The organism is Nitrosopumilus sp. S4 (genome assembly GCF_054515835.1).
In genome coordinates this window covers 688829-916369 of the sequence record NZ_CM137258.1, presented here as the reverse complement: position 1 = coordinate 916369, position 227541 = coordinate 688829, and the positions used below count along the sequence as shown (strand labels likewise).

The 227541-nt window shown below is 33.2% G+C and carries 270 protein-coding genes, 1 tRNA gene, 2 rRNA genes and 2 pseudogenes (2 of these 275 only partly in view); 134 read left to right on the top strand and 141 right to left on the bottom strand.

The window, feature by feature from the left end; all coding sequences use genetic code 11:
* Positions 1-1025, bottom strand: the 5' portion of a protein-coding gene (locus tag ACX119_RS05135; RefSeq protein ID WP_459350236.1) for a 5-(carboxyamino)imidazole ribonucleotide synthase. The gene continues 118 nt to the left of window position 1, outside the view; the window shows 1025 of its 1143 coding nt (coding positions 1-1025); its start codon is at positions 1023-1025; the stop codon falls past the left edge of the window.
* Positions 1026-1129: 104 nt separating this feature from the next.
* Here ACX119_RS05135 and purE point away from each other — a divergent pair, with 104 nt between their 5' ends.
* A complete protein-coding gene (gene purE, locus ACX119_RS05130) occupies positions 1130-1705 on the top strand; it encodes a 5-(carboxyamino)imidazole ribonucleotide mutase (protein WP_459350235.1) in 576 nt (191 codons plus the stop codon).
* Position 1706: 1 nt separating this feature from the next.
* Here the strand turns inward: purE and ilvA are convergent, their stop codons facing one another.
* On the bottom strand, positions 1707-2915 hold the full coding sequence (gene ilvA / locus ACX119_RS05125) for a threonine ammonia-lyase (protein ID WP_459350234.1): 1209 nt from the start codon (positions 2913-2915) through the stop codon (positions 1707-1709).
* A 183-nt stretch (positions 2916-3098) separates the two neighbouring features.
* The gene (locus ACX119_RS05120) at positions 3099-3851 is read right to left on the bottom strand and encodes a hypothetical protein (RefSeq protein WP_459350233.1); all 753 of its coding nucleotides are present in this window, start codon (positions 3849-3851) and stop codon (positions 3099-3101) included.
* A gap of 289 nt (positions 3852-4140) precedes the next feature.
* On the opposite strand from ACX119_RS05120, the gene ACX119_RS05115 reads away from it, so the two are divergent.
* The 3 genes from ACX119_RS05115 (at position 4141) to ACX119_RS05105 (ending at position 6100) form a co-directional block, all read left to right on the top strand.
* Positions 4141-4947 (top strand): adenylate/guanylate cyclase domain-containing protein, encoded by an 807-nt coding sequence (locus ACX119_RS05115; protein WP_459350232.1) that lies wholly within the window; start codon positions 4141-4143, stop codon positions 4945-4947.
* Positions 4948-5266: 319 nt separating this feature from the next.
* On the top strand, positions 5267-5644 hold the full coding sequence (locus tag ACX119_RS05110) for a hypothetical protein (RefSeq protein WP_459350231.1): 378 nt from the start codon (positions 5267-5269) through the stop codon (positions 5642-5644).
* A gap of 69 nt (positions 5645-5713) precedes the next feature.
* The gene (locus tag ACX119_RS05105; protein ID WP_459350230.1) at positions 5714-6100 is read left to right on the top strand and encodes a hypothetical protein; all 387 of its coding nucleotides are present in this window, start codon (positions 5714-5716) and stop codon (positions 6098-6100) included.
* Here the strand turns inward: ACX119_RS05105 and ACX119_RS05100 are convergent.
* The 4 genes from ACX119_RS05100 to ACX119_RS05085 form a co-directional block, all read right to left on the bottom strand.
* A complete protein-coding gene (locus tag ACX119_RS05100; protein WP_459350229.1) occupies positions 6097-6480 on the bottom strand; it encodes a VOC family protein in 384 nt (127 codons plus the stop codon). The genes ACX119_RS05105 and ACX119_RS05100 overlap by 4 nt on opposite strands.
* Positions 6481-6544: 64 nt before the next feature.
* Positions 6545-6763: an Lrp/AsnC ligand binding domain-containing protein gene (locus tag ACX119_RS05095; protein WP_459350228.1), complete on the bottom strand. Its 219-nt coding sequence runs from the start codon at positions 6761-6763 to the stop codon at positions 6545-6547.
* Positions 6757-7065, bottom strand: a complete 309-nt coding sequence (locus ACX119_RS05090) for a hypothetical protein (RefSeq protein ID WP_459350227.1) — start codon at positions 7063-7065, stop codon at positions 6757-6759. Before ACX119_RS05090 ends, ACX119_RS05095 begins: the two co-directional genes overlap by 7 nt.
* Positions 7031-7300, bottom strand: coding sequence for a hypothetical protein (locus tag ACX119_RS05085; protein WP_459350226.1), 270 nt, complete (start codon positions 7298-7300; stop codon positions 7031-7033). Before ACX119_RS05085 ends, ACX119_RS05090 begins: the two co-directional genes overlap by 35 nt.
* Positions 7301-7606: 306 nt before the next feature.
* Between ACX119_RS05085 and ACX119_RS05080 the strand changes: the two genes are divergently transcribed.
* The gene (locus ACX119_RS05080) at positions 7607-7894 is read left to right on the top strand and encodes a hypothetical protein (protein WP_459350225.1); all 288 of its coding nucleotides are present in this window, start codon (positions 7607-7609) and stop codon (positions 7892-7894) included.
* 419 nt (positions 7895-8313) lie between these two features.
* On the opposite strand, the gene ACX119_RS05075 is transcribed toward ACX119_RS05080, so the two are convergent.
* Both ACX119_RS05075 and ACX119_RS05070 read right to left on the bottom strand, forming a co-directional pair.
* Positions 8314-8387: transfer RNA gene (locus ACX119_RS05075), tRNA-Phe, on the bottom strand.
* A gap of 44 nt (positions 8388-8431) precedes the next feature.
* Positions 8432-8968 (bottom strand): cob(I)yrinic acid a,c-diamide adenosyltransferase, encoded by a 537-nt coding sequence (locus ACX119_RS05070; RefSeq protein ID WP_459350224.1) that lies wholly within the window; start codon positions 8966-8968, stop codon positions 8432-8434.
* Positions 8969-9057: 89 nt separating this feature from the next.
* Between ACX119_RS05070 and ACX119_RS05065 the strand changes: the two genes are divergently transcribed.
* Together ACX119_RS05065 and ACX119_RS05060 are read left to right on the top strand one after the other, a co-directional pair.
* Positions 9058-9591 (top strand): HD domain-containing protein, encoded by a 534-nt coding sequence (locus tag ACX119_RS05065; RefSeq protein WP_459350223.1) that lies wholly within the window; start codon positions 9058-9060, stop codon positions 9589-9591.
* A 2-nt stretch (positions 9592-9593) separates the two neighbouring features.
* Positions 9594-9818 carry a hydrolase gene (locus tag ACX119_RS05060; protein WP_459350222.1) on the top strand — a complete coding sequence of 75 codons (225 nt, stop codon included), beginning with the start codon at positions 9594-9596 and terminating at the stop codon, positions 9816-9818.
* Here the strand turns inward: ACX119_RS05060 and ACX119_RS05055 are convergent.
* Positions 9815-10114 (bottom strand): hypothetical protein, encoded by a 300-nt coding sequence (locus tag ACX119_RS05055; RefSeq protein WP_459350221.1) that lies wholly within the window; start codon positions 10112-10114, stop codon positions 9815-9817. The two genes, ACX119_RS05060 and ACX119_RS05055, sit on opposite strands and share 4 nt — an antisense overlap.
* A gap of 78 nt (positions 10115-10192) precedes the next feature.
* Between ACX119_RS05055 and ACX119_RS05050 the strand changes: the two genes are divergently transcribed.
* Both ACX119_RS05050 and ACX119_RS05045 read left to right on the top strand, forming a co-directional pair.
* Positions 10193-10540, top strand: coding sequence for a hypothetical protein (locus tag ACX119_RS05050; protein WP_459350220.1), 348 nt, complete (start codon positions 10193-10195; stop codon positions 10538-10540).
* Between the two features lie 58 nt (positions 10541-10598).
* Positions 10599-11822, top strand: a complete 1224-nt coding sequence (locus ACX119_RS05045; protein WP_459350219.1) for an ornithine cyclodeaminase, nickel-pincer nucleotide-dependent — start codon at positions 10599-10601, stop codon at positions 11820-11822.
* Here the strand turns inward: ACX119_RS05045 and ACX119_RS05040 are convergent, their stop codons facing one another.
* The 7 genes from ACX119_RS05040 to ACX119_RS05010 all read right to left on the bottom strand — a co-directional run bounded on the left by ACX119_RS05040 (position 11823) and on the right by ACX119_RS05010 (position 19166).
* Complete coding sequence (locus tag ACX119_RS05040) at positions 11823-12560, bottom strand: RAD55 family ATPase (protein ID WP_459350218.1); 738 nt, start codon at positions 12558-12560, stop codon at positions 11823-11825. It lies immediately after the preceding gene.
* A gap of 78 nt (positions 12561-12638) precedes the next feature.
* Complete coding sequence (locus ACX119_RS05035; protein WP_459350217.1) at positions 12639-13490, bottom strand: TrmB family transcriptional regulator; 852 nt, start codon at positions 13488-13490, stop codon at positions 12639-12641.
* Positions 13491-13619: 129 nt separating this feature from the next.
* Positions 13620-14297: a hypothetical protein gene (locus tag ACX119_RS05030; RefSeq protein ID WP_459350216.1), complete on the bottom strand. Its 678-nt coding sequence runs from the start codon at positions 14295-14297 to the stop codon at positions 13620-13622.
* 2 nt (positions 14298-14299) lie between these two features.
* Positions 14300-14983: a hypothetical protein gene (locus tag ACX119_RS05025; protein WP_459350215.1), complete on the bottom strand. Its 684-nt coding sequence runs from the start codon at positions 14981-14983 to the stop codon at positions 14300-14302.
* A gap of 71 nt (positions 14984-15054) precedes the next feature.
* Positions 15055-18066 carry a LamG-like jellyroll fold domain-containing protein gene (locus ACX119_RS05020; RefSeq protein WP_459350214.1) on the bottom strand — a complete coding sequence of 1004 codons (3012 nt, stop codon included), beginning with the start codon at positions 18064-18066 and terminating at the stop codon, positions 15055-15057.
* 49 nt (positions 18067-18115) lie between these two features.
* Positions 18116-18604 carry a hypothetical protein gene (locus tag ACX119_RS05015; protein WP_459350213.1) on the bottom strand — a complete coding sequence of 163 codons (489 nt, stop codon included), beginning with the start codon at positions 18602-18604 and terminating at the stop codon, positions 18116-18118.
* A gap of 28 nt (positions 18605-18632) precedes the next feature.
* Entirely contained in the window at positions 18633-19166 is a 534-nt protein-coding gene (locus ACX119_RS05010) for a hypothetical protein (RefSeq protein WP_459350212.1), read from the bottom strand.
* 98 nt (positions 19167-19264) lie between these two features.
* On the opposite strand from ACX119_RS05010, the gene ACX119_RS05005 reads away from it, so the two are divergent.
* The 12 genes from ACX119_RS05005 to ACX119_RS04950 all read left to right on the top strand — a co-directional run bounded on the left by ACX119_RS05005 (position 19265) and on the right by ACX119_RS04950 (position 33553).
* Positions 19265-20284, top strand: a complete 1020-nt coding sequence (locus ACX119_RS05005; protein ID WP_459350211.1) for an AAA family ATPase — start codon at positions 19265-19267, stop codon at positions 20282-20284.
* A 5-nt stretch (positions 20285-20289) separates the two neighbouring features.
* Positions 20290-21861, top strand: a complete 1572-nt coding sequence (locus ACX119_RS05000) for a vWA domain-containing protein (RefSeq protein ID WP_459350210.1) — start codon at positions 20290-20292, stop codon at positions 21859-21861.
* 158 nt (positions 21862-22019) lie between these two features.
* Positions 22020-22628 carry a hypothetical protein gene (locus tag ACX119_RS04995; protein WP_459350209.1) on the top strand — a complete coding sequence of 203 codons (609 nt, stop codon included), beginning with the start codon at positions 22020-22022 and terminating at the stop codon, positions 22626-22628.
* A 156-nt stretch (positions 22629-22784) separates the two neighbouring features.
* The gene (locus ACX119_RS04990) at positions 22785-23393 is read left to right on the top strand and encodes a hypothetical protein (protein WP_459350208.1); all 609 of its coding nucleotides are present in this window, start codon (positions 22785-22787) and stop codon (positions 23391-23393) included.
* Between the two features lie 124 nt (positions 23394-23517).
* The gene (locus ACX119_RS04985; protein ID WP_459350207.1) at positions 23518-25053 is read left to right on the top strand and encodes a type II/IV secretion system ATPase subunit; all 1536 of its coding nucleotides are present in this window, start codon (positions 23518-23520) and stop codon (positions 25051-25053) included.
* Positions 25054-25055: 2 nt separating this feature from the next.
* Complete coding sequence (locus tag ACX119_RS04980; RefSeq protein WP_459350206.1) at positions 25056-26504, top strand: type II secretion system F family protein; 1449 nt, start codon at positions 25056-25058, stop codon at positions 26502-26504.
* A gap of 92 nt (positions 26505-26596) precedes the next feature.
* A complete protein-coding gene (locus ACX119_RS04975; protein ID WP_459350205.1) occupies positions 26597-29146 on the top strand; it encodes a hypothetical protein in 2550 nt (849 codons plus the stop codon).
* A gap of 76 nt (positions 29147-29222) precedes the next feature.
* Positions 29223-29918, top strand: coding sequence for an A24 family peptidase C-terminal domain-containing protein (locus tag ACX119_RS04970; protein WP_459350204.1), 696 nt, complete (start codon positions 29223-29225; stop codon positions 29916-29918).
* A gap of 75 nt (positions 29919-29993) precedes the next feature.
* On the top strand, positions 29994-30953 hold the full coding sequence (locus ACX119_RS04965) for a TrmB family transcriptional regulator (RefSeq protein WP_459350203.1): 960 nt from the start codon (positions 29994-29996) through the stop codon (positions 30951-30953).
* Complete coding sequence (locus tag ACX119_RS04960) at positions 30950-31366, top strand: response regulator (RefSeq protein ID WP_459350202.1); 417 nt, start codon at positions 30950-30952, stop codon at positions 31364-31366. The genes ACX119_RS04965 and ACX119_RS04960 overlap by 4 nt, the downstream gene beginning before the upstream one ends.
* A gap of 19 nt (positions 31367-31385) precedes the next feature.
* Positions 31386-32489, top strand: coding sequence for a HAMP domain-containing sensor histidine kinase (locus tag ACX119_RS04955; RefSeq protein ID WP_459350201.1), 1104 nt, complete (start codon positions 31386-31388; stop codon positions 32487-32489).
* 83 nt (positions 32490-32572) lie between these two features.
* Entirely contained in the window at positions 32573-33553 is a 981-nt protein-coding gene (locus ACX119_RS04950; RefSeq protein WP_459350200.1) for an SHOCT domain-containing protein, read from the top strand.
* Here the strand turns inward: ACX119_RS04950 and ACX119_RS04945 are convergent.
* From ACX119_RS04945 to aspS, 7 genes are all read right to left on the bottom strand, one after another.
* Positions 33550-34908 (bottom strand): pyridoxal phosphate-dependent aminotransferase, encoded by a 1359-nt coding sequence (locus ACX119_RS04945; RefSeq protein WP_459350199.1) that lies wholly within the window; start codon positions 34906-34908, stop codon positions 33550-33552. The two genes, ACX119_RS04950 and ACX119_RS04945, sit on opposite strands and share 4 nt — an antisense overlap.
* Positions 34909-34977: 69 nt before the next feature.
* On the bottom strand, positions 34978-36903 hold the full coding sequence (locus ACX119_RS04940) for an AMP-binding protein (RefSeq protein WP_459350198.1): 1926 nt from the start codon (positions 36901-36903) through the stop codon (positions 34978-34980).
* A gap of 35 nt (positions 36904-36938) precedes the next feature.
* Complete coding sequence (locus tag ACX119_RS04935; RefSeq protein ID WP_459350197.1) at positions 36939-37202, bottom strand: hypothetical protein; 264 nt, start codon at positions 37200-37202, stop codon at positions 36939-36941.
* 3 nt (positions 37203-37205) lie between these two features.
* Complete coding sequence (gene gatB / locus ACX119_RS04930; protein ID WP_459350196.1) at positions 37206-38609, bottom strand: Asp-tRNA(Asn)/Glu-tRNA(Gln) amidotransferase subunit GatB; 1404 nt, start codon at positions 38607-38609, stop codon at positions 37206-37208.
* A complete protein-coding gene (gatA, locus tag ACX119_RS04925) occupies positions 38606-40051 on the bottom strand; it encodes an Asp-tRNA(Asn)/Glu-tRNA(Gln) amidotransferase subunit GatA (RefSeq protein WP_459350195.1) in 1446 nt (481 codons plus the stop codon). Before gatA ends, gatB begins: the two co-directional genes overlap by 4 nt.
* A complete protein-coding gene (locus ACX119_RS04920; RefSeq protein ID WP_459350194.1) occupies positions 40048-40317 on the bottom strand; it encodes a hypothetical protein in 270 nt (89 codons plus the stop codon). The genes gatA and ACX119_RS04920 overlap by 4 nt, the downstream gene beginning before the upstream one ends.
* 10 nt (positions 40318-40327) lie before the next feature.
* Positions 40328-41638 carry an aspartate--tRNA(Asn) ligase gene (aspS, locus tag ACX119_RS04915; protein WP_459350193.1) on the bottom strand — a complete coding sequence of 437 codons (1311 nt, stop codon included), beginning with the start codon at positions 41636-41638 and terminating at the stop codon, positions 40328-40330.
* A 112-nt stretch (positions 41639-41750) separates the two neighbouring features.
* Here aspS and ACX119_RS04910 point away from each other — a divergent pair, with 112 nt between their 5' ends.
* From ACX119_RS04910 to ACX119_RS04900, 3 genes are read left to right on the top strand one after another with little or no spacing between them, the layout of a single operon-like run.
* The gene (locus ACX119_RS04910) at positions 41751-41930 is read left to right on the top strand and encodes a hypothetical protein (protein WP_459350192.1); all 180 of its coding nucleotides are present in this window, start codon (positions 41751-41753) and stop codon (positions 41928-41930) included.
* A 56-nt stretch (positions 41931-41986) separates the two neighbouring features.
* Positions 41987-42205 (top strand): hypothetical protein, encoded by a 219-nt coding sequence (locus ACX119_RS04905; protein ID WP_459350191.1) that lies wholly within the window; start codon positions 41987-41989, stop codon positions 42203-42205.
* A gap of 34 nt (positions 42206-42239) precedes the next feature.
* Positions 42240-43265: a DUF1297 domain-containing protein gene (locus tag ACX119_RS04900; protein WP_459350190.1), complete on the top strand. Its 1026-nt coding sequence runs from the start codon at positions 42240-42242 to the stop codon at positions 43263-43265.
* Between the two features lie 10 nt (positions 43266-43275).
* Here the strand turns inward: ACX119_RS04900 and phnE are convergent, their stop codons facing one another.
* From phnE to ACX119_RS04860, 8 genes are all read right to left on the bottom strand, one after another.
* Positions 43276-44061: a phosphonate ABC transporter, permease protein PhnE gene (gene phnE, locus ACX119_RS04895; RefSeq protein ID WP_459350189.1), complete on the bottom strand. Its 786-nt coding sequence runs from the start codon at positions 44059-44061 to the stop codon at positions 43276-43278.
* Entirely contained in the window at positions 44045-44875 is an 831-nt protein-coding gene (locus ACX119_RS04890) for a phosphonate ABC transporter ATP-binding protein (protein ID WP_459350188.1), read from the bottom strand. Before ACX119_RS04890 ends, phnE begins: the two co-directional genes overlap by 17 nt.
* A 17-nt stretch (positions 44876-44892) precedes the next feature.
* A complete protein-coding gene (locus ACX119_RS04885) occupies positions 44893-45981 on the bottom strand; it encodes a phosphate/phosphite/phosphonate ABC transporter substrate-binding protein (protein WP_459350187.1) in 1089 nt (362 codons plus the stop codon).
* A gap of 105 nt (positions 45982-46086) precedes the next feature.
* Positions 46087-46437: an ArsR family transcriptional regulator gene (locus tag ACX119_RS04880; protein WP_459350186.1), complete on the bottom strand. Its 351-nt coding sequence runs from the start codon at positions 46435-46437 to the stop codon at positions 46087-46089.
* Between the two features lie 9 nt (positions 46438-46446).
* Positions 46447-46776, bottom strand: a complete 330-nt coding sequence (locus tag ACX119_RS04875) for an ArsR/SmtB family transcription factor (protein WP_459350185.1) — start codon at positions 46774-46776, stop codon at positions 46447-46449.
* Between the two features lie 105 nt (positions 46777-46881).
* Positions 46882-47073 (bottom strand): hypothetical protein, encoded by a 192-nt coding sequence (locus tag ACX119_RS04870; protein ID WP_459350184.1) that lies wholly within the window; start codon positions 47071-47073, stop codon positions 46882-46884.
* 120 nt (positions 47074-47193) lie between these two features.
* Entirely contained in the window at positions 47194-47925 is a 732-nt protein-coding gene (locus ACX119_RS04865; RefSeq protein WP_459350183.1) for a CbtA family protein, read from the bottom strand.
* A 14-nt stretch (positions 47926-47939) separates the two neighbouring features.
* Positions 47940-48155, bottom strand: coding sequence for a CbtB domain-containing protein (locus tag ACX119_RS04860; RefSeq protein WP_459350182.1), 216 nt, complete (start codon positions 48153-48155; stop codon positions 47940-47942).
* Between the two features lie 148 nt (positions 48156-48303).
* On the opposite strand from ACX119_RS04860, the gene ACX119_RS04855 reads away from it, so the two are divergent.
* From ACX119_RS04855 to prf1, 4 genes are all read left to right on the top strand, one after another.
* Positions 48304-49098: a response regulator gene (locus ACX119_RS04855; protein WP_459350181.1), complete on the top strand. Its 795-nt coding sequence runs from the start codon at positions 48304-48306 to the stop codon at positions 49096-49098.
* Between the two features lie 69 nt (positions 49099-49167).
* Positions 49168-49764, top strand: a complete 597-nt coding sequence (locus tag ACX119_RS04850) for a DUF4443 domain-containing protein (protein WP_459350180.1) — start codon at positions 49168-49170, stop codon at positions 49762-49764.
* A 35-nt stretch (positions 49765-49799) separates the two neighbouring features.
* Complete coding sequence (locus ACX119_RS04845) at positions 49800-50444, top strand: DsbA family protein (protein ID WP_459350179.1); 645 nt, start codon at positions 49800-49802, stop codon at positions 50442-50444.
* Positions 50445-50498: 54 nt separating this feature from the next.
* Positions 50499-51779: a peptide chain release factor aRF-1 gene (prf1, locus tag ACX119_RS04840; protein ID WP_459350178.1), complete on the top strand. Its 1281-nt coding sequence runs from the start codon at positions 50499-50501 to the stop codon at positions 51777-51779.
* On the opposite strand, the gene ACX119_RS04835 is transcribed toward prf1, so the two are convergent.
* A complete protein-coding gene (locus tag ACX119_RS04835; RefSeq protein WP_459350177.1) occupies positions 51772-52179 on the bottom strand; it encodes an HIT family protein in 408 nt (135 codons plus the stop codon). The genes prf1 and ACX119_RS04835 overlap by 8 nt on opposite strands.
* Before the next feature lie 79 nt (positions 52180-52258).
* On the opposite strand from ACX119_RS04835, the gene ACX119_RS04830 reads away from it, so the two are divergent.
* On the top strand, positions 52259-52855 hold the full coding sequence (locus ACX119_RS04830; protein WP_459350176.1) for a protein-disulfide isomerase: 597 nt from the start codon (positions 52259-52261) through the stop codon (positions 52853-52855).
* A 4-nt stretch (positions 52856-52859) separates the two neighbouring features.
* Here ACX119_RS04830 and ACX119_RS04825 read toward each other — a convergent pair whose 3' ends face one another.
* Positions 52860-53057 (bottom strand): hypothetical protein, encoded by a 198-nt coding sequence (locus ACX119_RS04825; protein WP_459350175.1) that lies wholly within the window; start codon positions 53055-53057, stop codon positions 52860-52862.
* A gap of 97 nt (positions 53058-53154) precedes the next feature.
* Between ACX119_RS04825 and ilvD the strand changes: the two genes are divergently transcribed.
* Positions 53155-54828 carry a dihydroxy-acid dehydratase gene (gene ilvD, locus ACX119_RS04820; RefSeq protein ID WP_459350174.1) on the top strand — a complete coding sequence of 558 codons (1674 nt, stop codon included), beginning with the start codon at positions 53155-53157 and terminating at the stop codon, positions 54826-54828.
* A 103-nt stretch (positions 54829-54931) separates the two neighbouring features.
* Here the strand turns inward: ilvD and ACX119_RS04815 are convergent, their stop codons facing one another.
* A complete protein-coding gene (locus ACX119_RS04815) occupies positions 54932-56617 on the bottom strand; it encodes a helicase C-terminal domain-containing protein (RefSeq protein WP_459350173.1) in 1686 nt (561 codons plus the stop codon).
* A gap of 92 nt (positions 56618-56709) precedes the next feature.
* On the opposite strand from ACX119_RS04815, the gene ACX119_RS04810 reads away from it, so the two are divergent.
* Positions 56710-57027, top strand: coding sequence for a hypothetical protein (locus ACX119_RS04810; protein WP_459350172.1), 318 nt, complete (start codon positions 56710-56712; stop codon positions 57025-57027).
* 371 nt (positions 57028-57398) lie between these two features.
* Positions 57399-57662 carry a hypothetical protein gene (locus ACX119_RS04805; protein WP_459350171.1) on the top strand — a complete coding sequence of 88 codons (264 nt, stop codon included), beginning with the start codon at positions 57399-57401 and terminating at the stop codon, positions 57660-57662.
* 19 nt (positions 57663-57681) lie between these two features.
* Here the strand turns inward: ACX119_RS04805 and ACX119_RS04800 are convergent, their stop codons facing one another.
* From ACX119_RS04800 to ACX119_RS04785, 4 genes are all read right to left on the bottom strand, one after another.
* Entirely contained in the window at positions 57682-58218 is a 537-nt protein-coding gene (locus ACX119_RS04800) for a hypothetical protein (protein WP_459350170.1), read from the bottom strand.
* A gap of 68 nt (positions 58219-58286) precedes the next feature.
* Positions 58287-58490: a hypothetical protein gene (locus ACX119_RS04795; protein ID WP_459350169.1), complete on the bottom strand. Its 204-nt coding sequence runs from the start codon at positions 58488-58490 to the stop codon at positions 58287-58289.
* Between the two features lie 506 nt (positions 58491-58996).
* On the bottom strand, positions 58997-59899 hold the full coding sequence (locus tag ACX119_RS04790; RefSeq protein ID WP_459350168.1) for a matrixin family metalloprotease: 903 nt from the start codon (positions 59897-59899) through the stop codon (positions 58997-58999).
* A 216-nt stretch (positions 59900-60115) separates the two neighbouring features.
* A complete protein-coding gene (locus ACX119_RS04785; RefSeq protein ID WP_459350167.1) occupies positions 60116-60370 on the bottom strand; it encodes a hypothetical protein in 255 nt (84 codons plus the stop codon).
* A 61-nt stretch (positions 60371-60431) separates the two neighbouring features.
* Here ACX119_RS04785 and ACX119_RS04780 point away from each other — a divergent pair, with 61 nt between their 5' ends.
* The 8 genes from ACX119_RS04780 (at position 60432) to ACX119_RS04745 (ending at position 64240) form a co-directional block, all read left to right on the top strand.
* Complete coding sequence (locus tag ACX119_RS04780) at positions 60432-60638, top strand: hypothetical protein (protein ID WP_459350166.1); 207 nt, start codon at positions 60432-60434, stop codon at positions 60636-60638.
* Between the two features lie 35 nt (positions 60639-60673).
* Positions 60674-61264: a hypothetical protein gene (locus ACX119_RS04775; protein ID WP_459350165.1), complete on the top strand. Its 591-nt coding sequence runs from the start codon at positions 60674-60676 to the stop codon at positions 61262-61264.
* 33 nt (positions 61265-61297) lie between these two features.
* Positions 61298-61630 carry a hypothetical protein gene (locus ACX119_RS04770; RefSeq protein WP_459350164.1) on the top strand — a complete coding sequence of 111 codons (333 nt, stop codon included), beginning with the start codon at positions 61298-61300 and terminating at the stop codon, positions 61628-61630.
* Between the two features lie 163 nt (positions 61631-61793).
* The gene (locus ACX119_RS04765; protein ID WP_459350163.1) at positions 61794-61943 is read left to right on the top strand and encodes a hypothetical protein; all 150 of its coding nucleotides are present in this window, start codon (positions 61794-61796) and stop codon (positions 61941-61943) included.
* Positions 61944-62259: 316 nt separating this feature from the next.
* Complete coding sequence (locus ACX119_RS04760) at positions 62260-62493, top strand: hypothetical protein (protein ID WP_459350162.1); 234 nt, start codon at positions 62260-62262, stop codon at positions 62491-62493.
* Between the two features lie 134 nt (positions 62494-62627).
* The gene (locus ACX119_RS04755) at positions 62628-63095 is read left to right on the top strand and encodes a hypothetical protein (RefSeq protein WP_459350161.1); all 468 of its coding nucleotides are present in this window, start codon (positions 62628-62630) and stop codon (positions 63093-63095) included.
* A gap of 413 nt (positions 63096-63508) precedes the next feature.
* A complete protein-coding gene (locus tag ACX119_RS04750; protein ID WP_459350160.1) occupies positions 63509-63664 on the top strand; it encodes a hypothetical protein in 156 nt (51 codons plus the stop codon).
* Between the two features lie 183 nt (positions 63665-63847).
* A complete protein-coding gene (locus tag ACX119_RS04745) occupies positions 63848-64240 on the top strand; it encodes a hypothetical protein (RefSeq protein WP_459350159.1) in 393 nt (130 codons plus the stop codon).
* A gap of 227 nt (positions 64241-64467) precedes the next feature.
* On the opposite strand, the gene ACX119_RS04740 is transcribed toward ACX119_RS04745, so the two are convergent.
* A complete protein-coding gene (locus ACX119_RS04740) occupies positions 64468-64704 on the bottom strand; it encodes a hypothetical protein (protein WP_459350158.1) in 237 nt (78 codons plus the stop codon).
* Positions 64705-64773: 69 nt separating this feature from the next.
* Here ACX119_RS04740 and ACX119_RS04735 point away from each other — a divergent pair, with 69 nt between their 5' ends.
* From ACX119_RS04735 to trpA, 8 genes are all read left to right on the top strand, one after another.
* Positions 64774-65124, top strand: coding sequence for a hypothetical protein (locus ACX119_RS04735; protein WP_459350157.1), 351 nt, complete (start codon positions 64774-64776; stop codon positions 65122-65124).
* Between the two features lie 94 nt (positions 65125-65218).
* Positions 65219-66109 carry a hypothetical protein gene (locus ACX119_RS04730; protein ID WP_459351974.1) on the top strand — a complete coding sequence of 297 codons (891 nt, stop codon included), beginning with the start codon at positions 65219-65221 and terminating at the stop codon, positions 66107-66109.
* A 588-nt stretch (positions 66110-66697) separates the two neighbouring features.
* Positions 66698-68047 carry an anthranilate synthase component I family protein gene (locus tag ACX119_RS04725; protein WP_459351973.1) on the top strand — a complete coding sequence of 450 codons (1350 nt, stop codon included), beginning with the start codon at positions 66698-66700 and terminating at the stop codon, positions 68045-68047.
* On the top strand, positions 68044-68634 hold the full coding sequence (locus ACX119_RS04720; protein ID WP_459351972.1) for an anthranilate synthase component II: 591 nt from the start codon (positions 68044-68046) through the stop codon (positions 68632-68634). The genes ACX119_RS04725 and ACX119_RS04720 overlap by 4 nt, the downstream gene beginning before the upstream one ends.
* The gene (gene trpD, locus ACX119_RS04715; RefSeq protein ID WP_459351971.1) at positions 68634-69680 is read left to right on the top strand and encodes an anthranilate phosphoribosyltransferase; all 1047 of its coding nucleotides are present in this window, start codon (positions 68634-68636) and stop codon (positions 69678-69680) included. The genes ACX119_RS04720 and trpD overlap by 1 nt, the downstream gene beginning before the upstream one ends.
* Entirely contained in the window at positions 69673-70449 is a 777-nt protein-coding gene (locus ACX119_RS04710; protein ID WP_459351970.1) for an indole-3-glycerol phosphate synthase TrpC, read from the top strand. The genes trpD and ACX119_RS04710 overlap by 8 nt, the downstream gene beginning before the upstream one ends.
* Positions 70446-71636, top strand: coding sequence for a tryptophan synthase subunit beta (gene trpB / locus ACX119_RS04705; RefSeq protein ID WP_459351969.1), 1191 nt, complete (start codon positions 70446-70448; stop codon positions 71634-71636). The genes ACX119_RS04710 and trpB overlap by 4 nt, the downstream gene beginning before the upstream one ends.
* Positions 71623-72426 (top strand): tryptophan synthase subunit alpha, encoded by an 804-nt coding sequence (gene trpA, locus ACX119_RS04700; protein WP_459351968.1) that lies wholly within the window; start codon positions 71623-71625, stop codon positions 72424-72426. Before trpB ends, trpA begins: the two co-directional genes overlap by 14 nt.
* Before the next feature lie 189 nt (positions 72427-72615).
* Here the strand turns inward: trpA and ACX119_RS04695 are convergent, their stop codons facing one another.
* Positions 72616-73425: a copper-binding protein gene (locus tag ACX119_RS04695; protein WP_459351967.1), complete on the bottom strand. Its 810-nt coding sequence runs from the start codon at positions 73423-73425 to the stop codon at positions 72616-72618.
* Positions 73426-73541: 116 nt separating this feature from the next.
* Here ACX119_RS04695 and pyrG point away from each other — a divergent pair, with 116 nt between their 5' ends.
* The 3 genes from pyrG to ACX119_RS04680 all read left to right on the top strand — a co-directional run bounded on the left by pyrG (position 73542) and on the right by ACX119_RS04680 (position 76092).
* Entirely contained in the window at positions 73542-75110 is a 1569-nt protein-coding gene (gene pyrG, locus ACX119_RS04690; protein ID WP_459351966.1) for a glutamine hydrolyzing CTP synthase, read from the top strand.
* A 130-nt stretch (positions 75111-75240) separates the two neighbouring features.
* Positions 75241-75849 (top strand): matrixin family metalloprotease, encoded by a 609-nt coding sequence (locus tag ACX119_RS04685; protein ID WP_459351965.1) that lies wholly within the window; start codon positions 75241-75243, stop codon positions 75847-75849.
* A gap of 84 nt (positions 75850-75933) precedes the next feature.
* Positions 75934-76092, top strand: coding sequence for a hypothetical protein (locus ACX119_RS04680; protein WP_459351964.1), 159 nt, complete (start codon positions 75934-75936; stop codon positions 76090-76092).
* A 3-nt stretch (positions 76093-76095) separates the two neighbouring features.
* Here ACX119_RS04680 and ACX119_RS04675 read toward each other — a convergent pair whose 3' ends face one another.
* From ACX119_RS04675 to ACX119_RS04665, 3 genes are all read right to left on the bottom strand, one after another.
* Positions 76096-77094: an NAD(+)/NADH kinase gene (locus tag ACX119_RS04675; protein ID WP_459351963.1), complete on the bottom strand. Its 999-nt coding sequence runs from the start codon at positions 77092-77094 to the stop codon at positions 76096-76098.
* 40 nt (positions 77095-77134) lie between these two features.
* Complete coding sequence (locus ACX119_RS04670; protein ID WP_459351962.1) at positions 77135-78004, bottom strand: PfkB family carbohydrate kinase; 870 nt, start codon at positions 78002-78004, stop codon at positions 77135-77137.
* Between the two features lie 215 nt (positions 78005-78219).
* Positions 78220-78660, bottom strand: coding sequence for a potassium channel family protein (locus ACX119_RS04665; RefSeq protein ID WP_459351961.1), 441 nt, complete (start codon positions 78658-78660; stop codon positions 78220-78222).
* A 100-nt stretch (positions 78661-78760) separates the two neighbouring features.
* On the opposite strand from ACX119_RS04665, the gene ACX119_RS04660 reads away from it, so the two are divergent.
* Together ACX119_RS04660 and ACX119_RS04655 are read left to right on the top strand one after the other, a co-directional pair.
* Positions 78761-80080, top strand: a complete 1320-nt coding sequence (locus ACX119_RS04660) for a dicarboxylate/amino acid:cation symporter (RefSeq protein WP_459351960.1) — start codon at positions 78761-78763, stop codon at positions 80078-80080.
* 69 nt (positions 80081-80149) lie between these two features.
* Positions 80150-80437 carry a 30S ribosomal protein S26e gene (locus ACX119_RS04655; protein ID WP_012215306.1) on the top strand — a complete coding sequence of 96 codons (288 nt, stop codon included), beginning with the start codon at positions 80150-80152 and terminating at the stop codon, positions 80435-80437.
* 2 nt (positions 80438-80439) lie between these two features.
* On the opposite strand, the gene ACX119_RS04650 is transcribed toward ACX119_RS04655, so the two are convergent.
* From ACX119_RS04650 to ACX119_RS04640, 3 genes are all read right to left on the bottom strand, one after another.
* Positions 80440-81012 (bottom strand): CDP-alcohol phosphatidyltransferase family protein, encoded by a 573-nt coding sequence (locus ACX119_RS04650; RefSeq protein ID WP_459351959.1) that lies wholly within the window; start codon positions 81010-81012, stop codon positions 80440-80442.
* A gap of 223 nt (positions 81013-81235) precedes the next feature.
* The gene (speB, locus tag ACX119_RS04645; RefSeq protein ID WP_459351958.1) at positions 81236-82108 is read right to left on the bottom strand and encodes an agmatinase; all 873 of its coding nucleotides are present in this window, start codon (positions 82106-82108) and stop codon (positions 81236-81238) included.
* A 4-nt stretch (positions 82109-82112) separates the two neighbouring features.
* Positions 82113-83978: a threonine--tRNA ligase gene (locus ACX119_RS04640; RefSeq protein ID WP_459351957.1), complete on the bottom strand. Its 1866-nt coding sequence runs from the start codon at positions 83976-83978 to the stop codon at positions 82113-82115.
* 50 nt (positions 83979-84028) lie between these two features.
* On the opposite strand from ACX119_RS04640, the gene ACX119_RS04635 reads away from it, so the two are divergent.
* From ACX119_RS04635 to ACX119_RS04610, 6 genes are all read left to right on the top strand, one after another.
* Positions 84029-85162, top strand: coding sequence for a tyrosine-type recombinase/integrase (locus ACX119_RS04635; RefSeq protein WP_459351956.1), 1134 nt, complete (start codon positions 84029-84031; stop codon positions 85160-85162).
* Between the two features lie 346 nt (positions 85163-85508).
* Complete coding sequence (locus ACX119_RS04630; protein ID WP_459351955.1) at positions 85509-86465, top strand: hypothetical protein; 957 nt, start codon at positions 85509-85511, stop codon at positions 86463-86465.
* A 247-nt stretch (positions 86466-86712) separates the two neighbouring features.
* Positions 86713-88041 (top strand): PKD domain-containing protein, encoded by a 1329-nt coding sequence (locus ACX119_RS04625; protein WP_459351954.1) that lies wholly within the window; start codon positions 86713-86715, stop codon positions 88039-88041.
* 510 nt (positions 88042-88551) lie between these two features.
* A complete protein-coding gene (locus ACX119_RS04620) occupies positions 88552-88716 on the top strand; it encodes a hypothetical protein (RefSeq protein ID WP_459351953.1) in 165 nt (54 codons plus the stop codon).
* Positions 88717-88755: 39 nt separating this feature from the next.
* Positions 88756-89388 (top strand): hypothetical protein, encoded by a 633-nt coding sequence (locus tag ACX119_RS04615; RefSeq protein WP_459351952.1) that lies wholly within the window; start codon positions 88756-88758, stop codon positions 89386-89388.
* A 201-nt stretch (positions 89389-89589) separates the two neighbouring features.
* On the top strand, positions 89590-89859 hold the full coding sequence (locus ACX119_RS04610) for a hypothetical protein (protein WP_459351951.1): 270 nt from the start codon (positions 89590-89592) through the stop codon (positions 89857-89859).
* A gap of 161 nt (positions 89860-90020) precedes the next feature.
* On the opposite strand, the gene ACX119_RS04605 is transcribed toward ACX119_RS04610, so the two are convergent.
* The 5 genes from ACX119_RS04605 to ACX119_RS04585 form a co-directional block, all read right to left on the bottom strand.
* Entirely contained in the window at positions 90021-90656 is a 636-nt protein-coding gene (locus tag ACX119_RS04605) for a hypothetical protein (RefSeq protein ID WP_459351950.1), read from the bottom strand.
* A 95-nt stretch (positions 90657-90751) separates the two neighbouring features.
* Positions 90752-90883 (bottom strand): hypothetical protein, encoded by a 132-nt coding sequence (locus tag ACX119_RS04600; RefSeq protein ID WP_459351949.1) that lies wholly within the window; start codon positions 90881-90883, stop codon positions 90752-90754.
* A gap of 70 nt (positions 90884-90953) precedes the next feature.
* On the bottom strand, positions 90954-91289 hold the full coding sequence (locus ACX119_RS04595; RefSeq protein WP_459351948.1) for a hypothetical protein: 336 nt from the start codon (positions 91287-91289) through the stop codon (positions 90954-90956).
* A gap of 73 nt (positions 91290-91362) precedes the next feature.
* Complete coding sequence (locus ACX119_RS04590; RefSeq protein ID WP_459351947.1) at positions 91363-92316, bottom strand: deoxyhypusine synthase; 954 nt, start codon at positions 92314-92316, stop codon at positions 91363-91365.
* A 127-nt stretch (positions 92317-92443) separates the two neighbouring features.
* A complete protein-coding gene (locus ACX119_RS04585) occupies positions 92444-92677 on the bottom strand; it encodes a hypothetical protein (RefSeq protein ID WP_459351946.1) in 234 nt (77 codons plus the stop codon).
* A gap of 91 nt (positions 92678-92768) precedes the next feature.
* Between ACX119_RS04585 and ACX119_RS04580 the strand changes: the two genes are divergently transcribed.
* Positions 92769-92993: a hypothetical protein gene (locus tag ACX119_RS04580; protein ID WP_459351945.1), complete on the top strand. Its 225-nt coding sequence runs from the start codon at positions 92769-92771 to the stop codon at positions 92991-92993.
* Between the two features lie 204 nt (positions 92994-93197).
* Here the strand turns inward: ACX119_RS04580 and thsA are convergent, their stop codons facing one another.
* Complete coding sequence (gene thsA / locus ACX119_RS04575) at positions 93198-94880, bottom strand: thermosome subunit alpha (protein ID WP_459351944.1); 1683 nt, start codon at positions 94878-94880, stop codon at positions 93198-93200.
* Between the two features lie 102 nt (positions 94881-94982).
* A complete protein-coding gene (locus tag ACX119_RS04570) occupies positions 94983-96569 on the bottom strand; it encodes a high affinity choline transporter 1 (protein WP_459351943.1) in 1587 nt (528 codons plus the stop codon).
* Positions 96570-96888: 319 nt separating this feature from the next.
* On the opposite strand from ACX119_RS04570, the gene ACX119_RS04565 reads away from it, so the two are divergent.
* Entirely contained in the window at positions 96889-97053 is a 165-nt protein-coding gene (locus tag ACX119_RS04565) for a hypothetical protein (RefSeq protein ID WP_459351942.1), read from the top strand.
* A gap of 55 nt (positions 97054-97108) precedes the next feature.
* Positions 97109-97630, top strand: a complete 522-nt coding sequence (locus ACX119_RS04560; protein ID WP_459351941.1) for a hypothetical protein — start codon at positions 97109-97111, stop codon at positions 97628-97630.
* A 38-nt stretch (positions 97631-97668) separates the two neighbouring features.
* Here ACX119_RS04560 and ACX119_RS04555 read toward each other — a convergent pair whose 3' ends face one another.
* Positions 97669-97920 carry a hypothetical protein gene (locus ACX119_RS04555; protein WP_459351940.1) on the bottom strand — a complete coding sequence of 84 codons (252 nt, stop codon included), beginning with the start codon at positions 97918-97920 and terminating at the stop codon, positions 97669-97671.
* A gap of 74 nt (positions 97921-97994) precedes the next feature.
* On the bottom strand, positions 97995-99077 hold the full coding sequence (locus ACX119_RS04550) for a tetratricopeptide repeat protein (protein WP_459351939.1): 1083 nt from the start codon (positions 99075-99077) through the stop codon (positions 97995-97997).
* Positions 99078-99385: 308 nt separating this feature from the next.
* Here ACX119_RS04550 and ACX119_RS04545 point away from each other — a divergent pair, with 308 nt between their 5' ends.
* Genes ACX119_RS04545 through ACX119_RS04535 form a run of 3 tightly spaced genes read left to right on the top strand, consistent with a single transcriptional unit; the run spans position 99386 to position 101655 of the window.
* Complete coding sequence (locus ACX119_RS04545; RefSeq protein WP_459351938.1) at positions 99386-100501, top strand: agmatinase family protein; 1116 nt, start codon at positions 99386-99388, stop codon at positions 100499-100501.
* Positions 100501-100902: an urease subunit gamma gene (locus ACX119_RS04540; RefSeq protein WP_459351937.1), complete on the top strand. Its 402-nt coding sequence runs from the start codon at positions 100501-100503 to the stop codon at positions 100900-100902. Before ACX119_RS04545 ends, ACX119_RS04540 begins: the two co-directional genes overlap by 1 nt.
* Positions 100903-101655 (top strand): sulfite exporter TauE/SafE family protein, encoded by a 753-nt coding sequence (locus ACX119_RS04535; RefSeq protein WP_459351936.1) that lies wholly within the window; start codon positions 100903-100905, stop codon positions 101653-101655.
* Between the two features lie 36 nt (positions 101656-101691).
* On the opposite strand, the gene ACX119_RS04530 is transcribed toward ACX119_RS04535, so the two are convergent.
* The gene (locus ACX119_RS04530; RefSeq protein WP_459351935.1) at positions 101692-102117 is read right to left on the bottom strand and encodes a universal stress protein; all 426 of its coding nucleotides are present in this window, start codon (positions 102115-102117) and stop codon (positions 101692-101694) included.
* A 749-nt stretch (positions 102118-102866) separates the two neighbouring features.
* Here ACX119_RS04530 and ACX119_RS04525 point away from each other — a divergent pair.
* A pseudogene (locus tag ACX119_RS04525) lies at positions 102867-103180 on the top strand (YnfA family protein).
* A 122-nt stretch (positions 103181-103302) separates the two neighbouring features.
* On the opposite strand, the gene ACX119_RS04520 reads toward ACX119_RS04525, so the two are convergent.
* Complete coding sequence (locus ACX119_RS04520; protein WP_459351934.1) at positions 103303-103983, bottom strand: hypothetical protein; 681 nt, start codon at positions 103981-103983, stop codon at positions 103303-103305.
* A gap of 177 nt (positions 103984-104160) precedes the next feature.
* On the opposite strand from ACX119_RS04520, the gene ACX119_RS04515 reads away from it, so the two are divergent.
* Positions 104161-105252 carry a homospermidine biosynthesis protein gene (locus ACX119_RS04515; RefSeq protein WP_459351933.1) on the top strand — a complete coding sequence of 364 codons (1092 nt, stop codon included), beginning with the start codon at positions 104161-104163 and terminating at the stop codon, positions 105250-105252.
* On the opposite strand, the gene ACX119_RS04510 is transcribed toward ACX119_RS04515, so the two are convergent.
* Entirely contained in the window at positions 105249-105461 is a 213-nt protein-coding gene (locus ACX119_RS04510; RefSeq protein WP_459351932.1) for a hypothetical protein, read from the bottom strand. The two genes, ACX119_RS04515 and ACX119_RS04510, sit on opposite strands and share 4 nt — an antisense overlap.
* Positions 105462-105582: 121 nt before the next feature.
* Between ACX119_RS04510 and ACX119_RS04505 the strand changes: the two genes are divergently transcribed.
* Complete coding sequence (locus ACX119_RS04505; protein ID WP_459351931.1) at positions 105583-105891, top strand: MarR family transcriptional regulator; 309 nt, start codon at positions 105583-105585, stop codon at positions 105889-105891.
* On the opposite strand, the gene ACX119_RS04500 is transcribed toward ACX119_RS04505, so the two are convergent.
* Positions 105873-106259 (bottom strand): cyclophilin-like fold protein, encoded by a 387-nt coding sequence (locus ACX119_RS04500; RefSeq protein WP_459351930.1) that lies wholly within the window; start codon positions 106257-106259, stop codon positions 105873-105875. The genes ACX119_RS04505 and ACX119_RS04500 overlap by 19 nt on opposite strands.
* Positions 106260-106272: 13 nt before the next feature.
* On the opposite strand from ACX119_RS04500, the gene ACX119_RS04495 reads away from it, so the two are divergent.
* Together ACX119_RS04495 and ACX119_RS04490 are read left to right on the top strand one after the other, a co-directional pair.
* Positions 106273-106821, top strand: coding sequence for a DNA-directed RNA polymerase subunit K (locus ACX119_RS04495; RefSeq protein WP_459351929.1), 549 nt, complete (start codon positions 106273-106275; stop codon positions 106819-106821).
* 51 nt (positions 106822-106872) lie between these two features.
* Positions 106873-107187, top strand: coding sequence for a DNA-binding protein (locus ACX119_RS04490; RefSeq protein WP_459351928.1), 315 nt, complete (start codon positions 106873-106875; stop codon positions 107185-107187).
* Here ACX119_RS04490 and ACX119_RS04485 read toward each other — a convergent pair.
* Positions 107184-107600 carry a transcriptional regulator gene (locus ACX119_RS04485; protein ID WP_297592434.1) on the bottom strand — a complete coding sequence of 139 codons (417 nt, stop codon included), beginning with the start codon at positions 107598-107600 and terminating at the stop codon, positions 107184-107186. The two genes, ACX119_RS04490 and ACX119_RS04485, sit on opposite strands and share 4 nt — an antisense overlap.
* Positions 107601-107706: 106 nt before the next feature.
* Here ACX119_RS04485 and ACX119_RS04480 point away from each other — a divergent pair, with 106 nt between their 5' ends.
* On the top strand, positions 107707-108651 hold the full coding sequence (locus tag ACX119_RS04480) for an asparagine synthase C-terminal domain-containing protein (protein ID WP_459351927.1): 945 nt from the start codon (positions 107707-107709) through the stop codon (positions 108649-108651).
* Here the strand turns inward: ACX119_RS04480 and ACX119_RS04475 are convergent.
* From ACX119_RS04475 to ACX119_RS04455, 5 genes are all read right to left on the bottom strand, one after another.
* Positions 108648-108785, bottom strand: coding sequence for a YHS domain-containing protein (locus ACX119_RS04475; RefSeq protein ID WP_459351926.1), 138 nt, complete (start codon positions 108783-108785; stop codon positions 108648-108650). The two genes, ACX119_RS04480 and ACX119_RS04475, sit on opposite strands and share 4 nt — an antisense overlap.
* Positions 108786-109071: 286 nt before the next feature.
* A complete protein-coding gene (locus ACX119_RS04470) occupies positions 109072-109281 on the bottom strand; it encodes a hypothetical protein (protein ID WP_459351925.1) in 210 nt (69 codons plus the stop codon).
* A 66-nt stretch (positions 109282-109347) separates the two neighbouring features.
* Positions 109348-109713, bottom strand: coding sequence for a DUF6659 family protein (locus tag ACX119_RS04465; RefSeq protein ID WP_459351924.1), 366 nt, complete (start codon positions 109711-109713; stop codon positions 109348-109350).
* Positions 109714-109773: 60 nt separating this feature from the next.
* A complete protein-coding gene (locus tag ACX119_RS04460) occupies positions 109774-110874 on the bottom strand; it encodes an aldo/keto reductase (protein ID WP_459351923.1) in 1101 nt (366 codons plus the stop codon).
* A 112-nt stretch (positions 110875-110986) separates the two neighbouring features.
* Positions 110987-111871: a UbiA family prenyltransferase gene (locus ACX119_RS04455; protein ID WP_459351922.1), complete on the bottom strand. Its 885-nt coding sequence runs from the start codon at positions 111869-111871 to the stop codon at positions 110987-110989.
* Positions 111872-111939: 68 nt separating this feature from the next.
* Between ACX119_RS04455 and ACX119_RS04450 the strand changes: the two genes are divergently transcribed.
* Positions 111940-112170: a hypothetical protein gene (locus ACX119_RS04450; protein WP_459351921.1), complete on the top strand. Its 231-nt coding sequence runs from the start codon at positions 111940-111942 to the stop codon at positions 112168-112170.
* On the opposite strand, the gene ACX119_RS04445 is transcribed toward ACX119_RS04450, so the two are convergent.
* The 6 genes from ACX119_RS04445 to ACX119_RS04420 all read right to left on the bottom strand — a co-directional run bounded on the left by ACX119_RS04445 (position 112165) and on the right by ACX119_RS04420 (position 119802).
* A complete protein-coding gene (locus ACX119_RS04445; protein WP_459351920.1) occupies positions 112165-114873 on the bottom strand; it encodes a hypothetical protein in 2709 nt (902 codons plus the stop codon). The genes ACX119_RS04450 and ACX119_RS04445 overlap by 6 nt on opposite strands.
* A 62-nt stretch (positions 114874-114935) precedes the next feature.
* Positions 114936-115550, bottom strand: coding sequence for an archaellin/type IV pilin N-terminal domain-containing protein (locus ACX119_RS04440; protein ID WP_459351919.1), 615 nt, complete (start codon positions 115548-115550; stop codon positions 114936-114938).
* A gap of 100 nt (positions 115551-115650) precedes the next feature.
* Positions 115651-117414, bottom strand: a complete 1764-nt coding sequence (locus ACX119_RS04435) for a COG1361 family protein (protein WP_459351918.1) — start codon at positions 117412-117414, stop codon at positions 115651-115653.
* 20 nt (positions 117415-117434) lie between these two features.
* Positions 117435-118133, bottom strand: coding sequence for a hypothetical protein (locus tag ACX119_RS04430; RefSeq protein WP_459351917.1), 699 nt, complete (start codon positions 118131-118133; stop codon positions 117435-117437).
* Positions 118134-118141: 8 nt separating this feature from the next.
* A complete protein-coding gene (locus ACX119_RS04425; protein ID WP_459351916.1) occupies positions 118142-118645 on the bottom strand; it encodes a hypothetical protein in 504 nt (167 codons plus the stop codon).
* Positions 118645-119802 (bottom strand): TackOD1 domain-containing metal-binding protein, encoded by a 1158-nt coding sequence (locus ACX119_RS04420; protein WP_459351915.1) that lies wholly within the window; start codon positions 119800-119802, stop codon positions 118645-118647. The genes ACX119_RS04425 and ACX119_RS04420 overlap by 1 nt, the downstream gene beginning before the upstream one ends.
* 236 nt (positions 119803-120038) lie before the next feature.
* Here ACX119_RS04420 and ACX119_RS04415 point away from each other — a divergent pair, with 236 nt between their 5' ends.
* The 4 genes from ACX119_RS04415 (at position 120039) to ACX119_RS04400 (ending at position 124603) form a co-directional block, all read left to right on the top strand.
* Positions 120039-121652, top strand: coding sequence for a type II/IV secretion system ATPase subunit (locus ACX119_RS04415; RefSeq protein ID WP_459351914.1), 1614 nt, complete (start codon positions 120039-120041; stop codon positions 121650-121652).
* Positions 121652-122575 (top strand): type II secretion system F family protein, encoded by a 924-nt coding sequence (locus ACX119_RS04410; RefSeq protein ID WP_459351913.1) that lies wholly within the window; start codon positions 121652-121654, stop codon positions 122573-122575. Before ACX119_RS04415 ends, ACX119_RS04410 begins: the two co-directional genes overlap by 1 nt.
* Before the next feature lie 4 nt (positions 122576-122579).
* Positions 122580-123491, top strand: a complete 912-nt coding sequence (locus ACX119_RS04405) for a type II secretion system F family protein (RefSeq protein ID WP_459351912.1) — start codon at positions 122580-122582, stop codon at positions 123489-123491.
* Between the two features lie 260 nt (positions 123492-123751).
* Positions 123752-124603 carry a TrmB family transcriptional regulator gene (locus tag ACX119_RS04400; RefSeq protein ID WP_459351911.1) on the top strand — a complete coding sequence of 284 codons (852 nt, stop codon included), beginning with the start codon at positions 123752-123754 and terminating at the stop codon, positions 124601-124603.
* 202 nt (positions 124604-124805) lie between these two features.
* Here the strand turns inward: ACX119_RS04400 and ACX119_RS04395 are convergent, their stop codons facing one another.
* From ACX119_RS04395 to ACX119_RS04380, 4 genes are all read right to left on the bottom strand, one after another.
* Complete coding sequence (locus tag ACX119_RS04395; RefSeq protein ID WP_459351910.1) at positions 124806-125759, bottom strand: DMT family transporter; 954 nt, start codon at positions 125757-125759, stop codon at positions 124806-124808.
* Positions 125760-125931: 172 nt separating this feature from the next.
* A complete protein-coding gene (locus ACX119_RS04390) occupies positions 125932-126507 on the bottom strand; it encodes a hypothetical protein (protein WP_459351909.1) in 576 nt (191 codons plus the stop codon).
* Between the two features lie 59 nt (positions 126508-126566).
* Complete coding sequence (locus tag ACX119_RS04385) at positions 126567-127370, bottom strand: hypothetical protein (RefSeq protein ID WP_459351908.1); 804 nt, start codon at positions 127368-127370, stop codon at positions 126567-126569.
* The gene (locus tag ACX119_RS04380) at positions 127363-127923 is read right to left on the bottom strand and encodes a hypothetical protein (protein WP_459351907.1); all 561 of its coding nucleotides are present in this window, start codon (positions 127921-127923) and stop codon (positions 127363-127365) included. The genes ACX119_RS04385 and ACX119_RS04380 overlap by 8 nt, the downstream gene beginning before the upstream one ends.
* Positions 127924-128219: 296 nt before the next feature.
* On the opposite strand from ACX119_RS04380, the gene ACX119_RS04375 reads away from it, so the two are divergent.
* Both ACX119_RS04375 and ACX119_RS04370 read left to right on the top strand, forming a co-directional pair.
* Entirely contained in the window at positions 128220-128822 is a 603-nt protein-coding gene (locus ACX119_RS04375; RefSeq protein WP_459351906.1) for a transcriptional regulator, read from the top strand.
* A 125-nt stretch (positions 128823-128947) separates the two neighbouring features.
* The gene (locus ACX119_RS04370) at positions 128948-129796 is read left to right on the top strand and encodes a TrmB family transcriptional regulator (RefSeq protein ID WP_459351905.1); all 849 of its coding nucleotides are present in this window, start codon (positions 128948-128950) and stop codon (positions 129794-129796) included.
* A 97-nt stretch (positions 129797-129893) separates the two neighbouring features.
* Here the strand turns inward: ACX119_RS04370 and ACX119_RS04365 are convergent, their stop codons facing one another.
* Positions 129894-130295: a DUF2203 family protein gene (locus ACX119_RS04365; RefSeq protein ID WP_459351904.1), complete on the bottom strand. Its 402-nt coding sequence runs from the start codon at positions 130293-130295 to the stop codon at positions 129894-129896.
* Between the two features lie 71 nt (positions 130296-130366).
* On the opposite strand from ACX119_RS04365, the gene ACX119_RS04360 reads away from it, so the two are divergent.
* Positions 130367-130645 (top strand): hypothetical protein, encoded by a 279-nt coding sequence (locus tag ACX119_RS04360; RefSeq protein ID WP_459351903.1) that lies wholly within the window; start codon positions 130367-130369, stop codon positions 130643-130645.
* Positions 130642-131040, top strand: coding sequence for a pyridoxamine 5'-phosphate oxidase family protein (locus tag ACX119_RS04355; RefSeq protein ID WP_459351902.1), 399 nt, complete (start codon positions 130642-130644; stop codon positions 131038-131040). Before ACX119_RS04360 ends, ACX119_RS04355 begins: the two co-directional genes overlap by 4 nt.
* Here the strand turns inward: ACX119_RS04355 and ACX119_RS04350 are convergent.
* Positions 131037-131402 (bottom strand): response regulator, encoded by a 366-nt coding sequence (locus ACX119_RS04350; RefSeq protein ID WP_459351901.1) that lies wholly within the window; start codon positions 131400-131402, stop codon positions 131037-131039. The genes ACX119_RS04355 and ACX119_RS04350 overlap by 4 nt on opposite strands.
* Before the next feature lie 398 nt (positions 131403-131800).
* Here ACX119_RS04350 and ACX119_RS04345 point away from each other — a divergent pair, with 398 nt between their 5' ends.
* Positions 131801-132079: a peptidylprolyl isomerase gene (locus ACX119_RS04345; protein ID WP_459351900.1), complete on the top strand. Its 279-nt coding sequence runs from the start codon at positions 131801-131803 to the stop codon at positions 132077-132079.
* Between the two features lie 2 nt (positions 132080-132081).
* On the opposite strand, the gene ACX119_RS04340 is transcribed toward ACX119_RS04345, so the two are convergent.
* Positions 132082-132234: a hypothetical protein gene (locus tag ACX119_RS04340; RefSeq protein WP_459351899.1), complete on the bottom strand. Its 153-nt coding sequence runs from the start codon at positions 132232-132234 to the stop codon at positions 132082-132084.
* A gap of 109 nt (positions 132235-132343) precedes the next feature.
* Between ACX119_RS04340 and ACX119_RS04335 the strand changes: the two genes are divergently transcribed.
* Positions 132344-132613 (top strand): hypothetical protein, encoded by a 270-nt coding sequence (locus ACX119_RS04335; RefSeq protein WP_459351898.1) that lies wholly within the window; start codon positions 132344-132346, stop codon positions 132611-132613.
* Here the strand turns inward: ACX119_RS04335 and ACX119_RS04330 are convergent.
* A complete protein-coding gene (locus ACX119_RS04330) occupies positions 132606-134114 on the bottom strand; it encodes a DEAD/DEAH box helicase (protein WP_459351897.1) in 1509 nt (502 codons plus the stop codon). The two genes, ACX119_RS04335 and ACX119_RS04330, sit on opposite strands and share 8 nt — an antisense overlap.
* Positions 134115-134210: 96 nt before the next feature.
* On the opposite strand from ACX119_RS04330, the gene ACX119_RS04325 reads away from it, so the two are divergent.
* Positions 134211-134516, top strand: a complete 306-nt coding sequence (locus ACX119_RS04325; RefSeq protein ID WP_459351896.1) for a hypothetical protein — start codon at positions 134211-134213, stop codon at positions 134514-134516.
* A 24-nt stretch (positions 134517-134540) separates the two neighbouring features.
* Here ACX119_RS04325 and ACX119_RS04320 read toward each other — a convergent pair whose 3' ends face one another.
* Positions 134541-134780, bottom strand: a complete 240-nt coding sequence (locus ACX119_RS04320) for a hypothetical protein (protein WP_459351895.1) — start codon at positions 134778-134780, stop codon at positions 134541-134543.
* A 121-nt stretch (positions 134781-134901) separates the two neighbouring features.
* Between ACX119_RS04320 and ACX119_RS04315 the strand changes: the two genes are divergently transcribed.
* The 6 genes from ACX119_RS04315 to ACX119_RS04290 all read left to right on the top strand — a co-directional run bounded on the left by ACX119_RS04315 (position 134902) and on the right by ACX119_RS04290 (position 142205).
* Positions 134902-135387, top strand: coding sequence for a deoxycytidylate deaminase (locus ACX119_RS04315; RefSeq protein ID WP_459351894.1), 486 nt, complete (start codon positions 134902-134904; stop codon positions 135385-135387).
* A 5-nt stretch (positions 135388-135392) separates the two neighbouring features.
* Positions 135393-137948 carry a DNA-directed DNA polymerase I gene (locus ACX119_RS04310; RefSeq protein ID WP_459351893.1) on the top strand — a complete coding sequence of 852 codons (2556 nt, stop codon included), beginning with the start codon at positions 135393-135395 and terminating at the stop codon, positions 137946-137948.
* 9 nt (positions 137949-137957) lie between these two features.
* Positions 137958-138239: a SemiSWEET family sugar transporter gene (locus ACX119_RS04305; RefSeq protein WP_459351892.1), complete on the top strand. Its 282-nt coding sequence runs from the start codon at positions 137958-137960 to the stop codon at positions 138237-138239.
* A gap of 38 nt (positions 138240-138277) precedes the next feature.
* A complete protein-coding gene (gene tpiA / locus ACX119_RS04300; protein WP_459351891.1) occupies positions 138278-138931 on the top strand; it encodes a triose-phosphate isomerase in 654 nt (217 codons plus the stop codon).
* A 33-nt stretch (positions 138932-138964) separates the two neighbouring features.
* Positions 138965-141754: a pyruvate, phosphate dikinase gene (gene ppdK / locus ACX119_RS04295; protein ID WP_459351890.1), complete on the top strand. Its 2790-nt coding sequence runs from the start codon at positions 138965-138967 to the stop codon at positions 141752-141754.
* A 232-nt stretch (positions 141755-141986) separates the two neighbouring features.
* Positions 141987-142205 carry a hypothetical protein gene (locus ACX119_RS04290; RefSeq protein WP_459351889.1) on the top strand — a complete coding sequence of 73 codons (219 nt, stop codon included), beginning with the start codon at positions 141987-141989 and terminating at the stop codon, positions 142203-142205.
* 8 nt (positions 142206-142213) lie between these two features.
* Here ACX119_RS04290 and ACX119_RS04285 read toward each other — a convergent pair whose 3' ends face one another.
* On the bottom strand, positions 142214-142615 hold the full coding sequence (locus tag ACX119_RS04285; protein ID WP_459351888.1) for a hypothetical protein: 402 nt from the start codon (positions 142613-142615) through the stop codon (positions 142214-142216).
* 130 nt (positions 142616-142745) lie between these two features.
* Here ACX119_RS04285 and ACX119_RS04280 point away from each other — a divergent pair, with 130 nt between their 5' ends.
* Entirely contained in the window at positions 142746-143738 is a 993-nt protein-coding gene (locus ACX119_RS04280; protein WP_459351887.1) for an aldo/keto reductase, read from the top strand.
* Positions 143739-143857: 119 nt separating this feature from the next.
* Here the strand turns inward: ACX119_RS04280 and ACX119_RS04275 are convergent, their stop codons facing one another.
* Positions 143858-144106, bottom strand: coding sequence for an Lrp/AsnC ligand binding domain-containing protein (locus ACX119_RS04275; protein WP_459351886.1), 249 nt, complete (start codon positions 144104-144106; stop codon positions 143858-143860).
* A 282-nt stretch (positions 144107-144388) separates the two neighbouring features.
* Here ACX119_RS04275 and ACX119_RS04270 point away from each other — a divergent pair, with 282 nt between their 5' ends.
* Entirely contained in the window at positions 144389-144511 is a 123-nt protein-coding gene (locus ACX119_RS04270; protein WP_459351885.1) for a hypothetical protein, read from the top strand.
* Positions 144512-144657: 146 nt separating this feature from the next.
* Positions 144658-145215 (top strand): CBS domain-containing protein, encoded by a 558-nt coding sequence (locus ACX119_RS04265; protein ID WP_459351884.1) that lies wholly within the window; start codon positions 144658-144660, stop codon positions 145213-145215.
* Between the two features lies 1 nt (position 145216).
* Here the strand turns inward: ACX119_RS04265 and mce are convergent, their stop codons facing one another.
* The 3 genes from mce to ACX119_RS04250 form a co-directional block, all read right to left on the bottom strand.
* A complete protein-coding gene (gene mce / locus ACX119_RS04260; RefSeq protein WP_459351883.1) occupies positions 145217-145615 on the bottom strand; it encodes a methylmalonyl-CoA epimerase in 399 nt (132 codons plus the stop codon).
* A 401-nt stretch (positions 145616-146016) separates the two neighbouring features.
* Complete coding sequence (locus tag ACX119_RS04255; protein ID WP_459351882.1) at positions 146017-146547, bottom strand: Lrp/AsnC ligand binding domain-containing protein; 531 nt, start codon at positions 146545-146547, stop codon at positions 146017-146019.
* 7 nt (positions 146548-146554) lie between these two features.
* Positions 146555-146794 carry an Lrp/AsnC ligand binding domain-containing protein gene (locus ACX119_RS04250; RefSeq protein ID WP_459351881.1) on the bottom strand — a complete coding sequence of 80 codons (240 nt, stop codon included), beginning with the start codon at positions 146792-146794 and terminating at the stop codon, positions 146555-146557.
* A gap of 113 nt (positions 146795-146907) precedes the next feature.
* Here ACX119_RS04250 and ACX119_RS04245 point away from each other — a divergent pair, with 113 nt between their 5' ends.
* Together ACX119_RS04245 and ACX119_RS04240 are read left to right on the top strand one after the other, a co-directional pair.
* On the top strand, positions 146908-147606 hold the full coding sequence (locus ACX119_RS04245; protein WP_459351880.1) for a hypothetical protein: 699 nt from the start codon (positions 146908-146910) through the stop codon (positions 147604-147606).
* 16 nt (positions 147607-147622) lie between these two features.
* Complete coding sequence (locus tag ACX119_RS04240) at positions 147623-148495, top strand: proline dehydrogenase family protein (protein ID WP_459351879.1); 873 nt, start codon at positions 147623-147625, stop codon at positions 148493-148495.
* On the opposite strand, the gene ACX119_RS04235 is transcribed toward ACX119_RS04240, so the two are convergent.
* From ACX119_RS04235 to ACX119_RS04210, 6 genes are read right to left on the bottom strand one after another with little or no spacing between them, the layout of a single operon-like run.
* Positions 148477-150048 carry an aldehyde dehydrogenase family protein gene (locus ACX119_RS04235; protein WP_459351878.1) on the bottom strand — a complete coding sequence of 524 codons (1572 nt, stop codon included), beginning with the start codon at positions 150046-150048 and terminating at the stop codon, positions 148477-148479. The genes ACX119_RS04240 and ACX119_RS04235 overlap by 19 nt on opposite strands.
* Positions 150045-150893, bottom strand: coding sequence for an arginase family protein (locus ACX119_RS04230; RefSeq protein ID WP_459351877.1), 849 nt, complete (start codon positions 150891-150893; stop codon positions 150045-150047). The genes ACX119_RS04235 and ACX119_RS04230 overlap by 4 nt, the downstream gene beginning before the upstream one ends.
* A 53-nt stretch (positions 150894-150946) precedes the next feature.
* The gene (locus ACX119_RS04225; protein ID WP_459351876.1) at positions 150947-152548 is read right to left on the bottom strand and encodes an acyl-CoA mutase large subunit family protein; all 1602 of its coding nucleotides are present in this window, start codon (positions 152546-152548) and stop codon (positions 150947-150949) included.
* Positions 152549-152552: 4 nt separating this feature from the next.
* A complete protein-coding gene (gene meaB / locus ACX119_RS04220) occupies positions 152553-153473 on the bottom strand; it encodes a methylmalonyl Co-A mutase-associated GTPase MeaB (protein WP_459351875.1) in 921 nt (306 codons plus the stop codon).
* Positions 153474-153514: 41 nt separating this feature from the next.
* Positions 153515-153922, bottom strand: coding sequence for a hypothetical protein (locus ACX119_RS04215; RefSeq protein ID WP_459351874.1), 408 nt, complete (start codon positions 153920-153922; stop codon positions 153515-153517).
* Positions 153915-156416 (bottom strand): M1 family metallopeptidase, encoded by a 2502-nt coding sequence (locus tag ACX119_RS04210; RefSeq protein ID WP_459351873.1) that lies wholly within the window; start codon positions 156414-156416, stop codon positions 153915-153917. The genes ACX119_RS04215 and ACX119_RS04210 overlap by 8 nt, the downstream gene beginning before the upstream one ends.
* Positions 156417-156527: 111 nt before the next feature.
* Between ACX119_RS04210 and ACX119_RS04205 the strand changes: the two genes are divergently transcribed.
* On the top strand, positions 156528-156950 hold the full coding sequence (locus ACX119_RS04205) for a cobalamin B12-binding domain-containing protein (RefSeq protein ID WP_459351872.1): 423 nt from the start codon (positions 156528-156530) through the stop codon (positions 156948-156950).
* A gap of 9 nt (positions 156951-156959) precedes the next feature.
* Here the strand turns inward: ACX119_RS04205 and ilvC are convergent, their stop codons facing one another.
* From ilvC to ACX119_RS04175, 6 genes are all read right to left on the bottom strand, one after another.
* Positions 156960-157958, bottom strand: coding sequence for a ketol-acid reductoisomerase (gene ilvC / locus ACX119_RS04200; RefSeq protein ID WP_459351871.1), 999 nt, complete (start codon positions 157956-157958; stop codon positions 156960-156962).
* 402 nt (positions 157959-158360) lie between these two features.
* Positions 158361-158891 carry a nicotinamide-nucleotide adenylyltransferase gene (locus tag ACX119_RS04195; RefSeq protein WP_459351870.1) on the bottom strand — a complete coding sequence of 177 codons (531 nt, stop codon included), beginning with the start codon at positions 158889-158891 and terminating at the stop codon, positions 158361-158363.
* Between the two features lie 34 nt (positions 158892-158925).
* Entirely contained in the window at positions 158926-159846 is a 921-nt protein-coding gene (locus tag ACX119_RS04190) for an EF-Tu/IF-2/RF-3 family GTPase (protein WP_459351869.1), read from the bottom strand.
* A gap of 220 nt (positions 159847-160066) precedes the next feature.
* The gene (locus tag ACX119_RS04185; protein ID WP_459351868.1) at positions 160067-160819 is read right to left on the bottom strand and encodes a DUF726 domain-containing protein; all 753 of its coding nucleotides are present in this window, start codon (positions 160817-160819) and stop codon (positions 160067-160069) included.
* A 3-nt stretch (positions 160820-160822) separates the two neighbouring features.
* Positions 160823-162478 (bottom strand): methionine--tRNA ligase, encoded by a 1656-nt coding sequence (metG, locus tag ACX119_RS04180; protein ID WP_459351867.1) that lies wholly within the window; start codon positions 162476-162478, stop codon positions 160823-160825.
* Positions 162479-162515: 37 nt separating this feature from the next.
* A complete protein-coding gene (locus ACX119_RS04175; protein ID WP_459351866.1) occupies positions 162516-163757 on the bottom strand; it encodes an adenosylhomocysteinase in 1242 nt (413 codons plus the stop codon).
* Between the two features lie 74 nt (positions 163758-163831).
* Between ACX119_RS04175 and ACX119_RS04170 the strand changes: the two genes are divergently transcribed.
* From ACX119_RS04170 to ACX119_RS04155, 4 genes are all read left to right on the top strand, one after another.
* Positions 163832-164134 carry a Rieske (2Fe-2S) protein gene (locus tag ACX119_RS04170; RefSeq protein WP_459351865.1) on the top strand — a complete coding sequence of 101 codons (303 nt, stop codon included), beginning with the start codon at positions 163832-163834 and terminating at the stop codon, positions 164132-164134.
* A 216-nt stretch (positions 164135-164350) separates the two neighbouring features.
* Positions 164351-165145 carry an NAD+ synthase gene (locus ACX119_RS04165; RefSeq protein ID WP_459351864.1) on the top strand — a complete coding sequence of 265 codons (795 nt, stop codon included), beginning with the start codon at positions 164351-164353 and terminating at the stop codon, positions 165143-165145.
* Entirely contained in the window at positions 165145-166533 is a 1389-nt protein-coding gene (cysS, locus tag ACX119_RS04160; RefSeq protein ID WP_459351863.1) for a cysteine--tRNA ligase, read from the top strand. Before ACX119_RS04165 ends, cysS begins: the two co-directional genes overlap by 1 nt.
* Positions 166534-166647: 114 nt before the next feature.
* Positions 166648-166935, top strand: coding sequence for a hypothetical protein (locus ACX119_RS04155; protein WP_459351862.1), 288 nt, complete (start codon positions 166648-166650; stop codon positions 166933-166935).
* A gap of 7 nt (positions 166936-166942) precedes the next feature.
* Here the strand turns inward: ACX119_RS04155 and ACX119_RS04150 are convergent, their stop codons facing one another.
* The 3 genes from ACX119_RS04150 to ACX119_RS04140 form a co-directional block, all read right to left on the bottom strand.
* Positions 166943-167767 carry a mechanosensitive ion channel family protein gene (locus ACX119_RS04150; protein ID WP_459351861.1) on the bottom strand — a complete coding sequence of 275 codons (825 nt, stop codon included), beginning with the start codon at positions 167765-167767 and terminating at the stop codon, positions 166943-166945.
* Positions 167767-168522 carry a DUF432 domain-containing protein gene (locus ACX119_RS04145; RefSeq protein ID WP_459351860.1) on the bottom strand — a complete coding sequence of 252 codons (756 nt, stop codon included), beginning with the start codon at positions 168520-168522 and terminating at the stop codon, positions 167767-167769. Before ACX119_RS04145 ends, ACX119_RS04150 begins: the two co-directional genes overlap by 1 nt.
* An 88-nt stretch (positions 168523-168610) precedes the next feature.
* A complete protein-coding gene (locus ACX119_RS04140) occupies positions 168611-169513 on the bottom strand; it encodes a peptidase (protein ID WP_459351859.1) in 903 nt (300 codons plus the stop codon).
* Between the two features lie 140 nt (positions 169514-169653).
* Here ACX119_RS04140 and ACX119_RS04135 point away from each other — a divergent pair, with 140 nt between their 5' ends.
* The gene (locus ACX119_RS04135) at positions 169654-170166 is read left to right on the top strand and encodes a YbgA family protein (protein WP_459351858.1); all 513 of its coding nucleotides are present in this window, start codon (positions 169654-169656) and stop codon (positions 170164-170166) included.
* Positions 170167-170194: 28 nt separating this feature from the next.
* Here the strand turns inward: ACX119_RS04135 and ACX119_RS04130 are convergent, their stop codons facing one another.
* The gene (locus ACX119_RS04130; RefSeq protein ID WP_459351857.1) at positions 170195-171352 is read right to left on the bottom strand and encodes a hypothetical protein; all 1158 of its coding nucleotides are present in this window, start codon (positions 171350-171352) and stop codon (positions 170195-170197) included.
* A gap of 128 nt (positions 171353-171480) precedes the next feature.
* Between ACX119_RS04130 and ACX119_RS04125 the strand changes: the two genes are divergently transcribed.
* The gene (locus tag ACX119_RS04125) at positions 171481-172380 is read left to right on the top strand and encodes a cobalamin-binding protein (RefSeq protein ID WP_459351856.1); all 900 of its coding nucleotides are present in this window, start codon (positions 171481-171483) and stop codon (positions 172378-172380) included.
* A 173-nt stretch (positions 172381-172553) separates the two neighbouring features.
* On the opposite strand, the gene ACX119_RS04120 is transcribed toward ACX119_RS04125, so the two are convergent.
* Positions 172554-173909, bottom strand: a complete 1356-nt coding sequence (locus ACX119_RS04120; RefSeq protein ID WP_459351997.1) for an NmrA family NAD(P)-binding protein — start codon at positions 173907-173909, stop codon at positions 172554-172556.
* Between the two features lie 193 nt (positions 173910-174102).
* On the opposite strand from ACX119_RS04120, the gene ACX119_RS04115 reads away from it, so the two are divergent.
* Positions 174103-174945, top strand: coding sequence for a cobalamin B12-binding domain-containing protein (locus ACX119_RS04115; protein WP_459351855.1), 843 nt, complete (start codon positions 174103-174105; stop codon positions 174943-174945).
* On the opposite strand, the gene ACX119_RS04110 is transcribed toward ACX119_RS04115, so the two are convergent.
* The 3 genes from ACX119_RS04110 to ACX119_RS04100 are packed head-to-tail and all read right to left on the bottom strand — an operon-like array spanning position 174942 to position 177151.
* Positions 174942-176285 carry a phytoene desaturase family protein gene (locus tag ACX119_RS04110; protein WP_459351854.1) on the bottom strand — a complete coding sequence of 448 codons (1344 nt, stop codon included), beginning with the start codon at positions 176283-176285 and terminating at the stop codon, positions 174942-174944. The genes ACX119_RS04115 and ACX119_RS04110 overlap by 4 nt on opposite strands.
* A 54-nt stretch (positions 176286-176339) precedes the next feature.
* On the bottom strand, positions 176340-176795 hold the full coding sequence (locus ACX119_RS04105) for a hypothetical protein (RefSeq protein ID WP_459351853.1): 456 nt from the start codon (positions 176793-176795) through the stop codon (positions 176340-176342).
* The gene (locus ACX119_RS04100) at positions 176792-177151 is read right to left on the bottom strand and encodes a hypothetical protein (RefSeq protein ID WP_459351852.1); all 360 of its coding nucleotides are present in this window, start codon (positions 177149-177151) and stop codon (positions 176792-176794) included. The genes ACX119_RS04105 and ACX119_RS04100 overlap by 4 nt, the downstream gene beginning before the upstream one ends.
* A 148-nt stretch (positions 177152-177299) precedes the next feature.
* Here ACX119_RS04100 and ACX119_RS04095 point away from each other — a divergent pair, with 148 nt between their 5' ends.
* Together ACX119_RS04095 and ACX119_RS04090 are read left to right on the top strand one after the other, a co-directional pair.
* Positions 177300-178211: a transcription initiation factor IIB gene (locus ACX119_RS04095; protein WP_459351851.1), complete on the top strand. Its 912-nt coding sequence runs from the start codon at positions 177300-177302 to the stop codon at positions 178209-178211.
* On the top strand, positions 178204-178389 hold the full coding sequence (locus tag ACX119_RS04090) for a hypothetical protein (RefSeq protein WP_459351850.1): 186 nt from the start codon (positions 178204-178206) through the stop codon (positions 178387-178389). Before ACX119_RS04095 ends, ACX119_RS04090 begins: the two co-directional genes overlap by 8 nt.
* Here the strand turns inward: ACX119_RS04090 and ACX119_RS04085 are convergent, their stop codons facing one another.
* The 3 genes from ACX119_RS04085 to ACX119_RS04075 are packed head-to-tail and all read right to left on the bottom strand — an operon-like array spanning position 178390 to position 180413.
* Positions 178390-179601, bottom strand: a complete 1212-nt coding sequence (locus ACX119_RS04085) for a redox-regulated ATPase YchF (RefSeq protein WP_459351849.1) — start codon at positions 179599-179601, stop codon at positions 178390-178392.
* A gap of 34 nt (positions 179602-179635) precedes the next feature.
* The gene (locus ACX119_RS04080; protein WP_459351848.1) at positions 179636-180001 is read right to left on the bottom strand and encodes a hypothetical protein; all 366 of its coding nucleotides are present in this window, start codon (positions 179999-180001) and stop codon (positions 179636-179638) included.
* Between the two features lies 1 nt (position 180002).
* The gene (locus ACX119_RS04075) at positions 180003-180413 is read right to left on the bottom strand and encodes a CoA-binding protein (protein WP_459351847.1); all 411 of its coding nucleotides are present in this window, start codon (positions 180411-180413) and stop codon (positions 180003-180005) included.
* Positions 180414-180492: 79 nt separating this feature from the next.
* On the opposite strand from ACX119_RS04075, the gene ACX119_RS04070 reads away from it, so the two are divergent.
* A complete protein-coding gene (locus ACX119_RS04070; RefSeq protein ID WP_459351846.1) occupies positions 180493-181011 on the top strand; it encodes a hypothetical protein in 519 nt (172 codons plus the stop codon).
* Between the two features lie 36 nt (positions 181012-181047).
* Positions 181048-182055, top strand: coding sequence for a biotin--[acetyl-CoA-carboxylase] ligase (locus tag ACX119_RS04065; RefSeq protein WP_459351845.1), 1008 nt, complete (start codon positions 181048-181050; stop codon positions 182053-182055).
* Here ACX119_RS04065 and ACX119_RS04060 read toward each other — a convergent pair.
* Positions 182040-182417, bottom strand: a complete 378-nt coding sequence (locus ACX119_RS04060; protein WP_459351844.1) for a hypothetical protein — start codon at positions 182415-182417, stop codon at positions 182040-182042. The genes ACX119_RS04065 and ACX119_RS04060 overlap by 16 nt on opposite strands.
* Positions 182418-182556: 139 nt before the next feature.
* Here ACX119_RS04060 and ACX119_RS04055 point away from each other — a divergent pair, with 139 nt between their 5' ends.
* The 3 genes from ACX119_RS04055 to ACX119_RS04045 all read left to right on the top strand — a co-directional run bounded on the left by ACX119_RS04055 (position 182557) and on the right by ACX119_RS04045 (position 185295).
* The gene (locus ACX119_RS04055) at positions 182557-183978 is read left to right on the top strand and encodes a M57 family metalloprotease (protein ID WP_459351843.1); all 1422 of its coding nucleotides are present in this window, start codon (positions 182557-182559) and stop codon (positions 183976-183978) included.
* 115 nt (positions 183979-184093) lie between these two features.
* The gene (locus tag ACX119_RS04050) at positions 184094-185005 is read left to right on the top strand and encodes a transcription initiation factor IIB (RefSeq protein ID WP_459351842.1); all 912 of its coding nucleotides are present in this window, start codon (positions 184094-184096) and stop codon (positions 185003-185005) included.
* 2 nt (positions 185006-185007) lie between these two features.
* Positions 185008-185295: a hypothetical protein gene (locus ACX119_RS04045; RefSeq protein WP_459351841.1), complete on the top strand. Its 288-nt coding sequence runs from the start codon at positions 185008-185010 to the stop codon at positions 185293-185295.
* Between the two features lie 3 nt (positions 185296-185298).
* Here the strand turns inward: ACX119_RS04045 and ACX119_RS04040 are convergent, their stop codons facing one another.
* On the bottom strand, positions 185299-185709 hold the full coding sequence (locus tag ACX119_RS04040) for a phosphoribosyltransferase (RefSeq protein WP_459351840.1): 411 nt from the start codon (positions 185707-185709) through the stop codon (positions 185299-185301).
* Positions 185710-185746: 37 nt separating this feature from the next.
* Complete coding sequence (locus ACX119_RS04035; RefSeq protein ID WP_459351839.1) at positions 185747-186139, bottom strand: DUF6659 family protein; 393 nt, start codon at positions 186137-186139, stop codon at positions 185747-185749.
* A gap of 173 nt (positions 186140-186312) precedes the next feature.
* Here ACX119_RS04035 and ACX119_RS04030 point away from each other — a divergent pair, with 173 nt between their 5' ends.
* Entirely contained in the window at positions 186313-186813 is a 501-nt protein-coding gene (locus tag ACX119_RS04030; RefSeq protein ID WP_459351996.1) for a poly(R)-hydroxyalkanoic acid synthase subunit PhaE, read from the top strand.
* Positions 186803-187867: a class III poly(R)-hydroxyalkanoic acid synthase subunit PhaC gene (gene phaC, locus ACX119_RS04025; protein WP_459351838.1), complete on the top strand. Its 1065-nt coding sequence runs from the start codon at positions 186803-186805 to the stop codon at positions 187865-187867. The genes ACX119_RS04030 and phaC overlap by 11 nt, the downstream gene beginning before the upstream one ends.
* 27 nt (positions 187868-187894) lie before the next feature.
* On the opposite strand, the gene ACX119_RS04020 is transcribed toward phaC, so the two are convergent.
* The 3 genes from ACX119_RS04020 to ACX119_RS04010 are packed head-to-tail and all read right to left on the bottom strand — an operon-like array spanning position 187895 to position 189573.
* The gene (locus ACX119_RS04020; RefSeq protein WP_459351837.1) at positions 187895-188323 is read right to left on the bottom strand and encodes a hypothetical protein; all 429 of its coding nucleotides are present in this window, start codon (positions 188321-188323) and stop codon (positions 187895-187897) included.
* A complete protein-coding gene (locus tag ACX119_RS04015) occupies positions 188320-188745 on the bottom strand; it encodes an AbrB/MazE/SpoVT family DNA-binding domain-containing protein (protein WP_459351836.1) in 426 nt (141 codons plus the stop codon). Before ACX119_RS04015 ends, ACX119_RS04020 begins: the two co-directional genes overlap by 4 nt.
* A 36-nt stretch (positions 188746-188781) precedes the next feature.
* On the bottom strand, positions 188782-189573 hold the full coding sequence (locus ACX119_RS04010) for an alpha/beta fold hydrolase (RefSeq protein ID WP_459351835.1): 792 nt from the start codon (positions 189571-189573) through the stop codon (positions 188782-188784).
* 261 nt (positions 189574-189834) lie between these two features.
* Here ACX119_RS04010 and ACX119_RS04005 point away from each other — a divergent pair, with 261 nt between their 5' ends.
* Positions 189835-189936: a universal stress protein gene (locus ACX119_RS04005; protein ID WP_459351834.1), complete on the top strand. Its 102-nt coding sequence runs from the start codon at positions 189835-189837 to the stop codon at positions 189934-189936.
* A gap of 2 nt (positions 189937-189938) precedes the next feature.
* Here ACX119_RS04005 and msrA read toward each other — a convergent pair whose 3' ends face one another.
* The 5 genes from msrA to ACX119_RS03980 form a co-directional block, all read right to left on the bottom strand.
* Entirely contained in the window at positions 189939-190394 is a 456-nt protein-coding gene (gene msrA / locus ACX119_RS04000) for a peptide-methionine (S)-S-oxide reductase MsrA (protein WP_459351833.1), read from the bottom strand.
* 40 nt (positions 190395-190434) lie between these two features.
* A complete protein-coding gene (locus tag ACX119_RS03995; protein WP_459351832.1) occupies positions 190435-191460 on the bottom strand; it encodes a hypothetical protein in 1026 nt (341 codons plus the stop codon).
* A gap of 48 nt (positions 191461-191508) precedes the next feature.
* The gene (locus ACX119_RS03990; protein ID WP_459351831.1) at positions 191509-191892 is read right to left on the bottom strand and encodes a DUF6659 family protein; all 384 of its coding nucleotides are present in this window, start codon (positions 191890-191892) and stop codon (positions 191509-191511) included.
* Positions 191893-191987: 95 nt separating this feature from the next.
* Entirely contained in the window at positions 191988-192836 is an 849-nt protein-coding gene (locus tag ACX119_RS03985) for a class I SAM-dependent methyltransferase (protein ID WP_459351830.1), read from the bottom strand.
* 41 nt (positions 192837-192877) lie between these two features.
* Positions 192878-193009, bottom strand: coding sequence for a hypothetical protein (locus tag ACX119_RS03980; protein ID WP_459351829.1), 132 nt, complete (start codon positions 193007-193009; stop codon positions 192878-192880).
* A gap of 96 nt (positions 193010-193105) precedes the next feature.
* Between ACX119_RS03980 and ACX119_RS03975 the strand changes: the two genes are divergently transcribed.
* The 3 genes from ACX119_RS03975 to ACX119_RS03965 all read left to right on the top strand — a co-directional run bounded on the left by ACX119_RS03975 (position 193106) and on the right by ACX119_RS03965 (position 195796).
* A complete protein-coding gene (locus tag ACX119_RS03975; protein WP_459351828.1) occupies positions 193106-193591 on the top strand; it encodes an RDD family protein in 486 nt (161 codons plus the stop codon).
* Between the two features lie 254 nt (positions 193592-193845).
* On the top strand, positions 193846-194982 hold the full coding sequence (locus tag ACX119_RS03970; protein ID WP_459351827.1) for a hypothetical protein: 1137 nt from the start codon (positions 193846-193848) through the stop codon (positions 194980-194982).
* A gap of 136 nt (positions 194983-195118) precedes the next feature.
* Positions 195119-195796, top strand: a complete 678-nt coding sequence (locus tag ACX119_RS03965) for a hypothetical protein (protein ID WP_459351826.1) — start codon at positions 195119-195121, stop codon at positions 195794-195796.
* 186 nt (positions 195797-195982) lie between these two features.
* Here ACX119_RS03965 and ACX119_RS03960 read toward each other — a convergent pair.
* Together ACX119_RS03960 and ACX119_RS03955 are read right to left on the bottom strand one after the other, a co-directional pair.
* Positions 195983-198972 (bottom strand): 23S ribosomal RNA (locus tag ACX119_RS03960).
* Positions 198973-199119: 147 nt separating this feature from the next.
* A 16S ribosomal RNA gene (locus ACX119_RS03955) occupies positions 199120-200590 on the bottom strand.
* The 16S and 23S rRNA genes sit together here, the layout of an rRNA operon.
* Positions 200591-200952: 362 nt before the next feature.
* Between ACX119_RS03955 and ACX119_RS03950 the strand changes: the two genes are divergently transcribed.
* A complete protein-coding gene (locus tag ACX119_RS03950; RefSeq protein WP_459351825.1) occupies positions 200953-202248 on the top strand; it encodes an aspartate aminotransferase family protein in 1296 nt (431 codons plus the stop codon).
* On the opposite strand, the gene ACX119_RS03945 is transcribed toward ACX119_RS03950, so the two are convergent.
* The gene (locus ACX119_RS03945) at positions 202245-202601 is read right to left on the bottom strand and encodes a hypothetical protein (RefSeq protein WP_459351824.1); all 357 of its coding nucleotides are present in this window, start codon (positions 202599-202601) and stop codon (positions 202245-202247) included. The two genes, ACX119_RS03950 and ACX119_RS03945, sit on opposite strands and share 4 nt — an antisense overlap.
* A gap of 224 nt (positions 202602-202825) precedes the next feature.
* Positions 202826-203089: pseudogene (locus ACX119_RS03940) on the bottom strand (hypothetical protein); the annotation flags it as partial.
* Between the two features lie 707 nt (positions 203090-203796).
* Between ACX119_RS03940 and ACX119_RS03935 the strand changes: the two are divergent.
* Positions 203797-204618 (top strand): tetratricopeptide repeat protein, encoded by an 822-nt coding sequence (locus ACX119_RS03935; RefSeq protein ID WP_459351823.1) that lies wholly within the window; start codon positions 203797-203799, stop codon positions 204616-204618.
* Here ACX119_RS03935 and ACX119_RS03930 read toward each other — a convergent pair.
* On the bottom strand, positions 204613-205320 hold the full coding sequence (locus tag ACX119_RS03930; RefSeq protein WP_459351822.1) for a hypothetical protein: 708 nt from the start codon (positions 205318-205320) through the stop codon (positions 204613-204615). The genes ACX119_RS03935 and ACX119_RS03930 overlap by 6 nt on opposite strands.
* An 81-nt stretch (positions 205321-205401) precedes the next feature.
* Between ACX119_RS03930 and ACX119_RS03925 the strand changes: the two genes are divergently transcribed.
* From ACX119_RS03925 to ACX119_RS03910, 4 genes are read left to right on the top strand one after another with little or no spacing between them, the layout of a single operon-like run.
* Complete coding sequence (locus ACX119_RS03925; protein ID WP_459351821.1) at positions 205402-205767, top strand: SHOCT domain-containing protein; 366 nt, start codon at positions 205402-205404, stop codon at positions 205765-205767.
* Position 205768: 1 nt separating this feature from the next.
* Entirely contained in the window at positions 205769-206224 is a 456-nt protein-coding gene (locus tag ACX119_RS03920) for a cupin domain-containing protein (RefSeq protein WP_459351820.1), read from the top strand.
* Between the two features lie 5 nt (positions 206225-206229).
* Positions 206230-206592 carry a cupin domain-containing protein gene (locus tag ACX119_RS03915; protein ID WP_459351819.1) on the top strand — a complete coding sequence of 121 codons (363 nt, stop codon included), beginning with the start codon at positions 206230-206232 and terminating at the stop codon, positions 206590-206592.
* Between the two features lie 59 nt (positions 206593-206651).
* The gene (locus ACX119_RS03910) at positions 206652-207320 is read left to right on the top strand and encodes a DnaJ domain-containing protein (RefSeq protein ID WP_459351818.1); all 669 of its coding nucleotides are present in this window, start codon (positions 206652-206654) and stop codon (positions 207318-207320) included.
* A 2-nt stretch (positions 207321-207322) separates the two neighbouring features.
* On the opposite strand, the gene ACX119_RS03905 is transcribed toward ACX119_RS03910, so the two are convergent.
* The 3 genes from ACX119_RS03905 to ACX119_RS03895 are packed head-to-tail and all read right to left on the bottom strand — an operon-like array spanning position 207323 to position 208216.
* On the bottom strand, positions 207323-207730 hold the full coding sequence (locus tag ACX119_RS03905) for an HIT family protein (protein WP_459351817.1): 408 nt from the start codon (positions 207728-207730) through the stop codon (positions 207323-207325).
* 38 nt (positions 207731-207768) lie between these two features.
* Complete coding sequence (locus ACX119_RS03900) at positions 207769-208047, bottom strand: hypothetical protein (RefSeq protein WP_459351816.1); 279 nt, start codon at positions 208045-208047, stop codon at positions 207769-207771.
* A 1-nt stretch (position 208048) separates the two neighbouring features.
* Positions 208049-208216, bottom strand: a complete 168-nt coding sequence (locus ACX119_RS03895) for a hypothetical protein (protein WP_459351815.1) — start codon at positions 208214-208216, stop codon at positions 208049-208051.
* 53 nt (positions 208217-208269) lie between these two features.
* Here ACX119_RS03895 and ACX119_RS03890 point away from each other — a divergent pair, with 53 nt between their 5' ends.
* Positions 208270-209409, top strand: coding sequence for a 3-hydroxyacyl-CoA dehydrogenase (locus ACX119_RS03890; protein ID WP_459351814.1), 1140 nt, complete (start codon positions 208270-208272; stop codon positions 209407-209409).
* Here the strand turns inward: ACX119_RS03890 and ACX119_RS03885 are convergent.
* A complete protein-coding gene (locus tag ACX119_RS03885) occupies positions 209399-209908 on the bottom strand; it encodes a TIGR00725 family protein (protein ID WP_459351813.1) in 510 nt (169 codons plus the stop codon). The two genes, ACX119_RS03890 and ACX119_RS03885, sit on opposite strands and share 11 nt — an antisense overlap.
* Before the next feature lie 110 nt (positions 209909-210018).
* Here ACX119_RS03885 and ACX119_RS03880 point away from each other — a divergent pair, with 110 nt between their 5' ends.
* The 3 genes from ACX119_RS03880 to ACX119_RS03870 all read left to right on the top strand — a co-directional run bounded on the left by ACX119_RS03880 (position 210019) and on the right by ACX119_RS03870 (position 210997).
* Entirely contained in the window at positions 210019-210141 is a 123-nt protein-coding gene (locus tag ACX119_RS03880; RefSeq protein WP_297592653.1) for a hypothetical protein, read from the top strand.
* 245 nt (positions 210142-210386) lie between these two features.
* Positions 210387-210797 (top strand): hypothetical protein, encoded by a 411-nt coding sequence (locus ACX119_RS03875; protein WP_459351812.1) that lies wholly within the window; start codon positions 210387-210389, stop codon positions 210795-210797.
* A gap of 2 nt (positions 210798-210799) precedes the next feature.
* A complete protein-coding gene (locus ACX119_RS03870) occupies positions 210800-210997 on the top strand; it encodes a C2H2-type zinc finger protein (protein WP_459351811.1) in 198 nt (65 codons plus the stop codon).
* On the opposite strand, the gene ACX119_RS03865 is transcribed toward ACX119_RS03870, so the two are convergent.
* Genes ACX119_RS03865 through tuf form a run of 3 tightly spaced genes read right to left on the bottom strand, consistent with a single transcriptional unit; the run spans position 210998 to position 212848 of the window.
* Complete coding sequence (locus tag ACX119_RS03865) at positions 210998-211201, bottom strand: TFIIB-type zinc ribbon-containing protein (protein WP_459351995.1); 204 nt, start codon at positions 211199-211201, stop codon at positions 210998-211000.
* A 29-nt stretch (positions 211202-211230) separates the two neighbouring features.
* Positions 211231-211539, bottom strand: a complete 309-nt coding sequence (rpsJ, locus tag ACX119_RS03860) for a 30S ribosomal protein S10 (RefSeq protein ID WP_012215416.1) — start codon at positions 211537-211539, stop codon at positions 211231-211233.
* Between the two features lie 10 nt (positions 211540-211549).
* Positions 211550-212848 (bottom strand): translation elongation factor EF-1 subunit alpha, encoded by a 1299-nt coding sequence (gene tuf, locus ACX119_RS03855; RefSeq protein ID WP_459351810.1) that lies wholly within the window; start codon positions 212846-212848, stop codon positions 211550-211552.
* Positions 212849-212978: 130 nt separating this feature from the next.
* Here tuf and fbp point away from each other — a divergent pair, with 130 nt between their 5' ends.
* The 5 genes from fbp to endA all read left to right on the top strand — a co-directional run bounded on the left by fbp (position 212979) and on the right by endA (position 217731).
* Positions 212979-214112 carry a fructose-1,6-bisphosphate aldolase/phosphatase gene (fbp, locus tag ACX119_RS03850; RefSeq protein ID WP_459351994.1) on the top strand — a complete coding sequence of 378 codons (1134 nt, stop codon included), beginning with the start codon at positions 212979-212981 and terminating at the stop codon, positions 214110-214112.
* Positions 214113-214176: 64 nt separating this feature from the next.
* Positions 214177-214587 (top strand): hypothetical protein, encoded by a 411-nt coding sequence (locus tag ACX119_RS03845; RefSeq protein ID WP_459351809.1) that lies wholly within the window; start codon positions 214177-214179, stop codon positions 214585-214587.
* A 38-nt stretch (positions 214588-214625) separates the two neighbouring features.
* Positions 214626-216392, top strand: coding sequence for an ATP-dependent DNA ligase (locus ACX119_RS03840; protein WP_459351808.1), 1767 nt, complete (start codon positions 214626-214628; stop codon positions 216390-216392).
* Positions 216393-216458: 66 nt separating this feature from the next.
* Positions 216459-217112, top strand: coding sequence for a DUF47 domain-containing protein (locus tag ACX119_RS03835; RefSeq protein ID WP_297592674.1), 654 nt, complete (start codon positions 216459-216461; stop codon positions 217110-217112).
* An 82-nt stretch (positions 217113-217194) separates the two neighbouring features.
* Positions 217195-217731: a tRNA-intron lyase gene (gene endA / locus ACX119_RS03830; protein ID WP_297592676.1), complete on the top strand. Its 537-nt coding sequence runs from the start codon at positions 217195-217197 to the stop codon at positions 217729-217731.
* Here the strand turns inward: endA and ACX119_RS03825 are convergent.
* Together ACX119_RS03825 and ACX119_RS03820 are read right to left on the bottom strand one after the other, a co-directional pair.
* Positions 217728-218105, bottom strand: a complete 378-nt coding sequence (locus ACX119_RS03825) for a hypothetical protein (protein WP_459351807.1) — start codon at positions 218103-218105, stop codon at positions 217728-217730. The genes endA and ACX119_RS03825 overlap by 4 nt on opposite strands.
* 2 nt (positions 218106-218107) lie before the next feature.
* Entirely contained in the window at positions 218108-218344 is a 237-nt protein-coding gene (locus ACX119_RS03820) for a hypothetical protein (protein ID WP_459351806.1), read from the bottom strand.
* A gap of 99 nt (positions 218345-218443) precedes the next feature.
* Here ACX119_RS03820 and ACX119_RS03815 point away from each other — a divergent pair, with 99 nt between their 5' ends.
* Positions 218444-220213, top strand: a complete 1770-nt coding sequence (locus ACX119_RS03815) for an SDR family NAD(P)-dependent oxidoreductase (RefSeq protein ID WP_459351805.1) — start codon at positions 218444-218446, stop codon at positions 220211-220213.
* 3 nt (positions 220214-220216) lie between these two features.
* On the top strand, positions 220217-220669 hold the full coding sequence (locus ACX119_RS03810; protein ID WP_459351804.1) for a hypothetical protein: 453 nt from the start codon (positions 220217-220219) through the stop codon (positions 220667-220669).
* Between the two features lie 105 nt (positions 220670-220774).
* On the opposite strand, the gene ACX119_RS03805 is transcribed toward ACX119_RS03810, so the two are convergent.
* The 4 genes from ACX119_RS03805 to ACX119_RS03790 are packed head-to-tail and all read right to left on the bottom strand — an operon-like array spanning position 220775 to position 223147.
* Positions 220775-221548 carry a sulfite exporter TauE/SafE family protein gene (locus ACX119_RS03805; RefSeq protein ID WP_459351803.1) on the bottom strand — a complete coding sequence of 258 codons (774 nt, stop codon included), beginning with the start codon at positions 221546-221548 and terminating at the stop codon, positions 220775-220777.
* 41 nt (positions 221549-221589) lie between these two features.
* On the bottom strand, positions 221590-222225 hold the full coding sequence (locus tag ACX119_RS03800; RefSeq protein ID WP_459351802.1) for a hypothetical protein: 636 nt from the start codon (positions 222223-222225) through the stop codon (positions 221590-221592).
* 41 nt (positions 222226-222266) lie between these two features.
* Complete coding sequence (locus ACX119_RS03795) at positions 222267-222758, bottom strand: DUF192 domain-containing protein (protein ID WP_459351801.1); 492 nt, start codon at positions 222756-222758, stop codon at positions 222267-222269.
* A gap of 38 nt (positions 222759-222796) precedes the next feature.
* The gene (locus ACX119_RS03790; RefSeq protein ID WP_459351800.1) at positions 222797-223147 is read right to left on the bottom strand and encodes a hypothetical protein; all 351 of its coding nucleotides are present in this window, start codon (positions 223145-223147) and stop codon (positions 222797-222799) included.
* A 135-nt stretch (positions 223148-223282) separates the two neighbouring features.
* On the opposite strand from ACX119_RS03790, the gene ACX119_RS03785 reads away from it, so the two are divergent.
* Positions 223283-223747, top strand: a complete 465-nt coding sequence (locus ACX119_RS03785; protein WP_297592690.1) for a metal-dependent transcriptional regulator — start codon at positions 223283-223285, stop codon at positions 223745-223747.
* On the opposite strand, the gene ACX119_RS03780 is transcribed toward ACX119_RS03785, so the two are convergent.
* The 3 genes from ACX119_RS03780 to ACX119_RS03770 all read right to left on the bottom strand — a co-directional run bounded on the left by ACX119_RS03780 (position 223734) and on the right by ACX119_RS03770 (position 226414).
* Positions 223734-225554 carry an ATPase, T2SS/T4P/T4SS family gene (locus ACX119_RS03780; protein ID WP_459351799.1) on the bottom strand — a complete coding sequence of 607 codons (1821 nt, stop codon included), beginning with the start codon at positions 225552-225554 and terminating at the stop codon, positions 223734-223736. The two genes, ACX119_RS03785 and ACX119_RS03780, sit on opposite strands and share 14 nt — an antisense overlap.
* 104 nt (positions 225555-225658) lie before the next feature.
* On the bottom strand, positions 225659-226018 hold the full coding sequence (locus ACX119_RS03775) for a response regulator (RefSeq protein WP_459351798.1): 360 nt from the start codon (positions 226016-226018) through the stop codon (positions 225659-225661).
* A 39-nt stretch (positions 226019-226057) separates the two neighbouring features.
* Complete coding sequence (locus ACX119_RS03770) at positions 226058-226414, bottom strand: hypothetical protein (RefSeq protein ID WP_459351797.1); 357 nt, start codon at positions 226412-226414, stop codon at positions 226058-226060.
* A gap of 60 nt (positions 226415-226474) precedes the next feature.
* On the opposite strand from ACX119_RS03770, the gene ACX119_RS03765 reads away from it, so the two are divergent.
* Positions 226475-227541, top strand: partial view of a sensor histidine kinase gene (locus tag ACX119_RS03765; protein ID WP_459351796.1) — the 5' portion only. The gene runs 817 nt beyond the window's last position; 1067 of the gene's 1884 nt are visible here — the first part of the coding sequence; it begins with the start codon at positions 226475-226477; its stop codon lies off the right edge, out of view.

Here is a 227541-nt window from a genome sequence, read left to right as displayed (position 1 = left end):
GAGATTTTCTTTCCATACATTTTGAGATATAGATTGTCTCCAGAAATTTCTAATGGTTTGTATTCTCCTTCAAAAGATTTACTTCCAAGTATATTATACATAATTGTAGGATTGAGGAGTTTAGTACTTCCTAAATCTAATCCCAGAATTGCACGAAGATGCTGCTCAAATTGAGATGTTTCACTTGATTGTAATGTATGATGTCCAGAATTATGTACACGTGGAGCAATTTCATTAATTACAATTTCTTCATCTTGAGTAACAAACATTTCAATTCCAAAAACTCCTGCCCCCTTTAGAACATCCATTGTTTCACTAGCAATTTTTTCAGCTTTTTGAGTGACTTTATTTGAAACTCTTGCAGGTGCAATAGTTTCTCGTAAAATATTTTCTTCATGAATATTTTCCACTAGAGGATATGTCTTAATCTGACCTTTTGTGTTTCTTGCCGCAATGACAGAAACTTCCATTTTAAATGGAACAAATTTTTCAAGCATTAGATTTTGCCCATTAAAATAATCATAGGCATTTTGAATTTCATTTTCAGTATCTATTTTATAATTGCCTCTGCCATCATAGGCATCTCTTCTAGCTTTTAATAATGCAGGAAAACCAAAATTTCTCAAACCTGTTTTAACATCTTCAATATTATCAATTTTAATAAATTCTGGAACTGGAATATTATTTTCTTGTAAGAATGTTTTTTGTAAAAATTTGTCTTGAATAATTCTTAATGTGTCTGGAGAAGGATTGATTTCTGCATTTTTTTCAACTGATGCTAAAACATCACTATCTCCAGATTCAATTTCATATGTGATAATGTCTGATTTGTTGGATAATTCAACAATAGCATCTTTATCTTTAAAATCTGCAATTATTTGTTCGGCTCCAACTTGAGAGGCAGAACAATTTTCATTTGGATCTAAAACTATTATTTTTGATATGTGCTCAGGCATATTTTTTGCCGCTTCTGTAATCATCATACCTAGTTGACCCCCGCCTATAATTCCCAAAATTTTGCCCATAACATTTTGAATAATAATCGATTAAAAATAGCTAATGATGAATAAAAAACACCATAGATTTTTTGTAATAGTTTTATAGACATACAATCAAATATTTTCAGATCATGATCGATTCATCAAAACCACTTGTTGGAATTATTATGGGTTCCAGCTCAGATAGCAGGATTATGAAAGGAGCAGCAGAGATTTTAGATAATTTTAAAATAAAACATGAGGATCAAATTGTTTCAGCACATAGAACACCTTCTAGATTAGATGAATATTCTAAGCATGCTGAAAAAATGGGATTTAAAGTAATAATTGCTGGTGCTGGCGGAGCTGCACATTTACCAGGAATGATTGCATCACACACAACAATCCCCGTCATCGGTGTCCCAATACTTGTTTACAATGACAAACATCCAAAAAAATCAGATACATCAAAATTTTCTGCGTTTGGCGGATTGGATTCATTGTTATCAATAACCGAAATGCCATCAGGTTCACCTGTAGTATCTGTTGGAATCAATAAAGCAGGAAATGCAGGAATCTATGCATTAAAAATTCTTTCAAATGAGATTCCTACATTAAAAAATAAATTAAAAAAATACAAATCCGTTCAACATAAATCAGTAATCAAAGAGTCAGAACAGTTAAAAAAACAAGGTTTAACAAAATTTGTTAAAAAGAAATTCAAATAATTTACGTTAATAAAGTAAATTGAATATTTTTATTTTTTAGTTTCTGAATTAACATATCGGCCTGTTCCTTACCTTGTGTTTCTAAACTCAAGGTAACTGCTGCTGAACCTGCATCAATGTGGGAACTTAATCTATCATGTACCACTTCCACAATGTTTGCATTTGCTAAAGAAATCTCATCAACTATTTCCTTGAATGCCCCTGGTCTATCAGGCAGCAATATAGACAATTTAAGTAATCTACCCATGGCAGCAAGACCTTTGTCTACAATTTGTCCCAAAAGATACATGTCAACATTACCGCCTGCAAGTACTGCAACCACTTTCTTTCCAGGAGCAGGTTTTTTTGAAATAAGATAAGCTAGACTTGCAGCACCAGCTGGTTCTACTACATATTTCATTCTCTCCATGAGCAAAAACATTGCTTTTGTAATCTCAGAATCATCAACTAGAACAACATCATCAATTAATTCATTAATTATTGAAAATGTGATATTGCCAGGCATTTTTACAGAAATACCATCAGCTATAGTTCTAGATCCTCCACTTTCAGTTAAAGTTCCTTTTTTTATAGATTCATACATTGAAGGAAAAGACTTTGATTGAACTCCAATTATTTTGATGTCTGGGTTTTTTTCTTTGATTGCAATTAAAGTACCCGCAGCTAAACCTCCACCTCCTATTGGAAGATACACTTCATCTGCATTAGGTAAATCCTCTAAGATTTCAAGTCCAATTACACCTTGTGCTGCTATAATTTGTGGATCATCAAAAGCATGTATCATTGTGGCTCCTGTTGTTTTAGCTATTTCTTTTGCTTTTTTGGAGGACTCATCATAATTTACTCCTTCTAAAATTACTGTTGCACCATATCCTTTGGTTGCAGCAACTTTTGCAGGAGATGCATTTTTTGGCATTACTATTGTACATGGAATTTTTTCTAATGATGAGGCATATGCTACTCCCTGTGCATGGTTTCCAGCAGATGCTGCAACAACACCATTTTTTTTCTCAGAATCTGATAATGATTTAATCTTATAGTATGCTCCTCGAATTTTAAATGATCCAGTTTTTTGTTGAAACTCTGCTTTCAGATATACTTCAGAACCTGTAATATCACTAAATGTAGGAGAATGAATTAGCGGTGTTTTTCTAATCTCATTTCCGCGCATTGAATTTGCTTTTTGGATTTCATCATATGATGGGTTCATTGGAAATGTGCTAGTAAAACGGTGTATTTGACTTCTTCTATAAAAAAACAATATTTTTTGTCAAATTTTATGCCTGTTTTTTTAGGAATGCCTAAATAGTTCAAAAATCTCGTTCAAATTATATCGAGGGATCGGATACTCCCCTTTGAGAGAAATCTCATTTTCCGATTCCTTGGTTTTTAATTATGATTTTAAAATATTCTCTAATTCGTCTAATCTGAAAATCATTCTTTCTTTAGTTGATTCAGAAATTTTTCTTGGATCAAATAATCCTTCTCTATTTTTATTTTTTACAAATTCAATATCTATTGTAAAAAGACATCCTTCCTCCCCAGTTACTAATCGTGTGTCATCAATTAGTACGGGAGTTGTTTGATATGTTTCGACTAGTAATGAATCGAGTTCATTAAATAATAAATTCTTTTTTTGTAATAATTCTTTAAAATCTACCCCTTGTGATTTTTCAATTTCAGAATATACTTTTTCTCGTAGTTCATCATTTTCATAAAAGATTTCAAATAATTTTTGATGATCAAAGTCTTTGTATCCCATTTCTTTTAGCTTATCTAACACAAATTGATCACTATTGTCTGAGACTTCCTGTTCTTTTGTCTTGGTCAAATCAACAATTTCAGATAATTCTTTTTGACAATCAATTACTCTTTGATCTGGACGATAATATAGTAAGACATGAAACTGCAAAGATATGTGACCGGAAATCAAATAACTCCCTTCCATGATTTCAAATTTTGTAAAGACTCGTCTAAGATCTTCATGATTTGAAATTGTTACATCTTGAATAGTCCACCCTTGTAATTTTTTATTGATATTTTGAAAATAATCAATGACTTGTTTTGGATCAAAGGTTTTTTGTTCAGTGATAGTGGCATCTCCCAACATAACTTTTGTATCAATCATTTTTGTCAGATCTGTCATTTTTGAAAGGAATACTTTTTGAATTGAGTTATTTTTTTCATTCAGTAATTGTATGAAATCATTGCTAGAACGGGTTCCCAGTCTCACAAGAATTTACAAATAATTACTCTCCTTAAACCTTCATCAATATCTAAATATACAAAATTGTGATTTTAGGCATGGTAAAATCATCCATTCTGTGTAGCCATTGCAATAAAGAGATTACTGAGTATTACCATGACGGCTATAAAGGAAACAGGGGCAAATGCCCTAAATGTGGGACAGATTTTCCATTGGAATAGGTAGTATTATGACTGATGAAAATACAAGTAATTCAAATACAGTAAAGGAAAATGCTGATCCCAATAATTCCGTAGTGGATATGCTTCTTAGCAAAAATGCAGAAACCATTTTAGATTCAGAAACAATGATTTTAGAAACACAGAAACGAGTCTGGGGAGCTCTCAAAAAAGGCTATGAATACACAGGAATGATAAATGATTCAGATAAATTTCTAAGAAAAAATGTTTTTTCAAAAATAGACATGGTAGTACTTTATGTGGACTTGGTTGGCTCAACAACTATGACATTAGAAATGCCTGAAGAGAAAATTGCAATAATTGTTAGTTCTTTTTCTCAAGAAATGGCAGCAGTTATTAGACAACATCATGGATATGTTCTAAAATTTGTCGGTGATGCTGTGATTGGTTATTTTGTTGCAGAAAACAATGCATTACTTGCAGCAGATAATGCTGTCAATTGTGCAAAATCAATGATCACAGTTATTCAAAAAGGGATCAACCCAATTCTCAACCAATATGATTATCCAGACTTGATGGTAAAAATTGGTGTAGATTTTGGACAAAACATTGTTGTAAGATATGGTGCAGACCAAGAGAATTCCCATGTTGATTTAATGGGTCCTGCCATGAATATTGCAGCTAAAATTCAAAACATGGCAAAACCTAATCAAATTTTAATCGGCAATGATGTTTATGAGAGAATTCATCCAAAAACACAAAAAGCATTTTCACAAATAGTTTGGCGAAACAATGAATGGAAATATCGTTCACGGTTAACAGGTGAGGTATACAAAGTTTACGAATACAAAGGATGAGTTTTTTTGTTTAGATAAATTTAATTGAAAAATTACACGGTGAATCTATCAGGACATTCAACATGCTCGTAATGATGTTCAGTGAATTTTTCTTGAACCACATAAATTACAATTTTATGAAGATCCTTTTCCTGAATTTCTTTCTTACATTTGAGACATGTTTTGTTTGTTACATTCATGTGTATCAGCGATCTAAAATTAGGAATCTATAAGGATCAGCGATCAGCTCAAGTTGAGTAAAAATGACTGAGAGTTTACTAAATCCTATATGAATTGCCTAAAAGCAAGGCAGAAATATGGCAAAATTAACAAATTATCAATGGAAAACATGGTAATGAATCATCTTCAAACTCTTTATGGAATTAATCCAAATATCCCACACATTGCATTTCAATTTCCAAGATTGCCACCAGGCTTGACTAATCCCTTGTTTAGAGTTCATGAAAATCCTATGAAAGAGCAATTTTTGCAACAAGCAGCAACAATGAACCAAAAACTTCAGGGTTTTCAATACATGTATCAGCAATATGCATCAGGTTTACTATCAAAGAATCCATCAATAATTCCTCCTAGTCACCCAATGTACAATAGACATAATTCCTATGAGACACTAAAAGCTGAAAATGATAAATTACTAAAAGAGAATTTAGAATTAAAAAAGAAAATAGAAAAAGAATCAAGCTCTAAACAACATTAAATTATTAAAAACAATTCAATTTTTGAAATTAGTACGAATCCTTATTAATTTCAAACATTCCCTTGAATTATGGTAAAGACTGCTGCAGATAAATGGAAAGATACTGTCATCAAATATAGAAAACAATGTCAAAATATTCTTAAAATTTCTAACAATATAAGATATGTAGGAATCATAAACATCTACGGAAGAACCCTCACAGGGATTGTCAGACCAAATCTAAACCCATTATTAAAATCAGAACAAGTAAAAAATGAATTTTTTATCATTTCAACATTAATGTCATTAAGAAAAGACACTGCTAGTTCTGTTGGAAAATTAGAACATGTAATCTTAGAACATCAAAAAGTAACTATTGTTCTACTAACTAAAAATGATATCACATATTATGTTTCAATTAATAGAAAAGAGAAAGGTTTAGAAAAAATAATTAGATCTATTAAAAAAATTATTTAGGCTGGAGTAAATCCTTGATATCCACTTGTTTGTTGAGCTTTATCTTCAAAGATTGGCTCAAATAAGGAAATCAAGTACTCGTCAGGATCTAAAATTACGGCATTTTTTCCAGCGTCCTTTTCGACAATATCTCGATAAATGGTAACTCCTTTTTCTCTTAATTCCTCAACGGCAGATTTCACATCGCCAACAAGAAAGCCTATTGTGATTCCGTTTTCAATGGAACTGCCAATATGCTGGGCTGTTAATGATGCAGGATGTAAACTCAATAAAGCACCTGAGGTTCCCAAATCAACCCATGATCTTCTTTGGTTCTTTATTGGAAGACCAATTATTTCATGGTAAAATGCTGTGGATTTATCAAGGTCTTTAACGGCCAATATGACATTTCCGACTTTTTTGACATTCACAAATGTAATTACAACAAGTTCTTTAAATTAATTGTTATTGGACTTCAACCATGGTTTCAGTCCTTTCTACCCCGCTGATTTTTTGAATTTGGTTTGCAACTTCTTTAATTTGGTATAATTCCTTTACATCAATAATTGCCACAGCATCAAATTGGCCACTAGTTGGAAAAGAATCTGAAACTGAGGTAACTTTTCGCAATCTTGCAGCAATTAATTTTTTAGGAGATTTTACTAAAATTATTGCCCTTACCAACCTAGATTTACCTCCACTTCAATTAAGGTCTCAGTTGTAACAATCTCTTTAATTTTTTTAAAATCAATTACCATATTGTTAATCTCATCGATATTTCCTTGTAAAATTACACAAATATCTGCTCTTCCAGTGACAATCATAATCTGTTTTACGATTTTGCGTTTCTTCTTTAGAATTTCAACTACAGCATCAACTTTACCTGGTTTTACGGTAATTAGGCATAATGCTCTCATAATATGTAATGGTGTTAGAATGGGATAAAGATTCCTAATCGAATGCTTCCTGTGACCTTGCTTCTTCAAGATAGGCCCTACGCTCCTCATTTACTTTTTCTTGATCAACGACAATATCATCATCTACTATGACTATTCCCATATCGTCAATGGGTTCTTCTTTAGGTTTTTTATTCTTGGTATTTGCAGTTTTTGCTTTAGATTTTGTAGGTTTTTTAGATTTAGCTTTTTCAGTCTTTGCTTTGGCAACTTTCTTTGAAGGGGTTTTTTTTACCGTTTTCTTTGTAGTTTTTTTTTCAGCCATGAATGTCGAAAAACAAGAGTTTGCCTTATTTTTAAAGATTATGTAGAATTATTTTCCTAGGAAATCAGAAGTTTAAAAAATAATTGGATAATCAAATTGCAGTGCGATCACACATTGATTCCAAAGATATAGTTTAATCTTTAAATTAATCAAAAATTAAAAGTTAAATCATAAAATTAGGTAGCCATTTAGGTCAGCTATTCACTTATCATTTGATTTATCCAATAGAAATTTCCAGAAACATTATGGGGGTGAATTAGAATAGCAACACTAGCAGAATACACTACAACAAGAGATTCCATCAGTTTGGCAAAAATTGGTGATAAACCATTTACTATTACATTCATTGAAGATTCAGACTATATTCAAGGTGATGAAACAGTAAAAGGAGTCAAAATTACCACAAAAGAAGTTTTTGAAATTGACGGTAATTTTACCAACAAATTCCATACAACTCGAGTGGCAATAGTTAAAAAATTCAATAATGAAAAACTTCGAAACGATGTAAATAATGGTGATGCCTTAGGTCCTGTCAAATGTGTATCTGAAAAATCAAATTCAGGAAAAAGTTTCTCTAATTTGGTTGACGCATAAAGAGGTTTTCCACCTTTTCTTTATTTCTAAAGAAAAGAGAATAAAATGAAAACCAGTATTAGTAAATCAAATATCTACTTATTATTTTGTCATTATAAAAAATGACTCTCTTGAATTACACGTTATTATAAAAAAATACAGATAACTGTTAAAAAAACAATTTTTAAAGGAATGGTAAGGACTGAAGACTATTCTAATTTTACAAACTCTTCATCAGGATTCTCTAATTGATTCCATTTACTTTGAATGGTTTTGAATATCTTTTTTTTATTTAGTTGAACCATGACTCCATATTACAAAATTTGTATTTAACAACATAATAGGAATATTCCTGAAAACAACTTTTGATTTCAAACGCCTAATTTTGTCACAAGATTTTTGAACAGCATTAATTCTTAATCTTCAAGCAAAAAGGTCAATGCCGGGGGCGGGATTTGAACGCGCGACAGCCCGGTCTTCAGCCGAGTGCTCTCCCAGGCTGAGCTACCCCGGCACTTGAAAAAATTCAATTTGTTGAGGAATTAAAGTTTGTCTTTTTTAGATCTTCCACAAAATATCGTCTTTACCAATTCTATGATTAATCAAACGACCCATAACAAAAAAAAGATCGGATAATCTATTGAGATATTTAATACAATTTGAATTAATTTCGTCTTTTTCACTTAGTTGAACTACTAATGTCTCTGCCCTTCTTACAATAGTTCTTGTATAGTGAAGTTGAGATGCAGCCATAATACCTCCTGGTAGAATAAAATTAGTCAATGCTGGTAATTCTTCCTCAAATTTATCAATATGAGATTCTAATGTTTCAACCATTTCTAATGAAACACGATTTTTAATATCATTTAGATTAGGATTTGATAAATCAGCACCAACTAGAAACAATTCATTTTGAATTTGAGTTAAAACATTTACAATATCTTGATCTAATGTATTTGCCAGAACTATACCTAATGCAGCATTTGCCTCATCAACTGTACCATATGCCATTATTCTAGGATGGGATTTTGCAATTCTGAGATTTCCCTGTAAACCAGTATTTCCATCATCACCAGTTTTGGTGTATATTTTCATAAATTACAATACAAGATTCAACTATTATGTTGTTCGAAAATAAGTAAAAACACATTTTTGAGGAAAGAGAGTTAAGGATTAACATTAAGATGATTTTAGATTTTTTAAAAGATGCTGCAAATCTTAAAGATATTCCTAGACAGGGATGGATAGAAAAAGCAGTTACAGACAATCCTGAATCAGTAGCTGATCACTCATACAATATGGCAATTATTAGTATGGTTTTTGCTGATTTAGAAAATTACAATTCTGAGAAAATTCTAAAAATGGTATTATTGCATGATCTGGCAGAATCAATTACAGGAGATATCACACCAGAGAAGATGTCAAAACAAGAGAAGATGGATTTGGAAAATAATGCTTTTGAGAAAATAATTTCAAATTTACCAGAATTTGTTTCAAAAGAATACTTGAAAATTTGGAAAGACTATCAAGAGAATAATTCAAAGGAAGCAAATCTTGTTCATCAAATTGACAAATTAGAGATGGCACTTCAAGCTAAATTATATGAGAATCAAGGAATTCCAAAAGAAAAATTAGAATCATTTTACAACTCTGCAAAATCTGAAATCAGTGATTTGAGACTAAAAGAATTATTTACAAATATTATTGAAGACAAGTAGATATGTCTGATATTAATAAAGATGAATTAATTGATGCCCAAAAACAAGTTATTGGGATTTTATTTGAAGTGATAAAGAGATTACAAGAAAACAATGATCTTGATGAAGAATATTTTAAGATAATTGCAGGAGACAAAAAAAATACATCAAGACTAGAGGAGATATTATCTGCAAGAACTGAAAATGCTAAAATTGTAAGTAGACTCTTAGAACAGCTAGAAACTTAATTTCCACATCCACAATCATCATCGGATATTATCCTGAGATGAGCAGTTTGTTGATATTTATCCTGGATATAATTTGAGAGATTTGCAATTCTTATTCGTGGTTCTTTAATTTTCCAACTACCCTCATTTTCAAACCAAAATTCAATCTCATCTACATCATATCGTTCCCCTTTCTCAACAAGAGATTTGAAGATGGATTTTATCTCATCAATTTCAGATTCAGATAATTTTGATTTATCTTCCACCATAGTTGTAATCTCATTTAATTTCATTATGACATTATTGGTAAGAGGCATATCTAAAAAATATCAAATATTCTATAACTATCTTTTGTAGTGTGATTGTTTTTATAAGAATTCGATTATTTGGGAAACATGCAATATTTTCAGGCATTAAAGTTGGGTCAAAAGCGTGTTGCCGAAGCAAGAGAATATCTTAACAAATTGACTGACGGTAAAGCAATGCCTGCATTGGCATTAACGGATACAAAATCAAATGTTTGGCAACCCGTAGGTGAAGAAAACCTTTATGCATTTGTGGATGAATCAGCCGGATTTGTTTTAACTGATAACAGCGGTTACATTCTGGCATTAGTTGATAAAAGTGGGGCCTCAAAGACCATAGTTCAAGGTGTGACAAAGCAACAAAAAGAAAACTTGGAGGAAGCTTTTGCCAAAGACAACATTGCAAAATTTGAAGGAAAGGTAATACTTCCAGTATAGTAACCTAGCCATAAAAATAAACGTAAAACTTTAGTTATCATAGTGTAAAAGTGATAAAATGAGTAAATTCTCCGAAGAAGTAGAAGTTAGTGGCCATCTTATTGATTCATCAATTCTAACTAAAATCTTTGATAAGATAATGGATCTTAAAGGAGAATTTCAGGTTCAAGATATCAATATTGGCAAAAAGAAAAAAGATCAATCATATGCCAGATTATTAGTTAAGGGAAGAAATCAAAAACACCTAGATGAAATTTTAGAGACTATTTTTAGAGAAGGGGCAACATCAAAAATTCAAAAACAAATCAAATTAAAAAAAGCACCAAAAAATTTTGTTATGCCTGATGATTTTTACAGTACTACAAACAATCACACTCAAGTCTTTCATAAAGGAAAATGGATTCAAGTGGAGAACATGATGATGGACAAATGTATTGTAGTTAAAGATGGCAGAGCTTTTTGCGTTCCAGTAAGGGATGTGAAAAAAGACGACATGATAATAGTGGGAGATGAAGGAATAAAGATCACACCACCTGAGCGTCCAAGGGAAGGAGTAAATGTATTTGAATTCATGGGAAGTTCTAGCTCTAGTGAAAGGCCAACTCAACATATTGCAAAAAAAGTCGCTGAAGATATCATCAATACCAAAAAGAAAGGCGGAAAAATTGTAATTGTTGGAGGTCCTGCAATAGTCCACACAGGAGCAGATGATGCAGTATCAGAATTAATCCGAATGGGTTTCATTGATGGAGTTTTGGCAGGCAATGCTCTTGCAGTACATGATATTGAATATGCAACATTAGGAACATCCCTTGGAATGAATGTTCATGATGCAACTTTGGCATATCACGGACATAGAAATCACATGGATGCCATAAATTCAGTATTCAAAGCAGGGTCTATTGCAAATATGGTCAAAACAAAAAAACTTACCAAAGGAATAATGTATGAATGTGTAAAAAACAAAATTCCATTTGTGTTAGCAGGATCAATTAGAGACGATGGACCTTTACCTGATGTAATTACCGATGTGGCAGAGGCTCAAAGAGAATACAAAAAAGTTCTAAAAGATGCAAGTATGGTAATTATGATTTCGACAATGCTACACTCCATTGCAACTGGAAATATGCTACCTGCAAATGTCAAGGTGATTGTAGTCGATATTAATCAACCAACGGTTACAAAACTAATGGACAGGGGAACATGGCAAGCACTTGGAATAGTATCTGATGTTGGTGCATTTTTGCCAATGGTAGTACATCAAATTAGAAAAAAGAGATAATCAAGGCATCAATCTTGGATGCAACAGATGCAATCCATCTGAATCTAAATTGATTGGATGAATTTGCTCACTGTGTTTTATGCCCCGCATTTTTGTTACCTGAATAGTTCTCTCCATAGTGTCCTCTTTTCTAGTATGTCTTAGCTGAATAATACCAGATGTTACAAACCACTCTACAGGATAGTCATCTTCTTCAGAATATTCAGATAGTATCAAACTAGTAACATCAAAATTCTCTAGTGCTTGTATCATTCCTTGCAGCCCCTGTCTAACATAGAATTTATCAGGATACTGCATTGCCAAAATTGTAACTGAATCAATTACAACTCTTTTAGCTTCAACACGTTTGATACTACTAAGTAATAATTTCGTCAAATGCTCAAATGGTAATTGTTCACCCCTATACAAGGAGTCATCTTTGCCAATTAACTCGTCTTGAATTTTAAATGGTCTTGCATCAATCATTAAGATTTTGTCTTTAGAGATTAAATCATCAAAGTCCCAACCATAAGATTTACAGTCATTTTTTATCTCCTCAATACTTTGAGATAATGTCACATAAACACCTGATTCATCAAAGTCTTTTGCCCCCGAATAGAGATACTGTAATCCTAATGTGGTTTTTCCACTTCCAGGAGGACCAGATACTGAGATAGAACGACCAGTCTTGAATCCACCAGATATCACAGAGTCCAATCCAGGTATTCCAGTTTTTACTTTAGAATATGTCGAATCCATATCTATAGAAAAATTAGAGAAAAATTTCTATATAAATACGGAGACTAGTTTGATTCTAACAAATAATTTTTTATGAATTTACAGGTGAATGTTCTTTGAATTTGTCCACAATGATTCAAAGAGTAGTTTCATTGCATATACTAGAGAGTTAGAATTTGTCCACATTGCAAATGGTTCTTCAGGAGAATTTGCATTTTTAGTAAAGAACAGCATCTCGCCACTATCTTTTATAATAAAACAAAGATGGTTTTGAATATCATTGCTTAATTTTTTAATATTCTTTCTTTCCAAATCATCAAATATGTATGCTGTTTTCTCAGAGCATGCACTAAGTAGTCTGAATTGTTGTTTTGCTTTTACAAATGATTCTAAAAAGTCGCCATGATATAATTTTAGGTAGTCTTTCTCAGAACCTAAAATCAAAAATTCATCTTCATAATTATCAGTCATCTCTGTGATTTTTGATTGTATTTGATTAGAAACCTGCAACATTTGGAATTTCTCTTCAACATCTTCATGAATTGCATCAAATGCTGGAATGTTATCCCATAATTCAGATAATCCTTTCTCCATTTGCTCAAGAGATTTTACTCGTTCTTTCTCAGAATTTACTAGAATCCATATTGCTTTGTCTAATGGTAATGCAGCAAATTGTATTGGGTGTTGGAATGTTGCAGATACTATTCCTTTGTTTTGCAAAGCAGATAGTAAATGATATGTTTCGGTTCTTGGTAGTTTGAGTGCTTTACAAACTTCCGGAGCAGTCTTTGCACCATACTTTCCAAGATAAATGAAAACCTTACTCTGGTTTGATGTTAATCCATATTGTAATAGTTCGGTTTGAACTTTTTCCACAGATAATTTGTACTCATACATTTGGGAGTCAGGTGTAGAGTCAAATACTGAACTTTGTGTTGTCTCTTTTGCCATGTTTTTTCAGGATCCTCCATTAGAAATAACTAGTCTATATTGTGGTATAGCTAAATTTGTTAGATCGATCTGATCGTTTTTGTGAGTATTTTCTGAGTAATCAAGCAAGTATTTAGGCATGAATTTTCATTAAACTCCTACTTTAATCACATTTTCTACAGGGATTGCCTTTCCAGAAAAGATCGACTTTAGTGAATAATTTTCTCTAATTCCAGATGATTTTAGAAAGGCAATTTCTAATGTACCTTCTGAGCCTCTAAATGCAATGCAGCCCATGTCTTCTTTAAGTCCTTTTTCTATAATGTTATTCAGGGTTGCTAGAGTTCTCTTTAGATTTTCTAGTTTTGATTTTAATTCATCAATTGCCTTAAAGTATAACTCAAGTTCGCCTTTTAATCCCATTCCATTATACACAAGAATTTCATTTAGATTGTACCATTTGTCACTAATACCTTTTTTTCCTTTTTTCTTTTTATCATCAGGCTTTTTTGGTACAGTTTTCTTTTCTTTTGTTTTCTTGTCATCAGCTTTTACATCATCAGCTTTTACATCATCAGCTTTTACATCATCAGTTTTTACATCATCAGTTTTGTTACTCTTGTCTTTTTTTTCTACAGTACCACCATCTAATTTTGCTTTAAGTGCAAGAAAATCAGGATCATCAGAAGATGATTCTTCATTTATTCGAATTTTTTCTCCTAATAGATTTGAGTATTCTTGAATATTCTCTTCTGTATTTTCAATTTCCTTTTCCAAATTTGTTTTAAGTGTATGAACTGTAGCAAATCGTTCAATTAAATTTTTCAATTTTATTCCTCAGTTGTTGGAGATATAGGAGGAAGATTATCTTTTAACTGATTTAATGTACTGAGTTGTTTAGTTGCTGTACGCAAAAAGGTAATCTTTTCGGTGAGATAAGATTTTTGAGCTTGTATTAATTCTAACAATTGTGGTGTCACATATTCTACAATTTGTGTAATTACTTCAGGTGGGTAATCGGTGAATTGTTTAGTTTCTGTTTTCCCATTTGTTAGTTTAATTATTAATTTTAAATTTGGCAACATCATTATTGTTGAATCCGATGGAAGGTTAAAAATTCCAGGATGAACATTGGTTGAAAATCCTAAGAATTGAGTAATTACTTGTAGTGCATTATGCAGATCATCAATAACATTTGTTTTTTGATCCTCTAATTCGTAGATTTGTAATGACTCTTCCATCAGAGTATTAAGTTGAGTTAAAGTTTTTGCATTAATATCATTAGGATCAACTGCAACTTGAGATGGAGTAGGTGCCTGTTCTGGAGTAGGTGCCTGTTCTGGAGTAGGTGCCTGTTCTGGAGTAGGTGCCTGTTCTGGAGTAGGTGCCTGTTCTGGAGTAGGTGCCTGTTCTGGAGTAGGTGCCTGTTCTGGAGTAGGTGCCTGTTCTGGAGTAGGTGCCTGTTCTGGAGTAGGTGCCTGTTCTGGAGTACCAGAAGATTCTGATGATTGCATTAGATCTTAAATCCTTTAAAAATTACATTAAATCTTGTATGTTCCTCAATGTTACACCATTTTTAAGAAAATCAATCAACTATTGTGACAGACCCAACTACAACTGAGCGTGAAAATGTTTCACCTTGATCAGAATAACCATTAATCCAAATTGTAGTTCTATATGCGCCAGGAGTAATCAAGTTACCAGCTTGAGTAGTTGAAGGGATATCTGTTGCCTCATGAAATAATAGTTCAGCATTTTCTCCTTTTGGTATATAGAGACTATCCTGATTCTCACTTAGATTAGTTCCGTTAACAGATTTTATTAATCCAGCATATGCCCCACCGGTTCCATTAAAATTGACTCTTGTTCCTTGATATGTCAAAAATACCCCATCTTCACCAGTATTTGATATGAATAATTCAAATTCATCATCCTTATCATGCACATAATAGCTTGGGAATGGGATACTAGGAAATGGTATCTGCATAAAACTTGGATATGGATTATTCATTGTGGTATCATCAATCTTCATATCGACTTCTAATGCTTCCCATGATGTTGTTGAGGGTCTATAATTGAAATACAACTCTAATCTCCCATCTATTGGAATTACTGTCTGAGCTAAATTAAATGTCATATTGGTTTGTGAATATGCCCAATCATCATTATTGCCGCCGTTTTTAGGATCTGCAAATGCTGTTTTAGTTGCTATTCCTGTGTATAGATTTTGTACAAATGTTCCACTAGAATCTAATTCATCTAAATACAAATCAAACTCATGTGCACCATCACCATAATTCGTTCGAGCCAAGTCATCAATCTCGCCATTTGACAAGTGATAATCATCCCAATGCATGATATCATCAATCCAACCCTTGAAGAAATTTCCATCCTCATCGACATTAGATCCAACATGCCATTTTCCTGAAACATCAACCGAGCTTGTACCAGTATTTGCATTGACAAATATTTGTCCTTCAGGGTTGCTACCTGCAATATTTGTAATTTCTAACCTACATTCATCGCCTGCGCCATTTCTGGCAGCTGTTACATGATACCATTGTTCATCATCATATTCGTTTGTAGAAACACAGGATACAACATCAAGACCGTCATCTGTAGAATATTCAAAAAATACTTTGCCGCCATTTGTTACATCCCCTTTTAATCCAATTCGATAATAATCACATAGAGGACAGCCACTAGCAGACCAATCTACAAAGTATTGATCAGTTATACCAACATCACTATCTGTCTTAAACCATAATGAAGTAGTACTGTCACCTGAACCAATATCGTTATCATCTCCTCCAGACACATTATTTGTACTTCTAAAACAATCAGCAGTCCCATCAAAGTAATAACTTCCAGAATTATGAGGTCCAGAAAGTGGCTGCCAATCAGGCACAGCCCCATTGCCCCATGTAATACTTAGTTGAGGAGGGCTTCCACCACCTTCTTCAGATTCGGCAGCTCTCTGTCCAGAACTACCATTATCATAGAAAAGCAAAACAATGTCATTTCCAGAAACCCATCCAGGTCTATCCACAACTTCTTGTATTACTGCAGCAATATTTGGAGTGGTAGTATCAGATGAGATCTCACCAGTAGACCACGCTTCAATATTACTCCAATCAGTATAATTTCCAGTTAATGCTCTATTTGAAAGATTGCTGTTTGAGTTGGTAAAAACGGGAGCATCGTCAATGTCCTCAGCATATATCCTCAGATGGGTCAAACCAGAATCACTTTCATCAGCATTAAAAACAACTTGTGCAGAGGTAATTATTGTTCCAGGGGTGATATTTAATCCAGTAAATCTTAATCCCACAAGATACACGTTATTCTCACCACCATCATATGCAAGATCAAGATCACCATCAGAAAGATCAACATTTCCATTACTAATTCTTTCTTCGGCATCATTTGTTCCAATAGATACAGATTGAACATAATTTGAAACACCACATTCATCTAAATCTCGTGAACTGCTCCCCTCAGAATTATCAGGGGCTGCACCATCACCATCCTCAAAATGAAAAATCATATCCACACCATCTCCTTTTAATGATGTAGGAACTTCTTCACTTTTTAGCATCATTGCTACAGTCCATGCGCCTTCAGGTATTGAAATTGCTTTGGAACCATTATTTGTCACAAAGTGAGGATTAGTTTGATCAAGTTGAATTCTCAATCCATCTCCTCCACCGTCACCAATGCCTGACCACATTTGATATGCAGTACCAGAATCAACAATATCAGTTTCCAAATGGAATAATAGTATATCATCATCAATCAAAACTTGATCTCCTAATCCACCAGATTCTATGGCAACTTCAGCATTAAGAGCTGATTCAATGGTTTGAAGAGTAACCGTGGCAGTATCTGTTCTTATATCATTTTTTAATCCTGCGATAAATTGAATCTGATCACCATTCTCTCCATCAAAAGAATAAACCCATTCAAATATTGCAGTGTCGCCAGGTTTTAGAGAATCAAAAGAAGAAGGAGTAGCGGATTGTAGTTCTTCAAAGAAACAATTTGTGCATGTTGGAGTACTTACAGACACCATTTCTGGTTGAAGATTAACTAGTTGAGTGGTACCAGTATTGATCACTTCCAAAATAACAGCTGTAGTAAAGGATGAAGGTAAAACAGAGGGAGTAGCAGATAATCGTATAAAAAGAGAAGTGTCACCGACTGAATTTAGATACATTTGATTTTGGTTTCCTCTCTCAGAGATTATTTGTGCAAAATATGATTGTGTGTCAAGTGCAGTTAAACCAATGTTTTGTCCAATATTAGACACAGTGGAACCAGGTGGAATTGATACATCCAAATCAAATTTTGAGATTGGCCATGTAGAATCAGTAGTGTTTTCTATCCATAAACGTGTCAAATGAACTGGTAGCTCACCTGTATTTTTGATTGTCATGTTAAACTGATTATTATCATTTCTAACGTTTAAAATCTCAAATTTTTCAGTTGTTCGTTCATAATCATATATTTGCTTAGTCTCTACTGATTCTGCTAATTGTGTTACTTGATTCATGCTAAATGTAGTATATGTGATTGCAGTGGAAATTATAATTATCATAAACACACCACCAATAATTGCACTAATACCACGTCTCTTTCTTAGAATCTCAGGTCACCTCCTGTGCCGTAAACTGATTTCCACGATTTGTAAAGATTGTAAAATCAAATATTTCTGATGAATTCCATACAAATGTTTTTTCCATGGAATAGTCTTCACTAGGAGCAATTCCTCCATCGGTAATGGTGTAAATTATAGTATCAGTAGAATTTGTAATTTCAATCTCAGTAACATTTAAACCAATTGGGCCCACATTATTCAAAGTAATATTTACAACATAAGGGCTAGAGCCAAACCAAATATTTTGAATCACTAGATGTTCATTCAGCTTATTCATTTTATCATTAAATGAGGATTCAAGATTTGCCTGTTTAGTAAAGAGGTTTGTGTTTGCCCAACCAACTAACATCACACCCATTATAGATACTGCAGAAATTATGATGGCAGTAGTAACTACTGTTGCAAGTGCTCGTCTGTTTTTAGGTGAATGTATCAATTTTAGATATTTGCGCACAGCACATTTTGTAAATTTTTTCATATTATCACTAGTATGTAAGAAATCTTACTTACACCGTAGGCTGGGCTATATCTGGATTTTCTGTTTGTTCTGTAACTGTTTCAGAAGTTGGCGTAGATACTTGTTCTGAAGATTCAGAGACTTTAGGATTTATTTCAGGTTTGTCATCAACTGGAATCTCAGATTCGTTAATTTGGGGGTCTTCAACATCTGCTAATTTACCATCACCCATACTTCCAATAGTATGAGGAGGGCAAGAGACGTTAAGACTTTTAGAGAGTAAAAAGAAGGTTGGGAAAAGTTCATGATAAATCATTGTTAAAATTTTTGGAACATCATTTTCATCTTTTGTTAAAATCTCATCTCGCTCCATTGAATCTCCTGAAATTCGGGCAATTCCTTCTATTGCCAATCGTACATTTTTGGGATTCGATAATGCAGTAAATCCATATTTGAAAACTGATTGATCCTCACTGTTATCGATTTCCTCAATATTTGCCTCTACATCATATTTGTCTAATTTACTGAGTTTAGGATCATTTTTACTCATGGATATGGAGCTAAGCTCGATCTGTGCTTTCATTTAAGATAAAATTGTTGAATTTTTCATTAAACAATGTGTATGTAATATCCTCACACACATAACAGCATTAAGTATATCCTAATGTATTATGACTAGGCTTGGAGCAGAAAAATTTAATCTCATCAACTGATCACACAAAAATTAGATCTGACAAAGTAAATCTCTCTGTATCAATTTCAAAGATCAAAAAAGAGAATCATAAATTATCAAAAATGTATGATTTTAAAAAATACATGGACTCATCAGACATGATATTTCCTGAGGAAATGAATGAAATGATTCCAAAAGACACGCCTCCATATCTAGATAATGGTGAACATTATGTTGAAAGGATTGGAAGAGCACTCAAATTTTTCAAGCAATGTGCATTAATTGGTCCCAGTGGAACTGGAAAAACACACATTGTGTATCTTGTTGCAGAACTAGCTGGATTACCAATGTGGGAAATTAACTGTGGTTTGGCAACTTCTGTTTTTGATTTGTTTGGAAGATATGTAGGATTGGGAAAAGAAAATTGGATTGATGGATTGATTACCGGATGGTGTAGAAAAGGTGGGATATTGTACCTTGATGAGGCAAACATGATGAAACAAGATGTTGCAACAAAACTCAACCCATTATTAGATCAAAGAGGTCACATGGTATTAACAGAAAAAGATAGTGAAATAATTCACAGACACAAACATGCTTACATGATAATTAGTATGAACCCTGTATCATCAGAATTTGCAGGTACCAAACCAATCAACGCTGCTATGAGAAGAAGAATGAGTGTTTGGCTTAACTTTGATTACATGAGTGTTGGAGATAACATTGATGAAAAAGAAATAAAGATGGTTTCAGAAAAAGGAGGCATTCCACTAAGTGATGCCGAAATTATTGTCAGAGTTGGTGCCAAACTAAGACAGGAATATAAGATGGGTGATTTACCTTATGGTCCATCTGTAGGAGATTTGGTTAACTGGGCAAAGATTTGTTCAGATGGGGTATCGATTATTGATGGAGGAAATGAGACATTGATTCCAATGACAAGTGACGATCCTGAGGTTCAAGATGAAGTAAGACACATTGTAAAAAAAGTTATAGAAAGTCAGGTTGCTGCAAGGAAAAAAGAGTGATCTAATTGAAAGACACCATACAAGATATGGCTCATCAATTGTTTTTTGAAATATGTCAAAAAAAACCAGTAGATATTGACATATTCTTTTTAGACCAAATTCATTATCCTAAAATAGATTATGAGCCTAGAATGACTGTATACATTCCAATGCCTAGGCCAGTCCAAGGGATTGAGATTATTCAAGGTTGTGCATTTAGCGATGTTGAAAAATCACAAAAAACAATTTTTTCGTTATTTTTTGCATCCGTATGCCATGCTGCAGGGCATGCCAAAGTTACAGATTTTAAAAAATACAAGGAATGGATGAAGGGAAAGAACAAAAAACGTGCGATGGAAACAATTGAATTTATTGAAGATGTCAAGGTAAATGAATTTTTGAAAAATGAATTTCCAGAATATTATTCAGAAATTAAAAAGATTGAAAATTTTTTCAACATAATTAATGAGAAAAAGGAAATCGAAGATATCAAAAAGCATTCAAAAAAAATATTTGCAGATAAATTTGTGACAAATATTGAAAAAACCAAGGAAATACTAAAACAAAAAATTCTAGAGATAGATGTGAGTAATCAAGATAAACTACTAATGATGGCAGACATAGTTTACAAATCGTCGAACATATTTAATGAATATAAAATTCCTTATGAGGATCATTATACACATCCAAAAAATATAAAATCTTGGCATGAAAATATAATCATCAAGACAGAAGGAGGATTTCTAAATATTGTAGATAGATTTCAAGAGATTTGGTTTGATCAACTTAAGAGGCGCAACAAAGTAAAGAAAAAGTATGGGCAAATTACACATGATTTGGAATTTGACAAAATAGATTTTGCTCCAGAAAATATTGGAGAGTATCTAAGATTAAAGAATGCAACTCACTTATTTTTGAAAAAAATGTCATCACAAGTCAAAATGACTCCAAATGTAATGGATGAAGGAATGCCTGAAGATATGGGATTGTTAGAAATGCAAGCTGCCATTCAGGCAGTCGCAGCTCAAAATGCTAGCATCCAAATGTTCGAGCAAGACGACGTAAGAAGAATAGAAGAAGAGTGGGCTATAGTTGTAGATACTAGTAGCAGTATGAGATTAAAATTTGATGAGATGAAAAAATTTGCTATTTGTTTGGGAGAGGCAGCTAATGAGGTGAATTCAAAGAACGGAAAATGGGGTTTTTTTACTTTTAATAATAATTTTACAATTGTCAAAGATCATTATGAGAACTATGATCAGCATTCGAAATCCAGAATTGGTGGTATTGAAATCAAAGGATTATCTTTTATTGCTGACGCAGTAAAGTTATGCTGTAGAATTTTAGAGCGTGAAAATATCGAACGCAGATATATTTTTTTGATTACAGACGGTCAAGCATTAGGCACCCATCAGGCAGATAAAGCAATGAATGATGCTATCGAGACTGCTAGAAAAAAAGGGATCAGCGTAGTAGGCATTGGTGTGCCTCAAGGCAATACTAAGATCTTTACAATGAGCATGCCTTATGAAGGATTAAGAAAAACAGTGGCCAAATTTCTTAATGCATATACATTATTGGCTGAGGAAGATCTATGATCATAAGTATTTATCAGAAGTGATGATTAGATATGTTTATTAATTTTAAAACATAAATAGTATAACAAAGCAAATTTATTATAATTTTTTTACTCTGTAATTCAAAAAAATTACATACGCGACTAGATATTCTATTAGCCAAACAAAAAAGTAATAAAATGAAAACCAAACTAAGCAAAAAACGTGCTATCAGTACAGTACTTACAACTGTCATCATATTGGTATCTTCAGTTGTACTTGGTTCAGGAGTTGTTTTGTATGGAACCAGTCTTTTCCAAGGCGGTACCCAGACAGAAAACATCTCAGTATCAGGAACCAAGGTATGGGTACATAGCACAGCAGCTGATGGTTTAGGTTGGGGCGCATCTGGCATCAGAAACACTGGTGATAAAGTAGTAGCAATTGACAAGATACAGATTAGAGGTACAGATATCCCATTCACTCAATGGTATCCAGATACCGATGTAAGTGCATCATTATTCCAACAAGCACTTAACCATACAGGATGGAGTGGTATTGCCGGCGGCTTGGTAAACACAGGAGGATCAGACGCCACACTCGATATAGATGTTAACGGTAATGCAGACGACATAGAAGCAGAACCAGCAACAGGTCCAGTATCACTGAATCCAGGTCAATCAGCCATAATATACTACAAACTGACTAATGGTACAATAACATCATTAGACTCAGGAGTACCTACAACAGTCAGTATATTTGCTGGAAAAGCAGGCGGCCCACAAAGCGTAACAATAGAAGGAAAGTAAATTAAATCCAACATCAAATAAATAATCATTAGTAATATTTTCATCAAAATATATCATATGAAAATAGTTGTGTTTACTTAGTTTGTATTAATCTGTAATTCAAAAAAATTACATACGCGACTAGATATTCTATTAGCCAAACAAAAAAGTAATAAAATGAAAACCAAACTAAGCAAAAAACGTGCTATCAGTACAGTACTTACAACTGTCATCATATTGGTGTCTTCAGTTGTACTTGGTTCAGGAGTTGTTTTGTATGGAACCAGTCTTTTCCAAGGCGGTACCCAGACAGAAAACATCTCAGTATCAGGAACCAAGGTATGGGTACATGGTACTGCAGCTGAAGGCTTAGCATGGGGCGCATCTGGCATCAGAAACACTGGTGATAAAGTAGTAGCAATTGACAAGATACAGATTAGAGGTACAGATATCCCATTCACTCAATGGTATCCAGATACCGATGTAAGTGCATCATTATTCCAACAAGCACTTAACCATACAGGATGGAGTGGTATTGCCGGCGGCTTGGTAAACACAGGAGGATCAGACGCCACACTCGATATAGATGTTAACGGTAATGCAGACGACATAGAAGCAGAACCAGCAACAGGTCCAGTATCACTGAATCCAGGTCAATCAGCCATAATATACTACAAGCTAAATAATGGTACAATAACATCATTAGACTCAGGTGTTTCTACAACAGTCAGTATATTTGCTGGAAAAGCAGGCGGCCCACAAAGCGTAACAGTGATTGGCAAGTAACTCTGATAAGAGGTATTTTTTTATCTTATCAATATAATATTTTTAATTACTATCAACAAAATTGTGTGTATTCTAATGTTTCACACTGTTCATTATAACTAAAAAATCAAAAATAAATGTAATTATGGGTAAAAATAAAGAAGAACAAGGGCTAGAAACATTTCTTAAAAGTGATTTTCTAAGTGAGTTAAAAAATGAGACACCTAAAGGAGCAAAACTTCTTGAAAAATACCCATTAAATCCACCATTTAGTTATGCAAATATTATTCAAGATCAAGAATCAGGTGAAATTTCATACCAAGTAGATGAAACAAAATTAAACCAATCTGAACAAGTAATTTTTAATCAATTATATAGACTAATAGAAGAAAGTCTAGACTCACCAGAAAACATTGAAAAAGATTTTGGGTTTTTATCATTTGTAAATAAAATTATTAAAGAAAATGAAAAATTGTTTCAAGAGCATCCTTTAGCAAGCATGGAGAAAGTAAAATACTATCTTCAAAGAGATATTGATGGATTTGGAATTATAGATCCGATTATGAAAGATCCTAACATTGAAGATGTCAGCTGCAGTGGGATAGATACACCGATTTACGTATGGCATAGAAAATATGACAGCATTCCTTGTAATGTTTCATTTGAAGATACAAAATTAAATGCATTCGTGTCAAGAATTGTTTTCAGAGCTGGAAAACACATCAGTTCAGCATTTCCAATAACAGATTTAGCATTACAAGGAAATCATAGGATTTCAGTATTATACCAAAAAGAGGTAACACCTAAAGGAACTAGTTTTACAATTAGAAAATTCAAAGAAGATCCATATTCAGTTATAGACTTGATCACATTTGGAACCATTAGCGTAGATATTGCGGCATATTTGTGGATGTTAATGGAGGCAAAGATGTCAATAATGGTAATCGGTTCAACTGGTAGTGGTAAAACAACTATTCTCAATGCAATTACAGGATTGGTGAATCCAGATTTCAAAATATTTTCCGTTGAAGATGTATCTGAAATTAACATTCAACATGAAAATTGGTTTAGTCTTGTTTCCAGAGTAGGTTTTGGAAATAGTGGGGAAGGAGAAATTGGGTTATATGATTTAATCAAATCAGGAGTAAGACATAGACCAGATTATATCGTGGTTGGAGAAATTAGAGGTTCTGAAGCTTATGTAATGTTTCAAGCAATGGCTACAGGACATGGAGGATTATGTACAATGCACGCAGATAGTCTAAGTTCAGCAAGTAAAAGGTTACAACAAAAACCAATGGATATTCCACCATCATACATGGCATTAATGAATTGTGCAATAGTTATCAGAAGAGTCAAAGGACATGATGGTAAAAGTACAAGAAAGGCAGTTTCAGTTCAAGAAATTAAAAATGCCGATTCATATTATGATGCATTCAAGTGGGAACCGAAATCAGATTATTTTATGCCGCAATTAGAAAATAGCGAAATGCTCCATAAATTAGCTGAGCAAACTGGAAGAGATTATGATGAAATTTTAGAAGAATTAGAAAAGAGAAAAATCGTTTTAAAATGGCTAGTAGAACGTGGCGTTAGAAGGTACGATAAAGTTGCAAAAACAATTGGGAATTATTATAGAGACCCTGAAGCATTGATAAAGAAAATAGAATACGGAGTATAATTATGTCTTTTATTAAAGAATTTGAAACTAAAGACAAACAAAAAAAATTAAACAAAAAACTAGATGCAGAATTACCCTTTTTTATCACACTAGTTACGTTGCTTGCAACCAGTGGCTTTGGCCCATATACAATTTTTCTAAAAATCAAAGATTTAGAATTATTGCCAAATCTGAGGGCTGAATCCTTGAAAATTTTAAAAAAAATTGACATTTTAGGGCAAGATCCATTGGTGGTCATGGGAGATGTAAAAGATAAAGGAACTTCAAATTTTGGAGAATTTCTCAGTGGATGGGTGTCATCTATTCAAAGCGGAGGAGATGTGGTAAACTATCTAAAAACAAAAATGAATAGTGCCTTTGATCTTTATGAAGCACAACAGCAAGAATTAGCAAAAAATGTTCAAACACTAATTGAAACTTATATGACAATGCAAATTGTGGTATTGGCCATTTACATTATAATTACTGCCACCTCAACTGGAGGGTTAGGAGAAGCTCCAAATCCAGAGGATGTTGATCCGCTATATTTGGTAATTATCATGCCACCAGTAGTAACATTGGGGTTTTGCTTTATCGCCCACAAATTAAACAAACCAAAAGTAAAAGAAATAGATTGGAAAAAAATTCTAATGTTTGGTATTCCAGGAATACTAGCTGCCATATCGATACATGTGTTGAATATAATGCCAGACTATAGTTTGTATGTACTAGGAGGGGCATTAATAGCAGCCGCAGTTTGGCCAGCACTAAATTTTAAACCAAAGTATGCTTTTGCACTAGATGCCGAATCAGGAACTGCGCAAATAATGAGAGATGTTGCAGAAGCAAGAAAAGCAGGGTTAGGACCAGAAAAATGCGTTGTTCGAACAACTAAACGAAAAGATTTTGGGTTATTCAATAAGGTTGCAAATGGAATTGCAAATAAATTAGAATGGGGAATGACCTTAGACGATATTTTTGAATTTATAAAAAAAGAGACACATGATTTTCAAATATGGATTAATTTCAAAGTCTTATTTGAAATAATTTCATCCGGTGGAGGAAATGTCAATACCTTGATCACACTAGCAGGAGTTGCTGAGAAGATGAGAAATATTGAAAAAACAAAAAGAGAGATGTTAAAACCATATGTCATGGTCGGTTTTATGCTTATTGCCATTACCGGTTTTACAACATTGCTAGTAATTGATTCACTTACGAGTTTAGGTGCACAGCTTGAGACTGATGACGCAAAAAGAGCTTTGTTAGAGGACGATGCAAAGTCAAGATTTACCTTGCTAGGGATTGCCATTTTAATACAATCATGGATAGCAGGATTATTTTTGGGTAAAATTACCACAGGATCATATTCAGGAGGATTCATGTATTCAATAATTCTTGTCGCAATAACAATTGGTGCGATTATAATTATTCAGTCAAAAGTGTTCAGCGTCACATCTATTTTCACTTAACTGTATGTATCCTAATGTTTCACACTGTTCAATATAACAAAAATTAATCAAATTAATCCAAGTTGAAAGCAATATTCTTGATAATGGCCCTAGTGTCAAGTGCTCTGATAGTACCAGTACAGGCTCAAACAACCTCAGAATTTGGATATCAATTACACCCTGGAAAATTACTTGAAAATACAGAAGGAATTCTACAGATATTTGTAGAATCAAATGAGATGATGGTTCCTAGAGAAATTAATAATCCGAAAGCTATTAGTTCAGATAATTCAATTATTGAAATTTTAAGAATTGAGGATGGAAATGATGAATTTACAAAAAATGTTATAATTAAAGCTAAAAAGCCAGGAATAACAAGTATCGCATTAGCTGCCTCAGGCTTTTCATCTAAGGAAATTACATTAGAGGTTTTCAACAACAATAATTTTCCAACACAAATTTTAATGAAAGCCACACCTGAACTATTCCCAATAGATGGACCTAGGATAGGAAACATCGCAATAGAATTAGCAACAACTGGAGGCTTACCCACTAGAGCTTTTGAAGATGTAAAAATCAACATATACACTCCCAATGATGATGTGATAAAAATTAGAAATTCAGAATTAACTATAATGACAGGAGATTATTACGTAATAACTGAATTTGATATAATAGGTACAGGGGATGCAATAATATTTGCAGAAGTAAATGGAATGAAAAAAATAAGTAAAATCATAAATGTTCTTGAACCTAAAAAACCGCTTCAATTAAAATTATATGTTTATCCTGAAAATTATAATAGTTTTAGTGGAACAACGGGATATGCCATTGTACAATTATTAGATGGTGAGGGAATCCCAGTAATTGCTGAAAAAGATATTTCATTTAAACTAGGTGTTGAAAATCCAGATATTTCAATTAATTCGAGTCATGATTTTGAAGAAATTAATTTTGATAAAAAACAACTAGTGATTGAAAAGGGAAGTTATTCTACATATACAAAATTTTCGCCAAGACCAAATGTTGGAGAGTTCACCGAATCATTTGAAAATGAATATACTATGTTTATTTCAGCAAACAATATTTTAACAAATGATGCCACATTTACTGTTACACATGATCAAATCGGGGCATTAGAAGGAAAAGGGCCATCTATCACCAAAACATTACCATTTTTGACATCAGGAAAATCAGAGATTATCGCAGTTACATATTATGAGACAGATATTGAAGTATCCAGACAAACGGGTGGAAGTACACAGGGTAACACAAATAGAGAATTAGTAACTGTGACAGTCCCAGTACAAGCCAAAGAAAATCACGAGGTCAGTTTCTCAGCATCAGAATTAGACACGATTAATCCAAAAAATCCCACAATGAAAAAAGGAGAAAACGCTGTGATAGTATTCGGAGAAGCAGGGACAGTAGCACCTGAAACTCAAGTTAATTTTTATGTGACAGATAATGAAGGGGTAAAAACAGTAAATGGAAAACCAATTGGTCCAATTAAAGATCAAATTTCATTACTTGTCGAACCATTAATACCAATAATTTTAGCAGATAGTGAATTTCCAGTATTGGCATATTTGATTGAGGCAGAAGAAGATGAAGAAACCGAAATTGTTGTCGAAGATGAAGACGAAGAAGTAAATACAAGATTAGGAATTACCCCATTTATTGAAGATGGGATTTTAACATTTTCAGCAAATGATGACATTGATACTAATTCTCTAACAATTAAGAAAAACCAACCTTTTGTAAAAATGAACTTAATCTCAAAAGAAGTAGGAACAACAACTCTATCATACCAAATGAAAGGGTTTGAAGGAAGCACAGAAATCTCAAGTCAAACAACTGACCCTGCAGAAATTTATCTTGTTTTTCCAAAAAATGTTCTTACTAATTCTAACACATTAGCTACAGTTCAATTACTAGATTCGGCAAAAAATCCAGTATATGCAAATAAGGACATTCGGATACAATTAGTGTCAAACAATGAGCAAGTATTACAAATTCCAGATGAATTAACCATCAAAAAAGGAGAGTATTTTTCAACATTTGAATTAGGAGCATTAGAAGAAGGAAAAATCGAACTTGCGTTATTATCAGAAGATTTTGCATTATCAAAATATGAAATTAATGTTATAGATATCACTCCTGTATTAACATTAGATCTTCTTGGAACCTTAAATTGGGATGAAAGAATTGAAGCAAAGTTGAAAATAAGTATTCCAGAAATTGAAACTTCTCTTGCAGGGTTTGAAGTAGAATGGGTTACTGAGGGAGGAGAAGTTAGATCTTCAGAGACGATAACAAATAGTGAAGGCATAGCAGTTCTCAATATTATCGCAAATGATGGAGATACAGTATCAATCTCTGCCACAGTATCAGGAAATAGCTTAAATTCTGCAACAATACAAAAAACTGTCGAAATACTAAACGTCCCAGAAATAGAAGAGATAGTTGAAGAGGAATCGTCATCCTTTGGATTGCCATTAGATATGACAACCATGATAATAATTGTTATTCCAATCGGGATAGGAGCAGTATTATTTTTCTTAAAACGCACTGAAAGATTAGAAATGATAACTGAAAAAATTCCAATAGGAGATAAAATTGAAGGAATTAAAGAAAAGATTTCCGACATTCGAAATCGATGATTGTAAAAAACATGACAAAAAGTAAAGGGTTTTTGTTCAAATCATTTCAAATAAGATTCAAAAATAATTAGAAGTCATGATAGAGTTTCTAACAGACCTTAATGTTATTGGAATTGGGATAGCCCTAACTATGCTGATAATTGGCTCTCTAATTGATGTATGGAAAAGAGAAATTCATGATTATTATTGGATTGGTTTTGGAAGTGTTGGATTCCTACTAGTATTTTTAAATGAAAGCTTTGTCAATCACTTATTATTAATAGGATTTTCGTTAATCATAGCACCTTTTGTGATTTTGATTTGGAGGTTAGGTCTATTTGGAGGAGCTGATGCATTTGCATTAATTGTTTTAGCAGTAATAGCACCTATGGCAACATTTACAGAAAACATGATTACTCCATTTACAACATTATCAAATGCAGCAATTTTATTTGTGGTTCCATTTTTAATCAATATTTTCCGAAATGCATTTTCAATAGTTAAAGGAGAAAAAATATTTGAAGGATTTAATGAAAGTATTCTGAAAAAAATTACTGTTAGTTTAATGGGATATAGAGCAAAAAATCCAAAGTTTGGATTTGCTATTGAAAAAATTGTGAATGGTGAGAAAAAATTTGATATTTCACTCCATCATGCTGAATATCAAGAATTTTGTACTGTGCCTAATACTTGGATTACCCCTGGAATTCCCTATCTTTTACTAATCACTGCGGGGTTCATCATTCAACTATTCTATGGAGATATTCTAATATCACAATTTCTAGGCATGTAGATTTTTCCAAATTTTTGATCTGTAATATCCAATAACATACACCCGCTTATGTTACAATTCAATGTTACAACATTCATGACTGTTACAGAATCAGTTGAAGAAGGAATGTTTCAAACGGATAATCCAATTCATGAATTAAACAGAATGCTTGTTAGGTATGATCTAACCCCAAATCAAGCCAAAGTCTACCTATTTCTAAGTAAAATTGGCATCAAAACGGCATCAGAGATATCAAAGGCATTAAAAATTCCAAGAACTGAAACATATCATCTATTATCAACATTACAACAAAAGGGGATAATTTTTTCTGTTTTTGGAAAACCAACGAAATTCAATGCAGTGGGAATCGAAGAATCGCTTGAGATTCTAATTAATAATGAAAAGAAAAGGTTAAACGAATTAGATACAGGTAAAACTAGTCTTATTAGATTATGGAATATTATTCCAAAATATGGAGAAAATGAAGAATCGGAACAAAATAATAAATTCCAATCCCTTCAGGGACGAAATTCAATCCTAGTGAAACTAGAACAAATGATTAAAGAATCAAAAGAAAATATTTTAGTTTTGGGAACAGAAGCTGATTTTAAGAGATTTTACTTTACAGAATTTACAGAGTTGCTAAAAAAGACAAAATCAAGTCTGAGAATTCTTACAGATATTTCAGAAAATGCACCACATATTTTTGAAAATATACAGCCTAAACAAGTCAAAAAAATAGAAGACAAAAGCAGAGAGGATTTTTGTTTCATCATAAAAGATGATAGCGAGGTAATTTTCTTTATCAGCGATAATCAAGTTAAAGACATGCTAGCAATTTGGACGGATTCAAAGGCGTTTGTAACGACATTGAGATCGTTATTTAGTCTAGTATGGAAAAAATCCCACCACATTCATGAAACTGATGCGGAATCATTATTAGGTTCAGAAATAACATATGAACACAGACTGCGAGAAATAGAACAAGAAAAAATTATTTTAAACTACCTCAAAGAGAATTTTCAATTAACCGATAACGGAGTAATGAATAAATGAACAATACAGATAATCTAAAAAGCAAGCAAAAAGAAGAGATGAAGAATATGGAAATACTAATCATAGACGATAATGAGCAAATCACAAAAATGCTGACAACATTCTTGGAGTTAAAACAACATAAATGTACAGTAGCAAATGATGGTAAAGAAGGACTCAGTATAATTAAAGAAGGCAGACATGATGTAGTTTTACTTGATCTAGCAATGCCAGAATTTGACGGTTATTCGGTAATCAAAGATTTAGAAGAAAACAACGCCCTAAAAGATCACAAAATCATAGTTTTCACAGCTTCCACGGTTACTAAAGAAGAATTAGATGGATTAGTAGATAGAGGAGTAACTGCCTATATCCTAAAACCAATCGACATTGATCAATTACTATCAAAAATTACTGAAGTTGCAAACTCTTAATCCAAAGAGGAACAACTAGATGCTACCAATTAAACACACGCTATTTTTGGTATCTGGTGTTTCTAGTTTCATTATTTTCTATATGGGACTTGTAAATTATCTAACATCAGTTGATAAAACAACAGGATTGATTTTATTAGCATTCTCAGTATTTGTTGCAACTGGCACTCTCTTAGGAACAGTTTACATTTCAAGGAGTATAACAAAGCCAATAGAAAAACTTGCACAAAGAATGACAGAGTTCTCAAAGACAAACAAAATGTCAGAAAAAAATCAAATCAAAACTAATGTTAAAGAGATTTTTGAATTAAATGAAAATTTTGAGAGTATGGGAGATAAAGTAGAAAAGACCATCGAAGTTCAAAAAGAATATGTAGATAAATTAAAAGACATGGATAGAAAAAAAGTAGAATTCTCTTCTATGGTGTCCCATGAATTAAAAACACCACTTGTTCCAATTTTAGGATATGTTCAAATGCTACAAAAAGAAGAAATGTTTGGAAAATTAAATTCACAACAAAAAGAAGCCGTAGATGAGATTTACATATCAACAGTTAAACTTCAAAGATTAGTAGGGGATATTTTGACCACTCAGAAATTAGATTTGGGTAAATTAGATTTCAAAGAGGAGAGCATTGATGTATCATCAATGCTAAATGATGTAATCAAAGAATTCACACCAGTTGCAAATGATAAAAAGATCAAACTAGTCATGGAATTTTCTGGAAATATGACTATAACAAGTGATAAAGATAGAATCAATCAAGTGTTTTCAAATTTAATAAAAAATGCAGTAGATTTTGTTTCCACTAAAACAGGAATTATTAAAATCGGAGCTAAAGAGGAAAAAGATTCTATTCTGTTTTATGTTCAGGATAACGGTCCCGGCATATCTCGTGAAAATCAAAAAGATATTTTTAGGAAATTTTATCAGATAGACACATCTTCGAGTAGAAAACGAAATGGAAGTGGTTTAGGATTAGCAATATGTAGAGGAATTACAGAAGGACTAGGCGGAAAAATTTGGGTGGAGAGTGCTGAAAATGTGCAAACAACGTTTTATTTTAAAATACCAAAGAAATCAATAAAGGTTTCAATAAACACAGATATTGCAAAAAATTAGATTTTATCATTTAACCTTTACGTACAACAAAACTGGATGAATACTACGCGTCTCTTAAATTAAAAAATCTTCATGTATAATCATTGAATAAGAAAATGTATGAGGCTTATTCATTGGGAATAATTGGGTTATTAGTGTTATCTGTAACATCATCAGCATTTGCAGAAGTCTCTAGCATTCAAACAGATTCACAATTATTATTGAAAGGTGAAAAAATAACAATCTCGGGAAATGTACATGATGGATCAAATGGATTAGTTACAATAGTGATTAGAGATTCTAATAATGAATTCGTAATGCTTGCTCAAACTATGATTGCTGCAGATAATTCGTTTGAAGAATCAATTGAGATTAATGATGATTTTACCACATATGGGATGTATAGCGTAATGGGTTTTATTCATAATATGACACAAGGTGTTGAGACAAATTTTGTAATATCACAAATCAGAGAAACCATAATTCCAATAATTGAAAAAAACGAAGAAGAGGTAAATGAAAAAGATGAAAACATACTAGAACAAGGTTCGAAAGAAAAAACCATTGGAAAAAAAATTGAAGATGATTCATCTCAAGTAATTGCGGATTTTGTAGATACTACAAAAGATCCTCAATATTATATCGACAGATACTATAATGAACAATCGTACAAATCTTGGTTTGATAGAAATTATCCTAACTTGACCATCGAGGAAGCAGTAGGATTAGAATCAAATCATAGAATTAATGAAGAAAAAATCACAGATTTCATTGACAATGAGATTATTCCTAAGGCACAAGCAACCTCAATTGTAGAGTCAGATCTAGATCAAATAGATAATTCAGATATTGTACAAACATCACTAGCAGTTGCAGGTTTGGGAATACTATTTGGTGCAGTATATGGCGTAAAAAGAAAAGCTGACGATAACTCTAGGCAAATATCCATTAATAGGAATACAATTAGGAAAAAACTAATTTTGCCAATTATTGGTTCAACCCCCAAAGAAGTCCTTCAAATGAGACTAGTTAAAGGAGAAATCACATTAGAAGAATTTGATAACTTAAAATCAAAATTAGACTAACTGGTAGTAGTCAAGGATTTTGTCTGAGCAGTTACTTTGTTAAGAGATTTTTGTTTTAGATCATCAAAAAATTTGTGAATCATTTGAATTCCTGAAACAACTTTAGTGGCATTATTCTTTACAAACTCTTCTCTTTCAGACAAAGATTTTGGTTTTTCATCCAGATAATTCTGATATACCTTTGCCCCATCATAATCTACATATGCTATTCGTGCACTAAAATCAGTTCTCTCTAAAACTAAACTATCCCCGCCAACAATAGCAGTGTGATATGGATGAACAATTAATGCCTCAGATAATTTTTGTGATGTTGAAATCTGAACATTTTGCAAATCATTTGCAAATGCATTAAAATCAGCTAAAAGATAAAATGTCGAATCAGGTTTTATTATTTTTACACCCTCAATTGCAGTCAATTTATGATATGTATATTCACCCATTATTTGATGAATACTTCGTGTCACCTGAAAGTATTCATCCATTTCTTTGCTAATTTCAAATCCGGCCACTGCAGCATGTTGAATGGGGGTAGATACTGCAGTGTACTCTGTAGCAAGAATTTTTTTAAATTGTATTTTTAGATCAACAGCATGCTGTGGAAAAATAACATATCCTAGTCTATATCCTCCTGCTGCATGAGATTTTGAAAGTCCATTTGTTACAAAAGTTCCTTCAGGGTATATTTTTCCCATGCTGACAAATTTTGTAAAATCATATGTTGTTAATGCATAAATTTCATCTGAAATTACTGTAATGTTTTGCTCTCTGCAAACATCGGCAATTTCTTCTAACTCAAGTCTATCATATAGTAGCCCAGTCGGATTATTTGGATTATTCAAGATAAGGATTTTTTGTCGGTCTTGTAGTCTCAGTGCCAGTTTTCGGAGATCATTTGGAGAAATTTTTCGATTAGCACGAGTTGGCAACATGTGATAATTTTTTTTCAAAAATCTAATTTGTGGTAAATACCCTAACCAAGCAGGTGTTGGAAGAATTACAGTCCCGTGTAAAATCTCTAAAAGATTAAAGATCAACTCCTTGGTTCCAGGACCAACATAGATTCTCTTCGGATCAATATCCATTCCAAAATAGTGTTTGTTATATTTTGAAACTGCATTACGTAATTCAGGAATGCCTGGAACTGCAGCATAAGCGCCTTTGTCTGCATTTTTTATTAACGCCTCTTGAATTAGTTTTGGAACTGGAAATGGTGATTGGCCAAAGGCAAAACCATAAAATCCAAAACTACATTCAGGATGAGGGCAGTTTGAGTGAAATTCTTGTAAGAATGTATTTAATTTGAGATTTTCAGGCATCTCAATGTCTTCAACCTGTTGGTCAACTACAAATTTCAAAGATAGATTTCATAAGAGTTCATTTCAGATATAAAGGTTAGAACTAGAATAGTTTGAAAGCAGATAGATTTAGGTAATTTTCTTTATCTCATCAAGAATCATTGGATTTTCTAAGGAAGAGAGATCACCTAGTTCCTTTCCTAACAATTTTGATTTTAATAGCCTCCTCATAATTTTTCCAGTCCTAGTCCTTGGTAAATCAGATAAGTGGATTATAAGTTTAGGTCTTGCCAACTTGCCTATTTTAGAAGTAATGTATTCGGATATTTCGGATTCTAAATTATTTGTGGATTTTTCTGAAACAAAAAATACTACAATTGCCTCTCCAGTAATTTCATCTGGAATTGCAATAGATGCAGCATCAGAAATTTTAGGATGAGATATTACAGTATGTTCAATTTCAGCAGTACTCATTCTGTGACCTGAGACATTGATCACATCATCTGTTCTGCCACGCATATACCACAAGTCATCATTATCTTCATAAACATAATCCCCATGAAACCAAACATTTGCAAATCTAGACCAATATGTCTCAAGATATCTTTTATCATCATTTAGTAATCCTCTAGTCATTGCAGGCCAGGGAGATTTTATTACAAGAAACCCATTTTCATTTTTAACAGATGCGCCTTCTTCATTTACAACATCTAAATTCATTCCAGGAACTGGAATTCCAACAGTTGATGGTTTTAACTTCATTCCTGGAAATACCGAAAGCATTGCACCACCAATTTCAGTACCACCAGATAAATTCATAATCGGAATTTTTTTCTTGCCAACTTTTTCAAAGAGCCACCACCAAGAATCTTCATCAAGTGGCTCACCAGTTGTAGGGATGTTTTTGATTTTATCCAAATTAAAAGATCTTAGAGGTTCAACATTATTTTTTTTAAACAATCTCACAGCAGTTGGAGATATTCCAAAAATTGTTGCGTTATAATCAGATAGCATTCTCCAAATTCTATCTGTATGTGGATAATCAAGTGCCCCATCATAAATCACTGCACTTGCACCCATCATTAGTAATCCGTACACATTCCATACTAGACCAGTAATCCACCCAATATCAGCTGGCCAAAACAAGACATCATCAAATTTTGTATCAATTAGATATGCAGATTGATGCCCAGCAAATACAGAAAAACCTCCATGCGTGTGAACCACGCCCTTGGGATTTCCAGTTGTTCCAGATGTATACAAGATAAACAAAGGGTCTTCAGAGTCCAGAATTTCAGTATCACATTGATTGTCTTGTATGGATACTAATTTGTCATAAAAAATTATTTTGTCATCACTATGATAGTTATCAATTTTCTTGTAAGGTACAACTATGATCTTTTCAACAGATGTTTTCTCTGTTGCAGTAATTACTATCTCTTGTTGTGATACAGGTTTTCCTTTTCTATGAAATCCATCAGATACAAAAAGAACTTTGGCATTACAGTCTGCTAGTCTTACATGTAAAGAGTCAGAGCTATATCCTGAAAAAATTACAGTTTGAGTAGCACCAATTTTTGCAGATGCCAGAATTGCTAAGATTGCCTCTTCAATCATTGGTAAATAAATTGCAACTACATCACCTTTTTTCACACCAAGCGATTTTAATCCATTTGCAAGTTTTGAAACTTTGGAATCTAATTCAGAATACGAAACGGATGATTTTTCCCCGTCCTCAGATTCAAAGAAATATGCTATTTTTGTAGGATCAGATTTTGAAAATTTTTCAACAGAAGATTTGTAAATATTGGTTTTGCCATTAACAAACCATTTTGACCATGCGATTCCTTTTGAAGAATCAAGAACACAAGTGTAAGGTGAATCCCATACAACACCCACATCTTTTTCAACTGATTGCCAAAACCATTCTAAATCATTTTTTGCCTTAATTGATAACTCTTCAATTGATGAAACTCCAAGTTTTTTCATAAATTTTGCAATATTTGATTCCTGAATTTGTTTCTCAGTTGGAAAAAAAGCAAAATCAGACAACATTCTATTCTAAGAAAAACAATCAGCGTAAATAGATTTTATGAAATGTCTATACCAAGCCGTCGAACACAGGCAATAGCTGCCTTTCCATCATCTTCAGTTATTCCTGCTTTTTCAAATTTCTCAGTCAACTCTGTGCTAGTTTTCATGGTATTTTCGATATAATACTCTCTTAGAATTACACCTATCTGGGAATCAAGCCTGTTTTTGGTGGCATCATTCATTCCTTTCTCAAGTATTGAGGCATCAGAATTTGCAAGAATTTTGATAAATTCTATATCTTCAAGGGATAAATCATCCATAATTCATTCAATCTGTTTTTTAAGTAAATCAAGAGTCAATGTAGGGTCTGCTTTACCTTTTGTTTTTTGCATCACCTTTCCTACCAAATAATTAATGGTTTGTGGATTAGTCTTTGCTTGCTCAACTGCTTGTGATTCTTCAGATATTACTTGATTAACTATTTCAAGTAATTCTGATTCATCAGATACATTTCCAAGATCAAGATCAGAGATGACTGTTGACAAATCTTTTCCAGTTTTAACAATTTCATATAATGCATTTTTTGCAGAATTTCTTGAAATATTTCCTGATTGAATTGTGTTTGCCAAATCACTCAAATGTTTGGGAGTAATTTTTGATTTTTCTCGTTTTTCTCTAGTATCCACTAATCCCATTAGATCAGTAGTGATAATATTAGCAATCTCTTTAGCATTTGATTCATCATGAGATTGTTCAAAAAGATCAGAATAGAACTTGTCTGAAGATAAAACATCTGCAACCTGAGTTGGAATTTTATATTTTGTTACATATCTTTCTTTTTTAGAACTAATACTTTCAGGCATGTTGGATTTTAATTTATCAAGTGTTTCTGAATCAATTTTAACCCAAGGAATATCACCTTCTAGAAAATAGCGATAATCAAGGTCTTCTTCTTTTGAGCGAGATGAAATTGTAATTTTTCTTTTATCATCCCAGTGTCGAGTTTCTTGAATAATTTCAATATCACGTGAATGGAGACTTTCTTGTCGTGTAATCTCAAAATGAACTGCTTTTTCTAAATCATGAAATGAGTTAATGTTTTTAATTTCAACTTTATTTCCGCCTTTAATTGAAACATTTGCATCAGCTCTCATTGCCCCCTCCAAAGAAGGATCAGATACACCAAGATTTTCAAGTAGATCTGATAAGATGTTTAGAAAGTCTCTTACTTGTTTTGGGCTCTCAAAATCAGGCTCAGTAACAATTTCAACAAGTGGAGTCCCAGCACGATTGTAATCAACTAGAGTTATTTGATTTTTTGACGAACTTCCTTCATAAATTAGTCTGCCTGGATCTTCTTCTAGCTGTATTCTAGTTATTCTGATTTTTTTATCTCCAACCATAATAGAGCCAGAACCGCCAATGCTAGTATCACCATAGATGTTTAATTGAGTAATTTGGAAATTTTTAGGCAAATCAGGATAAAAATAATTTTTCCTAAAAAAGGCAATTTTTTCCGGAGTAGAACAGTTTAATGCCATTGCAATCATAGTTGCTTTTTTTACTGCCTCTTGATTTAGTCTAGGTAGACTACCTGGCAAACCCATACAAACGGGACAGATATTCTCATTAATTTCAAAATCTCTATAGTTTGCCTTGCAGGAACAAAACAATTTGCTTTGCAGATTTGTTAATTGACAGTGAATCTCTAAACCAATCATAGTCATATTGGAACCTCTGGCAGACTCACTACTTTCTCAAGTGCATGTCCCGCTTGTAATAGTAATTTATCATTCATAGAATCAGCCATCAATTGAATTCCAATTGGCAAGCCATTAGAAATGCTAAAAGGAATTGAAATTGCAGGTTTTCCTGTAAGATTGGCAGTTACGGTGTTAATGTCAACGAGGAATAATGATACAGGATCATCGATTTTCTCACCAATCTTAAATGGTAAAATTGGAACAGTGGGAGAAATCAAAAGATCATATTTTTTGAATGCTTCATTTACTTGTCGTGTTAATTTACTTTTGACTTTTAGTGCCTTTAGAAAATATTTTCCAGCTTGTCCTGCAGATGGAACAAAACCGCCAATAATCATTCTCCTTGTAACTTCAGGTCCAAAGTTTTGTCTTGCTTTTGAAATGTATGAATTAAACTCATAGCCCTCAACTGGAAAATCATAGCCATATCTCAAATTATCATATCTTGCCAAATTGCTTCCTGCTTCTGTTGCAGTAATTGTATAGTATGCAGCAACAGAATATTTCACCATGTCAAGGGATACTTCTTCGCAAACTGCACCAAGACTTTCTAATTTTGATACTGCCTGTTTTGTTGCAGATAAAACTTCAGGTGCTATTCCATCACCAATCATCTCCTTGATAATGCCAATCTTTTTTCCTTCTATCCCAGAATCAATTTCTAAAAGATAATCTTCATTTTGATTATCTACTGTAGTGTTATCATTAGGATCAAGTCCTGAAATAATATTTAGCATAAAAGCAGTATCTTTAACAGTTCTAGTCATAGGACCAATCTGTTCAATGCTGTTTGCATATGAAATCAAGCCAAATCTACTAATCAGCCCATAAGTTGGTTTGTATCCTACAATGGAACAAAAACTAGCAGGATTTCTTACTGAACCACCAGTATCTGAACCCAAAGAAGCAATACATTCCAGAGCACTTACAGAAACGGCACTACCTCCGGAAGATCCTCCTGGAACATGTTCCGTATTCCAAGGATTTTTGCTTGGACCAAATGCACTAAATTCAGTTGTTAGCCCCATAGCAAATTCATCAAGATTTACTTTTCCTACAAATATCGCATCTTGTTCTTTGAGTTTTGTAATTACTGTTGCATCATAAGGTGCAATAAAATTCTCTAGCATTTTTGATGCACATGTTGTTTTACTATCTTTTATGCAGATATTATCCTTAATTGAAATTGGCATTCCAAAACAATCCCCTACCTTTTGATTTGATTTTATTTTCTTGTCAATTTCACGTGCTTGATCAATTGCGGATTTGTTTACATCTAAAAATGCATGAAGGGCATCATCAATTTTTTGAATTCTCTCCAAAGTTGATGCCATAAAATCCTCAGCAGAGATATTTCCAGATTTAACCTCATGTACAAATTCAAGGGCAGAGATATTTAGATTCATGATGACATCTTTGGTGCTCGTATATAGGTTCCTTTGTAGTGATTTAGTTTTTCAATTAATTTATCTTCAAATGGGATGAATTTGTCCTCACGTAAATTTAAAATGGAAATTTCCTGCATTGAAATTTCTTCAGATTCTACTCCTGCTGAATCTAAAATATCAAAAAAGTCAATCATTTTATGAACTTTATCAACATATTCTTTATGATCATCAATATTTATTTTCATTAATTTTGAAACACGTTCAATCTCTTCTTCAGTAACCATTCTTTTTCACCTAAGGTGTCAGCCTGTCAACATCTCTTGGATAAAATGTTACATCTCTAATATTTTCAGTTCCAGTAAGGGCCATGATTAGTCTCTCAAGACCAATACCACAGCCTGCGTGAGGAGGAACACCATAATCAAAGGCACCAAGATGATACTCAAATGCATCTGAATTCATTCCCTTGTTTTTCATTCTCTCTGCTAGTTCGTCACGTTTTTCAATTCTTGTACTACCAGAAGACAATTCAAGATCACCAAACATTAAATCAAAGGATTCAGAAACTTTGGGATTGGATTTGCTCTCCTTTACGTAAAATGGTTTAGGAGCAAGTGGCCAATCTTTGATAAAATAAAACCCTTCAAGACCAATTTTTTTAAGATTTGATGGATACAAATCATCACCCCATTCAGTTTTAGCTCCAGCCTTTTGCATTCTATCAACCAAATCATCATACGAGTATCGTGGGATTGTCTCTGGAATTTCAGGAATAATAAATTCAGTGTTAGAATTATTTTTTGAGTAATTTACAACAGTTTTTACAGAAATTTTTATGATTTCTTCAATCCTATTCATGATATCATTGTAATCAACAAATGCCTCTTCAAGGTCTATCGAAATTGCTTCAGCTAAATGACGATTGGTTCTTGATGGTTCTGCTCTAAAAATTGGTGCAATCTCAAAAACTTTTTCAAAACTCATAGTAAGTTGTTCTTTGTACAATTGGGGGCTTTGAGCTAAGAAAGCTTCTTTGTTGTAATAAAATATTGGAAATAATGCAGCGCCTCCTTCAGTAGCAGTAGCAATCATTTTTGGAGTGTTAATTTCTACAAATTTTTCAGAATTAAAATAATCTCTTATTGATTGCAATACAAAACTTCTGGTTTTGAATATGTGTTGAAGAGTATCACGTCTTAGATCAATAGGTCTTACCTCAAGTCTAGTGTCAATATTTTTTACAGTTTTTGCAGTAGGCTCAAAAGGAGGGATTTTTTCAACCTCTGAGAAAACTCTCAATTCTGTCGGAATTATTTCAAATCCACTAGGTGCCTTATCTGATGATTTTACTTTTCCAGTAATTGCAATAGAGGAATGCGACTTTAGAGAAGATATTTTTTCACGGATATCATCAGGACAATCTCCTTTTTTTGCAACAACTGAGAAATCTCCATTTTTATCACGAATTGTGGCAAAACTGATATTTCCATGGCCTCGAATTGTCAAAACCCATCCCATCAAAGTTACAACGTTTCCATCCATAGAAGGAGAAATTTCATCAGAATAATGAGATCTACGTAAATTTCCTAATTCAGTTTCAATCATAATTTACTTTATTCCATATTTCATGGTGTAATTAATTTTTATACAAAATTATGCACTAACGCCCTAATTTTCATAATGCTTATAGCCAGCAAAAAATTCACTTCAAAACAATATGGATATTCTAATTGGATTAGTGATTGCAATGTTCATAATTACTGCAGTATATGTTGGATTTCATGCTGCAGACAAACCAGCAGAGGTAGGAGGACACAATATTTCAACAGATTTAGAAATATTAGATTATGAAACACAAGTAATCAAGGTTCTAAAAATAAATGAATTGAAAAAATAAGTCATTTAGAGAATATAGCCGGATTTATATTAAATTGAGATAAGAATCATAAAATCATGGCATTATCAGACAAGGAGAAGATTATTGCAATAATTTCAAATGGGATAGCTGTTTTCTCACTACTCCAAGAAAGAGATGAATTGCCAAAAAATACTACAATGTATGATTTTATTTTAAAAGTAGTACCTGAAAATATCAAATCAGAGTTAAATATAGAATTAATTGATGAAGTTTTTCAATATGTTTCATCAGCACATGGTTCACAGAACATTTAGTTCATAAAGTACAGTTTTCTATGAATAACATAAGATGGCTTCAGTTGCAACATTAGGATCTCACTGTTCACTACAAGTTCTAAAAGGAGCAAAAGATGAAGGTCTAAAAACAATTCTTGTTTGTGAGAAAAAGCGTGAGAAACTCTACAAGCGATTTCCATTCATTGATGAATTAATCTTGGTTGATTCATTTAAGGAAGTATTAGATCAAAGATGCCAATCAATACTTGAACAAAACGATTCGGTTCTAATTCCACATGGAACCCTAATCGCACAAATGAGTTCTGAAGAAATTGAATCGATTAAAACGCCAGTTTTTGGAAACAAATGGATTCTCAGATGGGAATCAGACAGAGAGATGAAAGAAAAATTAATGAGAGAAGCAAAACTTCCAGTTCCAAAACCAGTAAATGCTCCTAAAGATATTAACAAATTAGTCATTGTCAAACGTCAGGGCGCTGCAGGAGGAAAAGGATATTTTATGGCAGCCAATGAAGAAGATTATAATAAAAAAAGAAATCAGTTGATTTCAGATGGAATTATTTCAAAAGAAGAATCACTTTACATTCAAGAGTATGCTGCAGGAGTTTTAGCATATTTACAATTTTTTTATTCTCCATTAAATGAAGAGTTGGAATTCTTTGGTGTGGATCAAAGACATGAATCAGACATCGAGGGGTTGGCAAGAATTCCTTCTGAACAACAACTCAAATCAAACAAAGTTCCATCATTTAACGTAATTGGAAACAGTCCACTTGTGTTAAGAGAATCACTATTAGATGAAGTATACACAATGGGTGAGAATTTTGTTGAAGCTTCTAAGAGAGTAGTGTCACCAGGAATGAATGGTCCGTTTTGTATTGAAGGAGTGTATGATGAAAATGCAAAATTTACATCATTTGAATTCTCTGCAAGAATTGTTGCAGGAACAAACATCTACATGGATGGTTCACCATACTACTCACTATTATTCAACGAGTCTATGAGTATGGGTAAAAGAATTGCACGTGAAATAAAGACTGCATCTGAATCCAATCAGCTTGATAAAATTACTACATAGTTTAGAATTTTTATTTTGCAGAAACTTCCATACCATGTTGAGATTTTACGATATACTTGTCTCTAATCTTTACACTTGCCCAATCAATTATCAAAACAGTCACCAATACCACTAGCATAAAGACAGCGGCTTTTCCATACTCAAAGAATTTAATATAATTAATTATGTAAAATCCAATTCCACCCGCACCAACTAATCCCAAAATACTGGTTTGACGTACGTTATAATCAAACATGTATAACATCTGACCAAGTAAATGTGATGCAGATTCTGGAATTACTACATATCTAATCAATTGCCATTTTGATACACCCATTGAGCTAATTGCATCCATCGGATCTGAATCAATGGTTTCAATTACCTCGTATTGTAATTTTGCGATAAATCCAATTGTATACATGATAATGGCCAAAACACCTGCAAATGGACCAAGTCCAACCATTATTACAAAAAGAATTGCCCACAAAATAGAAGGAAATGTTCTAGTTGCTGCCAGTAATGCACGAACAGGAGCATAAACATATTTGCTATTCAAATTTCTTGCTGCCAACATACTAAGAGGTAAAGCTATGGCTACTCCGACCAAAGTTCCAATAAATGCCATTTGAATGGTTTCAACCATTGCCCAAAGAGCTGTTGGAATATACTTTGGCTCAACTGAGACCATTTCTTCAATAACAATTGCCATGTTTGGCAAACCCTCAACAAATTCAATTGGATCTGCCCCCACATTGTAGGATGCAACAACTAACAATGCAATAATTATTCCAATAATGATATTATTTTTTGGAGTCATCAGAATACATCTCCATTATTTCATCTCTAGTCATATCTCCTGTTTGAAAATCAACAATAGAATCACCTTCTACACCTATCTCTAAAATTTTTTCACCTTCTTTAATTACTGCAACTCTATTTGCATATTCTAATGCAAGATGTATATCATGATGAACCATTATAGCAGTTAAGTTCATTCTCTTTTGTGCTTCACTAATCAAATCCATAATTTCACGTGCAGTTACATGATCTAATTCAGAGACTATCTCATCAGCTAACAGTATTGTTGGATGTTGCATTAATGCTCGTGCTATTGCTACCCGTCTCTTCTCACCACCACTTAGCATGTAGGCTTTTCTGTTTTCTTTTCCAGAAAGACCTACTTGTTTTAGAATTTTTTTTGCTTCTTGAATTTCTGATTCAGGGAATTTTGAAAATAAGGATTGAAATTTATTTAATCGAGGAAGAGCGCCAAGCAAAGTATTTTCTAAAACAGTGATATTTTTTACAAGACCCAAGCTTTGAGGGATATATCCTATAGTATGCATCATTTTTTTGAATTTTTTATTATTAACATTTGGAGAAATATAATCTACTTTTATGGTGCCCTTACTTGGAATCATCATGCCATTCATTAGTTTGAGTAAGGTTGATTTGCCAGATCCCGATTGACCAACAATAGCATAATTTGCACCCCTGTCAATTGACATGTTAATTTTCTCTAATGCAAAACTTTTAGAATCATATGAAGTCCATACATTATTCATTTGAATAATTTTTTTAGTTGAAATTAATGAAAAAGAAGAGGTTTTGGTCATCTGAATTTGTTTCATTTCCAGATTTCCAGTTTTTATTTGCTCTTGTTGTATTTATCTAGAATTAGTTGATCAAGCCCAGTTAAGGAATCAATTAACTTTCCAAAGTCACCAATATGCATAGATGTGGTGGTTGGAACTAGTGCTTCAGCACCATACAAATCGGTTAAGATTGAGTTGTTTTCATCATAATTGAGTTCAATTAGAGAATCAACTAATGCATCTCTGGTTGCATCAGACATATCTGATGATACCATAAACACATGGGATGGTACTGGTCCAATTGTTGTTACTGGACGTAGTTTTACTTGATCTTCTAATTCAAGGTATTTTTGTGGAGCAATATCTGAACCAAATGCAACATCAACATTACCATTGAGAAGCAATTCTAGTGCTGCCTTGTAGCCACCTGCAAAAGTATAACTTTCAAAATTCTTTGCAAGGGCAGATTCTAAAGCAACAATATCATCACCTTCAATTGTAACATAACCTTCAGTAACTATTGTTCCCATAGGTCTGACAAAACCAGATGAACCAGTTATACTAGTGAATGCTACTTTTTTGCCAACCGTATCCTCTAATGATTGAATGGAATCATTATCAGCTAAGGTCCAAACTGTTGCCTGATAATTTACTTTACCTGCAACAAGTTCTGCCAATACAGCTTCAGCTCCTGTTCTTTGATGAGTGATCCAAGCAGGGCCTGTATCCATAAATGCAGCATCAATATGTCCAAATCGCATTCCCTCAATAATGGTTTCATAGTTTGTTGGGACAACTATTTCAACATCAATTCCAAGTTCTTTTTCTAGGAATTTCTCAAGAGCTTGTGCTTTTGGAGTTAATTCATCAGCTTTTTCAACTGGAATGAATCCAATTGTGATTTTATCCACATCTATAGAATCTGATTCAGATGAAACATCAATGATGTCATTTTCAATTAGGAAAGTAATTCCATTTAGAAAAGTTGCATCATCTACACTTCCTTCAGCCCACCATGCAGCATTGGTTTTAATCCATTCTGGAATTGCACCTTCTGCTTCAACATTTTGTGCCAAAGAAATTGTTGTAACACTGACTGCGGCGACTAAAGCAATCAGGGTTAGAATTTTTTGTTGTTTCATGATTACAAAAAGATTAGGACCAGCTAAATTATTTAAACCAATTTTTCATTCCAAATACCCATTCCAAATCTATAGAATGAGAATATGTTTATCAAAATGAGGTTTTTACTGATTAGATTTTGGATTCGATGTGTTTGGATATAGATTCAAACTGGGTTCTAAGTCATCTAAAGTGATTTCAACCTTGCCTATTCTGCTACGATAAAGTTTAATTTTTTTACCCTCAGGCGAAATGATGTATCTATCAACTTCAGCAAGAGCTATATCTTCCAAAGTGGATAATGTTTTGTATACAGTAGAAAGGGAAATCTTTAGTTCTTCTGCAATTTGAGTGGCATCTTTTGATTCATTTTTTACTGAAAACAATACGGCTCTTGTACAAACATTACTTAGGCATTCTATTATTTTCTGAGTAATATCAAACTCAGATAATTGGATAATGTTTGGCTTACTCATTGTTATCCATTAGTTTGGAATTAAAGTTAATACAGGTTCAGGTTTGCGAATGGAGATATCTGCTTTACTGATTCGACTTCTATAAACTTTGAATTTTCTACCTTTATCAGATAACATCCATTTTTCAACTTCAATAAGTGTGAGTTCCTCAAGATCTGCCAATTTTTTATAGACAGAGCTTAGTGGAATTTTCAGTTTATCAGATAGTTCAGCAGCTGTGTTTCCTTTTTTAATTATGGAAAATAGAATTGCACGAGATTCAGAATCAGCTAATGCTTCTATTACTTTTTGAGTGATATCATATTTTTTTAATTGGGGCAAGGTTAATCGTCTTGACATGCAAATTGGAAAAATGAATTACGTCTATTTAAACGACATGTTTTTGTTCTCATTCCATAGACTTGGAATAAAAACCCTAAAAATTAAAATTTATTTAATATTTTCTTACCTTAACCAACAATCATGGTCTTTTCTATTTTTTCTCTTAACTCCATCATGGAACTCAGGTAATGTTTTAAGGTAATTCCTAAATCGCTCTTTTTGTATTGCCATTTGTAAATCAATAATGGTTCTTTCTTCGTTAATCCTCTTTCTTGCTTTTTGTTCTGGTGTTCGAACTCTCAAAACACATTCCATTATTCTATAATCACCAAAATACAACTTAAAATTATGTAATTATTCAATATTACAATTAATTTACAATATGTTTTTGTGCCTATTTCTAAATTAAAACATACATCAAAAGATTAGGAAATATCAATTGTATGATTTTGTGGTTTCAAGATTAAGTTTCAGTCTATTCCAGAGAATTCCAAGTATAACACCAACTGATGCCCAAAATGAGCTGACACCAAGAACGGACATAATTCTAAATTCTGTTACTAAGTTCATAGGAGCTGTTATTTCATCAGGATTTTCAGGCATTCCAAAAAATACTGCGGAGATAAAAATTCCATACCCAATTAATGCAATGAATTTTTTTCGTTCTTTGAATTTTTTTGAGATTTTATAAAATACCAGTGCACCAATTCCAGAAATTGCAATAAATGAAAGATAAAGAATTGATCTTAGAATTACAGTATCTGCATCACCTACTGTTGGAGGATTTGCAGGGTATTTGAGAAATGGAATAAGATAGAGTGTAAACCACATTATCCCAGACAAAACAATTGCTTTTTTAACATCATTATTGCCAGGCAATGAATTTCTAGATAATGCATAAACGATTCCAAAAAGAGAACCAACAGATACACCTAAAATAATACCAGCTAAAATTTGTCCACTTTTTTGCCACACCCTATACCCTTCATATTCTACCCAAAATTCTGGCGTGTCTTCAGCTTCTCCAGATGCAAAAAGATTTTGATTTTCTAATCCTATTGCTTGATCTAAATATGGCTCAACAATTGCAAAATTCACAGTTCCATGAACTAAACCTGCAAACGCACCTGAAATTAAAACAATTATGATAAAAAGGGATGTTTTCATGATGTTAGAAACTCCTAATGACAGGGAAATCCTGCTGCATGTCTCATATCATGAGTGAGTTCATGGATGTAAAGTTCAGTAAATGCTTGCTCACCATAAACTAGACTGAAAATATGTCCTTGATCAAATCCTACAACAAATAATCCTGCTGCAAAGATAATGGCTAATGCAACTATTGCTAGTTTGGATACACCGGATTTGGACACATTAATTTGTCTTGATTCAGACATGATTGAAAGCAATTACTGAATGTATTTAAGCTCTTGGATGATTTATCCAATTTATAAGAAGGTCTTAAAATAGGCTCAAAATTATTTGTCAGTTTAAGATCTAACATACTTGTGTTTTTGTTACAATTTTTGATTATATTATTACAATATGGATACAACGAGAACAAATCAGAAAGAGAATCAGAAAGAGAATCAGTATGAGAATAAGATTTCAGAAATTATTCAATCAGCATTAATTGATCTCTATGGAGTAAATGGATACAAGTCAATCATGGTAACAATGATAAAAATTTGTGGAAAAACTGAAAAAGAAATTATTACAAATTATGAATTGTTTGCAGAATTAATTGAAGGGATTTATGGAAGATTAGGAGATTCAAAAATATTAGATCCAATAAAGTTTGAAATCAATAAAATAGGTCTAGAGAATATTAAACAAAAAGAAAAACCATCAAAGAAAAAACCAATGAGATTATTAATTGCAGATGATGAACCGCTAATTCTAAAATTATACAGTACTTGGCTTGAACTCAAAAACAGAGAAGTGATAACAGTTGAAGACGGTCAAAAATGTATTGACGTATACAAAAAAGAAGTGAAAGAGCACCAATCAAAGGATTACTTTGATGTGGTAATTTTAGATCAAAAAATGCCAAAGAAAACAGGAGTACAGGCAGCAATAGAGATATTACAGATAAACCCAAATCAAAGAATAATTTTTGCATCAGGATACGTAGAAAAAGCACTAATGGATGCATTGACAAAACTAAACAAAGCAATAGAGGTCTTAGAAAAACCATTTTCATTAGAAAAACTAGATAAAATGATTAATGAAACTACAATTTTTGAGAAATTAGAAAAAATCAACATCAATCAGGAGGAAAAAGAAGTATCTGAAAAATTGATTGAAGTAATGGAAATACTGAAAAATCAGAATTATTAAATTTCAGAATAGGTTTGATTCATTGGTAGAAATCATCTGAAAAAAAATATTCAAATTTTACAAAATATTGTGGCTAGAAAGGGTTCTAGTAAAGTACTGACATTTAGTATACCACATGTGTTCAAAGCATTACAATTGCTAACAAATGAAAAATTTGTTAGCAGGGCAACATTCTGTAAGGAAATTCAAATGGGGGAGGGGGCTGTTAAAACCTTAATTTCACATCTGAAAGAAGCAAAAATTATCGATTCTACAAAATCAGGAAGTTTTCTAACAGATAAAGGGAAAAAATTATCCAGACAATTTCAAAAAACTATTCCAAGAGAATGTAAAGTAAAACAGTCATCGTTAATTCCTGGAAAGAACAACCATGCCATTTTACTAAAAAATTATGTTTTTTCAATCAAATCAGGATTAGAGCAGAGAGATTACGCAATAATGTATGGGGCTTCGGGATGCATGACAATTCTATTTGAAGGGAATCGATTTATTTTTCCAGGGGAAGAAAAAGATTGCTTTGCTAATGACGAAAATACTAAAGAGCATTTATTGAAAAACCTACAACCAGACGAAGGAGATGTAATTATAATTTCATCATCAAATGATCCATTCATCGCCGAAATATCTGCAAAAAATTCAGCACTGTGGACATTAGCAGTAAATTAGCGAAGATATTTACTTGAAATAGATTTTATTTGAACATGTCAAAGATTTATCTTTTATCCATACCATTAATCATTGGAATAATTTCGGGTTTAATTTTAGGAGTTTTTCCTGAATCAGAAAACGATTCAAAATTATTTACAGCATCAAAATTAATAGAAAATGGTTCACCGATTTTAGGGGACTCTAATGCACCAATTACAATTTTAGAGTGGGGAGATTATCAGTGTACATTTTGTTATAAATTCCATCAAAATACTTTGGACACCATAAATGAGGATTTCATAAAAACAGGCAAAGTCAAATTAGTATTCAAAGATTTCCCACTGAATGGTCCAGATTCAGTATTAGCTGCACAATCTGCTTTCTGTGCAAATGACCAAGACAAGTATTGGCAATATCATGATGAATTATACAAAAATTGGGGCGGAGAACGAACAGGTTGGATTACTAGAGAATCACTCAACAATTTTGCAATTACAGTGAATTTGGATTTAGACGAATTCAACAAATGTCTTGATGAGCAAAAATATAAAAATAAAGTAAATTCTCTGTATGACTTTGGAAGAGAGATCGGAATTGATGCAACTCCCTCATTTTTGATATTTAATGATCATAATATTATCAAAATTAGGGGAAATCAACCATTAGAAGTATTTCTAAAAACATTTGATGAGTTGTAAATTCAAAGGTAAATCAATCAAAATTAATATTCGCACGATAAGGAGAAGCTAGAAATGAAAAAAATTGATGTTGAAAAGCAGGATTCTGTTAAACTCTATAAAATAAGAAAAACTCTTGAGGAATTATCTCAAAAATCAGGAAGAGGTACAGAGCTTATTTCAGTATACATCCCAAAAGGAAAACAACTTCATGAAATTATCAGTTCACTCCAACAAGAACAAGGAACTGCAGATAACATAAAATCAGATCTTACTAGATCACATGTTGTAGATTCACTTGGAAAGGTTGTTCAGAGATTAAAACTCTATAAAAAAACCCCAGAACGGGGGTTAGTGATGTTTTGTGGAGCTTTACCACCAGAGGGAGGAGGTCCTTTAGGAAGTGAAACAGTTACAGTTTGGGAAATTGATCCTCCTAAAGATTTGAATCAATATTTGTACAGATGTGATGATCACTTCCATGTAGATATTCTAAAAGACATGCTAAAAGATGACAATCTAATTGGATTTTTAGCAATTGATGCAAAAGACGCCGGTTGGGGATTGCTGCACGGAGATAAAATCGAGGTTTTATCTCAAACAGGTTCAGGGGTTGCAGGAAAACACAGACAAGGTGGTCAATCTGCAAAAAGATTTCAAAAACTGCGGGAGATGGAACTGACTTATTATTTTAACAGAGTTGCAGAAACCACAAGAGAATATTTTATTGATATTTATCCCATCAAAGGATTAATTATTTCAGGTCCGGGTCCCACAAAAGAGGATTTCATTAATGGCAATTATTTAGAATATAGATTACAAAACATGATCATCAATACTATTGATGCATCATATTCTGGTGCCGAAGGAATTAGAGAAGCATTTGCAAAATCTGCAGAAATTTTAGGTGATTTCAGAATGGTAGAAGAGAAAAAACTTGTCGAGGATTTGTTTAGAGAGATAAATTCACACTCTGGAAAAGGCTCCTATGGATTACAAGAAGTGATAGATTATCTAAAAAACAACGTAGTTCAAACATTGATAATTACTGATAATACAAATTTGCATAGGGTTGAAGGCAAATGCAAAAGATGTCAGAATTTGCAAGAAACTATAGTGGAACGTCCTCTTGTAATTCCAAAAAAAACTGAATTTTCAAGTAACCCATGTCCAAGTTGCAAAGCTATGGAAGTAGAAGTAAATGAGCAAGACATTGTAGATTATTTGGAATTACTTGCAGCAAAAACAGGAACTCAATTAGAAGTAGTTTCAGGTAGTGCTGAACATGGGAATATGCTTGCTAGTCTTGGAAAAGTTGGAGCAATTTTGAGATATAATCCAGGCCATTCTAAATAATATTTTTACGAATTTTATTTGCCAATTCTGAGAGTTCCTCATCAGTTGAAATTTGACGTTTTGTCCAGATAGTTCCTTTACTATTGTATCTGGGGATAATATGAACATGAACATGAGGTATGATTTGTTTGGCTGCTCTTCCATTATTTTGACCAAGACTAAATGCATCAGCACCAGTTGCATCTAAAATGGCTTTTGCGATTTTGGGCACTATTGTGAAAATCTTTCCGACATTTTCTGGTTTCATGTCAATGATTTTTTCATGATGTTCTCTTGGAATGACAAGACTATGGCCAACATCGATAGGATACTTGTCTAAAAATGAAATGTGTGATTCATCTTCATAAATAATATGTCCATCTCTCTTACCATCTAAAATATCACAAAATATGCAGGCCATATAGATCAACCATTTAAGATTTTATTTATTGTTTTTATCGAATAGTTAATTAGGGCAATTTCTGGACTTTGCTTATCCAATGGGCAGAAAAGAACGCAGAGAGCGAGAACAAAAACGAGAAAATTATGCTACTAAACATTCAGCTGAAAAAAGAAAACAAAATCTTATAGCTATTGGTGTTTTTGCAGTAATTGCAGTAATTGTAGGATATGCAGCTTGGCAGTTTGCAACCATGACTGAAACAGCACCAGGAGGACCAGAAAATGCAGGAGCACTTGGAAGCGAACACTCACATGCAGCAATTCTTGTAAAGATTTTCGGAGATCAATTTGATTTTTCAGCACCCGCTTATCAAATCAAATCCAGTTGGATTCATTTTGAAGGGAGAGATGGGTCTACAATTCACAAACATGCCACAGGTGTTACATTAGGATATCTCTTTGAAACATTAGGTTTAGGAGTAGATGATCAATGTTATGTTTTCCAGGATGGAAGAAGTTTCTGTACAAATGAAGATTATACATTAAGATTTTTCATAAATGGAGAACCAGTTTCAGATATTAGAGATTATGAGATTAATGAAGATGACAGAATTCTAATAACGTATGGAGCTGAAACACCTGAAGAAATTGAAGGTCAATTACTAGAATTAGAAAATCAAGAGCTTGTCAAATAATTGTTCAAGAATCACTTTTTGTAGTAAATTTTGCCATTTTATCAAATAGCATATAATATCCACATTTAGCACATCGTAAAACAGTTAATTCGGTGGTAAGGAATTCTTTATCCTCAAATCTCCCACTTAATTTCACATTTTCTCCAGCAATTTCTGCTTTGTTACTTTTGCAAACAGGACATTCAAGTGCTTTTTGTTCCATAAAAGTCTCCCATAGAATTACAATTTAAATCAACTTTACTTGGGAACTCGGTAATCTCAATAAAGTCTAAATTATAGCAAACTGGAAATCCCATGTTATGGAAATTTCTAGCAGAAATGTTGTAGAAGGAACTTCAAGATCACCTCAGAGAGCAATGTACAAAGCTATGGGATTAAATGATGAGGATTTATCAAAACAATTCATCGGAGTTTGTCATACAGGAAATGAAGCAACTCCATGTAACATTCATCTCCCAAAATTAGCACTAAAAGCAAAGGAAGGGGTCTCAGATGCAGGTGCAACTCCTAGAGAATTTTCAACAATTGCAGTTAGTGATGGTATTGCAATGGGACATGAAGGAATGAAATCATCCCTTGTATCCAGAGAAATCATTGCAGATTCAATCGAATTAATGGTCAGAGCTCATCAGTATGATGCACTTGTTGGAATTGCAGGATGTGACAAGAGTCTTCCTGGAACTATGATGGCAATGGCCAGACTAAATATCCCATCAGTATTTGTGTATGGAGGAACTATCATGCCAGGAATGCTTGATGGGAAAGAGCTTACGGTAGTTGATGTTTATGAAGCAGTAGGAGCTTACGATTCAGGTCAATTAACACTTGAAGCATTAAAAAATATTGAGAACACAGCATGTCCAAGTTCAGGTTCTTGTGGAGGAATGTTTACTGCAAATACAATGGCATCTATTTCAGAAGCTATTGGTCTTGCATTACCTGGAAGTGCAAGCCCACCAGCAGAAGATGATAGGAGAGATAAGATGGTATACGATACAGGTTTTGCATGTGCAAAACTACTAGAACAAAATATCAGACCTAAGGAAATTTTATCGTTTGAGGCTTTTGAGAATGCAATTACAATGCTAAATTCAGTTGGAGGATCAACTAATGGAATTCTACATTTGTTGGCACTTGCAAATGAAGTAAATATTGATTTGACATATGATGATTTTGAAAGGATTAGAAAGAAAACTCCCCATTTAGCAGATATGAAGCCAGGAGGAAACTATGTCATGAATTCGTTAGACAAAATTGGAGGCATTCCATTTGTACTAAAAAAACTTCTTGATAAAGGATTGTTAAATGAAAACTGTATTACAGTAACAGGAAAAACGATTAAAGAAAATCTTTCATTAATAAAAATTCCAGATGTTGAACAACACATCGTAAGATCAGTTGAAAACCCCATTCATCAAGTCGGAACAGCTGTAATTCTCAAAGGCAGTCTAGCCCCAGAAGGAGCTGTAATTAAAACCGCAGGAGTTGAAATGACCAAATTTACTGGAAAAGCACGAGTATTTGATAGAGAAGAATTTGCATTTGATGCAGTCTCAAAAGGAGAAATTGATGAAGGACATGTAGTTGTAATTAGATATGAAGGACCAAAAGGAGGTCCTGGTATGAGAGAGATGTTAGCAACTACTGCAGCCTTAGTTGGACAAGGATTAGGTAAAAAAGTTGCAATGGTTACAGATGGAAGATTCTCTGGAGGAACTCGTGGATTTATGGTAGGCCATGTAGCCCCTGAGGCTTATGTTGGCGGTCCAATTTCCCTTGTAAAAGATGATGATGAAATTACAATTGATACTGAAACTAATACTTTAGACCTTCATGTATCAGAACAAGAATTAGAAAATAGACGAAAACAATGGAGCCCACCAAAACCTAACTACACATATGGTGCTCTAGCAAAATATGCAACATTGGTAGGCTCGGCTGCAAAAGGTGCAATTACTAGTCCTAAACTATAGAAAAGATCAATTCGTTCACAAACTTTATAGATCACAATTTCTAAAATTCTCTAGAGATAACAGGCAGAAAAATAAATTATAATAATCAAATTTCTGTTATCTACTACAGATTTTCTAAACCTAGAACATCATAGTATGCTTTTGGAATCATTTGTTGTGCTTTGAATAATACATTATTTACTGCAGTATCAAGAACATACGTTCTTGCCCAATCATCCTCACTTCTAATTGAGCGTCCAAATCCTTGAAGTAATTTTGTAAGGGTTTGAGATGTATACCATAAGGGAAACTTTTCCATCTTTGCTTTGGTTCTCTTTTCTTTATAATTTGGATATGGTACTTTGGCAATTATTTGAAATCGAGATAAATCATCTTTAAGGTCTACGCCTTCCCACAGTGACGAAGAAAGCAGAACTCCCGTAGGATCTGATGCATGCTCAGAAATTATCTCATCTTGGGTTTTTCCGTCTTGATTTTTACTATGACAAATTCTAATCCTCCTAGTATTTTTTGGTGAAAGAAATCTAAGAATTTTCTGACATCGGGGGACTGAAGAAGTAAGAATCAAACCTTTTTCATGAGAATGCTCATCTAAAATTCGATCAATGACTTTGATTACCTCAATCTCATCTTCTTCAGTAGAACCATAGCTTAGTCTCTTAATATTAAGAAGATCAATTTTTCTGTGTTCAATAGGAAAGGGGGATTTCGGAGCATCAACAAATGCAACATCATCTTTTTCTAATCCCATATTTTCACAAAAACTGTTTTTATCTATGGTTGCAGACATGAATATTTGGTATTCAGTTTCAAAGAATGCTTTTGCAAATTTTGAAACATCAATTGGCTTTACAGAAATTGTTCTAAAATTTCCATTGAAATCTTTTATCGGATCATTTACTACAAAATTATCCTTATCATCTAAGATGTCAATTTTAGCTTGAGCAGCTCTGTCAAACCGACGTTCTAATCTAGTGATTAATTCATAGTCAGGTTCTTTTTCAAATGCAGAACTTTCCTTGATATCTTTAATCTTTTTGGCATATGAATATGCAATATCATCAGTCAATTTAATCATGGAATCTAAATCAGTAAAATCATATTTTTCAGAATTAAGATTGCATTCATCAATTTGCCCACTAAATATATCAAATCCAACAAACTGAATAATCTGATCTTCTATTTTATGAGCCTCATCAAAAATAGATACCTTCCTATCTAGGTATTCTTCAAAAAGTTTCTTGTTAAATTTCATTATCTGAAAAAACGCATGATAATTCCATAGAGAATGTTTTGATACCAAGGCATCATATTTTTGTAAATAATAAGGACACGAAGATACATCTTGAGTGTTATCCTCAACTTGTTTAATTGTTGGTTTGAATTTGCAAACCTCAACAATTTCTTTACCGTTTTTACTAATACGTTCTTGGCATTGGCCTTTATCACATGTAAGCCCCCATCTCATTGCTCTTCTTGAATTTTCAACCTTTTCAGACGACATCAATTTTAAACATGGAAAATTTTGTTTACCTTTAACAGATTTCAAAAAAGGGATATCTTTGATATACTGATCTTGTAAATGCTTGGAAGCAGTTACGGTAAAGGAACTATCATAATAACTTGCAATTGTCGCACCAACAAGGGATTTTCCCACACCTGTTGGAGCACATAAAATAATTTTTTTGTATCCGGATTTTAATTCCTCTTCGATTTGATGAATGAGATCTTTTTGAATTTCACGGGGGGTAAATTGTTTAGGAAATTTTTCTAAAAGAGACAGGATCATTCATGTAAATTTGGATTATTAAAAGGATGGAGGTTCTTGTAATATCACTATAATGCAATCGAGTTAAATAACAAGTATGATCTACAATAAATATGGAATTACTAGATGACAAAATGAGAGTTTGGCTTGAAAGTGCAAAATTTGTCAAACCTCTTGCAGGAGTTTATGTTTTGTATAATAGAAATAAAGAGGCAATATTTATCGGAGAAAGTAATAATCTTGAAGAGACTTTTACAAAATATGTAGATACAAATTTTGATGGAAATGAATGCAAACAGAAAACCCAATCCTATCAAAGAATTTTCACTGAAAATCCTAAAGAATTACAATTACAATTAATCGAGCAAGTCAAAAATGAAACAGGTAAAATTCCTGCATGCAATTCTGAAATTAAATTAGAGACACATTAAAGTCATAAATAAAATTTTGATTAATTCGAAAATTTTGCATTTTTAGAAATATGCAGTAATTCATATAATAATATAACATTTTAGCAAATTTAGGAACAGAATTTTTTACAGTTACAGAAAGTAATTAATCTTAGATGTGTGTAATTTAGGGATGCACCAGTGCTACTATTGTGAGCAAATATTTGAATCAAAAGAACAGCTATACGAACATGTTGAGGTTCATTCAGATATTGAACGAAATAAGGAAATAATGGAAAGGAAAAAACAGTCAACAAAAAAATAATCAAATCAAGGCTAAATTAAAAAAAATAGAGTCAGGGTCAGAATTTTTCAAATTCAGGTGGTGATATAAGAACTCTTAATCAAAAAATATGGATTGGGTTGAAGTATTACTAAAAAAATCATGTGATAGAACACTCACAAAAGGAGAAGTTCTTCATAGTCTCTTTCACATGATAGAAGTAAATGAGAATACGTTAAACCATATTCAAACAGACAAAAGGAATTTTGGTCCTGAACTTGAAGAATTAAAACAAACTGAAATAAGAGATTTGAATTTTCATTTAAAATACTACAGAAGTCTGGTGAATTTCATTAATTCAATGCCAGAAAATAAAATAATTGAAAATAAATAAGTTACAACGTAATTAAAAATCACTTTCTTAATCTAGCAAAAATTAAATCAAATTCTTTTTGTTTTTCAATGTTTTTTCCATAATTTGTTTGGGCATCATATTCATTGCTTCGTAATTGAAATTCAAGTTCTAATTTTTTAACCTCTTCACCAATCATTTTACCAGAATCTTCCTTTGCAAATTGTTTTCGTTGTTCTCCATTAGAACCTCTTGTAGGAAATTTTTTTGCATTGAATTGCTCACACAATTCTGAAATCTTTTCTTGCTTGATCAGCTCTGCCAAATCAAATCGACCTTGTTCGTGATTTAGTAATGTGACTTGTTCAGTTGAATTTCTTATCCAAGATAGTAAAGGGTGAAATTCAACAAAAAGTTGTATGTTTTTAACGAAAAACATTATTGCATCACCAATTTTTTCAGAATCTACAACCCAAGTATAACGATATTTTATGAAGCTGTGAGAATCCTCAAAAACAGCAGGGTTTGATTCTGCCTTAAAATCAAACCAATGCAATTTTCTATCTTTTGACCAAACGATAACTTCATGCTCACCCATATCATGTCAAACAAAATCGAACATAAAATTATTGACATGTGTTTGATTAAAAGAAATATCCAACAAAATTATTCGCGTTTACCATCTCGGCCACTAAAACTACCAAAAGTTTGAGGAATGTCAAACCCCAACCATGAATGAATCTTAGATTCTAAGGATTTATGGTATTTTTCATGCTCAATTAATTCTACATCACCCCACTTGCCATCATGCAAAAAAGAACATTTTTCAAAGTGATTGTTTATTTGAGCACCCTTACAAACTATGATCATAATTCTATTGAACGAATTTAATTGAAAAATTTTATGTTAAATAATATGTTTGACGGCATCAGAATTCTAGGGTATGGTCAGTTAAGGCAAACGTAGGAACGCCGTCAAACGGATGACTCGATAGTTATTTTCCATATGAGACTAAAAGATATTGTATGTACATTTTGAACATTTATCGAGTAGGTTAATTTTTGATAGGCTCAAATTCGAATAAAATCATAAAATGGATCACTTTTTCAACGCTTTTTGATCAAATTTCAAGACATGTTTTATTTTAAGAAATTTTGAATATACCAATCATTAATAAATTGGAAGCAAGGTGTTTGCTGGTTTGACATCTGACCGTAACTCCCAAAGAGTCGATGCAAAAAGGATGTTAAACTTGCTTGCTCTCCAAACTATTAATTTCAGTTAATTTTACAAAGAGCATGAACAAGAAATTCTATATCTGGATGGGGATTTCAATTGCAGCACTCATCGTAGGATTTAGTATTTTGTTCAGCTAATTATTGTGTAATTTCAAAATTAGGATTACATCCCAACTGGAAAACTATTTCGTTAGCCTGCTCAATTAATTGATTTTGTTTATCAATGAGTGAGTTTACACTTTTACCTTGAGAATTTAATTTATCTAGAATCTGCTGAGCTTTTTGATAATCTTGTTCAGATAGAGTTTTACCTTCATAGTATTGGTATTGTTTGTAATATTCATCATATTGTTTTTGCTCGCGTGAAATCTTACTTTGTAGAGATTTTATTTTATCACTAATTTCTTTTTCCTGTTGTAATAATTCATCTTGACCGATGTATAATTCTTCAAATCTTTCAGGAACAATAAATCCCCTTGAATTAAAAGTTTTTTCTGGAGATTCAGTAGAATACATTAAATGACCTTCTTCACTTGTATGAGCTAATCCCAATGCATGACCTATTTCATGCATCAAAATATTTGCAACCATGTTTTCATCATTTTGAATAAATTCTCCAGAACAATCTTCAGCCCCTACTGAAATATCTAAAATGCAATGAGTAAGAATCCCAAACAAAACAGTGCTGCATGTTGCAAGTCCTGTGTGAGTAGGTGATGCATATTCTTGCCATCTAATTTCAATGTTTGAATTCTTAGATTGCACAAATTTTAGTTGAGGGTTTTTTTGCTCCCATGTCTCAATTGCCTTTTTAAGAGCAGAAACAGGTATTTGTTTATCAGGTATTTGAGGAACATCCTCAAAAGAATAGTAAATTATTTGCTTCTCATTGGGGGTAATCGCATTTGAGATTTGCTGAATATTCTCAACAGAAGGGGTTAATGCAGGGGATTTTTGAAACGTGTTAAATGGCAGCATATCAGAATACCACATATATCCAAACATGACCAAGGCAAAAACTACTATAATTACGGCCTTCAATGCAGTATTGAAATGAAATTAGTAACTAAAACTTTCTATTGAGAAATAACTTTGCGCCTAGATTAATAATTTCAACAACTAAAATCAACTAATACACACATTTTTTATTTTAAGATAAATTTTTGAATTGACAATATTGCCATAGGTTAGCTGGAATGTTGGTAATTGCCATAACGCAGGACGACATCAATTACCAACTTTATCTATGGCCTAAAATTAACCAGGATGGGAGTTTGTAAAATAATCAGAAATTTCACGATTGGAGTACAACCCATTATTAGTTTTAGATAATTTTTCAACATCACTAAATGCAGGGCATTTTTTGTCTATAGAAAATAATTCCTCACAGTTAGGACATTGGATTACTGTATGTGATCCCCAGTCACATTCAATCTCATCAATAAGTTCAAAAATTACATAGTCATTGCAAATGCATTGTAATCTTTGTTCAAATTTTTTTATCATGTCCATACACTATTTGAAATTCATCATAATTTATTAACATACAATATAAGATAACATTGGTAAATTAATGACTGAATGCCCAACATGTAAGTTATCAATGGAGTCTCATTCAACAGAAGAGTTGATGGAGTGCTGTATGAAGCAAGTTGGTGATGATGAAAATTCTACAGAATTAGGAGTATGTCCTAACTGCAAACATGATCTTAAAAAGCACACAACAAAAGAATTAGCGGAATGTACAATTGCCTTCTTAAAATCAGGGATAAACAACTAAGATAGAATTAAACAATAGAAAAATACCTAATTACCATGAACCACAATACTAGAAAATTGATAGACAAATATTCTCCAATGTGGACAAATAAACAGATTTGGGAGTTTGAACAACTTAATGAGGATTTAAGATTTGACTCTGTTTACGTAGAGCCAGAAAAATTCACTGTTGAATCATGGAAATCAAAATTAGCATACCCAGATTCAGATATCAGAGATGTAGTTGTAAGAACTTTTGATCATTTTCAGGAAGGAAATGAGTTTTGGATTGCAAATAAAGGGCAGGGAAAAATAGATGAAAAATTCATACCATACCTAATGGCAATACTGGCTGATACCGTGATTGAAGAGGAAATATGCCTAAATTTTAGAATCGATCAGGATTGTCTTGTAACATCCATAGACAATACAGCAGATGTAATTGATTGCAAAGAATTCTTTGAGGAATTTTATCATTTAGCAACGGGTTTCAATTATGAAACAGATACTGGAATTCCAGATGATGAAACAGAAGCTGAAATTTACCTCACAAGACTTCAAGAAGAATTTGATGAAAAAATGAAATCACGATTAGGAGACAAATATTTACCAGGAAATAATGATCCAGACACAATTAATTCAAAATGATAACTAAAATACAAGAAAATCATCAATAATTCAATGCCAGATAGAAAACCATTCAGAAGTTTTAGAAGAAAAGAGCCATCATTGACAACCGAACAAAAGATTGAAAGATTTGTATTGAGAAATTCCAAGAGTGGTTTTTTTACAAGAGCATCCACTTTAGCATATAAATTTGAAATTTCAGAAAGCAAGTCATGGGACATAATTGGAGAGCTACTATCTAGTGGGATGTTTGAATCAATTCATGATGAAAGAACAGGAGAGATGAAGCTCTGCGAGTTAGGAAAAAAATATGAAATAATGGATTTGGAGCGAAAAAGAAAAAGAGAAAAATTCAGAGACAATAAAAAGAAAAAACCAACTGACTAACATCACTTGAATATAGTCATTTTCAAAATCAAAGTAAAAATTTAAAATTAGTAAACTCTTAAGTTTAGACAAGTACTGAAAATAATTATGTGTGAAGATGAAAATTTACCAGATCAATGTCATCCATTAATTAAATCTAAAAAGAAAAAAGACGAGGAAAAAAATGAAGCAATGTAAATTATGTGGAACGCCATTGGGAAAAGAGCCAACTGTAGAAGAATTAGAGAAACATTGGAAAACTCAGCATAGTTGGCATTGGAAATCAAATAAAGAAAAAACGCCTAGTGAGGCATTATTAAAAAATAGAGACTAACTGACGTCTTGGAATAGTAGTCGTTTATAGCATGCCTAAACCACTAAACGAAGGCGTCATTATTACTTTAGGCTCGAGATATAAAAAAACAAAGTTGGATACATCAAACATTTGTTTAAAAATAATATCAAAATATTACTAATTTAAAGAACAATCCAAAACAACTTTTCAATTAACAAATTACTAATTTTTTCATATTTTATGCATAGATTAAATTATAAAAAAATTCCTCGTGCTTGAATGAAATTTTTTTTAAACAAAAAACTGTGTAAAAATTAACTCTAGATTTGTAATAGATATGAGGATATTATGAACAATGTCAGTTATAGAGGCATATGATATTAAGGCACGAAAAAAGGTGTCAATGAGAAACCCACAACCATATCTAATGAAGAATGGAACATGGGCACTAAAAGGAACTAGCTCCGAGACTGGAATAAAATTATTCAAAATTGTTGGTAAAACAAAACCATCAGTTAGTCAGTCAAAATTTGAAGCATTCAAAAATCTGTTCTTCAGCAGAAAATGTGAATGTGACAAAAGTTGCTAGATTCTATTTTTTTAAAATACATTTCAAATATTTGTTGTTTATTAGCCATAAGGAATAATTTACATATTAAATCACAACACATTAATTTCATTAGATTCGAAACCATTAATTTGATAATTTGTATATGATTTTCATTGTCATTTGAGATTACTTGGCACAGGAATTTTTATGGAATTTCATGGGCATATGAAAAGGATCGACTAGTAGTATCTACGGTTTTTGAGGATAAAAAAGAAGCAATTGCCATTGCTAAAGAAATAGAGGATTGGAGTGACAAATTTACTCGATTGACAATCATTGAAAAAGAAAATGGTGAGTTTGCAATTTGTTGTTATCAAGATCCTCAAGTATCTAAAAGCAGTACGCATGTAGGTCTGTTTCGAACAGGTATGCGACAAAGTGGAGGATATGAACAAGCAAAACCAATGATCGAAGAGAAATCCCCATTATTGCAAATTGCATTTGCAGCAGATGTCAGAGACATGAATACATATGAACAAATTTCAAGATTAGTTCCTATGAGAAAATGCAGGATTATTTCGGAGAAGGAATTAAAAAAGCAAGAGTACTATTATGAAAAAAGTGCGAATTTAGAGAAATAAAATGATGTGATTCAAAAGATTTTAGATTTGAATCATCATCACTTATGGTCGGGTAATACAAATATTACAAATTGAATTTAAAGAATCACTACTAAATCATACATAGTATTGATACTGATAAATCGTTCATTTGGGTTAAATACAAATTTGAATAAGTCAAATCATGGAAGATAATAATAATCAAACATCATGGGAAGAAGCAATAGGAATCTCATGGCTCATTTCTGAGGAATAAATTGTCTGAAATTTTTTCAGCATGTAGCCCCAATTGTTGGTGTAACAAATCACAAAAGATTCTGAACTAACAAACTAAACCCAATATTTTTAACCTGAAATTCAGATTATTTTTGAACATATCTGAAATTAAAACAGACTCAAGACAAGCATAAATGAGATGTTAAATTTTTCAAAATATGCATTGTGATGATAAAAGAACATTATTTGTTTTAAAAGAAGAAATTGAAAAAACATGGAATTTGTTAAAAAAGTCTGATTTTAAGGACAAAGACATTCTAAGAATGCTCAATGATGTTATTTTAGACTATACAGAGTACAAAAAAGAATCATGAATTCACATAGATATTTTTAATTATTTTTGAAATCATCAGAATCAGAATTTTTTCCTAAAATCCTATCAATCCACTTAAAGAAGGGACATTTTCCTTCATACATAATCCAAATAGCAAAAATGAGTATAAATGGATTCTGAGAAATTAAGATCCCTTAAGTAATATTTGTACGTATTAAATGGAATGGATTTTGAAAATCTCTTAAAGAGAATTATGGATTCAGACGTCAACATCAGACACAGTATAATTACAGATATTGAAGGAAATATTCTTTCAACAAGTCATAGAGATGGTGTGACAAACTACCTATCACCAGATGAAACTGCTTCTTCACTTAAGAGAGCAGCTGCAGCTTGGAAGGGAAGAAGAGAATTAAGCCCAAAAATTGGAAAGGGATTGTATGCAGTAGCAGCATTTGAAAAAATCACTAGAATGACTTTTCCATTAGGAGACAACAACTTAATTTTTGTCAGCATGGGTTCAGATTCAGTAAGAATGGATCTTCACCAAGGAGGACAAAAACAAATTGTGGAACATGTATTAAACATATTGAGCCGAGATCCAACCAAAGAATAGCAACAGAGTAGATTAGGAAAAACCTAATCATTTTTTTGTTTTATAAGACTCCAATTAATCATACAAATGAAAAAATATTCTTTTAATTGATAGTAAACAGTATACAAAATATGTCTATGATAGAACATACAAAAGAATGCAAGTATAGAAATGATAACGATATGCCTCACACTAACTGCTATTGTAAATGTCACAAAATAATTATGGCAGAATCATCAAAAATGGATTCAAGAACTTTTTGATTCTTTTTGTGGATCAAAATTATCAATTATCTCAGTTACATTTTTCAGCACAGTCTCTTTGATTTGATTTTTAGTCATACCTGATTTGTTCATAAGTTTCATTTGATCAAGTAAAGCAAAATGAACTCTACCTTGAAGATAATCAACTATACTGAATCCCTTTTTGGGAAATTCTGTTACAAATAGTTCAATTTTGGAATGAATTTCATCATCTTTGGTCATAGTAGAAATTTAGAAAAACTAGTTATAAAATTTGCAAATCTTCATTAGTATCAACAAAAACCAAATTTCATGACAGAATTTACCCACAAGCCATATGATCGAATTCATGTCAGAGACATGATCAAACTAAATCTTGATGACCTGATTGGAATGATGTCCTCATTGGAATCAGCAAATGCATACTGGGTAGATGGTGTATTATTTGCAAGTTTTGCCATGACTGAATCCGAAGAATTGGCAAAAAAAGAGATGCAAAATGAGATGTATTTGGATAAAATAGTTTTTGCAATATATCCAAACTATACCAAAACTGCCAAATCATCAACTAATCTTGAGATAGGAATACTGAATATGCAGAAAAGTAAATTATACAAGGATTTGATTGCCTGGCTTAAAACACAACCAATCTGGACAGAATAAAAAACAAAATTGTGCCTAGATATGTTTTTGATTGATAACTGTTACTATAGATTACACATTGTATTTTAAATGCTAAAATAAAAAATTAATTTCAATGCAGACAGTACAGATACTAGCATTATTTGCCATCATATTTGTAGGAACAATAACTCCAGCATTTGCATATGATGGTGAAAAATGGGATGATAAACGTCAAATTCTTGAAGAAGAATTTAACCAAAAACGCATCAGTATTGAAAAAATGTTCCAAGAAGAGTATGAAGCATTGGATAGATACTACGAAGATAGAAAGATGGAGATTTATGATAAAATCGAATCAAATTCAACTCTTTCAGATTCAGAAATAGATGAGATGTTCAATGAGTTATTTGATGAATTTGATGAGAAGAGACAAAATCTAGACTCAGAAATGCGTATTCAATTCGATGAGTTAGAAAAAATGTTCCAAGAAGAGATGGAAAGAATATCAGAGGAATATGATGGTACAGATAATATCTATTTAGAGCAAAAACCAGACTATAAGAGACATGATTATCAAGAGAGTGCAGATTACCATACAGAATATCAGGAACCCTACAAAGATGATCCAGAATGGGATTCAATTGAAAAGCTTGCAGATAAAATACTAGATTCTATACCAATGGAGAAAATTCAGAGATTATGGGAATCAGGAGATATTGAATCTCTAATAAGACTCATTGTATCTGAAACAGACTTGACTGAAGAGGAAGCAAAAAAGGTAATAATGTTCTTTGAAAAATACGATAACAAAGACTATGAAAATCACAGTATTGAACCAACTAGGACAGATGTTGTTCACGACAATAATCAAGTTCAAAAATTAGAACAGAGAATATCTGAATTAGAAGAAGAGAATAGAGAACTTCGAAACCATATTGCAGATCTTGAACAGAAAATCAAAGATATCAATATCATTCTCATGGAACAAGTAAAATTCATCTATGAATGGGCCATGTCCCAATAGATTTTTTATTTTTTATAAAGTTTTAATTTTTAAGCCTAAAGAAAAAGTCAGTCTCCTTTACTTTGGAGACTCTGTAATGCATTAACTAGTTTATGTGAGCATTTGGGCTCCCAGCTAACACCGCGAGATGTCTCTGACTCAATGGAAGACATAGGTAGGTGTTTTTGTTAAAAAACTAGAGTCAAAAATAATCACTTTTAGCTAAAAAGTTACGAGTTAATTTCCATACAGCGATCAATTAATTCAGTTTATTGTAATGAATAATGAACATCACAAAATAGCACAATGCCGTTTGGAAGGGTTTTTGCCGTAATGCAATGACCATCTTCAATGCCCTTTCCACAAACATAGCACTCAAAATTCGATACTGATGATTGCAGATTATGCGATTTTTTAGTAAATTGTAAATCCTGCATAATAGCGCTTCTCACACTTTGCATGATTCTATATACGATCAAATATGATATAAAGGTACCGTACTATACCGTAACCATATTGAGCCTAGAGAATCAATTAATCCAAACAAATAATGTGACAGATAATCTACTCATCAATTTAAATAATAAACCACCAAAATTTTGTCTATGGGTGGACACCTTTGGAAAAACACAAGCAAAAGTAATACCCCTAGATTTATCTGAAAACCAATTTCAAATTTATAATAAAATTTCAAGAAATTATTCTCATTCATTTCTCTTTGAATCACTTACTGGTCCTGAAGTACTATCCGAAACTTCAGTAATGGGGTTTGACCCTAAAATAATCCTAAAAGGATATTCGGATAAAGTTGAGATTATAGAAAATAATCAAACTAAAACAATTGACACACCAGATCCATTTACAGAATTAAAAAAACTGATCAACAAATCAAACGATACATCTTATAGATATCTCGGAGGTGCTGTAGGGGTAGTCAATTATGATGCAATAAGAATAGTAGAAGACATTCCAGATACTCATAATTCACCTCAACCACTAATGGAATTTGGAATTTATGATGACGGAATTTTATTTGATAATTTACACAAAAAACTATTTTATTTCTATAATGAAGAAAATAGATTCGAGGAACTTCAATTAGGAGAAGACGCTTTTGGGAAATTTAGTGCCAGCAAAGTAAAACCAAACATGAATGAATCAGAATATTCAGAAATTGTAAACAAGGCTAAAAAATACATTCATGATGGAGATATTTTTCAAGTGGTACTATCACGAAAGTTTGCTTTTGACGTTGATGGAGATAATCTTGCATTATACAAAACACTTCGACAGCTAAATCCATCACCATACATGTATCATCTAAAGCAAGGTGAAAAAACAATAATTGGAGCATCACCAGAAATGTTAGTCCGAATTACAGATGACAAAGTGGAAACATTTCCAATTGCAGGAACAAGAAAAATTACAAATGATGATAACGAAAATAACAGACTAGCTGAGGAATTAATTAATGATGAAAAAGAGTTAGCTGAGCATACAATGCTAGTAGATTTGGGAAGAAACGATATTGGTAGAGTTTGCAAATATGGAACAGTTCATCCAGAATCATTAATGGAGATTAAGAGATTCAGTCATGTTCAGCACATTGTAAGTCATATTTCAGGCACTTTAGATCCTAAATACGACATGTTTGATGCGTTTAAAGCAGTTTTTCCTGCTGGAACTGTATCAGGCGCACCAAAAGTCAGAGCTATGGAAATAATAGATGAGTTAGAAACTGAGGCCAGAGGACCATATGCAGGGGCTGTAGGATATTTTTCATATAATGGATGTTGTGATTTTGCTATTGCCATTAGGAGCATATTCATTGAAAAAAATAAAGGATTTGTTCAATCAGGTGCTGGAATTGTTTCTGACTCTATTGACAAAAATGAGTTTAAGGAAACTGAACATAAGGCAGGCGCAATGCTTCAAGCATTAAAGGAGGCATCAAATTGAGATTTCTAATAATTGATAATTATGATTCGTTTGTGTATAACATTGCACAGTATTTAGGAGAATTGGGAGTTGACTGTGATGTAATAAGAAATAATAAAATCACATTAGAAGAAATTATTGAAAAAAAATATGATGCAATAATTATTTCGCCAGGGCCAGGTACGCCAGAAGATAAAAAATATTTTGGAATATGCTCAAAGGTAATCAAAGAATTAGGACCAAATACTCCAATTCTCGGAGTATGTTTAGGACATCAAGGAATCATTGATGCATTTGGTGGCAAAGTAACTAATGCAGGATGTGTAAGACATGGTAAAACAAGTTCAGTGTCACATACAAATTCAAAATTGTTCAAAGATGTAAAAAATCCATTTAGGGCAACACGGTATCACAGTTTAGTTGGTGACAAAACTATAATTCCAGACATCCTTGAGATAACAGCAACTGCGTCAGATGATGGAGAGATAATGGGAATTAGGCATAGAGAATATCTAATAGAGGGAGTTCAATTTCACCCAGAATCAATAATGACAGAGGACGGGAAAAAAATTCTTGCAAATTTTATAAAACAAGTAAAGGAGAAATAATGATTTCAAATATTATTGAAAAATTAAAACAAAAAACAGACCTGTCCTATGATGAGATGAATCAGATCATGACAGAGATTCTTTCTGGAAAAACCACTGATTCAGAAAATGTGAATTTTCTATCAAATCTTGCCGACAAAGGTGAGACAGATGATGAACTTTTAGGAATGTTGGATAAAATGCAGGAATTTTCGCTTAAAATTAAGCCTAAAAATCAAGGAACAGTAATCGACATGTGTGGAACAGGAGGAGACAAACTCCAGACTTTCAACATATCAACTACAGCATCATTTGTAGTGGCAGCAGCTGGCGGAGTAGTTGCAAAACATGGAAACCGTTCAAGTTCTGGAGTATCAGGTAGTGCAGATATTTTTGAATATTTTGGATATGACTTAAATTTAGAACCATTACAAATTTCAGAAATTTTGCAAAAACACAACATCTGTTTTATGTTTGCCCAAAAATTTCATCCAGCAATGAGATTTGTTTCCACTGCTAGAAAACAAATTGGAAAAAGAACAGCGTTTAATCTTCTAGGGCCGCTTTCAAATCCTGCAGGAGTTAAGAATCAATTAGTAGGAGTTTTCTCTATTGAGTACCTAGATAGACTTCCACAAATTCTTAAAAGAAAAGGAGCCCAAAACATAATGACTGTTCGTTCTGATGATGGAATGGATGAATTTTCTACTAGTGCAACAAATAGAGTATGTATTTTAAAAAATGAAAAAACACTAATGAATGCAATTGATCCTGAAGTTCTAGGATTACACAAGTCAAAGATGTCAGATATTCAAATAAAAACTAAGGATGATGCCATAAAATCATTTGTCAAGGTATTGGATAATACAGCAAATCAAGCAATGATAGAAACAACTGCACTTAATGCAGCAGGGGGGTTAATTGTTTCAAACATTAGTAAGAATTTTGAAGATGCAATTGAATTGGCGCTCAAAACAATAAAAGATGGAAAGGCAATGCAACTATTAGAAAGATTTGTCAAAGATACAGGAGATTTTTCAAAGTTAAAGGAGATAAAAGATGGCTGAAAATATTTTACGAAAATTAGTAAATAATTCTCAGATGGCAATTGATGATGGAGTATACGATGTTGATTCAGATTTACAAAAATCAACCAAAGATTTTATACAAATCATAAAGACAAATCCCCATGCTACCCTTCTAACAGAAGTAAAGTTTGCATCCCCTTCTTTAGGAAAAATTAGAACATTGACTGATCCAGTAAGTATTGCAAACCAGATGATTTCTGGAGGCTCAAAAGCACTCTCAGTTCTTACTCAGCCTCATCTCTTTAATGGATCTCCAGAATTTTTTATGAAAGTAAGGGAGGCAGTAGACGTACCACTATTAATGAAAGACATCATGATTGATAAAATCCAAATTGATGCGGCAAAAAAGATGGGAGCAGATTTTATGCTAATAATCCAATCTCTGTACGACAAAGGATTTCTCAATGAAATTGAAGAGTTCATAGATTATGGTCATAAACAAGGTTTACAGATTTTACTTGAAGTGCACACAAAACAAGAATTTCAAAATGCATTAAAAACAGATGCCGATTTAATTGGAATTAATAATAGAAATTTGGACACATTGGAGATAGATCTTAAAACCACTGAAAATATTTTGGCAGGTGAAGAAAAATCACGACTGATTTTATCTGAGAGTGGCATAGAGACACCTGAAGACATTCAATATCTAAAAAAGTGTGGTGCAGATGCTTTTCTTATAGGATCAAGCATTATGAAAAGTGATAACATTGAAGAACAAGTAAAAAAATTGGTGAATGCATATTGAAGTATCCAAAAAATGGTAAATTCGGGGAATTTGGTGGAAAGTATATTCCCGAAACACTAGTTCCTGCAATAGAAGAATTGGAAGAAAACTATCTAAAATATAAAAATGATAAAAATTTCAAAAAAGAATTAGATTATTATCTCAAAGTATATGCTGGTCGTCCAACCCCATTATACTATGCAAAAAATTTATCAGAAAAATTAGGAGGTGCAAAAATCTATCTTAAAAGAGAGGATCTCTTGCACGGAGGAGCTCACAAAATCAACAACACATTAGGACAGGCAATTCTTGCAAAAAAAATGAATAAAAAAAGAATCATTGCTGAAACAGGGGCTGGACAACACGGGGTTGCAACAGCTATGGCTTGTGCTGCTTTGGGAATGAAAGCAGAAGTTTACATGGGATACAAAGATACGATAAGACAAAAACTCAATGTATTTCGCATGAATCTTTTAGGCTCAAAAGTACATCCAGTAAAATCAGGCTCACAAACACTCAAGGATGCAATTAATGAGGCAATAAGAGATTGGATTACAAATGTGGAGACAACATATTATCTTCTAGGTTCAGCAGTTGGTCCCCATCCATATCCTGTAATGGTCAGAGATTTTCAAAGTGTTATAGGTAATGAAATAAAATCACAAATGAAAAAAATCAACAATAAAACACCTGATTCGGTAATAGCATGTGTTGGAGGAGGCTCCAATGCAATTGGAACATTTTATCCACTTGTAGATTCAAATGCAGAAATTATTGGAGTAGAAGCTGCAGGTCATGGATTAAAAACAAAGATGCACTCTGCCACATTATCTGCTGGAAGCAAAGGAGTATTGCATGGGATGATGACATATTTGCTTCAAGACGATGAAGGACAAGTGACTGAGACACATAGTATTTCAGCAGGACTTGATTATCCAGGGGTTGGCCCAGAACATTCTTACTATAAAGATACAAAACGAGTAAAATATCGCTCTGCAACAGATACAGAAGTAATCGATGCATTCTTGATGTTAACCAGAACCGAAGGAATTATTCCTGCACTAGAATCAGCACATGCAATTGCTGAAGCAATTAAGGTAGCTAGAAAAGGAAAGAAATCAGAATCAATTGTGGTAACACTTTCGGGCAGGGGAGACAAAGATGTCGAAGAAGTACAAAATTATTTGAATAAACATGTCAAAGATTAAAGAAAAATTTGCAGCAAATACTGCAAAAAACCAAAAAACATTGATTGCATACATAATGGTTGGTTATCCAAATGAAAAAGCAACTTTGTCAACAGTAAGAGGTTTGGTAAAGGGAGGAGTAGATATTATTGAATTGGGATTTCCATTCTCAGATCCACTAGCAGATGGACCTGTAATTCAAAATGCAAGCACTATATCACTAAGTAATGGAACAAAGATAAACAAATTTTTTAACATTGTTAAAAAAATCAGAAAAGAGACAGATATCCCATTAGTGCTAATGACATATACCAATATTTTGTATCATAGAGGTTATTCTAAATTCATAAAAGATGCAAAAAAGGCAGGTATTGATGGATTCATACTACCAGACATGTCAGTCGAAGAATCAAAAGAATACTTGCATGCTGCAAAAACAAAGGCAGATACAATATTTTTAATTTCACCTAACACAAGTAAAAAAAGAATTCATAGAATTGCTAAAGCATCTTCAGGATTTTTGTATCTAGTATCAGTATTTGGAACAACTGGAATAAAGTCAGGAATTAAACAATACTCGCTAAATGCCATCAAAGAAGTCAAAAAACTTACTAAAGAAAAAATCCCAGTGGGTATAGGTTTTGGTATTTCAACGCCAGAAGACGTGAAAACATACATCAAAGCAGGAGCTGATGCAGTAATTGTAGGTAGTGCTTTTCTAAAAGTAATTGAAAAGACTGCACCTAACAAATTAGAAGCAAAAATTGCATCATTTACAAAAAATCTCAAAAAAGAAACAATTCTAAAATAATAACCGTCTTAGAGAGGTGGTCAGGTTTTCAGACAGGCATAGAGGGGAAACTCAATTTCAGGTATGACCACCAGACTAGATGTTCTCATAACATATTACCTTAACAATAATAAAAAAATCTCGGATGAAATACTGAAAAAATGTTCAACTTATCTAAAATTTTTTTACAGGTTTAAAGATCGATGATTTCTAATTCAAAGAAACTTTAGAACGAGTAAAAAACAATGTTGTAATTAATCCAACAGTTAAAATTCCAATTGCTATGAATCCAAATTCAGGAATTACATGCGTTCCCATAATTTTAATTTCTTTTGAATGAGGAGATATTGGAATTATTAGTTTGGTACCAGTGGAAGTGATTTCAGTTTTAAAATCAGTCATCAATCCATCAATCCATACAGATGTAGGATTCTCAATTAGTTTTGGAGGTAGAATTAGCGTAATCTGCTCATTTTCGGTTTCTCCAGATATTCTAAAAATCAGTGTTTTGTCAGGAGGATTAATTGTAACAGCATTTTGAAGATTGGTATCAAGAACATATTTTACAGTAAATCCTAAACCATCATCACTATATCCAGAGCCAACATTATGGATGGATTTCACACTTCCAGGATTCTTCACTACATGGACAACCCCATTCATCCACGGATGAATACTACAAAAATAGTAAAAATCACCTAGTTCTGTAAACTGGCGACTATAGGAATCGCCGGCATTGATAAAACCACTATCAAATTTCCCATCAACTTCACCAGATTGAGTAACAGAAGTAATTGTGTGAAAAGCAGTATCTGCATTCTCCCATAGAATTATGTCATTAGGATAAACAGTAATTTCTCCAGTTGTTGACCCAGTAGTTTTTTCAGACCAAAAATAGGGGGCATCAGGATCTGATGAACCCGAAGGCATTATGATAGTATGGGTTTTTTCTGCAAAAGCAAATGTAGAACCAACAAACAAGATTACTAAAAGTGGAAAAGCAAAAAATGCCAGCCTCATAAGAGGCTAAAACAACATCTTCTATTTCAATCAATCATGATCGACAAAACATACAAAAACCAGATACTCGTTTCATAAATGTGCAGACGAAGTTCATTTTTGTCACAGGTGGTGTGATGTCTGGCCTTGGAAAAGGTGTTACAACATCCTCAATTGCAAAACTACTCCAGCTAGCTGATCAAAAAGTATCATGCATAAAGATTGATCCGTACCTAAACTATGATGCTGGAACAATGAATCCAGTTGCACATGGAGAGGTTTTCGTTACTGAAGACGGAGGCGAGTGTGATATGGATATAGGAAATTATGAACGATTTCTAAACCAAAATATTCCAAAATCACATAATATTACAACTGCACAGGTGTATTCATCAGTTATCGAGGCAGAAAGAAAAGGAGAATATCTAGGAGCATGCGTCCAAATCATACCACATGTAACTGATGAGATTAAAAATAGAATTAAAAAAATTGCAGCAGATGAGAAACTAGATTTTCTAATAGTAGAATGTGGAGGAACAGTTGGAGATATTGAATCCTTACCATTCTTAGAGGCATTAAGGCAGATGAGAGTAGAAGAAGGACCACAAGAGGTAATTTTTGTTCACGTAACACTTGCACCATCCTTAGATGTAGTTGGTGAACAAAAGACTAAACCTACCCAACACAGTGTTCAGGAACTTAGAAGAATTGGTATTCAGCCAGACTTTTTGGCAGTCAGATGTTCATTGCCATTAGAAGAAAAAACAAAGAAGAAGATTGCAATGTTTACAAATGTAACCACAAAAGATGTGTTGTCATGTCATGACGCAAAATCAATTTTCGAAGTGCCACAAATTCTCTATGATCAAGGAATAATGGATTCAATATTTACTAAATTTGGTAAAGTTGGAATGGTTAATGCCTCAGCCAATTGGGATAAATGGAATAAGATTGCAAGCAACATGGTAAATCATGAAGACCAAAAAGTAAGAATTGCAATGGTTGGAAAATACGTTACACTTGCTGACAGTTATGTGAGTGTAAATCATGCACTAAAACATGCAGGGGCACAATTAGGAAAATCAATCGACATTGATTGGATAGATTCGGAATCAATTACTGATTACAACATTTTATCAAATTATGATGGAATATTAGTACCCGGAGGATTTGGAACTAGGGGTTCTGAAGGCATTATTCAAACTGCAAATTATGCTCGAGAGAAAAACATACCTTATCTAGGAATATGCTTTGGATTTCAACTTGCTGCAATTGCTTTTGCAAGGAATGTTTTGAAATTAGATGATGCCAATTCAACTGAAATTAAACCAGATACAAAAAATCCAATTGTAGATTTGCTTCCAGAACAAAAAAACATCTCAGATATGGGAGGTTCACTTCGATTAGGAGCAAATGAGGTTAAAATCAAAGAAAACTCTAATGCTAAAAAAATATACAATAGCGATACAATTAGCAAACGACATAGGCACAGATACGAAATTAATACACAGTACATTCCAGAATTTGAGAAAAATGGATTAATTTTCTCAGCAGATAGTGATAATAAAAAAAGAATGGAAATACTTGAGATTCCAAAACACAAATTCTATCTAGGTGTGCAATTTCATCCAGAGTTCAACAGCAGACCAGGTTTTCCTGAAGAATCATTTGTGTCATTTATCAAAGCTTCATCTGAAAAATTCTAACATCAGTCAAAGATATTTCAAAAATTAATATAATTTTTCAAATTTTATTGCACATATTTTAACAATAAAAAAGACACTGTAATATTTACTACAAACATACAATTATTATTTAATATTATGTTCATACCATGTGAGAGTAGTAATCCTATTCATCATTGTTTTTATAATTACAGTCTGTTTACCATCGGATGTATGGGCAGTTGATGACACTCAGTGGGAAGAATTGAGAGCATGGAAAGAGTTGAAAGACAACATCATACCAGTTCTCATAATAAGAGACTCTAGTGTTGGAGAATATCAAGTAGATATTGTAGAAGATGCAATAAATTCAAAGAAAGTAAAAAATTCAAGAGCACTATTTCTTGGATGGAATGAAGGAATAAAATCGATTTCAGAATCCTATGGAGTAAAAATTCCAACATTAGAAATTCAATACAACCCTCAAAGCTCAAATATCATTACAATATATTTGATGGATAAATCCAGTCCACAAAAATATGACGGATACACAGATTTATTTTTTGACAGTAATGGGAATATTCAAAAAGCATTTGTGAAAATTTATGATGCAGACAAACTATCAAAAATACAGCTTGAATCAATTATCAGACATGAGTTAGGACATGCTTTAGGGCTAAGCCATACAAATGCAAAAAATGATCTGATGCAGCCAATTATTAATCTAAATTTTAATGCAATATCATTATTAGATTTGCAAGCTCTGGCAAGAGTTTATTGAGTAAAGCGGGTTAATTATTCATATGAATTCCCACTTGTGGGAAATAAAAGAAACAGTGTTATGTCATTTTTAATATCATAAATAATGAGAACAATGGGACAGTGTAAACTGTGTAAAAAATCATTTAAAGTTGGAATTAAGGAATTTTGCTCAATGGAATGTTATAAAAAAAATATTCAACAACGAATTGAAGATGCAACTTTTATTGATCCATCACATACAGAATCGATTTCAAAGGATTAATAATTATTCAATTTTTGAAATCTCATAAATTTTTTGTCTTGCATCTCGAATAGAGACTTTCTTTTTGACATAGCCTTTTTTTAACAAATGACTCAGTGCAAGACGAACTGTTCTATCAGGCAATAGAGTCTTGTTTGATAGATCCTTTTGAGTCAATGCACCTTCATACTCTAGTGTTTTTAAGAGTAATTTTGAGCTTGGAGGCATACTTAGTAACTCCTCGGCCAAATGGACTTTTTTGGCAAGTGCAGAAATTGCAGTAGAGTCTTTTTTGAGACGAATGATTTTAGCATGAGGGAAAAACTGATTGCATTCCACGGTTTTGTTAACTTTGTATCTATCCAATCCATCTAAAACCACTTCACAGTGTAATCTAGCCGAAATATCATCAATTTCAATTGAGCTCTCATTTGAAACTATAATTGGTCTTCTAGTAACATCAAGTGAATTTACTGAAATTATCTCAAAAACAGCAGCATCTTGAAACAAAACAGGACCGCCAGCAGACATAGAATATGCGGATGAACCAATTGGAGTTGATACAATGATACCATCACTATTATCATGCCACACTTCTTCCCCATTTACTCGAAGTGTATGTTCCATAAGCATTGCACTTTTTGAAGAAAAAACTGCCACGTCATTTAATACGGGATAAACGTTCTTTCCATCAATTTTTACTCCAAGGCGCGGTACTTCCTCAACTGTAAAGTTTTGTTTTTTTAGAATATTAACATAAGATGAAAATTCTCTTAATTCAATTTGAGCAAGAAATCCACTTGCTTCACCTTCACTTATTCCAAGTACAGGAGAAGTAGAATCAAATGTCCTATGAAAATAATTTCTAACACCCTTATCACCACCTAAGACAATGATGCAATCACATGGCTTACTCCTTGATTTTGTAATAGGGAATGACTTTATCCCTGAATCATCAAGTATTTTTTTTATCGTCTTTGCTGCAGTATCTGAAGAGCCAGAACCGTAAATTCCTATTTGCACAAAAGTAACAAACTAATCGGTACAATAAAAGAATAATGTGCTACAGGTCTCTGAATTTCAATAAATTATAGAAATATGAGGCATTAGTTTCAATTGTCCCTTTGCGTGGAATCTTTTGTAAACCCACATTTTGTGATTCCAGTGCGGCTTGAGCTGCACCACCTGCAAAACACAAAGCCCACAAAAAATCCTTTTCTTTAATCATTGTACAGCAAAAGGTCGAACAGAAAATATCTCCAATTCCAGTAGTATCATGGACTTGTTTGTTTGGAAGAGTTATAGAGTAAATTTTGTTTTTTACCAAAAGAGACACATTGATTTTATCAGTTAGGAGTACGTATTCTATTCCTTTTTTTTGCAAAGCTAACATCATTTCATCATTAGTACCATCAACAATTTGTTTTCCTTCTTCAGGATTTATCTTAATGGCATTTACACCAGATAAATTAAGATTAGTTTTTTGCAGCATCACATTTTTTTGAGAGTCAACTTGTCTCAAAAAACCCTGAGGATCAACAAATAAGAAATTTGAATCATTTTTAATTTTAGAAAATACATCATCAGTTATCTCATGATAAATCGGACTTACAAGATGACAGTCTGCATTTATTTGATCATATTCAATAGAGTCACATTGATTTTCAAGATGTAGTGTTCTATCAGCACCATTTACAGCAATACTAAATTTTGTGGTTTTTTTCTCAGACTCTGCATTTTTGAAATTAATTTTGTGTTCTGTCAAATACTGTTTTGGAAAATCAGAACCAAATTTTGTAAATAATTCAACGTCAAATTTTAATTCTCGTGCAGTAATTCCACAATAACATGCTGCACCTCCAATTTGCTCATAATTCTGATTATTGATAGTAATAGTATCAATTGCGCAATGAGAAAAAAGGGCTAATTTCATTTCTCTAATTCAAAATTTAGTGGATTTAGTTTTTTGCATTTACCTTATCAAAACAATCTTTGCACAGTACCTGTCCTTTTGATATCATTACCTCAATTCCTGATGTGAAGCAATTATGGCAAAGGCCTCGCATTAAATATCAATTAAATTAATTCAATCTACAATTAAAACATGAAGTATTTTTGAGTAAAAATCAGGCATGAATTTTCCCCTAATCAATCTGAATTTAATTTTTGATTGACTCTTGCTTCATCATGAAGATCTTTGAGCATAGATATGAGTAACTCAACCTCGTGTTTTTCAAGATTCTCAATATCGTGAATTTTTTTTATGATCAAGTATTTTGTTGTTTTTTCTAAACTTTCATGTTTTTTCATTTTCCAACCAACCAACATTGCACCAAATGCCGAAATAAAGGAGCCAATAATTGCAATCCCTACAAACATAAGACCAATCCCAATTATCCTTCCTGCTTCTGTAACAGGTACTATATCACCATAACCAACAGTAGTCACAGTAGCTGAAGCCCACCAAAATGCATCAATCAGATTCGTGATTTGAGCATCCTCATGAGTAGATTCAATCAAATAGATAGCAGTTGCACTTACAGTAACAACTAAAAAAGAAATAACAAAGAGAAATATCAGCAATCTCATAAAAAATTATGAAAAAACACACTACTAAAAGCCAAATCAAGATTTTCAAACCAGATAACAGAGATATTTCTTTTATTGGTAAAAATGGAGTTTTTGATAAATGGTGATAAAATCTTTCAAGAGTCCTATCCCTCAGGTCACATATCTAGTTAAAAAAAAATTATGGGCACAGGTTCTACTTGGATTATTTTTGGGATTAATTTTGGGATTAATTTTAGGTCCTGAAGCAGGATTTATTGAAAAAGACATCAGCGGAATTATAACAATATGGCTTTCCATCCCAGCTCATCTATTTCTTAAAATCATTCAAATGATTATTGTACCTCTTATTTTTGCTTCAATTATTCGGGGGCTTTTATCAGCTGGTAGTGTAGAACAACTTCGAACAATGGGTCTTTCAGTTGCAATATACTTTGTTGTAACTACTGTCATTGCATTAGGAATTGGAGTCTTTGTAGCTACAACCATCATGCCAGGAAGTTTTATTGATAGTGCTACAATGCTAGAAAGTTTAGAAATTGGTGAGACAGAGCAGCTTGTACAAAATGTGGAGTTCAATTTTCTTGACATACCTGAGCAGATCATAGGTCTCATCCCAAGTAATCCCTTGACATCTTTCATGTCAGGAGAAATGCTAAGCATAATCATTTTTGCATTGTTTGTTGCAGTAGCAATGATCTCTTTACCAAAAAAGAAATCTGAACCAATAATGGAATTGCTAGAGTCAGTGCAAGGAATTACAATGAAGGTAGTTTCGTGGGCTATGCGTTTAGCACCATTTGCAGCATTTGGTCTTATGGCAGATATTGTATCAAAAGTAGGTCTGGATGCACTAATTGGACTTGGAACATACATGGCAACAGTTGTTGCAGGTCTTTTCATAATGATGTTAGTTTACATAATTATAATCAAAGTATTTGCTCACAGACCAATATTATCCACACTTAAAATGATGAAGGACCCTCTGCTTCTTGCCTTCTCTACTTCAAGTTCAGCTGCAGTAATGCCGGTTTCACTTAAGACTGCAGAAGATAAGATGAAAGTCAAACCTGCAGTTTCACAGTTTGTAATTCCACTTGGTGCGACAATTAACATGAATGGTACTGCATTATATCAAATAGTGGCAGTGTTTTTCCTTGCCCAGCTTTTCAACATTGATCTTGCACCTACTACAATTATTTTAATTGCAGTAACTGCTCTTGCTGCATCAATTGGGGCACCATCAGCTCCAGGTGCAGGTATTGTGATACTATCATCAATCCTCTTAACAGCAGGAGTACCAGTTATTGGAATTGTTTTGTTATTAGGAGTGGACAGGATATTAGATATGACCAGAACGATGGTAAATGTGGGAGGAGATCTTACAGCTTGTTTGTTCTTTGATAAGCGGATTAAGGAAGAAAATTTACCTAAGGATTAATCCAGATCTGTCAGGCATATCTAAAATTTAACCCACCAAGAATATAAGTAGGCAAATTAGTTTAGGTTCATGCCACTAAAGCGTGCTAGCAGAGGACGTACCAAAGGAGGAAAAGGATCCTCAGGTGTAGTTCAATGTACAAACTGTGGACAAACAGTTCCAAAAGATAAAGCAAAAAAGGTTACATCTAGATTAAATCTTGTAGAACATACTTTGGCAAAAGAGCTAAGGGCTCAAGGTGCATATATTGCATCACCAACAGTTTTGAAATGGTATTGTATTTCATGTGCAATTCACTTTAAAATATTAAAAATTAGATCTGCAGATAATAGAAGAAAACGCGGAAAACTACGTTAGTATTATTCCTTAATATTTTTAGCAGTTACAATCATTCTTTGGATTAAGGTTATTGCTGCAATTATTACAACAATCACTACAGCATAATTCATAAATCCAATCATGCCAATAATCGCAATTACCAAAAGCCTTTCTGCTCTTTCACCAATTCCTACCCCTTGTAATTTAATATTCAGTGCATCTGATTTTGCTCTTGCATAGCTAACAAGTAAAGATAATGTGATTGCAAGTAAAACAAGATATGGTTCAGCATAGCCTCCAATTAAAATTCCTAAAAATATTGCAGTCTCTGCAATTTTATCAAACATTGAATCAAGGTAAGATCCTTTGTTTGATGTCTTGCCAGTAACTCTAGCTACTTGGCCATCAACCATATCAAAAAATCCAGATACAAGAAGCAAGATTCCTCCAATAATTAACCCATATTCAATGCCAAGTCCGTAAACTATGGCTGAAGCAAATGCAATAACTAGACCTACAACAGTCCAAAAATTAGGAGAAAGTCCTGTAGATGCAAATCCCTTGCCAATTTTTTCAAGTGTAGGACGTAGTGTTTCCCTGAGATTATTTAACACGAGATACCCCCAAAATACTATCTAATAAAGTCAACACAGCACAATCCAAGGCAAAATATTAGAAATAGAGTGTTTTTTGAGAATAAATTAGACAAAAAGTAATATAAAAAGATGTTATGATATTATGCATGGATAGATCACTTAAAATTTCAATTGGGACAATCATCGCATTCAGTATAATTTTGACATTATTAATTAGAGAATTTGCAGGATATTAAGAAAATTATTTTTTAGACAAATTCATTGCAATCATTGTAGAGATTATTTTTGCAGAAAGGGAAGCAGTTGAGCCATTATCATGATAAGGGTTTAGCTCAACTATATCAACACCGGTCACATTGGTATCCTTAAAGCAGGAGATTAGATCAAATAATTCCCTTGATGTCATTCCCACGGCTTCAGGATTTCCAACGCCGGGTGCAAACGCAGGATCCAAAACATCAAGATCATAGCTAGCATAAACATTATCAAATGATGATAAATAATCAGCTAGTAGTGCAGGTCCTTTTCCTTCACGCACCTCTTTATCAGATATTGTTTTTATGTTGTTTTCTTTAAGAAATTCTAATTCCTCTCTAACAAATGCGCGTGCACCAACATGCAAAATATTTTCAGCCCCCCTTTCTTCTATAATTCTTCTCAAGTATGAAGCATGACTTAATTTACTATCTGCAAATTCATTTCGTAAATCATAATGTGCATCAAACACTACATACCCAGTATCTTTTGGAAAACTCGAATATGTAGCATATGTAATAGAGTGCTCACCACCTAAAATGAATAGTTGAACTTGTTTTGCAACTAGCTCTGTTGTAATTTTTTTAACCATGTCAACCATCTCAGATGAAACAACTGTATGGCGTGTATTTCCTAAATCCTCAATGTGGACTTCCTCAAGATCTACTTGCAATTCAGGATGAAAAATCTCAATGTTGTTAAAAGAATCACGTATGGCATCGGCTCCAAATCTGCATCCAGGCTTGTATGAATGGGTTGCATCAAAAGGAATTCCAAATATTGTGGCAACAGGTTTTGAATCTTCATTTGACGCAGTAATCATAGGATTTTTGTTCATGTATAAATCAAGGAAACTCATTTTCTTACACCATTAGTTGTGGTCTTTTTGAGAGATGTTTTGGAAGATTCAAACCAGTGTATGGTTTATTCTGAGTTTGATCATTAATTTCTTTTATAAATTCATCAAATGATAATTCCCTAACAGTTCCCATTTGTCTATCTCTAATACTTAGATTTGCAGAGTTTATCTCTTTTTCACCAATTACCAGAATATATCGTATCCATTCTTTTTCTGCTTCGCGTATTCTCTTTCCAATACTTTCATTTCTATCATCAATATCTACACGAATGTTTTTTGAAGATATTTTTCCAGATAATTCTTCACAGTGCGAATAGAATTCTTCATTTAATGGAATTATTCGAACTTGAGTTGGAGCAAGCCATAATGGAAATTGAGGTTTTCTTCCCTCTTTGGAGTCTTTTGCAGCCTTTTCTAAGAGTGCGTAAATAATTCTCTCAATGGCACCACTGGGGGAATTATGCAATATTACAGGGTGTTTAGATTGATTGTGTTCATCAATGTAATCAATCTCATATCGTTCTCCGTTTTCAACATCGATTTGATCTGTTGATAGTGCAGAAGCCTTACCAAGATTATCTACAAAATTAAATTCCCATTTTAGAACAAAATAAAAGAATTTTTCTTTCCACATTTCAACAAGAACAGGTCGGCCATGCTTTTTTACTAATTCCTCGATGGATGATTTGTTGTCGTTGTAAAAATCTTCAGTGAATCTAATTGCCATCTCATAATCAGATTCTTCGATTCCAAGCTCACGTAAAACACTTTGAGAAAGATCAAATCGGATTTTTATCTCATCAACTGCCTGTGGTAAATCTTTGCAAAATGCATGGCAATCAGGCATAGTAAATGCCCTTAGTCTCCTCAAACCAACTAGCTCACCTGATTGCTCTCGTCTAAAACTATAACGAGTAAGCTCGTATAGTTTGTATGGCAAATTTTTGTAAGATAGTTGATGATGATTAGCCATCAAGAACTGGCCAAAGCAAGCAGCAAATCTTAGGAATAATTTTTTGCCTTCTGAATCAATATTGTATTGTCGTGCAGGGAATCGATTAAAATAACTCACCATACTTGGATGTTCAGAATCATACATGATTGGAGTCTCAACTTCACATCCTCCATATTCTTTTACCCTATCAGTAACATATCTTTCAATTAATGATTTTATCAAACGCCCATTAGGATAAAATCTCATATTTCCTGAATCAGAAGCTGGTTCGTAATCAGCTATTGCCATTTTTTTCATCAGTGCAACATGTGGAGGTGGCTCATCGACTTTACGAATTTTTGCAGATTCGTATTTTGCCAAGATTTCTAACTTTTTATTTTTTGAGAAATCAAAATCACCAATGTTTGTCATATTTCCATCAGGAGTCATTATCTTCCAATAAGAACGAATTTTTGATTCACCCTTTAGAGCATCAGATGTAATTTCTTTGTCTCCCGATACTGAAGAGTCTTTTGTGACAACTTTGGAGCTCTCAGCTAAAGGATGGCCCTTTACTTGAATTTTGTATGACTTGGTCCAACCAAATGGTGAATGAGAGACTTCAAGTTCGGATGCATTATCTTCCATTTCTTTGAGTAGAGAAATAGCAATTGAGGGTTTTGCAAGATTGGAACTAAGATGAGCATATGGGTATAATAACAATTTTTTACATCCAATTTTTTCCATTGAATTTTTAATCTGAGAAATGGCATTTTGAGCCACAGAGGAATCATCACCATCCTCAATGGCAACAAAAGCAACTACAATTTCCTCTAAAAGAATAGTCTTAGGATCTTCAATTTCTTCTGCAGATTTTATCTCTTTTTTTGTCGGAGTGTATTCAATAGAATCACAATGAAGTTGCAGTATTCGCATATATTCACACTCCAAAGTTTAAGTTTAATACTTTCAGGTTATGTAAGGGTATGAGCGTTAAACTTGAAAGATCTAGGGATTCATTCATGGTCAAAGTAACTTCAAAAGATTTAGGCACACAGGCAGGATATAAAGTAGCCTTAAATAATTTTGAGAATTTTTGCATGGAGAAATATGGCAAGGCCGACATGATCGATGAAATTAAGAAATATGATAATGAAGAATTATTTGATTTTTTACAAGCTTGGATAAACTGGAATAGCAAACTATCACCTAGAACAGTAACCAACTTATTTTCAAGAGTTAAGAAATATCTCCACCATAGAGGAATTAGACTACATCCTCAAGATGTCAAAGAGGAGCTTGATTTTCCTAAACTTGTTGAGGAAGAAATGTACGGTATGACCTTAGAGGATGTCCAGTTAATTGTAAAACAAATGCAGTATAAACAAAGAACCCAATTCATTTGCCAGCTATCAAGCTTGATGCGAATAGGTGAAATCGTCCAGTTAAGAAAAAAACATTTGATAACTGACGGAAAAAACATCATAGTCAAAATTCCAGCTAATATTGCAAAGTTCAAGAAAGGCCGTACTACGTTTTTCTCTAAAGAGGCTAGCCTTTTGCTAAGACCTATACTCAAAAGGATTGATGATAATGATTTGGTCTTTGGCTCTAATGAAAACAAAAGTTATGCAGAAGTAAATTCAGAGCAGATACTTAGAAGAATACTTGTTAGGATTGGTCTTGACATGAGATATGAGACAAACAATAGATTCAAGATTAACACTCATTCGTTTAGAGCTTATGGGATTACCAGGATTTCAAGACATGATCCTAATTTTGCCAAAAAGATTGCAGGACAAAAAGGATACTTGCTGCAATATGACAGAATGACAGATGAGGAAAAACTCAAAGTTTATGAGAAATTTGAAAGTGAGTTAACCGTCGATGAGTCAACCAAGCAGAAAAGAGAGATTGAGAAACAACAAAAAGAGATAACAGAGTTAGAGGTAAAAAACAAAAGAATAGAAGCACTAGAAAAGAGACTAAACGAGTTTTCAGACAATGAAATGGAATCACTAAAGATGTTTAAGGCTCTCAAAGACGGTTATGTTACATTAGAAAAGCTTGATGGTGGAGAAATTCATTTTAAATTCACTGACAAGGCCGTAAAAAAATAAAAATTTAGGCATACGCACAAAAAAGGTCTGAAATTAATTTCAAAATATAGGCATGAAAGATGAAATCCAATATTGAATCAATGAGTCATGTTTTTGGAATAAATTATGAATCAAGGTTAAGATAAAAAAAGTCTAATTATTATTAATTTATTGATATTAAATTGTAATATTTTTAATAAAAATAAGGAATTTCCTTATTTTTCCTTATCTAAAACAATACCCTTATTAGGTACTGGTACCGTACCATACGGTATAATAATCTTGACTATTGTATTAAAAAAAGAAACTATTGGTCAATCTTTCGACGGAGTAACCAACAGTTGAAACTCATTCACAGGAGGTTCATATGGTTAGTATAGTTGATCAATGTAATAAAGACACTGGTAATACTGTTATTCTTTCAAATCCTAATCATTTACTAAATTCAGATTGTCAGACGTTTGTCAGAGATTATTGTCAGACATATGGTATTAGTTTTACAAAACAAGAGCTGAAAGTAATTTATGGAATTTATGATGTTTTAGATGTTACAGGAACATATGCATCAAAATTAGATTTTCCATATCTATCTACGAATAACTTTACAAAGATAATATCTAGAATTAATAAAAAATGCGATTTAATCTTAAAACCGATTACTGGCAAATACCCAATGTTTTCTCTTAAAGGATACAAATTATCAAAAAATGTCAGAGTTCAGGGTACGGGGGTACATAATTCTTACATTAATCATAAACTACAACAACTATACAACTTAGCAACAAAACAACCACCATTCATGCATGACATAAAACTTTCATGTACTACTATCAATTTGTATGATAAATTACTATTACAACCAGATATCAAACCAAATCCTAACAACTTACAATTTATTATTCCTGTTTATGCTAATCCTAGATTTACTTCTAATGCACAAATATCTCGTAATGGTAGATTAGATTTACACATTGGATGTTCTCAACTGCCTATTTCTTGTACTATTGATGGATTTTCCGAATTAACTGAATATGTTGGAGAGGTTAAACAATTTCTTAGAACCAGAGCAAATTTTGATTTTAATTCACCACCTGTTTACGAATGGATTTTTAACTCATATCATTTTAATCGTGATACTGAGCCAATAATAGATCCTTCTTACAGGTTTTCTCTTGGCCAACACTTGCAATATTTCTATGTTAAAGAATTTGAAAATGGGATTATCAAAGGCAGATATGAAGAAAAAAGAGTTCCTAAAACAACCGTAAAGGAAGAATGTCATAAAATTTTATTTCAAAAAGATTCGGAGATGTTTGGTAATTGACAAACTGTAATCAGATACAAGGAAAGAAAACTATCATTTGTCATCTATAAAATGCAGGATTTACTGATATCTAGGCACATATACGAACAAAAAATGAGAATTATGAAAATAATTTCTTAGGCACAATCATGCCTGAAATTAAACCATTTTGATCCCCCCCCCTCAGGCACACTCTAGGCGTCAAAATGGGCTAGTTATCAGCCATTTTGTTGGATTTTGTTAGACAAAATAAATCCTATAAAGGGTTATGAACTCAAGAAGTTCTGTATTGATGTATGTTGGAATTGTCGCCATAGCATTTGTTTTGTTAATTCCAATTACTGCTTTTGCAGAGACTCAAAGTCTCAGTGGCAGTTCACACAGTAATCAAATATTATTAAATTTCTCTGAGGGGAGTGTATCTGGGACCATAACACTAGAGGATTACATTATCAATCTTAGTGATGTTAGAGTTATTGAGAGAGGAGATAAACAGTATATCGTTGATAAACAAAATGATCTAAAGATATTATCCAAACAGATAGGTTCAGACAAATACATAGTTCTAGTCAAGATAAACTCTGAAGACATACAAAAAAATCTGAGATTCTTAACAAGTTCTGAAAGCATCCAAACGATTACAGGTCAACGAAATCTCTTTGAAGCAATGGAGGTAAAAATGCAAGAGAAAAAAGAAGAGAATCTAGATTCGTTAACTCACAGAGAACGCCAAGATCTTCTCAAACAGCAAAAAATAGATGAAATAATCAAACAGCAAAGAGAAATTGCATTAATCAACCAAAATCAAGGAATTATAGGACAATCAATTTTAGATTCATATAAGTCAATAAAATCAACTGCAACAGGCCCAGAATTATTACTAAAAAATCCTACTAGTGAGAAAAAAGAATATGTTGTCCCTCCTGTAGATACTTTTGATATTGTAGCTTTTCTTTCTGTTCCACACAATGGAGAATGGAAAAAAAGTATGGTCTATGATGTACTTGTAACTGACACAAGTGGACATCGTTATGATCCTGAATACAAGTCATTTATTGGAAATATACTAAAAGACGTTGAAATTAATGGAACAGTGAAAAATCCTTCGGGGATAGTTTTAGATGAATTTGAAGGAGTTACAGCAAATGATGGTAAATTCAAAAACACATTCTATATTGAAGAATTTTTGAGTACAGTAGGAGAGTATTCGATTTCCCTTACTGCAACTAAATATTTTTCAGATGACCAGTTTACAGAGGTGGAAGTTAGTGACACATTTTTTGTATTTCCAACCGATAGTGGTGGTGGTTCAAGTAACAATCCTCCAATAGCTAACGCTGGACCTGATCAATTATTACTTGTTCATCCTGTCACTGTAAACTTGGACGGTTCTGGAAGTTCTGACCCTGATGGTGACTCATTCACATATTCTTGGGTACAGACAGTTGGACCCGCAGTAGTGTTAAACAATGGAAATACTGCAACACCTGATTTTGACACATTGGGTGATAATGAGTCATATACGTTTTCACTTACTGTTACTGATGTCAAAGGAAGTTCAAACATAGATACCGTAACAATCACAACTGCACCATAGTTTGTAAACTCCAAGCACTAAATCCCAAAGTATCAAGGAAAAGAAAAAGAAACAATCAAAATACAATTAACTTTCACCATCAAAGATTCAAAAGCATACCACAAATCAAAAGACATTGGGATATATCTCATATCACTATACATAATATGAGCAAAACTTCAAACAAATCAAAGTCGGCACAGAAAAACAAAAACAACAAAACAGTGCCTGAAAACTTGCAGAAAAAACAGTACTTGGAATCATTCAAGGAAATGAAGCAAGAATTGAAAAACGATTCTTGATTTTAAAATAATTATACAATAACCTTGTATTTTAGCCTCGAAAATTCCTAGTTTTATTCTTGATTTGCAATATGTTAGGATGTGACAGCGAAGCTTTCACTCAGGTTATGTTTTATCATTTTGAAGAGGGTTACAAAAAGCCGTTCTGCAAACAGATCATGCGATTTTGTATTAATCATGCTAAGCAAATTTCACAAGATGACACATCTATTCGAATTCAGGTTCTAAATTGAGAAAGATAGAGATTGATGTAAAGGATAAGGACTATCTTGATTTTCTATCTGTCTGTATTAATGAAGAGTTATCAGTTGAAGATAAGTTAAAAAACATCATAAAATACCATGTCATCACATATAGAAATAACAAGAAGTTAAAAAATCAAAAATTAATTTAACAAAATGCTTAAGTTCATAACAAAAGTATTTCATTTAGAATGGGTGATGATTGGCGTGGATGGAAGAACGGTAAATATGATAATAGATATAATGGGATTAGACGTCGAAGTAAGAAGAAAAATACCAAGGGATATGTAATTACCTTAATTGGAGTTATTACCATTATTGGAGTTATTTTAGTTAATTCAAACTACGATGTCAAAATTAATAACCAGAAAATTGAAGAGTACATACCAATTGAAAAAATTGAAAAGACATTCAATGAAATGTATGAAAAAATTCCAGTAGAGTCGATTAATAATAAATTTGATGAAATATCAAATTCCATTCCAATTACTATCGAACGCAAGTCTGAGACTCATGAGAATAAACTCAAAGATTGTTCCGTTTACAAAAAAAACTATCTTGATGCAAACAAAAATCTTAGAACAACTGAGGATAACATGGCTGCCATGATAGGAGATGCTTTAACTAGTGTGGAGAAAACAAAAGCATGCGAGACATATAATGAAAAAATATACCAGGAATTCGGGGTATTAGGTCATTGTAAGCCACCTCCATTAACTTCGGTTAAACTTGATAATTCTGATGGAGAATTAACCATGTCTTACAAGGAACGATTCATCAAATATTGTGGACAGGAAGAATGGGATTATATCAACAAAAAATGAATTATCATTTAATTTTCCTTTAGTTTTCAAATTATCATTATGACCCAATCTTTTAGCCTCAATAATTCCTACTTTACATTATAACAAACGATCTGGATTTCTTTATATGTAAAATTGAATTTTTTGTTCGTATACTTTACATTATGATTTCAAAAATTCAGTATATATCTAAAATAAATCAAAGTATGGAAATACTTCTTTATGGATGATGAATTTTATAATAAAACAAAAGAGTACTTGGATCAAATCCATGAAAATACTGATGCCGGTCGTTTCCTAGATGCAATAAGCATTCTAAATGATGGGATTGCTTATCTTGATAATTATAATCAAAAAAAGGATATTGATCCTCAATGGAAATTATATTATTTTGATAATTATAGAAATAATTGGAAAATTTTCAAATATGTTTTAGAAACACGTAATGACCTTGAAACCTTCAAAAAAGAGGTTCAAGGGAAAATGGGATAAGTGTCAATTTTTGACAGGGAGTAATTTCTAACTTTAAACTATTACACCCTAGTATTCGCATAATTTCAAACAGAAAACCTAATTGAATTAAATCTTTCACTTTTGGCACAGAAAATCACATTAATCATAACCTGGTTTTGGAAAAAAAGAAAAGTGGAGGTTTACTCCAATGCATCTAGTTCAGCAATCAAATCATCCAATTCATCTACAACTGGAATAACTGGGTCTACATGGACTATGCCATTTTGAACAAGAGGAATTTTAAAGCCAGTATTCATATTCTGGATTTTTGCTGCAGAAAAGTCAAGAACAAAGTCGGTATTTGGTTCTCCGGCAATTGGTGCATAATGTCCTCTTAGAATTATTCTAAAAGATTCACCATTTTCCAAGGTTCCAGTACCGTGTAGTCTTAATTTTCCATCAACAGCTTTGCCTTTCAATTCTAATGTTGCGTTTCTCTCTGCCACAGTTATTTTTGCATCAGACTTTACTTTCCACACACCATTTCCTTGATAAACAGCATTTCCGTCTAAACCAATTTGGGAAGCAAAGGCTTGACCACCGATAATGGCCCATCCATCAGTACCTCCTCTAAATTGTAGTTCAGTTTGTCTGTCTGGGGATACAGGTGCAATCTCTAAGAATGCATCTGAATTTGTTGCTGAAACATTTTCAGAAGTAAGATCAAAGAATGCATCTTCTGCAAACGCATTACTTACTCCTATTGAACCAAAAACTAGTGCTGCCAATACAGGAATTGTAAAAAGCAACGATTGTTTTTTGTTGTTTTGTTTCATATGATGCCAAATTCAAAAATTGTACTTAAGGAACAAGCAGTATTAATCAGTAAAAATTCTCTGTGTCATCATGATTAATGACATAGATATAATTTCTAAAATTCAAAACTAGGCTTCTTCATAGACTGAACTTTCCATTTTAGTAATGCTATCTGTAGTTCAGTGTTTAGTTTATGCATTTCATTTTCATAGAGTTGTTCAGGTTTTTTCATCTGATTTGTGCTCATTGCTATTACCATAAATGGAAATAGAATAAAACCACTAGTTTGTTATTTTTAGAACATAACAAATTCTAGGCTAAGATAATTTTTCCCGCAAAGAGATTACTGAGCGTAAAATCAAACCTGATATGCCCAAATTGGATTTTAGAAATTCCGATGCTCTCAAAAGAGGATTTTTCCCACGAAACCCTTCATCATATATCATTTCAATTGACCCCTTGTCAGTTTCTACAAAAGAAGTGATGAGGCAAAAAGTTCCCAATTTCTCATCCTCTCTTTCATTGTATAGTCTTAATTCAACTTTAGAAATAGTAAAACCATTCTGAATAAAATTTCCTGAAGAAAACAAAACCTGAGTTTCATCAGGAGTCCTATTTACCCTATCAGGATCATGCAGATCAATAATCTTCATAAGATAACATTGAGCTTGTTCGTAATTAAGTAATATTTACATAAAAATTCTGAAAAAAGAAAAGTAGGGTTTTTTATTTTATAGACTTATTTTTTAATTTTGAAACAAGTGCCGCATAGATAAATGGCAAAATTGTTGTAATCTCAGCATGGAGTGTTGCCTGTTTTGCGTTTTGTGTAACTTTTCCCCAAGAAATTGCTTCTTTGACTAGTGCACCACTAAGACTACCATCAAATTCTTGTGCAGTTGTAATATAGAATGCATAATCTAATCCTTCTCTATATTGATTCCACCATAATGTGTGGTGCTTTGAAATACCACCACCAATCATAAACGCACCAGATTTTTTAGCTTTGAAAATTAATCCTGAGAGTAGTTCTGCATCACCCATCAAATTTAGTTTAAAATCATCATGTTTTTGTGCAAACAACCAAATTTGACTTCCTACAGCACCATCCATTATTCCTGGAACTATAACTTTAATCTCGTTTTTGTATGCCCAATAAAGATACGAATCTTCTCCTAAATGTTTTCCAATCATCCTACATATTTCTGCAGTTGTCATTTCTTTAACTCCACTTTGATATTCTTCTTCTAAAAATGCCTGCATCTTTTCTTCAATTATTGGTCCATAGCTATCCATAGGAACTAGAACATTACCCAATCGGTGTATGTTCTGACCAGATAATTCCCTATCATCCATAGTAAATGAACCTTCCTTGTAATGTGAAAAATGTCTGGCTATATCATGATCTAATGAACCGCAAGTTACCATAGCAACATCAAACCATTTGTTTTTTAACATATCCTTGATAATTCCTCTAGTTCCTGTTGATACAATTGCGGCTACAAATGATACAAATTTAAGACATTCCTCATCTGAAATCATCTCCATTAAAATTTCTAACCCGGTCGAAAGGTTTACTGATTCAAATCCACCTGATTGAGATAACTCTTCAAATATGTTTTCAATGGATGTGTTTGAATTAATTTCAATATCTTTTATTGGACGACCTGGTATGACCACGGTTTTTTCCGTTTATGCCAAATATAAATTTCTGCCGGATTTAAAATGTAAAAAATCAAAGTTATTATTTTTAAATTCTTTCTTTATTGAGATTTTTATCGAAGATCATAAAATGATTTTTTAATTCCTAGATTTGATTTATTTTTTCAATTCCAAAAATAATTCCATAATAATCAGTATAAGATACGTCAGTAATTCTAAGATTAAATTTTTCTAAAATATTCTCCATCTGTTTAAATTCTACGTTTAGTTGATTTGTTTTTATCTTGGGGTTTCCTTCTATTATGACTTTTTCCCATTCAGGAATATTATCACATAAAAAATTAAAAATTTCTTCGTATTGTTCTGTTTTTTTATTCAAATTCATTTTCACTCGTCCAATTTGATTTTAAATCTTTGGAAAGAATTCATTTGAGATATATAGATAAAAACAAGTAATTAGGATTAATTTTGTGGTAAACAAAGCAAATCCAGAAAAAACACTTTCAATTAAAACAAAACTTGGTCTCATTGCTATAATGTTTGTTATTATTAATCTAATTTTTTATGTAGTATTTGATTCTACAGATCAACCAACTCAATCTGAAAAGTCTATTGAATTAGATAATACAGTTCAAACACGTGATGAAATAACTATAGAAAATACAGAAGATATGAAAATTTCAATCAATCCCTAAGATATTTCTTTGAAAACAGAGAGTATTTGATGATATTACTGCATGAATATGTTTTTACATACGTTATAAGAAAATAATTTATCTTTTAGTTGTAGGTGTTAATCAATCATCAAATATGGATGTTTAACACTAAAGAGATTATAAAAAACATTTATCAAAACATTGAATGCTATGTTCTTGCTTTGAAATATGTTTTTTAATTATTTAATAATAATGATGCATTTGTCTTTGTTCTATTCCTTCTTGCTCAAAATGATTGTGTGATTTTCCACCATCATGATGTGCGTGAACAGTTCCATCAATATGACAGTGAGTATTGTCAATTAAATCCTTCATGAATACATCATCTACATTTAACAGCATATTTGTTGTCTCAACGGCAGTTTTGAAAACTTGTTGTTTTACAAATTCTGTTTCTATTATTCCAGAGGATGACATGTCAGATATTTTTCGGGTATTTGAATTAATTCCATACCATTTCATGTTGCCATCAGATTTTGAGCGTAATTGCGTTAAAGCATCTAATACATCCATTCCGATGTTCCTTGCCAATGTCAACGGGATCTGTTCAAGGGCACTGGCAAAATGCTCCATGCCAATCTGCTCCTTACCTTCAACAGTAATTGATCGCTCTCTAATTTTTTGTGCAATTATCCATTCTACAGAACCAGCCCCGTTTACAATGAATGGGTTCTCTATGAAATTTCTTAAAACATAAAATGCATTTAAAACATTTCTATGAAATTCATCAAGATAACGTTTTGAGTTGGCTCTCAATAATACGGTTACAGATTTTGGATTATTACCCCCCTCAACAAAAACCATTTTATCATTACCTACAGTTTTCTCATAAACATTTTTTGCAAAACCTAACTCACTGGCAGATATACTCCCAACATCTTTACACGTCTTTGCACCAGTTGCTTTTTCTAACCACCACAAATCATTGTACTTTACTCTACGCATGGAAATAATTCCATTTTTTGCAAGAGATTCCTGAACGAATTCATTAACACCCTTTCTAGAAATTACGACATTTACCCCTGAATCAATAATATTTTTTACAAGTGCCATCAAGTCTATATTTTCTTGGTCAAGAAATTGACTCATTTGTCCAGGAGATGTTATCACTATCTCTGCTTCCGTTTTTCCTCTCATTGTTTCTAATGGCTCATTTAGCAATAAAATCTTGGCATCTTTGATAGATCTTGGCATTGCAGAACTGTCAATTGTTTTATCAATTATTGTACCTTTGATTAGTTGTATTTCGGTAGTATTTCCAATTTTTTCCTCAATTTTGATGTCATCAACACTTACTTGTCCTCTTTCCAGATTGGATACACTACATATTGCTTCTATTATTATGTCTACAATTTTGGAATTATCTTCATGTAAATCAAAAATTGCTTTTCCCTCCAAGCATGTTATAAGTAATTGTCTCATTATGTTTCTGTCTCTTTTGTTTGATTTTTTCTTGATATCATCTAGTGTCTCCAAAGCACAAACTAAACTTTTTTCATAAGATCTTGTTATTACAGCAACAGAAATTCCATTTTTTAATAATTCCTCAGCACTGTGAAGTAAACTTCCTATCAAAATAGCAGTTGTTGTTGTCCCATCGCCTACATGAGTATCAACTGTATTAACAGCCTCTATAACAGATTTAGCTGCAGGTTGAATGACATCTACTTTTCTTAAAAATGCACCACCATGATTAGTGATTGTTTCTTCTCCAAGTATATCGATATACATTTTTTCCATCCCACGTGGACCTAATGAGGTCTTCACAATATTTGAGACAATTTTGCCTGAAATCAAATTATATTTTTGTGAGTCCTGTAATCCAACACGTGAAATATCTTGATTAAGTAAATCAGGATATTTCATTCTATTTCAAAGTCATTAAAGATATTAAAAGATATTTGCATTAAACTTTAATGAAATAAAATTTTCTAAAAAACGTAAACAATAATTCAACATTAGATATTTTTATACTATGTTCTTACTTGTGATGTCTTCATCAGGTCCAGAAGTATTTGAACTGTTTGAACCAGACATGAATTCATTTCCATCATTGAAGTGTTTTAGATCTTCACCTGTAATCACATCTTCTTCTGGAGGTACATAATCTCGTATGTCATGTCTTGCTTTTCCAGGATACTTGTTTTGTGTTGCAAGTGCAACTACTATAAAGAGTGTAAATGCGATGACAGGAGGAATCAGGGTATCCAGTCCGGCCCATTCTTCAGGCATTGTGAAGAAGAAAACAAATCTCACAAGAGAGCCTACAATTAATGAAGCAACAGCAGCTGGCATGTTTGCTTTTTTCCAAAATAATCCAAATGTAAGAGGTGCAAATGCTCCTGCAAAAACTATGTCAAATGCTAAGATTAGATAAATTCCAGGAGCAGGTACAAAATAACCCAACGTTGTTCCAGCAACCATCATTGGAATAATAACAATACGTGTAACTGTGAGTAATTTTCGGTCACTCCAATTAGGTTTCCCCATCCATCGTCTTCTTATTATTCTCTGCATCATATTTCTAGAAATTACACTTGAGATTGCAAGCAAACCTCCACTCGCAGTAGACATTGATGCACCGATGACACCCATCAATATTGCAGCGCCGATTGCAAAGGGCATAAATTGTGTGGACAGTAACGGTAATGCCAAATCAGGGGCAGTGTCTCCTGGCAGATAATAAAATGCCACAATTCCTAGCATACTTGTTGGAACTACTGTGAAAAGAGTCAGAGCACCTCCCATCAATGCTCCTTTTTGTGCGGTTTTTGGACTACGAGCTGAAAACACTCTTTCCATGAAGTCTAGTGCAACAATATCTCCTAAACCTAAAGCAAGAATGGCACCCCAATTAATTAATGCCCCATTTGCAATATCATAAAGTCCCGAAAGGTCCATAAATTCTGGAGGAGCATTATTGTATATGACATCCCAAGGAACATCTGAAAAACCTCCAGCGAAGAAAAGAAATCCGGCCCAGAAGGAGCCTATTGCAAGATAAACTTGAAAGAGGTTGGTGTATGCAGATGCAAATAATCCACCAGCAATAGTATATGCAACTACTACTAATGCTGAAATTAATATGCCCCAAAAATAATCAATACCAAAAACAACTTCTAAAATAAATCCACTAGCTGCTAAATTACCTGCAACAAGTACTAGAAAACTAATAATCATAAGACTACCTGAAAGGCCTTCTGCTGCATTGCCAAATCTCCTAAAATAAAAATCAGGTAATGTAATCATTGACATTTTGTTTAATGGTTTAGCATAAAATGCAGCTGTTACAAGTAAACATAATCCTAGACCCAGTGGGATTACTGCTCCAGCCCAAAATCCAAATTCAAACACAAGAGCAACATTTCCTAAAGAAGAATTTCCATCTACTGCTTGCGCTGCAAGCATTGTTCCAACCATGGCTAAAGGCAAACTTTTTCCTGCAACAATCAATCGCTTACCACTGTTTTTGACTAGTTTACCTGCAAATACTCCAACAGCAAGAGTAATGATTATGAAAGATGCAACTGCAATACCAAAACCATCAAACTCCATATCCATTAAAAACAATTCAAAAAATTATATAAATATTGAATTATTCAAGTAAAATACGTTTTTATGATGAGAATAATATACGTATAATACACTTTTTAAGATAATTAAATATAATTTCTAACATCATAGAACAAATGATAAATTGTTTAATGTAAATATCTAAAAATATAATTTTCATAAAAGAATATTTTATTAGAATTTTTTCATAAAAAAAATTGTTAGGTTATTGAAAAATTTATCTTAAAAGGGTAAAAATAAATTTTATTTCTAAATTTAGATAAATTAAAATTCTTATTAATTTAATCATCCTAAACACATTGTGGATAAACAATATGCATTTGCAGTTATTTTCATTATCATTGGATTGGGATTAAGCCAATCAGGTTCAAATGATTCTTTTACTACTGGTCTTGGTTTCGGGATAATAGTAATGGGAATGTTTTGGGTCTTAATTAGAGTGATAAAAGAATTCAAAAAAAAGTGATTTTTAATCAAAAATATTTTGAAAATTTTATTAATCTTATAGTAATAAAATCATCATGCCTGCAAAAGGATACTCAACAGTCGGTCTTAAACCTGCAATTTTTTCTAGATTACAAGAAGTAACTGATAGAAATTATCCGGGTATGTTTCTTCCAAGTACATTAATTATTCTAATGAATGAAATTAAGAGAGGTCATTACTCAGTAGAATCTCATAAGATTCGATTAGATCTATCGGGACATTACAATACCATGACTATACGATTAGACATTCAGCAATGGTTAGAAGAAAATTATAAAAAATTAGCTGAAGAATATGAACAAAAATACGGAGTTAAGTGTTTCACATCGTTTGTAAGTTATTTTATCATCAACATACTAGAATCAAAATTTAAGAGTCAAAATCACTGTATCAATTTAAAAGAATCAGAGTTTGAATGGTTACAAAAAGAATATAAAAAACAGAAGAACAATCAAAAGAATTTTCATGAAATTCCTAGTTTTGAAAGATTTGCAGATTCTTATATCAATAATTTATTTGAAAAAATAAAAGCTGCTAAAGAAATCCTGACTACGTAAATCCTAAAAGTATTTTTGAATTTTTAATATCATAAAAATTAGAGAGGGGTCATCGTATCTATTAATCGTGCATTTGTAACTTGCCCATCTTTTTCTTGCATTTCAAGATCTACAGTATATTTCAAATCATTTAACATGAAATTGACTTGTATATCCCATGCTTCTCGGGTTCCTTTTTCTGGAATTGGAAATGTTTCATTTATTCTAAAATTGTCTACATTTCCATATAATGCATTTATCACTCTTTTAGATTCTCTTTCTATGTCTTCAGGGGTGCTAACTCTTTGCATCAAATCAAAATATATGAACAGATATAAAAATATTTTATGATTCATTGCATTTTGGTTTTTCCTACAAGAAACAATCATAGTTTTGGAATTTTCTTTAGGAAAGAATCTTTCTTATTTTTCTTCAACTCAACTTCAACTTTATTTTTATGATAAATTGCAGTTTGATTATCAGGATCAAGCCGTATAGCTTTCTCATAGTACTTTAGAGATTCTTCATACTTTTTTAATAATAAAAGTAATTTTCCTTTGTAGCTGATTGCATAGACATAATTTGGATTTATCATTAATGCTTTCTCACAATACTCAAGTGCTTCCGCATATTTTTTTGAATGTTCTAGAAACCACACCATACTACACAAGGCAACAATGTTTTTGGGTTCAATTTGTAATGCCTGCTCACAATAGAATTTTGCAGTTCCATGGCGTTTTAATGAAAAGCATGAAATTCCTTTACTATAAAGAGCTCTCACATTATTTGGATCATATTCCAATATTTTATCAAAACACTCTATTGCTTTTTTATACAACCCATTTCTATCCAAGGCTAATCCTTTATTCATTAAAGCAATTGTACATTTTGGGTCAATCTCCAAGGCACGGTCATAAAACACAAAAACATCTTTATTTGAAAAACCTGCAAAATCAAGGGTCCAGCCTTTGGCCACTAATGCATTGATATTTTTATTGTCTATCGCTAAAGCACGAGTATAAAATTTTATGGCAATCTCATGCTTACCTTGGGATGTAAATTTTTGTCCTTTTTCATAGAGAATCTGTGATTGTCTGGAATCTTCAGCAATTGCCTGATTCAAAAACGATATTGCTTCAGAACGTCGTTCTAATCTTCCTAAAATCAAACTCATATTGTAAAGCGCAATAGTATTTTTTGGATTTACCGATAAAACTTTTTTAGTGAGGTCTAGAGCTTTTTTATTTTGGCCTAATTTACTAAAACATAACCCCATTGAAATCAATGAATCCAAATTAAGAGGATCTATGTCAAGAGATTTTTTAAAATAAAATATTGCCTTTTTGAATTCCCTAATCTTTTCAAATGCAATGCCTTTGTAGTATAATGCATCTATATTTTTTGGATCTATAGATAAAACATGATCAAAACAAACTTGAGAATTATGAAAATCTTTAATTTTGAGCAAGGTGGTGCCTTTATAAAGATAAGCTATGAGGTTTTCAGAGTCTATAGAAATAGCTTTGTTAAATTTAGAAATAGCTTTTTTATAATCATTGTAATATACAGAGGTCAAACCTTGATTCAAAAAATACCATGCATTTTTTGATTTTTTGAACATTATAGGATATTGTTCAGATATTATTTTTATGTTTAAATCGTATATTACACATACTTTAATTTTTTCTTTTAGAACTTTTCTTCACTATTGAAAAATAAAAACGTATTTTACTCAAAATATTTAATTACAAATATTCTTCATAAAATTTGATTTAATTGGGTGCTGAATTTTATGGTGATGATTTTCAAGGAGCAGATGTTGCGCCATTTGTAGGAATTAATACATTTTTACATCTCCCATGGATAAAGACACACAAAGAATTACTTGAAGCAAAACCAGATGTTGCAATTATCGGTGAACCTTTTGATTTTGGCACTACTATTCGTCCAGGTGCAAGATATGGGCCAAGGGCAATAAGAGCGGCATCTACAATTCCATCCCCTCCATTTGAACGATTCAATATAGAAACAGGTGCAGACCCATTTGGAACCTTTCGAACAGTAGATTATGGAGATGTAATAGTTTCTCCAGGAGATGTAATAGAATCTCATAAAAGAATGACTTTAAAAGTCAAAGAGGTTTTAGAAGCTGATGGTATCCCTGTAATGCTTGGAGGCGACCATTCTATCACATATGCAAACGTTAGAGCATTTGCAAAAAAATACAAAAACATCGGCATGATTCATTTTGATACCCATGCAGATTGTGCACCACAGGGGCTTACTGGATTCAAATACGATCATGGTGCACATATTAGAAGAATTATGGAGATGGGGTGTCTCAAAGGAAAAAATTATTCTCTTGTTGGTCCTAGGGGTTATTGGCCAGGTAGAGATTTATACAAATGGATGGCAGATCAAGATTTTCAGTGGTTTACAATGCTTGATGTGGAAGAACTAGGAATCGACTATATTGCAAAAGAGATTGCAGACAGAGCAAATGATGGAACAGATGCAGTTTATCTAAGTTGGGATATTGATTCTTTTGATCCTTCTTATGCGCCAGGTACAGGAGAGCCAGAACCAAATGGACTAACTTCAAGAGAAGGAATCAGAATGATACGTCTATTATCAAAATCATTTGATCCTGATCGATTCGCAATGGATTTGGTAGAGATTGCTCCAGCATATGATGTCAGTGACAATAGTTCTTACAATGGAGGAATCACATCAGGTTTGGGTCAAAGATTAGTGATCGAATTATTAGCTGGGTTATCATTAACAAAGAGAGGCCTCAATGAAGGAGATCCGGTAAGACCAAATGACTATCGCGGAACTGGTAACACATACAGTTTTGGAAATCCAACTGCAAAAATACCAAAGAGGGATTAATGAAGATTGAAATATTGGTACAGGGTGATCCAGATAGCAAACCATTTACCAAAAAATTCAATTATGAGAAATTAGATGATTTAATTTTTTTCAAAACCACACAAATAATAAAAAATCGTCTTTCAAACAATTTACGTTTAAACATAAATGAAACTCTTGAATTCTATGTAGCATTTATTATAATTTCCTTAAATGAAAACAAAACAATTAATGAAATACAAAAATACATTCCAAAACTTCTTTCATCATACCAAGTAATGATAGGAGTTCCTGAAAGCCTAAGAAAATTAATCTTTACAATTATAAAAAATGAAAACAATACCAAAACTATATCAATTACAACGCCTATTCCAGTGAACCAATATTTTCTTCACAATCAAGATACAGGAACCGTGAGGTGAGTGATTGACTATTTAATTGGGATATTACAAGATAGTAACCCATTTTTAGTTATTGGTGCAGGATTAATAATTGGATTATTACATTCTTTTGAACCTGATCACCTTAGTGCTATATCCACTCAAATACAAAATAATCACAAATCAAGAAACTCCAAATTGGAATTAAAGAGTCTAACAATTAGATCAACCTTACGTGGGATAATGTGGGGAATGGGACACACATCGAGCATAATTGTCATCGGCTTACTTATTGTAGGTTTGTCATTAAACATTTCAGAAAAATTTTTTCTTAGTGCAGAAATTGTTGTAGGGTTTATGTTAATCATTTTAGGAATTTTAACATTTTCAAATAGAAATTTTCTAAAACATAAACACATACATCCTCACGAACATTCAAACGGAGTATCTCATATACATAATCATTCACACAAGGGAGACCACAATCATGAACATAGATCATATCTAATTGGATGCGTTCATGGTATTGCTGGTAGTGGAAGTCTTATTGCATTAATTGTCTCTACTATGAATGGTTTTGAAATGATGATTTACTTTTTAATTTTATTTTGTATTGGTAGTATAATGGGCATGTCTTTAGCTAGTGGATTTTTTGGATTATCATTTATTATAGTATCAAAAATTAATTTAGCATCAAAATATCTAAGATGTGTAATTGCCAGTTTAACATTCATCATAGGTATCAACATAGTATTGTCAATTGGATTTGATGGAAAATTATTTTTATTAGGTTAAGAATATCATAACAATACAGAGTTTATTTTAATAGCATCACTTTACAACCAGGACTGATACTTTTGATTTTTGTACAACAGCATTTGACACGCTACCCATAATTGTGCCTTTAAAACCACCAATACCTTTTGAACCCATTACAATAAGATCAATTTTTTCTTTTTGAGCAAATTCAGAAATTTTGGTAGAAGGCTTTCCATGAAGAATTTTTGATACAAATTTTACTTCTTGTTTTTGGCAATATTTTTTTGATAGTTCTAACATTTTTTCGGCTTTACTTGTTACAAATTTTCTATAATTTGTTACAGTTGAGACGAGTGTAGGATATATTACAACTATATTGATTCCTATAATGGTGGCATTTGTTAATTTTGCAATAAATATTGCTTTATCCAGTCCTTTTTTTGATGAATCAGAACCATCCAACGGAACTAAAATATTTTTAATTTGTTGTACGGTCATGAATAATCACAAGAGTATTCAATTATTAAACATTTTTAATTAAAATAAATATTTAATTTTTTATCGGATTATTTAATTACAAACAGGGAATAACCAATTTGAATGAAAAAATGGGGTGACTGAATAAATTACGTATAATACGTTTAACGTAAATTATCAGTTGACCTAAAAATAAATTTAAATTTTGTTGATTCGCTACAAGCTAATAAAAATAAACATAAAATAGATAATGAAAAAATGATTAATGAAAAAATGATGGTCTGAAAAAAATATAATTCAGAGAGAACAGACAATATGACAATTACAAATCCAATTACATTTGATGAAACTAATATAGAAATAAATAAATTTCTGTGCTTACTAAGTTTTTTTTGAAGCATATGTCAAGTGTAAATTAGAGCAAGATCATATTTAACAATTTATTAATTTACGCATATTACGTCATTATTTTACTCATAAAACAAAATCAAGATGTTAAGAAAATAAAATAAACAAATAGTACATCATAGATTTTTTAAAAAAGATTATCATCGTTTAATTCAACATTATCGTAAATGCAAAATCACAAAAAAATTTTAATTTCAATATTTTTCTTCTTTCTTGCAAGTCTTTTAGAGATTGGTGGAGGTTAATTGAAGGAGTCAAACCAGGCAACTATGACATTATCGGGACCATAATTGCGATACTTGGAATTATAATAATTTTTTACATACCAAGAAAAGAGGAAAAAATTTGGTCAAGACAATTCTATCAACTCTAGGACTATTTTTTTAGCAGCATTACTAGAGATACTTGGAGGTTTTCTTGTTTGGAAATGGTTACGAGATCATAAAAGAAGAATTTTTGGAATAATAGGCAGGTTAATTTTATTTTCGTATGGGATTGTTATGACAATGCAACTGCAAGTTTTGGAAAAGTGTATGCTACTTACGGTGGAATTTTTGTTATATCTTCAATAATTTGGAGTTATTTTATAGTTAAGAAAAAACCAGACATGTTTGATGTTATTGGTTCAATTGTTATTGTGATTGGCATTGTAATAATGTTTTATTTTCCACGTTAGCATCTAACAGGGTTATAAAAAACAGTCAAACAGATCTCTATAGAGTTTTAACATTTTTTCTTAATTTTAATTATTTTTATCTTCTTGGAACGGTACATGAATTTATTTTTGAGAAAAAATTCTTAAAGTTTGGTTCTAAGTGTTGCAACATAGATATTGTCAGCCATTAACTGTAAAATATCATCAAGAGTAAGTCCAATATGAATAGCAGTTTTTTCAATTTCCAAAAGCACATCCTGGGATATAGTTTTTAATACAACAACTTTATTATCCCAATCTTGGTGGGGTATTTTTCTCAATTCTTGGTAAAATTTTTCGTTAGGTTCTACCACATAACTGTAAACTTTTTTTCTTATGACATAGTCTGAAACTTTAATTCCACATTTTTCAAACATTTTGATTTCAGTTTTACAATTTATATCCGACCAAGATTTTGAAATATCATGATCAACTATAATACGCACACCTTTTCTACCACATAGAATCATTGATGAATGACAATCATGCATATATTTTATTTTCAATCTACTTTCAAGTATGTTAAAAGTAATTTTAGGGGTATCTTTTCTAATCATTTCCAAAAAATAATCAGACATGTTATCTGTGATTTTATCAAGTTCTTTATCTGGAATTTTTAAAAAATATTTACTTACAAACTTAATTGGGACAATTCTTCCTAAATTAATTATTAATTCAGAACTCTCTTGTTCTGGTTTTGAGTCTCTTTCTTTCCTAGATTCAAACCAGGCGTATTTGGTCTTACTACAACTATGGGGTTCATCATCAAGACATGTACAGATCATGAATGTGCTGTATTACCTTTAGAACCTTAAAACTTGTTCTAATTTTTTTAATCATACTATACACAAAAAATAACCTATAATTGGTGATTCTTAAAAAATGCATTTTACAAAATGCATTTTTTATCAAATATCATTCAAGTCGCAAGTATTAATTACCAAGACAATTAATTTTTAAAAATGGACCCTCATAATTTTCATGGAAAAGACATACCTCATATTAAATTAAATCCAAAAATGACTATAGAAGATCTGGTAAATGTTTTTGCTAGTTCAGGATACAATGGAAGAAAATTAGGGGAAGCAGCAAAATTATATGCTAAAATGATACAAGAAGATGCAACAATTTGTTTAACTGTATCGGGAGCATTAACCCCTGTTGGATTTGGAGGAATTATCAAGACACTCATTGAAAGAGGATTTATTGATTGGATTATCACAACAGGAGCAAATGTGTATCATGAGGATCATTTTGCATGGGGTTTACCAGTAAAACAAGGAAGTTTTGAAGTTGATGATATGAAATTATATAAAAATGAAATAGTCAGAATTCGTGATATATATATAAAATTCTATGAAACCCTTGAAGCTCAAGATCAAGTGGTTCAGAAAATGTTTGGAGATAATTTTCCTGAAAAGTCTTTTACAACTGCAGAATTTTGTAATTTGATGGGAAAGATGAGTAAAGAGAATTCAAAATATCCGGAAAAAAGTTTTGTGACAACCGCATATGATTATGATGTTCCAGTGTATATTTCCACATTGAAGGATTCATCATTGGCATTGAATTTAGCTATTCATCGACTAAGAGATAAAATATACAATCTTGATTTTGTGAGAGAAATAATTGAACAAGCTGCAATTCTTTATGATTCAAAGAAATCTGGAATTTTAGAGTTAGGTGGAGGAGTGCCAAAGAACACAGCACAACAAACAGGACCTCTGTTAGACCAAATTCTTAGAAGAAATGACGGGGGTCAAGATTACATTATTCAAATTACAGATGCACGTCCAGATACGGGTGGATTGTCGGGAGCAACTTTACAAGAAGGGAAAAGTTGGGGGAAAGTACAAGATTCCCATCAAGATATAGTAACGGTTTATGCAGATACAACAATTGCATTTCCAATTTTAGCTCTATATGCTTTAAGTAATCAGAAAAAAAGAAAACCAAAAAGATTATACAAAAAAATTGGCAAATTATATGAAAAATTAAGTGAAGATTATTTTAAAAACCCACCTAAGAAAAATAGAACTAAGAAAAGAAATTAAAACTTGTCAAATCTAGCACGTTCTAGATCTCTATCATCTTTAGACTCTTTTTTCCACTCTTTGTAATGCTCTTTACACAAAACTGTTTTTTTTCCAGCAGAGTTTACCCTTAATCCAGCATTTTCAACTTTAGTAGTATTAAGTGAACGAGCTCCATCCTTATCACATCCCTCAACATTACATTTTGCTCCTTTTGATATAATTCCCATAAAATCAATTAATCAAGATGTTATTTATATTTGAAAAATATGCCATTTGAAAAATAATTCTATCCATAGAATTAATGCAATTGGTACATCGTTTATAAGAGGATTATTTTAGTCACAAATTATGGGTGGAGCAAAAAAACCAACTGCTGCAAATAAAGACAAATCTGCTGGCAAAGAGACAAAGAAAAGTAAAAAAGACAAAGGAGAGAGCGGTCCAAAGAAAGCAGAGATCACAGTTATTGTAAATGAACAGCAAGCAATGAAAATTATTAATAACTCAAAGGTGGTTACAGTTCAGGACTTAGCAAGACAGATTGGAGTTAAAATTTCTGCAGCAAATGCGTTTCTAAAAGATGCTGCAAAAAAGGGAACGGTGAAAAAAGTTGGTGGTTATTCAGGACACCATTTGTATCAAAAAGTTTCTTCATAGATAGAAAAAACATCACCAGATTTTACATCATTTAACATCATAATTTTATCACCTAATTTTCCAATCGGGGTCATAGTTTTTCCTGAAACAACATCATTTGTAAAAAAGCATATACTTCCAGTAGATGGTAAAAAAGCAATATCACCTTTCTTGAATTCAGATCTGGCTCTTTCAATTCCAGAATCAATAGTCGTTTCAAAATACACGATACTTTTTCCAAGATGGTGAGCATGTCCTTCTAATGGCAAGGATCTCATTATGGTTCCAACGGTTCTCGGAGATAAATGTCGTTTTAGATCACATGGGATTTTTGCTTTGCCTCTAATTTCTAAAATTAGTTGTTTTCTGGAGACTGATGATGTACTCAATTCGTACTTTAAAATGATTAGATTATATAACGTTTTAAGAAAATTTCGGTACTTGTCTGATGTCGAAAATGCAGAATTAATTGAACCTCAAGAACCCGAAATTTTAGAATCAACTGATTCCATAGATGAGGAACCAGAAGTAAATGCAGGGTTAAACAAAGCACTAGACACATATCGAAAATTAATAGAAAAAAATGATGGTATCGAACCATTAACTGAAAAAGAACAAGAAAAGTTAGAAAAAAGAATCAAAGAGATTGAAGAAAGAGACGTAGTTGAAAAAATTGAAGAACATGATCCTACAGAAATTCCATGTGAGAAAGGAAAAATTACAATTGGACCTCCAACATTAACAAGATTTGAAAAAGCAAGAATAATGGGTGCAAGAGCACTACAACTATCATTAGGAGCACCACCATTTATTCCAATTCCAAAAACTGCAAGAATTTCATTAGATATTTCAATGGAAGAATTAGAACAAAGAGTAATTCCAATTACTATTAGAAGAGTTCTTCCAAATGGAGATTATCAGAACATTCCAATCGACTATTTTGATAAATGAATCAATGGTCGATAAAACTTAAAAGAACAAAAAATTGCTGATTGTTGAATAATGCTCATGGACGAGATAAGTGAACCGTATGGTCAAGAGCAGACCAAAAAGTCTGAGGATACCATCGTAAATATTGGAAATGATCCTGTTATGTTATCAGCTGTAGATGTTTTGGCAATTCTTGGAAAAAAGAGTAAGGTGATTCTACGGGCAAAAGGCAATTCAATACCAAATGCAGTAGCAGTTGCAAATATTATTACAGAAAAGATGTTAAATGGAAATTCCAAAGTTCAGAAAATCACACTGGATACAGAATCTGCACCAGGTATTGGGAATATGACATCAACTGTAGAAATTATTTTAAATAAAATTTAGTATACGCTTCCAGGACCCTTTAGAAGCATGTTTTCACATTCTTTGCAAACTTGCTCGTCAATGTTGGATTCTAAATTATGATGTATCTCACAAATTAGCAAACTTGATTTAATATAATTACAAAGACCAATGAATTTTGAAAGACTAGATGGAGTATAGGCCATATCAGATGATAAACTATCACTAAGCTCATCAATCATTATTGCAACTTGCTTTTCTGCCAATAATTTTGAAATTAGCGACGGATCACCGCGAGTTCCTCTAATGTAATTACTAATTGCAGCTTGAGTAACACCGAGCATTTTTGAGATTTCATCTTCTCTAATATTATGATCTTCAGCAAGTTTTTTTGCAAGAATTGCTCGTAAAGCAGGAATTAGAGTTTTGGATTCAATCTCAGCTGGTAGAAGCATTGATTTTCAAGGACGACATTAAGAATTTAAAGTTTGCAATACTGCCAATAAATTTGAACAAATCATTAGGCATAGCTATTTTAATTTCAAACGAGTATGATTGTTAGTGGAGGATATTTCTCAACAACTTTACAATGTTTTAGAAGAAGCTTGTAATTCATGTAATTCAAATTTAATTTCATTATCTGGAGGTCTAGATAGTTCAATCATAGCATATTTTTTAAATCAAAAAAAACCTAAAGCAATTGCAGTGATAGCAGAAGATTTTGTCTCTACAGATCTCACATATTGCCAAATGATTTCAAAGGAAATGAATATCCCATTATCAATTTTCAATGTTAAAACAGCAGTTATTCTAGAGGCAATAGAGGAAACAATCAGAATTTTAAAAAACTTTAACGATATAGAAATCAGAAATAATGTAGTAATGTATTTGGCAATAAAATGGGCAAAAGATAATGATAAAGAATCCATCATCACTGGAGATGGAGCAGATGAATTATTTGCAGGATATAGTTTTCTAATAAACAAACCTATTGATGAGTTAGAAAATGAGATAAAACGTGTCTGTTCAGTAATGCATTTTCCTACTCAAAAAATCGGTGAAAAGTTGGGAGTAAAAATAGAATCACCTTTTCTAAATAAGAAAGTAATGGATTTGGCAGAAAAGATTCCTGTAAATATGAAAGTGGGGGAAGAGAATGGAAAAAGACACGGGAAACTAATTTTGAGAAAAACCTTTGAGAAATACATTCCAGCACAAATTGCGTGGAGAGAGAAATCACCCATGCAAGATGGTTCTGGAACTTCAGGTCTCACAAATCTATTCAATTCAGTAATAGGAGAAGAGACCTATGTAGAAAAGAAACTGACAGTTGAGAAAAATGATAGTGTGGTGATAAGAAGTAGAGAGTCCATGTATTATTATGAAATTTTTAAAAAAATATTTGGTTCCCCAGTAGATAGTAATGCAGAAAAAACATGTCCTTATTGCAAACACAAAGTTGAGAATTCAAGGTTTTGCAGAATGTGCGGTGCCTTTCCTATCTAAGAATTTTTATATTTTCTAGGTTTTTTTATAAAAATTCGTCTGCATCCATTGCAACAAAAGTAAAACTTTTTTCCATCATATTCATGAAGAAGAGCTAAATCTTCATCTAATTCAATTCCACATACTGGATCCACTGGCACAAGTTTTCCTTATGTGAATTCTATTTATAGATTAAGATAAAAAATCGATTCAGGTCTAAGAAAATGAATTAATCTTTGGAATTTTAATTTAAAGATGGATTGTTTGATGATTTATCATCATTTATCACATTCAGGGTATCGAATACTCATCTTTCTAAACATCATAATTATGATAGCAGTTCTTACATACCAACTACTCATTTGAATGAGCATTTTTAGTAACTGTTTTGTATTAAATTTTGTAAATTAAATTATGACGATCGTTGTAATATTCTATTAATTATACAGTAAGTTTTACAGATCTTCCCTTTAGTTTTGAAATAACATCACTAGTCATTTTAATAACATGTTCTATCTCTTGAGGGTTTAATTCATCTCTACATTGATTAATAGAATTCTCTACGAGTGAACCAATTTCCTTTGTCAGTTCTGCCATAGCCATATATTCAAAATCAATTTCGTCATAGCCTATTTTATTATAGTTTTCCATTTAATCATCAGATTGATTTTTAGTTATTAAGGATCACCGAAATGTCCCAAAAGTGGAAACAAGTAATTATGCGTGAATTATAGATATGATTTTTTTTGGAAGAACACCATAATCAGCATCTGGTTCAGATACAACATACAAAATATCTTCATTAATTAGAAAACTTAGTGCTAAAGCCCTCTCACGGGAAGCCATTGCAAAATTAACTGGTCCAAGTTGCTTGTCAAACTCTTTTCTCATCTTAACACGTAATGCCAACTCCATGAAAATCATTTCATCATCTTTTTCACTCTCTAGGGGTTCAACATTTTCTTTCATTCCACCTGCAACCAAACGACCTCTTTCATTTATGACGCCTGCAAAACGGATTTTTGGGTCCAATGATTTTATAGAATCACAAATTTTTGTATAATCATAAATCTTAGCAGACATGTACTCTAATTCCTAATGTTGACCCATTAATTATCCTTCTATATAATTTTGATTTTAAAATTAAGAGGTAAGTTTCTTGACTAATGATAGGAAATCATCCTCAGACAACGGAGGGATTTTTAGAATCTCAAGATTTTCAGAGACGTGTTCTGAGGATTTCTGTCCAACCAAAGGTGCAAGCACTCCAGGAGTAGAACGAATGAACTGTAAAGCCCTAAGTGATGGTTTGAGTTCACTAAACTCAGGCATTACACCAGGTGTCAATAATCGGCCCTGCATGAAAGGAACACTTGTAAAAACCCCAACACCTAATGAGACAGCAGATTCTAAAATAGAAACAGGTTTTGAATTAAACATTTGATTTTTTGCAAGTAATGCTTGATCATAATGCATATTGTATGGTAACTGAATAAATCGAAATCCATGATCAACACCGCCAATTTTTTTTGCAAGATTAAATGTATCCTCTAGCGACAAATATTGAGGATTATCATTGGAGACACGAAAACATTCCCATGTTGCCATTCCATAAAACTTAATTTTTCCTTCATCACGTTTTTGTTCATATAATTCAAAAACAGTTTTTAAATTCTCAATGAATTTGTCTTTTGAGATATCTTTAATCTGTCCCTCAACGGCATTGTGAAGATAAATCAAATCAACACATTCTAAATCTAAATTTTTCAAACTTCTATCAAGTTGATCTGAAAGATATGTTGGAGTCATGCAATGATATCCAGAAGTCACATCTCCTTCTTTGATTATGCCCTTTTGAGAATACTCTTCTTTGACATACTCCCAAAATCCCAAATTTACATCAGCATCATTTGTCACATAACCATTTTTTGTACTAACAAAAATCTGATCACGTGAAATTTTCTTGTTCTGAATTAATTCAGATATTGCTTTTCCAACAGAACGTTCTGCTTTTTGAGATCTATAGTTTATTGCAGTATCAATAACATTTACTCCAGACTGAATCGATTGTTTTACAGCATCAGTAACTAATTGGTCAGTTTTGGAATCAGCATCACCAAGATATGTTCCAATACCAACATTGGACAATGAAAGGTTTTGAAATTCCTTAAAATTGGCAGGATTTACGCCTGAATTTTGAGCAAATTTTTTGGTTCCTTCAGAGGTTGCAAATCCAGAGATCATGAGAATTCTAAATTTTTACTAAATTTATGTTAAAGCTTGATTTTTGAGCCAAAGTGCTATCAATTCAGTCATAGTTTTACTGGATTTACTAATCAGTACAATAATACATAATTTAGAGTCCAATTAAAAAACTTGCAACAAACAAAGCTCCTGTGACTCTACTAAACATCAATGTGGATGACATGTATGGCACTAGGTCATCAATAGAGTCATAATTTCTTTTTAATCCCATTTCAGATTTAATCATCAATGGTATGCTAAGAAATGTAATTAATGAAAATACAGGAAATGAACCTAAAGAAATTCCAACGAGAATTGCAACATATGAGACCAAAGGAAATACCCAAAAAAGTTTTGTGGCTTTTTTCTTTCCAAGACAAATAACCAAAGTTTTCCTTCCCTTTGATTTATCAGCATCATGATCTGGAAACGATGCAATAAATAAGACTAAAGAAGATAGAGCACCTACAACAATTCCTGCAAGAACAGATTCCATACTTAATTGAGCAGACTGAATAAAGTATGTACCAATTACAATCATAGAACCTTTTACGGCAACAAAGAATTCACCTAGTCCTGAATCAACAATTTTAGTAGAATAAAAGTAAATAGATAAAATTGCAAAGCCCAAAATTATTGCAATAGTAATTCCATCTGTTACTACAAAATATCCTCCAATAACTGTCCCAATAATTAAAAACGCAATACCCGCTCTGTAAACAGATGATGGTTTTAGCAACCCTTCAGGCAATACACCTGTCCCACCACTCATTTTTGTTCTAGTGGTTTTAGTATCAATACCTCGTTTAAAATCCCAAAAATCATTTAGTAAATCAACACTTGCATGAAGTGCCATTACACCTGCAAATGTTAAAACGGCATCAAGATAATCAATTGATAAATTCTGCCACCAATTAAGTGATAACCCAACAGATACTGCAATTATTGAGGCTAGCAAAAAACGTACACGAATTACACGAAACCAAACAGATAGCATATACTCATTGCAATTTTTAGGTATAATATTCATGATGTTATTGTTAGACCATTTTTTATAGTAAAATTATGCCATTTTTAGCTGTGATAATTGGAAAAATTGGAAAAAATGAAAAAAGTGTCAGATTTCAATTAGATTTGCATTGTTCAAATTGTAAAAAAGAGGTTCCAGGTGGAATGAAGGCTTCAGAGAGATTTTACAATTCGGATTCTTTTAATAGTGAAATTAAAGAATTTCAAAAAAATTATCAATGCGGTATTTGTAGAGATAAAAAAAGAGTCTCTAAAAGAAAATCATAGTTCTTCTTCCTCTTCCCATTCTTCTTCTAGATTGGTTTTAGATTTCTTCAAGAACATAAACACAATTACACCTACCATCAAAATTCCACCAATGACAATGTAAATTATCCATTCAGGCAATTCCAAATCAATTGCATCAAATGTTCTTTCAGGAGCATCAACATTTACAATGAATGTATCCTTGCCTTCAGCATATCCTTCAGCTGTTGCTATTATATCAAATGAAATGTTAGGACCTTTGAAAGCAGTTAAACTTACAATGGCACTTCCATCCGAACTTGTTCTAACAACCTCAGGAGTAATAATGGCATCTTCTTCATTGGCAACTATTTTTATTGATGCTCCAGATACGGATTCAGCATTTTCATCATCAACAAACAATCTAAATTCAACGGGCTTATTGACTTCAATTTGATCATCTAAACCTCCAGTAAAAATCTGTAATTGAGTTTGAGATGAAGCAGTGTTAATTGATGCAGAAGTTCCATTAACACCTTTAGCACTTGCAGAAATTATTGCATTTCCAATTGAACCTGATGTCTTAATTAGAAATGATGCATAGGATGAACCAGAGGGAATGACTGCATCATCAATAATTTGAACTGTAGATCCTTGTGAAGATACTATTTTGGATTTGATATCAAACTTGGGAATGACAGGATTTCCTTGCAAATCAACTAATTGAATTACTCCAATATTGTGCTGATGATTGGCATTAATTTTGTCTACGGGTAATAAAACTTGCATTTGTGATGTTGGTTGAGTTATAAAAGATTTTTTCCCTTCTAGGTCTAGATCAGCATTTTCGCCAATGGGCTCGACAGTCAACATCATCTCAGTTTTGTCATTTGAAATTTCAAATGAATCACTTCTAAGTTGTGTAAATGTAAAGGTAGAATCCTTATCAATTTCTACTATACCATTGGTAGGAGTAACCAGATATTTTCCATGTTCTTTCAAAATCTTTGGTCTCTCTTTTGCATCTAAAGCAACCAAAAACATATCGAAAAAGCCATCACGGTCAAAAATTATGCTATCTTTCCCAGTTGGAGAAAAAAGTCTTACTTCTTTTTGTTCTAATGTGTTAATTACTTGAGTTGTAAAAGAACCAGTTCCAATACCATTAATTGAAGCAGAAATTTTAACAAATCCAGTATTCTGACCGGTTGAGATTTGTGCGGTACCATAAGAATGAGAACTTGTAATTTTGCCAGCATTTGTAATAGTAGCTAATTTGTCATCACTTGAAATCACATTGATCTTTTGAACAAAGCCATCACTGTATTGATTTTCATTTGATTGAATAGGATACAACTCTCCATCTTGCAAACAATCAATAGTATACAAAATAATATCCTCAGGATCCAGATCCCTATTATGAGTTATTTCTTTAGAGGTACTTCCACTAGATTGACTTTCTTCTGATTCTTCAGCACAATCAGGATGAATTTCAACTTCAGTCCCATCAGGTCTAAAGCCATCATCATCCTCATCATCTTCAATTAATGATAGTTGGTATGTAAAAAATGCAGTTGCGTTACTAGGAATCTTATCAAGACCCAAAACATTCACAGTTGTGGAATAATCCTTTTGTGCAAAGAAATTGTTTGTTGAACGTTCTTTGCGATCCATCTCAATGGATTCACCTACGGTACGAAAGGTATCTGTAGCAGTTCCATATCCCTCAGAACTTACACCAATCAAAATATCATTTTTGAGTAAATTCTGCAAACTGTATTTTTGCTTGAGTAAATATCCAAATTGACCTTTTTTTATCGTGGGTTTTTCTGTTTTGCCAAATTTATCTAAATTTTCACCTATTGGGTATTGTTCACTTGAAAAGAATGTCAGAGGGATGTCACGAGGGGTTTTAGTAGGATTTCCATCTGAATCAACTACAGTTACAAAAATATCTAAAGTTCTATCAATTTCTGCAGGAATTAATTCTGGGAGGATCGTTAGTTTTAATCCAGTTGGAAGAGTTGATGAAATTTGTATGCTTTTTGCAACATCAAGACTTGCATCAGCATAAATTGCACGCAAAAATGTATTACCTACTTTTTCATGAGAATGTAAAACACCCCATGCATAATAATCACCCTTGTTAATTCTCAAAGTTTCAGTATCAGAGGATGCTAAAAGTGCGTCATACTCTAAATCAATTTCTATATCACTAGGTGCGCGAATAATAACACCGTCAGATGTTTTGAGAAAAACCGTAAAAGGCATTTCAGAATTTACATGCATTTTATTTGTTGGCAAATTTAATTCTAAAATTAAGTCATCAGGAAGATAAGTATCATCAGTTCCTATCTGGATTTTTTGAAATGTAGTTTTTCCGTTAAGAGATGCAGTGATTGTAGTGGATCCAGATTTTTCGGTTGTGGTTATTGGGAAGGAAGCAAATTCTTCATTTGCCTTTAAAACAATACTATTAGGTACAGATGCAATTGTAGGATCGTCTGAACTTAGATTAACTGGTACATCATATGTTGACGTAATAGGAACGCCGTGCTTACTCAATACAAAAAGATATCCTACATTGTGTTGTGATATACCACTTTCCAAGTGGGATGGAGATATAGCTAATTTAATTGAATATTCAGATAAGGCGTCTAAATTCTGTGCAGATGCAGTATGTAGATTACTGCCAAATAAAAATATGATACCAAGAAAGATTACTAGTGGTTTTTTTGTGTTCATTTTTTTCTCCATTTTTATTTTTTACTCCGTTTTTTTTTCATAAAAAGGAAAAAAGGGTGGAGTTATCCACTTTGTTGACCTGCTACTACAGTTCCTACAAAGACTGCACCGTTAGATGTTGACAATTTGAATTGTGCATCTCTGCCAGTCTTTACATTTTCAGCTAGATCCAACAATACTGTTGCTTGCTGGCCTGGTTGAATTTCGGGTGATGTAGTGCTAACTAGTGTGCCAGGACTTTGTGATACAATTTGGTAAGCACCGCCTGTACCATTGACAAAGTTACCTAGTGGTCCTGCTCCAGGAGTGTATGAATATACAGTTCCTGCAAATCGTATTTCACCAAGTGTTACTTTGTTTACACCTTGATTTTGCACATATACTGCAACTCGTTCTCCTGTTAGTAAACCATTTCCAGTTGTGCCTGTAGTTGCTGTTGTTACTCCTCCATCATGAAGTTTCATTGTAGCACCATCAGTTGCATCATAGCCTGTAAATTTCAATGATTCAATGTTTGGTGAACCACTTACTTGAGCAGAACTAAAGAATCCTTGTGAGAATACAAAGACAATACTTCCACCCACAACTGCTATGGCAACTAAAAGAAGTGTTGCTATAACTGGAGCAACTGCTCTTCTTGAGGTCATTTTTTGTTGTCTTGACGTTTTACGTGTCATTTCTGAATTTCTTAAATCTAAAAAAGATGTTAAAGGGATCTTTGTTCAAAATGGACTACAAACAGAAAGATTGTACAAGTGTTTTTGATTATGAACAGAATTATCCATCAACTTGAAGGACTACTTCTGCCAATGGTCCAATCGAAAACCCATTCGAAGTAGTTCCTTGTGCCAATACATACATCACATAAAGCCTATCAGATGTAATGTTTGGTGCTCGTGCCGTAAACGTGATTGTATTTGAATCAGTCACCCCATCACCAAGAGCAGCACTAGTAATTCCAACTATTTGATGTGAGTTATCACCAAATTGAGTAACTGCAGGTATTCCAACAAATCCGGTATCACCAGTTACTGAAACTTCAGTCCATCCTTTTGGAACATTAATGATTAATTTGGCCCCAGCACTTATCGTGGTTGAAGCAACCAAATCCATATCAGAAAAAACAACATTAAATGATTGAACACTGTCTGGAATTATTCCAGTTCTGACAGATTGTATGTTTGTACTTGCTCTTGAATCAACAACATCAGATAAGTAGACATTAACTATCGAAGTAGGATCTGATGACATAGTGGATTGATATCCAGACTTACCAAAAGACCCCAAAGTAGTAAAAACGGAACCTTGTACAAGAATAGATTCAAGTCCAGTATTTCCAGTAGGTTTTCCGGGTTCTACTTTAGTTAAAAATGACCTAGAAGAATTTGCGGGAATAATTATAGGATTTGAATTATCTTGCCACATTAATGCATTTTCCGATGGACATGACCAATCAGAATCAGGACCAGTTATTGGAGATACAGGATTAAAAGTACAACTGTTACCACCTCTATCGAACATTACATTATTTGCATTTGCACCCGGGGCAAATGCAGTTATGATTAATTTACTGACTTCCATTGGAGCATTGATGGGATTTACAACATTGATTCCCCATAATGCCTCAGCATTTGAGGATTCACCTTGAGATGAAGGAATTATAAAAAATAATTGCGGTCTTGCAAGTAAATCATCATTAACAATATCAGGATCGGCACCTCCACCACCTTCACCTGCTTTACGCAAGAGACTTGAATCAGTTGCAATGTTACTAGACACATCATCTATACCAACCAGATCACCACGAGCTAGAGCTGAAAATATTATATCATCGCCGCTGACACCATTTACTTGATAATCCCATGAAAACATTACAGATTCACCTGGATTCAAATTTACTATTGAGGGAGTATGAGACGATGAAGAAACAATATTTGCACTTCCACCAGGAGTCTGCATTTCAGGCTCTACATTTTGGATTAGTTCATCACCAGTGTTTGTTACAAGCATTGCTACTGTAACATTTTTACCAAGAACAACATCGGGAGGATCAGTTATTAATTCTGCACGTAATCCAGAAGAGCCAACAACCCCTAATGCAAATTCAGTAGTCTTTATTGTTCCATATGAAGATACTACTTTAATTCCATAAATGTCAGGAACCATTTGAAGTGTCTGTGATGAAATAACATTTGTGTTAAATCCAGAAGGTACAAACGCATCATCATAATTAATTTCAAATCTGGTTGCAGGTTGATCAGGTAGTGTCTTATTGGTAATCCAAATACTAGAAATCTCAATTGGGTTTTGTCCTTTGTTATTGACACTTACGTTTAGAATATTATTACCATCTGCTGATACTAAAAGGTCAAAATCTTCTTGCTGTTTTTTAATTTCAATATCAGATACCATCCTTTGAGTTGTTACAATATCAGTCTGGGCATCTAAAGCTAAACTCAAAACAGAGAATCCAGCTATCATCAATACTGTAAAAAATAAAGCACCAACGACAGATGAAATACCACGCCTATATTGAGGCAATAATGAGATATTCTTAGAATTTATCGCGCATCACCGCTTTCAAGTAAATACTCTATAGGCTGAACATTACCCACATCCAAGAGAAGTCGAATTCCCTTGTTGAGAGGAATATCAGGTTCAGTAGCACTAAGCTTTACCAAAATATTTACAATTTGGCCATTTTGAATTTTGATGGATTCATTTTGAATTATCGGAGTTTTTCCAACAGGTAGAATTGAAAATTTTCCATCGGAGGGATATTTTCCATTAACTAATGGAGCAGTAGTATCTAATTGAACACCAGATGTTGAAGAGTCCCAGGTGTATACCACACCATTCAAAGACACATCATCAAGAAATATTGAATCTAAGCTATTGTTCTGAACTTGAAAGACAATAAATTCAGTTCCGCCATTTAATGGGATATTATTTGGAGTTCCACTACAACTAGAACCACATAGCAAAGAATTGAATTGATTATCAACATTTGGTAATGACAGCAATGTGATTGAATCTCTAGTATCATATGCTAAAAGAAATAGATTCAAAGAAGAAGAATCCAATGTTGAGATTGTCCCAAGATTTCCAGAGATAAAAGCATCATTCATAAAATATGTAAGTGTACTTGCACCAGTCACAGTTACTGCCATCAACATCATTGTACTGATTACATCAGCAACACCACGTCTTTTTTGTAATCTAGATTTTTTTTCTGAGATTTTGTTAATACTTGAATTCATTTTTTCACCTATGTATTAAATGGACTTGCAACAGTAGTAAAGAAATTTCCTCTTACAGTTGTTAATGATATTTTGTATTCTTTATCAATGTAATTTACATCATTCCATGTAGTACCTAATGCAAGGTTATCTAGAATTATTTGTTGAGAATCTTTAACTTGAATTACTTTATCAACATCAACCCAATTGGCAATTATTTCCTGATTGTCTATTTTTACAATAGTGACAGTAGAGATAGAAGATTCAACAGTTCCCGTATTAACCAAAGTAATAATTATATCATCAGTGTTTGGCTCAAATCGTACATGCTCAAACACAACATCTTCCCTATGAAGTTGATTTTTTGTAGGTTCATGAAATGAAAGATCATATGTGAATGCACTGATACTATCCATCCCATTAAACAAAATAACAGAGCCTACAGAGCTAACAATTCCTAAAATTGCTACACTGCCAATAACCTGACTTACTGCACGTCTGTTTTTTGGTGAGAGAAAGGAGGCATTTCTCACTATTTACCACCGTTTTTAGAATACCATTCCGAAACAAAAGTCTCCACATGAGAAATAATTTTAGAGAAATCAGGTTCTGAAATTAGATGAATTCCGTAATGCTCTGCAAGATTTTCCACACCGTCATTTATTCCAGATACAGTAACTAACAAGGTGTTAGTTGGTGCTATATCTAATTTTGGAACAAGAATAGAATTCATATCACTTTGATCTACTCCTCCAGGTTGATTTTTGATAAATATCAAAATTGATTCATTAGTTTTACTTTTACCATAAATTGGAATTTCATGTACATTCCCACTTTTTCCTTTTATGTGAACATTGAGTTTTGCTGTAAAGTTGAATCCTTCTAATAATTTTAATAATTCATCTTTAATTTGATTTGTATCAGAATTTATTGAAATTTCAGAGTTTTTTAGTTTATAGCAATATGTAGTAACAAATTGACCAGAATTAGTATCAAAATCATGTTCATGTTTTCTGCAATGTAATTTAATTACAGCATTATCAAATTTTTCAGAGCAATCTTCACATTGATACCACATAGCAGGAACACGTATTTCTTTTTCAAAATTTTTGATTGGTTTTTTGCAAGAAGGACAAAAAGATTCTTCCTGATTTGTAAAATCAAAATTTGAGCTCTCAGTAATATAACCACATTTTTTATGCTCAAAAAGATTTAATTTCTCTACACCCATAGAATGACATTTCGGACAATAAAGACGCATACTAGAAGAGAAGGTATCAGGATGTACTGGACAAACAATTAATTTTTCATAAATTTTCTTTTCTAAAATGCCATCTGCAACTAAATTATCCAGATATTCTATATTATCCTGAACTTCTCCAATTTTTGATAAAATAGGATAAAACAATCTTCCTTCATTATAATCTACAAAAGGAATGATAGTTCGATCATTGAGTTTTTGTACCTCTTGAATTAATTGAACTGATTTACTATTAGATGCAGGAGGTAAATCAATTTGAGACATTATTTTATTGTCTTCTTCAGGAAATTCTTCAAGAACAGCCTTTGATGTATTCTCATTTGAATTACTTTTGAATATTGAGGATATGTTCTCCAAACCTGTTAATTTAGAGGCATTTTTCTTCTCAATTTTTGGGATATGAGAGGTAAATTTTTTTCTGAACATCATAATCGTACCTCATAAAGTATGAACATATCATTTACCATGGTAATATTCTTATCCTCATGTGAGGTAAAAGGAAAATGTTGTTCAAATGAACGAACATTTTTAATCTTAAATAATGAACTTGAGAATTTACAAATACATGTAATTACAATGTAGTAAATTTTAAAAATATAATTTGATGTTTTGTCCAAATGAACGAACAAGCGTTAAAACAAGAATGATACGAACAAAAATGTGATTTGAGATTAAAAATTTTCAAGGACAAGATATCAGTATTACAAAAATTACCATCGGATACAAAAAACATTCTAAAATCAGACAAAAAGAATTCTGAAAATACGTCAGGGAATTTAGAAATTGAGACCAAAATTCCACAATTTATGACTCTCTCTAAATTAGACTGGGACAATAATGAAATTCATGCAGGCATAATTAAAGACCCCACTGCAAAAGGAGGATTGAGATATCAAGTGATTGAACCTGTCTTATCAGAGAGAGACCAAAAGGCATTTGAGATAATTAAAAAATTGCTAATGACAGAGTTAACCGTATCTCTTCAAGACATTAAATCAAAAGAAGATGCAGAGCGCAGATTAAAAAAGAAAATTTCTTCAATGATTAAAAAGTACAGATTAAAAATTCCTCCAAAAAACATAGCAAAAATTAATTATTTTGCAGTTAGAGATTTTGTATATCTTGGAAAAATCGAACCGTTAATGAGAGATCACATGATTGAAGAGATTAGTTGTGATGGAACAAATATTCCAATCTACATATGGCATAGAGAACATGAATCAATGCCAACTAACATCATATTTGAAAAAGATGCAGAATTAAATAATTTTTCAAGGAAAATGGCATACATTTGTGGAAAACATGTCTCAATGGCAGATCCAATTGTAGATGCTTCATTACCAAATGGAAGTAGAATAAATCTCACATTAGGTCATGAGATCACCAAGCGAGGAAGCACGTTTACAATAAGACGATTCAGAGCAGATCCAATTACAATTATTGATTTGATAAAATTTGGAACAGTTTCAGTGGATATTGCAGCATACATGTGGTATTTGGCTGAAAAAAGATCAACTATGCTAATTGCAGGAGGGACAGCAAGTGGAAAGACAACAGCACTAAACGCCTTGGCCTCATTTATCAGACCAGGGCAAAAAGTAGTCAGCATTGAAGATACACAAGAGCTCAATTTACCTCATGAGAATTGGATTCCAGCAGTTTCTAGACAGAATTTTACTGATACTCAGGTTGGTGAAATTAATCAATTTGACCTACTAAGAGCAGCATTACGACAACGACCAGACATCATCATTGTGGGAGAAACAAGAGGAAGAGAAGCATATACTCTATTTCAGGCCATGGCAACAGGTCACGGAGGATTTTCCTCAATTCACGCTGATTCAGTAGAGGCAACTCTAACAAGACTGACATCATCGCCAATGGATGTACCAAAAGCACTCATCTCAAATAGCTTAGATTTGATCACACTGCAATTAAAAATCAGAGTGGGGGACAGATCTGCTAGAAGAATAATTCAGGTTTCAGAAATTGATGGATTAGATGAGAATTCAGGACAAATTAAAACTCATGAGATTTTCAAATGGAATCCAAAAACAGATGCGCATGATTACATGGGGGACAGTGTAATTTTTAGGAAAATCAAAGAAAGGGATGGGGATTCAGAAGAGAAGATCAATTACGAATTAACCAAACGAAGATTGGCATTAGAATGGATGGTAAAAAATGACATTCGTGATCATAAAGAAGTTACTGCAAACATCATGGATTACTATGCAGACCCTGAACGTTTCTATGAAAGAAAGAGGTTAGAAGTATAATGATGAAAATGGGAAATAAGCAAAAAAAGAAACGACAAGAAGAATCAGTAGGACAATTGCATGTTTTTAGCTACAAGTTACTCAATGATCATGTAAAATTTTTGCATCCTAAATTATCATCATTAGAAAAAGCAATCAAACAATCAATGATGCCAATACCTTTTGAAGTGTATGTTTCAAGTATGGTTTTCTTTAGTATGATTGCAGCTGTGTGTGGAGCAATAATGGGGATTGTAGCTTCTCAATTTATTAACATACAACCTGCAAGTATTGGATACCTGCTTCCATTTTTAACAGGACTGATGATGTTTGGAATGTCCTTTGGAATATTACAAATGATTCCAACCATAAGAGTAAAAAACAGAGCAGCCAAACTTGTAGAAGAAATTCCTCATTTTATTGGATACATGTCTACATTGGCAACAAGTGGACTAACATTAGAGGGAATTTTCAAGGCAATTGCAAAAGAAGAGACTGATGAAGATATTGTAAAAGATGCAAGGTTTATTGTAAGAAATATCGATATTTTAGGCATGGATTTGATTACTGCAATCAAAGATTTGATTCATAGAACACCAAATGGTCCATATTCGGAATTACTTGATGGGGCCATCATAACAGCACAGTCAGGAGGAGATCTTAAAGAATACTTTAACGCAACAGCAAAGGTTCAGCTTGAAGAAAAGAAAATGCTAATGCAAAAGACAACTGAATCTTTGGGCAGTGTTGCAGAGATTTATACAATTCTTCTAATAGTCTTCCCATTACTAGCAGTAATCATGTTATCAATTATGGGAATTATGAGTCCTAGTCTAGCAGGGTTTGATTTATTGACACTAATGAATATCTTAACATTTGCAGTAATTCCATTAAGTGGAGTACTGATGTTAGTGATGATGGATACAATGGTACCAAAGAGGTAATGAAATGTTAAGAGCCGAAAAATCAAAAAGAAAATCAATAGATATAGAACCTAAACAATCTATTTTAAAAAATGAAATATTAAAAACAGCATCATTTTCAATTATTGCATCAATTAGCGTTATTACCATGAGTTTCTATTTTTCAGAATATTCAAATTCAACAACAATTAGAGATGTGGGGTTAATTTTTGGGATTTTGGTTGGAATTATCCCATTAACTATCCATCAGTTAAAAGAAGTACAAAGAAGAGATAGTATAGATAGAAACCTCCCAGTGTTTCTTTTAGCATTATTAAGCTCAGTTCAAAGCGGTGCAAATTTGATCAAAGCAATAGAGCAAGCTGCAGATAGAAATCTCGGAGCGTTAACTCCAGAATTAAAAAACTTGAGAGCAAACATTAGTTGGGGAACTCCAATTGAAGAGGCATTTGAGAATTTTGCTGAAAGAACAGGAACAAGGGTTGCAAGACGTGTCACAGTATTATTAGAAATGGCAATGAAAATAGGCGGAGATGTCACTGAAAACCTAGAAATGATCCAAAAACATGTATCTGAGATGCAAAATATCGAGAAGAGTAGAAAATCAGCACTTCAGCCATACACATATACAATTTACATCTCATTTGCAGTCTTTTTGGCAGTAGCAGTATTACTAACAACTAGTTTCTTCACAGAGATTGAAAAAGTACAGGAAGGACTATTGGCCTCAGGCAGTGGAACTGAAGGGTTATTTGGATCATTGGCAAGCATGGAGATTGAAAAATTAGAATCAGCACTATTTAACATGGCAATAATTGAAGCTGTCTTTGGAGGTCTTGCGGCAGGAAAAATAGGTGCAGGATCATATGTTGCAGGTACAAAGCACGTAGTTGTTATGATAATTCTCTCAGTGATTGCATTTAATGTGCCACTCTAGTAATCAATTAAGACATTTTTTTAAAAAATTGTTCAAAGTAATACCCTAATATTTGATTAACATAGTATTTTTGTCACAATTAGAAATGACAACATATGGTTGTTTGTTTTTTACCTAACATGCAGATCTTTTAGTTCTCATCGATCAATATTTTTCACAGAGTATGGACATGAAAGAAAATAACAAACTAAGGATTTGTACGAAAGTACTAAATGCTATCAATCAAAATGAGCCTAGGTTAAGGAGAATGAGAAAATAAAATGATGTCATATCAAGATCAAGTAAGCGGAATTGCAGCAGAGTTAGAAGAGGTTTTAGATCTTGATGATTTAGAAGCTAAAGTTTATCTTAATTTACTAAGAGCAGGCCCAATTACTGCAAGTGCACTTGCAAAAGAGTTAGATATTGACAGAGCAAGAATGTACAGAACAGTAGACAAGCTAGTTAGTAGAAACATAATATCAACTACATTATCTAGTCCAAAATTATGTATTGCAGCTGATCCTCATGATGCACTAAAAATTGCATTAAGTAAAAAAGAGGATGAGGTAAATAAAATTAAAAAATCTGGAGAGGCAATTATCGATAAAATAAATAATGAAATTACTACCAATCAATCAAGTAACGTTCCAACATTCAGAGTAGTTCAAGGACGACAAAACATCTATGCAGACATTGCACAAATTATCGAGAATGCAACAGATGTAATCTATATTGCAACCACATTAGATGATGTATCAAGAATGTATCATAGTACAATTCCTGAGAAAATCAGTATATGTGAAAAAAATGGAGGCAGAGTGAGATTGCTTGTAGATATGAATGATCCAAAACTTGCACCATTTGTTAAACGATTCAATGCTACTGAAACAAGAATTGGTAATTTACCATCAAAAGGAAGAATGGTAGTTCAAAAGAGTCAAAAAATGATAATGTCTGATTCTGCAGTATCTGCTAAAAACTCAAATTCTGATTCAGATTTTTCATTGTGCACAAATTCAAGCGAAATGGTAGATAATATCTTTACATTATGCACATATTTGTGGGAATCCTCAAAACCACTAAAAACCATTGATGTCAAAAATTTTGTTAAAAAATCCAGAATAGCATAATTTCTATTATTTACTAATCAACTATCTAGAATAATTGTAAAGAATTTTTTTTAAAAGTTAATTTGTTATTTTAGAATCATCTAATGAATCTTCATTCCATTTTTGTGCTAATCTAATCAGATATGTTTTTCTCAATAAAATAGAAATTAAAAAGAGACTCAATAATTGCTGTATGTTATTCAAATAACGAGCTACTTTAAGGCTAATCTCTAGCAAGCCTATCTCTGAGGATGTATGTTCCTGCAATAACCATAGCAATTGCACCTACATTTGCAAAAGAGACTTCCTCTCCAAGTAAAATATTTGAGAACAATACACCAAATACAGTAGTAGTTGAAAACACCATAATTGTCCTAACTGCTCCAATGTACCTCAATGCAATTAATACAAAAAACACAGGCATTCCAACCCCAATTACACCCGTAATCAATATCACGGGAAGGTGAGAAGGATCAAGCTCAAAAGGCATCCCCATTATCAAAATCCCAGCCATAGCAACTGCAGCGCCAACAAATGAAGTGTATTGTATGATTCTCTTTGAATCAAATTCATCACCCATTCTCTTGTACATAGTCATCACTATTCCCAGGAAAAGACCAGATATCAAAATCATAATATCACCTACCACAAAATTTGTCATGAATCCATATTCAGAAATATCGGCTCCAACAGGAATTAAAATGGCACCAATTCCAATGAGTAAAAATGGTAACACCTCTTTGCGTTTTATTCTCTCGCCTAAAACAATCATTGCAATAATTATTCCAAATACAATTTCACTATTTCCCAAAATGGATGCATTAACTGCAGTTGTGTCTTTTAGTCCATATAAGAAAAAAATTGTGCTAAGAACTTCAACAACCCCAAGTGCAGTCAACAGATAAAGTGGTTTTATTGAAAATTTAGAGAGAGGTTTTGATTTTGTGGTAAATGGAGTAAATATTGCACCATTTACAATATAGATAATAAAGACAATCAATAATGGACTTGCTGGAGATAGCTGAGTTTCAGCCATAAGCGGTTTTGGAATAACATCGGCTAACGCCTCCATGGCAGCTGCAGCCAAAGTAAACAAAACTCCCAAGAAAATCTTTCCTTTGTGGGAAGCAAAAGATTGTCGATTAAACCCATAAAATGACTCATTAACAATTTTCATGAACTATTGCCAATTTTGGAAATAACATCATCATTATTATCATTATTTGTAGTATTTTGAGCCTAGGATTCTAAAAGTTGGAAATAACAGAATTTTCAGGAAAATTAATGCGTGAAATAATTCTTGACAGATACGAAAAGGTGGGAATTAATTTTAAAAATAAATTGATTTTCTATGCTACTTGAACTAACAAGGTGGTTCCTTTTTGAGAAAAGTCCACTTGTACTTTGGAAAATGTTGGTCTATACATCGGGACCTTCCTTCCTTCAACAATTTTTTCTCCATCCTGCAAAAGCAATCCGGCTTTTATCATTGAATTAATTTTTCTATATGCAGATGTTTGAGGCAGAGTGCTATTTTGAATTGCATCAACACATAGTAAAGGATGAGTCCATAATTGCAATAATTGACGTAGATCACTATCCCCATACCCAGAAAGAATTCTCTTTACAAGTAGTTCATCTTGAATTTTTAATGAATCGCCACTTTTGATGGATTTTATTTCATTAAATGGGGTTGCCTCAGAAATTACTTTAGATCTAATTTCCTCTAATAATTTATCAGAAGCAGGACCAAATTGTCTTTTTAGAACCTCGTGGAATTGATCAAAATCCATTATAGCGTATTTCATATTTGTCTTCCATATTTTCTCAAGATCAGACTCTAGTTTGGCATAGACTTTTTTGCCTAAAATTGAGGTTAGAACATCAACACTAGCCTGGTACACTAACTGATTATAGATTTCCACAAAAAATGTTGCACTTTAACATATTTCAAAAGTTGTCTGTTATTTTTGAGAATAATTCATCAAAGCGAATAACGGTAATGCCTGTAAAGGCCATAAAATATCACCATCCAGGTGGTAAGATAAAGGGTATCAATAGTGTCAAGTGGCTCATAGCCTTCAAAGATCTCAAGATGATAATACCATATATCACCTACTGCGTTGATTAATAGACTAGCAAGAATCAACACCCAAACCAATCCCTGCAAACTCTTCTTAAAACTAATAATTCCCAATGTTGCTAATCCAACTGTAAAAGCAGCAGAACTCACAAAAATCATCCCGTATGCAAAATCAAAATTAAAAATATCACCTTCAAAAGCATCATAGGAGATTCCAGTATAGGCTAAAATCAGTCCAGCAGTAATTATGCTAATCAATGCAACTTTAGGTTTTGATAATGGGAATGCAAAGAACTTCAATGCATATACAATGAACCCAATTACAAATGGATAGAATAACCAGTAAAACAAATCACCAATTGAAGGATAGGGATCCTCACCTAACACTATATCATAATATAGATAAGTTAAATCCCCAAGCATGAAAAATAAGATTCCAACTGACAAGGCCATAAATGGCTTGAAATACATTGAATCTTGTCCACTCTTAACAGCAATTGTAAAACCTAATGCCATTGCACCAATAGGGCCTATGAAAAAGAAGGAATCAGCAATGTTGAAAATTGAAGTGTCAAATTCAACAGTTAACACATAAAATTCAAAGAGTATTGCAAGACCAGCAATTAACAGTAAAACTCTATTATCAAAACCAAATTTAGACTGGATTGATTCTTCTTCTTTATCCAGATGATCCGATTTATGCATGATCTTTCTCCACAGATACAATTTCAAATGAAAAACCACTCTTGTTGTATTGATCATTGATGATTCTATGACCAACATCGTTGAGCACAGTATTCATCTGAGTTACAACAAGATATGGCCAGTTTTTGCCTAAATCATGCTGAATTATAATTTTTTTAACTCCGTCTGATTCAATCATTCTAAATTGAATGTTCATGCTTTGTAGACGTTTTTTGAATAAATCTAAAATTGTTTCAATAGAGATGCTTCCATAGAAATAATTCAATGAATTTCTAAAATCATTAGTACCTGTAGATGAGGCAATCTGTTGAATTGATTCTTTTGAAGAAGAGTCAAGTAGATCTTTGAATGTTGAACGAAATATAGTAATCCAACCCATTTCATTACCCAGATCATTCCAGTTTACCTGTTTTTCTAGAATGTGATTAATTAGAGTGTTAAGGCTGATTTTTTGTTCAATGCATTTTTCATGCAATTTATTGCTTAATTCAGAATCAATCCTAATCGATACATTATCTGTTTTTTTCAGAATTCTATTTTCCTGCAGTGTCAATTTACAGCACTCCAATATTCATTGATTTGATTCATGTTACTGTACAAAATAACGAATTTTTGTATAAAATAGAGTAGTATGTTAGATTACAACACGTACAACTTTGTACAGTTAAACACTTTGTAGTAAACTGCAACAACAGGAATTTGTGCCTAAAAATCAAAAAATTTGCTCAAAAATACAATATTAGGGAAATCAGATTTTTAATTTTTGAGAAAAAATTCACTATAAAAAGAAATGTCAATATGAAAAATTAATCCATCCATCTTATTTATCAATAATTAATCATATTTCTGTTGGAAAATAGTGTAGACAATTTACTAGTATCATCTCTTCGAAAACAAATAGAGCAAAATTTAGGAATTGAAAAGTTAGAAAAAATTCAGAAACGATTGATTGAAAGGCATGGAATGGACATGGTTCAGGCAGTAAAAGATTTTTACAAAATGGACAGTGTACTCAGAGAATTTTTTGGTGCAAATGCTGATGAGATCGAATTAAAATCACTAAAAAAAGTAATAGAATTAAAGAATACTAAAGATTGGATTTCAATTCAAGATAAAGAACTATCAAAAATGTTTCTCAAGACACTAGGAGATGAAGATAAAAAGAAGATCATAGGCACTGTATTAAAAAAATCACTAACTATAGCAAATATTTTAAATGAATCAAAGATTCCTCAAACTTCAGGATATAGAAAAATTAATTCAATGATAAAAGAAGGAATTTTAGTCAATAACGGTTATGACTTATCTAACGATGGTAAAAAAATTAAAAAATATGAAACAGTTTTTGAAAATATCAAGATGGACATAAATGATTCAGGTATGATTGTTAAAATTCAATTTAAAAATTATTTATTATCAAATAGCACAATTTTTCAAATTATACAAATCTAAATATGATGATATTACTATAATAGCATCATATAGGCACAATACACACATTTTTTGTATTCATTTGTAGTGATCTGTATACAAATACACGATCAGTCTTTTAAAGAAAAAAACTACTATTTCCATTAATGGAAACAGCATCAAACACACTCCAATTAGGCATATATCCAGTTGACAGAAGCGATTATGAGGAAATTAAAGAATATCTCACAACTTTTGGGCTTACTCCAAATCAGATCAAGGTGTTTTTCTATCTAGGAAAGATCGGAGCAAAAACAGCCTCGGACATAGCAAAAGCAGTTTCTGTTCCAAGAAGCGAAACATATCATCTTCTAACTGCACTTCAAAACAAAGGAATAGTAGAAGCATCATTTGAACACCCAATTAAATTCTCAGCATTGAATATCAAAAAAGCAGTAAATGTTTTGATTACTACAGAAACTGAACGTTTGAATAAACTAAAAAAATCAGGCCCACAGTTAGAAAAAATTTGGCAAAAAATTCCAGGTATTGAAACAACAATTGAAGAGGATGAAGAAGAAAAATTCAAAGTGCTTCAGGGAGGAAATCAAGTAAATAGTAAAATTTTCGACATGATACTAAACACTAAAACTGAATGCAGGATTTTAGGATCTGAAAAAGATTTCTTAAAGTTCTATCATGCAAATTTCCTTGACGCATTAGATGAACGTCGAATTGATTTTAAATTATTGACCCCAATTACTAAAAAATCAAAATATATTTTCGAAGATATTGATAAAACTAAAATTAAAAAATTATGCTCATCTGTAAAAGAGAATCTATGTTTTTTGATAAAAGATGATGATGAAGTATTATTTTTCATTAAAAACGAAGGAAACAATAAAGAGATGAGAGCAATATGGACAAATTCGGAAACAATAATTTACTCAAAATCATTGTTGTTTAACAATATTTGGAGTAAAACAGATTCTAGCGAGGTGGATTTTAATGAGTAGATGCAGTTGTGGTTATGCTACAAAATGTCAAGATAAATTTGCTCATCACTTAGCAAATAGCTGGAAAGACTATAGAATAGATCACAGTGTGAACCAATTAAACTAAAGATTCATCACTTACTTCAATAGGTTTTCGACCCATAAATCCAGAATCCTTTTCATGCCAAAATTTAATTTCAGTCTCACCATATTTCCAGCACAACCATACTTCTTCATCAAACCTCTTGGAAGGAAAATCCAAAAGACCTTGCTCAATGCTTTTTACAACGACCCCAGTATTTTCTAAAATTTCAACAGATTCATAAAATTTTGTTATTGCAGAATTTAGTTTTTGTTTTAGATTAACATATTCCTCAAATGAATTTGTAGAAGAAACCGTAATCTGTAATTGTTGTTCAATTTTTGCAATTTCGTTTTTTCTACCTAACGCTGATTCAAATTTTTTAATCACATCGGGAAGAGCAGCATTTGCTTCATTGGTAGTAAAATAAGTGAACATGGATTCTATCAAAGAGGCTTGATTAAAAATCTTAGGCACAAATTTATTAAGAAATCTAAATTCAAACTATCATGAGTGAAGATCAATTAGAGATGCTAATCGTTCAAACTATCAACGGAGCAGTATCAACTATTCCATCATATCTTGAGGAAATTAAAGAGAATAAAGAGACACTTAAAGTTGAAAATCCAAAAGAGTTTGTTTATGGAATTGTTATGGGAATGGCACTTGGAATGAGTGGTGCTATCCTTAGTGCACAAAAAGAGATGCCAACTGCTGAAGACCAAATGCGAGTAAGAGATATTGTTTACAAGCACATCCCACAAATACGAGAACGAATATTCAATTGAAAGAATTTACTAAAGATGAAATTAGTTTTCTAGAATCTATAGAAGAGGCTAGAATTGCAACATCACATGATGATATCCCACATGTAAAGCCCGTTTCATATTTACAACATGAAAATGCAATAATTATTGCAACAGATTACAATACTAGAACATTTGAAAACATAAAATCAAATCCAAGAACGGCCATTGTAATTGATATTTACAAATCAGGAGGACATAAAGCTGTAAGCATTCAAGGAATTACTGAAATCATAGAAAATGGGGCAGAGTTTAAAAAATTCTATGATATGTTTTATCAGAAATTCGAATGGGTTAGAAAAGAACCATGGTGTGAAAATGAGGCTCCGTTTTTAAAGATAATTCCAAAAAACATCAAAAGTTGGGGATTAAACTAAAAAACAATCTCTTCCTCTACTTGAGCTAAAAGAGCTTGAACAGATATTGGTTTTTTTAGAATTGAGCGAATTCCCAATTTTAGTATTTCTTGTTCTTGGGTAGTGGTCATCTCCAAGGCACTTACAATTACAACCTTTGATAATTCTGATGGTCTTCTGTGTTTTAGATCTAAAAGAAAATCAACACCACTGTATTTTGGCATGCACATATCTAACAAGATCAAATCATAATCTTTGTGAACAACTAACTCTAGTCCTGCTCGTCCATCGGAGATGCTTTGGAATTCATGATTTTTATTTGACAGAATATCTGCAAAGACCTTGCTGATTTCTTGAACATCCTCAACATGAAGAATCCGCATGAAATTGGAAGTGATCAAGAAGTGATAAAATCAAGTTTGCCCATATGAACAAACTAGGGTATTTATCATCATGATAGAAACTTTTGATTTGATTCAGAATAGTATGGGATTATACATCAAAAGATTAACAAATTTCCATATCAAATTTATGAAATCTCACAAAAACTAAAAATATTCCTTTTGTGAATATTGGCAAAATGGCCGAGGGTCAGGGATGTAAAACATGCAATACAGAGCATGACGGAAACTTTTACAGATTTTGTAAATGCTCATGTCATGATAAAATTGCAAGAGCAATCGTAGGTTAATTTTTTAAAGATTTTTTATTTTTCAAAAGCAGATGTTTCTCCGTATTTCTGCAAAAACAAATAAAGATACGATATAATTCAAAAACAGAAATGAGTAATAAGATAAAATGCTCACATATTCTTGTAGCAAAACAAAGCGAAGCTCTTGCAATTTTAGAGAGAATTAAAAATGGAGAAAAATTTGGAAATCTGGCAAAGGAATTATCAACAGATACAGGAAGTGGTAAAAAAGAGGGAAATTTAGGGTATTTTACAAAAGGAATGATGGTAAAACCATTTGAAGAGGCTGCATTCAAACTCCAAGTAGGACAGATATCAGAGCCAATAAAGAGCGAATTTGGTTACCACATTATCAAAAGATTTGCCTAAAGTTATTTTATCAACTTTGATTTTTTGACAAATTCAATATCTTCAGTAATTTTACTACTAATTTTTTTAAAATCAGTGCGAATTTCTTTGTGAAGTTTTTTTTCTTTCTCAAGCAAATCTTTCATTTCTTTTGATTTGCTGATTTTTGTTGACATCTAATCATACTTTTGACATTATATTTTAGAGGATACTTATCAATTTCCACATCTAAAAAAACTAAATAAAATACACAACATTTTTTTCACATTAACTGATGATGCCTTCATGGTGCTTTCAAATGAAACATTAAATGAGATCCTGATTTATTTAGAAAAATCAATTGTAAATTTAGCTAAAGAATCAGTAGATAGTTTAGAGATTCAAGGGGGAGCAGAAGGACTAGAGGATTTTCTTCAAAGCCAATTTGACATTAGACTGGAGAATTTACTTGTTTCAAAAAACAGCAGTATTCATCACTTGGAATCAGGTATGAAGAATAAAGCCATACAGAAAAAAAAGAAAATCATCGATGAAATTCTAAAAAACACTAGATAAAAGCATCAAGCCCCATTTTCTGGGATTGATCTTCTTGATTTTTCTCTAAGAGTTTTGACATTTTATCACCCATTGATTTTGCACTAGTCATCTTTCTTTTACCAATCCAATAGTATGTCTCATCTATAGTATTTTTTGCAATTAAAACAACCAGTTTTCCAGTATCTTTTCTTCCGGTTCTTCCACGTCTTTGAATAAAACGAATAGAGCTAGGGACATTGTCATAAAAAATAACTTGATTAACTTCGGCAATATCCAATCCTTCTTCACCTACACGAGTTGCAATCAATACCTGAAATTGATTATCCCGGAATCTTTGAACAGTCTCTATTTGCTTTTTTTGTTTGAGTCCTGCTTCTCCGGCTTTACCAATTAGGATATCAGCAGAAATTCCAAGTTCGGTTAATTTATTGAAAATCATATCAACAGAATCTCTATAGCTTGTAAAGATCAATGCTTTTCCAGGAACAGATTCCAAGATTTCTTTTAGTTTAAGAATTTTTGAATGTTCAATTCCTCTAGATTGTGCTTCTTTTGCAAGATGAATTGCTCGTGTAAAATTTGGATCAACCTCAAAGAGTTCTTTAACACCGGCTCCCTTTTTTTCACTTGCCCTCTCACAAAATTTTAGAAAGGGTGTAATTCCATGTGCCTCTAAGATGTTCAAAGCATAGTGAATACGAATTGCAGTGAAAAGTGGTTTTGCAGAACGTCTATTTTGATTTAAAACAAATTGCCTAATTCGGAGTAATGCAGACAGTGATTGTTGCTCAGCAAGACGAATTCCATTTTTTCGAAGTGTTTCATATCGCTCATCTAATGCTAATTTTAATAATTTCTGAATTACCTTAAGTTCAGGTGGAAGTTCTACATTAATCCATTCTGTGTTAGTTTTCTGAGTGTATGGTTTTACATCAGGACTATCCTCTGTTCGTTCTGCAACACTTGATATACGAAGTCTAGTTAAAATTTCAGTTGCTTTGTCTTTTTCACTAGGCAAAGTTGCAGTCATTCCAATTAGTCTAGCTGAAGAATTTTCAAATCTCTCAGCAATTCCAGAATAAGCATAATCCCCTATAGTTCGATGTACTTCATCAAAAATTACAAGTGTGAATTGTTCGGCAGAAACAATTTTCCTATCCAAATCATTTTTTGTTATTTCAGGTGTAGCACAAATTACACTGTTATTCCATAACTTTGATCTTTTTTGAATTGTGTCCTCTCCTGTAATTAATGCTATATCATCTACAGTTAGATTATTTTTTAGAAATTCATAATGTTGGTTAACTAAAACACGAGTTGGTGCAACAAATAAAATTCCACCAGCCCCCTTTGAGAGATATTCAGCAATTACTTGTAAGGCTATAGCTGTTTTTCCAAGACCTGTAGGTAAAACCACAATACAATTTTCTTGAATAGCCTGATTAGCCAGATTTACCTGATAGTCTCGTTTTTCTATAGAGTTTTTTTTTATGTATTTTTTTTCAATAAATGGAATCAATTATGATTAAAAATGACAAATAATTGATTTTATGCTTTCGTGTAGCAAAATACTATCCATTACTCAACTATGCATGTCAAAAGAACAAGTTTACGCATGAAGTTTTCCAAATTTGGGAAATTCGAGTCATGGTTATATGTCAAAAATCCAAATTTTCTATTAAGCATGTTAGTTTATCAGAAAAAACCACTACAAGAACGAAAAATCGAGGAGATAAGCAAAGAAGAGAAAATGTTAGTAGATCTTGAATTAGGGATAAAAAAAGAGCAATTCAAAAAAAGAATCGATACTAGAAAGAATTTACTAAAAGAAGAAAATCAAATAGTTGACTTGGAACTAGCAATAAAAAAAGAAGAATTCAAAATTAAAAGCAAAAAGCGAGAAACCAGAGTAGAATTATAAAAAAAGATGATTTGAAAAAATAGATTAATCCAATTTTTTCTTGGCTTTATTTATCATTGCAGTCTCTTCACGAAGATGACTTTTCAAAAGGCGTTCATGATCTTTTTTATGAACACTGTATGCTTTATTCAAAGCCTGTTTTGATTTGGCCTTTTTTACTGCATTTTGAAATTTTTTGTGAATGACGTTAACTTGAGCTGAATAACTTGCCATCGCAACTACAATGTTTGTTAAGTAAAAGAACATTATGCAACAATAATCCACAAAACGTTTTCTCCTAAATTGATCGCAAAAAATTATCTTGCAACGTGATCCATATATTGAACAGACAAGCAAGATTTGTGTGAGTAGTTCTTTTGAGAGACCCAATTGGGATGAATATTTTATGCTTCAAGCAGAATTGGCAAAGCTTCGCTCAAATTGTCTTACTAGACAGGTAGGTGCTGTAATAGTTAGAAAAAATAGGCAATTAGCAACAGGTTATAACGGAACACCTCCAGGGATAAAAAATTGTTTTGAAGGTGGCTGTAAACGATGTCAATTACGAATGGAAGGAAAAATCGAATCAGGGGCATCACTTGATAGATGTCTTTGCAATCATGCAGAAGCTAATGCAATAATGCATTGTGCTATATTAGGAATAGAGGCAGGGATTGAAGGTGCAATACTATACACAACTTTTGTTCCATGTTTGGAATGCACAAAAATGGCAATTACAATAGGAATTAAGAAATTTATTTGTCTTGATTCATATCCTGAAACTGATTTTGATTTGCTCAAAGAAGCGGGAGTTGAAGTAGTTCAATTAGATAAAAATAAAATTGCAAGATGGGCAAAAGAGCTTATAGGTAAATACGAAAATTCCGTGTAAGAAAAATGCAAATCAACATAGAAACAGACAATATTGATTCGATGCCACCATCAATGTTAGTATCTGCAGCATATGATAACAACTCAAAATCAGCAGTATTGAAATTCTATGAACCAAAATCAGAGAAATTAATAATTTGGAAGGATGAAACAGGACACAAACCTTACTGCTATTCAAGACTAGCTCCTGATGAGTTAGAATTTCTTCAGGAAAGAGATGACGTTCTTGAAATTAAGACTGTCCAACGATATGATCTGATGAAGGATAAAGAAATTGATATGTCAAAAATCACGGTAGCTGATCCTTTAGCAATCGGTGGAACTTCTGGAGATAAAAGTATCAGAAACGTAATTGAGACATGGGAATCAGATATCAAATACTATGAAAATTATCTTTACGATAGACGACTAATTGTTGGAAAGTACTACGAGGTGATTGACGGCAAGATAAAACCACATGACATGGAGATATCTGATCAGGTCAAACTTGCTCTGAAGAGTCTACTGTGGGATAAAGTAGATAGTGAAAACATGGTAGATGCAGAAGGATTCAAAAAATTCATCTCTGAATGGGCAGATTTACTAAATCAACCTATTCCAAAAATTAGAAGATTAAGTGTAGACATTGAAGTTGAAGCTGAAATTGGAAGAATACCTGATCCAAAAATAGCAGAAAAAAAAGTTACCGCAATTGGATTAAAAGGCTCAAATGGATTTAATCAAATTTTTGTTCTAAAAACAGAAGACACTGAACTAGGAGTCAACGAACTAGAGAAGAATATCCAAGTAACATTTTATGAAAAAGATAAAGAAAAAGAGATGATACAGGACGCATTTGACATCATCAAAGATTTTCCATTTGTCTTAACATATAACGGAGATGAATTTGATTTACCATACCTGTACAACAGGGCAGAGAGATTAGGAATTCCCAATTCAAACAATCCACTTTACATGATGCGGGATTCTGCAACACTAAAACAAGGAGTACATTTGGATTTGTATAGGACTTTATCCAACAGGTCATTTCAAATCTATGCTTTTAGCCAAAAATATACTGATTTTTCACTAAATAGTGTATCAAAGGCATTACTTGGAAAAGAAAAGATAGATTATGGATTAGAGTTTGACCAGCTTTCACTTTATCAAACTGCAAATTACTGTTACAATGATGCACTTCTAACATATGAGCTTACAAGTTTTAACAATGACTTGTTGATGGACCTGTTAGTAATCATTGCACGAATAGGAAGAATGCCAATTGACGATATTGCAAGAATGGGGGTATCACAATGGATTAGAAGTTTGTTGTATTATGAACATAGACATAGAAATTGTCTCATTCCAAAAAGAGAAGAGCTTGAAAGAAGATCAGAAGGAGTCATGTCGGATGCAGTTATCAAAGATAAAAAATACAGAGGGGGTTTAGTTGTTGAACCAAAAGTAGGAATTCATTTTGATGTTGTTGTGATGGATTTTGCTAGTCTATATCCAAGCATTATCAAAGTTAGAAATTTGTCATATGAGACTGTCAGATGTCCACATGAAGAATGCAAAAAAAACACCATTCCTCAAACAAACCATTGGGCATGTTCTAAGAGAAACGGGTTAACATCTATGATAATTGGATCACTAAGAGATTTGAGGGTAAATTACTACAAGAGTCTCTCAAAAAAAGACACGTTAACTGACGAGCAAAGACAACAATACACAGTAGTAAGCCAAGCCCTCAAAGTAATTCTAAATGCCAGCTATGGTGTGATGGGTGCTGAAATATTTCCACTTTATTTTCTACCAGTTGCTGAAGCAACCACAGCCATTGGAAGATATACAATTTTAGAAACTATCAAAAAATGTGAAGCAGCAGGCATTGAAGTTCTATATGGAGATACAGATTCACTGTTTATTAAAAATCCAACAAAAGAACAAATTCAAATAGTAATAGAGCAGGCAAAAAAAGATCACGGGGTTGATTTAGAGATTGATAAATCTTACAGATATTGTGTGTTGAGCAACAGAAAGAAAAACTATCTAGGAGTTACAAAAGACGGTAAAGTTGATGTTAAAGGATTAACAGGAAAAAAATCACACACACCACCATTTATCAAAAAATTATTTTATGAATTATTAGATGTGTTATCAAATGTTCAAACAGTAGAAGATTTCGTAAAGGCAAAACAACAGATTTCAGAAAAAATTTCAACATGTGGTAAAAAAGTAATAGCAAAAGAAATTCCATTAGAGGATCTAACATTCAATGTTATGCTAAGTAAGGCCCCATCAGAGTATACCAAAACTATCCCCCAGCACATACGTGCTGCAAAGCAATTAGAAGCAATAAGAGAAATAAAAAAAGGAGATAAAATTTCATTCATTAAAATCCTAAACAAGCCAGGCGTGAAACCAGTCGAGTTAGCCAAAAAAGAGGAGATTGACTCAAACAAATACATGGAGTTTATGGAATCAACACTGGAGCAAATTACATCATCAATGGATTTGGATTTTGATACAATGTTAGGAAAGCCAAAACAAACAGGATTGGATGAGTTTTTCTGGAATTAGTGAATTTTAATGGAAGTTGATGGAACTCTACTAACTATTCTAGGAATTGCCGCAGGTATTTTGATTCTGTCAGGGTGGATTGAGCAGATTTACAAAGGATATAAAACCAAAAGTCTAAAAGATATTTCAAAATTCCTTATGATCTTTATTTCTGCAGGAGCAATACTGTGGTTGATTTATGGAGTTATAGTCTCAGACATATTCATTATAGGCACAAATATTACTGCAATTGTCTTAATGGTAATTGTGCTTCTAATGAAGCAAAGGTACGATAAGCAATTACTGAGCTAATCAAGAATTAAATACAATACAGAAATTTTCAAAGAAAGATGTTTGTAATCAATTGTAAAAACTATGAAGAAATTGCTGGAGAGAATATAGTAAAATTTATCAAAATTGCAGAAAAAGTTTCTAAAAAATTTAATGTCAAAATTGCAATCGCCCCACCACAGCATCTGATTGGGTTAGTAACAAAAAGTTCAATTCCAATTTTAGCTCAACATGTAGACAATTCAAAAGTTGGAAGTACTACAGGTTTTGTTATTCCCGAACTATTAAAAAAATCCAAAGTGAAAGGCTCTTTGATAAACCACAGCGAACATCGAATAAGTTCGAATGAAATAGAAAAAGCAGTAACAAAACTAAAAGAATTAAAAATGATATCAATTGTTTGCGTAAAAGATGTTGCTGAGGCAAAAAAATATGCCAAACTAAATCCAGATTTTATTGCAATCGAACCACCAGAGCTGATTGGTTCAGGAAAGGCAGTTTCAAAAGAAAGGCCAGAGTTAATCACTAAAGCAGCAGATGCAATAAAGGGTGCAAAAAAAACAAAACTTCTTTGCGGTGCAGGAATTGTTTCTGGTCAGGATGTGGCAAAAGCTAAAGAACTAGGATCAAAAGGCATTCTGGTTGCTAGTGGAATAATCAAGGCAAAAGATTGGAATGCTATAATGTCTGAATTTGCCAAGTCAATGGTTTAATACCCCCTTTTTGGGATTGGTTAATCGTAAAAAATGAAACAAGTTTACTTTTATGATGAAGGAGACGGAAAAAACAAGAAACTCCTAGGAGGAAAAGGTGCGGGTCTCTGTGAGATGACCAGACTAAAGTTGCCTGTTCCACCCGGATTTACCATTACTACTGAGGTTTGTAAAAAATACTATGAAAATAATAAAAAACTTCCAAACACACTCATGGCTGAAGTTAAAAAAAACATAGCCAAAATTGAAAAGAGAACAGGTAAAAAATGGAATGACAAATCTAATCCACTTCTAGTATCAGTCAGATCAGGTGCTGCAATATCCATGCCGGGAATGATGGATACAATTCTCAATTTAGGACTAAATGATCAAACAGTATTAGGATTGGCAGAAAAGAGCCAAAACCCAAGATTTGCATGGGATTCCTATAGAAGGTTTGTTCAGTTATTTGGTAAAGTCGTATTTGGAGTAGAAGATAAAAAATTTGATGAGGTTTTAGATGCTGCAAAGAAAAAGCAAAACGTAGAGATTGACAGTGATCTAAACGAGACATCCCTTAAAGAAATTGTAACACAATACAAGCAAATTTGTGATAATCACACAGGAAGAAAATTCCCATCAGACCCCACTGAGCAATTAGAATTAGCAATAAAGGCAGTGTTTGGAAGCTGGATGGGAGAGAGGGCAATTGTATATAGAGAGAAAAACAACATTACAAAAGATATTGCAGATGGTACTGCAGTAAATGTAGTTTCCATGGCATTTGGAAATATGGGAAATGATAGTGCAACAGGAGTTGTATTTACAAGAAACCCCGGAGATGGAACACGTGCAATTTATGGTGAGTATCTAATCAATGCACAGGGAGAAGATGTTGTTGCAGGTGTAAGGACAGGTAAACAAGTAGATGAAATGAAAAAAGATTTACCAAAATCATATGAGCAGCTTGCAAAAACATGTGAAAGATTGGAAAAACACTACAAAGAACCACAAGATATTGAATTTACAATTGAACAGGGACATTTCTATTTGTTGCAAACCAGAAATGCAAAAATGAATGCAGTAGGAATGATAAAGACTTCAGTAGATATGGTAAAAGAAAAATTAATTGATAAAAACAGAGCACTTACCAGACTTCAAGCAGAGCAATTAGAGCAGCTACTACACAGAACCATTGACACAAATGAAATTAAAAACTATACAAAATTAGCAAAAGGAATTCCAGCATCACCAGGAGCTGCAAGTGGAATTGCAGTATTTGATGTAAAACGTGCTACAATGATGGGTGAAAATGGGGCCAAAGTAATCTTAATCAGAGAAGAAACAAAACCTGAAGACGTACCGGCATTTTTTGAATCAACTGGAATTCTTACAAGCCGTGGAGGTAAAACATCTCATGCAGCAGTAGTAGCAAGAGGAATGGGCAAGCCATGTATTGTAGGGTGTTCTGATTTGAAGATAGATTATGACAATAAACAATGTGCAGTGGATGGTAAAGTGGTACATGAAGGGGATGCAATAACAATTGATGGTAGTTCTGGTCTAGTATACATCGGAGACATTCCAACCATTGAGCCAAAGATAACATCCGATTTTAAGACAATTCTAGAGTGGGCAAAACAAGCAAAGAAAATAGGGATCAGAGCAAATGCAGACACTCCAGAAGGGGCAAAACTTGCAAGAGAATTTGGTGGACAAGGAATTGGATTATGCAGAACTGAACGAATGTTCAACGGAAGTGATAGAATTGGAATGTTTGTAGACATGATAATGGCTGAAAACATCGAGGAGAGAGCCAAAGTTCTAAAGAAATTAGGTGAGCTTCAGAAGAGTGATTTCATAGAGATACTCCAAGCAATGGAAGGATACGAAGTAACAATCAGGTTACTAGATCCACCACTTCATGAATTCTTACCAAATCCAGAAGAATTAGCAGAGAAAATTCACAAATTAGAATCACAAAATTCAACAGAGGAAGTCAAAAAATTAAAAATCATATTAAAACGTGCAAGAGAGCTTGCTGAAATTAACCCAATGATGGGACATAGAGGAGTCAGAGTTGGAATAACATATCCTGAAATTTATGAAATGCAAATTCGTGCAGTCTTTGAAGCACTAGTCGAATTAACAAAGAGAAAAGTAAATGCACATCCACAAATCATGATTCCTCAAATTAGCAGCATAGCAGAACTAAACCACATCAAGAGAATCTATGATTCTATCAAAAAAGAAATGGAGACAACTCACAAAATGAAACTAAAGATTAATTTTGGAACCATGATAGAAGTGGTAAGGGCAGCACTGACTGCAAATGAACTTGCTACTACTGCAGAGTTTTTCAGTTTTGGAACAAATGATTTGACACAAGGAACATTTAGTTTTAGCAGAGAAGACGTGGAAGGAAAGTTCCTTCCAGAATACATGGAAAAAGAACTTCTTGAGAGAAACCCATTCCAATCAATTGATGTAAACGGTGTTGGAAGTTTGATGAAAATAGGCATCTCATTAGGCCGTGAAGTTAGACCAAACATGGAGATAGGAATATGTGGAGAGCACGGAGGCGATCCAAATTCAATAAAATTCTGCCACGGACAAAACCTAAGCTATGTTAGTGCATCACCTCACAGGATTCCAATAGCAATTGTTGCAGCAGCCCAGGCAGCAATAGAGCAACCAAAGACCAAATCAAAGGGAAAATCTAAACCAAAAACCAAGGCAAAATCCAGATCTAGCATTAGAGCCAAATCCAATACAAAATCTAAACCAAAGGCTAAAACAAAATCCAAAAAATCAAAAGTAAAACCCAAAAAGAAAAAGCGATAGTCGGGATAGCATAATACCCTAGACCTTTAAACTAAATCAGTACAATTTTTCATTCTATGGATTATCGTTGCCTGATATGTAATGTAATTGTAGATTCTCCCAAAAAATTAGAAACACATTTGCAAACAGATCATAAATGGGGGATAAAAAAATCAAAATAAAGATCATTTTAGTCATGTGACTAAACAATGAATAGTGATGCTTATAGATCATCAATGAATCAATGGATCATATGGGAGATTATGTTCAGACTTGGAGAAAAAAACTAAAGCTTCAAGAACTCTTAGAGATAGCAAAACAAGAAATGAAAACAGAGAACGATATCAATCAAGTTTACAAAAAACTTGATTTAGAAATGCAAGTACGTTGGAGGTTTGTCAGTACCACCAGAAAACAATACATTGAAGACATTAAGAAAATTTTAGCAAATCAGTATGTTCTAGTAATTTAATTTCAGATTCACTTTGGAGAAAATGCTGACAACCAATAATGCATAATTTTACGATTCAATTCAATGAACATATCTGCATTATCATTAATTACTTTGGCATTATTTTTACTTGCCTCAATAGTAGTGATAGTAATTTTGTTTACTGTATTTCTATATTTTAGAACCTCTTCACTTAGATTCTCAAAGATAGATTTTGCAGCATCTGGAATCTTAAAATCATATCCAGAATTTTCTTGAAATTCTTTTTGGATAGACAGACTTGCATTAACTGTGTTTTTCCATGCCTTGTACCACTCATTTTGCAGATCAAACAAGGTTTGCTGAATATGAGGTACAGATGTTTCAAGTTCTAAAAAATATTTTTGATTGATTTTATCTAACATATCATAATTAGTGTTATTTTGAGACATATCTTCGATAAAAAATATTCAAACTTAAGTTTATGGGAAAATACTGTTTTGTTCCAAAGGGATTTATGATTTAAAATAAAATGAGTGCTCAGATGACTTTATTTTTTAAAGAGGATTTTGTGATTACATCATGGAATTAGAGAGAACAGATATTGCTAAAGATTTAGAGATTTGCAGAATTCTAAATGGAATGTGGCAAGTTGCTGGAGGTCATGGACAGATTGATTCAGAGTTGGCAATATCTGAGATGCTACAATATCATAAAGATGGATTCACTACTTGGGATTTGGCCGATATTTATGGACCTGCAGAGTCACTAATTGGAGAGTTCAGAGATAGATTAGGTAGCGAGAAAGAAAAATCCCAAGCATTTACAAAATTTGTTCCAAATCCTGCTCCAATGAGTAAGAGCATTGTAACACACTACATAGAACAATCATTAAAGAAAATGAGGATAAGTTGCATAGATTTGCTACAATTTCATTGGTGGGATTATTCCAATGAAAGTTACATGGATGCTTTGCATCATTTATCAAATTTGCAAAAAGAACAAAAAATAAAACATTTGGGACTAACTAATTTTGATACTAAACGAGTCAGAATTATGATGGAAAACAATTTCGACATCATTTCAAATCAAGTCCAGTATTCAATTTTAGATCAAAGACCTGAAAAAATCATGACACCGTATTTTGCAAAAAACGGAATAAAGATTCTAACATACGGAACGTTGTTAGGAGGATTTTTTTCAGAAAAATATTTAGATCAAGATGAACCACATAGAGGAAATTTAATTACAACAAGTTTACAGAAATACAAAAACATGATAGATGCATGGGGCGGTTGGGCCTTATTCCAAGAATTATTACATGGACTGAACATCATTGCAAAAAAGCATAATTGCAGTATTGCAAATATTGCCACCAGATACATTTTAGACAAACCTCAAGTTGCAGGAGTGATAATTGGTGCAAGATTGGGAATAAGTAATCACAGAGAAGATAACTCTAAAGTTTTCAACATCAAACTAGACCAAGAAGACATGTCTTCAATTAAATCAATTACAGAAAAATCAAATGATTTATTTGAAATTATCGGAGATTGTGGAGATGAGTATAGATAATTTTCAATCATTATGGATTAATGTTAGTGTAAAGTGAACATGAAATAGGAATAAAACTTTTGATTATAGGAGTAATTTCCATTATTGCACAAGTCTTTGGAAATTTAATATTCTAATATTCAATCATCGATAGTTCCACCTTGGCCAAACAGTATTGGCATAGTGTAAGAACTTGTGACATTTTCAATTTGTCTTAACGTTTCAATAATCCTATCCAACCCAGATTCGACATCATGTCTAACTTTAAGAAAAATATCATACTTGCCCCAAATACCATTTACCTCCAATACAAAATCCATACTTTTTAGAAGAGTGATTATTTCTTTTTCATGTCCAGGATTACAGGTAAGTAGAATGTATGTTTGCATAATTAGAATAAGCTGTTTCTCAAATATAACCAGAATGCGATCTTAGTTCCCTTAGAACTTGATAGTGATGCTTTTAGGTAATCATTGGAAATTTTTCTCATGTCAGAGTTAATTACAGAATATTTTACCTGTAAAAAGTGTCTGAAGAACCACCCAATTTCTTCATCAGAGTTCAACGATAAACCCACAACATGCAATTCCTGCTGGCTGAAAATGCACATGTGGCAAAGATACGAAGCATAATTTCCAACATCCTTAAGTTCTCACAGTATCTGAAAAGCCATGCCAACCCCTAAAGAGGCATGTCTTGATTGTGAGACACCCTTAGAATTAACTGCTCCAGGTCAGAAGAAAAAGCCATGCCCCAAATGTGGAGCTTATAGAAGAAAACGAGAGTACGTATAACTATGCAGAACTAGGCAGTTTTTCTCAATTATTCATAAAAGGATAATTCCAATTAAAGGGGTGAAAGTATCACAAGCTATGATATTTTCAGAGATCTTATTGGAGATACATAGTTTTTAAAACAAATTAGATTAATTCTAATCAAATTGCTACCTAGAATTGATTCAATAAAACAGATAAGGCAAAAAATTGGCATTACCCAAAAAAAACTTGCTGCAATGACAGGAGTCAGCACATCAATGATCAATCAGATAGAATCTGGGCGAAGTCAGCCTAGCTATGAGACAGCTAAAAAGATTTTTGAGAGTTTAGCAAAACTTGAAGGAGAATCATCATCTCATACTGCTGGAGATTTTTGTAGTAAGGACATTGTAAAGTTAAAACCAACAAACACACTTCATGATGCAATTAAAAAGATGCATCAGCTATCAATTAGTCAGATTCCAGTTTTTAATAATTCTGAAATTGTAGGAGTGGTATCAGAAGACGGAATTGTAAAACATTTGGCAGATCTTGGAGAAGCTGAATTGAAAAATGCGAAACTTGCAGATACAATGGATCCAGTTCCACCAATTGTAGATTATGAAACACCAGCAAATGTCCTAGTCCCATTGATTAGATATTCAAAATGCATTTTAGTATCAAAGAAATCAAAGATTGTTGGAATCATTACAGCTTCAGATACTCTGAAAATGATGGAATAATCTATTCCTTAGGATGCGAACACAGTTCTGCCAAAACACCATGCAGGGATTTTGGATGAATGAAAGTCACTTTGGTTCCTGCAGAGCCAGGTCTGATTTTTCCCAAAAACTGAACACCACAACCTTCCATTCTCTCAACTTCGCCTTCAATGTTATCAGTCTCTAATGCCATGTGATGTAATCCCTGTCCCTTTTTATCAAGGAATTTTTTAATCGGACTTTGATCATTAGTTGGCTGCATTAGCTCCACCCTGCCGTTTTCCAAATGAATGATTGCAACTTTGACACCCTCAGTCTCTACTGTTTCAAATTCAACATTATCAACACCCAAAGCTTGCTGGTATATTTTTGCAGATTCTTCCACATCATTTACTGCAATGGCAATATGATCAATTTTCATCTAAATAACTCCTAAAATTACTGTATTAATGAGTTTTTTAAAAATTTATCATAAAAATGAAAGGGGTTCAATAAGGCTGAACCCAACCACCGCAGGATACACAGATAGTCATACCATCATCATTCTCATAGGTTTCTGAGCCTGGTGGGCATTTGCATTGGCGTATTTCATCCATGAAATTACTAAGAATTCAAAGTATTAGAATCCAAAATCAAAAAAATGAAAGAATGTTTGTTTTTTGAATTTTATTTATACAGATTTTCGGAAATAGTGTAATCAGCAATAAATCATAGAATCACTATAATAGTGCATGTCAAAAAAGTTGGAAACAAAAGAAGACAAAGAAAGATTTAAAGAAAAAATTGCCAAGGGCGAAGTTTTAGAATTCACCTAGAACAAAATCATCTACTAAATCCTTGTTTATTTATTAAATTAATAGTGTTAGTAGATTTTATTCCAGGTATCTTTCTTATTTTTTTGCTAATGATTTCAGAAATTTCATTATAAGTAGGAGCTACAACTTTGCAAATAATTTCATAGTTACCTACAAGCAAATCTGCTTCTACTACTGTAGGAATATTTTTCAAAGCATTCATAATGTTGCCTTCATCAGACTTTGAGCAATGTATTGCAATGTAAGCTTGCGCCATATGCTCATCTAAAACTTGCTGTTCAGATTCAGTTGTTTTTTGCAGTCCAGGTTTTTTATCTACAAGTAATGTCAGTGTTGATCTAATCTTTGAGATTTTTCTTATTCCTTGCGAGATATCTTTTTGAATTGTGTCCTCATCTTTTGATTCAAGTTTTGCCAATACATCATAACTTCCAAAGGTTCCATGGGCACTCTTTATACTTTGAATGTTTCTAAGATTAGATATTACAGAATCCTCAGAACCAGAATCATTAACAATTAAAACAAAAGCTTTTGCCATTTTTCTCCTAACATTGACCAGATATTCCCATTAATGTAAGTGTAGAGCGAACATGAGGTATTTTTCTTACATTCCATGTGATGGTCTCTCGGACCTTGTCTCTATCAGAATTTTCAATCTTTGCAATAATATCATATGCCCCAAAAGTACCATGAACCTCATGTACAGATTCTATGTGTTTTAACTCATCAATTACGGACTCTTCAGAACCTAGATCACAATTAACCAAAACAAAAGCAGTTTCCATGCAAAGTATACGTATAAACAATATTTAAGCAAAACCATAAAATTGGTTTATATTCATAAAGAGCATTCTGATTAAATTAAACATGTTTATAATGATTTTGTGTTAGTTGACCTTTGAGATTTGTATCTAAGATTAATGAGGCAGAAAAACTACTCAAAGACATGGTAATTCAGTATTTCGTAGAGGTAGCAAGTTTTCTTGATTTTGCACGATACACATGTGCCCTAAGAGAATATCCATTAAGAGTTTACAAATTCTCTTACAAAAACAAGAATATTTTTTCGAGTAGAAAATTATTAGCAAATTCAATTTTACACTTTTTTGTAATTTCAGAGAAAGATGGAAGATACATCTCTTATGATCCTCTAGGAGGAAAAGAAACAGCATCAATAGTAGATGAAATTACAAAAACTGGAACATATGCCCCAATAATAGAATTAGATTCATTACCGTTTCCAATAAAACTTACAAAAACAATCAAAGATAAATTCAAAACAATAAAGATTCATGAATTAGGAGATCTTGCAAGATTAACTTATGATCCTGAGTGGCCTGATAATTATGAGTTTACATTACTTGCAATGTCATACAAGAAGAAATGGTTAGTTGGATACATTACAAGAATTGATTTAGAAGATACATTTTTTTGTTTTAACTATGTAACATTGGATTATGAACCAACAATGCCCTTCTTAAAATACACGGGTCATACTGGCAAGCAAGCTGAATTTACAAATAAATTTCAACATGGATTTCCTTATTTGCCTGTTGTAAAGTTAAAATCAGTACATCCAATATTTGGATTAAAATGAAAATTTTTGAGAGAAAATGAAGTCAAGTATTCAATTAATGGAAAAAGTTCTTTTTCGAGTTGCTAAGCAATGGATTGCAGGAGATACAATCGATGACGCACTTGGTTCTGCAAAGGAAGCATACAAAAATGGACGTCATGCCATCATAAACAAACTTGGCGAGTATCACAAGTCTAAAGGTCAAATTAAAAAAACAGTTCTGGAATATCAAAAAATCACAGATTCTTTTAGAGAGTGGAAGATCCGAGGAGCAATCTCGATTAAACCAACACAGATAGGGCTATCAATTAATCAAAAAGAATGCCTTAGAAACTTGACCACCATAGTAGAGATTGCCAAAAAAAATCATGTCTTTGTTTGGTTGGATATGGAATCAGCTGATCATACAGATGAAGCAATTGAATTGTATAATACATTTTTTTCAAGATATGAGAGATTAGGAATAGCCCTACAGGCTAATCTAAAAAGAACCGAAGATGATCTTAGAGATTTAATCAGTATGGGTGGTAAAGTTAGGCTCGTAAAGGGAGCATATAAGGAGAATTCAAAAATTGCTTTCAAAACAAAAGAAGAAGTTGATAAAAACTATATCAAACTAATGAGAAAATTATTCAAAGAATCAAATGAGTTTGGAATAGCAACACATGATTCTGCAATTATTAAAAAAGCAATTCAGTATTCCAAAAAATATCCAAAAAAATTTGAATTTCAAATGCTCAAAGGAATCAGGGATGAATTAAAACCAGAATTAATCAAAAAGAAATTTGTTGTATCAGACTATATCCCATATGGAACTAATTGGCTTCCTTACTCGTTTAGAAGGATTAAAGAGAGAAAAAGAAACATTTTGTTATTAGGAAGTTCACTCATTCAATCACATCGTGTTTGAGTTTGGGATCTCATAAATTGTTGCAAATAATTTTCTCCTCCAGCACTCTTACCAGTAGTGCCCGAATTTTTCCAGCCACCAAAGGGTTGAGCAAAAACTAATGCAGCAGTAGTGGCACTTGCAGTTCTATTAGCGTAAACAACACCAGCATGTATTTTATCAAAAAATGTCTCTACTTGACTTTCATCATCACTAAAAATTCCAGCAGTTAATCCATATTCAGTGTCATTTGCTTTTTTTATTGCCTCATCAAAATCTTTGAATTTTTGAATACAAACAAAGGGTAAGAATAATTCTTCTTTTACAAGTTTGCTATCATCTGAAAGATTAGAAACAATTGTAGGTTCAACAAAATAGCCATTCTTAAGTTCAGATTTCTGCATTACCGAACCACCAGAAAGAATCTTGCCTTCTTTCTGTGCAATCGATACAGCATCATCGAATTTGTTTTTTGCCGACTCGTTGATGATAGGTCCAAGAAAAACTTCTTTCTCCCAAGGCATCCCAATTTTTAGTTTCTTTGTCTTTTCAACTAATTTTTTAGTGAATTGTTCAGCGACATCTTCCTGAACATAAACTCTGGAACATGCACTACATTTTTGTCCGCCATAACCAAAGGCAGCCTTCATGACACCCTCAGCAGCATTATCCAAATTGGCATTCTTTGTTACAATTACAGGATTTTTTCCCCCCATTTCAGATATGAATGGTTTTGCGGTATTTTCTGTGAATTTCTTAAATCCAGACATTCCAACATGGTATGAACCAGTAAATGCAATTCCAGATACATCTCTGCTTTCAATTAATGCATTTCCAACAATACTACCTGGACCTGTAACAAAATTGATTGCGCCATTTGGTATCCTACTGTAGATGTTTTTTACAAAATGATATGAAGAAAGGGGTGCATCACTTGAGGGTTTCAGTACTGCAGTATTTCCGGTTAGCAATGCAGCAGTAGTCATTCCAATAGCTATTGCAGATGGAAAATTGAAGGGAGCGATTATGCCCCAAACACCAAAAGGTCTCATTACGACTCTAGTCTTTTCTTTTGGGTTTGGATGTGGAGTAGGTTTGCAAAAGCCTTCATTTTTTTCAAGTTGTAGAGCATAAAATCGCATAAAATCAATTGCCTCATCCACATCATTCATAGATTCAACTCTGTTTTTTCCATTTTCGAAAGTCATAATAGCTGCAAGATGAAATTTGTCTTTTGAAAAATCATCTGCGCATTCTCTAAAAACTCGTATGCGCTCTCGATATGAAGTTGTACTCCATTCTTCAAAAGAGTTTTTTGCACTAGTAATTGCATCTAAAACATCTTTAGTTGAACATTGAGGGAATTCTGCAACAGTGATTTCTCGGTTTGCAGGAGATTTGACTTGAAAGTATTCATCTGAAAAAACTTCTTTTCCATTAATTATTGCAGGATATTTTTGATTGAATTCTTTTTTTGTTTTTTCTATGGCATTGTCAAAATTTGAATGGAACTTTTCTTCAGAATTATCACTAACTGCTTTCCCCCAAGTGTATTCATTTGTAAAGTCTGTCAATTGTACTCACCTGAAGAATAGATCACTTCAGAAATAAGTCTAGATGCTAAATGAGACGTCCTATCTTTTACATCAAAACTAGGGCAAACTTCCATAATATCCATGCCTACAATACCTCTTTTTGCGATTTCTCGAAGTAAATATACCGCATCAAGACTATGAACCCCCATTGGGACTGGAACTGAGACACCAGGTGCAAAAGAAGGATCTATACAATCCATATCAAATGAAACATAAACATTGGAGCCTAATCTCTTTAAGACATTTTTTGTTATCTCTTGAATCCCTTTTTCTTGAATATCAAATGGAGTAATAACATCTAGATGGTATTTTTGTATATTATCCAACTCTTCTTGTTCGGGAGTACGGATTCCTATCTGAACACTTGATTCGATTTGTATATTGGATAGTACATCTGTAAATACAGAACCATAATAATTTCTAGTTGAGCTTACAAAATCTGGGTGGGCATCAAAATAAACCAGTGAAAGTTTTCCTAATTTCTCTCCAAGAGTATTGACTATTTGACTTGTAATAGAATGATCACCCCCAATTGTTATTGGAATTTTTGATGAGTCAAATTTTGAAAATAAATCTTTGATTTCATTTCTATTAATATTACCATAATCATGGACTTTTTTTTTAGAACCATCAAAGGGTCTTCCTAAAGAGATGCTACCTTCTCTCTCAAATGAATCACGTTCATTTGAAATTTGTCGAATTTTAAACGGAGCCTCTTCTGTTCCCTTTCTCAGAGCATGTGATTGTGATTCATCAGGAATTCCAATTATAACAAATTCAGCATCATCAAAATGTTCAGTATTTGCCCAACAAATTTTGTTCATAACTAAATAGAATATTCACCGAATTTGTGTTTTGTTCTGACTAGTATCAATGTCTAGAAGACTTCTTTTGGACGATATTCACCAAAGACTTCTCTGAATGTATTGCTAATCTCACCAGTGGTGGCAAACGCTTTTGCGGCAGTAATAATGTAAGGCATAAGATTCTCGTCAGTATCTGCTGCACTCTGCATTGCAGACAAGGATTTTTCCCATTTCTTTTTGTCACGAGATGAGCGTAGTGCTTTAAGGGCCTTCTTTTGTTGGGTTTCAATTTTTCCACCAATTCTTAGCAAGTCAGGTTGAACTTCTTCTTCGACATACTTGTTTACTCCAACCAATATTCTCTCGCCGTCATCAGCTTCTTTCTTTAGACGATATGCATTTTGTCTGATTTCTGATTGGAAGAACCCCTTCTCAATTGCTTTAACAGAGCCACCCATTTTCTGAATTTTCTTAAGATACTTCCAAACTCCTTCTTCAATCTGGTCAGATAGTTCTTCAAGATAATAGGAACCGCCAAGTGGATCTGCAGTCTTTGTAATACCACTCTCGTGGGCTACAATTTGCTGAGTTCTCAAGGCAATTTTAGCAGATTCCTGAGTAGGTAATGCAAGTGCTTCATCTCTAGAGTTTGTATGAAGTGATTGTGTTCCACCGGCAACTGCAGCCATGGTTTGAATTGCAACACGAACTATGTTATTATCTGGTTGTTGAGCAGTCAATGATTCACCGCTTGTTTGTGTATGGAATTTTAATTGCAGTGAACGAGGGTTTTTTGCATGAAACATTTCTTTTAGAATTTTAGCATACACTTTTCTTGCAACTCTAAACTTTGCAACCTCTTCAAAGAATTCAATAGTACAACAAAAGAAGAAAGATAAACGCGGAGCAAAATCATCAATTTTTAATCCTTTATCCAAACAAGTTTGAATGTATGCAATTGCATTTGCCAAAGTAAATGCAACCTCTTGTGTTGCAGTACAACCAGCCTCTCTCATGTGATAGCCAGAAATCGAAACAGGGTACCATGAAGGAACTTTTTCTGCACAATACTCAATCATGTCACCAATTAATCTCATCGAGGGTTGTGGTGGATAGATGTAGGTATTTCTTGCAATGTATTCTTTTAAGATATCATTTTGTGTTGTTCCACGTAATTCTTGACTCTTGAATCCCTGCGATTCACCAACTGCAATATAGTATGCAAGAAGTGTAGAAGCTGTAGAATTAATGGTCATCGATGAACTAACTTTACCTAATGGAATTCCATCAAATGCAGTTGCCATGTCTTTAATCGACGTAATTGAGACACCAACTTTTCCAACTTCACCTTCAGCTTGTGGAGCATCAGAATCATATCCAATCTGAGTTGGAAGATCAAAGGCCATACTAAGCCCAGTCTGTCCTTTTTCAAGCATAAACTTGAATCTCTCATTTGTAAGCTTTGCATCACCAAAACCAGAGTATTGTCTCATGGTCCAAAATCTATCACGGAACATTCCAGGATGAATTCCTCTAGTATATGGATAAACTCCTGCATCCTCTACAGGTCTCTTCTTTGATGATTTTTGATAGATTCTCTTTACTTCAAAATTAGAATCTGTAAAAATTTTCTTTGCAGGTTCTTTTGATTTTGATGATTTTTTTGCAGCCATATTATCACTTTATTAGAGATTTTGTAATTTTGTCTCCGGCATCAAAGGGATTCATAGTTTTTGATTGTAATTTTTTAATATATGTTGAAAATGTTTTATTTGAATCTAACATCTCTTCAATCTTTTCATCAATGTTATTTAAAACAATATCTTTGAGTTCTGCAATCAATCGTTCATGGTCTTTTTCTTTCTTTATTTTCTTTTTTGAAGCCATCATTTCTTTGAGAGTTTTTGCAAATTCTTTGATTCCAGTGTTTTTCTTTACAGATGTTTTAAGAATTATAGGATTTCGCTCAGTTGCGCCAATAAAATCTCTCACTGCATCAAAGAGTTGGTTAGTACCACTAAGATCACTCTTGTTTACAAGATAGATATCACCGATTTCAGTCAATCCAGCTTTTATTGTTTGAATACTATCACCAGTGTTGGGATTAAAAACCACAACAGTAATGTCTGCAATTGTAGATATTTCAACTTCGGTCTGACCAGCTCCGACACTTTCAATAATTATTGGATTAAATCCAGCATATTCTAAAACGCGAATGCTGTTTCGCAACGAATGTGAGATGGCACCTGTGGAACCACGGGATGCAATGCTTCGAATGTATGTTCCTGAATCAGTAGATTCAGTCATCCTAACCCTGTCACCTAAAATTGCACCACCAGTAACATGACTTGAAGGATCAATTGCAAGTACAGCTGGTTTTGTTCCAAGTTTTTTGAGTGCAACACTTGTTGTGTTTATCAAAGAACTTTTGCCAGCCCCAGCAGGACCTGTAATACCTATGATAATTGAATTTCCAGTATCCTTGAAGATTTTCTTTATGAGAGTTTTTGCGTCTTTTGGATTATTTTCCACTAAGGAGATGGCTTTTGCAATCGCACCACGTTTGCCTTTCTTAAGATCAGTTAACAAATCCAACACAGTGTAAAGTTTGAGGGGTGCAATAAAATCTTGTGCTAGATCTACGGTCTTGAGTAAATTACTGGAGGAGCAGGTTCATCAAGAGAATGCACTTCAGTCTTTAATTGGATATGACCTAGTTCTTTGTGATCAATTTCTAGAACAATTGGATGAATTGCCCAACCATATTTTGGGGGATTTTGAAATGGTACTATTTCAATAAACTCCGAACCAGTAAACGATTTTTGAAATGTTTCATCCATTCCAAGAATTTCCATAACAACAGATTCAGTCTGAGATGACTTGTCTAAAAAAGAGATTTCGACATGTCCTGATTCATAGTATACTGCATCAACTTGAAATGTTTGACGAAGTACATCCTTATCATCAGTTCCTCCACCTGTAAGAAAGAGTATTGCAAGTACTGTAACTACTCCAAGGACAATTGGAGGGCCAAGTTTTTTAGCCATCTTTGAATTCTTTTCTCATTCTTCGTAACATTTTTGAATTTATTCGAATTCTCTCCAAGGTTTGAGCTTGGGTTCTCTCGGTTCCAGGTGTAGGATTCTTTTTGAAAAATGACTTTATTTCATTTTCCATAGAGTCATCAGCTACAGAAGATATACTTGCAACAATTCTATTGAAAAGAGGATTTCCATGTCCTACCTTTTTGTTTAATTTAGTCCAATTTTTCTTAAGCCATGGCCATAAGACCTGTTTTCCATAAGGATTGGAAGCAACTTGCATAATTGGCAATTGCATGTTTTGAGAGCGAACCTCAGTGGTTTGAGAAAAGTTCAGAGTCTTAATTAGTAATTTTTTATCTTTGAACCCACACATTGCACCCAGGAATCTTAGTTTCTCCTCCATGGTCTTTGAGGTTTTGTATAGTTTGGTTAGTTGAGCATGAGTTTTTGCATTTCCATTCCAAGCTGCTATAGAGCAAATTGGAGATATTAAATCAGGAGGTATGGACGAGGGAGATTTTAAGAATTTTTCATATCGTCGTAGTGCTTCTTCAGTTACCTCATCATCATCCATCTTTCCAAGTGTGAAAATCACAAATGAACGTAATAGTGCATCAGTATGTTTGTCAGATTTTCTTGGTTCCCATCCCAAATTATGTAATAGTTTTTTAAGATAATTTAATGTGTAACTTCGAATTTCTTCAGCAAATTTTTCATCAAATGCTCTAAAATATAACGATGTCAAATTGTGAGCAACATTAACTGATGCCAAATAGCTATCCTCATCAAGGTATGCATCTGAAAAATCAAGATAGTTTCTCACCTGCTCATCTCCGGAAACACATAGTGAAAACAAATCATTTTGAATTGCCCACCTATCAATGGCAGGAATTCTTTTTTCATCAACTAACATCTTTAGATCAAGTAAAATTCCTTCATCATATTTGACACGATAAAATCCTTTTCTGCCATAATTTGCAACAAAACCAAGAGTGTTTTTTGGGAGTTTAAGAGATAATGATTTTGTTGAAAATAGTTTTTTAGAAATTTCTTTATCCAATCCTATGGACAATGGTATAGACCATATTCCTTTTCTGAACTTTTTATTATCCTCAAGTAGGAATCGCTTTTGTTTTAGATGAAGATTATTTCCATCCTGATTAATCTCAACTAGAGGAAATCCAGGCTGCTTTAGCCATGTATTGACCATAGAACTTACAGGCATTTTGGATGCTTTACCAATTGCATCCCACAAATCTTGACCTTTGGCATTTTTGTATTTAAAATCAGACAAATATTTTTTGAGACCTTTCTGGAAATTTGGCTCCCCAACATAATGCTCTAGCATTCTTAAAACACATCCGCCTTTGTCATAGGATATTGCATCAAAAATTTCTCTAATTTCAGCAGGAGAATTCACTTTAACATCAATTGGGTGTGTTGTCTTTAGCGAATCAAGTCCCATTGCGACATTCATTGCATCTTCAACAAATTGATTCCACAAATCCCAATCCGGATAATACTTGTCGACGAATTTTGTTGCCATAAATGTTGCAAAACTCTCATTTAACCACAAATCATTCCACCACTTCATAGTAACTAGATTTCCAAACCACTGATGAGCAATCTCATGAGATATTACCTCAGCAATGAATTGTTTTGTTTTAGTAGATGATGTTTTAGGATCATACAGTAAGATAGTTTCTCTAAATGTGATTGCACCCCAATTCTCCATTGCTCCTGCTGCAAAATCAGGGACTGCAATAAGATCAAGTTTAGGTAATGGGTACTTTATTCCAAAATACTTTTCATATGAGGTGAGTAGTTTTTTTCCTAATTCAAGGGAGAATTTTCCTTTTGATTTATTTCCCTTTGTTGTAATTACACGAATCTGAATTTTACCAACTTTTCCTGTCAGATATTCAAATTCACCAACTCCGAGATAGATCAAATATGTAGAAACGATAGGGGTCTTTGAAAATTTGTAAAGAGTTTTGTTTTGAATTTTTGTTTTGGATTTAACAGGCATGTTTGATATGGCAGTAAATTTGTTCTCAGCAATAATGGAAATTTCAAATGTGGCTTTTGCTTCAGGTTCATCCCAACAAGGAAATGCTCTTCTAGCATCAGCTGCCTCAAATTGAGTGGTGGCAAGATACTTTGTCTTGCCATTTTGTGTGTATTTGCTTCGATAAAATCCTAACAATCTATCATTTAGAATTCCCTGAAATTTCAGATCAATTGTTGCCTTGCCTTTAATTTTTTCAGATAAGGTGATTTGTAACTCTTCTTTTTTATCATTAGTTTTAGGAATAGATTTTATTTTTTTTCCACCACAGATAACATGGCATGATTTTATCTTTAGTTCTGCACAATGCATAGTAATTTTGTTTGTGGGTTTTTTGCAAATTACAGATATGGATTCGGTTCCTTCAAATGTAAATTTGTTAAGATTTGGCTCAAAAGTAAGATTGTAATTAATTGGAGTAACGTCCATGTCGGAGTTACTTTTGATGCGCTTTAAGAATATTTTCTATTTTTTAAAAATTTAATCACCAGATTGAAAAACTATGGAAAGCCTTTAAAATAATATAATTTACAAATAATCATGAAGCAAAAAGTTGCATCACGAAGTATCAAAATTCTAGTTGCAAAACTAGGGCTAGACGGTCACGACAGAGGAGCTCTAGTTCTTTGTAGGGCCTTCAGAGATGCAGGAATGGAGGTAATTTATTCAGGACTTTTTGCAACACCAGAAAGAGTTGCACAAATTGCAGAAGATGAAGATGTCGATGCAATTGCAATGAGTTTACTAAATGGCGCTCATGGTACACTATTTCCAAGAGTAGTAAAAGCAGTAAAAAAGAAAGGCATCAAAGATGTTCTGATTGTCGGGGGCGGTGTAATACCAGAAATTGATCATAAAGATTTGACGAAAGCAGGAGTAGATCATGTCTTTGGACCAGGAACCCCACTATCAACAATTATTGATCACATCACTACTGGTGTGTCTAAATTAAGAAAAATATAAGAAAAAAGATTATTCTGTGGAATCAGGCCACATCATTTTACGCATTTGTTTACCAACTTTTTCAATTTGGTGTGCGTCATATTCTTTCATGTATTTATCAAATGCCTCTTTGCCGTTTTTCTGATATTCAGAAATCCACTCGCTGTTGAATGTTCCATCTTGAATCATGGTTAGAACTTTTTTCATGTTCTCCTTATTTGCTGAATCCATAACCATTGGTCCACGTGTAAGACCACCATATCGTGCAGTCTCACTAACACGTCTCCACATTCCATTAATTCCATATCTCTGAATCATATCTACAATGAGTTTTAATTCATGCAAGACTTCAAAGTATGCAATTTCTGGTTGATATCCAGCTTCAACTAGAGTTTCAAATGCATTTGTTACCATAGAAGCTGCACCGCCACAAAGGTCAGCTTGTTCACCAAACCAATCAGTTTCTACTTCCTCTTTGAAAGTAGTTTGAATTAGTCCAGCTCTTGCACTTCCAATTGCTTTTGCAATTCCCAATGTCCTATCCCAAGATTTTCCTGTAAAGTCTTGTTCAACTGCAACAATAGAAGGAGTACCAAAATTATCAAGATATGTTTCTCGAACTTTGGAACCTGGTCCTTTTGGAGCAATCATTATGAGATCAACATTGTTTGGAGCTTCAATCCATTTCCAATAGATTGCAGCTGCATGAGAAAATGACAATGCTTTTCCTTCAGAAAGATTTGGTCCGATTTCATCTTTGTAAATTTGACCTTGAATCATGTCTGGAATTAGTATGTGAATAATGTCTGCTTGTTTTGTTGCATCTGCAACTGACATTACTTTGTGACCGTCAGCTTGGGCCTTTTTCCAGCTATTACCGCCTTCCTTAAGACCAATAATCACATTAAGACCAGAGTCTTTCATGTTATTTGCTTGTGCATCACCTTGGATTCCATAACCAATAACTGCAATAGTTTGATCCTTTATTGGGTCAAGACTGATATCGTTATCTTTCCATGTTTTTGCCATGATTCTATCTAAAATATTGCAAATATTAACTATGAAAATTGTTTAGTGAAGATACCAAAGTTGAAGAAATCTTATTCAGAGAAATTCTATGATTTGTAAATTTTCTGAAGTTTATGGATAAATTCATCAGAGATTTCTGTCATTACTACATGGTCATAGTCAGGATCATCCCAATCATCCATAGCACTATTACGTTAAGAAAATAATTAAGGCTGTGTTTGTAATAGAAGCTACAATTTTCACACGTCAAAATTAAACCAAAATCAGGCAAAAAACCATAAAATCAGATTTTGATAATTTTATTACAAGAACGACATTTGACAGTTACCTGTTCCCCTGGGAGTCTAATGAATCTCTTTGAACCACACTCAGGACAAACAGGACAAGCTCGAATTGGTTCCATTAGTGTTCAGTTGGTTTGGTATCAGATTTAGAAATTACTTCTAGTCTATTTTTGGCATTAATTTTAACAAGAAACTCAGATACGGCATTTGGAACTAGCTCTTTCCACGAATCACCAGAAATTATCATTGAACGAATTTTTGTTGCATTGTATTTACTTCTATCAAGTAGTGTTGGATTTACAACAGCAATTCCAGAATCTGCCAGTAGCATTGAAACATAATCATTTCCACTATACACTTTCTCAAAATTAGGCAATGTAGATTTTAGGTATGAAGCCCATGTTGCTATATTGAATTGATTTTCAAGTGCAACAAGGAAACACTTTGATAAATCTATTTTTTCATTAAGCAACGAATTATGAATCATTTCAATTCTCTCACCAGCAGTGAAAGGATCTTTTTCTAGATAATTAAATTGGGAACTAGTGATTGCAATTATGACTTCATCACATTCGTTAAGAATTTGTTTTACTAAATCCAAATGACCTAAATGAAAAGGCTGAAACCTTCCCATCATTAATCCGCGCATACGAAATTAATTATTTTGATTTTATTAAATTACTCTATTGTATAGGACCGCTGCCAAGAATTCTAATAGTTGGAGATTCAGGTTTTAAAATCACAGCAATTTGTCCTTTCTTGAATACCATTGGCTTCTCAAATACTAGTTTCAATGGATTAATTGAAGAGAATTTTGCAGCTTTAATTTGCAATCCAATATTTACTAGACAGCCTTGATTTTCTGCAATTTCACTCTTGTAGAATGGACTCTTTTGAAAATCAATGGTGATTTCTGTTTTAATATCAACTACTCCATCTTCAGAGATAATATCTCCCCTTCCCACCTCATCAGGTTTTGCACCCTTTACTGCCAACCCTACTCTAGCAGGACAAATTGACTCACTTACAGGATCATCATGCATTTGAATAGATTTTATCAAAACATCTAATCCTATAGGATATAATTTCAAATTGTCATATTGCTTTATTTTGCCACTAGTTACTTTTCCAAGAATTACAGTTCCAACTCCCTTTACATCAAAACAGTGATCTATTACCATCTCAGATTTACCCTCAACAGTTAACGGCTCCATCTTATCCATTTCCTCTTTAATTTTGTCTTGCTCTACTCGGACATAATTTTCAAGGACTGTTCCTTTGATCATAGATTCAAGTTTTGATTCATCCACATCAAAAGTATGAGACAAAATCCCTTTTTCTTTTTTTAATGAATCAAGGGCTATTATTTGCTCACCTGTGAATTTGTCTAATTTATCAACACAGAATATAACATATTCTGCTAAATTGATTGCCTGAAATAGAGGTTGAATTTTTTCTGGAAATCCAGATGGAGTAACCCATGTTTTGATAATATCAGATTCTTTTCTATCATAAAGAGAAAGATCAGTAACTGTTCCTTTCTTTCCAAACTCTGAAGCAATATCTTGTTTTCCTAATACTACAAAGTTTACAGATTTAACCAATGCACAAAGTTGTAGATTAGGTTCTAAAAACCATACTGGTGTATTCTAGCAAGGATACTCTGAAAGTTCAGAGGGACTATCTGAGGACTCATCAATTACCCCAAGATGATATAGTATTGACTTTTGATATGACGGGATGGAAGTCATGATAAAGATAACTTTCTGAATTTGTATTAAAGGATGATGTATCAATGATACTAGCTAATGATTATCAAAAAAACTATGGGAATGAGGCTAAAACTTGAGCATAGCTAGCAAATCGATGGTTTTTTGGTTTGACTAATTTTTGACGGTATTTTCTGATTGGTTTACCTATAGCACCATTAAGACCCAGAGGGCCTCGAACATACCTATTACCATCAGCCCATTTTAGAACTTCATCACTAGGAGCATAGTGATTTACTATTTTTTTATCAACTATGAAATCCAAGAGTTTTCCATATTTTTTAGAAGATGGAACATCTTCGGTAATAGATGCGCCAAAAAAGTAAACGCTATCAATAATGGATTTGTTTTGTTTCTTTTTTGAAAGATATTCTACCGTACTCAAAATTACCTGAGAGCCTAAAGAATGGCCCATTAATCGAATCTTTGTCTTAGGGCTAGACATTTTGAACTCTTCAATGAATCGTCCGAGATTTTTTCCATTCTTTTTTGCAATAATTAATCCAACACCTAGAGAGCGCTTTGCATATTTTATCAAATGTGCACCAGTTGTATTAGAGTCATAACTAAAACCAATTACAGGATAAGAGTATCCCAATTTTTTTAATCGATTTCTTGCCAATACAACTTTGGCAATAGCTCCTGCATTATAATTTCTTAAGCCATGAATCATAATTGTAATCTCCTTAGAGTTTACAAATTTCTCAAAATCTTTTTTTGGGTAAAGATAGTATTTGTTAGTCTTTAGGGTCTTGCCAGTTCCAAGATCATAGTATCCCCTAGTTGAAATTCGCGGAATGATTTTCATGATTTACTCTGAATGTCCAAGCTGCTTTTTGTATTTTTCAATATCAGTGGTTTCAACTCTAGCAAATAGAGGAGAAGAATCACCTAAAATATGACCTTCAGTAATTCTTAATTCAGAGATTTCACTCCATTGTGCATCATTTACATTACCATCCAAACCTAACTGCTGCCAAATTTTTTGGGCAGACTGAGGCATGAATGGAAAAATTGCGATTGCAATTGATCTTACTGCATTTACAGAGAGGTAAACACAGTTTGTAGTGCCAGGACCATTTTTCCACGGCTCCTTATGTTGAAAGTATTGATTGAAATGAGATGAGAACTCCATGATTTTTTTCAATGCCCTATCAAGATGATTTTCTTCCATAAGTGAGCCTACTTCGCTAGCAAGATTCTTAATTTTAGTCTCTACTTCAGAGTCTTTTTCATCAAATGACTCACTTTGAGGAATTTTTCCATCAAATGCTTTTTTTGTAAATCCAAGTGCACGATTTACAAAATTTCCAAGATTCCCAATTAATTCAGAATTAATTCTAGTTGTAAAATCATCCCAATCAAAGTTCAAATCGTCTTGAGAGTATGGATTAATTGATACTAAATAGAATCTCAAATAATCAGATGGATAATATTCTAAAAATTGCTTTAGACCAATATACCAATTTCTGCTTTTTGAAATCTTTTTTGATTGTAGTGTAAGATGGCCGCGTGTTGGAATATAATCAGGCAGTTTGTATTCACTGTTAATGCCCAATCTCATAGCAGGTAAGAAAAGATAATGGTGATACACAATATCTTTTCCAATAAAATGGTAAATATCAGCAGAATTCCAGAAATCTTTTCCATCGATTCCTTTGTCACTGAAAAATTTTAGTGCTGTTGAAATGTATGCCAAGTGATTGTCAAACCAACCATAGAAGACTTTATCATCAGCATCTGCAAGAGGTACCTTTACACCCCAAGTAATATCTCGTGTTATATCCCAATCTATCAATCCAGATTTAATCCAATTTTGAACATATTTTTTAACATCTTTTTGAAGATGTTCATTTTCATCTAGCCATTTAGTTAATGAATCTCCAAAATTTTTTAATTTGAAAAAATAGTGTGTTGTCTTTTCTTTGGTTGGAGGTTGTCCACAAATAGAGCACGTAGGGTTTTTGATCTCCTCTGGCACTCTACCACAACTCTCACAAAGATCAGAGTACTGATCTTCGGCATCACAATAAGGACATTGGCCTTTGACATATCTATCAGGTAAGAATTTTTTATCATTATTACAATAAAACTGAATTATCTCTTTCTCATAGATGTGTCCTGCATCATTTAGTTTGTTAAAGACATCCTGAACAAATGCTATGTTTTCAGGAGAGCTGGTTTTGTAAAAATAATCAAAATCAATATCAAATGATGAAAAATCCTCATAATCACGCTTATTCCAGTGAGCAACATATTCTGCGGGAGTCTTGCCCTCTTTTTCGGATTGGATTAGAATTGGAGTTCCAAAATCATCAGATGCACAAAAATAGTATGCCTCGACACCATTTTGTTTTAAGAATCGAGTTGTAACATCAGCCGGTAGATAAGTCGATGCAACATGACCTAGGTGAATTTCACCATTTGCATATGGTAATGCACTTGTAATGATAGCTTTTTTGTTCATTGGTTACTGAGAAGAGCGGGATTGAGGTTAAGAAGTTTTACCAGCTATTAGCATATTTGACTTGCTCAGGAGTAAGCTTGTCAATTTTAACATCCATTGCTTTTAGTGCATCTACTGCAACTTGTTTATCAATTTCTTCAGGAACGTTGATGATTTTGTTTTCCATTTTTTTGTGGTTTTTGAGAATATAGAGAACAGATAGTATTTGGTTTGAGAAAGATTGTGCCATTACTTCAGGTGGATGTCCTTCTGCTGCAACTAAATTTGCAAGACGCCCTTGTCCAATCAAATAAACTCGTTTTCCATTTTTCAAAGTACATTCATCAAGGTTAGCCCTTACTTCTTTTACGGATTTTGATTTCTTTAACAAGAATTCACTGTCAATTTCAACATCAAAATGACCCACATTTCCCATAATTGCTCCATCTTTCATTTGCAAAATGTGTTCTTTTCTAATGACACTAGTCATTCCAGTACAAGTGATAAACATGTCACCAATTTTTGCAGCTTGAGACATTGGCATTACTTCAAATCCATCCATATGAGCCTCTAATGCTTTGATAGGATTAATTTCAGTGACAATTACTTTGCATCCCATTCCATGACATCGTGCTGCAACTCCGCGTCCAACCCAACCATAGCCAACAACTACAACACGCTTTGATGCCATAAGTAAATTCATTGCACGAAGATAACCATCAATAGTACTTTGTCCAGTACCATATCTATTATCAAACATGTGTTTAGTATATGCCTCATTGACCAAGATTACGGGATATCTTAGTTTTCCTTGATTTTCTACTGCTCTAATTCGAGTCACACCAGCAGTTGTTTCTTCAGTAGCACCTAGAATTTCCATTTTGTTAAATCGCTTATCAAAGTGAGCTTTGATATTCATATCAGCACCATCATCAGTTAGAATAGTTGGTTTATGTTTCAAAACTTGATCAATGCACCAATCATAGTCTTTGACAGATTGTCCATGCCATGCATATACGTGAATTCCTTGTGATGCCAAAAATGCAGCAATGTCATCTTGTGTAGTAAGAGGATTACCACCACAGCAAGCAACAGTTGCGCCTAATTCCTTAGCACCCATTAAGAGAACAGAAGTTTCTTTTGTAATATGTAAACAAAATCCTAATGTAATTCCTTTAAGTGGTTTTGATTTTTTAAATCGGTTAATAGTGTTATCAAGAATCTGCATATGTGATCTAGCCCATTCATAAGATAGTTTTCCATCTTTGATCAGTTTAGAGCTAGACTTTACCTTACTCATAAAACAACTCTCTATTCACGCTATAAAATTCTATCATGCGAATGTAAATAAATGACAAAAATATGACAATTTCAATGGCATGGAAAAAAATTGCAGATAAAGGAGCAGTTGCAGCAGGAAAAGGCAAAGCTTTCAAAATCGAGGATAAACAAATTGCAATTTTTAATCAAGATGGATATCATGCCATAGACGATCTATGTGTGCATCAAGATGGCTCAATTGCACCTGGAAAATTGGATGGAGATATTGTAGAATGCCCATTGCATTTTTGGCATTATAACATCAAAACAGGAGAACTAACAGATTATCTCAAAGATGTAAAATTAGCAACGTATCCTGTAGAGGTCAGAGATGATGGCATCTACGTGGATATCTAACCTAAAAAAATTATTTTAAAAATTGTGAAATAAACGCAAAAAGAGAAGGGACAAATCTCCCTTCCCTTGTGCTAGGTATGGGTTATGTTGGGCACAGATTATTCTGTAATTTATGATAAACAAATTACTATATTGAATAATGTGTGTTCAAAATGAACTAATTTAGATTCATAATTAGGCACAATTTTTATTCTAACTGTTTACCAAATTTAATTATTGAACCAAGAGATAATTGATGAAATTAAAAATCAAGATTATGAATCAATTATTCAAAAGATTGAAGAGTTTTTCTCAGAGCAATTACAAAAAAGTCATGCAAAGGGTCTGATCTTAGGTCTTAGTGGTGGAGTAGATTCTGCTGTATTAACATATTTGGCAAAAAGAAAGCTAAAAGAGAAAACCATTGCACTGATAATGCCAGATACAGCAATAACTCCAAAATCAGAAACTGAAGATGCACTGAAGATGATTGCATTGACAGGAATCGAATACAAACTAATCGACATTAATCCAATTGTCAATCAATATAGTATGTATCTAGAACCAAATGAATTTGCCAAGGGGAACCTTCGTGCAAGAGTTAGAACAGACATCATCTACTATTATGCAAATCTCAAAAATTATTTGGTTTTAGGTTCAAGTGATAAAAGTGAATATCTCTTAGGATATTTTACAAAGCATGGCGATGGTGCCTCAGATATCACACCAATTATCTCACTATACAAACTGCAAGTAAGAGAGATTGCAAAAGTTCTAGGGGTGCCAGACTATGTCATTGCAAAAAAAAGCAGTCCGCATTTATGGAAAGAGCACGAGGCTGAAAAAGAACTAGGAGTATCTTATGAAGAAATAGATTCAATTCTGTATTGTCTAAATGAGAAAAAATTATCACCCGAAGATACTGCAAAAATAACACAAATTGACTATGCAGTAGTTGATAAAATTATTCAGCTAAACAAAAACAGTGAACATAAAAGATCATTACCAGATAAACCATTCAAAGATCAATAATGAAGCTACAAGATACACTTTCTAACATCAGACAAGAATTAGACATTTCAAAAAAAGTTAAGATTTACCTGTGTGGAGTTACAGTATATGATGAATCCCACATAGGACATGCAAGAACCATCATAGTTTTTGATGTTCTCAGAAAGTATCTAGAGCAAAAAGGAATAGAGATAGAGTTTATTCAAAACTTTACCGATGTGGACGATAAGATAATCAATCGAGCTGCTGAAGAAAACACTACTGCAGAAGAAATTAGCTCAAAGTATATTGAAAACTATTTTAGTGATTTTGATGGATTAAATGTTAAAAGAGCCACTAACTACCCAAAGGCTACTGAGCACATTGATGATATTATCAAATTCATTGAAGTTCTTATTTCTAAACAAATAGCATATACTTCTAAAAAAGGAGTATACTTTGCAGTTTCAAAATTCCCAGAGTATGGCAAACTCTCAAAAAAGAAGATAGGCGAATTGCAATCAGGTGCCAGAATTGAAGTTGATGAAGCAAAAAACAATCCATTAGATTTTGCAGTATGGAAATTTTCAGATACCAATCCAGTTTGGGATAGTCCCTGGGGAAAAGGAAGACCCGGATGGCATATCGAGTGCTCTGCTATGAGCATAAAGTATCTTGGGGAGAATTTTGATATTCATGGAGGGGGTAGAGATCTCATTTTTCCTCACCATGAAAATGAAATTGCACAATCTGAATCATGTACAGGCAACACATTTGCAAAAATTTGGATGCATGTAGGAATGGTAACAATTGATGGGGAGAAAATGTCAAAATCAGTTGGCAATGTAAAATCAATAAAGCATGTTTTGGATAATTGGGGCTCAAATATTATCAGATTATTTTGCTTATCAGGGCATTATTCAAAACCAATTGATTACTCAGAAGAATTACTAAAAGAGAATCTCATCAAATGGAGACAGGTTGAAACTTGCTACTATGAATTGATTCATGCAAATAGAGACAATGATAATAATCTGGAGTCAATTATCAAAAAAATCAGAACAGAGTTTGATGAAGCACTAGAAGATGATTTTAATACACACTTGGCATTGTCAGCATTTTTTCAATTAATAAAAGAAGGAAACAGATTGTCAGCTGAAGAAAAACTAGGAAAAGACGATTCAAGAAATATTAAAAATGAGTTAGATAGGATGATGAACATTTTAGGTTTAAGGATTCCAGCGATGACAGAGAAAGAAAAGTTGGAGATTGACAATATGATTGCAAATAGAGAGGAATTTAGAAAAGAAAAGAAATTCCAAGAAGCAGATAAAATTAGAGACAAGCTCAATGAAATGAATATAGAGTTAATTGATCACAAAGATAGAACAATCTGGATGAAAAAAGAATTTATCAATGCAGAAAAATAAAATATAGAAAATTAGTTTCGACTAATAATATTTGTGCCTAAAAAAATTAGGAGGGTCTAATTAGTTCAATCTAATTTTAACATCCTTTATTACAATTAAAACACAATACAATGTATGAATGCATGGACTAAGTTTTGGAAATGGTATGAAAATAAAATTTTAGGTAGTGTAATCCTTATTGCAATAATACAATTCATTCAAGTTCCACATATGATATGGAATGCAGACATAATGTTAGAAGCAGGAATTGTTTCTAGAGTTCATCCAGTTATTGACTGGTTCCTATATGGAGTTGATTTAATTGAAATTGTTTCAATAATCAATGTCGGTATGATCATGTACAGTCTAATCAAGAAAAGACAAGCAAAGAAAAATCAAATAGTTACTGAAATTTCAGAATAAAAATTATCTATTCTTTTGGTTTCCATATAACACGTTGTGGGAATGGAATCTCTATTCCAGCTTCATCTAGGGCTTTCTTGACAACTTTGAGTAATTTAGGACCAACCTGATCCCAGTCTTCCCTAGTATGCCATACCAAAATTTCAATATTTACGCCTGAATCAGCTAATTCTTTAATTCGAAAATCAGGCTCAGGTAAAAGTAAAACAAATGGCATACTCTTTCGAATCTCTTTTTTAATAACAGAAATTGCACCGTCAATGTCTTCCTTGTAGGCAATTGAAACAATTGCCTCTGATCTTCTAACAAGGGTTGATGTTAATGAACGGATATTAGAAGTAAAAAACGATTCATTTGGAACTCGAATTATAGTTCCATCAAATCTTCTAATCCTTGTAGAAAATGTGCTAATATCTAATAGTGTACCAGATATTTCTGAACCAGGGATTTCAATTTTATCTCCCTGTTTTACTGGTTTCTCTATCATTAAAAATACGCCTGAAATCAAATTAGAAACTACAGACTGTGTTGCAAATCCAATTATTATTCCAAATATACCACCAGCAACAAGCAACCCAGAAAAATCAATGCCAGTAGTGGAAGTAAAAACAAGAAATGATGTTATTATAATTCCAAAATATAACAATTTACTGAAATTCTTTGCAACATCTTGAGAAAGCTTAGGTGCATAGTATTTTGTAAAAAGTAATCGAACAGTTCTGGCAATTATTATTCCCACACCAATAATTATTCCACCTATGAGTAAGCTTAGAAGAGTAAGTCCTTCAGTAATATGAATTTCATCTAAACTTTGAAAAAATTCAAAAACCATTATTCAAGACCCATATCCATTCTCTTTATTGATGTTATTTGTTCAAACGATGGTGATATTTTCCAATCAGTGGTAATTTTTTGTGATGTAACATCGATGATTTCTATGATAACTTTTTTTCTCAATACCACATCTATTGAATCAATAATAGCTTTAGAGTTTTTGTAATAAACGGAATTATCAGAAATCGGGAAGATGATTTTTGAAACTAGGTAACCTTTGTCTAAATTATTTTTTAGATTTACCTCCATTACACCATTAAAAAAAGGAATTGAGTCTTCATAAGATTCTACAATATCTGATTTGGCATATTTACATAAAGTTCCAGATTCAGGATTACCATAAAGACCGAATCTAGAGTCAAAAGGGTCACATGTGAACCAATCAAGCGAATCTTTTCGCTCATCATGTATTAGAAACACGCCTATTTCTATGGGACAACGGACAAAAATTTTGGCAGCTGATCCTTCAGACAAAAATACAGGGGTTTCAAAATCCAAGTAAACATAATTGGTTCTACGAGCAGGATAATTCAGAGGACGAATAGGAGTAAATTCAAGAATTAATTGATCGTCTTTTGTTGGAATCATTTTTTCAACAAGATTATTTTCAGAATCTTTTCGATTATAAGAGAAAACATTTGGACTAATTTTCTCAATTTTAATCTCCACGTTTGGAAACAAGAAATCTTTATTTTGATCAATAACATAAGTGCCATAATCACTGAATTTTGATTCTGAATAGTTATCGTCCATTTGTTCATTTTAGAATTAGAAATGGAGAATTTATGCCCTTTCATTGTAAAGAGTAGTAAGAATTAAACAAAAATAGAAAAAGAATGGATTACTCCAAGTCTAATGGAATGCTAAGCTTTCCAAAGTCCTCATTGATTCTAAACTCATAGTTTTTTGATGGATCGTACTTGAATTCAGTTCCACCGTATCCTATGTTAGGACCAAACAAGATATTGAACACTCTAGCATCACCAGGATTTAAAACGATTTGTCCACTAGTGAAATCCATTCCAGAATATTTGAATGACTTTGAGCCATCCCAAACATCATAAGCACATATTGATGGACTAGTACAGTTAATGGCTCTTACTTCAGAATCATTATTTTCTGCCAACATACGAATTGTTAGTATTGCTTGTCCTGATGGACTAATTTCAAAGTCATTTCCTTGAGATCCCATACCAACCCAATAGTAGGTAATTGGTCCAACCACGTATGCTTGAGCATCTCTTTTGTACTCAAATAATTCAATGGCTTTTTTAATTGGTTTTTCACAATCAAGTCTTTTGTATGCTTTAACAATTTCAGAACATTTTTCAAGTTCTGCTTTTAGTGAAGCTAATTCAGAATCAACTGCCTTAGATGTTGTTTCCATAGTTTTTTCTGGTTGAACACTTGAGGAGACTGTAATTAATCCAGTTTTTATCAAATGTGTAATTGCATTTACAAATTCTCCATCTGAAGTAACTCCGTCTGCCCACCAGGCTGCATTATTTTTAACCCAATCTGGGACTCCCTCTGAGGACTGTGCGGATACTGTTGTTGGAGGAACAACGATAATTCCGTCCTTTATGAGAAATTCAATTCCAGTAAGGAATTCAGACTCAGATATTGTTCCATCTGCCCACCAGCCTGCATTATTTTTAACCCAACCAGGAACTTCGGCATATGCAAAAGAAACAGTTGAGGCAATTAGGATAGTTGCGATGATAGAGGTTATTGCGGTTTTCATTAGCATACTTTTTCATTAATCCTATTTAAACTAGTGCTAATTTTGAATCTAGTGGTAAAATAAAAAACATAAGTAAATTGTAATGGCACTAGGGGATTCACCAACCTTTCCTTATATGTAAATTGAAGAGACGTAATCAAGTGAGCAAAAATCTAGAAGCCAATGATAAAATCAAATTATCAGAAGAAGAGATTAGAGAATTTGTACTGGAGAGATTCGAAAGTGTCAAATCCTCAGAAAAAATTAAAGATCTTGTAGAATTCCATACTGCAAACAAGTTCATGTTAATGGCACATGATCAAAGTAAATTAAAAATATTAGGAAATATTGTTGCAAAGAACAAAAAAGTAGAATTAAAAGAGATCATTGATGAATATGAAAAACATTTCAGAGAGGCGTTTACCAGTAAAGCCACAACAAAATCACACAGTAATGTTATAATGCATATTTTTGGATTTTTTTCTGCAAATCTGAATAAATTTGAAAAAAGAGAGTTTCTAAATTTATTGCAACAATTTAGAGATGAAAAAATTACTATTGGTAATATTTTAGCTGAAATTAATCCAATAATTTATCAATTCAATAAAACATATCTTGCAGGACAAACATACTTTTTACTATATGCAGATAAAGATTCTGGAAATTTGTTTTAGAATGAATCCAAAAAGAAGAAAATAAAGATTAAAAATAATCAACAATAGTTTTTTGTCGAATCATATCTAAAATTTTACCATGGGAAATCCATTCTGATTTTCCAATACTCATTTTTTGAGATGCAAGGAGTAAAGCATTATCAAAGTTCTCAGCTGTCAGTGGTTTTTGTTTCATTGCCTCGCGGATTCCTTCTCTAACTTGCCAAACTCCAACAGGAATTGCATATTCGGGTCTTATTTCCCTTAAAATGACAACACCGGCCTGAATTTTATTTTTAGACAAGTATTCCAAAACACCAAGTTTTGCAGCAAAATAGGCACCAGCTATTGCAGGAGGATGATCAATTCCTCTAGCATCCTCTGAGTCAGAGCCAAATCCTAAAACCCCATTTGAGTACCATGCCTCAATCATTTCAAAAACCCACCTATGAGGAAATAGTACAACAGAAAATTGATTTCCCAGATGTTCAAAAGAAAAAACCTTGCATGTATCTATCAGACCATAGTCAAGAATATTTTCCTTAAGAGAGTTTGATATAATATCATCAGTTGCAGTAATGCTCCATTTTGTTGGAACAATTTTTCTTTTTTGCCCAAGCATTCCAATGCTAAAGCACTTTTGGATTTTTGAAATTTCAATTCCAGAATTATATAGATTCAAAACAGCATCTTGCGCTTTCAAATCATGATCGTAGAAAACTTTTTCAACAGATTTTACTGAAGATGTTCCAGAAAATTTTGCTGATTTAATTTCACCCATTGGACCAAAGGGTGCACTTTCACCATCAAGTGAAATATTTGAGGAGGGGGATTTTGTAAATACTAAATCAGAATCTGTCGGTTTTGAGGACATTGTAACCTCTTGTAGATTTTCAATGTAGCGTCCCTCAGTTGCAGCTATGGATATTTTTTGGGTTCCACGAATTAAATTTAATCTAAAATTTACAATCTCTTCCAAAGATTTTCCAATCCATTTCTCTGGACTGTCAAGAAGTGTTGTATCACCATGGATTGGTGGGACCATTGGACCAACAAAGACTTTGGGGTAATTGTAAGAACCTACAAAGACAGATGGAGGTGTAGTTCCACTAATAGAATCAGATGAAAAAAGATTGCCATACTTTGAAAGAGTCTCATGCCACTTCATCATAATTGAACGTCTAATCTCTTGTGAGTCAGAAGACACAGCAATTTATGACTAATTTGAGCCTATTAATCATGTCTGATCAACATTTTTGACGATTGGTAAGCGTATGATGTTTAAGTGACTCATCATTACAAAAGATCATGACAATAAAGAGAATTGTCTCTTTTTTGCCCAGCGCTACTGAATTGCTATACGAGTTTGGAGTTGAGGAGAATCTTTTTGGGGTAACGCATGAATGCAAATATCCTCAGGGTGCAAAATCAAAGCCAATAGTAATCAACTCTGTAATAAATTCTGAAAAATTATCTAGTGATGAGATCGATAAAATAACTTGTGAACTGCTAAATTCAGGAAAGAATATTTTTGTACTAAATAAAGAGAATCTAAAAGAAGCTGATCCAGATTTGATAATTACACAAGAGACTTGTGAAGTTTGTGCAGCTTATACAAATCAAGTCCAAGAATCAATATCTATTCTTAATCGAAAACCAAAATTGCACTCAATGGATCCCCATAACATTCAAGAAATATTAAATTCGGTAATCGATTTGGGAGAAATTCTCGAGAAACAATCACGGGCAAAAGAAATTGTTGATTCACTGGAGAAAAGAATACGAAATATAAAAAAAGAGAACATCACAACACATCCAAAAGTTTTAGCAATAGAGTGGATTGAACCATTTTTTACAGCTGGTCACTGGGTTCCAGAAATGATCCATGTTGCTGGAGGAGTAAATCTAATTAGTAAAACAGGAGAACATTCAAGACGATTAAGTTTTCAAGAGATTTCAGAGTCAGATCCAGACATCATAATTTTGATGCCATGTGGTTTTGATGTAAAGCGAACGGTTTCTGAATATGAAAATTCTTTAAAAAATAACAAAAGGTGGAATTCACTAAAAGCAGTTAAGAAAAATCAGGTTTATGCAGTTGACGCAAATTCATTTTTCAGCAAGCCCAGTATTAGAACAATTACGGGGCTAGAAATATTGGCAAAAATCATTCATCCTTCAAAATTTGAGAATCTCAGTATTCCTAATGATTCGTTTATGCACATATCTAGGTAAAATAGGCTCAAAAAATTAGATTGTAATACAATATCACATACAACTGGTTATGTTAAAAAATTCTCATAATAACATATGACAAGAGATTTTGCAGGAGACAATAGCATTGACAGTTTGCTAAAAATGACCAACAATGTTTTGCTTAAATTAAAAAGAGAAGTTCAATAACAGAATCAGATAGGTTTTCCTTTGGACTGATAATCTAGAACTTTATGAAATAGGTTATGTGATGAAATAACAGTAATTGCTACGACAATTAATCCAATGAAATTTCTAAGAATCATCAAATCGTTTGGTTGGGAAGCAATTAACGAAGTCTGAAAAACAACATGAAAGTTATCCATTAGCCAAAATCCCAAAGTTACCCATGACAATACTCCAGCTATTAGATAGCCCAATCGAGTTTTATTATGAATAAAAATAACTGCTGCAATTATTGCACTATACCAAAAAAATGAACCAATTAACCATAAAGGATGATAAACTTCGGGTCTATCATCTAACCAATAGTAGGATGTCCCAATTAATCCCATTGCAATTAGAAAAATCTGAATTATCTTTTGATTAATTTTAAAGCTTGTCTTTTCTTCCTTGAGTTCTGATTTTGGAGGAGATGATTTCATCTCCTTTGTTGCAATATCAATTGCCTCCCGTACTGATTTTAATTGCATTGGAATTATTTTAGTTATAGAATCATCAGTTACAACAGTATCATGAACTAAACTATCAATTAATGGTCTTGCCAAAGATGCCTTTACAGGAGTAATAAGATCAACCCAGTAAGAAGATAGACGGGTTGTCAAGAATGGAATTTGTATTACAAATAGATTCTTGTTCAGGTATGCAGAGTAGCTTCTCATTAATTCCTCATATGTCATTTTATCAGGTCCACCTATTTCAAAAATTTTACCAATAGTTTCTGGTTTGTCAAGACATTGAGCCAAATAATTTACAACATCATCAACAGCAATTGGTTGAGCTAATGATTTAACCCAAGAGGGGCATACCATTATTCTTAATCTTTCAACAAGATATCTCAACATTGCATAAGAGCCACCCTGTGCTCCAATAATTAAGGATGCACGAAATTCAGTAACGGGGATATTTCCTGATGCAAGAATTTCTCCAACTTCCTTTCTACTTTTCATGTGAGGAGATAGCGAGAGACTATCATTTACTAGTCCTCCCAGATAGATAATTCGTTTTACACCGGCATCAGTTGCAGCTTTTAGAAAATTCTGAGCTTGAATTTTTTCTCTCGATGCAAATTCCTTCCATGCGGATTTATCACCTTCCATGGAATGCAGTAAATAGTATGCAACCTCCACATCTTTTAAGGCAGAAGTGAGTTGCTCAAGATCAAAAACATCTGCCTGAACATATCTCACATTTTTGGTATCAGGAATTTTTCTCCTGCTTAAACCCTTTACCGTGTATCCTAAAGAAGTCAATCTAGAGATAAGCCTAGAGCCAATAAAGCCAGTAGCACCACTCACAAAAATAGAGTAGGGGGAAGATTGTGTTGGCATTTTGTTTTCAAATGACTGAGCCACTATTATCTCCAGCTCCACGTAAAATTATACATAGATTATTTCTAAAAAAAAATTATATAAACTAGGGCTAAATAGCTATTCTAGTGCTAAATTAATAAAAATAACTTAGTATTAGCACTAGAGAACGCAGTTAGCATTAGTTATATAGCAATAAAAAAGAAAAAAAATCATGGTCTACATCAGAGCCAAGAAAGTAAAATCTGATCAATACCTATACCTAGTCAAAAGTGTGTGGGATTCAAAAAAAAGTACATCAAAACAAGAGATCCTAAAATACCTAGGGAAGGCTTCTGAAGTTGTTAAAGACGACATCCCTGCAGATTATCGTGATGATCCAAAAATATTATCAATTTTAGCTTCATACAATCCAAAAGACATTAAAAAAAGAGAAGAGTCTACAAAAAAATCAAAACAGCAACTGTACAAAAGATTAACTGAAGGAAATATTGAAGAGACAGTAAAAATCTATGACGAATACACAAAACTATTCAATCCTTCAGATTTTTTTGACAGAATTTTGAAACCTGTAATGTACAAAGTTGGAGAAGATTGGGCTTCTAAAAAAATAAGCATAGCAACAGAACATGTTGCAAGTAATATTGCACAAACTTTGGTCAAAATAATCATGGATCAAGTAACAAGTAAGAATACAAAAAAGAAAGTGCTAATTTGTGTCCCACTAGGTGAAGAGCATCATTTAGGTTGCGATGTCTTAGAGACATTTCTTTCTATCAAAGGCTGCAAGGTGTTCAATATTGGAACATCTATTCCATCTGAATCAATTCTTAGTTTTATAGAACATAACAAACCAGATGTAGTATTAATTTCAATAACACTAGAAGACAATGTTGGTGCCGGACAGCGACTTGTAAAAAAGATAAAAGAACAATCAAAAATTCCAATATTAGTTGGAGGGTATGTTTTTCAAGGAGAAACGACTCCAAAATTTGATGCAAAAATAGTTCCAGATTCAGGGCTTGAAGAGATTTACAAAATTATAAGAAAAGTCTAAGCACCCAAAGTAGGCAAGAATTTTAAAATTTCAGGATTACACAAAATCGAGCTGTGAGCTGCTGAATCAGTACCTATACCATAACTAATAGTTGAATCCCCTACAAAATACAACCCCTTTATGCCTGGTATTTGATGAGGCATTTTAGATTTCCAAACCATCCCAGGCTCTTTGACAACAGATTCGACAAGTTTCCACGCCATAGGTCTTTCCCATATCAATTCGGAGTTAAATTGAGGATAAATTGAAGAAATTTCATTTTTCATTATTTCAACAATTTCCTTAATTTTCTTTGAATCATCTGCAATTGATGAAGATATTGGAGTGCCGGCAATTATCAAATGCTCCCCGGGAGGAGATACATTTGGAGTGATATTTGAAATAAAGAAAATTCCCTTTGTAGTATAATCATCCCCCACTGGAAAAACAACTTGCCTTGTATCAATTTTTGATTTTAATGCAAAATGAACTTCTACGACAGAAGTCTTCTTGTCTAAGCGATTAATTCTTTTAATAAATTCTCTATCAATTACATCATCATCAAATAATTGATTAAGTGCATCATATGCAGGAAATGAAATAATTACACAGTCACTTGGCACAAAAGAATCATCAGCCATAACAATACCAGTGACTTTGGAATTTTTAATAATAATTTTTTTTACTGATGAGTGAGTTTGAATTTCACCTTTATTTTCCAAGACATAATTTGCAAGAACATTAGTAATAGAATCATAACCACCATCATTAGGGTATGCAAATTCGCTGGTTCCACCTTTAAACGGATTTGCTCGTATCATAGTTCTTGCAAATTCTCCTAGGGAGATATGTTCGGCAGTATCTGCAAATGCCAACATACAGACAGCTTCAAAAAATGCATTTGTGTCAGGATCAAGCTTTTTAGTAATATCAGTCAATGATCTAGAATCCCACTCTTCAGTTTTGTCAATTGATGTGAATGCCATTGGAAGTAAAAGTTTGAGTAATCTAATCCTGCTTTTAAAAGGAATTAATGAAAGTTGCAATAAATCCAGGATTCCTTTTGGATATTTGTGGAACCCAGTATCAGAATGAAATGCAATATCATCAACTTTGGCAAGGCTCAATCTGTCTTCAATGCCAACTTTTTTCAAAATACTAAAAATTGCCGATTTTTTGTAAAAGGGCATAATATGAAATCCATTATCTAGAATATGGTTACGATATACCATGGAGGCTGTTCTGCCGCCTAGTTTTGCTGATTTTTCATGAATTTTTACAGCATATCCATTATTTGCCAATAGTGCTGCAGTGGATAATCCACCAACTCCCCCACCAATAATATGAATTCTAGGCCCCATAATCATCTTTGATTAAATTTAATTTATAACTGGTGCCAATAATTTTATCTAGTGCTAATTTCTAGTTAATGAATTAATTCTTGCATAATTTGCAGCTGAAACCAAAAATTCATTCATTACAGAATTCATTTTTCTAAATAATATTTTATCTATGAATGGAATAAATTTTAAAATACCATTTAGATGCAAGGAAATTGTTATTTTGATATCTGTGCCGTTAGGTGATACATCATATTCTTCAAAAAATGTTGTGTCTTTTAGATAACCAGTAAGAATTTTAATTTTGTGTATATTGGGATGAATAATTTTATGTTGCGTTTTGACATCCACGTGTTTACCCATGAAGCTAATGTTTTCTAAAACAATTTTTTCAGTGGGGGTATCCTTGATTACTTTTAGAGATTTAAAATATTTAGGCATAATATTGTGAAAATTTGCAACATCAGTACTAATTTTAAAAATAATATTTTGTGGAAGTGTACTGTGTTTTTCTAGATTTAGAGTCTTCATCCGGATTCTACCTTTTCAACATAATCAGAAAGATTTGTTTTAGTGATTTTAATGTCAGCATATATGCTCTTTATGTGAAAATATAATTTTGCCAAAGACAATTTTACATTATCCGTTTTTTGAGGATCTGTCAACGGGTAAAGTCGTATTGTGGTTTTATTTTTTGTAGTAGAGATTTCTATAAAGAACTCTTGATGCATTTCATCTATTACAATTGTTGGTAGTAATGCAGTAAACCCATTTTTTTCAACGTAAATGCTTTGAATCTTAATCAAAGGATCTTTTTGAAATATGGGTGAAAAATGTTTACTATAATCAAATAGATCAAGAGGCCTATCCACTACAATATGAGGCATAGATTCTCTATCAAATTTTTTTATTTATACTGTGAAGATATATTTGTTCTAGTGCCAACCATTTTTATCATAAATATGATTTAGGCATGATTTGGCACTAGTATAGGAATTATTTCCGCCTTAAATAACATAATAGCCTAAAGTGTATATGATGACTGAATTACTACATCAAAAAAACTGTAAAAAAAATACTCTGATCACAGACTATCATACAGGTGAAATTGCATGTAGTAGTTGTGGAGCTGTATCTTTTGAAAAAATTCTCGATGCAGGACAAGAGTCATCAGGACTAACAGGAGATGATTACAACAAAGCAAGCAGAGTAGGTGGAAAAATATCTTTGAAAATGATTGACATGGGTTTATCGACAATTATCGAAGCCCAAGATAGAGACTCTACTGGAAAAAGTCTTTCCATGGAAAATCGTAGAATGTTTTATCGTCTACGTATGTGGGACAGAAATAGTCGCTCTGCAATTTCGGTAAAATCATTTCAAAAAGCATTTACTTTATTGGATGGCATTTCATCAAAACTTGGATTACCTGATGTAGTAGTAGAGCAAACTGCTCATCTTTTTAGAAAAATTGCCGCAAAAAAAATACTTGCTGGCAGATCAACTGCAGGAATATTATGCGCTGCAATATACATAACATGTAGAACTACGGATACACCTAGAACACTTCAAGATATTGCAGATGCGGGGAATGTAAGAAAAAAGACTTTGCAAAGAGTTTATCGATATCTAGTGAGGGAACTTGACATTTATCCTGAAATATTTAATCCATCTGAATTCGTTTCAAGAATTTCCAAGGCAGTTGGAATTTCAGAGAAATCAGAGAGATTAGCATTTAGAATTTTAGATATTGCCGCAAAAAACAATGTTTCTACAAGTAAGAATCCAATGGGAATGGCTGCAACTGCAATTCATTTGGCATCTAAAATCAACAATGAAAAAATATCTCAAACTAAAATTTCCCAAGTCTCAGGAATTAGTGCCGTAACTATTAGAGATAGAGTAAAGGAAATCAAGAAAAAATTAGGAGGTGAAATCTATGGGTAGAACATGTAGAGGTATTTGTGTCATGCATCAGGCAGAACCAGCACCTAACAAAATAAGGTATGAAATTGGGCAGAAACGATGTACATTTTGTGGAATCTTTTTGAATTCTGAAGAATCAAGATGTATTTGCTGTAAAGCAGTGTTGAGGACAAAGCCTCGTAGTAAGAAAAAATACTAGTTATTTTTTTGATGCACTAACCAGAGATACTACATCTCTATCCCTTAGTTGATAGTCAACTGGGAGTCTTAGGTTGTATCTTAGATCCTTTCCATAAAGGAGCCCTTTAGTTAGATCAGTGTGGATCTCTTTTGCCAGATCACTTATTGTTGCCCCATCTTTTAGCAAAATCAAATCAGGTAGAATTCTTCCTTTTTTATCTGCAAGGTTTTTCTCATCGGCAACAGGGTAAATTGAATTCATTTTAAGAAGTTTGAAAACTGCAACATTAATTGCAAATTGAACTCCTGTTCTCATGTATTCTCCCATTATTCCTTTTTTAATAAAATTCAAGGCATTGATTTGTTTTTCATTGAGTTCATCAGATTTTATTATTTCAAATTGCTCAGAGCCCGGTGAGTATTTTATCAGACCCTTCTGCTCAGCTCTTCTAAGGCTAAATTCGCTATCTCCACTGACAGGAATTACAATAGAATCATTATATCTCTCCCTTAGTCTTGCAAAATTTTTGTCTGCACCATCAACATCAATTTTATTTGCCACAATGAGTGTAGGTTTTGATATTTTTCGAATAAATGATGCAAGTTTTTTTGTATCAGTAACATCAAAATCATCAAATTCTTTTTCTGAAAGATTTGTAGAGATTAGAGATTCTTTTACATGACTAGTATTCACTCCAATTCCGCGATAAAGATCAGTTAATGCATTTACAATATCAGAACCTGTTCTAATTAATTTAGAGATCTTATCTCTGTTACCCTCTAAAATTTTATGATACCACATTATCAGTTCTTCTTCAATATCAGCAAAATCTGAAAGTGGATCCCCTGTTCCAACCTCAGATATTTTACCAGAAGAATCAATTCCACCAGATGCATCAACTACATGAAGAAGAGCATCTGATTGGGCTGCAATGGATAGAAATTGATTTCCCAATCCTTTTCCTTTCCAGGCATCTTTGATCAAACCAGGTAAGTCAATTAGTTCAATTGGAATGTATCTCCATCCGTCTAAACATTTTGAGTTGTTGGGATTATCTTGAATTTTAAATTCTGGATGAACACATAAAGTAATTGCGTGAGCAATGCCTGAAATTGGTGATTTTGTAGTAAAGGGATAAGATGAAATTTCTTCAGAAGATAATGTTGCAGAATTAAAAAAAGTAGTTTTACCAGTATTGGTCTTACCAATTAATCCAAGTTTAATGGGCATGACATAATTTTGATTTCAGAATATTTATCTCTGCCTAGCATTCATGAGGTTTGCTATTTTTGATTTTCTCAAGGGATTGATGCATTTCTTTGAGAGACCAATCAATATCAGAAAAATCTTCAGCAGTCAAAGAATCCTTCCATTTATCCAAAAGACAATTAGCAATTTCAGAACAATGGTATAACAAATTCCAGTAAGGATGATGCTCAGCTGTTGCATATGCTAACTCAGAAATATCGTTTAGTCCATTTTTTGCTCTAGAAAGAGAGGTAATCTTTTCACCAAAAATTTTGATTATATCATTTTCAAGATCTTTTTCAATTTTCAAAGGAGTATTTTTTGATTCATATTTTTTACCAAGATTTTCTAAATCAAAATAAAAATTTTCAAAATCAGTCATTTTAACACAATCTCTGATGCTCTGCCAGCATACATCTGTTAAAAACTACCTGGATACCTTCTTTTCTTGCCAACTCTTCTGCATCAGCATTATGAATCCCTTCTTGCAACCAAATCACTTTTGGTTTTTTTGCTATTGCATCCTCAATTACATCCATGACCTGATCAGAGGGTCTAAAAATATCAATAATTTCAACATCATCTTCAACACTTAGAACGGAGTCATAACATTTTTTTCCTAGAATTTCATCTGTTGTAGGATTTATGGGGATTACATCATACCCATTATCAGACAAATATTTTGGGACATAATGAGCAGCTTTTGATGAATTTTTAGACATACCAATTACTGCTACTTTTCTTAGCGATAAGATATTGCGGATTTCATCATCAGTATGCTCATCTCTTTCCATGTAGGGTTTTCAAGCATGATGAATATAATTTTTGTATAACAAACAAAGTATTTTTTAGACCATAAACCGTATCAGAACCATGGAAGAAGAACCCAAAGACATCATTGTATTAGGTGCAATAAAAAATGGCATCAAAAAGTTTGATAAAATTCTAAAAATCACAAATATTGAACCTGAAGAGCTTAATTCTATTCTTGAAAAACTCGAAAAAAGAGAACTGATCAAAGTTGAAGAAAAAAAGGGTTGGTTGGGTAAAAAAATCGAGTTAAATGTAACTGAAAAAGGATCACGGGAAGTAGATGAGAGGGTCCATGAAATGCAGACAAAATGGAATCAAATGTCACAGATGTATCAAACAGGAGATAAGGAGAAATTAAAACAATACATGGATGAGAACAAATCATTTCTTCCAACGATGATGTTTTTTGGAGTAATGGATATCATGATGTTTTCAATGATGTTCAGTATGATCGGGATGGCAATGACAGATTATGTTCCTGCAGAGAGTATTCCAGAAGGAGTTGGAGAAGGGATGGACGGAAGTGATTCAGATGTGGGAATGGATGATGGGGGATTTGACATTGATATTGGATTCTAGTGGGAATTTTATAGTCAAATAAAAAATGAATTACAATTGATGTACAATTCATTTGACAATCCAGGATTGGTAAAAGTCTTAACATTCCTACAGACTCACAATACAGAATATCTTTCAGGTCAAGATCTTAGTGACGTACTTAGAATTAGCAGAGTTGCAATTTGGAAACACATCAAAAAAATTCAAGAGTTAGGATACACAGTTGAATCAAAACAAAAACTGGGTTACAAATTAACTACAAACTCTAATGCCTTACTCCCATGGGAAATCACACAGGGGCTAAAAACAAAATTGGTTGGCCAGCAGGCATATTATTTTGATTCAATTAATTCAACACAAATTCAGGCTCTAAAAATGGCAACAGATTCAAAAAATAATGGAGCAGTTATTGTTGCTGAAAAACAGACGGGTGGAAAAGGAAGAGCAGGAAGAAAATGGATTTCACCCAAAGGAGGTATTTGGTTTTCAGTAATTTTGCACCCCAAATTCGATATTGCGATGACAACATTATTTCCAATTGGAGCTGCATTAGCATTATCAATTGCTTTGGAAAAAACTTTCAAGATTTCACCAGAATTAAAGTGGCCAAACGATGTAACAATTAATGGAAAAAAACTAGCAGGGTTGCTAGTAGATGCATCATTTGAATCAAATCGAATCGAAAATCTGGTTTTAGGAATTGGGATCAATTTTGATGTAGATACAAAATTAATTGAGAAAAAACTAAAAGACACACCAAATTTTTACGGAGTTGCATCATTAAGTGGGCATAAAAACAATGTAAGGCCTGTAGAATTAGTGCAATCTTTCTTATTAGAATTAGAAAAAATTTTTCAAATGCTAAATGAGAGACAAACAAAAAAAATTATTTCAGAGTGGACAAAAAGATCTTCAACTATTGGAATGAATGTAGAGATCAACACATCTGATGGAAAAGTAAAGGGTAAAGCAATAAAAATTGATGATGATGGGGCACTAGTTATTTCAAAAAATGGCAGTACTAACAAAATAATTGCTGGTGATGTGAATCATTTGTCAAAATAATCATCTTTTATTTTTTTTTTAGATTTGGATTTGGTGACTTTTTTGGGTTTTTTGACGGACTTCTTTTTTGTAGAAAGTAGTTGAGATTGTTCTTTTAGAACTTCTTTTAGTTCATGTTGAATCTCAAATACAGATGATAGTAATTCTTCAAGAGCAGCAGTGTATTGAGAGTATGCAGATATCAAATTAGTTTTAGTTTTGTTAGCCTTTTCCAGGTACTCATTTGAGCGCAAGAGATTAGCTGAGGAGATCAATTCAGGTATATCTGATGTTTGTTCTCCTAACTGAGATAATTCAGATTTAGCCTCTTGAATTTTTTTTCGTAAATCATAAATAATTTCTCCAACACCGATCTCAGTCAATACAAAAACTCCAATTATGAATAAATTAAAGATTTTCTTGTAGCCTCAAATAATTATTTGTTGCAAAGACAAAATCATGACCACAGTAGTATAAAATAGAAATACAGATATCTAAAATTGCAATAATGGAAAAAATACTATGAGAATAAAATTTTTAATCTCTTTAATGATTTTAAGTTCCATAATCATTTTTGAGGCAAATGCTCAAAGTGAGGAAAATCTTGAACAAATGTTTAATCAGGCAAATAATCTGTTTGTTAAAGGAGAATACAAGACAGCAATTTCAATTTATGATCAAATTTTAGAAATTGCACCTAACAATATTTCAACATTAAAAATGAAAGGAATTGCTCTAAGTAATCTTGAAGAACATGATAGATCCTTAAAGCAATTTTTCAAAGTTCTTCAGTACAAACCAAATGATGTCACTTCACTAACTGGAATGGGTTTAGGTTTTGGGAATTTAGGAGAATATCAAGAATCAATAAAATATTTTGAAAAGGCTTCAAAAGAAAAACCAGACAGCACAGTAATCAGCAACTATAAAGTAATTGTTCAAAAAGTTATTACTAAATTTCCATACACTCCAACTGAGAAACCAATTGGATTAGAGAGCATCAAAGTTATTTCAATTCCTGATTGGGTAAAAACAATTTCAAAATGGTGGTCCAATGATTCAATAGATGATGATGAATTTATCTCGGCATTGCTGTACCTTATCGAAAATAATATTGTTCAGGTTCCCGCCACCGAAAATACATCCAGTAGTGAAGAAAAAATGCCAGAATGGATAAAAAATAATGCGGGATGGTGGGCAGATGGCACTATTGAAGATACTGAATTTGTTTCTGGAATACAATACATGATGGAAAATGGATTCATTAAAGTCAATATCAAAGAAAGTAAACAAAAATCACAAGAGGAATTAGACAGGGAATTTTACTTGTTTGAGAGATATCTAAGAGATATTATGAATAATATTTCAAAGGAGAAAAGATACATTGAATATCCAAATCCTAGCAAAGACGTCATTAAGAAATTTCTAAGAGATTATATCAAATGGAATTTTGAAGAAGAAGTAAAGAAAGCATCAGAGAATTTTCCAAATCCGACATATGAGATTATTGATGATACCTACATTATTTACTACAAAGTATACATCAATGAACAGCCACCTGGGCTACCATTAGATCATGTTAGTACACTGGAGAACTCATTTGCATTTTGGGAAGAACAGGAATTAAACACAAACAACCAAAAAGCAAAGATAGTTTTTGAAATAACTGGGAAAAAACACGAAGCCAATGTCTGGGTTACATGGGTAGTTCGAAATATCGGAGAGGGTGTTTTAGGTCATGCTCATCTTGGAAAAGGAGTAGTTGAAGTTACACTTGGCGATTACAATTGTGATGGGAGTTTTCAGTTGTATGATGTCAAAAGTGTTGAGACAATAATGACTCATGAATTAGGACATTCAATTGGTTTAACACATACTGATGAAAAAAACAACATCATGTATCCATCATACACACCATCGTATGCATTTTGTTTACTAAGTTAGAAAATCAGATCTCATTCTAAAAAATGAGAATAAGTATTAGCTTAACCTACACACCAATAACCCGTTGAAATTAGGTAAAACGGATAAAAGGGAATTGCAGCCATTTAGTGTTATTATGCTCAAAAACACAATGATTTCCGGTCCCAAATGTCCCGCATGCGGAGATAAGAAAATGGTTACAGATCAAAACACAGGAGAGTTGTTTTGTGGGAAATGTGGTTTTGTTGTTACAGATAAAATTGAAGATACTGGTGCTGAATGGAGATCTTTTGCAAATGATGATACTAACAGAACAAGAGTTGGTGCAGGTACATCACTTACAATGCACGACATGGGATTATCAACAGTAATTGGAGCAGTCAACAAGGATTCCACTGGAAAACCATTATCTGCAAGTGTAAAAAGTTCTATTGAAAGATTACGAACTTGGGATAGTAGAACACAAGCACATTCATCCGCAGATAGAAATCTAAGACAGGCCCTAAACGAAATGGATAAACTCAAAGACAAGCTTGCTTTAACAGATGCAGTTGTAGAAAAAGCTGCATACATTTACAGAAAGGCAATGGAGAAAAAACTGGTTAGAGGAAGGTCTATTCAAGGATTAGTTGCAGCATGTCTTTATGCATCATGTCGAAACACAGAAACACCAAGAACATTAGATGATGTTGCAAAAGGAATCAACATCAGAAGAAAAGATGTAGCAAGATGTTATAGACTAATTTTTAGAGAATTAGAATTAAAAATGCCAGTAGTGGATCCTGTCAGAGGAGTGTCAAGGATTGCAAGTATTGCAGAATTAAGTGAGAAAAGTAAGCGAAAAGCAATCGAAATTTTAGATCAGGCTAAAAAAATTGGTATTGTGGCAGGAAAGGATCCAATGGGAATTGCAGCAGCAGCATTATACCTTGCTTGTATTAGTACAGGAGAAGTAAAATCCCAAAAAGAAATTTCAATTGCATCCGGAGTAACTGAAGTAACTATTAGAAACAGATGCTCAGGATTAAGAAAAATGCTAAATGAGTAAAAATGACAGAAGATAACTGGTCAGAATGGCTGGATTTTAATCAAGAACATTTCAAAGACATTCCTGAAATGGCAGGGGTGTTTATGATGCACCAATCAATGAAAATATTATTCATAGGAGGTTCAGAAAATATCAAAGAATCAATTATCAAATTATCAACAAATGATTGTATTAAAAATGCAACAAGATTCAAGTATAAGAAAGAAGAAAATTTTGAAAAGAATTCTATTGAGCTAATTGAGGATTTTAAAAAAAGACATGAAGGAACGTTTCCTGGATGTATGAAATAAATTTTATTTTTGAGATGTTTGGAATTCTATTTTATCCCAAGGAAATACAACATAATCATTGTTTATGGTTTTTTTAGCATAAACTAGTTGTTTTGGATATTTTTTATCACGTCTTGCAAATAAAGTAGCAAAAACTAATTTAGAAGGATCATCAACATTTGAAATAATTTTTTTGAATGTATTTCCTGAATCATAAATATCATCTACAAATAGAGAAGAGGAAGATATTTTCTTTCTATCGACAAAAATCTTTTTTATTCCCAAGTGATCTGCCATCAATCTTGCTGGAACCAGCCCACCTCTGCTGATGGTAGAAATACTTGAAAAAGTTCCAGGCAGTTTTAGAATTTTCTTCGATAAGTTATCAATTAAATCTTCAATTTCATTCCAAGTTATTAATTGCTCAGTTGGCATAATACAAAGTACAAACTCTGGAATTAAGTTGTTATGATCAGAATGTCTTCATGGTAGATTTTTTCAAAGAAGCAATCAATTTTAATATTTTAAATGGAATCTTTCCAAAATCAGCATCTTTTTCACAAGAAACTAACAGTACGTTATCATCAGCCAGTGGAAAACTCATGATGATTACTTTGTCCCTATAGGACATTGAAAAATGTACTTCCCCAAATTCATTGTCAAATTCATGTCGCATTCTAACACGTAAAGCAAGTTCCATGAACATCATCTCATCTTGTTTTTGAGCTTCAAGAGAGAGAAGCCCTTCTTTCATGCCTCCGGCCACTAGGTGTCCCCTGTTATTGATAAAACGTGCAGAGCGTATCTTAGGATCTAAGTTATCAATTTTTTGACAGATTTTTTCAAGCTTCTCTACATCATCCATTTGTTTAATTAAACAAGCGATCTATTTATTGCGAGCTGTGTTAATTGAAATCTGTGCAACCAGAATCATCTAATGATACAAATGAATCAATAAAAAACGAGGCAGATTCAGCAAAAGACATTACAGATTACTATAAACATTTGTCACTTTTTTGGACTGATCTTATTCATTTAATGTCCAGTAAACCACAAGCTCTAGCTTCCATTGGACCAATGAGAGCATTTGCATCAAATTCAAAAAAAGTGTCCACTGAATTAATTGAAATTAATGAAAACCTATTAGAGTTTAACAAGTACCTTACAGAATACTACAAACAGCTGGCAGAAACATGGGGTGTTGCTCAAAAGAAAGTAAATTTGAAATCACCTGAAATTCCTCAGGATGTAGAACAAATTGAAGCTTTCAAAAGAATATGGATAGATATTTTTGACAATGACTTTACAGAATTATTTGATTCTGAAAAGTTCGGAGAAAATTATGGCAAGTTAGTATCAAAAGAGCTTGAACTGACAAAACATTGGAATAACATTACCAATGTCATATTACAATCAGCTAATCTCCCTAGCAAAGAAGAAATAGATGAAGTGTACAAAGAAATGCATTCTCTTAAAAAGCGAGTAGCAAAACTGGAATTAGAATTAAAGAAAAAGGAAATAAAAAACAATGCAAAGTGAATCAAAAATCGACCCTAAAGTAATCGAAGAGATTTTGAAGTTTAGTAAAAATGTAATTGATGCCCCAAAGTTAGTCTCTGCACCTGATGAAATTACTCTAGAAGTCACACCACATGATGTTGTTCAAAAAATGGATAAAACTAGACTGTTGCATTATAGATCTCTAACAGAGAACCAACATAAAACACCCCTATTGATTTCATATGCGTTAATTAACAGATATCACATTCTTGATATACATCCGGAAAAAAGCTGGGTTAGAAATCTGCTCCAACAAGGATTTGATGTTTACATGTTAGACTGGGGAACGCCAACAAGCATGGACAAATATCTTGATTTTGATGATTATGTAAATGGGTATTTGGATACATATGTTGAGCATATCAAAAACGAATCATCTGTAGAAAAAATTTCATTGCAAGGTTATTGTACTGGAGCAACTATTGCTACTGCTTATGCATCATTGCATCCAGAAAGTGTAAAAAATTATATCGCAACAGCTCCCGTAATTGATGGCTGGCGTGATACCACGGTAATTAGCAATCTTGCAAAACATATGGATGTAGATAAAATGGTGGAAATCATTGGGAACATGCCTCCTGAATTCATGTATTACTGTTTTTCAGTTCTAAAACCATTTGAGCAAGGAATAGAAAAATATGTGAATTTTTTCAAAAACATAGATAATAAGAAATTCGTAGATAATTTTTTGAGGGTTGAAAAATGGTTAGGAGACACACCTCCAATTCCAGGTGAGCTTTTCAGACAGTGGATTAAAGACATCTATCAAGATAATTTACTAATCCAAAATAAAATGATCATTGATGGAAAAATGGTGAATTTGAAAAATATCAACATGCCAATGTTTACTCAAGTAGCAGTTGGAGACCACTTGGTATCACCTGAATGCAGTATGCCTTTACATTATGCCATAGGTAGTGAAGATAAAACATTGAGGATGTACCCTACAGGGCATGTAGGAATGATTGCCAGTTCGTTGTCGCAAAAGAAGGTGTTACCTGAGTTGGGACAATGGTTATCTGAAAGATCATAAAAAAGAAAAAAAGGTAAAAAAATACCACTAGTTGTTCTTTGTTGTAAATGCTGTAATCCAGGATTGTAGAATGTTTCTGTTTAGGTCAGCAAATGATTTTGCATTATCGTTGAATGTTTTGATGTTCTGTTGTGTTGCATCGATAGTTGCAAGTGCTACTTGATTTTGAATTGAAGCTGCCTTTACAAATTCTTCTGTCGTATCTCTAATTACTTTAAGAGTTGCCTCTGGTATGTTAGTTGCAACACCTGCTTTCTTTGCATATTCTTTTTGTAGTGTGATTGTTGAATCTACAATATTCTCATATGCTTGAAGGTATTCTTGCTGTACATTAGTAATTGATTGATGATACTGTGGTACTGATTGTCTAATACCAGTGAAGAGTTTGTCTACGTTTTCCTGATATACTGAAAATACGTCTTTTGTATTTCCTGTAGTTGTTTCGTTTTTACTCATTGTTTCACCTCCTTAGTTTTTGATTTTTTTGCTATTGGAAGGACTATAACTTGAACCAAGTCACCTTCACTTAATCCGAGTGCATTACGTTCTGCCTCTGGAATTGAAATTCTGCCATTACTGCTGACAGTTGTTTTGTATGCTCCCCAATTCATAAAAGATGGAAGCATTTGACCAATGCTAAACATAGTTTCCATACTTTTGTTTTGCATAGAAGACATGTTTTGCATTACTGCATTTTGAGCATTCTTTGTTTTTTCTGAAACCTCACGTAGAGTATCGAGAGGGTTGAAATTCTGAGAATTTTGATTGGTCATTAGCGAGCCAAAATTTTTCATAAATTCGGCTTGTGCTCGTCCACTTTTTTGAATCCATGATTTGAACATTTCAGTAGGATCATATAGGTTTTGATTACCACTCATAGGTAATAGTAGGCAATATTAGGTATTTAAACTCATCTATGGAGAATCTAAGAATTCTATTACCTTGGAGGCAAAGGTTGTCGGATCTTGAACGTAGGGAGTGTGACCACAACCATCCATTCTAAAAAATCGGCAGTCTTTGATGGTAGAAATAAAATCATCAGAATAGGTTATTGGAATGACAGGATCCTCTGAACCCCAAATAATCAAAGTAGGAACAGAGATTGATGAAAGTTTGGATGTGAGTGATTCAGAATTTTTTAATCCAAGTAGTGTCGACATAAACGCAAGTTTTGCATTTGGCAATCTCATTCTTTCAATAAATCCGTTAACAAGTGCCTCATCAGGACTACTTCCAGAGCCTTCCATCATCTCAAAAGCATTTTTTGCACTTTGCTCATTTGGGTACAGAGCTGCCATAATATATGCATCAAGTGCGGGTGTAGATTGTTTCATCACACCAGCAGGGGAAACCAGAATTAGTTTTTCAATATCATCTGAATGAGAGGTGGCATATTCTGCAACAATTTGCCCACCTAATGAAGAACCAATAAGATTAGGATGTTTAATTCCAGATTCAATGAAGAATTTTTCTAAGAATTCTGCAAAAAAATCAGGAGTATAATCAACTAATGGTTTGTCACTATATCCAAAGCCAATAATATCAGGAACAATTACGCGGTATTTTTTAGAAAAGAGCGGAATTACTTTTTCCCATCGTTCAGCTGAGGCACCCAAACCATGAACTAAAACCAAAGTATTTCTAGAATCACCTGATTCAAGATATCTTATCTTGTTTTCATCGATCTGAAGAAACTTTTCCTCCACAGATTTAGCTACAATAAGGATGACTAGATAAATATTAGTAATTTTGCGATCATCAGAAGATAGTTTATTCTTTTACTAGATAGTGATTTGGCGACTCTTTTTTCAGATCATCAAAAATTGAGATTTGTGATCAAAAAGAAAAATTCAAAAATTTTGGTCCTATCGGATGGGTCTAAAAAATCGCTTTGGGGTTTAGAGTGAGAAAATTGGATATAACATAATTAAACTCGCACATGGAAAAGATATTTTCACATAATAATTATGGATTCAAGAGGAAGAAGTGCCACCAAAGAGATGTTCTTTGGAAGTGTTACAAATTATGGAAGACACACATCAAAAATTCCCATAGTCATTGTAAAATGATTTTATGAAAATCCGTGTTTTTTGAAATATTTTTGATGATATTCTTCAGCTTTATAGAATGTAGGAGCAGGTACAATTTGTGTTACTATAGGCTTGTCAAACTTGCCTGATTTTTCAATTTTTTCTTTAGATTTTTCAGCGATTGCTTTTTGTTCATCATCATGATAAAAAATTGCAGAGCGATATTGAATTCCTACATCTGGGCCTTGACGATTTAATGTTGTAGGATTGTGATTATTCCAAAAAACATCCAATAGTTCTTCAAAAGATATTTCATTAGGATCATATTCTACTTCTACAGCTTCGGCATGTCCAGTCTTATCAGTGCAAACTTCTTCATACGTTGGATTAGGCAACTGACCGCCAGTATAACCAACAGATGTAGATTTTACACCCTTTGTTTTACTAAGTAAATCCTCAACATGCCAAAAACACCCAGCGCCAAAAGTTGCTTTCATGAAATAAAAATACATACAATAGAATTAAAACCATTCTAAATTATTCAACTAGAATAATATTTTCTTGAATAAGATATTTTATCGAGTTTATGAATTCTTGTTGAGATATTAATTCACTAGCCCACCAATGTGCAGTATTTCTAAACCAAGATGGTATTTCATCTACTGAAGTTTTTTCATAATCTAATCCGGGAATTGTAATTATGCTGTTATCTAACATGAAGTCTAATCCAATCATAAACTCAGCATCAGAAATTTGACCTGTTGCCCAGTTTAGAGCGTATGATTTAATCCATTCTGGAATATACGTATGAAATCCCAATACATCATAAATTGTTCTATCTGGAAACTGAGAATTAAACCATGATCGGTATTGTGATTCAGTGTTGTATCTATCAATATAATATTGAGGAGATTTATCAAGTGCTGGAAAATTTTCTATATGTGTAGTTTCATATCCAACAACATCATTGATTGTGAAGTCTGAGAACTGGGAATCAAACCATATTCTATAGTCAGATTCAGAGTTGTATCTATCAATATAATATTGAGGAGATTTATCAAGTGCTGGAAATCCTAATAGTTTCATTTTTGGATTAATTTTATAGAAAAGTTCATTTTCTAATTCATCTTCATCAATCAAAAAATCATCATCTGGAATAGTTGGAGTTGATGGGGGATTCTTAACAGGTTTAGGTTCAGGTTTTGGTTCTGTTGAATTTACATACTGAATGGTTTTTTCAAAATTTCCACCATAGGTAAGTTTTAGAGTGTATTGGCCATCTTCGGACCATGTGGGCCCACCAACATTAATGGATTTGGAAAAACTTCCAGAACTTTTGGGAATGATACTATCAATATGGGCCAACCCATTTCCGCTAGGAGTAATTATTTGAAGGATTATTGAAGGAATGGAAGAATCATATGATACATTTCCAGAAATTACAAGAGAATCTCCAAAGTGATACAGAGATTTGTTTGTGGAGACATTTTGAATCTCAGCAAAAGAAGGAGTAAATGAAACCACAATCAAAATTGCAAAAAGTAAAACAAGTAATTGATGCATAGCAGGACTTTGTGATTTTGAATTTAACCTTTTGGCATATTTTGTATGTTAGTTAACATCAGTAAAAATTTCTACAACTTTTTTTGCAAGGCTTTCAATATTTACAGTGGGTTCTGCCGATATTAGCAATAGGATTTTAGTAATTGGGAATGGAAAACTTACCAAAACAGCCTTGTCACGTCTTGCAGCCAAATAATTTATTGGGCCTAGGCTTTCATCAAACTCGTTTCTTATAGAAGCCTTTGAAACAAATTCCAGAAAAGTCTGTAATTTAGTTTCATCATTCTCATAGGGAACTAGACCGTCCTTAAAGCCACCAGCTATTAGTTTACCACCATTATCAACAATTCCAGCAAATCGGATCTCAGATTCTTTAAGTAATTCATTGCACTTTTCGCCATATAATTTAAGAAAAGCATCAGAGTAAGACATGATAATCTAATCAAAATATCAAAAATAAAAACCTAGCCAATAACGAAACAGGGCTTTTACGAGTAGAAATGCATCAGTAAAAAATTGATTTGAGATTAATCGGGATTTGAGGTCAAATGGCATTTTATCAAAGCATAATCAATAATCTTTTTTTGAGAAGCAGCCTTCATTTTTACCAGTGATTTATACAGAATGGTTTCAACATATGAAGGGTATTTTTTTAAAATTAATTTTTTTAAATATTTTCTATGTTCTATATAGTAGTCAGTTAGAGGGTCATAAACTGATGAACCGATTAGTTTTTCTTGTAAAATTGTAAATCCACCAAGTTGTATAGTTTGCCGAATTTCATTCAATCCATAATGCTCTGATGACCACGTGAATTTTAAAATGCCCAATTTTGATGTGGATGGTTCATTAACAGTTATGGGAATTGCTAAAACAAGTAAACCATCGTCAGTCAATACTCTTTTTGATTCAAAAATAAATTCAGAGAATGGTTTAAAGTGCTGTGCAGATTCTAATGCCAAAACCCTATCCACAGAATTTTTAGAAAAAGGCAGTCTAGTCGATGATGAGTTTACAAATTCAATACCTTGTTTTTTTTCTGATAAATGAAGTTGAGAGTAATTAATATTCACACAAAAAATGGAAAGATTTTCAAAAATACTTTTCCAATAAATTGCAGGTGCAGAAAGTCCACTTCCTACATCTAGAACTTTATGAGCAGAGTCTAGATCAGCCATTTGTGCAAAAGTAGATGACAGGTTTTTCTGAGCTAATTGAGGTTCTCTGTGTTTAGAATCCCACAAACCAAAGTTTAGCATATTGCCTCCAGTAGCCAGTTGCATTATTGGAGATAAAGTACTGTAGAGTTTTACAACATCTTTTTCATTTCTTCTCAGAGTCCACAACAAAACATCAAGGGGGTTAATAGAGACCAAAAATATATTCAAGTTTAATTAAAAAAACAGACTATTAATTTCTAGGGCAATCCTTCTGAATCTTCAGCACAGTGTTTATGAACCCATTTTTCATCATTGTTTTTTACGATTTCCTTTCCAGGTTGAATTTTATCACCGCAGGAATTACAGGACGTTGCAAATTTTGCTTTCATAATTCTCATTAATTAATGAAAAGATATACACTATGTTGCACTTTTTGTTGACTATCAATTGACATGTTTTATAAATTTGAATTAACTAGTCATCATGTGAGCAATCCAGATTCTAATATGTCATCAAAAATTATTATTGCAAAATGGACAGATAGGTTTTTGGCATGGTTAATTGATTTTGTTATAATCTCAATATTTTCAACAACATTAGTGCTGGCTTCATTTGGATCATTAGATTATGACTCATCGGAAGATATGTTTTGGGCCGAAGGTATGCAATACATTCCATCCAGCATCATTTTCTTTTCATACTGGACAATTTTAGAATACAAAACAGGTCAAACGATAGGCAAAAAAATTCTAAACCTAAAAATCACAAACATTAATGGTGATAGACCAAGTCTGAAAGGAGTTTTGATTAGTAGTTTTGGAAAATCATTTTTGCTGCCAATTGATGTAATTTTAGGCTGGGTTTTAACCAATGAAAAACGTCAAAGAGTGTTCAACAAATTAGGAGACACATTAGTAATTAAAATAAAAAATTCTGAGGAAAAATCAGGAGTAGAATATTCAAAAGACTAGATTTTGTCATTTTTTGTTAAACAAATACTTTGAAGTTTTTACCAACAGATCTATTAGTAACAATAGATCATTTTTCATGAATGTCTGATAGTCAAAAGGAATGGTGGGTTGGATTACCAGAAGAACTTCAAAAAGATATAGAATTTGAAGAATGAAATTACACCAAATCCAGAAATGAACGGAAATTAGAAATGTGTAATATTCTAATCAAACAAACATTAAAGAAAATATACTGTAAAAATTAGGAAAGTGAAATGAAAGTAATTTTATCCGTTGTCCTCTCAATAATGCTAATTTCTATTGGGTTTTCTGTAAATAATGAAGTTTATGCTGATTCGGTAAAGAATCAAAAGATAGAGATCATAGAAGATTTGAAAGGATTGAAAGAAAATTCTGAAATAAGTAAAAAATCTAAAAAAAGTATAGAATCAGCAATTGACAATATTGAAAAAAGTTTAGAGGATAAATTCTGGAAGAATGATTCAGAACTAAATTTAAAAAAAGGTGGTAAAGTTCTCAATGAAGATCAAAATGCAATAAACAAACTAGATAAGATATTAGAAGACAAAAAGGAAAAAAAATCAATCAAAGATCAAGTTTTACAAATTAATCTAAAAATTGCAGAAATTGATAAAATCATTGTAGATAATGCCATACTAAGTGCACAAGACATCATAATGAGTGATAAAGGAATTAAAAAAATAGAAAAAGCAATAATGAGTTTTGAGGAAGGAAGTGAATTTCTTGAAAATAATGATTATGAAAAAGCAGTTAATAAATTTCAAAAATCATTAGATCTAATAAAAAAATCACTTAAAGATCCCCATGTCAAAAAAATGAAAATGATAGAATTCGAAGGTAGTGGCGATTTCAATTTTGATGGAATTCCTGATGTGCACTTGAAATTAATTGATTTGGGAAAATCAAAAGATGATAAAAAAGTTCATGTTAAAATTTCTAGTGAGTGTGTAAATGGGGAAATACATGATGATGCAAAAATGAAAATAGGTTTTTCAACACCTGTGAGTTTATCAACGGAGTTCTTTGATAATGAATTCAAGGTTACAAATGAGTGGTTTAAAGAAAATGATCCTGATAAAAAAATCAATCCTGCAGTTATAACTACAGTCTCAGAATATTTTTCATTTCCAACAAGTGGGGATGATCTAATTCAAAAAAATCCTGAAAATGAAAGTGGTTCTTTTGAATTTTTTTCTGAAGACATAATTGAGATTGGAAATCAACCCGGATGGGTAGGAGAATTTACATTTAAAGGAAAACCAGGGGATTATTTCCTACATTTTTGGATGCCTTTAACTGAGCCAACTAATCAAGGAGATAGTTGTAATTTTATTAGTTCTTTTTCAATTCCCACTACAATTAACCCATAACTTGATTTTTTAAATTGGCAATTTAATAGTAATTGTGGTTAAATTTAGAGATAAAATCATGATGACAGGTACAAAGGTCTCAAAATAATATTGTTTTTGCCATTATGCTTAAGTTCATTATTTATGGGTAAAATTTGTGAGTCAAGATCCTAATTACAAAGCGATTTTAGTCATTTTAGACGATATTGAAAAACATGGATTAGTACAATTTAACAAACAATATTGTGACGAGGGATTTTTTAGAAATTTCATGGATTTCCAGACTTCTTTTTCAAACTCTATTAGTAAAATTGTTAGTAAATTAGATCCGTTTGAAAGCAATTATGATGAAATGATTGTATTTACAATTTATTCTCAATTATCATTTATCAATTCACATTTTATTATAATTAATTTATTTTTGAAAATAATTACCAACTCAGATAAACTAAAGGGGGGTTTTGATGAAAACACAACTTTGAGCAATATGATTAAAAAAATTTGTAATAAAATGCAATATCCTGAAAAATTAAAAAAATCAATTAGAGGTTTATTTTTACAAGATTTCAGAGAGGCAATATCAAATCAACAGTATCGTATTGACAAAAAGGGAATCATAGTAATTTATCCAAATGATCCTATTTTGAAAAAAAATCTTTCCCTAATAGATTTAGCAGATTACTCTTTACAAATAATGTCAATATTTGATGCCATGATGGATTGGGCAAATGGAAATAATCATAAAAATAAAAAAGAAGAAAAAGTGGAGAACATAGTTTATGATCTGTTAAAACAAGTAGAAATGTTAGATAAAAAATTAAAAAGATTTTCTTGAAAGAAATTTATTAAAAATTTCTCGTTAAAATAGTCGTGTATAGTTTTCACTAGGTGGAATTCAAAAATAAAAAATGCATAGCATTCGCTATGAATGATTAAAAATGAATCATCGTACAAGTCGTGTATATTTTTCCACTTGATGAATTGAAAATGATTCATCGCGCATAGTCTCTATGTAAGTGGCTGAACCGATGTGTTGGTCTATTAGTAAAGGCTGGCTCACCACTCGCCGAAGCTTGTGATCTACACCACCTTCCTATCAACGCAGTCTTCTGCTGCCGACCTTCATCTTACGAAAGAATAACTTGTCTCGGGATAGGATTCGTGCTTAGATGCTTTCAGCACTTAGCCTAAATGGCTTAGCTGCCCGGCCTGCCTTATCAGACAACCGGTAAACCAGTGGCCACGCTGCTCTGTTCCTCTCGTACTGGGAGCAACTTCCCCTCAGTTATTCGCGCTTCCATCAGGCAGAGACCGACCTGTCTCACGACGGTCTAAACCCAGCTCATGTTCCCTTTTAATAGGCGAGCAGCCTCACCCTTGGCCCCTGCTGCAGGACCAGGATAGGAAAAGCCGACATCGAGGTACCAAACCGCGGGGTCGATAGGAGCTCTCGCCCGCGACGAGCCTGTTATCCCTGGGGTAATTTTTCTGTCACCTCCGGGCCCCAATAGTGGGCACACGAAGGATCGCTAAGCCAGACTTTCGTCTATGAATTCCGTGCGTTTGGAAATCCATTCAGTCGAGTTTTTGGCTTTGCCCTCTTCAACGGATTTCTGCCCCGTTTGAACTCAACTTTGGGCCCCTTTGATATCTTTTCAAAGGGGTGCCGCCCCAGCCGAACTGCCCACCTGCACGTGTCTCCGGTCTTCACTGGATAAGTGGTACTGCAAAAAGAGTCTGGTGTTACATCGTTGCTTCTTAACACCCCGGAGAGTATTAAGCATGGCTCCCAGATACCCTGTGCAATTCTTACTATACCACAAGCACAAGCTGCAGTAAAACTCCACGGGGTCTTCTCTCCCCGATGGAAGTTGATGGACTGTTCGTCCACCTTATGTGGCTTCACCGGGTTGTAGGCGGGGACAGTGGGGCTCTCGTTGTTCCATTCATGCGCGTCGGAACTTACCCGACAAGGCATTTGGCTACCTTAAGAGAGTCAGAGTTACTCCCGGCGTTAACCGGCCCTTAGCTCGGTTGAACCCAAGTTTTAGGTACCGGCACCGGCCAGGATTCAGCGACTATACAAATCCTTTCGGACTAGCAGTCGCCTGTGTTTTTATTAAACAGTCGAAACCCCCTTGTCATTGCAACCTGCGATCCCCATTCCTCATGAAGATTGCAGGCATCCCTTATACCTAAGCTACAGGACTAATTTGCCGAATTCCCTCGCCATACGGTATACCCGTAGCACCTTAGCTTACTAAGCCAGCGCACCTGTGTCGGTTCTGGGTACGAGCTTGTATTTCGCTAACTACACAGTCTTTCATGGTCTCTTGGAATCAAGAAAACTCCGCTAACGCGGAGCCATTCCTACCTCGGACTGGTTCTCGTCATTACGACACTCCCCAATCCTCGAATAGTTAGATACAACGATGGTTGTACAATCCTTATCCGAAAGCGAACCATATAGCTCAAACGCTCCATACAAGGTACTAGAATATTAACTAGTTTCCCATTCGATATACTCTTTTGAGGCATACCTTAGGATCGACTACCTCCAGGCTGATAACGCATTGCCTGGAAACCCTTGCGCTTACGGTGGTATAGATTCTCACTATACTATGCTGTTACTGCCGCCAGGATCTGCAATAGAAACCGGTCCACAGGACGTTACCGCCCTGCTTCGACCCAATCACTACGCCAACCTACCACGAATCATCCTTTGATGATTATCTAAAGTATCGGTACTTTGCTTTAGCCCCGTCCGTTTTTGAGGCATCCCCCCTCGGCAGGTAAGTTGTTACACACTTTTTAAAGGATAGCTGCTTCTGAGCTTACCTCCCTGCTGTCTTGGCGAGAACACGCTCTTTAGCTTGACACTTAGCAAAAATTTGGGGACCTTAACTTCAGTCTGGGTTAAACCCCTTTCGGTCATGAGCCTTACGCCACATGAACCCGTGTCCTTGCTTCTACGATGTATATCCGTTCGGAGTTTGAATGAAAGGTGAGGGATTTCTCCCCCGCGCCTCTCTATCAGTGCTCTACCGGAAACACTATCTCCACAAAGCACGCCCTGCGAGACGCTTCGGTTGGAACTAGCGAGCGCCAGTCTAGATTGGTTTTTGACCCCTATTCCCAAGTCACAACAACGATTTGCACGTCAGAACGTCTTAAGACCTCCAGCGGGCTTTCGCCCGCCTTCATCTAGCTCAGGAATAGATCGACTGGCTTCTAGCCTAGCCGCCATGACTCAACGCACTTTCACACGCTTCTCCTCACAATGCTGCGAGAACTCGGTTTCCCTTCGCCTCCACCTTTACAGGTTTAAGCTTGCCATGACAGTTAGCTCCCTGGCCCGTGTTTCGAGACGGAACGCGTGACACTGACGATTTGAACATCAAATCTTCAACTCTATTGCTAGAATCTCTAATCTGAAAAAATCACCTTCCATGCCACGCACGTCTGTAAGTAATAGGTTTCATGCACTTTTCGCCCCCCTTCCGGGGTACTTTTCAGCTTTCCCTCACGGTACTAGTCCACTATCGGTCTTGAGAGATATTTAGCCTCGGATGCTACTTTCACCCATATTCATTGCCCACTACCAAGGACAACTACTCGGGTATGAATAGGACTATTCACACTTCGCTTACGGGGGTATCACCCGCTTCGCCAGAACTTTTCAGATCATTTCAGCTGTGCTCCAAGATTCCATATTATCATACCAAAACACCACATCTCCCGAAGGATTCAGTTTGGGCTCTTTCCTTTTCGATCGCCTCTACTTGGGAAATCTCAATTGATTTCTTTTCCACGTGGTACTAAGATGCTTCAATTCCCACGGTTCGACTTCCAATACTAGTGTACTGGAATACACAAAAGTGTAAGATTCTCATTCGGACATCTCGGGATCATAGGATGCGTGCGCCTACCCCGAGCTTATCGCAGCTTGCCACGTCCTTCTTCTCTCCTCAAGCCTAGCAATCCACCTATTACCGTCTTTACACCGGCAAATTCAGCCACATATTACACGACTATGCACGACGATCATTGCAAGTCTCCTGGCAGAGACCCGCTACATCCTTCATACACCACTTTCGTGATGCATTGCATCGATGATTCAATGTGAAGATTAGTGCATCCGTACACTTTCCTTGTCTAAGGAGGTGATCCGACCGCAGGTTCCCCTACGGTCACCTTGTTACGACTTTTCCCTTGTCACGAACCTCAAGTTCGATAACGCCAATCAGACGTCACCTCGCTAAAAGCTCACTTCAATGAAACGACGGGCGGTGTGTGCAAGGAGCAGGGACGTATTCACCGCGCGATAATGACACGCAGTTACTAGGGATTCCATATTCGTGAGGGCGAGTTGCAGCCCTCAGTCATAACTGTGGTAATGTTTGAGGATTAACTCTTCCTTTCGGATTTGTGACCCATTGTCATTACCATTGCAGCCCGCGTGTGGCCCCAGAGTTTCGGGGCATACTGACCTGCCGTGGCCCCTTCCTTCCTCCGCATTAACTGCGGCGGTCCCGCTAATTCGCCCCACTACTCCTGAGAGTAATGGTGGCAACTAGAGGCAGGGATCTCGCTCGTTACCTGACTTAACAGGACATCTCACGGCACGAGCTGGCGACGGCCATGCACCACCTCTCAGCTTGTCTGGTAAAGTCTTCAGCTTGACCTTCATTCTGCTGTCTCTCCGGGTAAGATTTCTGGCGTTGACTCCAATTGAACCGCAGGCTTCACCCCTTGTGGTGCTCCCCCGCCAATTCCTTTAAGTTTCATACTTGCGTACGTACTTCCCAGGCGGCAAACTTAACGGCTTCCCTGCAGCACTGCATTGGCCACAAGCCAATGCATCACTGAGTTTGCATAGTTTACAGCTGGGACTACCCGGGTATCTAATCCGGTTTGCTCCCCCAGCTTTCATCCCTCACCGTCGGACGTGTTCTGGTAGACCGCCTTCGCCACAGGTGGTCATCAATAGATCAAAGGATTTTACCCCTTCCTACCGAGTACCGTCTACCTCTCCCACTCCCTAGCTCTGCAGTATTCCCGGCAGCCTGTACGTTGAGCGTACAGATTTAACCGAAAACTTACAGAGCCGGCTACGGATGCTTTAGGCCCAATAATCATCCTGACCACTTGAGGTGCTGGTTTTACCGCGGCGGCTGACACCAGAACTTGCCCACCCCTTATTCACCAGTGTTTCTAGGACTGGCAAAAGATTCGTTTAGCACAAATCACTCGGATTAACCTTGTCGTGCTTTCGCACATTGCAAAGTTTTCTCGCCTGCTGCGCCCCATAGGGCCTGGGTCCGTGTCTCAGTACCCATCTCCGGGCCACTCCTCTCAGAGCCCGTACCTGTAATAGTCTTGGTGGGCCATTACCTCACCAACAAACTGATAGGCCGCAGTCCCATCCTACGGCGATAAATCATTTGAAACATAAACCATTCCAGGCATAATGTTCTATCGGGCATTATACTCAGTTTCCCGAGTTTATTCCCGTCCATAGGGTAGGTTGACTACGCGTTACTGAGCCGTCTGCCTTGTATTGCTACAATGACTCGCATGGCTTAGTATCAATCCGATAGCAGTCAGGTCCGGCAGGATCAACCGGATTCTGATTCTTAATTTTGATTATTGAAGTACATTGTGTACTTTATTGGAATTGACGGATGCACATAATCTTCACATTTCAGAAATGATCTTTTGATCAGATCCTCATTTTGTATGCGTAACTGGAGGCCCATGAATCACAAAATGGCATAATACCATACTTCATCACAAGCGCCGCCTATTGCGTTACGTATGCAGAAGGTGAAGAATGTAGAAACCATATAAACCATGCGTGATTTTATGCCTGATCGGTATGATTTGTTGAAAAAATTACAAGAAATTTTTTACCCCTCCCCCTAGGCACAGGTTACGCACAAAAGAGGGTCAGTTTAGTTCACTTAAAATGGATGAATCAATCTTGTTCAATTGCTTTTGGACTATACTAAAGAATACAAGAAAAAGACAAAAAAATCTGCAAAATTATTTTCAGAGTCTGCAAAGTTACATGTCAATGGTGTTTCTCATAACATAAGATTTTATGAACCATATCCATTTGTTGTAAAATCATCCGGAGGGAAAAATCTTGTAGATGCAGATAACAACAAATACACAGATTACTGGATGGGTCACTGGAGTTTGATTTTAGGCCATGGCCCAAAAAAGGTCAAAGAATCACTTAAAAAACAAATTGAAAAAAGTTGGATGTATGGAACCGTAAACGAGCAGACAATATTACTATCTGAATTAATTTCCAAAAACGTTCCAGTATCTGAAAAGATTCGCTACGTTACATCAGGTACTGAAGCTACAATGTATGCAGTAAGACTTGCACGTTCAGTAACTGGCAAAAAAATTATTGCAAAGATTGATGGTGGATGGCATGGTTATACTTCTGATTTGTTAAAGTCAGTAAACTGGCCGTTTTCTGAATCTGAAAGTAGTGGTGTGATCAATGAGGAACAGATTGTATCAATTCCATACAATGACTTGGAGAAATCATTGGAGATACTATCAAGGCATTCAAAGGACTTGGCAGGTGTAATCATAGAACCAGTTTTAGGTGGAGGTGGATGCATTCCTGCAACTGCAGACTATCTAAAAGGAATTCAAGAGTTTTGCAAAAAAAACAACTCGTTATTTATTTTAGATGAGATAGTTACAGGATTTCGATTCAGATTTGGATGCTTGTATCCCACCATGAAGCTTGATCCTGACATTGTAACACTTGGAAAAATTGTTGGTGGCGGAATGGCAATTGGTGTAATGTGTGGCAAAAAGGAGATCATGGAGTATGCTGATACTAGAGGTAAGAAAAAATCAGAGCGAAGCTATGTTGGTGGTGGAACATTTTCTGCAAATCCAGCATCAATGGTATCAGGATTTGCAACGCTGAGTCAGCTAAAATCAAAAAAATCAATCTATTCAAAAATTAATGAATTGGGAGAATATGCTAGAAAGGAATTGACAAAGACATTTGATGGCAAGGTAATTGTTACTGGTAAGGGGTCATTGTTTATGACTCACTTTGTTTCAGATGGAGTAACAGAGATTACAAATTCTGTGCAGGCTGCAAAATGCGACAGTGCCATGCTGCAGAAATATCATTTCAAACTAATTGCACATGATGGGATATTTTTCTTACCAGGAAAACTAGGTGCAATTTCGGATGCCCATACCAAAGATGACATTAAGAAAATTCTAAAGGCATCTGAAGAATTCTAGTTAGGATAGTTTGTTTTTCTCCAAGCAATTAATTTGTTGAATATCTCCAAGTAATTATCCTCATTCATTGTAATGTGAACATGTGCAAAGAATTGTCCAAACTGAGATTCAAAAATCATCCTAAACTCGTCATTGAAGAATGGGACAGAAATTCCAATCTTTTTTAGATTATGAAATTCTGTGTCTTGGATTTGTACTGTTTTTTGTTTAATGATTACTCTCTTTTTTTGAGGATTTTTGTTAATTGATTTGTCAATGTCATCTTTTGTGTCATTCCCCCAGAGAGGAGGATCATGGGGCCATCTGTGGACAAACACTTTATGTGCTAGAAATGAAATATCTGAATCAGACAATAACTAGAATTTGTTTTATTTCAAATTAATAGTATCTTATTTTGGAGATCCTGATAATTTTACCAAAGAGTTGAAAATGTGTATATTGTAATTCCTACTAATAAAAATAAACTTACAATTATTGCTTTTTTTGTCATTTCGTGGCAATTCCAAAACTAATCTGAACAATCCATAAATTTTAGCAAATGAAATCGAGAAATTAGATTTAGAGACATGACTGAAAATTAAATTTTCATTAGTCCTTCTTTGATTAAGAACTGAATTCCTTGAACAAAGGAGGAGTCATCAATGGAGCCATCTGCCCACCATCCAGCATTAGTCTTTATCCAATCAGGGATGTCATTACCATCAGAAACAGAGCCTTGTTCAGTGACAGGTATTTTCATTAGTCCTTCTTTGATTAAGAACTGAATTCCTTGAACAAAGGAGGAGTCATCAATGGAGCCATCTGCCCACCATCCAGCATTAGTCTTTATCCAATCAGGGATTTTTGCATTGGACGATTTGTCCTCCACAGAAAGATTATCAGAATTTATCTCAAAAGAGATAATTTCAATTGTAGCCTTTGATGTTCCATATTGAACTTTGACATTATATTTTCCATCATGGAATTTTTCATTTAATATCATACTTTGATGGAATTTTGAATCTTCAGATACGGGAGTTTTCTGAGTTAGAATGAGATTATTTTCTGAATCAAAGATAGAAATTCTCAAATTTCTTTCTTCATCATATTTGTTAACTTTTCCAGAGAATGTGATTGAATCTCCAAGTAAATATGATGTATTATCAGAATTTATTTCAACAGTGTAATTATTAGAACTACTTTGTTCAGGAGGACCGCCATAGCCTATTGCTTGCTGTCCAGAGGAAGAGACAATCAACAAAGAGATTGTAAAAAGAATGAATAATGTATGTAGCATCATAAGTACAAACTCACAGTTTTCTCTTCATTTAAACGGTGAGAATGGTAGTTCAAATCAGTAATTCAGACATTTGATAGATTAGTTTTTTAGAAATCATCACTTTAGAAGAATCATGGAAAAGAAAAAAGAAGGAAAAGAGGCATATGCCACTGATGACCCCACAGAAACATCTGCAGAAGAGCAGGAAGAAATGGCAAAAGAGGCAATAAAGAAATTCAAGTCTTTAGGCTAAGCCAAACTTTCATTAGCAGTATATTATTTTCAAAATCATGGGACTGTTTGGCTCTAAAGAAGACATTGAAGATTTGCTGTACAATGCAATGTCATTTATGGAGAAGAACCAACCAAAGGGAGCAATCTCACTATTTAACAAAGTTCTAAAACAAGATTCCAAAAATGCCTCAGCGCTATACAACAAGGGATTGGCACTAAACCAAATCAAAAAGTATAGTGATGCAGTTACCTGCTTTGACAAACTACTTGAAATCAATCCAAAAGATGCACAAGCATACAACAACAAAGGAATTGCGATGGCAGAGATGGGAAATATTCAAGATGCAGCAGAATGCTACGACAAAGCAATAGAGGCAGACCCAAAACATGCCGCATCCTATTTCAACAAAGGAGTCTTGCTTGACAAGCTTCAAGAGCATGAAGAGGCAATAACAACATTAGAGAAGGCAATATCAATCGAGCCAAGAAAACCAAATGCATTATTTTACAAGGGAATAATATTAGGAAAACTCAAAAGACATGAAGAGGCGCTAAACTGCTTTGATAGTGTTTACAAGAACAATCCAAGTCATATGGATGCATTATTCCACAGAGGAATTGAACTTGCAGAGTTGGGAAAACATGAAAAAGCAATTGAGATTTTTGACAAGATCCTCTCAAAGCACAAGGACAATGTAAATATCATTTATGCAAAATCCAGAAGTAAAGTAGAATTAGGCAATATTTCTGAAGCACTAAATCTACTAAGGCAGGCAATTTCTAAAAACCCCAAAATCATTCGCAAGTGGGCAAAAGATGAAAAAATATTTGAAAAACTACACAGCAATGATGAGTTTAGAAGAATGGTAAAACTATAGAATCTTTTTTCTGACCGCATCTATTCGAATAATTTCAACTTTCTTTTTTGGATCAGATAGTCTTGCCTCAAAAATTGGAACGTAAACTTCTGTTAAATCATGGAGTATGAATTCCTCTTTGAGATCTCGTATATCAGGATCAAGTGGTTTTTTTAGATGAATTTTGAGTTTCTCAATTCCAGACTCGTATGGGAATTCTAGTTTTTTTACAGTATGCTGATTTTCATCCAGAATTCTTTGAGGATAGTTCTCAATGTTCTTTGAATCAATTTTGAATGGGAGTTCTGTTTCCATTCCATGATTGTCAAATGTTAGTTCGTCTTCTTCTTCAACAAATACATGCTCTTCTAGATTGATATCGACTTTGTTTTTGCCTCGCTTTCCAACAAAGGTTTTCTCCAATCCAGATTTTGAGCGAACCGGGAAAATTCCATCACCAATTGAAATTTCATGAACATTAGAATCAACATCAATAGTATGTACTGCTTTTCTGAAATAGTCGGCACTGTATTTTGCAGATACCACTAATGAGCACTCGTAGTATAATTTCATAGAATCAAGATGAATGTCTTCTTTTTTTGGCCTTGATAGTAAAGATTTGAAAGGATCAGTCTTTTTTTGCTCAACAACTTTTAGAGCTTCATCTTCATCCATATTTTTTCTAATTACGATTGTTTTTACATCAAAATCCTTCTCTTCCAAAACCAACTAAATTATGTATTTCCTTGTATTAAACCAATTCAGATAAGAAAGAGATAATAGAATTAAGATTAAAGAAGAATCATGGCAACAGCAAAAAAAGGCGGATATATTGGGCGATTTCTAAAAAAAGCAGACAAGGCAATCCAAGATGGAATTAAAAAAGCAGACGAGGCACTAGATGAAGCAGTTGAACTTGGAGAACTAACTGCAAAGGAAGCATCAAAAGTTAGCAAAGAATTATCAGCAAAAGCAAAAAAAGAGAGCATGGAGCTAAAAAAGAAAGGAGTCAATAAAATCAGTGAAGGGATGGCATCTGCAAAAAAGATGACAACTAGTACGCAAGAAGAATTAGAATTACTTGAAAAACTTGGTCAATTAAAAAAAGCAGGAGTTATCACTCAAAAGGAATTTCTAGAAAAGAAAAAGAAGATACTGAGTAAGATTTAGCATGGAAAAATCAAACATTTTTGGTTCTGGAGATAAAAGAAAGGTAAATCCTGATTGGTTTACAGGTAAAACATGGATGAAAGTATTATCTGAGAAAATTAAATCAAAAGATCAAGACATCTATCATGTACATTTTGAGAAAGGCTCTAGAACAAAACTTCACGAGCATGATGGAAATCAAGTATTAATGGTAACAAAAGGAAGAGGGAGTCTTGAGATTTTTAAAAAATATGGTACTAAAAAATCAGACTTTAAAATAAAAAGAGCAGAGAGGATTTCACTTAATGAAGGAGATATTGTACACATTCCTGCCCATGTTTTGCACACTCATGGTTCAATTGACAAGCAAAAAACATTCTCACATATTGCAATAAACATCCTACCAAAGAAAAATGCAGCATACAAAACAACTTGGTATGAATCAGATTTTAAAACCAAAGTTTCCAATATTATTTAGAAACAATGTCATTGAGAAAGAATTCTGAGATAGATTCTATTCAAGGCGACGAAGGAACAAACATCAAACAATATTTTCACCCACACAATACACTGAACGGAATCAATTACAGCTTGGCACAGTTCTCACTAAAACCTGGAAAAAGATCAAAACTACATAAAATAAAATCATCAGAAATTTACTATATCTTGGAAGGCAGTGCAAGACTCAAAGTAGATGAGGATTTTTTTACTCTTCAAAAAGATGACTCTGTTTTTGTCCCTCCAAATTCAGAGCAACATATTGAAAACATAGGAACGACAGATTTGAGATTTTTATGTATAGTTGAACCTGCTTGGAAAGCAGATGATGAAACAATCCTAGAATGATTTAAACCAGATTTTGATGAATGCAATTATTTTTAAGATATGACCAAGTTCTAGTTTTAGTGAATACATACCAAGCTGTCAGGATATTGAAAGTAAATCCTGATTCATCCCAAGAAGAGATCAAGGCAGCTTATAGAAAACTTGCACTAGAATATCATCCTGATAAAAACAAGGAGCAAAAAGAAGATTCAGAATTTAAGAAAATTACAGAAGCATATCACATGCTAAAAAATAATCAAACCACAAATTCTGAAAACCAAAAAAGCAGAGAATACAAATCAAGTGCAAAAACAGATTTTAAGAGAAAGCCACAGTGGGGAGCACCAGAAGACATTCCTCAGCAAGACTGGGGAAAGTACACCAGAGAATTTGAGGAAGGAGATCCGGATTTTTGGAAAGAGTATGAACGAAAGTTTTGGGAGGACTATAATGCACGAGTACGTGCAGATGGTAAAAATGGAGAGTTTGATAAAGCAAAAGAACCCAAACAGCAACCAAATCTTTTTGTCGATGTTGATGAAAGCAGATGCATAGGTTGTTGCAGTTGCGAAATAATTGCACCAGATGTTTTTCTAATCAATAAAGAATCAAAATCAAATCCAAAATCTTCAGTAATTAATCAAAGAGGGGCAGGAGTAAATAAAATTATGAATGCAGCTGAGACTTGTCCTACAAAGGCAATTATTGTAGAGAATAGCGATACAAAAGAGAGACTATATCCTTATTGAAATTAGTTTTTTAGTTTATTGTATAATTCATCAATTTCATTTTCAGAAAGTTTCAATGTAGAGTTAAACATGCTATGAATTGCACCAGCTGAATCAGAACTACTTCGTGGAACTAGATGTACATGAACATGAGGAACTTCTTGTCCTGCATCTTTGCCATTATGAATTGCAACCAATGTTGCACCAGTAATTGAATCAACTTTAGATATCATGGAATGGACTAACGAAAACAAATCAGTGTTCTCATCAACACTCATGTCTTGAATTTTTTGATGGTGATTTTTTGGAATTACAAGTACATGTCCCTTTGCCAGTGGAAATGCATCAAGAAAAGATATCGAGTGTTCAGTTTGGCTTAGAATTTTAGCTGTAATATCCCCTGAAATTATTTTACAAAATATACAGTCCATATTCATAATTTGAATAGTCAGAATATTAAATCATCCATTTATGGACTGACAATACTTGCCCATGCCAATCCCTGACCAAATTTGATGGTAGTAGTATCACCAGATTTTAGATTACAATTCTCAATTGTTTTTGGGATGCTATCACTTGTCTCAACATAGCAAACACCATTATCATTACTCAAAATGATAACCTCTTCAAAGACATCTTCTCTAATTAGATTCCAAAATGGGAATACAAGTGTGGATAGTACTATGCCTGCTACTACAAATGCACCTCCAAAAACTAATCCTGCCTTTTGACTAGAACTTAATTCCATTTTACCATGTACCGCCATCTCCTGCATTAGGATCTAATTTCTTTGCAGGTACATTTCCATGTGCTTTTTTCATATGTCGTTTTAATCGTTCAGGATCATGTAGTTCTGTACCACATGTTTCACATTTAGTTTGATTCTCATCTTCTTTCTTACGTTTGAACAAGCCCATAATTTTCTAAAATTTGGAAATACATTATAAAGGATACTCGATTTTTGAGAGCAGTGTCAATTAAAAACATCACAGTTTTGGGTTCTGGAGTAATGGGGCATGGAATTGCTCAAGTTTCAGCGACTGCTGGATACAATGTAGTTCTAAGAGATATTGAACAATCCTTTTTGGATAAAGCAATGGAGAAAATAAAATGGAGTCTAGACAAACTAGTCTCCAAAGAAAAAATTTCTAAACAAGAAGGAGATGCAATTTTTTCAAGAATTAAACCAGTAGTGGATTTAACTGAAGCAGTAAAAGATGCAGAACTTGTAATTGAAGTAGTTCCAGAAATTATGGATTTGAAGAAAAAAGTATATGCAGAATTAGACAAAGTAGCAGCACCTGATGTAATTTTTGCATCAAACACAAGCACACTTCCAATAACAGAGATTGCCAACACAACTTCTCGTCCTGAAAAATTTATTGGGATTCACTTTTTCAATCCACCACAACTAATGAAATTAGTTGAAATAATTCCTGGAGAGAAAACAGGTAAAGAAATCACAGAAATAACACAAGAATATGTAAAATCAGTAAACAAACAAGCAGTTATTTGCAGAAAAGATGTTCCAGGATTTATCATTAATAGATTATTCATACCAATGGTACATGAGGCATGTTATCTAAAAGATAGAACAGGTGCCACCCTTGAAGAAATAGATTCAGCAGTAAAATTCAAACTAGGATTCCCAATGGGAATATTTGAGCTGGCAGATTTTACTGGAATGGATGTAATTCACAAAGCAACTGTAGAGATGCATTTGAGAGATAAAAAAGTAATCAATCCCCACCCACTAGTTGAAAAAATGTTTGATGAGAAGAAGCTTGGACAAAAATCAGGAGAAGGATTTTACAAATATTCAGATGATAAATACGAACGAGTTACACTTTCTGAGGAATTGGCAACAAAATGTGATCCTATTCAGTTGGTTGCAAATATTCTAAACAATGCTGCATGGCTTGTCACAAATGGTGCAAGTGATATTAAAGAAATTGAAAAAGCAGCACAGTTAGGATTAGGATTGAAAAAACCATTATTTGAAACAGCAAAACAAATAGGAATTAAAAATATTGTTAATGAATTAAACAAACTAGCTGATGATAGTGGGGAATTTTACAAACCAGATCCATTACTAGTCTTTATGCAGTAGTTAATTCTAGAATTTTTTCCACTGCTTCTTTAGGAGTATCAACTCCAATTATCTTGATATTTTCTCTATGGTCAATAAAACCGTCAATGTATTGCTCAACTGTACCTCCCATTTTTCTAATTGCAACCATGGGTTTTTTGTGCATGTAAGATGCACATACTTCTGATAATGTTCCAGAACCTCCACCAATAATTATCACACCATCTGCGCTAAGGGCATTAAGAAAATCTCGTGTCAGACCCATTCCAGTTGGAATCACAATGTCACAGTATTCATTTGCCATTTTTGGATCATCTTGAGGGATAATTCCAACTGTTAATCCGTTAGAGTCATGAACACCATGCGCAACTGCATTCATCACCCCACCTAATCCTCCACAAATCAAAACAGATTTAGATTTTGCAATTTCAACGCCTACCTCATATGCAGTCTTTTCATGCTCAGGTCTGCAGCCGTTAGTATTATGACCAATTACCAAGATCTGACGCTTCTTTACCATATTCGAGATTGAGAAATTGGCTTGAAAAATCTTCTCATTTTTACAAGTGATTATAGTTTTTCTTGAAAAAGCAGAGAAAAGGATATTAGTAAAAAATACTAAGATTATTCATGGAAAGACGTTCAATGCCAGTATGTTTTACAGAAAAACAATACAAAATGATCGAAGAATTTGCCAAGAGAAATGGCATGCTTAATGCAAGTCAAGCCCTTGAGAAAATCTTAAAACAATAATACGATTTTGTTTTTATTATTTTTATTTGATACATTAGGGGACACTGCCTAAAATTTTACAATTATCTAATTGGTTTTGTAGAAAACAAAGGGAATATCCAAGGGAGAACTTGGGAAAATGTACAAAACAAATATTCCAAAAGTAGATTGGATGCTCATTTCAGTCAATAGAGGGAAAGGACTACTAAAACTCGTCCTCTATTTTTATTACATTTAATAATTAATTTATTAAAATCAACATAGACATGGGACTATTTAGTAAAAAGCCATCATATTGTGCAGTTTGCAACAAGGAATTAACTCACAAACACAAACCAAAAAGAGAATGGAATATCAAAGGGAGACTTTGTGGCGATTGTCACTATGAGAAATCAAAAGAATACTATGAAGGTAAAGTAAGACAACCATGTGTAGTGTGTGGAAATACTCAAAAAATTACTGATTTGTGGGAACCACGTTGGCAATGGGACATGGAAGGATTGTTATGTAAAGCATGTTTTGACAAAAAAGAAGAATCACATGGAAAAGCAAAAGACTTTTGTGCACTATGTGGTGGAAAAATGGGATTAATCAGATACAATCCAAAAGGAAAGTGGAAGATTGAAGGCCAGTTATGCAGAACTTGTTGGGATGAAAAGAAAGCAGAGTTTGGATAATCTTGGGGTTTTTTAAAAAAAGCAAATGCGATATGTGTGAGAAAAAGTTCTCAAAAGAAGAAGAATTGATGAATCATAAACAAATTGTTCATGGAAAAGATTTACAATATGATTGCAAGGAGTGTAACAAGTATTTCTCAAACATGGAAGATATGAGAACACATTTGCAAAGAGAGCACAGTTACAAAAAAGACAGATAATTAAATTGCTTTTACTGTCTTAACTACTGGTGGTCGTACTTTAGTAAAGACTCTAAATCCACAGATGCATTTGATTTCAGGTAATCGAGATAATTCAGTGTTTGAAACAGTTGTTCCACATCTAAGACAGGAATAATTTACATCAAATGTCTCAACAGGAGTTTCTTCTACTTCATCAAAGTTATCTTCAACCATGTTTATCATCAAAATTTCTATAATTTAAGGCTACCAGATTATGTGAGAGAGAGTTCAATGTAAACATCATCAGGGATTTTCAGTCGCATCAGTTGTCTAATTGCCTTATCATCAGCGTTGATATTGATTATTCTTCTATGCATTTTCATTTCCCATTTTTCATAGGTTTCAGTTCCGTTTCCACATGGTGATTTTCTTGTAGCAACATGTAATCGTTTTACAGGAAGTGGGGTTGGACCTTTAACTTTAACACCAGTTTTTTTACCGATTCCCATTATTTCCCCACATACACCATCTAATTTTGGAAGACTGGTGGAAGTGAGTTTAACACGGGCGGTTTGTGTCATAAATATACGCCTATGGTTTGTACTCTTCAGTAATCTCTTTAACGATTCCTGCTGCGATAGTTGCACCCATATCTCTGAGAGCAAATCTACCCATTTCAGGGAAATCTTTGAAAGTTTCTATGCAAGTTGGTCTTACTGGTCTGATTTTTACAATTGCAGAATCTCCAACTTTAAGGAACTTTGGATTTTCTTCCTCAACAGCTCCAGTTGCTGGGTTGATCTTTTGGAGGAACTCAGTAACAGTTGCTGCAACTTGTGCAGTGTGTGCATGCATTACTGGTGTATAACCAGGTGCAATTGCTGTTGGGTGATGAATTACAATAATTTGTGCTTTGAATTCTTTTGCAACCATTGGAGGGGCATCAGGAGTACCAAGAACATCTCCTCTCTTGATATCTTTCTTTTCAATACCTCTCAAGTTGAAACCAATGTTATCGCCTGCTTCTGCAGATGGCATTTCAGTGTGGTGAGTCTCAATTGATTTGATTTCACCTTGTGCGCCAGATGGCATTACAACGATTTTCTGATTGGCTTTCATTACACCGGTCTCTACTCTACCTACAGGTACAGTACCTACACCGGTAATGGTATAAACATCTTGAATTGGAACACGTAGTGGTTTACCAATTGGTTTTTCAGCTACTGTAAAGTCATCAAATGCTTCAAGTAGTGTTTTTCCTTTGTACCAAGCCATGTTCTCAGATTTTTTAACCAAGTTATCGCCTTTCCATCCAGAAACTGGAATGAATGGTACATTTTCTAGTTTGTAACCTACAGATTTTACTAATTTTTCACCTTTCTCTTTTGCTGCATTGTATGCATCCTCTTTGTATTCGACTGCATCCATCTTGTTGATTGCAACAATTAGTTGGCCTACACCGAGTGTCTTTAGCAAGAATGCGTGTTCTCTTGCTTGACCACCTGCAGCAATTGCAGTATCGGTTTCACCCTCTTTTGCAGATAGTACCAAAACGGCTGCATCTGCTTCAGAAGCGCCAGTAATCATGTTTTTAATAAAGTCCCTGTGACCAGGAGCGTCAATCAAAGTAAAGAAGTACTTTGGAGACTCAAACTTTTGGAAAGCTAGATCGATTGTAATACCTCTTTCTCTTTCATCTTTAATGTTATCCATAACCCATGCATACTTGAAAGTATCACCTTTTCCGGTCTTCTCGGATTCGGCTCCGTGTGCTGCAATTGTTCTTTCATCTACAACACCAAGATCCATCAAGAAATGACCCATAGTTGTTGATTTTCCATTATCAATATGACCTGTAACAATCAGGTTCAAGTGTGGTTTATCTGCCATATGAAGAGCGTATTTGAGGGCATTTATTACTGTTATGAATTTTTGAAGAAAAATTAAAAAAAAATCAATTAATTTCAGATCACAAGACTTTGCTAAAAGCACATAAATCAAAGGGGCAAAAATGGTAGATATGAAAATAACAGTTTCTGTTATCAAAGCAGATGTTGGTGGAGTTGGAGGTCACACAAAACCAAGCGATAGATTACTTGATGCAATTAAAAATACAGTAAAAAATTCTTCAGACTTACTCATAGATCATTATATCGGTTATTGTGGGGATGACACCCACATTGTAATGACACATACACATGGTGTTGACAATCAACAGATCCATAAATTAGCATGGGATGCTTTCATGGCAGGAACCCAAGTTGCAAAAGAAGAAGGGCTGTATGGAGCAGGACAAGATTTGCTTAAGGATTCATTTTCAGGAAATGTAAAGGGAATGGGCCCAGGAGTTGCAGAATTAGAATTTGAGGAAAGACCAAATGAAGCATTTACAGTATTTGCAGCAGATAAAACAGAACCAGGGGCATTTAATTATCCAATTTACAGAATGTTTGTAGATGCACTTAGCAATACAGGATTAATTGTAAACAAAAGTCTTGCCAAAGGTGTCAAATTCCACATCATGGATGTAGAGAAAGCTCAAATTGCAGAATTAGAATTATGGGAAGATAAACCAACATTAGAAGCTGCATTGATGTATCCGGGAAGATATGTTGTAGATTCAGTGTATACAAAAGATGGAGAACCAATTCTTGATGCATCTACGGACAGATTACACAATATTGCAGGCACATATGTTGGAAAAGATGATCCAATCTGTATCGTTAGAACTCAAAAGAATTTTCCAGCTACAGAAGAAGTAGGAAGTGTCTTTAACAATCCACATTTTGTTGCAGGAAACACTAGAGGTAGTCACAATATGCCATTAATGCCTGTAAAACTAAATTCAGCTGCAACAATTAATTTTTGCATTCCAATAGTAGAGGCATTAGTGTTTAGTATGCATAACGGAAAACTAACTGGTCCATTTGATGGATTCTCAACTCCTGATTGGGACTACATTAGAGAGATTGCAACAAAGAAAGCAATGGCAATTAGAAGTCAAGGATTCATTCATCCTGCAACACTTGTTCCATCAGAATTAGAATATGCTGAAGGATATAGAGCAAGAATGGATGTTCTAGAAAGCAAGATGAAGCCCATGGAAGAAACTTCCAGTGGAGAAAAGAAAGAAAATTACGAAGATCCAGATTAGTCATTTTCTAGAGTTAAATCATAGGGAATAGTTAATAGCCAAAACAACGTAGCAAAATCACACAATGATGGATTTTCAAAAAATCTTTGATTGGAAAACTTACATATTCACTGCACTAGCGGTAATTTCGTTTTCAAATTTCATGGCAGTTTTATTTGGGCAAACCATCCCAGGAATAATTTTAGCATTTTTCAAAATAGCTGGAGAGTATGTGATTTTAGGGGCTGTGTTTATTTTTGCGCTTGCATGGCTTCTCAAAGCTAAACCCCATAATCGTCCCAAGCAATATTCAGTTGTGGTTTTTGATGTGTTTGGAAAAAAATCAAAGATAGACGGAATTAGAACTGAATTCAAAACTCATGATGTTGCATGGAGTTTTATGAAACAGTACAAAAAAGATTACCCGTTATGCAATTTTGCCCTTGTATCTGATCTTCCAAAATCAGACAAACCAACAATTTTCAGATACATTTAAGATTCATACTTTTATTCGGGAATAGATTATGAATTAGAATGGAGTTCTCCATCTTAGCTGATTCTTTTTTCAAAATGGAGTCAACCACAAAGAGATTAGAGCTAACAAAAATACTAGTCGAACTGTTTGAAAAAACACCCCACGATGTTATTTCAAAAATTGTTTATCTATTGCAAGGAAAATTAAGGCCAGATTTTGAAGGAATTGAGTTAGGAGTTGCAGAAAAACTTGCAATAAAGGCCATTTCAAAATCCTCGGGAATTCAAATTAAAAAAATAGAAGACGAATACAGAAAGGGAGGAGACATCGGACATGCAGCATCAATTATTCTAGAGCAGAAAACACAAACAACATTTCTTGTAGAAGATATTACAGTGGAGAGAGTCTATGAGACCCTGTTTAAAATTTCAAAATCAGAAGGATCACGCTCTCAAGACATGAAGATGAAATACATCTCCAGTCTACTAAATGACGCAACACCATTAGAGGCCAGTTATATTTTGAAGATTTTACTAGGAACATTGCGCTTAGGAATTGCTGAGAATACAGTAATGGATGCATTGGCAATAGCTTTTTCTGGAAACAAAGAGAATAGAAAAATTTTAGAGCATGCATATAATGTTTCAAGTGATTTAGGTAAAGTTGCAGAAACAATTGCAACAAAAGGAATTTCAGGAATTGAGAAATTTGAAATTATTTTATTTAATCCAATTAGGCCAATGCTAGCAGATAGAGTAAAGAGTGAACAAGAGGCAATTGAAAAGTTAGGAAATGAATTTGCAGCTGAATACAAACTAGATGGAGAGAGAGTACAAATTCATGTAGAAGGAAATAAGGTTGTATTATTCTCAAGAAGTTTGGAAAATATTTCAAGTTATTATCCAGATATAATTGAAAAAATTCCACAAGCCATTCAAGCTGACAACGCAATACTAGAGGCAGAAGCTGTTGCAATCAATGAGAATACTGGGGAGTTTTTACCATTTCAGGAATTAATGCATAGAAGACGAAAATACAAAATTGAAAAAGCAGTTACACAGTATCCAATTACAGTTAATTTTTTTGATATACTGTATTGCAATGATAAAAGTTGTTTGAAGTTAAGCTATGCAGAAAGAAGAGAAAAACTGGAGAAAATTGTCAAAGAAGATGATTTTGCAAAATACATACCAATGGAAGTAGTGAGAAATGAAAATGAGATTGAGGACTTTTTAGAGAACAGCATCAATTCGGGAAGCGAGGGCTTGATGTTAAAGCAGTTAGAAAAACCATACCAAGCAGGGTCCAGAGGAAGTTACTGGTTAAAGCTAAAAAGAGAATATCAAAATGAACTAGGAGACAGTTTAGATCTGGTTGTTGTGGGAGGATTTTTTGGAAAAGGAAGAAGAACTGGAAATTATGGAACACTATTGCTTGCAACATATGATGAAGACGAAGATGTGTTCACAAGTATTTGCAAAGTCGGGACTGGATTTTCTGATGATAGTTTAGATCAATTATATCAAATTCTAAATCCTAAAGTTACAATCAAAAAAAATCCCCGAATTCTCAGTGAGATGGAAGCTGATGTTTGGTTTGAGCCAGAGTTAGTTATCGAAGTTGTAGCATCAGAAATAACACTCAGTCCAATTCACAAAGCTGCAAAAGATGTTATTAGAAAAGGAGCAGGACTAGCTTTGAGATTCCCAAAATTTACTGGAAAGATCAGATTAGAAAAAGCAGCTGAAGATGCATCAACAAATGAAGAGGTAATTACACTTTACAAAGGGCAGAAAAAAGTGGCACATGATAAAAATTTGATATAATCGCGCTCAAAAAGTATCAGAAATCATAGAGGATTTAAATTACCTGTGGATTTTTTACATTCTGTTATGTATAGCGGAGAGCTTGAAGTTCAAGCAAAAAGAAAGGCTATAGCAGTTTTACAAGACGAGATAAACAGAATCCTAAATGCTGCCAGAGAGCTAGCAACACTTCCAGATCTAATGATGAAAAAAGACAAAACTGGAATCAAAAACACTCTTGAACAAATTTCTACAATAGAAGAAGAAGTAGAGAATCTAAGAAGAAAGATTACAAGAGAAGTTGCAGACGTTGGAGGATTAATCATGAACAGAGAAAATCTTCTAAATACAGCATACACAATGGATGAAATTGCAGGTTACATCACAGGAATTTCATTCAAGCTTTCAAATGTAAAGCCAACTACATTAAAGAGTGCAAAACTTGACAAAGATCTTACCAAGTTAATTGAACTTGTTGTAGATGAAGTATACAAATTGAATGAGATTATTCGAAGTCTTAACACAAACACTGCTAATGCAATTGAATTGGCTCAAGAAACTCAAACCATCGAAAGAGAAATTGACATAAAATACAGACAGGCAACAATAAAACTTCTAAACGAAGTATCAAATACAAAAGAGCTTATGTTAATGAAAGATGTAATTGAAGGAATTGAAGAGATGGCAGACAAATGCCAGCGAGTATCAGATTCCTTTATTTTACTAGCGTTGAGTCTTTAAAAACACCATTTCACATTTTTACTTTATTTTTATGAAATTATGTACATTAGAATTCATATACACTAAACATTACAAACAAACTGTGAAAAGCGAGTTAATTGAAAACAGAATAATTGTTTGGAACATTGAGGATTCTAGAAAACTTTTCAGTCAAGGATATTATGGCAAACCAATTGGAATACCAAAACCAATACCTGAAGAAATTGATGCGCCTTTAATTTTGGATCTAATTGAAGGGTTATATCTTTTAGAAAATAAAAAAATTACAATAGATACAAAAAAACAAAAGTTAACGGCAGAACAACTAATTGAAATTTGTAAAAAAGAATATCATGATTTTGATAAAAAATATTTAGTGTATAAAAATTTCCGAGACAAAGGATACATCATAAACCCAGGAATAAAGTTTGGATGTGATTTTGCAGTTTATGAAAAGGGTCCTGGAATTGATCATGCACCATACTTGATTCAAGTATACAACAGAACAGAATCAATTTCATCCACAGGCATTGTGCTTGCTGGAAGACTAGCAACTACAGTTAGAAAGCAATTCATTTTAGCAATTCCGAAAGGCAAAGACAAAGTAGATTTTCTTGCCTTAGATTGGTGGAAAGCCTAGACAGATTTTATGTGACCAGCTATTTTATCATAGATTTCAAAAAGTTCTTTTGATATTCCAAAAGAAATATGATTATCCCATTTACTTCTAATTCTTACAACACCATCAGTTGGTTCAACATAGATTGTTGCATCCTTTAGAGATTGCTTTGCAATTAATTCGTTTAATTCAACATCTGCATTTAGTTTTGTTGCAAGAGTTCCAGGTCCATCCCAGTCAACTTTAACAATTTTTTTGGAACCAAAATGTCCCTTTGTAGTTAATTTTGTCTTTGCAACATAATTTCCAACAGAATCTCCAGGATCTTTTCTCACAATAAAATGTGCTTGAAATCTATCTAGAGCGCCCCAAGGCATTGGATTTGGATCTTGCATTCTTATCCCTTTTGAATAATTTGAATTACATCGATATTAGAGTTTTTTACGTCAAGACATCCTCTGTTTGTTATCATTCTAGGGGTTTGAGCAAAATATCTACTATAGTAATCACCTTTTTCAACTTCATCAGTTCCAATATCTTTAGATTCAGAATCTATGCCGATCTCCTTTAACATGCTTGAGAATTTCTCAGGCCATGTTTGATACACAAAAGTGTCAGGTTCAGAATCATGCATATGAAATCTTGAAGTGTACCCACAAATAAAGATATCAAGAAAAAATGAGTCACTGAGATCAATCGAATTAAATATCACAAAAGTTTTGACAGTTTATCTATGCTGAAATTTCAAAATAAAATTGCTCTTGTAACAGGTAGTGGTACAGGCATAGGTAAAGCCATTGCTACAAAGTTTATTGAAAACGGAGCGAGTGTAATCATTCTTGGAAGAAGAAAAGAGCCGCTCCAAGAAGCAGCAAAAGAGTTAGAATCCAAAATCCCTCAAGGTAGCGGGGCATCTGTTAAAATTTTTGCAGGAGTTGACGTAGCTGATGAAACAGCAATGAATGAGATGTTTAACACTTTAAAAAATGAAAACACCACAATTGATTATATTATTAATAACGCAGGGGTATCAGGCCCTGTAACTTGTTTTGCAAATGCTCCATTAGAGGATTTTAAAAGTACTGTAGCAATACATCTTACTGGAACATTTTGGGGTTCGGTGCAAGCACTAAAAATAATGAAGCAAGGAGGAAAAATTATTACAATCTCAACTTTCTTTACTGAAGAGAGACCGCTAGAGCAAAGACCTTACAGATTTAGAAGTCCATACACTGCATCTCAAGGTGCAAAAAATAGATTAGCTGAAGCAATGTCATGGGAGCTAACTGACAAAGGCATCATATCAATTGCAACAAATCCAGGCCCGGTTCATTCAGATAGAATTTACAAAACAGTTTATCCAAAGGCAGCTGCAGAGTTCATGAGAGTTAGCGGTTTTGAAGATCTTTCACCAGTAGAAGTTGATGAAGCCAATAGAGAATTACTAGAATTATTAGGCGAAGACGACAATACAATCAAAGAAGGGATTACAAAAGCAGCTGCAAAACTTGCAAAAGGCAAAGATGTATCCAAATTAACTGAGACATTTACAAATCTATTAAACAAAATTCAAACAATTGCAGAAAAAGTACAAAACAATACATCACATATGATTGCAAACAGGGAATTTCTTTCACAAGGTCAAGTTGCAGAATCAGTTTTGAATTTGTGTGACGATGAGATTGCAAAAATACTAAACGGCAAAGTGATTCCTGGAGACAGGGTCTTCTATCCAGTAAAACCACACATTGGAACCACAACTCCAGGTGTTCATCAACCAGACTTTGCAGGAAAGGCAATCGTGTTAACAATAGATGCAACAGACAAGGCAGATGCAGACAGGGTAGAATTTTTAGCCCAACATGTTGTTGAGAATGGTGGAAAAGTAGCTTGTTTTATTTCAGAGTCAACCCCAAAAGAACTTCAAGAGCAGATCAGCAGCAAATTTCATTCACATGTAGTAGATATTAAAAATCCAGGAGATGTTGAAAGATGGCTAAATACTGCCAAAACCAACATCGGGGAGATACTTGCAGTAATTCACATCACTGGCAAACTACCAGAAATATCAAAATTAACTGAACAGACAAGAGCAAAATGGGAAGAATTGACAGCAAAATTCATTTTGACTCCTGCAACAGTTGCACAAAGAGCACTTGAACACTTTGTTCCAGGAGGAGCAAAAGATCCTAGATTATACAAAGATGCCAAAGGTGCAATCATGATAATTGGTCCAGATTTACCAGTAGGCCGTAAAGTTACAGGTACACAAAGAGCTCAAGTTGAAGTTTTCAGAGGAGCGCTAAGACCATTTACAACAACTGTAAATCAAGAATTAAGTGATGTTCTAAATTCTAAAATTAGATTATTCACAATATTCCCAGGAACTGTTACAGGAACAGAACCTAGCAATCAACGAATTGCAGATGCACTAAATTTCCTCGTATCAGATAGTGCTGCTTCATCAGCAGAAGTAACTTTCTGTGTTGATGAATCAAGATAGATAATGAAAAAATTTTCTGAATTAAAAGTTGGAGATAGTTTTTTTTCTACATGTAGTATTTCAGACAAAGAGTTAGAAGAGTATCTCAACTTTTCAAGAGTGAAAAACGCATTTTTGGAACAAAAACAAAAAGAAGAGCAGCAGATAGTTTCAGGTAGAGCAATTTTATCAAGAATGGAAGGAGAGTTTACAAGACTAAGTCAAATTTATGGAAATCATATTATTTTTCTAGGAACCGATGGAGATCCTGAATGGAAGAATAGAAACACTAGATTCCTAAAACCATTTTATACTGATCAAGTATTGAAATTAAAATTTACAATTTCTCAAAAAGAAGACATAGATGATGAGTTTGGAAAAATAGCAGTAGATTTTGAGGGAACAACTCAAGAGAACGAAACAGTAGTACTTTCAAAGAGAAACATTTACAGAATTAAAAAAGAACCACCAAGATAAAATAAAACCTAGGAGCCGACTAGTCTCCTCAGCCGTCAAATCCTAAGACTTAACGAACGATATGTATTACAAAATAAATATAAAAATACAAATCAAAAATCAAGGCTAGAATCCAAAGAGTGTAAAGTTTTCACTTATGGAATCAAGGAATAATTTTCCTGCTGCAATTAAAATTACAACTGAAACTAGTATCTGCAAATATCTCTCCTTAACATCAAGGGATAATCTTGCACCAACCAATCCCCCAATAAAAGAACCAATTGCTAAAAATCCTGCTTGAAGAAAATCAGGATGTCCTAACAAACTATGCACAACTACTCCAGACGATGAAGCAAATAACAAAATTAGTTGTGATGTTGGTGCAGCTTTTTTCATTGCCATACCCATTCCTACTACCATTAATGGTACAAAGATAATTCCTCCACCAATACCAAAGAACGAAGAAATAATTCCTGCAAAAAAACTAGCAGCAACTGCAAATAACATCATTTGCTTTGATAGAGATTTATCTTTAGTTTGGATTTTTTTTCTCAAAAAAATATAAACAGCAGATGCAATCAATACAAACCCAAATAATATTTTAAAAGTAACAGGAGCGACATCAGTAGAAATTAGTGCCCCCAAAACAGTTCCTGGAATAGATAGTAACCCAAGTTTTAATCCCAAAGAAAATTCAATTCTCTTTTGTTTTGTGTATGAAATTGTAGATGCAATTGAATTGCTAAGAGCAGCAAATAGACTATTACTTGCTGCAGCAGTTGGGGAAAATCCTAGAAAAGTCAATACAGGTACCACAATTATTCCACCACCAAGACCTATCATAGAACCTAAAATTCCTGCAGCAAATCCTAGAGGAATTAGCCATAATTGATCAATCATTGTAATTCGTCAATCAACTAATTTTGTAGTATATAATTAGACTACTTGAGAACAATTAATGTCCAAAGATATCCCTTTTCAGTTGTAGAAACTTCTAAGATAATCTCTTTTTGAGCCAAACCAGAAATTTCTGATTTTAGAGAAGAGTTTTGATCAGATTCTGCAAAATGTCTTTCTGCAGCATTAATCCATTCTTTGACTGTTTCAAAATTTCCAGGTTGTTTTTCTTCCCAGCAATCACAAACTAGAGTTTCAATCATAGCCTCAAAAACAGCATCAACCTCATCTTCACTTGAATCTAAAAATGGAGATGACTCTACTAATGCAACTGCCATAATTGGTCCACCATTAATGGTTCCACCCATGTTGATATTCCCAATAGAGTTTCCATCAGAATCAATGATAGCAGTAGTGGTACAATATTCTACAAATTTCTGAATGTCATCTGAATCAAAATAAGTACAGTATTGGTCTTTAGTGTGATCAGTGATTGCAGTAGGAGAAGACATTGTAATGTTTTGTGCTCCAAGTTTTGTCTTTATCTTCTCAACATCATAAAAAGTAAAACCAATATCAGTTAGTGGTGCAGAATCTGATTCTTCAGGAGTAATCATTAATGATAATGATATTGCAGCTGCAATGCCAAGTACGATAGGAATTAAGAGAAGTCTATTCACAAATAGTATTTTTTAGTATGTCAAAATAAGGCTTTGTAATTTTAGATCGATATAATAGTCAAAATAGAATCTTTTGTAATATTATTTTGCTCAACAAATCCTGCCGTTACTTCTAAAACATAAGTTGCTTCATTCTCAGGAACAACACTTTGGCAAGTCGTAATTTCTAATGCAGTTCTACAGGGAGTAATGTTAGTTTCAATATGAACAACTTTGCCATCTTCGTCAAACCAAATCATGTCTAGTGGAAATTGCATGTTTAACATCCAAAGAGAATAAAGCCCAGGTTGATCAAATACAAAGATCATTCCTTGATCATATGGCAACTGATCTTGAAACATCAATCCTCTCACACGTCGAGGTTCAGTATCAGCTATTTGCACCTCAAGAGGGATATCATCAATTTTGATAGTACCTCTTGGAAATTCAACTGACTCTAATTTACTCTCACTTGGTAGAGATAGCATTCCTACCACACCAATTATCACAGCAGCAATAGTAATTGGAATTAATGCTTGGGCCCTAGTAGTCATAATCTAAATTCTCCTAGTCCTATTAAAAACCAAGAGTGTTAAAAAACAGAATTCTTAAAATCGTTAATTGATGAAATAGTATTCTTTGTTTGGTGACCAATATCGTGTATTGTGGTACCATTGTATTTTTTGTCAAGATATCTTCCTGCTACTATCATTGGAGCTCCAATTGCACAGGTAACACCAGTAGGTTCAGGAATCCATAGCATCAAAAATCCTATTTTTTGGAGTTTTTTACCAGGAGCTGGTGCTTTTTGAAGTGCACCTAAAGAGGAACCAGCGTGTTTATCATCAATTTTGGCAATATCTGAATACAAATTTGCTCTACGGTGAGCAGAACCAGATAATTTTCTAATTTTATCTAGTCGTTCCTTTAGGGGATCAACCATTCCAGTTACTACTTTGAAGGAAATTAGTTAAGAATCGAAGATCAATATCTGTCACATCCAAGTCAACAAAGAGTAACCATGGCTAGCAGAAGAGACACTCAATTATACTAGCTTTGATTTAGTTACAAAGAATAGATGAAATCCAAAAATACAAAGAGATTAGATTCAATTAAAGCAGCACATCAATCAGAAAGAACTCGCTCTAGTACAAGAATGGAAGATTATTTGGAAATTATTTCAGAATTAGTAGAATTGAAAGGATATGCAACTACACTAGATATTTCCAGATACATGCATGTTAGTGCACCAAGTGTTACCAAAATGCTTCAGAGATTAGATGAGAATGGATTCTTAGAATATGAAAAGTACCATGGAATTAATCTTACAAGTAAAGGTTCTGAAATTGCTAAAGGTATAAGACAAAAACACGGTATTTTATTAGAATTTTTCGAGATATTAGGTATTGGGTATGATACTGCAAACCAAGATACAGAAGGAATAGAACATCATCTAAACCCAAAAACAATAAAACAGTTAAGAAAATTCATTACTTTTCTAAAAGCAAACCCAAAGATAATTGAAAATTTTAAAAATCTCTAAGAACTAACTTAATTTCGTTTTTAGTTGATGCGTTATTCATTATACTTCGTGCAATATCAGAACGTTTAGGAATTTTTATCTGTCCTTTCTTTCCTATTCGCAAAGAACCTAGATTTCTTCCATCTACATAAACGTCAGCATACATGGAGGTATACTCTCGATTAACTGTCAGAAGGAATGAAGTTTTTGATTCTGAAAAAGTAAATTGTAAATCATTATCAGATTCATAAGAATCATCAGAATTTTTTTCTACAACATCAATGTGAACTTTGAGAAATTTTTCTATCTCATTGATATTTGAGCCTCCCTTCCCAATTATGGATGCAATGTTATGCTCATTTACAAGGACTTTAACTCGATTATCAGACAAAATTTCAACTTCTACATGTGGATCATATTTTCGAAATACTTCCTTTATCTTATCTTCTGCAAGTTTTTCAATTCCTATTTTTTGGGTTTTTTTACTAACTGGTACAATTACGTTTTCTTCGCCAAAAGTGTAAATTTCATGCTCTAATTCTTTATCTTCAAAATTTCTAATCTCAATAACAGGTCTTGCAAGATCAGATTCAGTCATACCTGTAGGAACCTTGACTTTTAATTCTAATTCATAGACTTTTGCAATCTTTCCATCTTTGATAAAGACTACCGTATCCAAAATATTTGGAATTATCCCAAGTTCAATTTTTCCAATAAATCTCTGTATTGCATCTAATGGAGAATTTGCATGAACAACACCAACCATCCCAACTCCTGTTAATCGCAAATCGGCAAATGTTCTAAAATCCTCTCTTCGTCTCACTTCATCGAAAATAGTATAATCTGGACGAACAAGTAACAAAATATCTGCAGTATTATCAAAACTTCCTTCTAATTTACTATATTGAGTAATTCCTGAATTTACTTGCAAATCTCGCGGAGATTCAAATGTTTTAACAATTTTTCCCAGACTATGATAATAATTTGCAAGACCAGAAGCAAGTGTACTTTTTCCAGATCCAGGAGCCCCAGAAATTACGATTCCTTCAGCACTATTAGAGAAGCGCTCCATTAATTTTTCAGATAAATCATAATCATCCAAAGATAATTTTACTATAGGATGAACAATGGTTATTTCAAATGATTCTGAGAAAGGAGGATGAGTAATTGCAATGCGATAATCTTCATGTTGAATTACAGAAGCACCAGTCTTTGAGATTTCAATAGTACTAGAATCAGAAATATTTGCAACATCCAATATTTGAGAGGAGATCATTTCCAGATAGCTCTTAGTTAGTAATGTATCATCTAGTTGAGTCAAGAGAAAATTTCCAGGTGTTCCTTTTTTTGCTAGAGGAAATTGATTTTCTTTTAGATGAACACTCATGGTTTGAGAATCAAAGAATTTTAAAAATTCCATTTTTGTGTCTTTTATGATGGATTTTAGGAATACTGTTTCTATACCTTCAGCTTGCGCAACTAAATGCTGAACATTATCAGATGTGTAAAGTGTTGATTCAGTCTGTTTAGCTAAATCTATAATTAATGCATCAATTCTTCCACTACCTGCAAGCTTAATATCATCATTTGAGGGATGTGTTCCCTTTATGACTATCGTAATTCCAAAACTTCCTGACAATTCTTTTAGTTTTCTAATTTTTTCCAATCCCACAAAGCCTTGTTCTTTTTTACTTGCAGCTTGGGATTGTAGCTCATCAAAGACGGCCTGAGGGATTATTATTTCGGTATCTCGAATTGAACCAGATTCAATTTGTGCAATCAGTTGACCATTAATGATTACGCTTGTATCAGCTACTATTTTTGACAAGTTTTCTCTTCACCATATCTTAAAGATAGGACCCTAAATTACTTTGTTAAAATATCCAATAATCAATTTTTGATATATTATTTGAATCATACAAAATAATAGATTTATTGTATATTTTCTGTAATTGCTTTTAACACCCCATTGAAATCAAAGGGTTTTGAGATATAAGATGATGCACCACATTCTAAACATTGATTGATTGTTTTTTGATCATCACTTGCAGTGATTAAAATGATTTTGGCTTTAGGATCATATGCAATAACTTCTTTGACAACAGTTAAACCATCTTTGTGAGGCATTGCTAAATCTAATAATAGAATTTGAGGATTATGTTTCTGATAAAGTTCAACAGCTTGTGCACCATCTATTGCTTCTGCAACAATATCATGTTCGCCAATAGACAAAATGTCTTTTAGAACCAATCTAATTGCATCAGAATCATCAGCAATCATGATATTTGCCATAAAGAATCTATTTCAATTCAATATAAAAAATATTCATGATTATCCATGTGACAAAATCTGTTCAATTCTCTGAGTAATTTGACTTAATTCATAATTAGGCTCATTTAGTGAACGCTGCATGTCATTTACAACAGGGCTCAAAATGTTAAAAATATCATCATGTTTTGTACCAGAATTCATTCTTTTGAAAAGAGAATCAAGAGATGCAGAGAGCAATCCCAATTTTTCTTTACCCATCATCGGTGCAAGACCCTTGATTTTGTGGGTATAAACTTGAAATTTTGAGGCATTCTCAAATATATCATCATCTGTTTTACATGAATTCATGATTTTTTCAATTTGAGCAATATCAGATGCAATCTCTTTTGTGGCAATCTCAATAAATTTATCATTCATAATTAATCACTAAACAAAATTTACCATTATTTTTATACTCTATGCCAAGTCTCATGGATTATGAAGATAGTCACAAAGGCATATCTTTTGATTGCAATTTTAATAGGAGTTGCAGTATTTAACTTACTTTTACTATATCAAGATGATAAATCAGATGTATCTCAATCATATTCAATAATTAGAGCAGGAGATGTTAAAGTTAAAGCTGAATTAATTTCATCATTAGCAACTTCAATTGCAAGTGGAAATATTCAGGACAAAGAAGATTTTGAAAGTCAGATAAAAGAAATTGAAACAACTCTTTCAACAATAAAGCATGGGGGAATCATAAAAGAACAATTACTTGAAAAGATCCCTGAAACATTAACAGAGGATTATGATAAAGTGGAATCTGCTTGGAAGAAATACAAGAATAGTGTTTTAGAAGTTGAAAAATCTTCAATTTTTGATTCAGAGGCAACTCAAGCCATGAATTACGTTTTACAAAAAAATCAAGATTTGATATTACTTACAAACAATATGAAAAATGAGTTGGAGGGACTAGATAGAAATTTCAATGCACATAAAAAAATAGCTGGGGAATTGGCAGAAAATGCAAAGATAATTGGCCAGCAAACTTTGTTAATTTCAATAGGAGAGGACCAAGAGGCACAGAATGTACTTGCAAAAAAGAATCTAGAATTTGAGATAGGAATTAGAAAACTCTTACAATTACCAACATCAGATTTAGATGTCGAAAGTGTAGAGGCAACACATGAGACATTAGATCCAATTCCTAGAGAAAATTCAGAATCATTAAGAAAATTAGATCCATTATGGGAATCAATCAAATTAAGAATTCAAACTCTTGAAGAAAAATCACTCTTATCTCCTGAATTCAACGCAGCTAAAAATAAAATGAATTTGCAAAAAAATACACTATTTGATGAAATTGATGGTTTACTTAACTCATGGAATAATGAGATTACAAACAAGGGTTCAGAGAAATTCATTATCATACAAATTCTTCTAGTTGTAGATATTGCAGTATTTTTCTTAGTTCTCCTAATCATCAGACAGTCATTATCGCCATTAGGTGCAATAAGTAAAGCACTCTCAAAAGTAAAGGAAGGAATCTATGGTGAAAA

Bases quoted from the DNA above. Each gene is read 5' to 3' on its own strand.
- ACX119_RS04230 (WP_459351877.1), bottom strand. From the start codon at position 150,893: ATGAACAAAATTTGTTGGGCAAATACTGAACATTTTGATGATGCTGAA.
- ACX119_RS04015 (WP_459351836.1), bottom strand. From the start codon at position 188,745: ATGAGTGGTAATCAAAACCTATATGATCCTACTGAAATGTTCAAATCA.
- ACX119_RS03805 (WP_459351803.1), bottom strand. From the start codon at position 221,548: ATGATTGATCAATTATGGCTAATTCCTCTAGGATTTGCTGCAGGAATT.
- ACX119_RS04855 (WP_459350181.1), top strand. From the start codon at position 48,304: ATGGATACAACGAGAACAAATCAGAAAGAGAATCAGAAAGAGAATCAG.
- ACX119_RS04150 (WP_459351861.1), bottom strand. From the start codon at position 167,767: ATGGTTTTTGAATTTTTTCAAAGTTTAGATGAAATTCATATTACTGAA.
- ACX119_RS04640 (WP_459351957.1), bottom strand. From the start codon at position 83,978: ATGCGAATACTGCAACTTCATTGTGATTCTATTGAATACACTCCGACA.
- ACX119_RS05060 (WP_459350222.1), top strand. From the start codon at position 9,594: ATGTCTGATATTAATAAAGATGAATTAATTGATGCCCAAAAACAAGTT.
- ACX119_RS04505 (WP_459351931.1), top strand. From the start codon at position 105,583: ATGGGTGGAGCAAAAAAACCAACTGCTGCAAATAAAGACAAATCTGCT.
- ACX119_RS04795 (WP_459350169.1), bottom strand. From the start codon at position 58,490: ATGATCATAGTTTGTAAGGGTGCTCAAATAAACAATCACTTTGAAAAA.
- ACX119_RS04155 (WP_459351862.1), top strand. From the start codon at position 166,648: ATGAATGCATGGACTAAGTTTTGGAAATGGTATGAAAATAAAATTTTA.
- ilvA (WP_459350234.1), bottom strand. From the start codon at position 2,915: ATGAACCCATCATATGATGAAATCCAAAAAGCAAATTCAATGCGCGGA.
- ACX119_RS04070 (WP_459351846.1), top strand. From the start codon at position 180,493: ATGGAAGAAGAACCCAAAGACATCATTGTATTAGGTGCAATAAAAAAT.
- ACX119_RS04290 (WP_459351889.1), top strand. From the start codon at position 141,987: ATGGGAGATTATGTTCAGACTTGGAGAAAAAAACTAAAGCTTCAAGAA.
- ACX119_RS04395 (WP_459351910.1), bottom strand. From the start codon at position 125,759: ATGAAAATTGTTAATGAGTCATTTTATGGGTTTAATCGACAATCTTTT.
- ACX119_RS04780 (WP_459350166.1), top strand. From the start codon at position 60,432: ATGACTGAATGCCCAACATGTAAGTTATCAATGGAGTCTCATTCAACA.
- phnE (WP_459350189.1), bottom strand. From the start codon at position 44,061: ATGACTCCAAAAAATAATATCATTATTGGAATAATTATTGCATTGTTA.
- ACX119_RS05040 (WP_459350218.1), bottom strand. From the start codon at position 12,560: ATGGATTCGACATATTCTAAAGTAAAAACTGGAATACCTGGATTGGAC.
- ACX119_RS03845 (WP_459351809.1), top strand. From the start codon at position 214,177: ATGATGGATTTTCAAAAAATCTTTGATTGGAAAACTTACATATTCACT.
- gatB (WP_459350196.1), bottom strand. From the start codon at position 38,609: ATGACTATGATTGGTTTAGAGATTCACTGTCAATTAACAAATCTGCAA.
- ACX119_RS04100 (WP_459351852.1), bottom strand. From the start codon at position 177,151: ATGCCTCATATTGTAGTGGATAGGCCTCTTGATCTATTTGATTATAGT.
- ACX119_RS04670 (WP_459351962.1), bottom strand. From the start codon at position 78,004: ATGAAATTAGCCCTTTTTTCTCATTGCGCAATTGATACTATTACTATC.
- ACX119_RS04045 (WP_459351841.1), top strand. From the start codon at position 185,008: ATGACAGAAGATAACTGGTCAGAATGGCTGGATTTTAATCAAGAACAT.
- ACX119_RS04995 (WP_459350209.1), top strand. From the start codon at position 22,020: ATGAAAACCAAACTAAGCAAAAAACGTGCTATCAGTACAGTACTTACA.
- ACX119_RS04385 (WP_459351908.1), bottom strand. From the start codon at position 127,370: ATGCATAAATCGGATCATCTGGATAAAGAAGAAGAATCAATCCAGTCT.
- ACX119_RS04600 (WP_459351949.1), bottom strand. From the start codon at position 90,883: ATGAGCACAAATCAGATGAAAAAACCTGAACAACTCTATGAAAATGAA.
- ACX119_RS04730 (WP_459351974.1), top strand. From the start codon at position 65,219: ATGCAGACAGTACAGATACTAGCATTATTTGCCATCATATTTGTAGGA.
- ACX119_RS03935 (WP_459351823.1), top strand. From the start codon at position 203,797: ATGGGACTGTTTGGCTCTAAAGAAGACATTGAAGATTTGCTGTACAAT.
- trpA (WP_459351968.1), top strand. From the start codon at position 71,623: ATGTCAAAGATTAAAGAAAAATTTGCAGCAAATACTGCAAAAAACCAA.
- ACX119_RS04740 (WP_459350158.1), bottom strand. From the start codon at position 64,704: ATGACCAAAGATGATGAAATTCATTCCAAAATTGAACTATTTGTAACA.
- ACX119_RS04540 (WP_459351937.1), top strand. From the start codon at position 100,501: ATGAAGATTGAAATATTGGTACAGGGTGATCCAGATAGCAAACCATTT.
- ACX119_RS04830 (WP_459350176.1), top strand. From the start codon at position 52,259: ATGGGCAGAAAAGAACGCAGAGAGCGAGAACAAAAACGAGAAAATTAT.
- ACX119_RS05070 (WP_459350224.1), bottom strand. From the start codon at position 8,968: ATGAAAATATACACCAAAACTGGTGATGATGGAAATACTGGTTTACAG.
- ppdK (WP_459351890.1), top strand. From the start codon at position 138,965: ATGAAACAAGTTTACTTTTATGATGAAGGAGACGGAAAAAACAAGAAA.
- ACX119_RS03775 (WP_459351798.1), bottom strand. From the start codon at position 226,018: ATGGCAAATATCATGATTGCTGATGATTCTGATGCAATTAGATTGGTT.
- ACX119_RS04405 (WP_459351912.1), top strand. From the start codon at position 122,580: ATGTTAAGAGCCGAAAAATCAAAAAGAAAATCAATAGATATAGAACCT.
- ACX119_RS04860 (WP_459350182.1), bottom strand. From the start codon at position 48,155: ATGTCTGAATCAAGACAAATTAATGTGTCCAAATCCGGTGTATCCAAA.
- ACX119_RS04050 (WP_459351842.1), top strand. From the start codon at position 184,094: ATGCTCAAAAACACAATGATTTCCGGTCCCAAATGTCCCGCATGCGGA.
- tuf (WP_459351810.1), bottom strand. From the start codon at position 212,848: ATGGCAGATAAACCACACTTGAACCTGATTGTTACAGGTCATATTGAT.
- ACX119_RS04955 (WP_459350201.1), top strand. From the start codon at position 31,386: ATGCTACCAATTAAACACACGCTATTTTTGGTATCTGGTGTTTCTAGT.
- ACX119_RS04815 (WP_459350173.1), bottom strand. From the start codon at position 56,617: ATGATCCTGTCTCTTTTAGAAAAATTTCCTAAACAATTTACCCCCCGT.
- ACX119_RS04970 (WP_459350204.1), top strand. From the start codon at position 29,223: ATGATAGAGTTTCTAACAGACCTTAATGTTATTGGAATTGGGATAGCC.
- tpiA (WP_459351891.1), top strand. From the start codon at position 138,278: ATGTTTGTAATCAATTGTAAAAACTATGAAGAAATTGCTGGAGAGAAT.
- ACX119_RS03980 (WP_459351829.1), bottom strand. From the start codon at position 193,009: ATGAAAGCAAAATTTGCAACGTCCTGTAATTCCTGCGGTGATAAAATT.
- speB (WP_459351958.1), bottom strand. From the start codon at position 82,108: ATGAGTTTCCTTGATTTATACATGAACAAAAATCCTATGATTACTGCG.
- ACX119_RS04120 (WP_459351997.1), bottom strand. From the start codon at position 173,909: ATGCCAACACAATCTTCCCCCTACTCTATTTTTGTGAGTGGTGCTACT.
- ACX119_RS04175 (WP_459351866.1), bottom strand. From the start codon at position 163,757: ATGAGTAAGGTAAAGTCTAGCTCTAAACTGATCAAAGATGGAAAACTA.
- ACX119_RS03810 (WP_459351804.1), top strand. From the start codon at position 220,217: ATGAAAAAATTTTCTGAATTAAAAGTTGGAGATAGTTTTTTTTCTACA.
- pyrG (WP_459351966.1), top strand. From the start codon at position 73,542: ATGTCTGGCCTTGGAAAAGGTGTTACAACATCCTCAATTGCAAAACTA.
- ACX119_RS04710 (WP_459351970.1), top strand. From the start codon at position 69,673: ATGGCTGAAAATATTTTACGAAAATTAGTAAATAATTCTCAGATGGCA.
- ACX119_RS04170 (WP_459351865.1), top strand. From the start codon at position 163,832: ATGGCATGGAAAAAAATTGCAGATAAAGGAGCAGTTGCAGCAGGAAAA.
- ACX119_RS04870 (WP_459350184.1), bottom strand. From the start codon at position 47,073: ATGGAATGTGTTTTGAGAGTTCGAACACCAGAACAAAAAGCAAGAAAG.
- ACX119_RS04040 (WP_459351840.1), bottom strand. From the start codon at position 185,709: ATGCCAACTGAGCAATTAATAACTTGGAATGAAATTGAAGATTTAATT.
- ACX119_RS03795 (WP_459351801.1), bottom strand. From the start codon at position 222,758: ATGACTACTAGGGCCCAAGCATTAATTCCAATTACTATTGCTGCTGTG.
- ACX119_RS03895 (WP_459351815.1), bottom strand. From the start codon at position 208,216: ATGGGCTTGTTCAAACGTAAGAAAGAAGATGAGAATCAAACTAAATGT.
- ACX119_RS04315 (WP_459351894.1), top strand. From the start codon at position 134,902: ATGCTTCAAGCAGAATTGGCAAAGCTTCGCTCAAATTGTCTTACTAGA.
- ACX119_RS05110 (WP_459350231.1), top strand. From the start codon at position 5,267: ATGGAAAACATGGTAATGAATCATCTTCAAACTCTTTATGGAATTAAT.
- thsA (WP_459351944.1), bottom strand. From the start codon at position 94,880: ATGAAATATCCTGATTTACTTAATCAAGATATTTCACGTGTTGGATTA.
- ACX119_RS04020 (WP_459351837.1), bottom strand. From the start codon at position 188,323: ATGAGTAAAAACGAAACAACTACAGGAAATACAAAAGACGTATTTTCA.
- ACX119_RS04980 (WP_459350206.1), top strand. From the start codon at position 25,056: ATGTCTTTTATTAAAGAATTTGAAACTAAAGACAAACAAAAAAAATTA.
- ACX119_RS05065 (WP_459350223.1), top strand. From the start codon at position 9,058: ATGATTTTAGATTTTTTAAAAGATGCTGCAAATCTTAAAGATATTCCT.
- ACX119_RS04110 (WP_459351854.1), bottom strand. From the start codon at position 176,285: ATGGGGCCTAGAATTCATATTATTGGTGGGGGAGTTGGTGGATTATCC.
- ACX119_RS04965 (WP_459350203.1), top strand. From the start codon at position 29,994: ATGACTGTTACAGAATCAGTTGAAGAAGGAATGTTTCAAACGGATAAT.
- ACX119_RS05025 (WP_459350215.1), bottom strand. From the start codon at position 14,983: ATGCAATCATCAGAATCTTCTGGTACTCCAGAACAGGCACCTACTCCA.
- ACX119_RS04430 (WP_459351917.1), bottom strand. From the start codon at position 118,133: ATGAATTCAAGTATTAACAAAATCTCAGAAAAAAAATCTAGATTACAA.
- ACX119_RS04360 (WP_459351903.1), top strand. From the start codon at position 130,367: ATGAGTGAAGATCAATTAGAGATGCTAATCGTTCAAACTATCAACGGA.
- ACX119_RS04345 (WP_459351900.1), top strand. From the start codon at position 131,801: ATGAGTAATAAGATAAAATGCTCACATATTCTTGTAGCAAAACAAAGC.
- ACX119_RS04335 (WP_459351898.1), top strand. From the start codon at position 132,344: ATGGTGCTTTCAAATGAAACATTAAATGAGATCCTGATTTATTTAGAA.
- ACX119_RS04250 (WP_459351881.1), bottom strand. From the start codon at position 146,794: ATGGAAACTGCTTTTGTTTTGGTTAATTGTGATCTAGGTTCTGAAGAG.
- ACX119_RS04185 (WP_459351868.1), bottom strand. From the start codon at position 160,819: ATGAAAATCATTCCGCGAATTTCAACTAGGGGATACTATGATCTTGGA.
- ACX119_RS04875 (WP_459350185.1), bottom strand. From the start codon at position 46,776: ATGTCAAGACGATTAACCTTGCCCCAATTAAAAAAATATGATATCACT.
- ACX119_RS04770 (WP_459350164.1), top strand. From the start codon at position 61,298: ATGCCAGATAGAAAACCATTCAGAAGTTTTAGAAGAAAAGAGCCATCA.
- purE (WP_459350235.1), top strand. From the start codon at position 1,130: ATGATCGATTCATCAAAACCACTTGTTGGAATTATTATGGGTTCCAGC.
- ACX119_RS04280 (WP_459351887.1), top strand. From the start codon at position 142,746: ATGGAATTAGAGAGAACAGATATTGCTAAAGATTTAGAGATTTGCAGA.
- ACX119_RS04400 (WP_459351911.1), top strand. From the start codon at position 123,752: ATGATGTCATATCAAGATCAAGTAAGCGGAATTGCAGCAGAGTTAGAA.
- ACX119_RS04680 (WP_459351964.1), top strand. From the start codon at position 75,934: ATGAGAACAATGGGACAGTGTAAACTGTGTAAAAAATCATTTAAAGTT.
- ACX119_RS04240 (WP_459351879.1), top strand. From the start codon at position 147,623: ATGAAGTCAAGTATTCAATTAATGGAAAAAGTTCTTTTTCGAGTTGCT.
- prf1 (WP_459350178.1), top strand. From the start codon at position 50,499: ATGAAAAAAATTGATGTTGAAAAGCAGGATTCTGTTAAACTCTATAAA.
- trpD (WP_459351971.1), top strand. From the start codon at position 68,634: ATGATTTCAAATATTATTGAAAAATTAAAACAAAAAACAGACCTGTCC.
- ACX119_RS04940 (WP_459350198.1), bottom strand. From the start codon at position 36,903: ATGTTGTCTGATTTTGCTTTTTTTCCAACTGAGAAACAAATTCAGGAA.
- ACX119_RS04030 (WP_459351996.1), top strand. From the start codon at position 186,313: ATGTCCAGTAAACCACAAGCTCTAGCTTCCATTGGACCAATGAGAGCA.
- ACX119_RS04005 (WP_459351834.1), top strand. From the start codon at position 189,835: ATGGATTCAAGAGGAAGAAGTGCCACCAAAGAGATGTTCTTTGGAAGT.
- ACX119_RS04805 (WP_459350171.1), top strand. From the start codon at position 57,399: ATGGATTGGGTTGAAGTATTACTAAAAAAATCATGTGATAGAACACTC.
- ACX119_RS04455 (WP_459351922.1), bottom strand. From the start codon at position 111,871: ATGCTATCTGTTTGGTTTCGTGTAATTCGTGTACGTTTTTTGCTAGCC.
- ACX119_RS04460 (WP_459351923.1), bottom strand. From the start codon at position 110,874: ATGATCTCTGGATTTGCAACCTCTGAAGGAACCAAAAAATTTGCTCAA.
- ACX119_RS04695 (WP_459351967.1), bottom strand. From the start codon at position 73,425: ATGAGGCTGGCATTTTTTGCTTTTCCACTTTTAGTAATCTTGTTTGTT.
- ACX119_RS04800 (WP_459350170.1), bottom strand. From the start codon at position 58,218: ATGGGTGAGCATGAAGTTATCGTTTGGTCAAAAGATAGAAAATTGCAT.
- ACX119_RS04825 (WP_459350175.1), bottom strand. From the start codon at position 53,057: ATGGAACAAAAAGCACTTGAATGTCCTGTTTGCAAAAGTAACAAAGCA.
- ACX119_RS03875 (WP_459351812.1), top strand. From the start codon at position 210,387: ATGGGACTATTTAGTAAAAAGCCATCATATTGTGCAGTTTGCAACAAG.
- ACX119_RS04465 (WP_459351924.1), bottom strand. From the start codon at position 109,713: ATGTCTGCTAAGATTTATGATTATACAAAAATTTGTGATTCTATAAAA.
- ACX119_RS04960 (WP_459350202.1), top strand. From the start codon at position 30,950: ATGAACAATACAGATAATCTAAAAAGCAAGCAAAAAGAAGAGATGAAG.
- ACX119_RS04900 (WP_459350190.1), top strand. From the start codon at position 42,240: ATGGCTTCAGTTGCAACATTAGGATCTCACTGTTCACTACAAGTTCTA.
- ACX119_RS04530 (WP_459351935.1), bottom strand. From the start codon at position 102,117: ATGACCGTACAACAAATTAAAAATATTTTAGTTCCGTTGGATGGTTCT.
- ACX119_RS03990 (WP_459351831.1), bottom strand. From the start codon at position 191,892: ATGTCTTACTCTGATGCTTTTCTTAAATTATATGGCGAAAAGTGCAAT.
- ACX119_RS05045 (WP_459350219.1), top strand. From the start codon at position 10,599: ATGAGTAAATTCTCCGAAGAAGTAGAAGTTAGTGGCCATCTTATTGAT.
- ACX119_RS04765 (WP_459350163.1), top strand. From the start codon at position 61,794: ATGAAGCAATGTAAATTATGTGGAACGCCATTGGGAAAAGAGCCAACT.
- ACX119_RS04365 (WP_459351904.1), bottom strand. From the start codon at position 130,295: ATGTTCACTTATTTTACTACCAATGAAGCAAATGCTGCTCTTCCCGAT.
- ACX119_RS04445 (WP_459351920.1), bottom strand. From the start codon at position 114,873: ATGAACACAAAAAAACCACTAGTAATCTTTCTTGGTATCATATTTTTA.
- ACX119_RS04605 (WP_459351950.1), bottom strand. From the start codon at position 90,656: ATGAAACAAAACAACAAAAAACAATCGTTGCTTTTTACAATTCCTGTA.
- rpsJ (WP_012215416.1), bottom strand. From the start codon at position 211,539: ATGACACAAACCGCCCGTGTTAAACTCACTTCCACCAGTCTTCCAAAA.
- ACX119_RS04095 (WP_459351851.1), top strand. From the start codon at position 177,300: ATGATGACTGAATTACTACATCAAAAAAACTGTAAAAAAAATACTCTG.
- ACX119_RS04560 (WP_459351941.1), top strand. From the start codon at position 97,109: ATGCCTGCAAAAGGATACTCAACAGTCGGTCTTAAACCTGCAATTTTT.
- ACX119_RS04750 (WP_459350160.1), top strand. From the start codon at position 63,509: ATGCATTGTGATGATAAAAGAACATTATTTGTTTTAAAAGAAGAAATT.
- fbp (WP_459351994.1), top strand. From the start codon at position 212,979: ATGAAAATAACAGTTTCTGTTATCAAAGCAGATGTTGGTGGAGTTGGA.
- ACX119_RS05105 (WP_459350230.1), top strand. From the start codon at position 5,714: ATGGTAAAGACTGCTGCAGATAAATGGAAAGATACTGTCATCAAATAT.
- ACX119_RS04615 (WP_459351952.1), top strand. From the start codon at position 88,756: ATGGGTGATGATTGGCGTGGATGGAAGAACGGTAAATATGATAATAGA.
- phaC (WP_459351838.1), top strand. From the start codon at position 186,803: ATGCAAAGTGAATCAAAAATCGACCCTAAAGTAATCGAAGAGATTTTG.
- ACX119_RS04310 (WP_459351893.1), top strand. From the start codon at position 135,393: ATGCAAATCAACATAGAAACAGACAATATTGATTCGATGCCACCATCA.
- ACX119_RS04215 (WP_459351874.1), bottom strand. From the start codon at position 153,922: ATGGCTAAAAAACTTGGCCCTCCAATTGTCCTTGGAGTAGTTACAGTA.
- ACX119_RS04090 (WP_459351850.1), top strand. From the start codon at position 178,204: ATGGGTAGAACATGTAGAGGTATTTGTGTCATGCATCAGGCAGAACCA.
- ACX119_RS04655 (WP_012215306.1), top strand. From the start codon at position 80,150: ATGCCACTAAAGCGTGCTAGCAGAGGACGTACCAAAGGAGGAAAAGGA.
- ACX119_RS03840 (WP_459351808.1), top strand. From the start codon at position 214,626: ATGGAGTTCTCCATCTTAGCTGATTCTTTTTTCAAAATGGAGTCAACC.
- ACX119_RS03885 (WP_459351813.1), bottom strand. From the start codon at position 209,908: ATGGTAAAGAAGCGTCAGATCTTGGTAATTGGTCATAATACTAACGGC.
- ACX119_RS04490 (WP_459351928.1), top strand. From the start codon at position 106,873: ATGCTCATGGACGAGATAAGTGAACCGTATGGTCAAGAGCAGACCAAA.
- ACX119_RS04140 (WP_459351859.1), bottom strand. From the start codon at position 169,513: ATGAAAACCGCAATAACCTCTATCATCGCAACTATCCTAATTGCCTCA.
- ACX119_RS04340 (WP_459351899.1), bottom strand. From the start codon at position 132,234: ATGTCAACAAAAATCAGCAAATCAAAAGAAATGAAAGATTTGCTTGAG.
- ACX119_RS04920 (WP_459350194.1), bottom strand. From the start codon at position 40,317: ATGGTTACTGAAGAAGAGATTGAACGTGTTTCAAAATTAATGAAAATA.
- gatA (WP_459350195.1), bottom strand. From the start codon at position 40,051: ATGAATCTAAATATCTCTGCCCTTGAATTTGTACATGAGGTTAAATCT.
- ACX119_RS04285 (WP_459351888.1), bottom strand. From the start codon at position 142,615: ATGTCTCAAAATAACACTAATTATGATATGTTAGATAAAATCAATCAA.
- ACX119_RS05115 (WP_459350232.1), top strand. From the start codon at position 4,141: ATGACTGATGAAAATACAAGTAATTCAAATACAGTAAAGGAAAATGCT.
- ACX119_RS05035 (WP_459350217.1), bottom strand. From the start codon at position 13,490: ATGGCAAAAGAGACAACACAAAGTTCAGTATTTGACTCTACACCTGAC.
- ACX119_RS03865 (WP_459351995.1), bottom strand. From the start codon at position 211,201: ATGATAAACATGGTTGAAGATAACTTTGATGAAGTAGAAGAAACTCCT.
- ACX119_RS03995 (WP_459351832.1), bottom strand. From the start codon at position 191,460: ATGCATCAATTACTTGTTTTACTTTTTGCAATTTTGATTGTGGTTTCA.
- ACX119_RS04080 (WP_459351848.1), bottom strand. From the start codon at position 180,001: ATGACTGATTTTGAAAATTTTTATTTTGATTTAGAAAATCTTGGTAAA.
- ACX119_RS04420 (WP_459351915.1), bottom strand. From the start codon at position 119,802: ATGATGTTCAGAAAAAAATTTACCTCTCATATCCCAAAAATTGAGAAG.
- ACX119_RS04055 (WP_459351843.1), top strand. From the start codon at position 182,557: ATGAGAATAAAATTTTTAATCTCTTTAATGATTTTAAGTTCCATAATC.
- ACX119_RS04865 (WP_459350183.1), bottom strand. From the start codon at position 47,925: ATGAAAACATCCCTTTTTATCATAATTGTTTTAATTTCAGGTGCGTTT.
- ACX119_RS04470 (WP_459351925.1), bottom strand. From the start codon at position 109,281: ATGGAAAACTATAATAAAATAGGCTATGACGAAATTGATTTTGAATAT.
- ACX119_RS04075 (WP_459351847.1), bottom strand. From the start codon at position 180,413: ATGGAAAGAGATGAGCATACTGATGATGAAATCCGCAATATCTTATCG.
- aspS (WP_459350193.1), bottom strand. From the start codon at position 41,638: ATGATTGAAACTGAATTAGGAAATTTACGTAGATCTCATTATTCTGAT.
- ACX119_RS04275 (WP_459351886.1), bottom strand. From the start codon at position 144,106: ATGCAAACATACATTCTACTTACCTGTAATCCTGGACATGAAAAAGAA.
- ACX119_RS05085 (WP_459350226.1), bottom strand. From the start codon at position 7,300: ATGGCTGAAAAAAAAACTACAAAGAAAACGGTAAAAAAAACCCCTTCA.
- ilvD (WP_459350174.1), top strand. From the start codon at position 53,155: ATGGAAATTTCTAGCAGAAATGTTGTAGAAGGAACTTCAAGATCACCT.
- ACX119_RS05020 (WP_459350214.1), bottom strand. From the start codon at position 18,066: ATGATAATTATAATTTCCACTGCAATCACATATACTACATTTAGCATG.
- ACX119_RS04205 (WP_459351872.1), top strand. From the start codon at position 156,528: ATGAAGCAAAAAGTTGCATCACGAAGTATCAAAATTCTAGTTGCAAAA.
- ACX119_RS04760 (WP_459350162.1), top strand. From the start codon at position 62,260: ATGTCAGTTATAGAGGCATATGATATTAAGGCACGAAAAAAGGTGTCA.
- ACX119_RS04635 (WP_459351956.1), top strand. From the start codon at position 84,029: ATGAGCGTTAAACTTGAAAGATCTAGGGATTCATTCATGGTCAAAGTA.
- ACX119_RS04115 (WP_459351855.1), top strand. From the start codon at position 174,103: ATGGTCTACATCAGAGCCAAGAAAGTAAAATCTGATCAATACCTATAC.
- ACX119_RS04195 (WP_459351870.1), bottom strand. From the start codon at position 158,891: ATGCGCGGATTAATGATGGGAAGGTTTCAGCCTTTTCATTTAGGTCAT.
- ACX119_RS03920 (WP_459351820.1), top strand. From the start codon at position 205,769: ATGGAAAAATCAAACATTTTTGGTTCTGGAGATAAAAGAAAGGTAAAT.
- ACX119_RS05055 (WP_459350221.1), bottom strand. From the start codon at position 10,114: ATGCCTCTTACCAATAATGTCATAATGAAATTAAATGAGATTACAACT.
- ACX119_RS03880 (WP_297592653.1), top strand. From the start codon at position 210,019: ATGGAAAGACGTTCAATGCCAGTATGTTTTACAGAAAAACAATACAAA.
- ACX119_RS04350 (WP_459351901.1), bottom strand. From the start codon at position 131,402: ATGCGGATTCTTCATGTTGAGGATGTTCAAGAAATCAGCAAGGTCTTT.
- ACX119_RS03815 (WP_459351805.1), top strand. From the start codon at position 218,444: ATGCTGAAATTTCAAAATAAAATTGCTCTTGTAACAGGTAGTGGTACA.
- ACX119_RS04845 (WP_459350179.1), top strand. From the start codon at position 49,800: ATGTCAAAGATTTATCTTTTATCCATACCATTAATCATTGGAATAATT.
- ACX119_RS04935 (WP_459350197.1), bottom strand. From the start codon at position 37,202: ATGGATGATTTATCCCTTGAAGATATAGAATTTATCAAAATTCTTGCA.
- ACX119_RS04625 (WP_459351954.1), top strand. From the start codon at position 86,713: ATGAACTCAAGAAGTTCTGTATTGATGTATGTTGGAATTGTCGCCATA.
- ACX119_RS05050 (WP_459350220.1), top strand. From the start codon at position 10,193: ATGCAATATTTTCAGGCATTAAAGTTGGGTCAAAAGCGTGTTGCCGAA.
- mce (WP_459351883.1), bottom strand. From the start codon at position 145,615: ATGAAAATTGATCATATTGCCATTGCAGTAAATGATGTGGAAGAATCT.
- ACX119_RS03915 (WP_459351819.1), top strand. From the start codon at position 206,230: ATGTCATTGAGAAAGAATTCTGAGATAGATTCTATTCAAGGCGACGAA.
- ACX119_RS05010 (WP_459350212.1), bottom strand. From the start codon at position 19,166: ATGAAAGCACAGATCGAGCTTAGCTCCATATCCATGAGTAAAAATGAT.
- ACX119_RS04210 (WP_459351873.1), bottom strand. From the start codon at position 156,416: ATGGACGTTACTCCAATTAATTACAATCTTACTTTTGAGCCAAATCTT.
- ACX119_RS04890 (WP_459350188.1), bottom strand. From the start codon at position 44,875: ATGAAACAAATTCAGATGACCAAAACCTCTTCTTTTTCATTAATTTCA.
- ACX119_RS04370 (WP_459351905.1), top strand. From the start codon at position 128,948: ATGGAAACAGCATCAAACACACTCCAATTAGGCATATATCCAGTTGAC.
- ACX119_RS03825 (WP_459351807.1), bottom strand. From the start codon at position 218,105: ATGCAAGATCCAAATCCAATGCCTTGGGGCGCTCTAGATAGATTTCAA.
- ACX119_RS04985 (WP_459350207.1), top strand. From the start codon at position 23,518: ATGGGTAAAAATAAAGAAGAACAAGGGCTAGAAACATTTCTTAAAAGT.
- ACX119_RS04570 (WP_459351943.1), bottom strand. From the start codon at position 96,569: ATGGAGTTTGATGGTTTTGGTATTGCAGTTGCATCTTTCATAATCATT.
- ACX119_RS04745 (WP_459350159.1), top strand. From the start codon at position 63,848: ATGGATTTTGAAAATCTCTTAAAGAGAATTATGGATTCAGACGTCAAC.
- cysS (WP_459351863.1), top strand. From the start codon at position 165,145: ATGAAGCTACAAGATACACTTTCTAACATCAGACAAGAATTAGACATT.
- ACX119_RS04735 (WP_459350157.1), top strand. From the start codon at position 64,774: ATGACAGAATTTACCCACAAGCCATATGATCGAATTCATGTCAGAGAC.
- ACX119_RS04450 (WP_459351921.1), top strand. From the start codon at position 111,940: ATGCCATTTTTAGCTGTGATAATTGGAAAAATTGGAAAAAATGAAAAA.
- ACX119_RS04910 (WP_459350192.1), top strand. From the start codon at position 41,751: ATGGATATTCTAATTGGATTAGTGATTGCAATGTTCATAATTACTGCA.
- ACX119_RS04485 (WP_297592434.1), bottom strand. From the start codon at position 107,600: ATGCTTCTACCAGCTGAGATTGAATCCAAAACTCTAATTCCTGCTTTA.
- ACX119_RS04270 (WP_459351885.1), top strand. From the start codon at position 144,389: ATGCCAACCCCTAAAGAGGCATGTCTTGATTGTGAGACACCCTTAGAA.
- ACX119_RS04085 (WP_459351849.1), bottom strand. From the start codon at position 179,601: ATGCCCATTAAACTTGGATTAATTGGTAAGACCAATACTGGTAAAACT.
- ACX119_RS04225 (WP_459351876.1), bottom strand. From the start codon at position 152,548: ATGGCTGCAAAAAAATCATCAAAATCAAAAGAACCTGCAAAGAAAATT.
- ACX119_RS04520 (WP_459351934.1), bottom strand. From the start codon at position 103,983: ATGATCTGTACATGTCTTGATGATGAACCCCATAGTTGTAGTAAGACC.
- ACX119_RS04510 (WP_459351932.1), bottom strand. From the start codon at position 105,461: ATGGGAATTATATCAAAAGGAGCAAAATGTAATGTTGAGGGATGTGAT.
- ACX119_RS04905 (WP_459350191.1), top strand. From the start codon at position 41,987: ATGGCATTATCAGACAAGGAGAAGATTATTGCAATAATTTCAAATGGG.
- ACX119_RS04145 (WP_459351860.1), bottom strand. From the start codon at position 168,522: ATGGACGATAACTATTCAGAATCAAAATTCAGTGATTATGGCACTTAT.
- metG (WP_459351867.1), bottom strand. From the start codon at position 162,478: ATGAACAAAAAAGCTATCATTACAAGTGCATTACCATATGCAAATGGT.
- ACX119_RS04660 (WP_459351960.1), top strand. From the start codon at position 78,761: ATGGTGATAAAATCTTTCAAGAGTCCTATCCCTCAGGTCACATATCTA.
- ACX119_RS03790 (WP_459351800.1), bottom strand. From the start codon at position 223,147: ATGGTTGATCCCCTAAAGGAACGACTAGATAAAATTAGAAAATTATCT.
- ACX119_RS04325 (WP_459351896.1), top strand. From the start codon at position 134,211: ATGAAGTTTTCCAAATTTGGGAAATTCGAGTCATGGTTATATGTCAAA.
- ACX119_RS03905 (WP_459351817.1), bottom strand. From the start codon at position 207,730: ATGGACTGTATATTTTGTAAAATAATTTCAGGGGATATTACAGCTAAA.
- ACX119_RS04810 (WP_459350172.1), top strand. From the start codon at position 56,710: ATGGAATTACTAGATGACAAAATGAGAGTTTGGCTTGAAAGTGCAAAA.
- ACX119_RS04305 (WP_459351892.1), top strand. From the start codon at position 137,958: ATGGAAGTTGATGGAACTCTACTAACTATTCTAGGAATTGCCGCAGGT.
- ACX119_RS04555 (WP_459351940.1), bottom strand. From the start codon at position 97,920: ATGCAAAGAGTTAGCACCCCTGAAGACATAGAAAGAGAATCTAAAAGA.
- ACX119_RS03785 (WP_297592690.1), top strand. From the start codon at position 223,283: ATGAAATCCAAAAATACAAAGAGATTAGATTCAATTAAAGCAGCACAT.
- ACX119_RS03835 (WP_297592674.1), top strand. From the start codon at position 216,459: ATGTATAGCGGAGAGCTTGAAGTTCAAGCAAAAAGAAAGGCTATAGCA.
- msrA (WP_459351833.1), bottom strand. From the start codon at position 190,394: ATGAAAGCAACTTTTGGCGCTGGGTGTTTTTGGCATGTTGAGGATTTA.
- ACX119_RS05015 (WP_459350213.1), bottom strand. From the start codon at position 18,604: ATGAAAAAATTTACAAAATGTGCTGTGCGCAAATATCTAAAATTGATA.
- ACX119_RS04785 (WP_459350167.1), bottom strand. From the start codon at position 60,370: ATGGACATGATAAAAAAATTTGAACAAAGATTACAATGCATTTGCAAT.
- ACX119_RS04035 (WP_459351839.1), bottom strand. From the start codon at position 186,139: ATGGATGATGTAGAGAAGCTTGAAAAAATCTGTCAAAAAATTGATAAC.
- ACX119_RS04630 (WP_459351955.1), top strand. From the start codon at position 85,509: ATGGTTAGTATAGTTGATCAATGTAATAAAGACACTGGTAATACTGTT.
- ACX119_RS04835 (WP_459350177.1), bottom strand. From the start codon at position 52,179: ATGGCCTGCATATTTTGTGATATTTTAGATGGTAAGAGAGATGGACAT.
- ACX119_RS04610 (WP_459351951.1), top strand. From the start codon at position 89,590: ATGGATGATGAATTTTATAATAAAACAAAAGAGTACTTGGATCAAATC.
- ACX119_RS04885 (WP_459350187.1), bottom strand. From the start codon at position 45,981: ATGAAACAACAAAAAATTCTAACCCTGATTGCTTTAGTCGCCGCAGTC.
- ACX119_RS04495 (WP_459351929.1), top strand. From the start codon at position 106,273: ATGATTAGATTATATAACGTTTTAAGAAAATTTCGGTACTTGTCTGAT.
- ACX119_RS03770 (WP_459351797.1), bottom strand. From the start codon at position 226,414: ATGAATGATAAATTTATTGAGATTGCCACAAAAGAGATTGCATCTGAT.
- ACX119_RS04665 (WP_459351961.1), bottom strand. From the start codon at position 78,660: ATGAGATTGCTGATATTTCTCTTTGTTATTTCTTTTTTAGTTGTTACT.
- ACX119_RS04105 (WP_459351853.1), bottom strand. From the start codon at position 176,795: ATGAAGACTCTAAATCTAGAAAAACACAGTACACTTCCACAAAATATT.
- ACX119_RS04255 (WP_459351882.1), bottom strand. From the start codon at position 146,547: ATGGCAAAAGCTTTTGTTTTAATTGTTAATGATTCTGGTTCTGAGGAT.
- ACX119_RS04775 (WP_459350165.1), top strand. From the start codon at position 60,674: ATGAACCACAATACTAGAAAATTGATAGACAAATATTCTCCAATGTGG.
- ACX119_RS04595 (WP_459351948.1), bottom strand. From the start codon at position 91,289: ATGAAGATTATTGATCTGCATGATCCTGATAGGGTAAATAGGACTCCT.
- ACX119_RS04880 (WP_459350186.1), bottom strand. From the start codon at position 46,437: ATGAGTAAGCCAAACATTATCCAATTATCTGAGTTTGATATTACTCAG.
- ACX119_RS04515 (WP_459351933.1), top strand. From the start codon at position 104,161: ATGGACCCTCATAATTTTCATGGAAAAGACATACCTCATATTAAATTA.
- ACX119_RS03820 (WP_459351806.1), bottom strand. From the start codon at position 218,344: ATGCATGATTCTGAACCTGACACTTTTGTGTATCAAACATGGCCTGAG.
- ilvC (WP_459351871.1), bottom strand. From the start codon at position 157,958: ATGGCAAAAACATGGAAAGATAACGATATCAGTCTTGACCCAATAAAG.
- ACX119_RS04440 (WP_459351919.1), bottom strand. From the start codon at position 115,550: ATGACACGTAAAACGTCAAGACAACAAAAAATGACCTCAAGAAGAGCA.
- ACX119_RS03925 (WP_459351821.1), top strand. From the start codon at position 205,402: ATGGCAACAGCAAAAAAAGGCGGATATATTGGGCGATTTCTAAAAAAA.
- ACX119_RS04410 (WP_459351913.1), top strand. From the start codon at position 121,652: ATGATGAAAATGGGAAATAAGCAAAAAAAGAAACGACAAGAAGAATCA.
- ACX119_RS03900 (WP_459351816.1), bottom strand. From the start codon at position 208,047: ATGGAATTAAGTTCTAGTCAAAAGGCAGGATTAGTTTTTGGAGGTGCA.
- ACX119_RS04990 (WP_459350208.1), top strand. From the start codon at position 22,785: ATGAAAACCAAACTAAGCAAAAAACGTGCTATCAGTACAGTACTTACA.
- ACX119_RS05120 (WP_459350233.1), bottom strand. From the start codon at position 3,851: ATGACAGATCTGACAAAAATGATTGATACAAAAGTTATGTTGGGAGAT.
- ACX119_RS03970 (WP_459351827.1), top strand. From the start codon at position 193,846: ATGAAAGTAATTTTATCCGTTGTCCTCTCAATAATGCTAATTTCTATT.